The organism is Vibrio toranzoniae, assembly GCF_024347655.1.
GTDB classification, from domain to species: Bacteria; Pseudomonadota; Gammaproteobacteria; order Enterobacterales; family Vibrionaceae; genus Vibrio; species Vibrio toranzoniae.
Genome location: NZ_AP025515.1, coordinates 980,417 through 1,211,102, shown reverse-complemented (window position 1 = coordinate 1,211,102; position 230,686 = coordinate 980,417). Strand labels below are relative to the sequence as shown.

Annotated in this window: 189 protein-coding genes and 1 pseudogene (1 of these 190 only partly in view); 91 read left to right on the top strand and 99 right to left on the bottom strand. The window is 43.9% G+C overall.

The genetic code is table 11. The features are described 5' to 3' along the window. Nucleotides 1–200: 200 nt before the first annotated feature. From OCU50_RS19715 to OCU50_RS19705, 3 genes are all read right to left on the bottom strand, one after another. On the bottom strand, nucleotides 201–1,829 hold the full coding sequence (locus OCU50_RS19715; RefSeq protein ID WP_060469367.1) for a HAMP domain-containing methyl-accepting chemotaxis protein: 1,629 nt from the start codon (nucleotides 1,827–1,829) through the stop codon (nucleotides 201–203). 474 nt (nucleotides 1,830–2,303) lie between these two features. Continuing rightward, nucleotides 2,304–3,143: a RecX family transcriptional regulator gene (locus tag OCU50_RS19710; protein ID WP_060469366.1), complete on the bottom strand. Its 840-nt coding sequence runs from the start codon at nucleotides 3,141–3,143 to the stop codon at nucleotides 2,304–2,306. 205 nt (nucleotides 3,144–3,348) lie between these two features. Then, on the bottom strand, nucleotides 3,349–4,953 hold the full coding sequence (locus OCU50_RS19705; protein WP_060469365.1) for a mechanosensitive ion channel family protein: 1,605 nt from the start codon (nucleotides 4,951–4,953) through the stop codon (nucleotides 3,349–3,351). A 252-nt stretch (nucleotides 4,954–5,205) separates the two neighbouring features. On the opposite strand from OCU50_RS19705, the gene OCU50_RS19700 reads away from it, so the two are divergent. The 5 genes from OCU50_RS19700 to OCU50_RS19680 all read left to right on the top strand — a co-directional run bounded on the left by OCU50_RS19700 (nucleotide 5,206) and on the right by OCU50_RS19680 (nucleotide 9,858). After that, the gene (locus OCU50_RS19700) at nucleotides 5,206–5,454 is read left to right on the top strand and encodes a hypothetical protein (protein ID WP_060469417.1); all 249 of its coding nucleotides are present in this window, start codon (nucleotides 5,206–5,208) and stop codon (nucleotides 5,452–5,454) included. 366 nt (nucleotides 5,455–5,820) lie between these two features. After that, nucleotides 5,821–6,297 carry a hypothetical protein gene (locus OCU50_RS19695; RefSeq protein ID WP_153011326.1) on the top strand — a complete coding sequence of 159 codons (477 nt, stop codon included), beginning with the start codon at nucleotides 5,821–5,823 and terminating at the stop codon, nucleotides 6,295–6,297. A gap of 95 nt (nucleotides 6,298–6,392) precedes the next feature. After that, nucleotides 6,393–8,456 (top strand): protein-disulfide reductase DsbD family protein, encoded by a 2,064-nt coding sequence (locus tag OCU50_RS19690; protein ID WP_060469364.1) that lies wholly within the window; start codon nucleotides 6,393–6,395, stop codon nucleotides 8,454–8,456. A 3-nt stretch (nucleotides 8,457–8,459) separates the two neighbouring features. Further along, entirely contained in the window at nucleotides 8,460–9,029 is a 570-nt protein-coding gene (locus tag OCU50_RS19685) for a protein disulfide oxidoreductase (protein WP_060469363.1), read from the top strand. Nucleotides 9,030–9,138: 109 nt separating this feature from the next. Beyond that, the gene (locus OCU50_RS19680) at nucleotides 9,139–9,858 is read left to right on the top strand and encodes a DsbA family protein (protein ID WP_060469362.1); all 720 of its coding nucleotides are present in this window, start codon (nucleotides 9,139–9,141) and stop codon (nucleotides 9,856–9,858) included. A gap of 124 nt (nucleotides 9,859–9,982) precedes the next feature. Here OCU50_RS19680 and OCU50_RS19675 read toward each other — a convergent pair whose 3' ends face one another. Next, complete coding sequence (locus tag OCU50_RS19675) at nucleotides 9,983–11,005, bottom strand: succinylglutamate desuccinylase/aspartoacylase family protein (RefSeq protein ID WP_060469361.1); 1,023 nt, start codon at nucleotides 11,003–11,005, stop codon at nucleotides 9,983–9,985. A gap of 378 nt (nucleotides 11,006–11,383) precedes the next feature. On the opposite strand from OCU50_RS19675, the gene OCU50_RS19670 reads away from it, so the two are divergent. From OCU50_RS19670 to OCU50_RS19660, 3 genes are all read left to right on the top strand, one after another. Continuing rightward, nucleotides 11,384–12,388, top strand: coding sequence for a porin (locus tag OCU50_RS19670; protein ID WP_060469360.1), 1,005 nt, complete (start codon nucleotides 11,384–11,386; stop codon nucleotides 12,386–12,388). 155 nt (nucleotides 12,389–12,543) lie between these two features. After that, nucleotides 12,544–13,434, top strand: coding sequence for a DMT family transporter (locus tag OCU50_RS19665; RefSeq protein WP_060469359.1), 891 nt, complete (start codon nucleotides 12,544–12,546; stop codon nucleotides 13,432–13,434). Between the two features lie 69 nt (nucleotides 13,435–13,503). Continuing rightward, nucleotides 13,504–14,121 (top strand): glutaredoxin domain-containing protein, encoded by a 618-nt coding sequence (locus OCU50_RS19660; RefSeq protein WP_060469358.1) that lies wholly within the window; start codon nucleotides 13,504–13,506, stop codon nucleotides 14,119–14,121. Nucleotides 14,122–14,283: 162 nt separating this feature from the next. Here OCU50_RS19660 and OCU50_RS19655 read toward each other — a convergent pair whose 3' ends face one another. The 3 genes from OCU50_RS19655 to OCU50_RS19645 form a co-directional block, all read right to left on the bottom strand. Then, nucleotides 14,284–14,418, bottom strand: a complete 135-nt coding sequence (locus OCU50_RS19655) for a hypothetical protein (protein ID WP_099049792.1) — start codon at nucleotides 14,416–14,418, stop codon at nucleotides 14,284–14,286. A gap of 314 nt (nucleotides 14,419–14,732) precedes the next feature. Continuing rightward, entirely contained in the window at nucleotides 14,733–15,083 is a 351-nt protein-coding gene (locus OCU50_RS19650; RefSeq protein WP_060469357.1) for a hypothetical protein, read from the bottom strand. 72 nt (nucleotides 15,084–15,155) lie between these two features. Next, complete coding sequence (locus OCU50_RS19645) at nucleotides 15,156–16,379, bottom strand: multidrug effflux MFS transporter (RefSeq protein WP_060469356.1); 1,224 nt, start codon at nucleotides 16,377–16,379, stop codon at nucleotides 15,156–15,158. 108 nt (nucleotides 16,380–16,487) lie between these two features. Here OCU50_RS19645 and OCU50_RS19640 point away from each other — a divergent pair, with 108 nt between their 5' ends. Further along, nucleotides 16,488–17,384 carry a LysR family transcriptional regulator gene (locus tag OCU50_RS19640; protein WP_060469355.1) on the top strand — a complete coding sequence of 299 codons (897 nt, stop codon included), beginning with the start codon at nucleotides 16,488–16,490 and terminating at the stop codon, nucleotides 17,382–17,384. A 126-nt stretch (nucleotides 17,385–17,510) separates the two neighbouring features. Further along, the gene (locus OCU50_RS19635; protein WP_060469354.1) at nucleotides 17,511–19,358 is read left to right on the top strand and encodes a putative bifunctional diguanylate cyclase/phosphodiesterase; all 1,848 of its coding nucleotides are present in this window, start codon (nucleotides 17,511–17,513) and stop codon (nucleotides 19,356–19,358) included. Between the two features lie 110 nt (nucleotides 19,359–19,468). On the opposite strand, the gene OCU50_RS19630 is transcribed toward OCU50_RS19635, so the two are convergent. From OCU50_RS19630 to OCU50_RS19620, 3 genes are all read right to left on the bottom strand, one after another. Continuing rightward, entirely contained in the window at nucleotides 19,469–20,764 is a 1,296-nt protein-coding gene (locus OCU50_RS19630) for a peptidoglycan DD-endopeptidase ShyA (RefSeq protein WP_060469353.1), read from the bottom strand. Between the two features lie 368 nt (nucleotides 20,765–21,132). Beyond that, a complete protein-coding gene (locus tag OCU50_RS19625) occupies nucleotides 21,133–21,432 on the bottom strand; it encodes an isoamylase early set domain-containing protein (RefSeq protein ID WP_060469352.1) in 300 nt (99 codons plus the stop codon). 122 nt (nucleotides 21,433–21,554) lie between these two features. Then, the gene (locus OCU50_RS19620) at nucleotides 21,555–22,205 is read right to left on the bottom strand and encodes a hypothetical protein (RefSeq protein WP_060469351.1); all 651 of its coding nucleotides are present in this window, start codon (nucleotides 22,203–22,205) and stop codon (nucleotides 21,555–21,557) included. A 95-nt stretch (nucleotides 22,206–22,300) separates the two neighbouring features. Between OCU50_RS19620 and OCU50_RS19615 the strand changes: the two genes are divergently transcribed. From OCU50_RS19615 to OCU50_RS19600, 4 genes are all read left to right on the top strand, one after another. Then, nucleotides 22,301–22,720 carry a GFA family protein gene (locus OCU50_RS19615; protein ID WP_060469350.1) on the top strand — a complete coding sequence of 140 codons (420 nt, stop codon included), beginning with the start codon at nucleotides 22,301–22,303 and terminating at the stop codon, nucleotides 22,718–22,720. Between the two features lie 221 nt (nucleotides 22,721–22,941). Next, nucleotides 22,942–23,613 (top strand): YoaK family protein, encoded by a 672-nt coding sequence (locus OCU50_RS19610; RefSeq protein ID WP_060469349.1) that lies wholly within the window; start codon nucleotides 22,942–22,944, stop codon nucleotides 23,611–23,613. A 231-nt stretch (nucleotides 23,614–23,844) separates the two neighbouring features. Further along, complete coding sequence (locus tag OCU50_RS19605) at nucleotides 23,845–25,215, top strand: YjiH family protein (RefSeq protein ID WP_060469348.1); 1,371 nt, start codon at nucleotides 23,845–23,847, stop codon at nucleotides 25,213–25,215. A gap of 429 nt (nucleotides 25,216–25,644) precedes the next feature. Continuing rightward, on the top strand, nucleotides 25,645–27,516 hold the full coding sequence (locus OCU50_RS19600) for a methyl-accepting chemotaxis protein (RefSeq protein ID WP_060469347.1): 1,872 nt from the start codon (nucleotides 25,645–25,647) through the stop codon (nucleotides 27,514–27,516). A gap of 321 nt (nucleotides 27,517–27,837) precedes the next feature. On the opposite strand, the gene OCU50_RS19595 is transcribed toward OCU50_RS19600, so the two are convergent. Next, nucleotides 27,838–29,223: an alpha-amylase family glycosyl hydrolase gene (locus OCU50_RS19595; RefSeq protein WP_060469346.1), complete on the bottom strand. Its 1,386-nt coding sequence runs from the start codon at nucleotides 29,221–29,223 to the stop codon at nucleotides 27,838–27,840. A 286-nt stretch (nucleotides 29,224–29,509) separates the two neighbouring features. Continuing rightward, complete coding sequence (ppiC, locus tag OCU50_RS19590) at nucleotides 29,510–29,821, bottom strand: peptidylprolyl isomerase PpiC (RefSeq protein WP_261809206.1); 312 nt, start codon at nucleotides 29,819–29,821, stop codon at nucleotides 29,510–29,512. A gap of 282 nt (nucleotides 29,822–30,103) precedes the next feature. Between ppiC and OCU50_RS19585 the strand changes: the two genes are divergently transcribed. Continuing rightward, the gene (locus OCU50_RS19585) at nucleotides 30,104–31,018 is read left to right on the top strand and encodes a chemotaxis protein (protein ID WP_060469344.1); all 915 of its coding nucleotides are present in this window, start codon (nucleotides 30,104–30,106) and stop codon (nucleotides 31,016–31,018) included. A gap of 83 nt (nucleotides 31,019–31,101) precedes the next feature. Here the strand turns inward: OCU50_RS19585 and OCU50_RS19580 are convergent, their stop codons facing one another. The 4 genes from OCU50_RS19580 to hutW form a co-directional block, all read right to left on the bottom strand. Further along, the gene (locus OCU50_RS19580; protein WP_046223136.1) at nucleotides 31,102–31,644 is read right to left on the bottom strand and encodes an ATP:cob(I)alamin adenosyltransferase; all 543 of its coding nucleotides are present in this window, start codon (nucleotides 31,642–31,644) and stop codon (nucleotides 31,102–31,104) included. A 113-nt stretch (nucleotides 31,645–31,757) separates the two neighbouring features. Beyond that, complete coding sequence (gene hutZ, locus OCU50_RS19575; protein ID WP_060469343.1) at nucleotides 31,758–32,288, bottom strand: heme utilization protein HutZ; 531 nt, start codon at nucleotides 32,286–32,288, stop codon at nucleotides 31,758–31,760. 141 nt (nucleotides 32,289–32,429) lie between these two features. After that, the gene (hutX, locus tag OCU50_RS19570) at nucleotides 32,430–32,951 is read right to left on the bottom strand and encodes a heme utilization cystosolic carrier protein HutX (protein ID WP_060469342.1); all 522 of its coding nucleotides are present in this window, start codon (nucleotides 32,949–32,951) and stop codon (nucleotides 32,430–32,432) included. Nucleotides 32,952–33,010: 59 nt separating this feature from the next. Beyond that, nucleotides 33,011–34,420, bottom strand: coding sequence for a heme anaerobic degradation radical SAM methyltransferase ChuW/HutW (gene hutW, locus OCU50_RS19565; RefSeq protein WP_060469341.1), 1,410 nt, complete (start codon nucleotides 34,418–34,420; stop codon nucleotides 33,011–33,013). Nucleotides 34,421–34,580: 160 nt separating this feature from the next. Between hutW and OCU50_RS19560 the strand changes: the two genes are divergently transcribed. From OCU50_RS19560 to OCU50_RS19535, 6 genes are all read left to right on the top strand, one after another. Next, nucleotides 34,581–35,345 (top strand): energy transducer TonB, encoded by a 765-nt coding sequence (locus OCU50_RS19560; RefSeq protein ID WP_060469340.1) that lies wholly within the window; start codon nucleotides 34,581–34,583, stop codon nucleotides 35,343–35,345. Nucleotides 35,346–35,347: 2 nt separating this feature from the next. Then, the gene (locus OCU50_RS19555; RefSeq protein WP_060469339.1) at nucleotides 35,348–36,049 is read left to right on the top strand and encodes a MotA/TolQ/ExbB proton channel family protein; all 702 of its coding nucleotides are present in this window, start codon (nucleotides 35,348–35,350) and stop codon (nucleotides 36,047–36,049) included. Then, the gene (locus tag OCU50_RS19550; protein ID WP_017057961.1) at nucleotides 36,046–36,459 is read left to right on the top strand and encodes an ExbD/TolR family protein; all 414 of its coding nucleotides are present in this window, start codon (nucleotides 36,046–36,048) and stop codon (nucleotides 36,457–36,459) included. The genes OCU50_RS19555 and OCU50_RS19550 overlap by 4 nt, the downstream gene beginning before the upstream one ends. Nucleotides 36,460–36,607: 148 nt before the next feature. Further along, nucleotides 36,608–37,498, top strand: coding sequence for a heme/hemin ABC transporter substrate-binding protein (locus OCU50_RS19545; RefSeq protein WP_060469338.1), 891 nt, complete (start codon nucleotides 36,608–36,610; stop codon nucleotides 37,496–37,498). A gap of 103 nt (nucleotides 37,499–37,601) precedes the next feature. Further along, nucleotides 37,602–38,639, top strand: coding sequence for a FecCD family ABC transporter permease (locus OCU50_RS19540; RefSeq protein ID WP_060469337.1), 1,038 nt, complete (start codon nucleotides 37,602–37,604; stop codon nucleotides 38,637–38,639). After that, nucleotides 38,639–39,421 (top strand): heme ABC transporter ATP-binding protein, encoded by a 783-nt coding sequence (locus OCU50_RS19535; protein WP_060469336.1) that lies wholly within the window; start codon nucleotides 38,639–38,641, stop codon nucleotides 39,419–39,421. The genes OCU50_RS19540 and OCU50_RS19535 overlap by 1 nt, the downstream gene beginning before the upstream one ends. A gap of 230 nt (nucleotides 39,422–39,651) precedes the next feature. Here the strand turns inward: OCU50_RS19535 and OCU50_RS19530 are convergent, their stop codons facing one another. Continuing rightward, a complete protein-coding gene (locus OCU50_RS19530) occupies nucleotides 39,652–40,113 on the bottom strand; it encodes a TetR/AcrR family transcriptional regulator (RefSeq protein ID WP_060469335.1) in 462 nt (153 codons plus the stop codon). Nucleotides 40,114–40,642: 529 nt separating this feature from the next. Here OCU50_RS19530 and OCU50_RS19525 point away from each other — a divergent pair. Beyond that, nucleotides 40,643–40,942: a YfcZ/YiiS family protein gene (locus OCU50_RS19525; protein WP_060469334.1), complete on the top strand. Its 300-nt coding sequence runs from the start codon at nucleotides 40,643–40,645 to the stop codon at nucleotides 40,940–40,942. Nucleotides 40,943–40,981: 39 nt separating this feature from the next. On the opposite strand, the gene OCU50_RS19520 is transcribed toward OCU50_RS19525, so the two are convergent. After that, nucleotides 40,982–41,281: a YnjH family protein gene (locus OCU50_RS19520; protein ID WP_060469333.1), complete on the bottom strand. Its 300-nt coding sequence runs from the start codon at nucleotides 41,279–41,281 to the stop codon at nucleotides 40,982–40,984. Between the two features lie 121 nt (nucleotides 41,282–41,402). Between OCU50_RS19520 and OCU50_RS19515 the strand changes: the two genes are divergently transcribed. After that, a complete protein-coding gene (locus tag OCU50_RS19515) occupies nucleotides 41,403–42,002 on the top strand; it encodes a hypothetical protein (RefSeq protein WP_060469332.1) in 600 nt (199 codons plus the stop codon). A 167-nt stretch (nucleotides 42,003–42,169) separates the two neighbouring features. On the opposite strand, the gene OCU50_RS19510 is transcribed toward OCU50_RS19515, so the two are convergent. After that, nucleotides 42,170–43,276, bottom strand: coding sequence for a 1-acyl-sn-glycerol-3-phosphate acyltransferase (locus tag OCU50_RS19510; protein WP_060469331.1), 1,107 nt, complete (start codon nucleotides 43,274–43,276; stop codon nucleotides 42,170–42,172). 175 nt (nucleotides 43,277–43,451) lie between these two features. On the opposite strand from OCU50_RS19510, the gene OCU50_RS19505 reads away from it, so the two are divergent. Beyond that, nucleotides 43,452–44,078: a hypothetical protein gene (locus OCU50_RS19505; RefSeq protein ID WP_060469330.1), complete on the top strand. Its 627-nt coding sequence runs from the start codon at nucleotides 43,452–43,454 to the stop codon at nucleotides 44,076–44,078. Between the two features lie 204 nt (nucleotides 44,079–44,282). Here OCU50_RS19505 and OCU50_RS19500 read toward each other — a convergent pair whose 3' ends face one another. Together OCU50_RS19500 and OCU50_RS19495 are read right to left on the bottom strand one after the other, a co-directional pair. After that, the gene (locus tag OCU50_RS19500; RefSeq protein ID WP_060469329.1) at nucleotides 44,283–44,768 is read right to left on the bottom strand and encodes a hypothetical protein; all 486 of its coding nucleotides are present in this window, start codon (nucleotides 44,766–44,768) and stop codon (nucleotides 44,283–44,285) included. Between the two features lie 26 nt (nucleotides 44,769–44,794). Continuing rightward, entirely contained in the window at nucleotides 44,795–45,316 is a 522-nt protein-coding gene (locus OCU50_RS19495; protein ID WP_060469328.1) for a nicotinate-nicotinamide nucleotide adenylyltransferase, read from the bottom strand. Between the two features lie 109 nt (nucleotides 45,317–45,425). On the opposite strand from OCU50_RS19495, the gene nadE reads away from it, so the two are divergent. Then, complete coding sequence (gene nadE / locus OCU50_RS19490) at nucleotides 45,426–46,256, top strand: ammonia-dependent NAD(+) synthetase (protein WP_060469327.1); 831 nt, start codon at nucleotides 45,426–45,428, stop codon at nucleotides 46,254–46,256. 100 nt (nucleotides 46,257–46,356) lie between these two features. On the opposite strand, the gene OCU50_RS19485 is transcribed toward nadE, so the two are convergent. Next, nucleotides 46,357–48,243, bottom strand: a complete 1,887-nt coding sequence (locus OCU50_RS19485; protein ID WP_060469326.1) for a hybrid-cluster NAD(P)-dependent oxidoreductase — start codon at nucleotides 48,241–48,243, stop codon at nucleotides 46,357–46,359. 219 nt (nucleotides 48,244–48,462) lie between these two features. Here OCU50_RS19485 and OCU50_RS19480 point away from each other — a divergent pair, with 219 nt between their 5' ends. The 3 genes from OCU50_RS19480 to OCU50_RS19470 all read left to right on the top strand — a co-directional run bounded on the left by OCU50_RS19480 (nucleotide 48,463) and on the right by OCU50_RS19470 (nucleotide 51,005). Continuing rightward, entirely contained in the window at nucleotides 48,463–48,621 is a 159-nt protein-coding gene (locus OCU50_RS19480) for a YqaE/Pmp3 family membrane protein (RefSeq protein ID WP_004731890.1), read from the top strand. Between the two features lie 192 nt (nucleotides 48,622–48,813). After that, nucleotides 48,814–49,842, top strand: coding sequence for a dihydroorotase (gene pyrC, locus OCU50_RS19475; RefSeq protein ID WP_060469325.1), 1,029 nt, complete (start codon nucleotides 48,814–48,816; stop codon nucleotides 49,840–49,842). A 236-nt stretch (nucleotides 49,843–50,078) separates the two neighbouring features. Then, nucleotides 50,079–51,005, top strand: coding sequence for a M14 family metallopeptidase (locus tag OCU50_RS19470; RefSeq protein ID WP_060469324.1), 927 nt, complete (start codon nucleotides 50,079–50,081; stop codon nucleotides 51,003–51,005). 227 nt (nucleotides 51,006–51,232) lie between these two features. Here the strand turns inward: OCU50_RS19470 and OCU50_RS19465 are convergent, their stop codons facing one another. From OCU50_RS19465 to xsc, 10 genes are all read right to left on the bottom strand, one after another. Then, complete coding sequence (locus tag OCU50_RS19465) at nucleotides 51,233–52,840, bottom strand: BCCT family transporter (protein WP_017057945.1); 1,608 nt, start codon at nucleotides 52,838–52,840, stop codon at nucleotides 51,233–51,235. Between the two features lie 500 nt (nucleotides 52,841–53,340). After that, complete coding sequence (locus OCU50_RS19460) at nucleotides 53,341–53,913, bottom strand: aldolase/citrate lyase/malate synthase family protein (RefSeq protein WP_017057944.1); 573 nt, start codon at nucleotides 53,911–53,913, stop codon at nucleotides 53,341–53,343. A gap of 236 nt (nucleotides 53,914–54,149) precedes the next feature. Continuing rightward, nucleotides 54,150–55,070 carry a cache domain-containing protein gene (locus tag OCU50_RS19455; protein WP_060469323.1) on the bottom strand — a complete coding sequence of 307 codons (921 nt, stop codon included), beginning with the start codon at nucleotides 55,068–55,070 and terminating at the stop codon, nucleotides 54,150–54,152. 11 nt (nucleotides 55,071–55,081) lie between these two features. Beyond that, nucleotides 55,082–56,422 carry a TRAP transporter large permease gene (locus OCU50_RS19450; protein ID WP_060469322.1) on the bottom strand — a complete coding sequence of 447 codons (1,341 nt, stop codon included), beginning with the start codon at nucleotides 56,420–56,422 and terminating at the stop codon, nucleotides 55,082–55,084. A gap of 37 nt (nucleotides 56,423–56,459) precedes the next feature. Continuing rightward, nucleotides 56,460–57,002, bottom strand: coding sequence for a TRAP transporter small permease (locus tag OCU50_RS19445; RefSeq protein ID WP_017064289.1), 543 nt, complete (start codon nucleotides 57,000–57,002; stop codon nucleotides 56,460–56,462). A gap of 162 nt (nucleotides 57,003–57,164) precedes the next feature. Next, the gene (locus tag OCU50_RS19440) at nucleotides 57,165–58,166 is read right to left on the bottom strand and encodes a TRAP transporter substrate-binding protein (protein ID WP_060469321.1); all 1,002 of its coding nucleotides are present in this window, start codon (nucleotides 58,164–58,166) and stop codon (nucleotides 57,165–57,167) included. Nucleotides 58,167–58,286: 120 nt separating this feature from the next. Next, nucleotides 58,287–59,753, bottom strand: coding sequence for an NAD(P)/FAD-dependent oxidoreductase (locus OCU50_RS19435; RefSeq protein ID WP_060469320.1), 1,467 nt, complete (start codon nucleotides 59,751–59,753; stop codon nucleotides 58,287–58,289). Nucleotides 59,754–59,801: 48 nt separating this feature from the next. Beyond that, a complete protein-coding gene (locus OCU50_RS19430; protein WP_060469319.1) occupies nucleotides 59,802–60,239 on the bottom strand; it encodes a nuclear transport factor 2 family protein in 438 nt (145 codons plus the stop codon). Between the two features lie 262 nt (nucleotides 60,240–60,501). Next, nucleotides 60,502–61,308 (bottom strand): FRG domain-containing protein, encoded by an 807-nt coding sequence (locus tag OCU50_RS19425; RefSeq protein WP_060469318.1) that lies wholly within the window; start codon nucleotides 61,306–61,308, stop codon nucleotides 60,502–60,504. 427 nt (nucleotides 61,309–61,735) lie between these two features. After that, the gene (xsc, locus tag OCU50_RS19420; protein ID WP_060469317.1) at nucleotides 61,736–63,547 is read right to left on the bottom strand and encodes a sulfoacetaldehyde acetyltransferase; all 1,812 of its coding nucleotides are present in this window, start codon (nucleotides 63,545–63,547) and stop codon (nucleotides 61,736–61,738) included. 265 nt (nucleotides 63,548–63,812) lie between these two features. Here xsc and OCU50_RS19415 point away from each other — a divergent pair, with 265 nt between their 5' ends. Together OCU50_RS19415 and OCU50_RS19410 are read left to right on the top strand one after the other, a co-directional pair. After that, on the top strand, nucleotides 63,813–64,793 hold the full coding sequence (locus tag OCU50_RS19415; RefSeq protein ID WP_060469316.1) for an AAA family ATPase: 981 nt from the start codon (nucleotides 63,813–63,815) through the stop codon (nucleotides 64,791–64,793). A gap of 3 nt (nucleotides 64,794–64,796) precedes the next feature. Then, entirely contained in the window at nucleotides 64,797–66,518 is a 1,722-nt protein-coding gene (locus OCU50_RS19410; protein ID WP_060469315.1) for a cobaltochelatase CobT-related protein, read from the top strand. Nucleotides 66,519–66,583: 65 nt separating this feature from the next. On the opposite strand, the gene OCU50_RS19405 is transcribed toward OCU50_RS19410, so the two are convergent. Together OCU50_RS19405 and pta are read right to left on the bottom strand one after the other, a co-directional pair. Beyond that, nucleotides 66,584–67,351: a TSUP family transporter gene (locus tag OCU50_RS19405; RefSeq protein WP_060469314.1), complete on the bottom strand. Its 768-nt coding sequence runs from the start codon at nucleotides 67,349–67,351 to the stop codon at nucleotides 66,584–66,586. Between the two features lie 56 nt (nucleotides 67,352–67,407). Then, the gene (gene pta, locus OCU50_RS19400) at nucleotides 67,408–68,499 is read right to left on the bottom strand and encodes a phosphate acetyltransferase (RefSeq protein ID WP_060469313.1); all 1,092 of its coding nucleotides are present in this window, start codon (nucleotides 68,497–68,499) and stop codon (nucleotides 67,408–67,410) included. Nucleotides 68,500–68,653: 154 nt separating this feature from the next. Between pta and OCU50_RS19395 the strand changes: the two genes are divergently transcribed. After that, a complete protein-coding gene (locus OCU50_RS19395; RefSeq protein ID WP_017057930.1) occupies nucleotides 68,654–69,442 on the top strand; it encodes an IclR family transcriptional regulator in 789 nt (262 codons plus the stop codon). Between the two features lie 94 nt (nucleotides 69,443–69,536). After that, nucleotides 69,537–70,964: an NAD-dependent succinate-semialdehyde dehydrogenase gene (locus tag OCU50_RS19390; RefSeq protein WP_060469312.1), complete on the top strand. Its 1,428-nt coding sequence runs from the start codon at nucleotides 69,537–69,539 to the stop codon at nucleotides 70,962–70,964. A gap of 228 nt (nucleotides 70,965–71,192) precedes the next feature. Here OCU50_RS19390 and OCU50_RS19385 read toward each other — a convergent pair whose 3' ends face one another. Both OCU50_RS19385 and OCU50_RS19380 read right to left on the bottom strand, forming a co-directional pair. Further along, the gene (locus OCU50_RS19385; protein WP_060469311.1) at nucleotides 71,193–73,376 is read right to left on the bottom strand and encodes a malate synthase G; all 2,184 of its coding nucleotides are present in this window, start codon (nucleotides 73,374–73,376) and stop codon (nucleotides 71,193–71,195) included. Nucleotides 73,377–73,531: 155 nt separating this feature from the next. Further along, on the bottom strand, nucleotides 73,532–74,485 hold the full coding sequence (locus tag OCU50_RS19380; RefSeq protein ID WP_017057927.1) for a LysR family transcriptional regulator: 954 nt from the start codon (nucleotides 74,483–74,485) through the stop codon (nucleotides 73,532–73,534). Nucleotides 74,486–74,626: 141 nt separating this feature from the next. On the opposite strand from OCU50_RS19380, the gene OCU50_RS19375 reads away from it, so the two are divergent. Together OCU50_RS19375 and OCU50_RS19370 are read left to right on the top strand one after the other, a co-directional pair. Further along, a complete protein-coding gene (locus OCU50_RS19375; RefSeq protein WP_060469310.1) occupies nucleotides 74,627–76,225 on the top strand; it encodes an isocitrate lyase in 1,599 nt (532 codons plus the stop codon). Nucleotides 76,226–76,429: 204 nt separating this feature from the next. Further along, nucleotides 76,430–76,987, top strand: a complete 558-nt coding sequence (locus tag OCU50_RS19370) for a hypothetical protein (RefSeq protein ID WP_060469309.1) — start codon at nucleotides 76,430–76,432, stop codon at nucleotides 76,985–76,987. A gap of 157 nt (nucleotides 76,988–77,144) precedes the next feature. On the opposite strand, the gene OCU50_RS19365 is transcribed toward OCU50_RS19370, so the two are convergent. Next, a complete protein-coding gene (locus OCU50_RS19365) occupies nucleotides 77,145–77,519 on the bottom strand; it encodes a cystatin domain-containing protein (RefSeq protein WP_060469308.1) in 375 nt (124 codons plus the stop codon). A 253-nt stretch (nucleotides 77,520–77,772) separates the two neighbouring features. Further along, a complete protein-coding gene (locus tag OCU50_RS19360; protein WP_060469416.1) occupies nucleotides 77,773–80,226 on the bottom strand; it encodes a M9 family metallopeptidase in 2,454 nt (817 codons plus the stop codon). Between the two features lie 419 nt (nucleotides 80,227–80,645). On the opposite strand from OCU50_RS19360, the gene OCU50_RS19355 reads away from it, so the two are divergent. Together OCU50_RS19355 and luxN are read left to right on the top strand one after the other, a co-directional pair. Beyond that, nucleotides 80,646–81,881 (top strand): acyl-homoserine-lactone synthase, encoded by a 1,236-nt coding sequence (locus OCU50_RS19355; RefSeq protein ID WP_060469307.1) that lies wholly within the window; start codon nucleotides 80,646–80,648, stop codon nucleotides 81,879–81,881. Beyond that, nucleotides 81,874–84,444 carry a quorum-sensing autoinducer 1 sensor kinase/phosphatase LuxN gene (gene luxN, locus OCU50_RS19350; protein WP_060469306.1) on the top strand — a complete coding sequence of 857 codons (2,571 nt, stop codon included), beginning with the start codon at nucleotides 81,874–81,876 and terminating at the stop codon, nucleotides 84,442–84,444. The genes OCU50_RS19355 and luxN overlap by 8 nt, the downstream gene beginning before the upstream one ends. A 188-nt stretch (nucleotides 84,445–84,632) precedes the next feature. Here the strand turns inward: luxN and OCU50_RS19345 are convergent, their stop codons facing one another. From OCU50_RS19345 to OCU50_RS19330, 3 genes are all read right to left on the bottom strand, one after another. Then, complete coding sequence (locus OCU50_RS19345; RefSeq protein ID WP_060469305.1) at nucleotides 84,633–85,961, bottom strand: GGDEF domain-containing protein; 1,329 nt, start codon at nucleotides 85,959–85,961, stop codon at nucleotides 84,633–84,635. Beyond that, nucleotides 85,958–86,938, bottom strand: coding sequence for an ABC transporter substrate-binding protein (locus OCU50_RS19340; protein WP_060469304.1), 981 nt, complete (start codon nucleotides 86,936–86,938; stop codon nucleotides 85,958–85,960). Before OCU50_RS19340 ends, OCU50_RS19345 begins: the two co-directional genes overlap by 4 nt. Nucleotides 86,939–87,331: 393 nt before the next feature. Continuing rightward, nucleotides 87,332–88,120 (bottom strand): AraC family transcriptional regulator, encoded by a 789-nt coding sequence (locus tag OCU50_RS19330; protein ID WP_060469303.1) that lies wholly within the window; start codon nucleotides 88,118–88,120, stop codon nucleotides 87,332–87,334. A gap of 98 nt (nucleotides 88,121–88,218) precedes the next feature. Here OCU50_RS19330 and OCU50_RS19325 point away from each other — a divergent pair, with 98 nt between their 5' ends. The 3 genes from OCU50_RS19325 (at nucleotide 88,219) to OCU50_RS19315 (ending at nucleotide 90,727) form a co-directional block, all read left to right on the top strand. Further along, nucleotides 88,219–89,112, top strand: coding sequence for a DMT family transporter (locus tag OCU50_RS19325; protein ID WP_017057917.1), 894 nt, complete (start codon nucleotides 88,219–88,221; stop codon nucleotides 89,110–89,112). Nucleotides 89,113–89,730: 618 nt separating this feature from the next. Then, nucleotides 89,731–90,234, top strand: a complete 504-nt coding sequence (locus tag OCU50_RS19320; RefSeq protein WP_017057916.1) for an acyl-CoA thioesterase — start codon at nucleotides 89,731–89,733, stop codon at nucleotides 90,232–90,234. A gap of 247 nt (nucleotides 90,235–90,481) precedes the next feature. Then, the gene (locus OCU50_RS19315; RefSeq protein WP_060469302.1) at nucleotides 90,482–90,727 is read left to right on the top strand and encodes a hypothetical protein; all 246 of its coding nucleotides are present in this window, start codon (nucleotides 90,482–90,484) and stop codon (nucleotides 90,725–90,727) included. Between the two features lie 9 nt (nucleotides 90,728–90,736). Here the strand turns inward: OCU50_RS19315 and OCU50_RS19310 are convergent, their stop codons facing one another. The 5 genes from OCU50_RS19310 to malE all read right to left on the bottom strand — a co-directional run bounded on the left by OCU50_RS19310 (nucleotide 90,737) and on the right by malE (nucleotide 97,392). Next, nucleotides 90,737–92,389, bottom strand: a complete 1,653-nt coding sequence (locus tag OCU50_RS19310) for an ABC transporter substrate-binding protein (protein ID WP_060469301.1) — start codon at nucleotides 92,387–92,389, stop codon at nucleotides 90,737–90,739. A gap of 94 nt (nucleotides 92,390–92,483) precedes the next feature. Next, nucleotides 92,484–93,095: an outer membrane beta-barrel protein gene (locus OCU50_RS19305; RefSeq protein ID WP_060469300.1), complete on the bottom strand. Its 612-nt coding sequence runs from the start codon at nucleotides 93,093–93,095 to the stop codon at nucleotides 92,484–92,486. Nucleotides 93,096–93,652: 557 nt separating this feature from the next. Beyond that, the gene (gene malG, locus OCU50_RS19300) at nucleotides 93,653–94,543 is read right to left on the bottom strand and encodes a maltose ABC transporter permease MalG (RefSeq protein ID WP_050632832.1); all 891 of its coding nucleotides are present in this window, start codon (nucleotides 94,541–94,543) and stop codon (nucleotides 93,653–93,655) included. 11 nt (nucleotides 94,544–94,554) lie between these two features. After that, a complete protein-coding gene (gene malF / locus OCU50_RS19295) occupies nucleotides 94,555–96,126 on the bottom strand; it encodes a maltose ABC transporter permease MalF (RefSeq protein ID WP_060469299.1) in 1,572 nt (523 codons plus the stop codon). A gap of 81 nt (nucleotides 96,127–96,207) precedes the next feature. Continuing rightward, a complete protein-coding gene (gene malE, locus OCU50_RS19290) occupies nucleotides 96,208–97,392 on the bottom strand; it encodes a maltose/maltodextrin ABC transporter substrate-binding protein MalE (protein ID WP_060469298.1) in 1,185 nt (394 codons plus the stop codon). Between the two features lie 664 nt (nucleotides 97,393–98,056). Here malE and malK point away from each other — a divergent pair. Further along, a complete protein-coding gene (gene malK / locus OCU50_RS19285) occupies nucleotides 98,057–99,169 on the top strand; it encodes a maltose/maltodextrin ABC transporter ATP-binding protein MalK (RefSeq protein ID WP_060469297.1) in 1,113 nt (370 codons plus the stop codon). 213 nt (nucleotides 99,170–99,382) lie between these two features. Here the strand turns inward: malK and OCU50_RS19280 are convergent, their stop codons facing one another. Continuing rightward, nucleotides 99,383–99,583 carry a restriction endonuclease subunit S domain-containing protein gene (locus OCU50_RS19280; RefSeq protein WP_060469296.1) on the bottom strand — a complete coding sequence of 67 codons (201 nt, stop codon included), beginning with the start codon at nucleotides 99,581–99,583 and terminating at the stop codon, nucleotides 99,383–99,385. Between the two features lie 224 nt (nucleotides 99,584–99,807). Further along, nucleotides 99,808–101,724: a methyl-accepting chemotaxis protein gene (locus OCU50_RS19275; RefSeq protein ID WP_060469295.1), complete on the bottom strand. Its 1,917-nt coding sequence runs from the start codon at nucleotides 101,722–101,724 to the stop codon at nucleotides 99,808–99,810. A 454-nt stretch (nucleotides 101,725–102,178) separates the two neighbouring features. Between OCU50_RS19275 and OCU50_RS19270 the strand changes: the two genes are divergently transcribed. Genes OCU50_RS19270 through OCU50_RS19245 form a run of 6 tightly spaced genes read left to right on the top strand, consistent with a single transcriptional unit; the run spans nucleotide 102,179 to nucleotide 109,166 of the window. After that, nucleotides 102,179–103,135 (top strand): AAA family ATPase, encoded by a 957-nt coding sequence (locus OCU50_RS19270; protein ID WP_060469294.1) that lies wholly within the window; start codon nucleotides 102,179–102,181, stop codon nucleotides 103,133–103,135. A 10-nt stretch (nucleotides 103,136–103,145) separates the two neighbouring features. Further along, nucleotides 103,146–104,072, top strand: coding sequence for a DUF58 domain-containing protein (locus OCU50_RS19265; protein ID WP_060469293.1), 927 nt, complete (start codon nucleotides 103,146–103,148; stop codon nucleotides 104,070–104,072). After that, nucleotides 104,069–104,554 carry a DUF4381 domain-containing protein gene (locus tag OCU50_RS19260; RefSeq protein WP_060469292.1) on the top strand — a complete coding sequence of 162 codons (486 nt, stop codon included), beginning with the start codon at nucleotides 104,069–104,071 and terminating at the stop codon, nucleotides 104,552–104,554. The genes OCU50_RS19265 and OCU50_RS19260 overlap by 4 nt, the downstream gene beginning before the upstream one ends. Then, the gene (locus tag OCU50_RS19255; protein ID WP_060469291.1) at nucleotides 104,547–105,539 is read left to right on the top strand and encodes a vWA domain-containing protein; all 993 of its coding nucleotides are present in this window, start codon (nucleotides 104,547–104,549) and stop codon (nucleotides 105,537–105,539) included. Before OCU50_RS19260 ends, OCU50_RS19255 begins: the two co-directional genes overlap by 8 nt. After that, nucleotides 105,532–107,484, top strand: a complete 1,953-nt coding sequence (locus OCU50_RS19250) for a vWA domain-containing protein (RefSeq protein WP_261809202.1) — start codon at nucleotides 105,532–105,534, stop codon at nucleotides 107,482–107,484. Before OCU50_RS19255 ends, OCU50_RS19250 begins: the two co-directional genes overlap by 8 nt. 2 nt (nucleotides 107,485–107,486) lie before the next feature. Next, nucleotides 107,487–109,166, top strand: coding sequence for a BatD family protein (locus OCU50_RS19245; RefSeq protein ID WP_060469289.1), 1,680 nt, complete (start codon nucleotides 107,487–107,489; stop codon nucleotides 109,164–109,166). 108 nt (nucleotides 109,167–109,274) lie between these two features. Here the strand turns inward: OCU50_RS19245 and OCU50_RS19240 are convergent, their stop codons facing one another. The 5 genes from OCU50_RS19240 to OCU50_RS19220 form a co-directional block, all read right to left on the bottom strand. After that, nucleotides 109,275–111,419, bottom strand: a complete 2,145-nt coding sequence (locus OCU50_RS19240; protein ID WP_060469288.1) for a sensor domain-containing diguanylate cyclase — start codon at nucleotides 111,417–111,419, stop codon at nucleotides 109,275–109,277. A gap of 347 nt (nucleotides 111,420–111,766) precedes the next feature. Next, nucleotides 111,767–112,516, bottom strand: coding sequence for a phosphate ABC transporter ATP-binding protein PstB (gene pstB / locus OCU50_RS19235; RefSeq protein WP_017057901.1), 750 nt, complete (start codon nucleotides 112,514–112,516; stop codon nucleotides 111,767–111,769). A gap of 75 nt (nucleotides 112,517–112,591) precedes the next feature. Continuing rightward, nucleotides 112,592–113,455 carry a phosphate ABC transporter permease PstA gene (pstA, locus tag OCU50_RS19230; protein ID WP_029627204.1) on the bottom strand — a complete coding sequence of 288 codons (864 nt, stop codon included), beginning with the start codon at nucleotides 113,453–113,455 and terminating at the stop codon, nucleotides 112,592–112,594. A 65-nt stretch (nucleotides 113,456–113,520) separates the two neighbouring features. Continuing rightward, nucleotides 113,521–114,450 carry a phosphate ABC transporter permease subunit PstC gene (pstC, locus tag OCU50_RS19225; protein WP_017057899.1) on the bottom strand — a complete coding sequence of 310 codons (930 nt, stop codon included), beginning with the start codon at nucleotides 114,448–114,450 and terminating at the stop codon, nucleotides 113,521–113,523. Between the two features lie 124 nt (nucleotides 114,451–114,574). After that, entirely contained in the window at nucleotides 114,575–115,396 is an 822-nt protein-coding gene (locus tag OCU50_RS19220; RefSeq protein WP_060469287.1) for a phosphate ABC transporter substrate-binding protein, read from the bottom strand. 466 nt (nucleotides 115,397–115,862) lie between these two features. On the opposite strand from OCU50_RS19220, the gene OCU50_RS19215 reads away from it, so the two are divergent. Beyond that, complete coding sequence (locus tag OCU50_RS19215) at nucleotides 115,863–117,506, top strand: methyl-accepting chemotaxis protein (RefSeq protein WP_060469286.1); 1,644 nt, start codon at nucleotides 115,863–115,865, stop codon at nucleotides 117,504–117,506. Between the two features lie 123 nt (nucleotides 117,507–117,629). Here OCU50_RS19215 and OCU50_RS19210 read toward each other — a convergent pair whose 3' ends face one another. From OCU50_RS19210 to OCU50_RS19180, 7 genes are all read right to left on the bottom strand, one after another. Next, nucleotides 117,630–118,187 (bottom strand): Lcl C-terminal domain-containing protein, encoded by a 558-nt coding sequence (locus OCU50_RS19210; protein ID WP_017074659.1) that lies wholly within the window; start codon nucleotides 118,185–118,187, stop codon nucleotides 117,630–117,632. Between the two features lie 2 nt (nucleotides 118,188–118,189). Beyond that, nucleotides 118,190–119,674 carry an Lcl domain-containing protein gene (locus OCU50_RS19205; RefSeq protein ID WP_060469285.1) on the bottom strand — a complete coding sequence of 495 codons (1,485 nt, stop codon included), beginning with the start codon at nucleotides 119,672–119,674 and terminating at the stop codon, nucleotides 118,190–118,192. A gap of 4 nt (nucleotides 119,675–119,678) precedes the next feature. Next, complete coding sequence (locus tag OCU50_RS19200) at nucleotides 119,679–122,006, bottom strand: proprotein convertase P-domain-containing protein (protein ID WP_060469284.1); 2,328 nt, start codon at nucleotides 122,004–122,006, stop codon at nucleotides 119,679–119,681. Between the two features lie 9 nt (nucleotides 122,007–122,015). Continuing rightward, nucleotides 122,016–124,157 (bottom strand): TonB-dependent hemoglobin/transferrin/lactoferrin family receptor, encoded by a 2,142-nt coding sequence (locus OCU50_RS19195; RefSeq protein WP_060469283.1) that lies wholly within the window; start codon nucleotides 124,155–124,157, stop codon nucleotides 122,016–122,018. Then, complete coding sequence (locus OCU50_RS19190) at nucleotides 124,158–126,179, bottom strand: prolyl oligopeptidase family serine peptidase (protein WP_060469282.1); 2,022 nt, start codon at nucleotides 126,177–126,179, stop codon at nucleotides 124,158–124,160. Nucleotides 126,180–126,435: 256 nt separating this feature from the next. Beyond that, a complete protein-coding gene (locus tag OCU50_RS19185; RefSeq protein WP_060469281.1) occupies nucleotides 126,436–127,341 on the bottom strand; it encodes a lipase secretion chaperone in 906 nt (301 codons plus the stop codon). A 38-nt stretch (nucleotides 127,342–127,379) separates the two neighbouring features. After that, complete coding sequence (locus OCU50_RS19180; protein ID WP_060469280.1) at nucleotides 127,380–128,321, bottom strand: lipase family alpha/beta hydrolase; 942 nt, start codon at nucleotides 128,319–128,321, stop codon at nucleotides 127,380–127,382. 372 nt (nucleotides 128,322–128,693) lie between these two features. Here OCU50_RS19180 and OCU50_RS19175 point away from each other — a divergent pair, with 372 nt between their 5' ends. Then, complete coding sequence (locus OCU50_RS19175) at nucleotides 128,694–129,941, top strand: SGNH/GDSL hydrolase family protein (RefSeq protein WP_060469279.1); 1,248 nt, start codon at nucleotides 128,694–128,696, stop codon at nucleotides 129,939–129,941. A 167-nt stretch (nucleotides 129,942–130,108) separates the two neighbouring features. On the opposite strand, the gene OCU50_RS19170 is transcribed toward OCU50_RS19175, so the two are convergent. Further along, nucleotides 130,109–131,440, bottom strand: coding sequence for a DEAD/DEAH box helicase (locus OCU50_RS19170; protein WP_060469278.1), 1,332 nt, complete (start codon nucleotides 131,438–131,440; stop codon nucleotides 130,109–130,111). 362 nt (nucleotides 131,441–131,802) lie between these two features. Between OCU50_RS19170 and OCU50_RS19165 the strand changes: the two genes are divergently transcribed. Continuing rightward, nucleotides 131,803–132,069 carry an Lpp/OprI family alanine-zipper lipoprotein gene (locus tag OCU50_RS19165; protein WP_060469277.1) on the top strand — a complete coding sequence of 89 codons (267 nt, stop codon included), beginning with the start codon at nucleotides 131,803–131,805 and terminating at the stop codon, nucleotides 132,067–132,069. 164 nt (nucleotides 132,070–132,233) lie between these two features. Here the strand turns inward: OCU50_RS19165 and OCU50_RS19160 are convergent, their stop codons facing one another. After that, nucleotides 132,234–133,211, bottom strand: a complete 978-nt coding sequence (locus tag OCU50_RS19160) for a L,D-transpeptidase family protein (protein WP_060469276.1) — start codon at nucleotides 133,209–133,211, stop codon at nucleotides 132,234–132,236. Nucleotides 133,212–133,557: 346 nt separating this feature from the next. Between OCU50_RS19160 and deoD the strand changes: the two genes are divergently transcribed. The 4 genes from deoD to OCU50_RS19140 all read left to right on the top strand — a co-directional run bounded on the left by deoD (nucleotide 133,558) and on the right by OCU50_RS19140 (nucleotide 139,092). Beyond that, entirely contained in the window at nucleotides 133,558–134,268 is a 711-nt protein-coding gene (gene deoD / locus OCU50_RS19155) for a purine-nucleoside phosphorylase (protein ID WP_060469275.1), read from the top strand. Nucleotides 134,269–134,386: 118 nt separating this feature from the next. After that, complete coding sequence (locus OCU50_RS19150) at nucleotides 134,387–135,856, top strand: hypothetical protein (protein ID WP_060469274.1); 1,470 nt, start codon at nucleotides 134,387–134,389, stop codon at nucleotides 135,854–135,856. A 186-nt stretch (nucleotides 135,857–136,042) separates the two neighbouring features. Continuing rightward, nucleotides 136,043–137,512, top strand: a complete 1,470-nt coding sequence (locus OCU50_RS19145; protein WP_060469273.1) for a hypothetical protein — start codon at nucleotides 136,043–136,045, stop codon at nucleotides 137,510–137,512. Further along, the gene (locus OCU50_RS19140) at nucleotides 137,512–139,092 is read left to right on the top strand and encodes a GGDEF domain-containing protein (RefSeq protein WP_060469415.1); all 1,581 of its coding nucleotides are present in this window, start codon (nucleotides 137,512–137,514) and stop codon (nucleotides 139,090–139,092) included. The genes OCU50_RS19145 and OCU50_RS19140 overlap by 1 nt, the downstream gene beginning before the upstream one ends. A gap of 110 nt (nucleotides 139,093–139,202) precedes the next feature. On the opposite strand, the gene OCU50_RS19135 is transcribed toward OCU50_RS19140, so the two are convergent. Continuing rightward, complete coding sequence (locus tag OCU50_RS19135) at nucleotides 139,203–140,111, bottom strand: DMT family transporter (protein WP_060469272.1); 909 nt, start codon at nucleotides 140,109–140,111, stop codon at nucleotides 139,203–139,205. Nucleotides 140,112–140,414: 303 nt separating this feature from the next. Between OCU50_RS19135 and OCU50_RS19130 the strand changes: the two genes are divergently transcribed. The 6 genes from OCU50_RS19130 (at nucleotide 140,415) to OCU50_RS19105 (ending at nucleotide 146,028) form a co-directional block, all read left to right on the top strand. Next, the gene (locus OCU50_RS19130) at nucleotides 140,415–140,810 is read left to right on the top strand and encodes a DUF3302 domain-containing protein (protein WP_046223193.1); all 396 of its coding nucleotides are present in this window, start codon (nucleotides 140,415–140,417) and stop codon (nucleotides 140,808–140,810) included. Then, nucleotides 140,810–141,940 (top strand): HlyD family secretion protein, encoded by a 1,131-nt coding sequence (locus OCU50_RS19125; RefSeq protein ID WP_060469271.1) that lies wholly within the window; start codon nucleotides 140,810–140,812, stop codon nucleotides 141,938–141,940. Before OCU50_RS19130 ends, OCU50_RS19125 begins: the two co-directional genes overlap by 1 nt. 317 nt (nucleotides 141,941–142,257) lie before the next feature. Then, nucleotides 142,258–142,806 (top strand): ECF-type riboflavin transporter substrate-binding protein, encoded by a 549-nt coding sequence (locus OCU50_RS19120; RefSeq protein ID WP_048662433.1) that lies wholly within the window; start codon nucleotides 142,258–142,260, stop codon nucleotides 142,804–142,806. Between the two features lie 6 nt (nucleotides 142,807–142,812). Then, a complete protein-coding gene (locus tag OCU50_RS19115; RefSeq protein ID WP_060469270.1) occupies nucleotides 142,813–144,507 on the top strand; it encodes an ABC transporter ATP-binding protein in 1,695 nt (564 codons plus the stop codon). Further along, nucleotides 144,504–145,343: an energy-coupling factor transporter transmembrane component T family protein gene (locus OCU50_RS19110; protein WP_060469269.1), complete on the top strand. Its 840-nt coding sequence runs from the start codon at nucleotides 144,504–144,506 to the stop codon at nucleotides 145,341–145,343. The genes OCU50_RS19115 and OCU50_RS19110 overlap by 4 nt, the downstream gene beginning before the upstream one ends. A 214-nt stretch (nucleotides 145,344–145,557) precedes the next feature. Further along, nucleotides 145,558–146,028, top strand: a complete 471-nt coding sequence (locus tag OCU50_RS19105) for a TetR/AcrR family transcriptional regulator (RefSeq protein ID WP_060469268.1) — start codon at nucleotides 145,558–145,560, stop codon at nucleotides 146,026–146,028. A gap of 80 nt (nucleotides 146,029–146,108) precedes the next feature. On the opposite strand, the gene glgB is transcribed toward OCU50_RS19105, so the two are convergent. The 3 genes from glgB to OCU50_RS19090 form a co-directional block, all read right to left on the bottom strand. Continuing rightward, on the bottom strand, nucleotides 146,109–148,289 hold the full coding sequence (glgB, locus tag OCU50_RS19100) for a 1,4-alpha-glucan branching protein GlgB (protein WP_060469267.1): 2,181 nt from the start codon (nucleotides 148,287–148,289) through the stop codon (nucleotides 146,109–146,111). Between the two features lie 175 nt (nucleotides 148,290–148,464). Further along, nucleotides 148,465–150,645 (bottom strand): 4-alpha-glucanotransferase, encoded by a 2,181-nt coding sequence (gene malQ / locus OCU50_RS19095; RefSeq protein ID WP_060469266.1) that lies wholly within the window; start codon nucleotides 150,643–150,645, stop codon nucleotides 148,465–148,467. A gap of 189 nt (nucleotides 150,646–150,834) precedes the next feature. After that, nucleotides 150,835–153,288 carry a glycogen/starch/alpha-glucan phosphorylase gene (locus tag OCU50_RS19090; RefSeq protein ID WP_060469265.1) on the bottom strand — a complete coding sequence of 818 codons (2,454 nt, stop codon included), beginning with the start codon at nucleotides 153,286–153,288 and terminating at the stop codon, nucleotides 150,835–150,837. Between the two features lie 568 nt (nucleotides 153,289–153,856). Between OCU50_RS19090 and malT the strand changes: the two genes are divergently transcribed. The 6 genes from malT to sstT all read left to right on the top strand — a co-directional run bounded on the left by malT (nucleotide 153,857) and on the right by sstT (nucleotide 161,640). Then, on the top strand, nucleotides 153,857–156,565 hold the full coding sequence (gene malT / locus OCU50_RS19085; protein WP_060469264.1) for an HTH-type transcriptional regulator MalT: 2,709 nt from the start codon (nucleotides 153,857–153,859) through the stop codon (nucleotides 156,563–156,565). Between the two features lie 573 nt (nucleotides 156,566–157,138). Then, on the top strand, nucleotides 157,139–158,059 hold the full coding sequence (locus OCU50_RS19080) for a polyprenyl-phosphate transporter (RefSeq protein ID WP_060469263.1): 921 nt from the start codon (nucleotides 157,139–157,141) through the stop codon (nucleotides 158,057–158,059). Between the two features lie 203 nt (nucleotides 158,060–158,262). Continuing rightward, complete coding sequence (locus OCU50_RS19075) at nucleotides 158,263–158,703, top strand: hypothetical protein (RefSeq protein WP_060469262.1); 441 nt, start codon at nucleotides 158,263–158,265, stop codon at nucleotides 158,701–158,703. Further along, nucleotides 158,700–159,296, top strand: coding sequence for an SCO family protein (locus OCU50_RS19070; RefSeq protein WP_060469261.1), 597 nt, complete (start codon nucleotides 158,700–158,702; stop codon nucleotides 159,294–159,296). The genes OCU50_RS19075 and OCU50_RS19070 overlap by 4 nt, the downstream gene beginning before the upstream one ends. 103 nt (nucleotides 159,297–159,399) lie before the next feature. After that, nucleotides 159,400–159,858 carry a copper chaperone PCu(A)C gene (locus tag OCU50_RS19065; protein ID WP_060469260.1) on the top strand — a complete coding sequence of 153 codons (459 nt, stop codon included), beginning with the start codon at nucleotides 159,400–159,402 and terminating at the stop codon, nucleotides 159,856–159,858. A gap of 564 nt (nucleotides 159,859–160,422) precedes the next feature. Next, the gene (sstT, locus tag OCU50_RS19055) at nucleotides 160,423–161,640 is read left to right on the top strand and encodes a serine/threonine transporter SstT (protein ID WP_060469259.1); all 1,218 of its coding nucleotides are present in this window, start codon (nucleotides 160,423–160,425) and stop codon (nucleotides 161,638–161,640) included. A 169-nt stretch (nucleotides 161,641–161,809) separates the two neighbouring features. Here the strand turns inward: sstT and OCU50_RS19050 are convergent, their stop codons facing one another. From OCU50_RS19050 to OCU50_RS19040, 3 genes are all read right to left on the bottom strand, one after another. Next, nucleotides 161,810–163,024: a tetratricopeptide repeat protein gene (locus tag OCU50_RS19050; protein ID WP_060469258.1), complete on the bottom strand. Its 1,215-nt coding sequence runs from the start codon at nucleotides 163,022–163,024 to the stop codon at nucleotides 161,810–161,812. Between the two features lie 317 nt (nucleotides 163,025–163,341). Further along, nucleotides 163,342–163,944 carry a response regulator transcription factor gene (locus tag OCU50_RS19045; protein ID WP_060469257.1) on the bottom strand — a complete coding sequence of 201 codons (603 nt, stop codon included), beginning with the start codon at nucleotides 163,942–163,944 and terminating at the stop codon, nucleotides 163,342–163,344. Nucleotides 163,945–163,955: 11 nt separating this feature from the next. Next, nucleotides 163,956–165,857 carry a sensor histidine kinase gene (locus OCU50_RS19040; protein ID WP_060469256.1) on the bottom strand — a complete coding sequence of 634 codons (1,902 nt, stop codon included), beginning with the start codon at nucleotides 165,855–165,857 and terminating at the stop codon, nucleotides 163,956–163,958. 259 nt (nucleotides 165,858–166,116) lie between these two features. On the opposite strand from OCU50_RS19040, the gene dsrO reads away from it, so the two are divergent. From dsrO to OCU50_RS19015, 5 genes are all read left to right on the top strand, one after another. Beyond that, a complete protein-coding gene (gene dsrO, locus OCU50_RS19035) occupies nucleotides 166,117–166,953 on the top strand; it encodes a sulfate reduction electron transfer complex DsrMKJOP subunit DsrO (RefSeq protein ID WP_060469255.1) in 837 nt (278 codons plus the stop codon). Next, entirely contained in the window at nucleotides 166,950–168,071 is a 1,122-nt protein-coding gene (gene nrfD / locus OCU50_RS19030) for an NrfD/PsrC family molybdoenzyme membrane anchor subunit (RefSeq protein WP_060469254.1), read from the top strand. Before dsrO ends, nrfD begins: the two co-directional genes overlap by 4 nt. A gap of 14 nt (nucleotides 168,072–168,085) precedes the next feature. After that, the gene (locus OCU50_RS19025) at nucleotides 168,086–171,178 is read left to right on the top strand and encodes a tetrathionate reductase subunit A (protein WP_060469253.1); all 3,093 of its coding nucleotides are present in this window, start codon (nucleotides 168,086–168,088) and stop codon (nucleotides 171,176–171,178) included. Nucleotides 171,179–171,593: 415 nt separating this feature from the next. Continuing rightward, a complete protein-coding gene (locus tag OCU50_RS19020; RefSeq protein WP_060469252.1) occupies nucleotides 171,594–172,235 on the top strand; it encodes a c-type cytochrome in 642 nt (213 codons plus the stop codon). A gap of 9 nt (nucleotides 172,236–172,244) precedes the next feature. Next, nucleotides 172,245–173,300 carry a c-type cytochrome gene (locus tag OCU50_RS19015; RefSeq protein WP_060469251.1) on the top strand — a complete coding sequence of 352 codons (1,056 nt, stop codon included), beginning with the start codon at nucleotides 172,245–172,247 and terminating at the stop codon, nucleotides 173,298–173,300. A 145-nt stretch (nucleotides 173,301–173,445) separates the two neighbouring features. Here the strand turns inward: OCU50_RS19015 and OCU50_RS19010 are convergent, their stop codons facing one another. Both OCU50_RS19010 and OCU50_RS19005 read right to left on the bottom strand, forming a co-directional pair. Further along, nucleotides 173,446–174,375, bottom strand: coding sequence for a LysR family transcriptional regulator (locus OCU50_RS19010; RefSeq protein ID WP_060469250.1), 930 nt, complete (start codon nucleotides 174,373–174,375; stop codon nucleotides 173,446–173,448). A 26-nt stretch (nucleotides 174,376–174,401) separates the two neighbouring features. Next, the gene (locus OCU50_RS19005; protein ID WP_032547968.1) at nucleotides 174,402–174,842 is read right to left on the bottom strand and encodes an Lrp/AsnC family transcriptional regulator; all 441 of its coding nucleotides are present in this window, start codon (nucleotides 174,840–174,842) and stop codon (nucleotides 174,402–174,404) included. Nucleotides 174,843–174,984: 142 nt separating this feature from the next. Here OCU50_RS19005 and OCU50_RS19000 point away from each other — a divergent pair, with 142 nt between their 5' ends. Next, on the top strand, nucleotides 174,985–175,569 hold the full coding sequence (locus tag OCU50_RS19000; RefSeq protein WP_060469249.1) for a LysE family translocator: 585 nt from the start codon (nucleotides 174,985–174,987) through the stop codon (nucleotides 175,567–175,569). 54 nt (nucleotides 175,570–175,623) lie between these two features. On the opposite strand, the gene OCU50_RS18995 is transcribed toward OCU50_RS19000, so the two are convergent. Further along, nucleotides 175,624–176,013: a DUF1294 domain-containing protein gene (locus tag OCU50_RS18995; RefSeq protein WP_060469248.1), complete on the bottom strand. Its 390-nt coding sequence runs from the start codon at nucleotides 176,011–176,013 to the stop codon at nucleotides 175,624–175,626. 553 nt (nucleotides 176,014–176,566) lie between these two features. Between OCU50_RS18995 and pulA the strand changes: the two genes are divergently transcribed. Continuing rightward, nucleotides 176,567–180,214 carry a pullulanase-type alpha-1,6-glucosidase gene (pulA, locus tag OCU50_RS18990; RefSeq protein WP_099049793.1) on the top strand — a complete coding sequence of 1,216 codons (3,648 nt, stop codon included), beginning with the start codon at nucleotides 176,567–176,569 and terminating at the stop codon, nucleotides 180,212–180,214. A gap of 574 nt (nucleotides 180,215–180,788) precedes the next feature. On the opposite strand, the gene OCU50_RS18985 is transcribed toward pulA, so the two are convergent. Both OCU50_RS18985 and lamB read right to left on the bottom strand, forming a co-directional pair. Further along, entirely contained in the window at nucleotides 180,789–181,619 is an 831-nt protein-coding gene (locus OCU50_RS18985) for a MalM family protein (protein WP_060469247.1), read from the bottom strand. A 165-nt stretch (nucleotides 181,620–181,784) separates the two neighbouring features. Then, the gene (gene lamB / locus OCU50_RS18980) at nucleotides 181,785–182,993 is read right to left on the bottom strand and encodes a maltoporin LamB (RefSeq protein ID WP_060469246.1); all 1,209 of its coding nucleotides are present in this window, start codon (nucleotides 182,991–182,993) and stop codon (nucleotides 181,785–181,787) included. 434 nt (nucleotides 182,994–183,427) lie between these two features. Here lamB and glgX point away from each other — a divergent pair, with 434 nt between their 5' ends. The 3 genes from glgX to OCU50_RS18965 all read left to right on the top strand — a co-directional run bounded on the left by glgX (nucleotide 183,428) and on the right by OCU50_RS18965 (nucleotide 188,258). Then, nucleotides 183,428–185,419, top strand: coding sequence for a glycogen debranching protein GlgX (glgX, locus tag OCU50_RS18975; RefSeq protein WP_060469245.1), 1,992 nt, complete (start codon nucleotides 183,428–183,430; stop codon nucleotides 185,417–185,419). Between the two features lie 210 nt (nucleotides 185,420–185,629). Beyond that, the gene (locus OCU50_RS18970) at nucleotides 185,630–187,372 is read left to right on the top strand and encodes a sensor domain-containing diguanylate cyclase (protein ID WP_060469244.1); all 1,743 of its coding nucleotides are present in this window, start codon (nucleotides 185,630–185,632) and stop codon (nucleotides 187,370–187,372) included. 157 nt (nucleotides 187,373–187,529) lie between these two features. Beyond that, complete coding sequence (locus OCU50_RS18965) at nucleotides 187,530–188,258, top strand: tRNA (adenine(22)-N(1))-methyltransferase (protein WP_060469243.1); 729 nt, start codon at nucleotides 187,530–187,532, stop codon at nucleotides 188,256–188,258. 104 nt (nucleotides 188,259–188,362) lie between these two features. Here the strand turns inward: OCU50_RS18965 and OCU50_RS18960 are convergent, their stop codons facing one another. After that, nucleotides 188,363–189,307 (bottom strand): acyltransferase, encoded by a 945-nt coding sequence (locus OCU50_RS18960; RefSeq protein ID WP_060469242.1) that lies wholly within the window; start codon nucleotides 189,305–189,307, stop codon nucleotides 188,363–188,365. A 328-nt stretch (nucleotides 189,308–189,635) separates the two neighbouring features. Here OCU50_RS18960 and OCU50_RS18955 point away from each other — a divergent pair, with 328 nt between their 5' ends. Next, the gene (locus OCU50_RS18955) at nucleotides 189,636–190,439 is read left to right on the top strand and encodes a ferredoxin--NADP reductase (protein ID WP_060469241.1); all 804 of its coding nucleotides are present in this window, start codon (nucleotides 189,636–189,638) and stop codon (nucleotides 190,437–190,439) included. A 327-nt stretch (nucleotides 190,440–190,766) separates the two neighbouring features. After that, a complete protein-coding gene (locus OCU50_RS18950) occupies nucleotides 190,767–191,759 on the top strand; it encodes a 2-hydroxyacid dehydrogenase (protein ID WP_060469240.1) in 993 nt (330 codons plus the stop codon). Between the two features lie 118 nt (nucleotides 191,760–191,877). On the opposite strand, the gene OCU50_RS18945 is transcribed toward OCU50_RS18950, so the two are convergent. The 8 genes from OCU50_RS18945 to ltnD form a co-directional block, all read right to left on the bottom strand. After that, the gene (locus OCU50_RS18945) at nucleotides 191,878–192,750 is read right to left on the bottom strand and encodes a patatin-like phospholipase family protein (RefSeq protein ID WP_060469239.1); all 873 of its coding nucleotides are present in this window, start codon (nucleotides 192,748–192,750) and stop codon (nucleotides 191,878–191,880) included. A 244-nt stretch (nucleotides 192,751–192,994) separates the two neighbouring features. Then, nucleotides 192,995–194,446 carry a catalase KatE2 gene (katE2, locus tag OCU50_RS18940; RefSeq protein ID WP_060469238.1) on the bottom strand — a complete coding sequence of 484 codons (1,452 nt, stop codon included), beginning with the start codon at nucleotides 194,444–194,446 and terminating at the stop codon, nucleotides 192,995–192,997. A 199-nt stretch (nucleotides 194,447–194,645) separates the two neighbouring features. Then, nucleotides 194,646–195,815, bottom strand: a complete 1,170-nt coding sequence (locus OCU50_RS18935) for a glycerate kinase (protein WP_060469237.1) — start codon at nucleotides 195,813–195,815, stop codon at nucleotides 194,646–194,648. A 112-nt stretch (nucleotides 195,816–195,927) separates the two neighbouring features. Further along, nucleotides 195,928–197,382: a GntP family permease gene (locus tag OCU50_RS18930; protein WP_060469236.1), complete on the bottom strand. Its 1,455-nt coding sequence runs from the start codon at nucleotides 197,380–197,382 to the stop codon at nucleotides 195,928–195,930. Nucleotides 197,383–197,548: 166 nt separating this feature from the next. Further along, entirely contained in the window at nucleotides 197,549–198,325 is a 777-nt protein-coding gene (gene otnI / locus OCU50_RS18925; RefSeq protein ID WP_060469235.1) for a 2-oxo-tetronate isomerase, read from the bottom strand. Beyond that, on the bottom strand, nucleotides 198,325–198,990 hold the full coding sequence (otnC, locus tag OCU50_RS18920) for a 3-oxo-tetronate 4-phosphate decarboxylase (protein WP_370736476.1): 666 nt from the start codon (nucleotides 198,988–198,990) through the stop codon (nucleotides 198,325–198,327). The genes otnI and otnC overlap by 1 nt, the downstream gene beginning before the upstream one ends. Nucleotides 198,991–199,002: 12 nt before the next feature. Beyond that, complete coding sequence (gene otnK, locus OCU50_RS18915) at nucleotides 199,003–200,259, bottom strand: 3-oxo-tetronate kinase (RefSeq protein WP_060469234.1); 1,257 nt, start codon at nucleotides 200,257–200,259, stop codon at nucleotides 199,003–199,005. A 2-nt stretch (nucleotides 200,260–200,261) separates the two neighbouring features. Continuing rightward, the gene (ltnD, locus tag OCU50_RS18910; RefSeq protein WP_060469233.1) at nucleotides 200,262–201,176 is read right to left on the bottom strand and encodes an L-threonate dehydrogenase; all 915 of its coding nucleotides are present in this window, start codon (nucleotides 201,174–201,176) and stop codon (nucleotides 200,262–200,264) included. 281 nt (nucleotides 201,177–201,457) lie between these two features. Here ltnD and OCU50_RS18905 point away from each other — a divergent pair, with 281 nt between their 5' ends. Then, nucleotides 201,458–202,213 (top strand): DeoR/GlpR family DNA-binding transcription regulator, encoded by a 756-nt coding sequence (locus OCU50_RS18905; RefSeq protein WP_060469232.1) that lies wholly within the window; start codon nucleotides 201,458–201,460, stop codon nucleotides 202,211–202,213. A gap of 102 nt (nucleotides 202,214–202,315) precedes the next feature. On the opposite strand, the gene OCU50_RS18900 is transcribed toward OCU50_RS18905, so the two are convergent. The 5 genes from OCU50_RS18900 to OCU50_RS18880 all read right to left on the bottom strand — a co-directional run bounded on the left by OCU50_RS18900 (nucleotide 202,316) and on the right by OCU50_RS18880 (nucleotide 206,287). Beyond that, nucleotides 202,316–202,654, bottom strand: a complete 339-nt coding sequence (locus tag OCU50_RS18900; protein WP_060469231.1) for a hypothetical protein — start codon at nucleotides 202,652–202,654, stop codon at nucleotides 202,316–202,318. Nucleotides 202,655–202,790: 136 nt separating this feature from the next. Then, a complete protein-coding gene (locus OCU50_RS18895) occupies nucleotides 202,791–203,990 on the bottom strand; it encodes a winged helix-turn-helix domain-containing protein (protein WP_060469230.1) in 1,200 nt (399 codons plus the stop codon). A 33-nt stretch (nucleotides 203,991–204,023) separates the two neighbouring features. After that, entirely contained in the window at nucleotides 204,024–204,671 is a 648-nt protein-coding gene (locus tag OCU50_RS18890) for a DsbA family oxidoreductase (RefSeq protein WP_060469229.1), read from the bottom strand. A 171-nt stretch (nucleotides 204,672–204,842) separates the two neighbouring features. After that, nucleotides 204,843–205,649: a Cof-type HAD-IIB family hydrolase gene (locus OCU50_RS18885; RefSeq protein ID WP_060469228.1), complete on the bottom strand. Its 807-nt coding sequence runs from the start codon at nucleotides 205,647–205,649 to the stop codon at nucleotides 204,843–204,845. Nucleotides 205,650–205,726: 77 nt separating this feature from the next. Further along, on the bottom strand, nucleotides 205,727–206,287 hold the full coding sequence (locus OCU50_RS18880; RefSeq protein WP_060469412.1) for a TetR/AcrR family transcriptional regulator: 561 nt from the start codon (nucleotides 206,285–206,287) through the stop codon (nucleotides 205,727–205,729). A 140-nt stretch (nucleotides 206,288–206,427) separates the two neighbouring features. Here OCU50_RS18880 and OCU50_RS18875 point away from each other — a divergent pair, with 140 nt between their 5' ends. The 3 genes from OCU50_RS18875 to arsB all read left to right on the top strand — a co-directional run bounded on the left by OCU50_RS18875 (nucleotide 206,428) and on the right by arsB (nucleotide 208,582). Beyond that, complete coding sequence (locus tag OCU50_RS18875) at nucleotides 206,428–206,961, top strand: HPP family protein (protein WP_060469227.1); 534 nt, start codon at nucleotides 206,428–206,430, stop codon at nucleotides 206,959–206,961. A gap of 125 nt (nucleotides 206,962–207,086) precedes the next feature. Next, nucleotides 207,087–207,422: an ArsR/SmtB family transcription factor gene (locus tag OCU50_RS18870; protein ID WP_060469226.1), complete on the top strand. Its 336-nt coding sequence runs from the start codon at nucleotides 207,087–207,089 to the stop codon at nucleotides 207,420–207,422. A gap of 104 nt (nucleotides 207,423–207,526) precedes the next feature. Next, on the top strand, nucleotides 207,527–208,582 hold the full coding sequence (gene arsB, locus OCU50_RS18865; RefSeq protein WP_060469225.1) for an ACR3 family arsenite efflux transporter: 1,056 nt from the start codon (nucleotides 207,527–207,529) through the stop codon (nucleotides 208,580–208,582). Nucleotides 208,583–208,702: 120 nt separating this feature from the next. Here the strand turns inward: arsB and OCU50_RS18860 are convergent, their stop codons facing one another. Next, nucleotides 208,703–209,590 carry a LysR family transcriptional regulator gene (locus OCU50_RS18860; RefSeq protein WP_060469224.1) on the bottom strand — a complete coding sequence of 296 codons (888 nt, stop codon included), beginning with the start codon at nucleotides 209,588–209,590 and terminating at the stop codon, nucleotides 208,703–208,705. A gap of 127 nt (nucleotides 209,591–209,717) precedes the next feature. Between OCU50_RS18860 and OCU50_RS18855 the strand changes: the two genes are divergently transcribed. The 5 genes from OCU50_RS18855 (at nucleotide 209,718) to glpD (ending at nucleotide 215,930) form a co-directional block, all read left to right on the top strand. Next, nucleotides 209,718–210,149: a PACE efflux transporter gene (locus OCU50_RS18855; RefSeq protein WP_060469223.1), complete on the top strand. Its 432-nt coding sequence runs from the start codon at nucleotides 209,718–209,720 to the stop codon at nucleotides 210,147–210,149. A gap of 448 nt (nucleotides 210,150–210,597) precedes the next feature. Then, on the top strand, nucleotides 210,598–211,452 hold the full coding sequence (locus OCU50_RS18850) for an MIP/aquaporin family protein (protein WP_060469222.1): 855 nt from the start codon (nucleotides 210,598–210,600) through the stop codon (nucleotides 211,450–211,452). Nucleotides 211,453–211,511: 59 nt separating this feature from the next. Beyond that, nucleotides 211,512–213,038: a glycerol kinase GlpK gene (gene glpK / locus OCU50_RS18845; protein WP_017057823.1), complete on the top strand. Its 1,527-nt coding sequence runs from the start codon at nucleotides 211,512–211,514 to the stop codon at nucleotides 213,036–213,038. 261 nt (nucleotides 213,039–213,299) lie between these two features. Then, complete coding sequence (locus OCU50_RS18840) at nucleotides 213,300–214,091, top strand: DeoR/GlpR family transcriptional regulator (RefSeq protein ID WP_060469221.1); 792 nt, start codon at nucleotides 213,300–213,302, stop codon at nucleotides 214,089–214,091. Between the two features lie 279 nt (nucleotides 214,092–214,370). Next, nucleotides 214,371–215,930 (top strand): glycerol-3-phosphate dehydrogenase, encoded by a 1,560-nt coding sequence (gene glpD / locus OCU50_RS18835; protein WP_060469220.1) that lies wholly within the window; start codon nucleotides 214,371–214,373, stop codon nucleotides 215,928–215,930. A 228-nt stretch (nucleotides 215,931–216,158) separates the two neighbouring features. Here the strand turns inward: glpD and OCU50_RS18830 are convergent, their stop codons facing one another. The 5 genes and pseudogenes from OCU50_RS18830 to OCU50_RS18810 form a co-directional block, all read right to left on the bottom strand. Beyond that, entirely contained in the window at nucleotides 216,159–216,395 is a 237-nt protein-coding gene (locus OCU50_RS18830; protein ID WP_017057820.1) for an HP1242/YdcH family protein, read from the bottom strand. A 300-nt stretch (nucleotides 216,396–216,695) separates the two neighbouring features. Then, a pseudogene (locus tag OCU50_RS18825) lies at nucleotides 216,696–217,066 on the bottom strand (radical SAM protein); the annotation flags it as partial. 48 nt (nucleotides 217,067–217,114) lie between these two features. Next, nucleotides 217,115–217,498 (bottom strand): hypothetical protein, encoded by a 384-nt coding sequence (locus OCU50_RS18820; protein WP_060469219.1) that lies wholly within the window; start codon nucleotides 217,496–217,498, stop codon nucleotides 217,115–217,117. Nucleotides 217,499–217,809: 311 nt separating this feature from the next. Further along, nucleotides 217,810–218,505, bottom strand: coding sequence for an aspartate/glutamate racemase family protein (locus OCU50_RS18815; protein ID WP_060469218.1), 696 nt, complete (start codon nucleotides 218,503–218,505; stop codon nucleotides 217,810–217,812). Between the two features lie 161 nt (nucleotides 218,506–218,666). Next, nucleotides 218,667–219,650 (bottom strand): HAD family hydrolase, encoded by a 984-nt coding sequence (locus tag OCU50_RS18810; RefSeq protein ID WP_060469217.1) that lies wholly within the window; start codon nucleotides 219,648–219,650, stop codon nucleotides 218,667–218,669. Between the two features lie 230 nt (nucleotides 219,651–219,880). Between OCU50_RS18810 and nfsA the strand changes: the two genes are divergently transcribed. Continuing rightward, nucleotides 219,881–220,603, top strand: a complete 723-nt coding sequence (nfsA, locus tag OCU50_RS18805; RefSeq protein ID WP_060469216.1) for an oxygen-insensitive NADPH nitroreductase — start codon at nucleotides 219,881–219,883, stop codon at nucleotides 220,601–220,603. Nucleotides 220,604–220,692: 89 nt separating this feature from the next. Here nfsA and OCU50_RS18800 read toward each other — a convergent pair whose 3' ends face one another. The 4 genes from OCU50_RS18800 to OCU50_RS18785 all read right to left on the bottom strand — a co-directional run bounded on the left by OCU50_RS18800 (nucleotide 220,693) and on the right by OCU50_RS18785 (nucleotide 225,722). After that, a complete protein-coding gene (locus OCU50_RS18800; protein ID WP_060469215.1) occupies nucleotides 220,693–222,225 on the bottom strand; it encodes a phospholipase D family protein in 1,533 nt (510 codons plus the stop codon). Nucleotides 222,226–222,428: 203 nt separating this feature from the next. After that, entirely contained in the window at nucleotides 222,429–222,980 is a 552-nt protein-coding gene (locus OCU50_RS18795) for a sugar O-acetyltransferase (protein WP_060469214.1), read from the bottom strand. A gap of 193 nt (nucleotides 222,981–223,173) precedes the next feature. Beyond that, a complete protein-coding gene (locus OCU50_RS18790; protein ID WP_060469213.1) occupies nucleotides 223,174–224,172 on the bottom strand; it encodes a LacI family DNA-binding transcriptional regulator in 999 nt (332 codons plus the stop codon). Between the two features lie 110 nt (nucleotides 224,173–224,282). Continuing rightward, the gene (locus OCU50_RS18785) at nucleotides 224,283–225,722 is read right to left on the bottom strand and encodes a 6-phospho-beta-glucosidase (RefSeq protein ID WP_060469212.1); all 1,440 of its coding nucleotides are present in this window, start codon (nucleotides 225,720–225,722) and stop codon (nucleotides 224,283–224,285) included. 430 nt (nucleotides 225,723–226,152) lie between these two features. On the opposite strand from OCU50_RS18785, the gene OCU50_RS18780 reads away from it, so the two are divergent. From OCU50_RS18780 to OCU50_RS18765, 4 genes are all read left to right on the top strand, one after another. Continuing rightward, nucleotides 226,153–227,052 carry a homocysteine S-methyltransferase family protein gene (locus OCU50_RS18780; protein ID WP_060469211.1) on the top strand — a complete coding sequence of 300 codons (900 nt, stop codon included), beginning with the start codon at nucleotides 226,153–226,155 and terminating at the stop codon, nucleotides 227,050–227,052. 127 nt (nucleotides 227,053–227,179) lie between these two features. Further along, the gene (locus tag OCU50_RS18775; protein ID WP_060469210.1) at nucleotides 227,180–228,190 is read left to right on the top strand and encodes a Gfo/Idh/MocA family protein; all 1,011 of its coding nucleotides are present in this window, start codon (nucleotides 227,180–227,182) and stop codon (nucleotides 228,188–228,190) included. Between the two features lie 9 nt (nucleotides 228,191–228,199). After that, nucleotides 228,200–229,705, top strand: a complete 1,506-nt coding sequence (locus tag OCU50_RS18770; RefSeq protein WP_060469209.1) for an SgrR family transcriptional regulator — start codon at nucleotides 228,200–228,202, stop codon at nucleotides 229,703–229,705. A gap of 136 nt (nucleotides 229,706–229,841) precedes the next feature. Beyond that, nucleotides 229,842–230,240, top strand: a complete 399-nt coding sequence (locus tag OCU50_RS18765; RefSeq protein ID WP_060469208.1) for a DUF1090 domain-containing protein — start codon at nucleotides 229,842–229,844, stop codon at nucleotides 230,238–230,240. Nucleotides 230,241–230,396: 156 nt separating this feature from the next. Here the strand turns inward: OCU50_RS18765 and OCU50_RS18760 are convergent, their stop codons facing one another. Beyond that, on the bottom strand, nucleotides 230,397–230,686 hold the 3' portion of the coding sequence (locus tag OCU50_RS18760; RefSeq protein ID WP_060469207.1) for an HDOD domain-containing protein. The gene runs 838 nt beyond the window's last position; only the last 290 of its 1,128 coding nucleotides appear in the window; its start codon lies beyond the right edge, outside the window; its stop codon occupies nucleotides 230,397–230,399.

The window sequence follows — 230,686 nt, the reverse complement described above, 5'->3', positions numbered from 1 at the left end:
AACCGTGAGCTTGTGACTTACATTCCGTTATATGCAACATCACAGAATACATTTGATGAATTTGCCATTATCTTGAAATTCAAGCGTTGTTTTAAAGGAAGTTAAAAAATAACGAGCCCCATAAATACAAAAAGGACGATATTCTTCGTCCTTTTTATTTTCAGACTCAATATAAAATTGAGCGATAATGTGGAAATAAGTCAGAGCTTAAACGTTTCCATCCTAGCTTGAAGATTATGAGCAAGGCTGCTAATTTGCTGACAAGCTACCGCTGTTTGCGATGCCCCCTCAGCCATTTCTGTAGATGTACTATTAATCTGATCGACACTACGATTAAGCTCTTCAGAAACTGAATTTTGTTCGCTGCACGCCGTTGCGATTTGAGTGCTCATTTGAGCAATATTATCAACCGATTGTTCAATTTCTTGGATTTGACTGCCTGCCTCATTGACCTGCTCGACACACTGAGCAATCCCGGCTTGGCAATCACGGCTTGAGCTCCCCATCTTGTTGGTGTTTTCTTGCAGTTGATTGACTATTTCGACAATTTGCGAGGTAGAATCTTGCGTACGTTGAGCCAATGAACGAACTTCATCAGCCACTACCGCGAATCCTCGTCCTTGCTCCCCCGCACGCGCAGCTTCAATGGCCGCATTGAGTGCAAGTAGGTTTGTCTGTTCTGCGATACCACGAATCACGTCAACAACTAGGTTGATGTTATTCGAGCTAGATTCAAGCTCTTGTGCTAAGTCATCAGAGTCTTGAATGGTTTGTGACACTCGCTCTATGACAGCAGTGGTACGTTGAAGAGTATCTGTTCCCTTTTTTGTCACCTCGGTAGCTGAGTAAGCAGACGTCGCACCAACCTCGGTGTTTTGTGCTACTTCCCCTACTGCTGCTTGCATTTCTGTCATTGCCGAAGCAACAGAACTCAGTTCAAGCTGTTGATTCTGCATGCCAGAAGCGGTTTGAGAGGAGATAGCACTCACTTCCTCTACCGCCGCTGTAAGCTGAATTGTGGAATCGCTGATATCAGAAACCAATGAATGCAAGTTGCCTTGCATTGTTACTAGCTCTTTCAACAAAGTACCTAACTCATCTTTAGTAAGCTCTTTCTCATCAATCGTGTTGTTCAACTGACCTTGCGCTATCTTGGAAGCAAACGCCAATGCACGATCAACAGGACGACAAATCGCACGAGAAAGTACGACAGAAGACAGTCCTATAACAATGAAAATCACTACTGCACCAATGCCTGCACTATATTTAGTAGCAAGCGCTTCTGCATGAACCTCTTCACCAATATGGTTGACCAACTCATTATTTAAGGCAAGCGTATCGTCCAAACTTTTAAGTGCTTTTGAATAGGTGGAGAAACTGGATAGCACGATTTTATTTGCTTCATCAGGCTTCCCCTGACTCAACAAGTCATTATAAGGCCTAGTTTCTTGTATATATTGACTCCAAGTATCCTTGAAGGTGTTAAACGACTTCTTTTCTTCAGGATTAAGAGCCAGAGATTCAAAATCAGCAATACCTGATTGTACATCTGCACGCCATTGATCTAGATCTTTCAGCCATTCACCAATTTGAGGACTATTTCCATTTGGTAATAATGAAAACTCATCTTTTCGCACTTTAGTAATGTCTACTTGGATTCCCTTCAGAATAGCGACAGAAGGTAAACTCTTCTCTGTAAGAACTGAAATATCCTTATTAAGCGTCGATAAACTCAGTACCAACATCATCGATACTGCTGCAAATACAATAAATACGGTTAAATAGCTCAACCATATTTTTTTTACGACACTTAAATCTTTAATACTCATAAACTTACTCCAAACAGCGTTAATAGAACATTTCGATATGACACAGGTTATATATTCCCCGCTAATGTAACGACTTGATACCTTTTTATAATTCAGGCTAACGCGATAACTTCGCTCTATCTTGGTAATGTATTATTACTATTTTCAAAATATAATCATGAACTCTGCTCATACATCTAATTACCTTCAAGATATAGTCTTGATAATCTAGAAGTTATCGTTAATTCGAGATAATAATAATTCTGTAATATTACAAATAGTCACGGTGAAAATGCTCAATCGCTGTCATAGGGCCACTAGCGATGTCTAAACATTACTCTAATAGACTGATATTGCACCATAGTGACTAAAGTATCAACAACGTAAATACAAACATGAATGTTATAGCTGAAACTCTGTGACTTAGTGGTCTAAATGGCAATCATTAACGGATACTCAGCATACCTAGTACTCGACTAAAAGCTTTCCCCCTCGTCAACTCACCTCATTCCCCTCACTCAATGCAAACTTGATCTCTTCGGATGAAAAGCCTTTACGACTCAACATGGCGTAAGCCTTTGAACGTTCTTTATGATCGTTAAGGTCATAAGACTTTTTCTGCAACTGTTCCAAACAAGAAGTGTAAAAATCTAACTGTTCTTCGTTGATCAAACGATCGACTAACGATGACAGCTCGCTGGTGTCAATTTGTCGTTGCTTAAGCTCTTGTTGGATAGCGGTCATGCCTTTACCTTTTCGAGCATACTTGAGCACTTCTTTCTCCAAATCGGCTTTTTCTGCCTTAATTTGGATATTACTTTTCAGTTCATACGCTTGCGGGTGCTGTTCAATGGCAACTTTCACCTGTTGATAGCTAAAACCACGTTTTTGTAATGCTGCGACAAGCTTTTCACGGCTCATACTAAAACTTGTATAGTAGTTGTTGATTCTGTCTATCAAGATGGTTTGTTCATCTATATTTTTGTCTACAGAAACCTTATGGATCGCATCAGCAATAATTGAGTCCGTTAACCCCTTCTTCTTCAACTTTTCTACGATATATCGAGAACCAAACTCGCCGAAGAAGGCTTGTTCAGCAAATTGCTCAGCGAAATCCTGATCAGATTTCAGATACCCATAACCTTTCAACCTACTCAATGTGTCATTGATCCAATCTTGATTATCCGTCTTCACTTTCAGCTTCGCAATCAACTCACTCTCTGTCATATCCTTCTGAGTTAGATGCCACATCGCAGAGTTCATAACACTTTCGATTCGTGTCGCTTTTCTTACCGTTGTATTTCTTGTATTGGTTTTTTGCTGTGAATCATTCATGTCGTTTACTCCTAGTCTCAACGTGCACTCGGTATACTGCTTTGCTTTCTGTACACCATTTGCTGAACGTCTATCATCATAACTTACTTATTCTTTTCAGTGGCGCTGGCACTACCTATATAACACACATAAAAATAGGCACCGTGTCGGGAGCCCATTTATGATTAACTTTCCTTAGTCTTAAACGGTTCGTTTAGAGAAAAAATCAACTCTCTTCATGATTATAAATATGAACATCTCGTTGAGGGAATGGAATCGTGATGCCTTCTTCATCAAAGCGTTTCTTCACCGTTTCTGTTACGTCCCAGTACACATCCCAGTAATCATCGGTCTTAACCCAAGGCCTTACCACGAAATCTACAGAAGAGGTATTCAAGGTATGAAGCTTGATCATATGCTCTGGTTTTTTTAGCACTAAAGGGTGTGCAATGATGATGTCGTTCAACACAGATTTTGCTTTATCGATGTCATCGGAGTAACCAATACCAAAAACCATATCAACCCGTCTCACACGTTCTGCAGTGATGTTGTTGATCACGTCCCCCCAGATCTTGTTGTTTGGGATCACCAAGCGTTGGTTATCGATCGTTTGAACAGTGGTAGAGACTAAGTTCATGTCTTTTACAGTACCTTGAACGCCTGATACTTTAACCATGTCTCCAACATCGTAAGGGCGATAGATCAAAATCATCAAACCCGATGCAAAATTTGACAACGTATCTTGCAACGCGAAACCAATAATGATGCCCGCGACACCAAAACCAGTGAGTAACGGAGCTAGCTCAATCCCAATTTGAGAGAGTGCGATAAGCAAACCGATAAAAACAACGGCTTTAGATGCGATTGATACAAAGAACTCCTGCATTAATAAGCTAAAGTCCATTTTTGAGTGCGACACACTTTTCCGGACCGTCTTACGAGTAATATTGGAAATTAAACGAGTCACATACAAAATGCCTAAAAATAAGGCGAGTTTGACAATAAAAGAGGGGGTGTTTTCAAAGGCCCATGAGCTCAACGAGCGAAGCCACCCATCCAACAATTCGAGCGCTACATCAACCTCTAACACATCAACATTAATATCACCTGTCGTGGTCAGTAGTACCCGCTTGTAGGAAGTCACATCCACGCCAAACGGTTCCATTAAAGTGATGGTCTTTTCTAAACTTGCCACCATAGTACTAATACGTTCACTAAAGCGTTCAAGCTCGGTTTTAATGGCGGCTTTGTCTTCTTCACTAACAAAAGACAAACGCGCCTCTAAGTCTTGACGCTGTGTGTCCGTGTATAAAATGGCGTTAGTAAGATATTGAGAACGAGCGATTAGCGCCGTTTTTAACTCACTTTCATGGACAGTGACATCTACACCACGATTTTTCGACCAATTTAATGTCTTAGACAACTGCTGATAGTAAGTGTCCATCATTCGGACTCGTCTTTGAATTTGTAATTCGAGACGCTTTTGAACATCATTTTCAGCGGAAAGGCTTTCCTTGGTCATTGAAGCAATTTTAACTTCATTCAATGCCAGCAATTTTTGTAAGAGTTCAACCTGCTTAGCAAGAGTGACATCAAGCCCCTCTTTTGTATCGGATGATAACTGGGGAGTAATCTCTTCTCGTAAGCTTTGGTTCTTACGCCTTAATATATCTTCCAGAAATGGTTTCTCCGCATCATGCGCCGTTTCTAGTGTTGCCAAATCAAGCAATAACTGATCTTGTACTGCTGCTATTTTTTCAACGCTTTGCGCAAAACTGCCAAATGCTACAAACGTCAACATTAACAATAGACAACGCCAAACCTTCATCATACTAATCCCTACCATTGTCTACATTGACTCTATCAATAGTAGTAAAAAGAAGATGAATAACAAACATTTAAACGTATGTTATGTTAAAAGTTTGCAAAAAATCAGTTGGCATCTAATATTTCAAAGTTCCAATCCCTTCTTATGATCTGTAGAGTACGCATCCAACAAAGAACAACGGCCAATATCACCACTGAAGCGCATGCACTAAAACGCCATCAGCAGGATGTTGGCTCACAACAAGAGAGCATACAAATGAACAACGAACTTGATATTATTGAGTCTCTAGAAGAGCTAGAAAAATTCTTAGTTTCAGTGGAAGCCGGCGGCTTAGGCCTTGAAGGGGTTGAAGGCGTAGGTATGGCAACCAATAACGCAGATGGCCGTCACTTCGTTGCTGTATTCAATAGCAGCCACAAAGTTCTACTTGCACGTTGGATCACCCAAGAAGTGTTTGATAATGGCAAAGACCTAGTACGAAACGGCTCTCGTCGCACTCACTAAGGCGCTCTAATTCGTCGCGACGAAGCACTAAAAACCAATTGAAAAAGCCCAATTTGATTCCTAACGAGCGATTGGGCTTTTTCATGTCTGACGCTTAAAGCACCTCCTGTCTATTGCACTTTAGTACATATCAATACCGCCCCTCACCGCTTATATTGATGCCATTTAAATATAAACACGACTCATAGAAAAAAGAACAGATTATTATGAACTTAAGTTGGACGTTGGTGCCTTAGACGCTAGGCTGTGCATCTACCTAGCCTTGCCACTTTAACAATTTTATGACTTGTGGCACGAAGCAAAGTTATCTAAGCTAGCCTGCTTATATCCCATGTTAAATACTAACTGATTCGATTACTGACTAATTTGCTGAATACACCGCTACTTTTTTTATCCCAACAGAACCGCCAACAAAGGCAATCGCTTTGGGCGCTTCTTCTTACCGGACTGGTTATCGTAACTTGTCTGGCGAGTACGCTATCAGCAAAGAAAGTAACGGTTTCCAACTTCCTTATTGGCCAATCAGTATTCGTTGGTGCAGAAACGAATGGCCCACAAGTGGTAGTCGCATCATTAGAGAGAATATCAGCACTCTATGACAGCGTGTTTGGTTCAGAAGCATCTAAAGCACTAACGGAGTCTAATTCGAACTCATGCAATCTGAGCTCGAAAATGCTCACCCTCGCCACGCCGAAAACCGGTTGGCTGATCCCTTTCATTCTATTTATCGCTGTCGAATTCAGCCTTTCACCTCACATATCGAGATTGTCTAGAGATAACCATCGCTCTTCTCGATCTACGAAACACCGCTTACACCTAACGCACTGTATATTTAGAGAGTGAATAACCGGGCTACTGCACCCTTTTATTTATTTTTTGGAGATACATTTGTGTACAACACACTACTAACTAAGTTTGTCGATTCGTTGGCATTCTGCATGCGTACATGCGTGAAAACGCTAGTCACTGCCCTTTTGGTTATGACGTCATTTACTGCTTTAGCACAGACTACGGGATGGCTCAGCGCGCCTGAACATCCGCCAGTCAAAATGCGAATGATGTCGACAGGTGAACAGTCGGATGACGGTTCTCAGATTCAAACCGTACTCGATGTCGTGCTCGACGGCGACTGGAAAACCTACTGGCGCAGCCCAGGCGAAGGTGGTATTCCACCAAGCTGGGACTGGTCTGATTCAACAAACATTGAGTCGGTAGAGTGGCACTGGCCAATTCCGAAGTACTACGAGCAGCTAGACGTAATGACGTTGGGCTACAAAAAGCACGTCAGCTTTCCGGTCACACTGACACTGAAAGACAACACTAAGCCCGCCATGTTTAAGGCTTCGCTCACCTTTCCGTCGTGCACTAATATCTGTGTGTTAACCGATTACGACATCGAACTGCCGATCGACCCACAAACATTAGCGCTCGATGAAGAAGCCATGTTCTTGTTCAATCAAGGCATGAGCCAATCTCCACGCGAAGCTAACCGCACTTCTGTGAACGGTCTGTTCTGGGATAAGAGTAAGCAACAACTAGTGACTCAGCTCATGAGTAAAGAAGGCTGGGATAAGCCGATGGTGTTGATTGATGGGCAAGAAGTGATTGATGACTTCTTCTCTCAGCCAACCGTTCATATCAATGACAACACAATGACTGCCGTATTCGATGTGAGTAACTGGATTGGCGAAGTCGACTTAACCGATCGCACCGTTAGCGTCACGGTTTCAGATACAAACTTTGCTGAAGAGATGACGGCGCAGGTTGGCTCAGAGCCTATTGCCTATCAATCAAGTAACACCAGCTTTATTGCGATGATTGGCTTTGCCTTAATTGGTGGCTTGATCCTCAATATCATGCCATGTGTGTTGCCGGTATTAGGAATGAAGCTAAACAGCATCATTCAAAACCAAGGAGCATCAAACCGACATATCCGAATCTCATTCCTAGCATCTGCTATGGGGGTTATTACGTCATTTGGACTGTTAGCCCTCGGCATGACAGCTCTAAAAGTGGGGGGTAATGCGATTGGTTGGGGAATCCAATTCCAAAACGTTTGGTTTATCGGGTTCATGCTGATCATCACCCTACTGTTCTCAATCAACCTACTTGGTTTATTCGAGTTCAGACTGCCATCGGGTTTGAACACATGGATGGCAACCAAAGGCGATGACTCACATTCAGGCCACTTTGTTCAAGGCATGTTTGCGACGCTGTTAGCAACGCCGTGTAGCGCGCCATTCTTAGGAACCGCTGTCGCGTATGCACTCGGAGCAAGTTACCAAGAGTTATGGGCTATCTTCATCGCACTTGGTATCGGCATGAGTGCACCTTGGCTTATTTTCGCACTGTTCCCTAGCCTCACCCAACTGCTACCAAAGCCGGGCGCATGGATGTTCAAAGTTAAGCTGTTTTTTGGCTTAATGATGTTCATTACCAGCCTTTGGTTAACAAGCCTTCTGAGCCCATTCATTGGTAAGTTCCCAACCATCTTGTTGTCACTGTTTATCGTGATGTCAGTCTTAGTTTGGATTGGCATTAAGTTAGGACGTAAGGTACTGATTCCTATCATGGCAACCACTACCTTGATGTTTGGTGCTGCTCTTATTGTCGGTAGTGTTACTGCAGATAACTGGGCGACACCTATCGTTGATGACCTTGCTTGGCAAAAGCTGGATGCGAAGCAAATCCCTCAGTTAGTTGATGAAGGCAAAACGGTCTTTGTTGATGTGACTGCTGATTGGTGTATCACCTGTAAGGCGAACAAGATCGGTGTGATTCTTCAAGACCCGGTTTACAACCACCTGCAACAAGAAGACATTATTTTGATGAAAGGCGATTGGACAACACCAAGTGAAAGCGTCACTCAATACTTACAAAGTAACGGCCGATTTGGTGTGCCATTTAATATCGTGTATGGCCCAAGCTATAAAAACGGTATTCCACTGCCCGTGATTCTGGACAGTGACACTGTCGTTCAAGCCATCGATGCTGCGAGATAAGTGATGAAGATTCCCAACAATGAAGAGAAGCCTAACACTACAAAAGATAACTCTATAAAGGATGAAGCTAAAAAGCCAAGTCGTCTTAAGAAGTGGGGAAAGGAACTGGTCTCAATGATACTGATCGTTGGCGTGGTTTCGTTTGCCATGGACTTTTATCACAGCAGAAGTATGCCTCAAGGCGCTGCGATTCCAATTGTGGGCCAATCGCTCCAAGGCAAAGATATTGATGTTATCGAGCTAAGCAAAAATGGTAAGCCAGTCATTGTCTATTTTTGGGCGACTTGGTGTGGTGCCTGCAAATTTGTAAGCCCAACCGTAAATAGCTTCGGCGATTCCCATCAAGTGGTTTCGGTCGCTCTATCGTCTGGTCCAGACGAACGCGTTCAGCGCTACTTGGATGCAAAAGAGTATGACTTCCCTGTTATCAATGATCTTTCTGGATCAATCAGCAGAAGTTGGGGCGTTAATGTCACTCCAAGCATCGTCATCATCAAAGACGGAAAGATCACTAGTATCGCAACGGGCGTAACTTCCCCTATTGGGCTTTGGATCAGAACCTATTTTGCATAACTCGCTTACCAAGAAAAAGCAAAGTGAATGAGCCAATTTAACAAACAATAAGACCGTGATCGCGACCTAATGAGCGCTCACGATTATCAAGAATGAGAGAGTACATAACATGAAAAAACATCTGATAAGCACACTGATTTTGGGTTCACTAATGAGTGCTAATGCCTTTGCCGAGTTAAATAAAGAGCAAACTCAACAGCTTGAAGAAATTAATCAGTTTCTAAAAGAGAACCCTTCTACTATTTCGGGTCTGCATACCAGTTTAGAGCAGTATGTCGCGAGCCAAGCACAAGTACAGAAAGCCCAAGCGGAAAGCCACGACTGGCTGTACAACAATGACGCGCACCCAATCACAGGAAACCCAGATGGAAAATCGGTAATCATTAACTTTACCGACTATAACTGCCCTTACTGTAAACGTTTAGAAAAAGGCCTAGTTCAATTAGCTTCTGAAAATAGTGATATCAAAATTATCAATGTATACCTGTCATTTAAACAGCAACAAATAAACGAACTTAATACTAATGCCGCTCTATACGCTATGAAGGTTTGGAAAGATAACCGCGAAGCCTTTACTGAAGTTGATAGGTTATTGATGGCGAAAAGCGGCCTCCATACAAAGGCTTCACTGCAAGCGGTGGCAAAGAAAACAGGAACGGAAGCACAACTGAACACCACTTCAGACCAAAGCAACACACTGATGACGAACCATCAAACCTTTAGCGCATTAGGTTTAACAGGCACACCAACGATGATGATGAATGGTCAGGTCTTACCGGGCTATGTGCCTTACGACCGATTAAAAGACATCGTGGATGACGCTTTCTAATCGAATGTAGAAAGGTTGTGAGTCTTAGCAAAAATTGAAGATGAAATTGATAAAGCCTACTTGCGTTAACCCGCAGTAGGCTTTTTATGCGTTTCAAATGGCAAACCTAGCCACTGTCTAACTTTTACTCGCTCAATAAGCGGCACACCAACGCACCCGGCTCTCTTAGTGCATCCACGTTATAACTGAGTACACGACCAGAAGACGGCGCGTGATAACGACGACATTCATTGCCGAACGCATCATATTGGATGGCTAACAGATCATCTTGCTCCACGCTTTGCAAAAGCTCGACCTGAGGCAGAACAAAACCACCAATATCAGCGCGAATGGACACAACGTTGTTGCCTTCAATCCAATCCATGCTTGGCAGTTGCTTTGTCTCTAGCGGATATTGTCCAGCGACCTCAAGCATCTCGTAATAGGAGAGCATATTTAAAACGCCATCTACCGCTCTTTGAATCATGTCTGGTTGAGTAAACTTACCCATCCCGACTTCTACAGTGATGCTCGGAATACCACTGCGATTCCAAACTGTTTCAAGAATCCCAGGGTCTCCGGGATCATTAAGGACACAATCTGGTCGCATCAGTCTCGCCATCTCCAAACATTGCTCGATTCGATAATCAGCGAAAACATAAAGTGGGTATACCGCACCACGAGTTTGGGTGTGGAGGTCAACGGCGAATGTCGCATTGTGCTTGAGTAAGCGCTCCCACAGTGACGCAACAAAGCGCTCCGCTGCTAGTCCGTGGGCATCACCAGGAAAGAGTCGGTTGAGGTTTGCAGGGCATGAGCCCGGATCGGAAGAGATGAAGTCACGACTGTGATTTAGCAAACCGGACAAATTCACGGTCGGCACGATCGTCACCGTACCTTTTAGCTTCTTACCCACCAAGTCTCTGATAATTTGTTGCGCAGCCAGTACACCATTTAGTTCATCGCCATGAATACCAGCGGTAACCATAAGCTTAGGGCCATCTTGGCTACCCTTGAAAACTGAAACCGGCATGTTTTTAGGTTGCCCGAGCCCATCACTGGTCACTTGGAACCAAAACTGATGCGCTCCAACGGGTAGATCTTCAACATTCAAGGAGCCTATAACCTGCCTGCCTTGTAAAACATCGCCTAAGTACTCTGTTTGCATCCAACTTTCTCCGTCTTGTTGAGCAAAATATATTCTCTTTTTAAGTTTTTGCATCATAGAGGATATCGTAACCAGCACAAGCAGTTAATTGATCCGCAGGCTCTACTCTATACATAAACTCCGTTCATATTATTCTCACATATTTCAAAGTGAAACCCTTCAAAGAGACGGTTCCAAAACTCTAAGCTTGTATGTCTATTTACAAACCACTCAATCACTTGAAGTAAAAGTGCAATAAAATCAACACCTAAAAAGTTCCCCATTCACGAAAATGTAATTCTATAGAAATGAAAGCTTAATTTATCTGCTCTAAATTGGCTTCATATCGAAACGAAGGGCACATTGCTCACGGATATTTAAAATATAAGGTAAGTGATTATGAAAAAGGCAGTTCTAGCTTCTGCAGTGGTAGCGGCACTAGTTTCAGGTTCATCTCTAGCAGCAACCGTTTACAGCTCTGATGGTACTGAACTTAAAATAGGCGGTCGTGCGGAGTTCCGTGGTGATTTCATTGGTTCAGGCGGTGCTGAAATAGACGGTTCAATGAAAAACAAGAGCCGTGTTCGCTTAAATGTTGGTGGTAATACAGAAATCAACGATAGCTTATCTGGCTTTGGCTTCTACGAAGCAGAACAAGGCGTAAACTCCTCAGCTGACAATGATGAAACCGATAACTTTAAGCAACGTTATATGTATGCGGGCTTTGAAGGTGGCTTCGGTGCAGTATCGGTAGGTCGTCAAGATACAGCAGCAGCCCAGATTTCAGAAATGTCGGACGTTACCATTTTCTCTGGTGATCAAAAAGCCTTCATCAATGCCGGCGACGAGCAAGTCAACAACACGTTTGTATATGCTTACGATGCTGATGCTCTTTCTTTAAAAGCAAGTTTAATTGCTGGTGAAGACAAAGATACAAACGGTTACGGTGTCTCTGGTATTTACACTCTACCTATGGGTTTAGGGTTTGGCCTTGGTTATTCAGGCAATGACAACGGAGCTGGAAATGGTTCAGCAACGGCTGTAATCGCTGGTATTAACTATAAAATGGATGCTCTGTACTTAGGTGCAACTTACACGATGGGCGACCTTGACGACAAGGCTAACACTGAATTCTCTGGTGTAGAAATTGCCGCGAAGTACAAACTAACCAGTCAGTTTGAACTCGCTGCTCTTTACCAAAAACTAGAAGAAGATGCGTCTCAAAACGTAACCGTAGATACCGCTGACTTCTTCGAGTTAACGGGTACTTACAAATTCAACAAATCAATTCGCACATACATTGCTTACCAACTAAACAACTTAGACGAAGTGAAAGATGCGACGACAGGCCTAACCACTCAAGGCGAAGATACACTTCGTCTAGGTGTACGTTACGACTTCTAACCTAGATTTACTTTAGCTATAAATAGAAAGGTTGAGCATTTGCTCAACCTTTTTTGTTATTCAAATATTCTGACCAACTTCAGCAATGCTTTTTCTGGTTTCGTGGTGTTAAATCCGTATCATACGACAAACCATATCAAACAATTAGAAGCATCATGTCACAACACCATCCGATCCAAGGCGCTAGCTGGATGCTAACCGCTGGTTTAGCCTTTGCCGTGATTAATAGCCTAACCCAAATCGCGAGCATTCACTTCGGACTGACTTCTACCACCGTCGCTGTCATTCAATACGCCATCGCGTTGTTCGCCATTCTTCCTTACTTAAAAACGTTAGGCATTCGTCGCGCGCTCAGAACCGATAACCTCAAACTGCATGTATTTCGTGTTTTTTTATCGGTTATCGGTATTCAACTTTGGATATGGGCGTTAGCTTACCCTGTACCTATTTGGCAAGGTATTGCTCTTCTCATGACTTCGCCATTGTTTGCAACCATAGGTTCTGGGCTTTTCCTCAAAGAGAAAGTGGGCACAGCTCGTTGGGGCGCAACCTTAGCAGGCTTCGTCGGTGCTATGGTTATTCTCGAACCATGGTCCGAAGATTTTAGCTGGGCAACGTTACTGCCGGTTGGCGCGGCTTTCTTTTGGGCATGCTATTCACTGATGGTGAAAAAGCTCTCTTCACAAGACAGTCCTTCAACCATGGTGGTTTACCTTTTGCTATTGATCACGCCATTTAACATCTTGTTGGCCATGCCTGATTGGCAAACACCAAGCGGCGGGACTATTTGGGTTATCTTAATCGTTATCGGTGTAATGACGGCACTGGCTCAATGGGCGATTGTAAAAGCATATTCCGTCGCTGACGCTTCTTTTGTTCAACCGTTTGATCACGCAAAATTACCACTCAATGTACTGGCTGGCTGGCTGGTATTCAGCTGGGTTCCACCAGGGCGCTTATGGTTAGGGGCGGCAATTATTATTGCATCTGTTGCGTTTATTACTCACTGGGAAACAAAAAAGCCGGCGAAAGTTAATAAAATTTAAGGCCAATGAAATAAATACTTCTACAGCCCGTTCTATATTGATAAGAGAACTTTAAGCGAGATCGTAACCATGAAGAAACCAGTCAAGATTACACTATACCGTTGGGCAGGCAGCTGGGGGCCATTTAAAGTAAACATCCCATGTGGAGAATGTACCCTTACCAAAGACATTCTAGAGGATACTTTTGAGAATGAATTGGCCGAAGTCGATGTAGAACTAGAAGTGAAAGATTGGTTATCTCACTGGTGGGAACCGCTAAAACTCGGTTCTTGGCATGCACCTATCCTTGTTGTTGAAGGTAAGGTCGTCAGCCAAGGTGAAGCGCTTAATCGTGGCGTGCTAATTCAGTCAGTCATCAAAGAGTGGACCAAACGAGACAACCTAAAGGGCAATATCGTTTATGGCAAAGCGACCTGTCCATTCTGTGTGAAAGCTAAGAAAATGCTTGATGAAGCGGGTGTCGAATATACCTATCACGATGTCGTTAAAGACAGTGCTGCTCTGTATCGAATGATTCCAGAGGTGAAAGCGCACATTGGTGAGAAAACACCAGTGACCGTTCCTCAGATTTGGCTTGATGGTACATACATCGGCGGTGCAGACAACTTAGAAGCATGGATGAAAGAAAATGGTCTAGATTCCATTCCAAACAATGTTGTCGATTTATCTAATCAATCGGCAAGCTGATCTTGCTTAGAGAGAGTTAGACTTCCGATAATTAACTAATCAGTGTTTTGTTGTGTCTCTCCACTACAAAACAGAGCGATAAAAGTCATCAATAGCTAAAACGAAAAAGGCCTTAAACTGCAATGAGTTTAAGGCCTTTCAAAATTCCGTTTGGGAAAATGCTTACTTAGCCATTTTCTTCCTCATTCGCTTAAAGAACGATGGCTTCTTTGATTTTGGCTTGCCGTATAACGCTTCGTGCATCATGTTTTTTGCTGCAATTTGACCAAGGTATACATTGCCTAGTTCGTAGTTCATGCTTATCTCCGCACGTAATCAACTTTCTTGTGCGCGGATTCTACACTTAAAACACCTAAAAACAAGATCTACATCACACTTTAGTGCAACTCAATCACCAACCTTGCAGATCGATCATTTCTGTGGTCTCAAAAAAATAAAATTATATTTATATATCAATAGGTTAGTATAAACCCCGTTTTAGGAATGATGCAATGCACTGTTTCCGCCACTGAAGGTGTAAAAAAGCAGCTCATGTGAGCTGCTTTTTAAATACTTCGCTTAAAACCACGGCCATCAAACTGAAGCCATTAGTTATTGGCGATAACCAAAACCTAGCTACGCTTTGGCTGACGGTAAGTTTTACCCGCAATTTGGTAAGTATCTTTTTGCTTTAATTCGAACATTGTTTCGAAAAACCAAGCTACAAATTTGATTAAGTCATCGCCTTCATTCATTACGTGTTCGATGTACTCTTGCTCTTCGCCTTGTTCATTCTCTTGAAGCGTCACGTGGTAAATGCGCTTTTCGCCTTCCACTTCCGCTAGCGCAAATTGACCAGTCAGTGAAGCGGCAGCCTCAGCAACTTCAGTATCCTCATTGGATTTCAATAGCTCAAGTGCTTGAGGTAGGCCATCTAGTGCGCAGATAGCTTTTACCAGTACTTCAAATTCATTTTGCTGCATTTTGTTTACCTATTAAATGGACCGAAGTATTGTAGGAAACCATCAACACAAATACAACGCTTTAACGATGAACTATGGAGTGCTCGTTGTTGAACTGTATTCACCCTCTGTTGCACCAAATTTCTTGTCCATTCTGACTGAAGACCAAAGCACTCCTCCCATAATAGTCCCAATGACCAAGTAAAACCCACCAAGTTGCAGGTGATTTGTCACCCAACTTTCAACCAAGTATCCACCTAATAACCCTGCCAAACACATCTGAATTGAGCCTGACAGAGCAGAAACCGCACCCGCTTGCTTTTTATGAGGTTCCAGTAACATGCTGATAGAAAGCGGGAACGATATTCCCTGAGCTATCGCCAACCAAGTAAATGACCATACTAAGTTAAAAATTGTTAGCTCATGCGTAAGCAACCAACTTCCTGAAGCCATAACAATCAAAATCGCAAGGCTCATCAACTGCGGTGTACTAAACCTACGGTGAAGTATGTTTAACGTCACGCTCCCAATCAATAACCCTGCTGAAGGCACAATCATCAAAGAGCCATATTCAGCCGCAGTCAGACCCAATTGTTCTTGCATTAAGAATGGAAATAGCGACAACGATACCAAGCTCGCCATATAGAGCATCCAGTTGTAACTGGCGCTACTCACCACCTGGCGGTTAGTCAACAAGCGTCCGTAGTTCTTCACCACTTGGCATGCATCAAAGCGGCTCTTTCCATAAGGCAAAGTCTCGGGCAACACAAAATAACCCAGAGTAAATATCGCTAATAGATACAGTAAAACAAACAGAAATACGGCCTGCCAACCGAGATGAAATGAGATCCAACCACCAAATACAGGCGCAATGATCGGCATGATCGAAGCCGTCAGTGAAATGTAAGATAAGGCTTTGGTCAGTTGAGGACCATCATAACTGTCACGAAGCACACTTCGCCCAAGAACAGAGGCACTACCCGCCCCTAAACCTTGCAACAAGCGACCCACCTCTAGCGCTGTCATGTTGTCAGAAAAAACAACACAAACGACAGTACCAATCAAATAAACCCCTTGACCCAACAAAAAGATAGGTCTTCTTCCCACCGCATCAGACATCGGCCCGTAAAATAGCTGAGACAAGCCAAAACCCACAAGAAACAGCGTGACGAGCAGCTGTACATCTACCTGAGTTACACTTAAGTCTGAAGCAATTAACGGCAATGATGGTAAGTAGATGCTCACTCCTACTTGCCCCGTAGCAATGATCATCATGGCTAAGAGTAGCGGTGTTTTTTTAAAGGTCGATTGGCTCAAAAAATTCCCTATTCGTTTGTTATTTGTTCATCAAATGAGTTTACATTCAAAACCAATAATTGATAATTAACCAAATTGGAATTTAATTAAGTCCTGATAGGAAATAATATGGATTGGATTCTCAACGTAAAAAGTTATGTCAAAGTGGTGGAAGAAGGTAGCTTCAATGGCGCGGCGCGTAAACTCAATACCACCAGCTCAGCGATCAGCAAAAGAGTAAACTGGCTAGAAGAGCGTATCGGCACTCAACTTTTAAAACGCACCACTCGCTCTATCAGCCAAACCGAGGCCGGTGCACTTTTCTATCAACGAGCGAAAGATCAACTCGATAGTTGGCAGTCCATTATTGATGAAACTCGCTCGGTTAACCAAACCCCTGCTGGCCTATTAAAAATTGGGGCTACCATTGCGGTTGGTTCTAAATTCTTAGTTCAGTACTTAGATGACTTTTTGGAGAAATATCCAGACATAAAAGTACAACTTATCACCACCACCCCGGGTCAATTACCTGAACTTGGCTTGGATCTCGTGATCAGTCGTGAGCTGGAGCAACTCAATTCATTAAGCTTTAAGAAAACACCACTTTTCGAACACAAAGCCAGCTTTTACGCATCACCTGACTACCTAACAAAACATGGTCACCCTACCTGCGAGCAGGATTTAGAACGGCATAACTCACTGATCTGGGGTGAGCGCCCGATTCGAGAAGTAACGTTAACCAAAGGCCAAAGGGTTACCCTGAACGGGAACTTTGCAACTACCAACCCAGAAGCGCTTTTTCATGCCGCCAAACGAGGAATGGGAATACTTCTGACCATTAACGCGATGATAAAAGAAGAACTTAAGCAAGGGACATTAGTTCCAGTATTACCAAATATCACGGCTGATGAAGTGATGGTTTACGCTTACTACCCTAAGCTTGATTACTCACATACGCGAACCAAGCTGTTTTTGGACCATCTGAAAGATCGATTAGACAAAGAGCGCTGTACTCTGGCTCTGTGAAATAAATCACATTTAAATTTGAAAAGTTATACAACACCGCCAATAATAAACTAGACGCATACCAATTATACAAATGTGCACATATACAGCTTAAAAATAGGTTCTGGTTAACTACGGATGGTGACTATGACTCAACATACGCATAACAGCACGATAGATACAGAACGCATTGGTCGTTTACTTAAATTAGAAGGCATCGACCTTCTAGAGTCGGCCGTGCTCATTTTGCACCAAATGTTCGGTACTCAATACACCACCATCATTGAGAAAAAGTACTTTCCAGATCAAATGGTTCCTTTGGTGATAGCCCATTCAGACCATGTACTGCATGATAAAATCAATGCACGTCACGGTCACATTTACCAACAAGCAGTCCATCAACAGCACCCAGACTGTTCATTCGCTCAATATATCATTCAGTCGTTGCCTACATCGGCATTTAGGCAGGAAATCACCTCACAGAACTCAATCGCAATCCCTACTCGAACTCAGAGTGGCGAGGTTATGGGTGTGCTGTTTTCTACGTTTACTTCTCCTCTTAGTCCGGACCAGTTACAAAACGTAATAAAACACCATCAACTTTTCGCAAACATCATCATCCACACACTAAGGGAGATATGGTTTAACGAGCGTTCTGAGCAACTGGTCAATCAACTCAGTTATGAAGTATCACACGATAGCTTAACTGGATTACTCAACCGAAGCTGCTTATCGGACACTTTGGAATCGATTACTCAGCAGAGAAGCACTCCATTTACGTTAGCCTTGCTCGACGTAAACAGTTTCAAAGCCATTAATGATATGCACGGTAATTATATTGGCGATAAAGTGCTTCAGTACGTGGCAGAGACCTTACGCCGAACCATACCCGAGAACAATCTGACTTTCCGGACGGCAGGAAACGAATTTGCCTTCATTACCTACCATTCAGACCCTATTTTCATCTGTGAGCAGATATTGGCTAAGATAAAAAAGGGCTACAATAGCGTCGATATGAAAGTCGCTTTCGACATTAGCATAGGTATTGCTAGCTCGGACGGGAGCAACAAAGACGTAGAACAAATAATTTTTAACACCAGTTTGGCTCTAAAAGAGTGCAAACAAAGACAAGATACCCACATTCAATGCTATGACACCCATCTAATATCTCGCTATCAAAGAAAAACGGAGTTGGTTGCCGCTTTACGGAGTGAACTTGAAAGCGCAATTTCACCTAGCTTTACACCGAATGACAATGAAATGTACGTGGTTGTACAGCCAATCGTTGGTCAAAGTGAAAAGCAATGGGAATACTTCGAGGTACTCACTCGTTGGAAAACGGCTAAGCATGGCGATGTATCGCCAGTGGAGTTCATTAAAGTAGCAGAAGAATCTGGTCTTATTGTTGAACTGGGTGAACATATTATCGATCTGGTGTGTCGCGCAAAAACAACATTAGAAAAAGGGTTAGGCTATAAAATTAAGCTTGGGATAAACTGTTCGGCTCATGAGCTTAGTGATTCTAAGCGTTACATCTCCTATCTCACTAGAACTATTGAGCGACATAACTTTAAAGCAAATGAGTTTGTTATCGAGCTAACCGAAACGGTGCTGCTATCTCCAACCAAAGAGACAAAATCGGCACTCAACTATCTACGAGAGCAAGGCTTTAAGATCGCGCTAGACGATTTCGGTACTGGTTACTCGAGTTTGAATTACATCCACAGTTACCCTATCGATTGCATCAAAATTGATGCAACCTTTATTCAAAACTTGCTGACGAATTCGACATCTGAGAGTGTTGTTTGGTTGATTATTCAATTGGCGCATAGACTCGATTTGTCATTAGTTGCTGAGGGCGTTGAGAAACATGAGCAATTAGAAAAATTGCACGCCATGGGATGTGACAAGATCCAAGGGTACCTTTACTCACCGCCTATGCGACCAGAAGCTATCATCAGTTATGTTATTCACTCAGAATCTCTCATGACCTAAAAATCTAGGCCAGAGCCATCCCTATACCTTATCCAAAGCTCAAAAAGCCACGGCATTACTAGATACTTACATATTTAGTAAAGAACTCGCGGCTTTTGGGAGTACATCAGTTAACTATTGTTAGACTGAGTTTCCAGAGCTTTCTTTAATAACTTATCTGCCTCATCTCTAGCGGCCACAAATGTTGCTTTTTCTTGTTGAGGTACAGAATTGGCCATCGGAATATTCGCTGTCATCGCGTTTACAGGACGACCACGTTCGATCAATTCGTAATGTAAGTGCGGACCGGTCACTCGACCAGTTTTACCGGACAAGCCAATACGCTGACCACGAGATACCGTTTGCCCTTTACGAACGAGGATCTTGCTCAAATGTAAATAACGCGTTTTGTACGTGCTGCTGTGCTGAATAACCACGTAGTTACCCGCGTATGGGTGCTTACGAGTCATAACCACTTTGCCATCACCTGTTGCTTGAACTGGCGTACCAATTGGCGTCGCGAAATCCGTACCGTTATGTGGTGAAATTCGACCTGTCACTGGGTGCAAGCGCTTAGGGTTAAATTGAGAACTTTGACGCCAACCACTGCTCACAGGGTAACGTTGAAACGCGCGTTGTAAGCTATCGCCATTAGCATCGTAATATTGTCCGTCGGTATGTAAATACGCAGACACCACACGATTACGATTCATGATCTTAATGGCTTCAATTTCACGCTTTCCGGTAGCGATACCATCGACAAATTGTGCTTTCTGAAGCACTTCAAATTGATCGCCTGCACGTAAATCTCGGCTAAAATTCAGCTTATCCTTAAGCAGAGTAACAATATGGTCAATCTCGATACTGTTCAGGCCAGCTTTATTTGCCGACATAGAGAAACTGCCTTGAATATTACCCACTAGAGGCTTTTGCTGCCATTCACCAGGAATAGAGATATCTTCGAATTCATAGTTGCCATCTTCAAGTCGTCGATAAACGACTTTGTCAGCAATGCTAAATTTAAGTTCCATTTTGGAAAGTTCGCCTGTTGCCTCGTCACGCCAAAAGCGCAATGTGTTACCTGGGCGAAGTGTGTCCAACGCAAGAAAGTTCAAATCGGTCTCCATAACGCTCATCATAGATTTATAAGAAAATCCAAGCTGATTGAAGATACTGCTCAAGTTATCACCTGTTTGAATTTGATACTCAAACGTCGGCGGTTCAATAATAACAGCAACAGAAGAAGGTGACAGAATAGACTCAATAACGGTTGAGTCGGGTAAATCAAGATCGATCGTTTTCGTCAGATCCGATTGTGACGATTGCAGAGCAACACTAATCGCTGCAATAAGTGGCAGTCCTAAAATAGCTACTTTTTTTACAGGTGAAAGCTCAGCAAACGGAGAGGGAAATATTTTTGAATACACGGTAAACAAGTCTTTCTACGATATAAAAGCATAGGATATGCTTTTCGGACGCATAAATCATCAATACATTGCAATAATATGATGCGAATCTTGCTCTATCCCGCTAAGTCATTGAGTTATAAAAAGTGAAAAATCATTTCACTATAAATAAAATTAACAGCTAAATTGAAAAATAAAAAAGCAGAAACGGCTAGCTACTGCTTTTTATTTATCTACGTTATCTTGTATCGAACAATTAATAAACACCGCGCATTAATTGCTGTTATTAAGCAAATGGCGATCTTAACTCACCAATCCCTTCTCACTATTAAAGTAAAACGATTTGAACCGAAAAACACAGCCTTATGCTTACAATAAGTGTCCAGAAATTAAGCTGAAATCGTCGATACCAAACAGTTGTCTTCACCAAATTCGTTAGGGATATAACGGTCAGCATTCACGTCATTCACCCATTGTTGGCCATCAACTAAGTAGCGAAATTGAAACTCGCCATCTTTAGGTAGGCGAGTTTTGAATTTGTACACTTTACCTTTCGCCATTTTTTTCATTGGCGTGGCTTTCCAATCAAGAAAGTCAGCAACAATGGATACTGAGTTCGCTTCTTGAGCTTCTAGCTCAAAGGTCACTTCAACTTCGTCTTTCGTCTTAAAAAAACGTTTACTAATCATTCGCAAGCTCCATTTGTAAAAGTAAGCAGACACAAAGAATGTCTAAATTTCATTCAATCTATTAAGATAATATGTAATTTGACTCACATAAACAACACATCCTTGTGCTCGCAAAAATGTTATTACTTACCAATTGATTGTGTATCAAAAGAAAAACTCATTAACACCTTTTCAGAAGGGGTTTCTGCAAATGATTGTTCCGCAGAATGTTGAGTAAAACCGATAAAACCTTGCCCTGTGAGTTTGTTCTGTGATTTTGAATCTGGTTGTTGGGCAACATCTAAAGTCTGAATTTTCACGCGATCGCCCAAGAAAAGTTGGTCAACCAACACCACACGGCTTCGTTGCTGGTCATGCTTAAAGAGGCCAAGGTAATAGAATACGCCGCTGCCTTGATTCGATATCCACATAGGTGCAACAAAGAAAGTCGCTTCGCCTAGCGTCACGGCTGCCAGGCTTTTTGTATCGACGGTTGCTACACCGCGCTCAACACCAGAGTCATAACGACCAAACGCGATTGCTTTTGGCGCGTCGACTTCATTAATAAAGGCGTATGCGTTGGTTTCTGGAACTTTAATTGTCCATGGGTTAGTGGTCTTCAAATCAAAAACGGTTTCAACCACTGGGTCATAACTGACTTGTGAAGAAGGAAACTTCGCCAAAATCTCTTCATCACTTAAACTAAAGCGATAAACACCCGCCAATATGACCACAACTAACATGACGATAGGAATCAGTAAAATCAGAGGTATAGGTAAGATTTTCTTTTTCATGAGCAATTGTATTCTTTTGTTTTCATCCAGTTGTGCAGACCATAAAGGGCTTTAGTATAATTATCAATACAGGGTTAACCAGAAGTGAAACATAGATGGATATCAAGCATATTAAAGATAGAAATATCAGAAGTTGTGAATGCCGCTGTGGAGCAGTCAACCTAGTATGCCGAGGTGAGCCCCAACGAACCTCTGTATGTCATTGCTATGAGTGTCAAAAACGCACAGGAAGCGTGTTCGGCGTTCAAGCTCGGTTCCCAATTGAACAGGTCACACTAAGCGGAGAAGTGACCTATTTTTCACGCATCAGCGATACGGGCAGTGAAGTCACTTATCAATTTTGCCCTAAGTGTGGCACCACCATGCTTTTACAATCCGTTGCCGCCGCCGATTTTTATGTCGTCCCACTCGGGCTATTTAAAGAACAAGATTTTCCACTACCTAGCTTTTCCGTTTATGAAGAACGTAAATACGGCTGGGTTAAGTTTGAGCACCAAATGAGCCATTACAACTAGCTTGTCACTGATCTTTATCCTTATCTTTGTCTTCTTTATATAGTGGTGCACTTTTTATAACGACAAACTTCTTTTGAGCGACAGTCCGCATTATAACAATGCTTCATCGAAACAAACTGCAATACTGTTGCCTAAGATCAAACATGAATGCCCCACAACGCTAGCGTATCTTTTTTCGAGCGTTATAATCTTGTTCCTCTATTTAACCCGGAGTGAACCACATGATTTCTAAGCTACCTCGTTGGGTTGAATACGGAGCCTTACTCTTAGCAGGCCTTGCCGGTAGCGTTAATGCCATTGGATTACTTGGCTTCCAACATCAAGCCATATCCCATGTTTCGGGCACCATGTCTTTACTAGGCAGCAGTCTGCTCACTCCAACTTCGGCTTCCGTGCACCTTTTATTGGTGATTATGAGCTTTATGTTAGGCGCTGCTTTCAGCGGGTTCTTTATTGAAAACCAAGCTCTGAAGCTAGGTCGCCGCTACGGTGTCGCACTGTGTATTGAAGGTGGGTTGCTGTTCTTGGCACTTTGGGCACTTTTACAAGGCTACACCTCTGGCCAATACTTCGCTTCAGCCGCATGTGGCTTACAGAATGCGATGATCACTACCTATAGTGGCGCAATCATTCGTACTACGCACATGAGCGGAATCATTACCGATATTGGGATCATGATTGGCGCTCGCCTAAAAGGTATGCCCTTTGATCGCCGTAAAGCCAAACTGCTGATGTTCATCGTCGTCGGTTTTCTATTTGGTGGCTTAACTGGCGCTTGCTTATTCCAACGCTTCGAAATATTAGCACTGGCTTTCCCTGCTTCTTTCGCCTTCATTATTGCGTTTAGCTACTGGCTCTATTTAACCTATCGAACCGAAACCCCAGTTAACTAATAAATATCTGGAAATATACCTTCAAGATACGTAACATTCACAACACTTTATTCCAAAGTAACGCAGAGTCGCAGAATAAGCATTCTGAATATTTAGCGATATTTGATGAATAGTATTGCAAGCGATATTAATACTGGGTAATCTTGCATCCTATAAGAAAATACGGATGTTTAGTGGATAAAAATGCCAAGGATGTGGCTTTTTTACGTGTAGAAATTCGAGAACAATAACATGTCTAACAACACGAATACTGATCCAACAGAGAAATCTAAAGGCAGTTTCTGGGTTTTCTTAATCCCATCATTGATTGGTTTATTCCTTTTCATGGCGCCAATCAGCTATCAAGGTGCTCTCACCATCCCTGTCGCTATCTTGGCGAAATCAATCCAAGCGGTTTTCGGTGAATATCTGGTCTCTATTATCACTGCGATCGTTGCTTTCATGTCTGTCACTTCAGTATTGAGCGCGATTTTCAAGCCTACATTCATTACATCCAGTTCATTTTTAAACGGTCTATTCAACCCCTCCCCTTTATGGCTGTCGGTTCGCCTCATTGGTGGTGCTGCAGCACTAATGACTTTTTTCCAAATAGGTCCCGAAATTATTTGGGAAGAAAATACGGGCGGCCTAGTCTTAGAGGGCCTGCTTCCAACACTTTTCTCCGTATTTATCTTTGCTGGTTTACTACTTCCCCTACTACTAAACTTTGGTCTATTAGAACTTTTTGGTACCTTGCTAAGTAAAGTAATGCGTCCGATCTTCAATCTACCGGGCCGCAGTGCTATCGATTGTATGGCTTCTTGGTTAGGAGACGGTAGTGTTGGTATTCTGCTGACAAGTAAACAGTACGAGCAGAGATTCTATACTCAACGTGAAGCAGCAGTTGTTGGTACCACTTTCTCAGCAGTATCTATTACATTCAGCCTTGTGGTTATTGCACAAGTAGAGCTAGAACACCTATTCCTGCCTTTCTACGCAGCAATCTGTTTAGCAGGCATTGTGGCGGCAGTTATCATCCCTCGCCTTCCACCACTAAGCATGAAGAAAGATACTTTCATCGATGGTAGCAAGCCGAACAAAGATGCTGATGCGATCCCTGCTGGCCACTCAACATTCTCTTGGGGTTTTGAGTTAGCGGTAAATAAGGCATCACAGGTTAAGTCTGCTAAGTCGGTATTTTCTGAAGGTGTGCGTAACGCCGTAGATATGGTATTTGGTGTATTACCTGTTGTTATGGGTCTCGGTACCATGGCATTGGTAATTGCGGAATACACGTCTGTGTTCTCAATCCTAGGTCAGCCTTTCATTCCATTCTTAGAGCTACTTGGTGTACCAGAAGCGGTAGCAGCGTCTGAAACGATCGTCGTTGGTTTTGCGGACATGTTCATTCCTGCGATTCTTGCCGCTTCTATCGACAACGAGATGACTCGCTTTGTTATTGCAGCAATGTCAGTCACTCAACTGATTTACATGTCTGAAGTGGGCGCTCTGCTTCTTGGAAGTAAGATTCCAGTAAACATCTTTGAGCTATTTATTATCTTTATTCTGCGTACTTTAATCACACTTCCAATTATCGCTGGTGTAGCTCATTTAATATTCTAAATTAGATACTACTGATATAAATCAGTAAAGACACAATTCTGTAAAGCCTCACTTTTGTGAGGTTTTTTTACTGAATATATTCACATCTCCATTTAAAATCTCATCAAAATATAAAACTGGCATATCATTTAATTTCATATAAATTGACTCATTTCCTATTTTCTTAATAAAAAATCACACGCATAAACGTCTAACTAATAAATATTCAAGTTAACTAACTCAGGCTTAACTGAGCTTTAAATCATTGAATAGAATAATAAAAATAACGATGTTTTGATTTAATGATTTTCATGTTGTGTGAATTGTTATATTTTTGTAGTCTATTTTGTGAATTTACATTCAAGTAAATTTCAGTTTCGTCGATATATATAATTAGAAAAACACGATTAACTTTAGTCTTCGCAAAGCCTGTGAGAAGGGGAATATTCAATGAAATTTAGCCATAAGGTGGTTGCTGCATCATCAGCCTTGCTGCTAGTAACAGTATCATTGCTTTCAATACAACAACTTTACACCGTAAGAAGTGCTGTAGAAAACCACGTCAATGCGAGCCTAGAAGAAATGGTCTCTGGAGTCAGGAATACCGTAGTCTCAGAGATGAACGCCAAGAAAGCGTTGGCGCAATCGACGACTGAAGTCATCGAAATCAACCCTCAAGATCGTACCTATGTAAAAGAAATCTTAGAGAAGCCTAAACTTAAAAACAGTTTCCTTGCAGTTGGTTTTGGTTATGAAGCAAACGGTTTCGTCATTGAAAATGATGACGGTTGGGATGCCGGTCCTGATTACGACCCACGAATTCGCCCTTGGTACATTGATGCTAAATCCAAAAACAGTTTAGTTGTTACCGCGCCTTATGTGGATGCATCAAGTAAGAAAGTCATTATCTCTGTGGGTACGCCAGTTAAAGACAACGGTCGCTTCACTGCTGGTATGTTCTACGACCTAGAATTGACCAACCTTGCTACTTTAGTAAACCAAGTGAACTTGTTTGATGCGGGCTACCTATTCCTGGTCACAGCCGACGGCACGACAATTGCCCATCCGAATGCTAAAAACAACGGTGAAACACTCTCGAGCTACATGCCACAAGCTGACATTCGCGAAGGCTCTCAAAAGATTGAAGTCGACGGCAAAATGTTTCTAGTGAACTTCACGCACATCCCAAGTGAAGATTGGTACATTGGCGCAATTCTTGATGAAGAGATCGCTTACCAAGCCGTTGAAGATCTCAAGAACAGCTCGATGATCTATTCTTTGATAGCGGTCATTCTCAGTATCATCGCACTGACGATTCTAATACGTGCGTTAATGCGCCCACTTGATGCACTTAACCACGCGATTCAAGATGTCGCAAGCGGACAAGGTGACTTAACCAAACGCCTAGATACGAATACAGATAAAGAGTTCTCTGACCTAGCAAAAGGTTTCAATACCTTTACTGAAAATCTGCAGAACCAAATAATCCAATCGAAAGCGATTGGTATCGAGATTAAGCGTGGTACTGAAATCACGGTTAAAGGTGCGGGCGAATCAGCAAGCGCAATGAACACTCAACTGCAAGAACTGGAACAGCTAGCAACAGCAATGAACGAAATGGCGGTTACCGCAACAGAAGTAGCAAACAACGCTCAAGGCGCGGCGGCGGCGGCTCGTGAAGCGGATGAAGCAACGTTAGACGGAACTTCTGTAGTCAGTGACACCACTCAAGCGATTGATAACTTATCAGCTCGTATCGACCAAGCCGTTGCAGAAGTACAGGTACTTGAATCAGCAACCGCGAACATCGAAACAATTCTTAAAGTAATCAACGACATTGCTGACCAAACTAACCTGCTGGCATTGAACGCAGCGATTGAAGCCGCACGAGCTGGTGAATCAGGTCGTGGTTTCGCAGTCGTAGCCGACGAAGTTCGTACTCTAGCGCAACGTACCCAACAGTCGACGACTGAAATTCGCAACATGATTGAGCAGCTCCAAGCTGGTGCAAGCTCAGTATCTAACGCGATGAATCAAAGTAAAGACACGGCAACTGACGCCGTTGAACGCGCTCAACAAGCGAATTCTTCACTTGACCGCATCCGTGATGCAATTCAACGTATTTCTGATATGAATATTCAGATTGCTTCGGCAGCAGAAGAACAGAGCTTGGTCGCTGAAGAGATCAACAACAACACCGTTAAGATCAAAGACCTTTCAACACAAGTATCAAACGCGGCTCAAGAAGCAAACACGGCAATGCAGGTACAAACTGACAATGTTCAAGCACAGGATGAACTATTGAACAAGTTCACGGTTTAATCGCCTGTCAGTTTAACTAACGCTTTGCTTAGTAACCTATAAACAACTTCAAATAAAAAGCCCCGCTTACTGACTGCCAGTAGCGGGGCTTTCTTTTCAATCTTTTCTTTCTAAACGATTAGACGTAACTCATACCAATCACAGTAAGTAAGTGATCATAAATAGCGCAGGAAAAAGGCTTGAGAACAAGGCGGCTCTATTCGACAAAGAGTTCCGATAAGTAGTTATCTACAATCAAAATTTATAACGAAGTTATCGAGCGTTTTAACAAGCTAGGATGACCAGTTTATTTACTACAATTGGTATCATAACAGACTCGATCTAGTTGGTTATCAACATCATGCACTGGTTAGGTTCAATCTTAATGGTTACATCCTTGCCAACGCACTCAAACACTTCACCAGACAACAAATCGGTCACTGCACTAGTCCAAGTCAGTGATGCTGTTTTACTTCGCTTAGATTTATTAATCACAACAATGCCTTTATCACCACGGACAAATACCAACAAGTCATCATTCGCTTCAACCACACGCATCGCTTCGCCATGAACATGGTTGTGGAATTGAATCATGCTTCTCATATATGGCGCTCGCCAGTCACTAAACCAACGAGGCTGACCATTCTGATCCAGAATGCCACTGGTACTCAATTCGCTATAGACAAGCGGCACACCGCCATCTCGACCAAGAATAAAGGCGTGAGCCAAGCGTTCGTCAACTTCATCCATCACATATTCCAAAAACACTTCGTTGTTTGGAATATCATGAGTCACAGCAAAAGTGATGGCTCTCATGTTCGATAGCGCCTGACCAAAACAGTAAGGATTGATCAGAGACTTAAAGCTGCCCTGCTCTTCAAAGGCTTTGAAGATGGTATTGAACAGAGGGAAATCGTACGCACCTAAACGAGTGTGCTTCAGGTATGGTTCAAGGAATAGCTCATACTCTTCTTGGGTCGCACCACCATCAGTAATGATTTCACCAAAGATATGCATGCCTTCGCAGATATCATCGGTCCACACCCTACACAGATGTGAAAGTGTCATGTGCTTTGCCGCATCTATACGAAAACCTTTCACTCCAATCTCTTTCAAGGCTTTTAGATACGCTCGCTGCTGTGCAACCACATTGTCGTTGTCTAACAGCGTTGGTAACCCAGGATCGCTGGCTCCGCCAGTAATACGCCCATTCTGCACTTCCCACGTATCTTTCCAGTTTTTGATACCAAACGCTTCCACGAAGTCGTTTTCATCAAATAAAGGCTTAGAAAGATCACCAAACAAGCGTATTGATTCGTAATATTCGGCGTCTTTTTGGTAAGACGCCATATCTTGAAGATTCGGATACGTTAAGTCACTGCGAATGCCAGACTCGTTTGCCATGTGGTTGAACACTACGTCCACATAGGTACGAAGCCCATGCTGCTTTAACGCATCGACCATCGCTTTAAAATCTTGTGTGTCACCCAACTGATTATCGATCACACGATAATCTTGTGGTTGATAGCGTTGCCACCATTGAGTGCCAGACTCTCTGTCGCAGCCTTTAGGGCTACGTAACGACTTCATTGCCGGTGAAACTAAAACAGATTTGTAACCCAACTCTTGGATCAGTGGGGCGTTCTTCATTACGTCAGCATAGCACCAGTCAAAAGCATGCAATATAACATCTGTCGCTGGATTGCTTAACATAGCTGAACTCTCCATGTTGTTCTCCTACCAAACTCGTTTACAGCTTTTTAGATAAAAACAAAGACTAAAAAGGCAAAAAGCTGCTTAAATTTCTTTAAGAATGGCATTAATTATATGACTTACTCATTAAAACCCCTCATCCTCTTACCAATTAGTCACGGCGGATAAGCGAGGGCGTAGCCCCAATTATCGTATAACGTCAGGGATGAACACTCAGCCATTGTGCTTTTAAATGCACCAAACAGTCACAAAAAAGGAGCGTATATACGCTCCTTTTATTCTATCAAACACATATCTTACACTAGGTTCTGTAGAGAACCTTTACTACGTGCCAACCGAATTTTGTTTTTACAAGATGTGGTACAAGCGTCTCGCCAGAGAAACAAACCTTATCAAACTGAGGCACCATTTGACCTTTCTTGAACTCGCCAAGGTCGCCGCCCTTTTTACCAGATGGACAGGTTGAATGCTTCTTCGCTAGTGTTTGAAATTTAGCACCTTTTTTAAGCTGTTTAATGATGTCTTCTGCTAGTTCTTTATGCTTCACCAGAATATGAAGCGCTGCTGCTGTTCTTGCCATGATAATTCTCAATTTGTTACTGTCAGTTTGTATGAGACGGTTACTTCAACACTCGATTTCTTGAACCATTTATTGTTCAAATAACCACCAACCACTGACGGTTGTATATCTGTTTAACGCTACCGACTTGTCGACATAAAACTATCGACAGCGAGCATTTTTCATGATTTTACCCCAAGAACTGCCATTCTTCACTCTATAACCGAAAACAGCAGCGTTAAAGCGCCTAAAAACCGCATAGCGACTTGCCGCCACCCTTATTTCCCTTTAAATTATTCCTTATAAACTAAGTACGTAGTAAAGCAGGAGCCACTTATGGCGAAACCGATCAGTAAAGCTAGCCAGTCACAGGGAATGTTGATGTTCAAATTATCCCTAACTCAGAGTTTTGCTATTGGCACGCTTAAGGTAAGAGAAATCGTGCCTTTTCAGCCGATGACTCAAATCCCTTATTCTCATCATCACGTCATCGGCACAGTGACCATCAGAGAACTTACCGTACCTGTCATTGATATGTCAGCAGCAATAGGTTTTCGTCCAATAGCACCCACTGAATACCAAAGCTGTGTACTCATCGTCACCGATTGTTTGAGGACGGTAGTCGCATTTTTGGTTCGTTCGATTGATAAAATAATTGAATGTGATTGGAAGAGCATTGAATCACCACCAGCGAGCGTTGGTCGCAATGTTTTCGTTACCGGCATTACACGCTTTGAAGATCGTATTGTTCAGATGCTCGATGTGGAGTTATTGCTTTCTAAAATCTACCCACATTACGAGAATGCGCATATTCCGATGCTTACCGATGTTGAAAGGGAACGCCTCAAAGCGCTGAATATTTTATTGGTGGATGACTCTCTGATCGCACGAAAACAGTTATCTGATGCCTTAGATAGTATCAACATCCCTTACCGCATTTGTAACAACGGCTTAGATGCGATTGACTTGATGCGCAACCAAGCCAACGCAGGCAACGCGATTGATCTATTAGTGAGTGATATTGAGATGCCAGGGTTAGATGGCTACGAGCTTGCGTTTGAAGTTCAAAATGACAACGTCCTAAGTCATGCCTACTGTATTTTGCATACCTCACTATCAAGTGAAATCTGTGTTGACCGTGCCAATCAGGTGGGTGCACATGAAGCACTTGAGAAGTTCAACGCGGGCGAATTAATCGAAGCGATGCTACGCGGAGCAAAAGTCTTAAACGACGCCTCTACACCCGCTTAAGCGCGACTTTAGAAGCTAAACCTAGCATCATGCTTAATGGTTTAGCTTCTTAGCTTAAAGATGAATCAGTGTAGAACTCTTCCTTAAGATTTCTTTGGCATAGAATAACTCTTACTCACAAACTCCACTTCTTCAACTTCATTGACATGATTGGTAAAAGACGCCAATGCATAGAGCGTGTTCGCGACTAAGTTAGCGTATTTAAAAAGAACCGGGTCAGGTGACTTTTTACTTTCATGGTGCTCAATGCTCACCAAAGCGCGCACAACCTTTTTAGCCTGACAGCGACACAAGTGAAGTTCGCTCGACACTCGGTGCCCACCAGGTAATACAAAACCTTTGAAACCACCTTCTAACTGCTCACGGATACGGTGGTAATCTTGCTTTAACTCGACCAGTTCGGATTCAGTGATCGCTAATTTCCCACGTACAGATCCATTAAGGTGGTAGATGTTTGGTTGCAGGCGTTGCAAGATATCACGAACTTGTGGTTCCAGTTCCAAAGACAACACTAACCCAACTCGGCAGCATAGTTCGTCCGACAGAATCTCAAAATCACAGATAGGACTGTCTTCATAAATAAATGGGTAACAAAACTCATCCCAATCTCGACTTACTGGTTTCACGTACCGATCCTTACACATAAATAGTCATCAAACGTCAATATACCAAACTCTTTGATTTAGACATAAAAAAGCCCTCACGTTGGAGGGCTTCTTAAGTAATAAGTTAAACAAGATTACTCATTAGATACTTTTTTGTGGCCTTCTTGCAGGTGAACGAAATCGACTAGATCATCACCAGACACTTGGTATGCTTGACCAAAGCCTTTCACAAACAGACCATTCTCTGCTTTAAGGTTGAATAGAGAGAAATCTTGAAGCTGGCTCAAACCATCGATGATTTCGCCAAAACGCTCTTGCATCTGTCCAATCACTTGAGTCCAAAGTTCCGTTTCACGCGCTACAACACTCGCTTGAGCATCAAACGTTAAACGCTTACGTGCGTAAAGCTGCTTCGAGCTCTCTTCGTCTTCAATCATCATCAAAGACACTTGAGGGTTTGCTTTCAAGTTACGAGCATGACGAGCAATATCAGAAATGAGAACAAAGTAACCTTCTTGGTTCTGAACGAAAGGTGCGTAACTTACATTTGGACGACCTTCTTCATCAACCGTTGCAAGCTGAAGGGTACGGCGCTCTTGGCGAAATTCTTTAATTTCTGGACCTAGACGACCTTGTAGACGTTCTTGTTTTACTTGCTGTTCCATGGGTAATTCCTTTCTTCACTTTCTCTGATTTATTATTTTTGCCCGAGGTTGAGCAATCATTAGCGAACTCAACGATCCTCGAGCATTGATGTACTATTTAAACGAGTTGGCAACCTAATTTAAGCTTGCCGTTAAGTCTGCTTAAGCTTGCTCTTTTAACGTTTTGAAGCGTTCAACTTGGTCGGCAATCAGCTCACGCTTTTCATTACGGCCTAGGTAGATCTTAAAAATGTTCTCACCCGTTTCACTAAAGAAACCGAAGTAATGACTTTCACGCCCCATGAACGCCCTGCTCACTAAGCCAATGTGTTTAATGTTGTCGAGTTTGAGGTGACCATGGAGCTCGCCTTCTCTGCCCATAAGGTTGTAATAACCACGCGCTACTTTACCTTTCGGGAACGGTGCTTTTACTTCGAAGATTGAGCCAAATGAATGCATGATTGTGGTCACAGGGCCCCAACCCACTAAGCCTTCTAGAATCTCCTGAGCACGGCTACCATCTAACATCACCGCCATGTCATTTGGAAAAGCAGCAACGACTTCAACCTCTGAAACGCCTAACTTCTCAGCAACCGCGGTAGGAAGCAGTTTTGGTTCTTCTTCAATAATGCGAGCGACACGTTGTTCTAGAGTTTCTGTTATTTCTAATGTTGTATCTGTCATTGAATATGTTTCCGTATAAACGAGTAATTTACGTAAGTTACAAACTAAAAGGTTCGACATTAAGCGTGCTTCAAACTTGCATGCGGGTGAACGCCTAAACCTGATGCTTTCGGTGCTAGGTGCATTGCTTGATATTCAGCGTTAAGCACTTGAATCACGCTCTGAGCGAGGCTTACTGCCCAGAAACAGCCAGCAATAGTGAGGCTCACATAGTCCTCCGAAAGCTCAACCAGACCATTCTTTTCCCAATGCGAGAACAAAGGTTTCAAGTAATCGAACGTGTCTTGTCCCATAAAGGTCGGCAACGTACTTCTTCTAACAACACCAGAATCAAAGCCTGCCTTTAATGTCGAGAATGTTGGCTCTAGTGAACTTTGCTTTGTCATTATGGCAATCGGCAACTGACCTTGTTTTATAGACTCCATGTAGCTGTCTAAAGTTCTGTGTTGCATCACACCATGACCACCGATGTTGCCACCAGCGCCACATCCAACCGGCAGAACTTCGGCATAAGTTTTCGCTAAGCTGTTGTAAATACTGCGTTCACGATTATCGCGAGTCCAATGATTCACGCTCAGTTGTTTAACCTTATTCTTGGCCATGAACTCAACACCCGCCAAGTACATGCTCGCTTTATCTGGCGTATTCGCTGGTGGTGGAATTTTTCCTTTCTCCACAAGGTTAAGCATAGGAGCATTACCTGTAACAATCAGTTGATAAAGGTCAATGCCGTGTGCGCCAGTAGACATGTAATCTTCTAAATCTTGTTGGAACACTTCCATAGACTGGTGCGGTAATCCGTATAACAAATCAAGAACGATTGGCGCTTGCTCTGTACGACTTAGCGAACTGACACGTTCTAGCACAACCTCTCGGTCATCTAGGCGCTTAGCACTGCGTCGAACTTGCGTGTTAAAACTTTGAATACCAAAGGAGAAACGGTTGAAACCGCCTTCAAGCGCGCTATCAAACATTTGATCGCCAAAGCGATTGATGCGCCCTTCTAAAGTCATTTCCACATCGTTTGCTAGAGGGAAATATTGGCGAATAGCCTTACCTAGTTGCTCTACTTGCTGAGGGGATAAATCGGTAGGTGTTCCGCCACCAATGTAGACAGCGTGAAATAATCCAGACTGAGCCCAAGGCGTTTTGGCTTTTTGCTTCAACTCAACCATCAGAGCATCGAAGTACTCATCGACTAATTTACGGCTTGCGGCATTTTGGAAAAAGTTACAGAACGTACAGCGCACACGGCAAAAAGGAATGTGGATGTACAGGCAACGCTTATCCTGTTTCTTCCCTTCGCTTAGCATTAGGTCATCAAAAAGCTCCAACTTCTTGCTAGCGTCGACCGGAATTGAGCTTTCTCCGGCATGTGCAGAATGCTTTTTTGTAAACGCAAAACGAAGCGGATCAGGGCTAGAAACACCTAGAATTGATTCATCCAATTTATAAACATCAAGACTCATATAATCTCTCTAAACACTTACATAGCAAAGTCTGAAAGACGATTCGCTAAAACTGAAAGAATCATAGATAGACGCAAATGATAATGCAATTGATAATTGATCTTATTTAGATTGTAAGCAATAATCCGATACAGATTTTGGAGTGGATTAAGGATTGAATGTGAACGTTCCTAGATATGTCATTGCCGGCGGTGCATCGTTAGTGATTCATGCGGCGCTATTATTTGTTGCTCAAGAGTCCAAAGTATTTGCCATGCCTGCAGGTAGCCAATCGAATACGGTATCGATCAACTTCACTCCAAAGAGCACGCCTTCTCAAGCTCAGCAAAAAACCGTTACAGAACCGGTTGAATCAGAACCACCCCAAAAAACGGTCTCACAAGCAGAACCTAAACCTGTCGAACCAAAGGCCGTTGAGACAAAGCAAGCCAAACCTACACCAAAGAAAAAAGCGATCACCAATAAGCCTCAACCCAAGAAAGTAGAGAAAAAGCCGGTTCAAAAGAAACCGGTGACTGAGAAAAAGGTCGTTAAGAAAGAACGCCCACAACCAGAGAAGCTGACCGACAAGAAAGTAGATAAGAATATGAACGAGTCTGCGAGCCAACCTAAGGAAGTAAACCAAGGCGTATCAAACCAAGAGCCGGTGCTAGTGACTAAACCTTCTTTCTCTGAACGCCCTACACCGCCGAACTACCCTAGACAGGCTGTACGTCGTGGTATTGAAGGGGTCGCTATTTATGAGGTTTGGTTGGATGCAGAAGGTAAACAAATTAAACAAGCATTAATCAATTCATCAGGCCTGCTAATACTCGACAACGCCGCTTTAGACGCCATTAAACAATGGAAATTTTCACCTCACACTGTCAATGGTAGAGCGATTGCTCACCGCGTACAACTACCCGTTCGTTTTAAATTGGAATAATTATGCAACAAATCAGTTATTTACAAGAACAACTGGGCTTAATGACTTGGCCTCTTCTTATCTGTTCAGCCCTTACCGCAATGATCATCGCTGAGCGTATCTTTCAAGTGATGCTAAGCATTGGTGTTGGCAAACGCGCCATTCGTCGCGAGCTCAACCAGATCTCACCAACCAATAGCAAAGAGATCGAAGCGCTCGCTCAGTCGATTTCAGGTAAACGACCGCTACTGTACAAGGGCGTCTCGATGTTGCTTGCTCACCACTCTTTCTCAAAAGGGTTGCGTGAAGATGCGGCAGGGATCTGGCTACAAGAAAAACGCCACCAACTTCATGCTGGCTTAAGGCTCCTTGGGTTGATCGGCGTGATCAGCCCACTAGTCGGACTGCTTGGTACGGTACTTGGACTGATTGAAATGTTCAAAGGTATTGCAGCTACGACCGGGAGTATTACGCCAAACGATCTAGCCGACGGATTAGGCTTGGCTATGAGAACCACTGCAGCTGGCTTGATGATCGCGCTTCCGGCGATTTCAGGCGCACAACTATTAGGCCTTTGGGCCGATCGAGTGCTCGCTCAACTAGAACATACTCTGAACTATGTGAATGTGTGGCTAGAAGGTATGTCGATTCAAGCAAATCCATCAGACGATGCTAAAGGCAAGCCAGTAAACAAAGTCGCTGTTGGTGATGTGAGTCAAGCATGATTAAAACGCCTCAATCATCTTATACACAGAGTTTAGCGCCAGATTTAACACCGCTACTCGACATCATATTTATCGTCATGGTTTTTCTACTGCTTACGGCATCAGTAAAGCTGGAATCACTAGAAGTTGAACTGCCTAGTTCTGATATTAAAAACGTTTCCGAGGTCCATAAAGATTCGATTAACGTCAATATTTTAGACCACGAACCTTATTGGGGTATTAACGGCCAAGAATATATCGACTGGGAAAACTTCAAAATTGCATTGCTAGAAGAGACTGGTTCAACGGATAAAAAGCCGATCACCATTGGCGCCGATAAAGCCGCCAACGTTGAGAACCTAGTTAAGTTGCTGTCGTTCCTGCAAGAAAACGGAATAGCTGCGACCCAATTACTGACTGATGATGGTTAGACAACACTCAATTTTCACGAGGTTTGTCTTCTGACCGATAAGACTAAACAATCAGAGCTAAGCCTCTCTATCGACTCGAACTCACAATGCGAACGGACTGCTCACTGAGTATCTTCGCGATACAAAAAGAAAATATAAAGAACTTATTATGAACAACTTAAACCTGCTCAATAAATTAAAGACCAAGACACATCTCCTTTCAGTGGCGGCTATGAGCTTGGCATTGACTGCGCCAACCGCGATGGCAAACGACGTTGAGCAACCTCGCATCATCAGTGCAGGTAGTGCCGTTACAGAATTAGTTTTGGCGCTTGGCGCAGAAGAACAATTGGTGGGTATTGATGTGACCAGTCGCTTCCCTCAGTCCGAAAATCTACCACAGATTGGCTACCACAGAAACTTGTCTGCTGAAGGCTTGCTAGCTCTTGACCCAACCACACTGATTGGGTCAGATGAAATGGGGCCAGACAATGCGATTTCTCAATTGAGGTCTGCAGGTGTCGATGTCGAGATTGTTAACACCGAAGCAAACGTTGAAGGGCTATTAAAGCGTATCGATCAAATCGCCAAGATTACCCATACCGAAGATCAATCAGAACAAATTAAAGCAGAAGTAAATCAGAAGGTTGCGGCACTAAAAGAAAACCAAAGACCCAGCAACGAAACAAAAAAAGTCCTGTTCCTACTACTGCATGAAGGCCGTAATGCGAACGTTGCCGGTGGTGAAACGTCACCAAATACGATCATTGAATTAGCTGGTGGTATCAACCCTGCAGCTAAAAGCCTGACGTCTTACAAACCATTGTCAATGGAATCACTCGTTGAGATGCAACCTGATGTCATTTTGGTGAGTGGTCGTAGCTATCAAAAAATGGGCGGTGCAGATGCCATCCTTAAATCACTCCCTATGCTCGCGGCGACTCCTGCTGGAATGAACAAGCAAATCATTACCGTAAATGGCAGTGCTTTGGTTGGAGGACTTGGCCTTGAGAGCCTTTCCGAAGCAAAGAGATTGAACGCCCTTATCTACCCACTCTAACTCGACAACCCTATTCCTATTGCTTGCTTAATACTCATCGCCAACTCACTTTTCGTGAGCCGGTGAGGAGTATTAAAGCGGGTAATGTATATTGAGGCCCTTTATGTTGTTACGATCCGTCCCACTGAAAACATCGATGTTAGGCCTAGGTGCTACCCTAGCCTTTGTCGCGCTGTACTCGATCACTGTTGGGCCAATGAACATTAGCTTAGCGGACAGCGCCACAAGCTTAATTCAACCAAACAATGACTTAGCACCTCACATCAACTTAGTCATTCAAGAAATTCGCTTACCTAGAACCATCTTGTGCATGCTGATTGGCGCAATCCTCGCTTTGTGTGGCGCGGTCATGCAGGGTTTGTTTCGAAACCCGCTTGCCGAGCCTGGGATCATCGGCGTGTCAGCGGGCGCAGCATTAGGTGCAGCATTGGCTATCGTTTTGTTCTCTGAGCTTTCACTGCAATACCCTTCCTTCATGAATTTTATGGCCGTGCCTGTTTTCGCCTTTCTGGGCGGCGCATTAACCACGCTGCTGGTTTACAAACTTGGTACTGGCAAATTCGGTACTTCAGTGACCATCATGTTGCTAGCAGGTGTAGCAATAAGCGCGCTATCAGCAGCTGGTATTGGATTCTTAAACTTCATTGCTGATGATCAAATGCTGCGTGATCTTTCACTGTGGTCGATGGGCTCATTGGCAGGCGCAAAATGGTCAGGCATTTTACTTGCAGCTGTGGCTCTCGTTGGATTATTTGTTGTGTTCTACCGTCAAGCGATGTCGCTAAATGCTTTGTTATTAGGTGAGTCAGAAGCGCAGCATCTTGGTATTCCTGTACAAAAGCTCAAACGAAAGCTGATTCTCCTCACGGCTGCTGGTGTCGGAATTACGGTTAGCTTGTCTGGTATGATTGGGTTCATTGGGCTGGTGATCCCACATTTAGGTCGTATGTTGGCAGGCCCTGATCACCGAGTTCTGTTGCCACTGTCTGCAGTGCTTGGTGCACTACTATTAACCGCCGCAGACATGTTCTCACGCGTGGTACTTGCACCGGCAGAACTGCCTGTAGGCATTGTCACTGCAATCATCGGTGCTCCATTCTTCTTGTATCTACTATTTCAACAGAAAGGGAGAATCCTTTAATGTTTCCTTCAGCGTTAAAAGCGACCGACATCGAAGTGAAGTTCGGTAGTAAAGTGATATTAGATGGTGTTTCTATTGAGATTGAAGCAGGAAAGGTCACCACACTACTTGGGCCAAACGGCGCGGGAAAAAGCACGCTGCTGAAAGCTTTATGTCAGGAGATATCGAGTACGGGTGATATCCAATATTTTGGACACACCAAAGACAAGTGGCCTTCACAGAAGTTGGCCAAGCACTTAGCGATGCTTCCTCAACACAGTACGTTGACCTTCCCATTTCTGGCACATGAAGTCGTCGAACTCGGTGGTATCCCTCTGCAAGAGTCCAACAAAAAGCTCACTAGCATCGCTAGCCAAAAAATGGAGGTTGCCGATGTGACTCACTTGAGTGAAAGGCTCTACCCTTCTCTGTCTGGTGGTGAAAAACAGCGTGTTCACTTGGCTCGAGTATTAACCCAACTTCACCACTCTGGTGACCAATGTATCTTGATGCTTGATGAACCCACATCAGCACTGGATCTTGCCCACCAGCACAACACCTTAAAGATCGCGAGAGAGTTAGCCGACAACCACAATGCTGCCGTTATCGTGGTTCTGCACGACCTAAACCTAGCCGCTCAGTATTCCGACCGACTCGTGGTATTGAAAGATGGTAACTTAGTTTGTGATGGCAGCCCTTGGGAGGCACTTCAGCCCTCGATGATTGAAGATGTCTATGGCTACAGAAGTATTGTTGAAAAACACCCAACCATGAGTTTCCCTCAGGTTCATCCAGCTCAATAACGATTGCTAATTTTCATTCCATTCCATTCCAAAGTATTGGTTCATCAAAGCCTCGACTCATTCGGGGCTTTGATTACTCACACCTGACATTAACACTTTAAATCCCAGAACATAGGGAAACTGAAGAGAAGAAAACAGATTTAAGAGAGTGGTATAGATTGAGGCATCCGAACTCAAACAACAGGCACAAAAAAAGCTCCCCAGGGAGCTTCTTTGAATCCATATGATCATTACCGACTCATACGGATCAATGATTTACCAATTAGCCACTCTAATTCTTTACCGCTAGTATCACCAAACTGAGTTTCTGTCAGTTTGTAAAGACGATCAATACCGTTTGCAGCGAACTCATGCGCACTTTCAGCAGTAACAATATGATGGAAAAGTAAACGTAAGATTGCTATAAATTCAGCGTCTTCTAGAGACTTAATCCAGCTTGCAGAGAATGCATCAAGACCATTTTCGGAATCAATATGTTCCATAAACATTTTGAAGATTCGCCCGTCTAGGGCAGCCGTAAAGTCTGTTTTCTTTGGAAAATGGTGGCTGATACCTGTACGAGAAACACCCGTTTGCTGACTTAACGTCGTGTATGACATCTTGTCGTAGCCCAACCTTAGTAACTGGTCTACAACGGCATCCATAATCTTCTGGATTGTGATTTCTGTATCTTCTTTACTACGCTTTGGCATATTCAGGCTCTTCTCTTTGTAAATCCATCTAACTCTATGAGTTGAAGTCAGAATGAAAATCGTTATCAGTATTATGTGAGCAAGGTATTTTTTCGCAAGTATTTTTCACTAAACTCACACAAATACTTTGTACGAACAATTTTACATTGATGCTCTGTGGACACTTTGTTTAATTGCTCTTCAAAAATCACCTTACTACCCTAAGTCGATAGTTTTAAATAACAACTTAGAATATGAAATACTCTACGAAAAATTCATCTTATAAATACCTATCAAGCAATAGATAGTCTTATAAAATCATTTCTAGCGCAACTAAGTGAATGATATTCTGACGAATTAATAACATTAACCCTCAAAAAAACATGATAAAGATCACATATGTATTTTTCATTGCAAATGTTTATATTTATTTTGCCTTCAAGTAAACAACATAGCCTACTACAACGAATTAGTTCAAAGGTTTCAATTTTTGTAGATACCGTTCAAATTGCTCGCTAGAATAACCTCAGACTTTGTAAGAGGATTATTTATGAGCCAAGATATGGGCAACAACGATGTATGTGAGGCTTGCGGCTGTGCAGGCGAAATCGGGTTTATCATTAAAGAAGGCGACGACGTTGCTGAAGTAACGGTTTACGGTAACTCCAAAGACCTTATTGAAGCTGAGTTTGCTAAGTATGTTGAGTTGGCAAAGCAAGTGTCTAGCAACGTTGAGTTTGAAGCGTCAGAGATGACAGAAGAGAGCACTGAATTGCAAGCGCGCTTTAAATTTGAAGTCAGCGCTGAAAAGATTATTTTCGAACTTAAGACACGCTCATTAGCACGTTAATATAAGCAATCATATTCATATAATTAAAAGGCGAGTTTATTACTCGTCTTTTTTTATTATTTCAACCCACCTAAGCGCACCATTTTGCTCAAAATCATTTTCGACCGCACATTTAATCACAACTCCGCCGATCTCTAACACGGCACCAATACTATAAGCCTTATCATCATAATAACAAACTCGTTGCTGTTGACCGCCTTGAGTCACCAATACTGCAGCCTTTGCGGGTGTTGAAATTACTTTGTTCGCATTCACAGACATTGAACCAAACGTTGAAGCCGCGATCAGAAAGACCTTAAATATTTGTTTTTTTACTCTAGTCATTGATTTACCTGCCATTGTTGACTTCTCACTATTTAACCACACGATTTGATTTAATCTACCATCAAGTTGGTAAAATACTGTGCGAGAATAATTTTTCCATTATAGTGTTAACGTCTATCGTAATAAGAAGCCCGTTATGCTCAGAATAATTGCACTTATTATTGGTGCCTTAACCATAACAAATCTCAGTGCCGAACCGCTCGATCACTCTCAAATATTGAACCATCTCGATAATTACGGAAACTTATATCTACGAAACAAGCCTTATACATCACTACCAACGGGACTGATCATTGATGGCAATCTCAATATCGAAAAAACCGCAATTGCTCGCCTACCTAAAGGATTGGAAGTGAATGGCAGCCTGAAAGCATCTAACAGCCAATTAACCAGAATTCCTACCGGGGTTAAGATAAAAGGTTACGCTGATCTGATTGGTAGCCAAATAACCAGCTGGCCAAGAGGTGTAAGAGTGGGCGGGTTTATTAACCTTACTGACACCCCACTGCAGAGGCTACCGAATGGTTTTAGAGTGAAAGGAGACTTGAGTGTGATTCGTACGCCTTTAACAGAGCTACCTAACGGAATCGTGATTGATGGCGACTTATATATAGGTGGCTCTGCTATTACGGCGTTTCCGGACACCATGACAGTCAAAGGCAATATTTATCTAGGTGGGAATATCATTACTACTTGGCCAACAAACTTAGAACTCGGTGGCGCAGTCGCTCGCTAGCTCAGGCTAAAGCTATAAGGGCTTGGTCTATACTTGAGCAGACAAAAAGAACAAAGAACAAAGAACAGAGAACAAAAAAGGAGCTCAAAGCTCCTTTTGCAACTCTAGTTATTCACTTACCTGCTAGAGCTATCTATCTCTTATACGTAAACCAACAAGAGCATTAACTAGCCAATATTCTTCACTGGGTTCGCATAGCTATCAATCAAGTACTGGCGAGCACCTTTTGGTAGGCTTGATAGCTTCTCTTCAAACTCTTGCTTCACTTCAGCAGTAATCGACTCATCTTCTTTTCCTGCTGCCAACAGGTTTACTGGGAACAGTTTGTAGTTTTCGTGGATTTGACGATCGATCTCTTCAGCCAATGCTTCCGGCGTCGCAAAATCTTGGTCGATAACCTGACCGAAACCAACATGAACACGGCCTTTGTTACCAATGATGCCTTGAATGATACTTTCAATATCTTCAAACTCACCCTTTTCGTAGCTGCCGTTGACGTCTTTTTCAAAAAGCTCGACGGCTTTAGCCATGTCACACGGATCGTTTTCGTAAGAAATAGCCACAGGGACAATCTTTAATGATTTAACGTATTCAGGGAATTCGATTTTTTGTTTGCGCCCTTCAACATGGAACATCTTCAAAATTGCAGGCTCAGTAAAATCATTACCGTCTTTGGCACGGCCTTCTTTTTGAGCAATCCAGATAGAGTTACCTGTTTCTAGAGAGTGTTTGATGTAAGAAGACAGTTGGCCTAGCGCTTTCATCATTTCACGCGGCCCTTTCAAAGAACGCTTTACGATAAAGCTCTTGTTCAAGCGCATCAATTCCGTCGCACATGGCTTCTTTAGCAGATTGTCACCAATTGCGATGCGACAAGTCTGATGATTATTTTGATGCAAAGCGTAATTTACTAACGCCGGATCCATTGCAATGTCACGATGGTTTGATACAAAAAGGTAAGCTTGATTCGCATCCAATAACTCTACACCCGTGTACGTCACACCATCTGTAGTTCTCGCTAGCGTGTCTCGCAAGTACTTTTTCACTTCAATCTGAATGGTTTCAACACTCGTCAGCTTGCTCCATTTCATTTTTAAGTACACACGCAGAATGGGGCTCATTAATGCTTTGAACCAAGACGCATGGTTTGAAAAACGGTAGTGCAGAATCGCACTGATAAATTCTTCATCATTAATTAGACGGTTTAATGCCGCTGGAATTTCATTATCGCCGTAAGGACGAATATCAACATATGGATCGGTTGGAGAGGTCATTTTTTAATTCATATAATAAAAAGCTGGCTCATTCTACGCGTTGTTTTGACTTATCGCAGCTACAGAGCCCATACTTTTGACAAGGTCAGACCAGAAATATTGAAAATCCCCTGTTACTGTTGGCATTCTTTAAGATTAACGGTAATCTTGACGCCCCAAAATTAAGGTACTATCTATGAACTTCGCTATTGAATATACATCGGCTTACTTTTCGCACTTGGTGATCACACCACGCAAGAAAGTACTTAAACATAGCCTTGTATCGGTTCAAAGTGGCTTGGTTTTGATTAAGCTGGGTAAACAAGAGTATGCCGTTGAGCCAGGCCAAAGCATCTGGATTCCATACGACTGCTTAACATCACTGACCTACTTTCCAAACACTCAGATTAACCGTGTTGACTTCTCTGTTCGTTTGACGGACTCATTTCCAAGACAAGCGGGTTACATCACGCAAACTAACCTCTCTTTAGCGCTACTCGAAAAGTTGGAACTGACCAAGTCCCACGCTTCAAGTGCCAACAATACCGATCAAGCATGTAAAGATATGCTTTCTGTACTGAAGCAAGAGGTATTGTCGTTTAAGCCACTGCTTTATGAGAGTGCCCTGTCTCTGCGGTTCAATCAATGGAGCATTGATGATTCAAACTTACCGCAAGAACACACCTTAGTAATGGTGATGCGAGAAGCAAAGAAGCGCATGCAGTCTGGCCAAAAACGTTCGCTTGTAATTGATGACTTGTTTTCAGGGAAAGAAGAAGAGTTCGAACAACTGTGCATGCTAGTGTTTGGTGAATACCTATAAGCAAGGGGAAGCGGGCCCACCGTCTTCACTCGTTAAGAGTACTCATTTCCACTTCAAGCCAGTCTGTAAATCAAGCCCAAAATAACAAGAAACTAAAAAGCCGCTTAACAGAAACGTCCACTTTATGGAGGCACTTCAGTTTTGCGGCTTTTTTAACTTTTTAATGTCTGCTCAAGATTCAGAGCAAATCTGTCGTCTCATTCGTTAGAAAGGTAACTCAACTTGCATCATTAGGTCGGCGTCACTTGAATCATGCCAACGGTAATCAAAACGCATCCGAGGTTGCCCTTGGACTTTTTCGCCGAAGCCTATGCTTAATTGCAAACCATGATTGAGTAACCACTCTTCGGTAGACATCTCATACTGTTCGTCTTCCAGATCTTCAGGAAACCACATACCCAAACCAACATAATTTGATTCTAGGCTTTGTGTGAGAAATGGTGCCTCTTTGCTTTGAAGTACCCAGTCAGTCCAATAATCAGGTGTACTCTCCGCTTCCTCATCGCTCAGCCCACTGATTTCCATCATACGTTGGCCAAAAGATTCGATGCTCGTAGAAAAATCCAAACAATTGTTTTCACTATCAGAGGTCAACATGATCGAATCTAAGCTAAAAAAACCACATTCAGCATACGCAGGCATACTGCATGCAGCTATAACCAACGCCGCTGGTATCGTGCTCTTTAGCATAGTCCTCTGACCTCTTATTAATGAGCTCACATTATCTGATACAGCCCACCATCTTGCAATATCTTTGTAACTGACTTAGTGCTCAGTTTTGCAACATCGTTTCCATTTACCAGCGCATTACGTATGTCTGTGCTGCGGATTTTGACTTTTTCAGGGCAAGCCATTACGGACCATCGCTCAGTAATCTCATCGGACTTATAGAAAGATGAGAACTTAAAGAAGTTGTCAGGCCCAATAACAAAGGTGAGTTCCGCGTCACGATGTAACTTTTGAAGCTCGTTGAGAACAGCATAAGTCGTCACGCTTTCACCGGGTGTAAATAGGCTCTTTTCGATCAACGAAAGCTCAACTTGATCCAGTGAAAGATCACTGATAAATGCGTTAACTAACTGACATCTCGTCTCAAAGTCTAGCATCTCTTTTCCCCAAGCATGGGCAATACTTGGAACGAGTAGAATTTTGTCGAAATGGGCCAACGAATCAATCACACTTTTATGCCCTAAGCTCGGTGGGTTAAACGCACTACCGAAAATGGCTATTTTTTCCATTATTTATTACTGCCTTCTCTTTCTATGCTTGTGCAAAGAGGTTTTTAAATCGGATGATTTAGGTATGATAACACTAGATTTTTAATTTGCTTGCAGGAAAGGAATACGAATGAAACAGTTAATTCGTGACGAAATGCGCGTACTACCTTCAATTGACCCTCACTTCGAAGTGACTCGTCGTGTGGACTTTATTAAAACGAAACTTCAGCAGTCAGGCTGCAAGTCTCTCATCCTTGGTATCAGTGGCGGTGTAGACTCAACGACCTGTGGCCGATTGGCTCAAATGGCCATCGACAGCCTAAACGAGAGCACAGGCAGTAATGACTACCAGTTCATTGCGGTTCGCCTGCCTTACGGCGAGCAAAAAGATGAAGATGAAGCTCAGCTTGCTCTCTCTTTCATCCAGCCTTCTCAATCTGTTTCTGTCAACATTAAAGCAGGTGTTGATGGGCTTCATGCTGCTTCTCACGTAGCGCTTGAGGGTACAGGCTTGCTACCAACAGATTCAGCAAAAATCGACTTTGTGAAAGGTAATGTGAAAGCTCGCGCTCGCATGATCGCGCAATACGAAATTGCAGGTTACGTTGGCGGCCTTGTGATTGGGACAGACCACTCAGCGGAAAACATCACGGGGTTCTACACTAAGCACGGTGACGGTGCCTGTGATTTAGCACCGTTGTTTGGTCTGAACAAACGTCAGGTTCGTGAACTTGCAGCAACGCTAGGTGCCCCAGAAACACTGGTTAAGAAAGTCCCTACTGCCGACCTAGAAGAGCTTGATCCACAGAAAGCCGACGAAGCAGCCTTGAACCTTTCTTACGATCAAATTGATGATTTCCTTGAAGGTAAAGAAGTCCCTCAAGACGTGTCAGATCGCTTAGTAAGCATTTACAAAGCGACACAGCACAAGCGTCAGCCAATCCCAACGATCTACGATTAATTTTCTGAATTAGTCTCAGAATCAAAAGGTCGGAAGTTCATTTTTCGTGAACTCCCGGCCTTTTTATTTAATGTGCTTTTCTTATTGAACTGAGGAGTCTTTAATCCACAACTTCGATATCAGTTTGAGGAACGCTGCAACACGCTAGTATCTGACCCATGTTTCGTTCGTGCTCTTGTAGTGCTGGCACATCGGGGTGGTGAACTTGTCCTGACTCAAGAGTCACTTTACAAGCGCCACAGAAACCCGCACGACAACTGGAAGCAATAGGTACGCCCGCCGATTCAGCTTGCTCTAGCAAAGTTGATTGGTTATTACCTTCGAATAAGTAGCCGTTCACACTTAACTGCAGTTGTTTCACCGCTTCTTCAGTTGACTGAGCGATACCAAACGCTTCTTGGTGATAATGCTGAGGGTTTAGGCCCATTTGAATTAGCAGTTTCTTTGCGTTATCCATAAAGCCATCAGGGCCGCACACAAACGCTTGGCGCTTATGTAGCTCTTCAATCTTAGCGATATGCGAAATGCTCAAACGGCCTGATAAACCATCCCACTCTTTGCTTGGCTGACTTAACGAATAAATCACACGTAGGCCTGCATGTTCGCTAGCGATCTGATCAATCTCAGCTTGATAAGGAATATCTTGTTCGTTGCTGCATTGATGATAGAAAACCACATCATCAATCTGAGCGTGGTCGGCTAAATAACGCAGCATCGACAACATTGGGGTAATGCCACTACCTGCAGACAACAGCAGTAATGGATGAGTTGGATTCTCTTCTAAGTAGAACGCACCGTCTGGGTTTTGCGCGACTAAAGTATCACCCACTTGGAAATGATCATTTAGCCAGTTAGATATTTGACCGTCATCCACTCGCTTCACAGAAATCGCTAAACGACCCGCTCGTGAAGGGCTAGAAGATAGCGTATAACGACGAGACACTTTTTTGCCATCAATCACCATTTCGATCGGTAGGTGTTGGCCTGGCTGGTAGTGTGGTAGTGAGTGGTTTTCTTTCGCAGGCTCTAACCAAAAGGTTGTAAAGTCACGTGCGATCTCTTCGCGCTCAACACACGTTAGATGCAGTGACTCAACCCAAGTGTCTTCATAATGCTCTTTCTCTTTGCTTTCGAGCACCTCGACCACATCGCCAGCTTTGATTAAGCCTTCATTTTTCGCCACTAGGTTTTGACCAAAGAACACCCCACCACGCTCGTTGGCTCTAAAAGTGGAGAAAGTATTGAGCGGCTCTTTTGTTGTTCTAAATTCGCCACGTTCAACATCCACCGTGGTTAGAATGCAGCGCTCACAAGGTTTCACTGCTTCGAATTCAACCTCGCCAATTCGGATACGCTTCCAACCATCTTCAGCAAAAGCTTCGGTATTGGAAACAACAAAGTTGGTACGGAACTGATCCATGGAGTGCGTTTCAGGGCTGCGACGATTCAGCTCATCAAGAGAGGCTTGACTGATTATTAACATTGGATAGCCGTCAGCAAAACTCACGTTATGACCGAGCTTTTCACGGACACGATTCGATTGCTCACCAGAAAACAGTAGCTCAACACGAACACCCAACACGTCACTGAACCAATCATCGGCGTCATCATTGGTGGTGTATGCGGTAAAACTGTCTTTCCAAACCGTTGCTGGCGCTTCTTGCATCTTGAAATTCGCATACTTTAGGCGCAGCGGCTCTTTACCTTCGTAAGTGAAAATCAAACCGTCAGGTTGCAAACTTGAAGATACCTTGACCATTTTCGGGTACTTACGTGCCGTGACCATTGAACCGTCAGCCAATGCGAGCATAAAGCGTCTGTCGAAAGTAAGGCCTTGTTTTTCGACCCAAGCAGAAGAGAGCGAGATACCGCCCACTGATTTTACCGGAAACACATTGATTTGAGATAAAGAAGGAGCTTGATCAGAAGGCTCTTGCTCCAAAGCCCTTTGATCTAACGCCCTTTGACCTGAAGATAGCTGCGACATAACGATTCCAATGTTTTGTTGTTTGTCCCAATGCTAGCAAATGGTTATAAATAGATAAACTGGCAGGTATTAAACACTTGATACTAAGCTAATATATTGAGATGTTTAAACGACTGTCTTATATACATAAAGACACCAATACACTAACTCTTTCCATACGTTCTATAATTTGAACACGTTTATCGCATTGAACTGTCATTGAATAAAAAAGGATTTATCATGAACAAACTCGTCATTATTATTTTATGTGTACTGCTTCCTCCTGTTGGTGTGTTCTTCGCTCGTGGTGCGGGTAAAGATTTACTAATTAACATCATCCTTACTTTCTTCTTCTGGGTACCAGGAATGATCCACGGCCTGTGGGTGGCCACCCGCTAACCCATATCCGGGAATAAATAGTGAATTAAAACCCCATAAAAACAAGCTCCTAACCATGAAGAGTTAAAAATAGGATGAAATGAAAGTGCTTTTCCACTATCATCCTGTCGCCTAAACGTAAGCGATTGCTTTCACAGATTTCGCCGAGTTTAGGCTCCAACTACATAACACTTCAATTGGTGGGAGCCTTCAATGACACAACTTACGATTACTCGTCCTGACGACTGGCATGTTCATCTACGCGATGGCGACGTACTAAAAGATACAGTTCGCGATATCAGCCGTTACAATGGTCGAGCGTTAATCATGCCAAATACCGTCCCACCGGTAACCGATACCGAAATGGCGCTTGCTTACCGTGAACGCATCATGGCAGAACAGCCAAGTGAACAGTTTCAGCCTCTAATGGCACTTTACCTGACAGACAACACAACACCTGATGAAATTCGCAAAGCGAAAGAGTCTGGCGCTGTCGTTGCTGCTAAGCTTTACCCAGCAGGCGCAACAACAAACTCTGATTCAGGCGTAACCTCTGCTAAAAACATCTACCACGTACTAGAAACAATGCAAGAAGTGGGTATGTTGCTGCTTGTACACGGTGAAGTAACGGCTCACGACGTTGATATCTTTGACCGTGAAAAAGAGTTCCTAGACACAGTTCTAGCGCCGATTGTGAACGATTTCCCTAACCTGAAGATCGTTCTAGAGCATATCACGACTGCAGATGCAGCGACTTTTGTTAAGAACGCGAACGACAACGTAGCGGCAACCATCACCGCTCACCACCTGCTTTACAACCGTAACCACATGTTGGTTGGCGGCATTAAGCCACATTTCTATTGCCTACCGATTCTTAAGCGCAACACGCATCAATTGGCGCTTATAGAAGCAGCTACGAGCGGCAGCAAGAAGTTCTTCTTAGGTACAGACTCTGCGCCACACGCGAAAGGCGCAAAAGAGTCAGCATGTGGTTGTGCCGGTTCTTACACAGCGCACGCTGCGGTTGAACTGTATGCTGAAGTATTCGAATTAGAAGGCAAGATTGAAAACCTAGAAGCATTCGCGAGCCACAATGGCCCAGACTTTTATGGCATGCCACGTAACACAGATACAATCACTCTAGTAAAAGAAGAGTGGAATGTTGCTGAAACAATGCCTTTCGGCTCAGACATCGTGGTGCCAATTCGTGGCGGTGAGACGATTGCTTGGACAGTTAAGTAAACAGAGTTTTAAGCTGTTTCAGTTCATCAATTATGTTGTTGAGTTATCAAGCCCTTCACATATGTGAAGGGTTTTTTGTTGTCTTAACAGCCTAAAGCTTCCAAGAATAACGACGTTTAGAAACAGTATTTAGAATACCAATCGTTCGAAGCATAAACTCACTCAATAAAAGTTGCACGATCTCGCTGCGCTGATTATTCTCACTTCACCACAACGTCCCTGACAGAGATAAAACAATGGAAAGTACTTACACCTACCCTATTGGTGAGCCAGGAAAAAAATGGCAAGAAGCAGAGCGTCAAGCATGGTTTGCTCAAAGAACGGCTAAGCGTGAATACCAACAAGAAGTCGTACCAAAGATTAAAGCACTAGCAGACCGCTTTGACATCGAGCAATACGGAGCACTGAGCTACGACGAAGCTCGCTTCCCACTCTTCGCTATCAAAAGCAAAAACTGGGACGCATCAAAACCAACCGTTCTTGTAACGGGTGGGGTTCACGGTTACGAAACCAGTGGTGTCCATGGCGCGATCAAATTCGCAGCTACTCAAGCGGAAAAGTATACAGCGCACTTCAACATTGTTGTCGCACCTTGTGTGAGCCCTTGGGGTTACGAAGTGATCAACCGCTGGAACCCAAATGCTGTTGATCCAAACCGCTCTTTCTATGACGGTACGCCAGCTGAAGAATCAGCAAACCTACGTGCATTAGTTGCATCTTTACCAGAAGTGTTGGTTCACGTTGATCTTCACGAGACAACCGATTCTGATGAAACTGAATTCCGCCCTGCACTCGCTGCACGTGATGGTATTGAGTACATCGAAGGTATGATCCCAGACGGTTTCTACACGGTGGGTGACACTGAAAACCCTCAACCTGAATTCCAAGCAGCTGTCATAGCTTCCGTTGAAAAAGTAACCCACATTGCGCCAGCAGATGACGAAGGCAAGATCATTGGTTCAGACGTCACTCAACACGGTGTGATCAACTACCCAATGAAGAAGCTTGGCTTATGCGGCGGTGTGACTGATTGTAAGTACGGTACAACCACTGAGGTTTACCCGGACAGCGACAAAGTGACAGACGAAGAGTGTAACGATGCTCAAGTTGCTGCTGTTGTTGGTGCTTTAGATTACGTTATTCAGCACGAATTGGATGCGTAAGCGCACATTAGCTAATAGCTAGAGCCTCGCTCCTAAGAGTAAGAGTTAAAAGAGCCATAAGTGACTATTCACTTATGGCTCTTTTTATCTTTATTATTTCTTGTTTCTTGTTTCTTGTTTCTTGTTTCTTTGAACCATAAAAAAGCTCCCTTGCACACAGTACAAGAGAGCTTTGAAATAATGTTAAGTAAAATTAAAGCGTTAGCTGCTTATTTCTGCGTCGCAGTTTACTCAGATGCAGGGCTAACGGTTTCCTGCCCTTTACCCACTTCCGTCAGTAGGCCTTTCAACAAGCTCACACAACCAATCAGAAGAATGATCGTAAACGGTAGTGCTGCAATAATCGTAATAGATTGCAGCGCTTGGATTGATTGAGTTCCACCAATCCATAGCATTACCATCGCGATGGCACCTGAAATAACCGCCCAAACTACTTTCTGCTTCACCGGTACTTCAAGTTTACCACCCGCCGTCATACCATCAATAACGATAGAACCAGAGTCTAACGTTGTAACGAAGAATACGATAATCAACACGACAGCGATAACAGACAGAATGCTACCAAACTCGTAAGCATCTAACATGTAGAACAAGCTTAGTGATACGTCTGTGATGCCTTGGTCAAGGCCAAGTTGCCCCACCTGATTAATCACTTGCTCGATAGCCACGCCACCGAAAATAGACATCCAAGCTGACGTTACCAATGTTGGGATAATTAGTACACAAAGTAAGAATTCGCGAACCGTACGACCTTTAGAAATACGCGCTACAAACATACCGAAGAAAGGTGCATACGCTACCCACCATGCCCAGTAGAACACAGTCCAACCATGCAGCCAGGTTGTGTCTTCGCGGCCAGAGCTTTGGCTCAATGCTACGATGTTTTTCACGTAACCCGTTACTGCCGTCGCCATTGAATCAAGCACCGTTGTAAAGTTCAATACTGCGATAAGGCCAAGGAATACGAACGCAATAACCATGTTCAGGTTACTTAGGAACTTAACACCACCGTCCATGCCTCGCAGAACAGAAATGATCGCCAAACCCATAATCAACACGATAATAGCTTGCTGAAGGAAGATGTTATTTTCCAAGCCGAACACATGGCTGATACCACTTGCCGCTTGTGTACCACCTAAGCCCAATGAAGTCGCTAGACCAAACAGAGTAACCAGTACGGTTAGTACGTCGATCACATCACCAGTTTTGCCCCACACTCGCTCACCCAGTATTGGATAAAACACAGAGCGCATTGATAACGGTAGGCCTTTGTTGTAAACAAAATATGCTAGGCAAAGCGCCGTCATACCATAGACAGCCCACGCATGAAAACCCCAGTGGAATACTGTCGCGCCTAGCGCTAACTCGCGGCCTGCTTCAGTGAAGGGTTCTGCATTCAATGGCGTTCCGAACCAGTTCGTGAAGAAGGCGGTTGGCTCTGCAACACCCCAGAAGATAAGTCCAATACCCATACCTGCAGCGAATAACATCGCAATCCAAGATGGCATTGAGTAGTCCGCCGTAGCTTCTTCACCACCTAGACGAATTTTACCCAACGGTGAAAATGCGATAACAACAGCAAACGCTAGCATGATGTTGGCTCCCCACATAAACAGGAAGTCAAACTTTGATAGAACAGCACCCTTAATAGAATCAATAGCAGCTTTAGCATCCGCAGGAGGAAGAGCAAGAAGAGTGATGATAAAGAGAAGAGATAAGCCAACCGAGGCTACAAAAACTGTGTTATGGACATCCATGCCCCATTTACTGACGTTGTCTTGACCAACTTGATAGTCAGTAGAATCGATACTGTATTTTTTTGATTTAAAACTCATAAATTATGATGTTCGCATATCCGAATCAACGAATATAAGGACGTTCTCCATATCCAACTACTACTTGATTGGCTCGCCATACCACTTAAATAAACGTGATAAAAACCACCTTGAGAGGCGACAAATGGACTTAATAGCTCAATCCCAGGCCGCGCATAATAGCACAGCACGAAGTATTTTGACTGAGTTTTTGCTCAATAGTCACTCAGCGTACTGTCATCCATGGTCATTCTCGCTATAAAAAAAAGACTAGAACTTACAGATAAATCATTTAATTACAAATACTTATACCAACAAAGATATGGGATAAAATTTTAAAAACTTTTGTTAGATAACTTTAAGAAGCGCTTAATTTACTTATACCTCTAATAAAAAAGCCCCGCTATAGGGGCGGGGAAATTACCAAAGGTAAAGAGAAATCGATAGTGCGATATTAGCGCCACGTATCGCAGCGCTCAGTTATTTAAATCACCGAAGTTCAATTCAGTCGCTAAAGAGCGTTAGATCGCAAAGCAAAAACCTAGGTTGTAGTCTTCGCCATTTTTCGCCGTGAACTCTTTGTCTTCACTCGATGCATTCGGTCGACCGATTTCATCGCCTTTCACCAAGCTCACCCAGTGACGGATTCCTGAAGAGCAACTGGCCTCAGTTTGGCCAAACGTGGTGCATGTCTCTAGCTGAATATCTTGAATATCAACCAATTCTAGGTGACCCGTACCTTTACGAGCACCTATTGTCACTTCAACGTGCGTGCCGCTCTCATCACGGAACAAGATTGCAGAAGGTTTAGATTTATCGCCAGTGTAAGCCACAAAGTGCTTAGCACGTTTCAAACCTGTGTGTTCGCCGTTTTTGAAGTAAACTTGAACGTGTCTGTAGTCAATCTCATAGCTTACTGCGTCTTCGTGCGAGCCTGCCTCTAGAGGAAATAGAGTATCAAGCAACTGTTTTGCCATTTTCTGTTTTTCGAGTTGCTTGTCTGCTTTCACCATTTCGACGGCAAAGACAGCTTCAGCAATAAATGTTGAATGGTTTCTGTGAAGTTCTGTTTTGTCTAGTGTCAGCATATTCATAGTCTATCCCTCGTACGGCTTTGAATTTCATTTAGGTCAAACATCCTGATTGACCTTTTTAAAAATTATTCTTTACTGTGTGGCTTCCATGTATTTCATACTACCTGTATTTTTGAAATAATTTCACAACAAAAATTTCACACTGTTAATTTTACTAAATTGCTTTTTTACACACACTGGTATTTTGGGCCCCTAGCCCTTTATTTAACAGGGCTGAGGGCTCGTTAGAAACCATTTTACGTGTTGTTTGATTTTGTGTAATAACCGACCCCGACCAACTTATTGTCGATGACTCGATAATAAGTATGCTTGGTTTCAACTTTACTCGACTGAGGGTTCAACCAGCGATAAGTGTAAACACCTCGGCCGTTTTCTTTCGCAAGGTTCAACATCTCAGTAAGAATTGGCTTATCGTCAGGGCTTAGAATCTCGCTGTGTGACCGCCCGACAAGCTCAGGAGATACCCCATGCGCCAGCAACTTTCCAGAGCTCATATCCATCACAAACACATATAAGTCTCCTTCTACAAAACTGCCATCGGCGTCATTGAATTCTGCCAGGCTCTCTTGTTCTGATTCCACTATCGCGGTCATCGCTCTCGCCAATAAATTCTTTGCCTCGGCCGCACTCGAACGTTCTGGGTAATAACCGACAGCGACAATCACGTCACCCACACGCTCAAAGAAAGTAGTTTTCGGTTCACCCATACGATCGGTCGGATTGGTCCAGTGATACTTCACTTCACCAAAACCGTTGTGTACTGCTTTGGTGATCATTTCTCGGAAAAAAGGATTGCCGTAAACGTCTTGCGTATCTAAAACACTGTCACCAACCAACACCATTGACGAGCCACCGCTGGCAAGGAATTGGCCATCAATACCCAAAGCAAAAACATAGAGCTCCCCATCGATATATTCAGGGTCACTCATGAAGTCTTTAACACTATCGTCACCCTCTTTTTGAACGTGTATCACTGCCTTCGCAAGCAAGGTTTTGGCTCTTCTTTCAGCTTTACTGACAACATGTGGTTCAGAAATATCGAGCACATTGACAGGCTTGGTTTCTTTCGCTGTTTCAGAATGTTCAGCACGTAAACCAATACCACTCACGACAGCAAACACGGCACAACCAATGAGGGTGATTCTGGATAAATTCATGGTTATCTCTCCTAATAGCCGACTAAGGACGGTAGCCAAAGCGTAATTTGTGGGAAGAAAGCGATAACGAAAACGCCCACAACAGAAGCAAGAACAAAGGGATGGATCTTCGCGGTGATTTGCTCAACCGTAGCTCCGCCTATCCCCGAGGCAACAAAGATATTCTCCCCCAGTGGCGGCGTTGCAAAACCTATCGATAAGGTACACACCACCACGATGCCCACGTGAGTAGGATCAGCACCCAGCATGTACATTATCGGCAGCAAGACCGGTACGATAATCATGATCGCGGCTAACGTTTCCATAAACATGCCGACAAACAACAACAAGGTAATGGTTAGCGCCCACACCATGTACATGTTGTCGGTAAAACCGAGTAGCGACTCCGCCACCACTACTGGAATCTTTTGCTCGATCAACAAGCGGCCAAACACGGTAGCGGCAAAGAGGATCAACAATACACGCCCTGTGATCCATGTCGTGGTCGACAGAGATTTCATCACGCTTTTGAACGACAGTTCTCGGTGAATGAAAAGCCCAACAAACAACGAATAGAATATCGCGACAACCGCTGATTCTGTTGGTGTGAACATGCCGCTGTAGATACCGCCAAGAATTAAGAACGGTGCTAATATCGACCATAATCCGCGGCGTAAGTAATGCCTTACATCGCCAAACGACCACGTTTCAGTCAGCCCTTTATAGCCTTCTCGCTTAGCAATGAAGTAGTTGGTTACCACCAGCGTCGATGCCATGATGAAGCCCGGTACAACCCCAGCGACAAACAGTTTTGGAATCGATAAAGAAGCAAACTGACCGTGTTGAGCAATGGCTTCTGGTGGCGCCATTAAGCCCATTGCCGAGATACCAAAGATAACCAATGGAATGGATGGCGGGATGATAATGCCCAACCCTCCGGATGCAGCCGTCACTGCCGATGCGTAGCTCTTATCGTAATCACGCTTGACCATCGCAGGCACCATCAACATGCCTACCGCAGCCGTGGTTGCTGGGCCCGAACCCGAGATAGCACCAAAGAAAAGACACGCCATTACCGTTGCCGCGCCAAGGCCGCCTGTTACGGGACCCGCTAAGCTTTCGGCGATATCCACCAGACGTTTGGAGATACCTGCCGCCTCCATTAGTGCACCTGCAAGAACAAAGGCTGGCAGGGCCATTAACGGGAAGTTACCCACCGAGGTAAACGCGATTTGTACTAAAGCGATGGGATTTTTGTCGAGCAACATATAGGCCGCCATCGAAGCGCCGGCCAGTGATACTGTGATTGGTGCGCCTAGGATTAACAGCGTTAAAAAGCCACCAAATAAAATTAGAGTTAAATAGGATTCCATTATTACATCTCTCTATTACGACTATTCTCTGTGATGACTATTGCGCGGACTTTTGTGCCGTCATTTTGCGCAGCTCTTTGACTTCTGGATCTTCGTTGGTTGCGCCTTTGAATAAACGCTCATAGTTGTTCCAGATAATTCGAATCATCATCAGTGAAAACGCGATAGGTAAAATCATGTAGAAGTACTTCATCGGGATACCTGTAGTCTGAGACTTCCAAAACAGATTCATTTTGTTGAACACGAAGTCGTAGCTGAGGTAAACGAAGTAACCGTTGAAACAGAGCCATAAGAAGTCAGCGATGGTTTCACTCACGGTCTGCACGATTGGCGGAAAGAATTTAAAATGAAAGCTCACTCGGTTGTGAGCTGACATTTTGGCCGCCACAACAGCCCCTAGATAAGCAAACCAAACGAACATGTAAGTCGCGACTTCGTCACCCCAAGGGATGGAGTAATCAAAGAACTGACGAGTAAGAATTTGTGTGAACAGCAATAGGACAAAGCTTGCGAGCAGCAGACAACAGGTATATTCCTCAATGTTGTTAAGGTGCTTTTTTATTGTTTTAGCGACTGACATATAACCTCCAATGTTGATTTCCACATGACAACCAGTCGCTCACGGTCCTAAAAAGATCAGGTACTGAGCAGATCAACGAGTAAAGCCATGTAAATGCCCTATCCACTGCTTTTCGCTAGGTAATTATGTAGCGGAGAACAGCAGGTAGGGCGTATCTAATCGTTACTTTCTACCTAGTAACTCAAGAACGTCGTCTAACTTATCTTTACCTCCAATGCTTGAGTAGAACTTAGGCCAAACTGATTTCGTTACATCGCTGATCCACTCTTGCTCATTGTCTGCTGGGTCTGTGAATACCATTCCTTTTGCTTGTAGCTCTTCGCGAATCTTGTTTTCCGTATTTTCTAGGTAAGCAAAGCTGTGCTCTGTCGCTTCTTGACCCGCTTCAAGAATGATTTTTTGCATTTCAGGCGTCTGTTGCTGGAACACCGTTTCACTAACGATTAATGGCTCAAGTGAGAAGATGTAACGGAGGTTGGTTACGTACTTTTGTACTTCATTGAACTTCATGGCATGAACAGTGATATATGGGTTGTCTTGACCATCAACCACGCCTTGTTGCAGGCCAGTGAAAGTCTCAGACCATGCCATTGGCGTTGGGTTTACACCCCATGCTTGATAAGACGCGATCATGATTTCGTTACGCGGTACACGAATCACTAGCCCTTTTAGATCTTCTGGTGAAGCAACGGGCTTTTTCGAGTTAGTCAAAACCCTGAAGCCTGAATAAGCCCAACCTACGATGCGAACGCCTGCATCACGAATCGTGTTATCGACTAAGTCTTGGCCTACTTGACCTTGAGTCAGTAGTACCGCTTCTTCTGCGCTTTGAATGACGTAAGGCATGGTCAATAGACCAACGGTTGGAGAGAAAGGCGTCACGTTGTTGATCGCCAGTACAGAGAAGTCGAGTAAGCCGATTGCCGCATCATTTACGGTGTCTTGCTCATTGCCTAATTGGCCATTCGGGAACAGATCGATTTTGACTTTACCGTCTGTTTTTTGCTCCATCAATTCAGAAAATGATGTCGCTAATTCCCACTGCGTACCACCAGCAGCATCGCCGATAGCCATTTTAAAATTTGCTGCTGCCGCGGCATGAGATAGCATCGCTGTTGCTACAATTGTGACGCCAGCAATAATTTTATTTTTAATAAATTTCATAGTCTTAACCTTTCATATCATACAGACTTCCAGCCTGTACTTTGCTCACAAGGTGACCTGGTACAACTTTCCTGGTCGTAGTTCTATTTCCCTATTTTGGAAACAATGTTCGAGTCGCGATTACAGCTTTTCATCCTTTAACGAATACCACTGATAAAGGAACTGTTGCCCTACTCTTCGAAATGGTGCAAACATCTCTGATTCCACCACTTCCCTCACGTTGGGGAACGGAAGTTTTGATTCAAATATTGGTAGGTCGAGTTTATGACCTTCACCTGCGATCCACTGGGCAAGGCGTTTACCTGCTTGAGCGGAGTACATCACACCATTGCCGCCATACCCTAGTGCGTAGAATATGGATTGCTTTGGATTCGGCTGATAAATTCTTGGCATCATGTCGTGGCTAACATCCACCCAACCCCACCATGAATAATCAATTTTGATCTGATCGAGAGACGGGAATTTTCGGGTTAAATCCGATCTCAACATATCTTCGTATTTCTTTTCAGGTGCGTTCTTGCCACTGATGGCACTGCGTGTACCAATCTGTACTCGGTTATCCGGTAACAAACGGTAGTAGTGGCGCAGAATTCGAGTATCAGTAATCACTTGATTGGTTTTGAAGTTACACGCGGCGATTTCGCTTTGAGTTAACGGACGCGTCACCATCGAGTTAGAAAGGACTGGTAATAGGCGATTCTTAAGCTCGGAATGCAAACCTTGGCTGGTATACCCACCCGTACAAACACCAACAGAACGAGCCTTCACAACACCACCCGGCGTTTTCAGGTAGTGCACACCGTTGCGAGTTTCCCATCCCATCACAGGGCTTGCTGGGTGAACTTTTACGCCGAGTGCTCTCGCCTTTCTTAGATAACCAAACGCCAATTTCCCAGCATGAATGCCAATCCCTTCGGGCTCATGCATCGCGCCTGCCGCTTCTTGATCACCAACATAATCACGCTTGACGGTTTCCGCATCTAAGATCTGCGCATCGTAATCGAACGTGCCACGCAGCAACTTGGCTTCTTTCTCGAGTGTTGCCATCACTTTTGGACGGTGAGCCACATATAAGTGGCCACCCGGCTGCGGGTCACAATCAATGTCTTTGATTAGAGACTTAAATGTGTTCATGCCATCGACGCATTCGCGGTGCATTTTTAGCGCGGTTTCGAGTCCCCAGCGTTCAATCCACTGAGAACGCTTCAAACGTCCTGACGCACACTGAGCCTGACCACCATTTCGGGTACTGCAGCCCCAACTCATACGGTTAGCTTCAATCACAGTCGCTTTAATGCCGTACATTTCAGCAAGGTGTATCGCGGTACTTAGGCCTGTGTAGCCTGAACCAATTATCGCCACATCGACATCCATATCCGACGTGATTGGGCCATCATCTTCAGGTGGTGCACCTGCGGTATCTACCCAATAAGTCGGAGCGTATTCCTTACCGTGACCTGGGCTTTTATCTTTAAGTGGATCGTATTTTGGATCGTATTTATCTTTTGCTTGGGTGCTTTCTTTTGCTTGGGTGCTTTTCACCTTTGGCGGCACATCGGCTGCCGGTTGTTCCATTACTAAACTCATAATTCGACTCTCCTAGTCATAACACGTGAACGGGTTGTGGTTTCGTGTCTAGCTCTTGGGAGTGTTGTTAGGAGTTAAAAGAGGTCGTGTTTTACGGAAGGCATTTTTTACGCTGATTTTTCCATCTTTCAGGGTAAACACATCAACCATGCGAGCTTCGATGACGCTGCCATCCGGGTTCGTTGCAGAAAACGTTGACTCACTCACTGCTTGGTCACCACACACAAAATGCACAGGGTCGCTCCAAGCCGCATCTGGAAAGTTCTGCCAAACCAATTCAAAGCTATTTCGGACCGCTTCGTACCCTTCGATAGTGTTTCCAAGCAAGCCTTCGCCTGCCACCGTGTGGAATACACAGTCTTCCGTCATGAAAGACATGAGCGCCTCAATATCATGGTTATTCCACGCATCACTGAAAGACTGTAAAAAAGCGGTGTCGACTTGGTTTTCCAGCACGAATGTTGGTGCATTGGTTTGCATATTCATATTCCAGAATCCTTTATGTTTTCGTTATTGGTTTAAATTTCAGTAGCTTTACGCCACTTTTTTATTAGAGTGTTTAAACTAGATCTGCGAGAATTTAACAACCTGATAACAAGGTTAGTCACTCTAACTTCGAGTTAGGTTATAAACAATCTCTAAGCTCACAGATTTCATTTTTTTATAAATTAATTAGTGTTCTAATTTTATTTGCTCGGATTTTCACTCTCGATATCAAAGATATAATTAAATTGGAACGTGTTAGCCTTTAGTCGAAATCAAAGTCTTGATGATACTTTCGACCATACTGTTCAAGTTGACGATCATGAGTATTAACTTGTAATTCGATACTGCCGTCACCTTTATTTATGACTTGGTTGTTATCTACATGTTCTTCGTTTTTTAAATCTGTTAGTTTCTCTTCGACATATTCTGTCGGTTCATTTAAAACATTCATGGATATTAACTCCTTTATCAGGTTTACTTTCACAGATGGAAGAATATGAACGGACACTAGACCGTTTGAATATTCTTTCTCATCGTACAAAGGCTGAATGGCATCATTGCCACCTTCCTTAAATGGGTGAATGGAATACCACTTGTCCTTGCGTGGCTCTTGTTTATCGCAATCCGCCACATTAAATATCTGAGTTTTGTTGAGATCACACGGCGAACTGAAGAAACTAACCCGCTGATAATCAATAGCTTTAATTATATTTATGCAGTCTTTACTTTGACTGTGACACATCGACCACAACGCATTTAACAGGTTATCGGTCCATTCCAGTAAACGGGTGGGAAAGCCCTGTTTCTTGGCTAAACACATCAATAACCAGTCATTTATGTCGTGTGAGCTCAGTGAATGCCCACCATAGACACGAACTGTTGATAACAACTCTTGTTCGACACGGCGTATGTTCCTACGATTTGAACGGCCTAAACTTGGCATCAGATTACTGTTTTCATAATCACACACGTTATACATCAAACCACATTGGTCACTGCATTCAGTCATTAATGAATCAATTATTTTATACAGTTCTTCGAGTGTGCTTATATAACGTTTATTGTTCATATTTTCTTCCAACCACTCGACAATATAAATAACTAAATTTAGTTTATTAAATGAAAATCAATGCCTAATAAAATACACAGACTAAAGTCTAATAACTCTATCGACTTATCGGTAATTACTATTTAAAAGTTATTCATAATAATCATTGATAAGTCTCTATTAATGAAACCGAGTACTATTAATCTTGATTATTTCATTAGGGCTCTAATATTTAGGGCGAAATAATAGAAATATATGACCCAAGACTTAGATATCAGTACTATTAAGAATCTTTGAAAACAACTCGGTCGTTTAACCATTCTGTTTCATTATCCAATTTGAAATTAATACTTAGTGTTAGAACCTAATTCATTTGCCCGACCATATTCTCGATAACTCTTTATCTTGCATTCACGAGACTGTTTTGGTCGGGCAAATTTCTTATGACTTATACGTAATCTTTGTACTTATCTAGGAAACGAACCGGCGTTGATAGTGCATCTCGGCGGAACGGGTCGCCCAATTCCTGAGTACACATGATTTCAATGATGGTTGTTTTGCCTTCATTCATTTGCATGTCGATGGCTTTTTGAAGAGTTGGGCCTACATCTTCTAGCTTATCAACCGTGATACCTTCAGCGCCCATTGCTCGTGCGATTTCCGCAAAGCTTTGGTTGTCCAGTTCACCAGCAACAAAGCGTCGGTTGTAGAAGTCGACTTGGTTCTTCTTCTCTGCACCCCATTGACGGTTGTGGAATACCACGGCTGTCACTGGAATGTTATGGCGAACACATGTCATGGTTTCCATCAAGCTCATACCCCACGCACCGTCGCCTGCATAAGAGATAGCTGGACGATGAGGAGCTGCCGCTTTCGCACCAATGATGGTTGGGAAAGCGTAGCCACAGTTACCGAAACTCATTGCCGCAAAGAAGCTACGTGGTTTTTCAAAGCGTAAGTAGCTGTTTGCCACTGAGTTGATGTTACCGATATCCGTTGAGACCATTACGTCTTCTGGCATCGCTTTTTCTAGTTCACGCAGTACTTGGCGTGGGTGTAGGTATTCACCGCCAGAAAACGGAGTCTCGTGAGAGTTTTCTTCAATCATATCTAAGCTGAAAGAGTCACGTTCGTGTGTCCACTCATCAAGCTCTTTTTCCCAAAGTGCTTTCTCTGTTGCAACTGTATCTTGGCGATCGCCTTTGTTGTCATCACACAACAGTGCACGACCTTCCAGTCTTTCAGCTAATGCCACAGCCGCTGCTTTTGCGTCGCCACAGATACCAACAGAGATCTTCTTAACCAAGCCAAGCATCTTGTTGTCGGCATCGATCTGGATGATTTTCGCGTCTTTCGGCCAGTAATCCATGCCATGTTGAGGCAAGGTACCGAATGGACCAAGACGTGTACCCAAAGCGATAACCACATCCGCTTGAGCCATCAACTTCATTGCTGCTTTCGAACCTTGGTAGCCTAAAGGACCACACCATAATGGGTGACTTGCAGGGAAAGAGTCATTGTGTAGGTAGCTGTTTACTACGGGTGCGCCTAGTCGTTCTGCCAGTGCAGCACACTCTTGAACTGCGTCAGCCATAACCACGCCGCCACCAGAAATGATGACTGGGAATTTCGCTTCAGCAATCAGGTCTGCCGCTTCATTCAGAGACTTCTCACCACCAGGACCACGGTCTAAACGCGCGGGTTTAGGGATCTCGGTTTGAGTTTCGCCGTAGAAATAGTCACGTGGAATATTCAGTTGAGTCGGACCCATTTCGCTCATTGCGCGGTCAAAGCATCGACCTGTGTATTCCGCCATACGGTCTGGGTGCGTTACGTGTCCTTGATACTTAGTAAACTCTTGGAACATTGGAAGTTGGTTACACTCTTGGAAACCACCTAAGCCCATTGTTTTGGTACCTGTTTCTGGCGTCACAATCACGACCGGGCTGTGTGCCCAGAATGCCGCGGCAATCGCAGTTACACAGTTACTGATACCCGGGCCATTTTGCCCGATAACCACACCATGGCGACCAGATACACGAGAGTAGCCATCTGCCATGTGAGCAGCACCTTGCTCGTGTACCACTGGGACCAATCGAATGCCAGCAGGAGCAAAGATATCCATTGCGTCCATAAATGCTGACCCCATGATGCCGAACATGTCGGTAACATCATTAGCAACCATAGTTTCAACGAACGCTTCTGATGGTGTCATTGTTACTGTGCCGGAAACAACCGTACGTTTTTCTTGCTCACTCATTCTTCCATTCTCCTTGAGTTAACCAAAATTTCATTTTTCGGAATGAATTGTCTCTTTTTCGAATTCATTTTCACCTTAGTAGTAGATTTTTTGCGCGTCAACTTTTTATATTAAATTGGAACAAATCATTCTAATTAATAAAACCGGATCACATTATTGATAGTTTTTCGTACAAAAAGTGTCGTTAACTTAGAGTGAGCTGTTAATAATCGGTGACATATCGCCCATCGAGGCAGTCAATGGAAGCTATTGAGAGGGAACAAAAATGAATGATCCGGAATTGATACCTACACAACCAGTAAGTGTGAGAGAGTGTTTTGGAATCGACAGCAACCTAACGGTATTGGCGTTTGAACATGCGGGAGAGTATGTACCCAAGGTCGATCCTAACTACTGTTTTGATCCTGAAGTAACGCTAGCGATATTGGCGGGGTTCACCTCTAATCGCCGCACGCTGATACAAGGTACACACGGAACGGGCAAGTCTTCTCACATTGAACAAATTGCCGCGAGATTAAATTGGCCGTGTTTAAGGATCAACTTAGACGGACACTTAAGCCGCTTGGATTTCATAGGAAAGGACAGCATCGTCATTAAAGATGGAATGCAGGTGACGGAGTTTAAAGAAGGCATTCTTCCGCAAAGCATCCAGCAACCCATCGCTCTGGTGTTAGACGAATACGATGCTGGCCGACCAGATGTGATGTTTGTGATTCAACAACTCTTAGAGCAAGACGGCAAATACACCTCTTTAGAGCAAAACCGAGTGATCACACCTCACCCTTCTTTTCGCCTATTTGCTACCTGTAACACGCTGGGGTTGGGTAATTTCTCGGGGTTATATTCCGGAACTCAAGTACTTAACCATAGCCAACTTGACCGATGGAACATCATCGCCACGCTTAACTATCTAGATCCGCGACATGAAGCCAAGATCGTGTTATCCAAGCGCCCAGAACTGAACAATGAAAGTGGTCAGCAATTAGTTGAGAAAATGATCGCAACCGCTGGTTTAACGCGAAATGGTTTTATAGTGGGCGATCTGTCGACGGTAATGTCTCCGAGAACCGTGATCACATGGGCCGAAAACATTCGAATATTCGACGATGTAGCGACGGCATTTAGACTGTCATTCTTGAATCGCTGTGAAGACGAAGAGAAAGAACTGGTTAGCGAATACTATTTCCGTTGCTTTGGTGAATATTTAGAAACACCTACTCAAAACTATTCACACTCGGAGTCGTAAACCATGGCCAATGTTTCTTCTCAGCAGAAAAAGATCCTCGACCTTGGTGTGTCTGTCGCTAGAGCGATCAGTGGTGAACTGAACCTGAACTATCGGGGAGAGCGTCTCTATAACGGCAACAGCCCCTGCTATTATCAGTCTGCACACACCAACGATCTCACCTTTGTGTCTCGCCATGAGCTAACAAACAGCAAACTTTCAATGCAAGGCAAGATCGATTCATCGGCGCTGCGACTCTTGTTTTCAGATACTGATCTTCACTGTTCACTGCGACCTAAAAACGAAGTCGAACGTCTGCTGTATGATTTCTGCGAGCAGGTACGAATCGAGTCACAAGTCCCGTCTTACCTAAAAGGCGTGACTAAGAGCATTCAGTTCAACTTTGCGTATTGGAGCGATCAATATCATCAGAATGGCTTCACTGAATCACGAATTGGGATGTTACTGTTCACGCTGATGCAGGTCATCCACACTCACTTAACCGGTGTTCCAGTTTCTGAGCAGATTGCTGAAACCATTGAATCAACTCGTGCGGGCATCGTACCTATTTTCGGAAGCAGCCTGAAGCGCTTGAAGGAACATCGAGCCGACCAACAACAGTTTGCTCACTGCGCCAATGAACTCGCCTCTGTAGCGCAAGAGCTCATCAACCAAGAACAAGAGAGTAATAACTCACCGACACCTACGGTTGAAGAAGACATCAAGATTCTCGCGCAACTGGCCCTTATCGTTGATGGTGACATTCAAGATGAAGACATCGATGCCGACATCACAGGCAACAGCAAGGTGTTCGAACTGTCGGGCGCCAATTATCAGGTCTTTAATTCAGAATTTGACCAAGTGGTCGCCGCAGATAAACTCGTCAGGCGCGCCCTATTACTCGAACTGAGGCAAAAGCTCACCGATGACATTATGGCGAGACAAGTGAACACTCGCCGCTTGGCCGCTATGCTCACCCGCTTTGTTGCGACGCCCCAAAGGAATCGACGTCAGGATCATTTAGAAGAAGGCATTGTTAACGCCACCACCATCACCAAGCTCATCACTTCGCCGTTGGATCGTGCTGTTTTTTATCAGCCAGAGATTGGCGCATCCCATCAATGTGCCATCACGTTTTTGATGGACTGCTCAGGCTCAATGCAAAAACACAGCCACAAACTGAGTCTACTGATGGATACGATTCTCAAATCCGTTGGACTGGCCAACGTTCCTTTTGAGATTATCGGCTTCACCACCAACAACTGGAACGGTGGCAAGGTTTACCGACAGTGGCTCAAGCAAGGTCAACTGAAACACCCAGGCCGTTTAAACGAAGTTCGACATATCGTGTTTAAGGATTTTGATACCCATTGGAGACGCTCTCGCCTTGGCATTGCGAGCCTTCGCAAAGCAGACATCTTTAAAGAAGGGATTGATGGCGAGGCGGTTCAGTTCGCTAGTCAGCGCTTGCAACAGCACAGTGCTCAGCGAAAGGTGTTGATTGTGTTCTCAGACGGCTGTCCGATGGATACCGCCACCAGCACAGCCAATGATCAGTTCTATTTGGATAACCACCTAAAACAAGTCATTGAACGTGAGTCGAGCAAAAACGATATTGAGATTCATGGCGTGGGAATAGGCGTCGATTTAAGCCCGTACTACCGCAGTAACATCACTTTAGATGTGCAAGAGAGCTGCCTATTTGGGTTATCTAGGAGCATCTTTGAGATGCTAAAGCGTGTTTAAACAGGAAAGCTTAGGCTAGCGAACCGCTAGCCTCCTTTGTCGAGAATGGTTAGGAAGAGAATGGTTTACGAAGCGCCAAGCAACGACCATGCAGAAACAGCCATCAAATACCCACCAATCAACATCAACACCATAAATACCAACTTCCTAAGTTGGTCATTCGACAACGGCGGTGGGAAGCGCCGAGCAAACATAGTAACAAGCGCCACCAAAGGAACAGCAATAGCGGATAACCACAGTATGCTCGGTTCCATGTCGCCTGCTGCGTAGACATTAACGGTACGAGACATCGACGTACAAGCGAACACCATCAGCAATATACTTCGTACCAGATCGAGCGTAAAAGGCTGTCGATAGAGATGATAAACAATCGGTGGGCCCGCCATCCCAAACAGCCCGCCCGCTAGCCCAGAACTAAAGCCAGACAACAAGAAGGATACCGTTGCCGAGCGGTCTTTTCTGGTTTTAGGTTTGAACATAAAGCTCAGACCTGCGAATAACACCATAGCGCCCAATAGCCCCCTCAGGATATGTGTTGCTGAGTCGCTCAATTCGTCCAGCAAAAGCACACCAAGCGACACCCCGGGAATAATACCGATCACTAACATCACCAGAATCTTGAGTTCACCAAGCAGTGGCTTGCCCATCAACGCAACAAAACAATTAAACAAGGTCACAATACTGACCACGGCAGCAATCACGGGCAACGAAACCAGATTAAGGCTGACCGTAAGACCAATCACGATAATGCCGAGTCCAAACCCCGTGACAGTTTGGAAATAGGTACCCACCGCAATAGTGGCGAGAATGGCGAGTAAAACAGGTAACTCCATTGGCAATCCTAATTAGGTGTTTTTACTTAGTATGTAGCGAGCTTTGAATTTGAGTCTTAGTACCTAAACTCAAATTCTGATTCTGCTCTTTCTGTAGCTTCTTGAGTTTCTTTAGAATCAGCTTCAATATCCATCGTTGGACTTGCCGTTTTGCCTTGCTGTGCTTGCACGGCAGTCACCGCGATTACATTGAAGATATCTTCGGCGCTGCACCCTCTGGATAAGTCATTGGCAGGTTGATTCAGCCCTTGCAGCAACGGGCCAATCGCGACCGCACCACCTAACCTTTCAGCAAGTTTGTAACCAATATTGCCAGCTTCTAGGTTAGGAAATATCAACACGTTAGATTCGCCCTTCACCTCTGAATCGGGCAATTTTTTCGCTGCTATTTCAGTCACAATCGCCGCGTCGAGTTGAACGTCCTGATCAACCGCAATTCCCGGGCAACGCTGCTTCACTAACTGGGCGGCATTACGCACCTTATCAACCGATTCATGCTTGGCACTGCCATTGGTCGAAAACGAGAGCATTGCCACTTTCGGCTCTTCCATCAACAGCGTTTGTGCACTGTTTGATGCCGCCACTGCAATTGATGCAAGCTCGGTTTCATTGGGGTTAATCACCAAACCACAATCACTGAAAATCATGCCGCCTTTAAGGTTGTGGAAAGGCTCGCACAACATCATTAAAAAGAAACTCGATACCAATTCACTGTCTGGTGCTGGACCTATGATCTGCAACGCAGCTCGCACCACATCAGACGTGGTATAAACCGCGCCATTGACCGTGCCGTCTACTAACCCTTCTCTCACCATCAAGTTGGCAAAAATCAGTGGGTCTTTGACCTTCTCCAATGCACCTTCATAAGTCATGTCTTTGGCTTTTCTTAACTCATACAGACGTTCAGCCAACACAACTTTAAGTGCTGATGTTTGTGGTGAAACAATGTGAATGCCCGCAAGGTTAATATGATGCAACTGAGCGGCTTCGATAATCGCCTTTTCGTCGCCCACCAGCGTGATATAAGCGAGCTGCTTATCTATCGCTAATCGTGCCGCTTTGAGTACACGAGGGTCTTCCGCTTCGCTCAAAACCACACGCTTACGATCTAAGTGCGCCTTATCAATAATCCGTTCAATTGCTTTCATCTTAAAATTCCATTTATTGAGATTAATTGTTCCATAATTTACATTTATATTATTGAAATAATAAAAAAGGTCAAATTTTATTCAGATAATTGAAGAATATTGATTTGATATGTACACTCTTACACATAGACATATCGCAAGGATGAATCACTGTATGCAAACAGAAACACCACAAGTTCAAGGAGATACGCCCACTCTCCGACTTTTTGCACTATTAGAGGTGATAGCGCAAAAAGACGAGTTTATTTCCCTTCAAGGGCTCGTTGAAGAAACCGGACTACCGAAACCCACTCTGCACCGTATGCTGCAACAATTAGAATCCGCAGGCATCATTCAAAGAGACGGTGATGAAAAACATTACAGCTCTGGTATTCGACTCAGAAAGTTGGCTGAAAACCTTCTGTTCAACAGCACCATGCACAGCGCAAGACGCACGATTCTTGAAAACCTACGAGCAGAAGTCGGCGAGAGCTGCAACCTAACCGCACTATCAAGCGGTGAGATCATCTACCTTGACCGCGCAGAGACCGAAGCGCCACTTCGCTTCCACTTGCAGCCTGGCTCTCGCGTTCCTGTGCACTGCTCAGCGACAGGCAAACTGTTTTTGGCTCACATGTCGAAATCACAACGCAGAAGACTGATCGAAAACGTGCCACTGACTCAGTACACAGTCAAAACCATCACTGACTACTCAGTGTTAGAGCAAGACATCGAACAAGCGAAGATCCAAGGCTTTGCGATTGATGATGAAGAGTTTCTACCGGGTTTGGTGTGTATTGCGGTACTCATTCCATCGCCAACCGGTCAATCCAATCTCGGTTTAGCAATCCAAGCACCAGTGATTCGAGTGAAACCAGACGAAGCGATCAAGTTCCTACCTGCTCTACAAAAAGCCGCGAAAGCATTGGCAAAGATAGAGGCAGACAACTGGGCGCAAGAATAACCTTGGTAGGCTAAAGCGAATCATCAGCACTGCCATAGACATCAACTCAATAACAGCACCAACACGTGTTAAGTAATCATCAAGAAGGAATCACATGCTAGAAATTAATAACCAGCGCTTACTCTCTTTTATGGTGACAGAAGCGAATAACGCGGTTGCCGTGAGCAATCCAGCAACGGGTGAGCTTATTGGGCATGCGCCTATCTCATCTGAGGCGGAATTAGACAGTGCTATCGAGCGAGCTCATATTGCGCAGAAAGAGTGGGCGAAAATTCCTGCTAAATCTCGTGCTGCGATATTGAAGGCTTGGCATCAACTGATCCTTGAAAACAAGGATGATCTTGCTCACTTAATGACGATTGAACAAGGCAAGCCGTTGGTAGAAGCTGCTGGCGAAGTGGTTTATGGTGCAAGCTTTATTGAATGGTTCGCCGAAGAAGCCAAGCGCACTTATGGTGACTCGATTCCAAGTACCGCTGGGGATAAGCGTTTAGTGACAATCAAGCAGCCAATTGGCGTCGCATGTGCCATCACACCGTGGAACTTCCCGATTGCGATGATCACTCGTAAGGCTGCGCCTGCTCTAGCGGCTGGGTGTAGTTTTATTGTGAAGCCTTCTGACGAAACGCCACTTTCTGCGTTTGCTGTTGTTGAGCTGGCTTATCAAGCGGGTGTCCCTAAAGATCTGCTTCAAGTGGTATTGGGTGACAGCCCAGAACAGATTGGTGAGCTATTCACATCACATCCATTGATCAAGAAGATCTCTTTTACAGGTTCTACTCGCGTCGGCAGTATCTTGATGGCTCAAGCGGCAAAAGGCATCAAACGTACCTCGATGGAGCTTGGCGGTAATGCTCCATTTATTGTGTTTGACGATGCCGATATCGATGCTGCGGTTCAAGGCGCAATGGCTTCGAAATTCCGTAATGCAGGGCAAACCTGTGTTTGTGCTAACCGATTCTATGTTCATAGCAAAGTGCACGATGAGTTTGTGGCTAAATTCGACCAAGCGGTGCAGCAACTCAAAATTGGCAACGGATTAGACGAAGGCGTAAATATTGGCCCAGTGATCAGTGAAAGAGCGAAACAGAACATTCAAGGTTTGATTGACCGCGCCATTGAACAAGGTGCATTGCCTGTCACCCCAACACAAGAGCTTGCGGGCCGATTCATTCAGCCTGTCATTCTTAAAGACGTGAAGCACGATATGGACATCGTTCAACAAGAGATCTTTGGCCCTGTCGCTCCTGTTATGAAGTTCAATAGCGATGAAGAGCTGATCGAAATGGCGAACGACACCATTTATGGCTTGGCGTCTTACTTCTACAGCCAGGATATCCACCGAGTGTGGAAAATAGCAGAAGCGCTTGAGTACGGGATGGTTGGAATTAACGACGGCATGATCTCAACTGAGGTTGCACCTTTCGGTGGGGTTAAGCAATCAGGTATTGGCCGCGAAGGCGCTAAAGAAGGCATCGATGAGTACATGGATATCAAGTATCTTTGTTTTGGTGGAAAATGAAGTTAGTTGTGAATACGTTTTATCACTAAGTCAGTTCTTCCCTTTCCATTCCCGAAAACACTCAAAAAAAAAGCCGCGCTATATAGCGCGGCACCTTGGGCTCGGTTTAAATGGGTGTTTCTTTTCTTAGTGGTTTTATTATTGAGTGACGTTGTTATTTAGTTATTCTGTAACACGGTTGCTTCGCTATTTTGTTCTCTAGCTATCTAACAATTTAGCAGCCTTGTTTTATGCAAGTGCTTTTAACTTCAGTCGCATAGCATGCAATACAGGCTCGGTGTAACCACTTGGCTGAGCACAGCCTTCAAATACCAACTGACACGCAGCTGAAAACGCAATGCTGTTTTCGAAATCAGGCGCCATGTTTTGGTAGCTTGGATCCCCTGCATTTTGCTCATCAACCACTGCTGCCATGCGCTTCATGGTTTTCATTACTTGGGCTTCATCGCAAATACCGTGACGTAACCAGTTAGCGATGTGTTGGCTTGAAATACGCAGCGTCGCTCGGTCTTCCATTAGCCCTACATCGTTAATATCAGGTACTTTCGAACAACCTACGCCTTGGTCAATCCAACGCACTACGTAACCAAGAATACCTTGCGTATTGTTGTCCAATTCATTTTGGATATCTTGAGCAGTCAGCTTTTGATTGCCTAGCAACGGGATAGTTAGAATATCGTCAACATTTGCTCTCACACGCTCGCGAAGCTCTTTCTGACGGCTTGGTACATTCACTTTATGGTAGTGCAAAGCATGCAGAGTCGCAGCCGTTGGTGATGGAACCCAAGCAGTATTTGCACCCGCTTGTGGGTGTCCGATTTTTGCATCCATCATCTTGGCCATGTTATCTGGTTCTGGCCACATACCTTTACCAATCTGGGCTTTACCTTGCAGGCCACAAACTAAGCCAAGATCAACGTTTTGATCTTCGTATGCGCCGATCCAAGTCATGGTTTTAAGCTGTGTTTTAGGAGCAAACGGACCCGCTTCCATACTGGTATGGATCTCATCACCCGTTCGGTCTAGGAAACCTGTGTTGATAAAGACGACACGATCTTTGGCTGCGCGAATACACTCTTTCAAGTTCACAGAGGTACGACGCTCTTCGTCCATGATGCCAACTTTAATCGTGAAGCGGTCTAAACCTAATGCATCTTCAATGCGGCCAAACAACTCATTGGTGAAAGCCACTTCTTCTGGGCCATGCATCTTAGGTTTTACAATATTGATGCTGTTCGCGGTCGAATTTTGGTACGGGCTATTACCCTTTAAATCATGCATTGCAATGAGCGATGTCACCATGCCATCCATAATACCTTCAGGCACTTCATTACCTTCGGCATCAATAATCGCAGGGTTCGTCATTAGGTGGCCCACGTTGCGTATGAACAACATGCTGCGACCTTTAAGTGAGATTTCCCCCCCCGTCACACTGGTGTATTGACGATCGGGATTCAGATTACGAACAATGGTTTTACCGTTTTTCTCTAGCGACTCTTGCAGATCACCCTTCATTAAGCCTAACCAGTTTTGGTAAGCCAATGCTTTGTCTTCACCGTCAACCGCTGCGACCGAATCTTCGCAATCCATAATCGTGGTCAGTGCCGATTCCACCAGCACATCTTTAATACCTGCCACATCGACGCTACCAATTGGCGCGCTCGGGTCGATTTGAATTTCGATATGGAGATTGTTGTGTTTAAGCAGGATACAAGAAGGCGCGCTTGCGTCTCCTTGATAACCAATAAACTGGTTACGATCAATTAGAGTGACTTCTTCGCCATTATCTAGCGTTGCTGTCAGCGTGTTGCCGATGCTCACATTGCTGATGCTGTATTTGGTTACGTCTTTATGAGAAACACCATTCAGCGGTGCGGCGTCATCAAGGAACCCGCGAGCATAGCTCACGACTTTAGCGCCACGAACAGGGTTAAAGCTTCCACCTTTCTCTGCACCGTCGCTTTCGCTGATCACATCGGTGCCGTAAAGCGCATCGTATAAACTGCCCCAGCGCGCATTAGCCGCGTTAAGTGCAAATCGCGCGTTCATAATAGGCACTACAAGCTGCGGCCCAGCTTGTGTTGCAATTTCAGGCTCTACGCTTGTGGTGGTAACTTGGAAGTCTTCGCCTTCAGGCACTAGGTAGCCAATCTGCTGTAGGAACTGTTTGTACTCGGCCGCATCCAGTGTTTGACCAGCACGTTCTTGGTGCCACACATCGATTTGATGTTGAAGATCGTCACGCTTGATAAGCAGAGCTCGATTCTTTGGTGCCAAATCTTTAAGGATGGCTGCGAAAGATTGCCAAAAGTCTTCTGCAACAATGCCTGTTCCAGGAATGACTTGCTCATTAATTAATTGGTAGAGGGTGCTATCAATGTTCAAGCTTCCCTGTTGAATACGACTGCTCATAAAATCTCTCTCAAGCTAACTGATGACTACTCAATATATTTACTTAACTGACTTAAATTTAAATAACTCGTTTAAACTTACTTAACAGGCGTAAATTTAGCTAATTTATGCCAGTTATACTGAATATTCATATAAAAAATACCATGCAAGCTATGTTATTCCGTCACACCGCTTTCTATTTCATTGGCGACGCTTTTAATCAATCGGCGCATCCACTGATGGTCTGGATTGGTTTGTAATAATGGGCTCCACGCCATTTTCACCTCAAAAGGTTCAATCGCAAATGGGGCTGGTTTGATTAACAAATTAGGATTGTTGCGCTGCAATTGCGCGGCTTTAGTTGGAATAGTAAGGATAAGGTTTTTCTGCTGAGCAAAGAGAATCGCAGATAGGTAATGTCGGGTAAACACCGTGATATTTCGGGTTTTACCAATACGCATTAACGCTTCATCTATCCAACCGAGCTTTTGCGCTTCACTTGGGTTGATCCCGACTCCGGTTCCCATCCCCGTCTTACTTACCCAGATATGTTGCGCCTTTAAATAAGACAAAATATCAAAGTTATCGGCTATTGGATTATCACAGCTGAATAGGCAAGAGAACCCGTCATGCCAAAGGCTCATCTGGTGAAAGGATTGTGGAATGTCATCAAAACGGTTGATGATAATGTCCACAGTGCCTTGCTCTACATCCTGATAGCTCACATCACTTGGCGTCATTATATCCAGTCGTATTTTCGGTGCTATCTCACTCAACTTCTTGAGCAACGGCTGAATAAGGGTTGATTCAGCATAATCACTCGCCATGATACGGAACACACGTTCGCTATCTTCTGCCCTAAACTCAGTGGTGGGCTGGAGTGTCTTTTCTACATTCGCCAATATGTTGCGAACCAGCGGCTGCAACTTTTGCGCGCGCTCAGTTGGAACCATTCCTTCACTGGTTCTCACCAACAGTGGGTCTTCAAACAGATCACGCAATCGGCGCAGTCCATTACTCATAGCTGGCTGAGTGATTCCTAATTGATTTGCCGCTCGTGTTACGTTTCTTTCGCGTAGCAGCATATCTAAATACACAAGTAAATTAAGGTCTATACGAGCAATATTCATAAGAAAAATACCGAATATAATAACTATAAATTAACAAAATTATCACATACATGGTTATTCTTTGTCCATGGTTAGATTTAATCCAAATCAAATGACCTCGCCGAATTGGCCAACATGTCCACGTGAAACTAAGGAATAGTTATGTCGCAAATTACACAAGATATCGAAAAGATTGAAGTTGCAAAAAGCGCTGCTGGTGCTCCATGGGATGCAATTAACCCTGAATCTGCTGCTCGTATGCGAGCTCAAAACAAATTCAAAACCGGTTTAGATATTGCGCAATACACGGCTGATATTATGCGTGCAGACATGGCGGCTTACGACAAGGATAGCTCTCAATACACTCAGTCTCTGGGGTGCTGGCATGGTTTCATCGGCCAACAAAAACTGATCTCAATTAAAAAGCACTTTGATGGCAAGACAGATCGCCGCTACTTATACCTTTCGGGTTGGATGGTAGCTGCACTTCGCTCTGACTTCGGTCCACTTCCAGACCAATCAATGCATGAGAAAACATCGGTTGCAGGCCTAGTAGAAGAGCTATACACCTTCTTGCGCCAAGCGGATGCTCGTGAACTGGGTGGTTTATTCCGTGAACTAGACGCTGCACGTGAAGCGGGCGATGTTAACCTTCAAGACACTATCCAAGACAAAATCGACAACCATGTGACACACGTGGTGCCAATCATCGCAGATATCGATGCAGGTTTCGGTAATGCGGAAGCAACATACCTAATGGCTAAGCAGATGATTGAAGCGGGCGCTTGTTGTCTACAAATTGAAAACCAAGTTGCCGATGAGAAGCAATGTGGTCACCAAGACGGCAAAGTAACGGTGCCACACGCTGATTTCCACGCAAAACTTCGCGCACTTCGTTACGCATTCCTTGAATTAGGCATCGATAACGGCATCATTGTTGCTCGTACTGATTCACAAGGTGCTGGTCTAACAAAAGAAATCGCCGTAGTGAAAGAGCCGGGCGACCAAGGTGATGTCTACAACTCATACCTAGATGTTGAAGAGATCGATGTTGCAGATATGGCAGAAGGCGACGTTTGCTTTAACCGTGACGGCAAGCTAGTTCGACCTAAGCGTCTACCTTCAGGCTTATACCAATTCCGCGAAGGTACCGGTGAAGACCGTTGTGTATTTGACTGTATTGAAGCTATTAACGCAGGTGCTGATCTACTTTGGATTGAAACTGAGAAACCACACATCGGTCAAATCAAAGAGATGATGGACGGCGTTCGCGAAGTTCACCCTAACGCGAAACTGGTTTACAACAACTCTCCATCATTCAACTGGACACTAAACTTCCGTCAGCAAGCTTACGATGCATTGGTTGCTGAAGGTAAAGATGTATCAGCTTACGATCGTGCGAACCTAATGAGCGCGGAATACGACGAAACTGAACTGTCTGCAAGTGCTGACGACAAGATTCGTACATTCCAAGCGGACGCATCTCGTGAAGCGGGTATCTTCCACCACTTGATCACTCTACCGACTTACCACACTGCTGCTTTGTCTACCGACAACCTAGCTAAAGAGTACTTTGGTGACCAAGGCATGCTGGGTTACGTTGCTAATGTTCAACGTAAGGAAATCCGCCAAGGTATCGCCTGTGTTAAACACCAAAATATGTCTGGTTCTGATATGGGTGACGACCACAAAGAATACTTTGCTGGCGAAAATGCACTAAAGGCAGCGGGTGAAGCGAATACGTCTAATCAATTTGATTAATCGTTAACAGCGTTTCCCCTCTAAAATCTCCCCTTCCCTTTTCCCTGTTAGGTGCTGGGAGGGAGGAGGTTTTGGGATGAAGCTAGTACTGCCAGCTTCATCTCAAAGCCTCAGATTTGTGTTCCACACCACTGTTGCCCTGAAAAATTCTGTTTAAACTGAGCACATTCTGTTTGATGATTTTCCTATTTATTGAGAGTGCCTATGACTTCAATACCGACACACCTACAAGATGCTAAAACACTGCTGTCAGAAAATGGTTTCGCTACTGGTGAGACTTGGTATCACGGTACATCTTCTGCCTTACTTGATTCAATTAAAGCTCAAGGGCTCAAGCGCTCTGGCGACAAATCACTCACCGAAGCTGCCTTAAAAACCATGGCTACTATCGGAAACGACTACACAGAATCCGTCCAACCTATCTTTTTAACTCAGAGTAAAGAGCTCGCGTATTACTGGGCTCAACAAACCGTTCGTGAGCGCAGTGTTCGTTTTGCAGGTACAGAACTACCAGTCGTGTTAGCGGTGAACCTATCAGAACAACAACGTGAAAAAGTAAGACCAGACGTTGGTGCTATGAGCCTACTAATGATGAATACGGGAGAGCAATTCATAGAACACTTGGGTCAGATCTATCAAGAAAACAACATTGTAGGCCCTGACATAGAATTACGTACTGCTGATCGCATGGACTATCTCAACAAACTTGGGATGGCCTACATTGATGAAGACATAAGTCGTGCTTGTGTGAAAGAGTTATAGGAGTTCGAATTCAACAATTTTTATGGGATTCACTACATAGCCCCTCTTCAGAATCAAAAATGGCTCCCGTTACGGAGCCATTTGCTATTCTCTGTCTGCAAGCATAGCTTATCTATAAATATAGATTCTCTAAAAATATCAGATCTTAAAAACTAAACTATGAGCACAAACGACCTTGTTGTACGGCTTGCATTATTTCGATATCACCTTGAAGAGAGCGATAAACGATGGTATTCCACACTTCACCATTATCCATTTCAAACTCGATAGCATAGTTTAAACCAGCGACTACCTGAGTTCGAACACCCACTATTTTTTTGAGCTTAGCAGTGGTATTCATTTGCCCTAGAACCACATCTAACGCTTGCTTAGCTTCTCGTGTGATGTCACTTTGTGACCAACCGCCGGTCAGGTTCTTAGTGCTACAAATAGGATTCGTTTTCTCTTGTGATTGTTCAGAAACCTCAGTTTTCTGACTACATCCAGCTAACGCAACGACACTAAACAAGGTTGCCAATAGTACTTTCTTCATAAATTCTCTCTACATCTATCATTCACGAGAGGTCACTCGAAATGATGTTTTATATGCAGGAAAGCTTAAACCTCGAATGTCATCACTTCATCAGAGATTACGCTGTAACTAACCCATAAACACAGAACACTGTCAGAAATACAAAGCCGGACACTGAACTGATGTCCGGCTTTTATCTGTCTACCTACCAGATACTTAACCATTTAAGTAGGTGATGTTTCAGTTAATACTGTTTGTGTTAATGTCTGTTTTATTAATGAAAATACACCAACATTTCGACTTCATCCCCTTGTTGCTCTGCATCAAGCAAGAAGTGCAGATAACCCGCTTCAGTTATCGGTATTTGTAAATATTCATTGCTTCCATTGGAGTCAGACTGATATTCATGTTGCCCTGCCGTTGGCCAATATGAATTGCTTGCGTATAAGTCGACGTTGCCTGTGTTTGACTGTCCATTTTCCGCATTATTACTTTTATCATTCAGCCACACTCGAACTTCTTGTACACCTTGCGGAACATAGACTGCAGCGTAGCGTCGTTGATGAACGGTAAGGGTTTGAGCGTGACCGGATTCCAATACTACCGGTGTTAAATCATCTTTATCTTGTGTTGGTGGTGTTGGCGTTTCTGTCTCCACAGATGCCACCAATGTCACATTACTAAAATCAGATCGACCTGTGATACTCATGTAGTAGCGACCTGATTTAATATAACCTGACGGCTCAGGATCAAACGTCACTAACTCATTACTGTCGTCTCGATACTGGCTAAACTCAAAGTCATAGTAATGTGCTTCTCTGTTATAACTCATGTACAGATCCGCATCGCCGTGTCCTTCACCTTCGCGTCGAATTGCAACCTCAAAATGCGTTGCGTTCTCTGGCACATCAACATAGAACAACTGCTCGCTGTACGCCTCACCGCTCAACACCACACTTTGATTTTCAGCAAGTACTTTGACTTGATCTGTCGGTTTTGTAGGGTCCGTCGGCTCTGTAGGATCAATCGGACCTGTTGGTTTACTTGAAACTGTGTCTAACCAACGTTCAAACTCACCATTATATTGCAACCCAAGGGCTCTCACTTGTTGCGCCCATTCAGCAAACTGACCAGAGCGAGATAATACCAATAAGCTTTCTACGTCTTGCGGATGTTCTTCCAACATAAAGCGCACCGCTAAGTAACCCCAGCGATAGATACGATTAGTGTCGTGAGAGTATGTAGTCGCGAACACATCCGACAGCGTCATTTTTCCATTGCTTATAAGGCCAACCGCTGCATCGTAACCTTGCTTGTAATGCATGTACTCGGCAAATCCCTCTAACCACCACACCACATAACCGTGTGCCAGATTGTCGTTAAACGATCCATACTGGTTAAAGCGTGCATCGAGGTAGTGAGTGTATTCATGCTCTAAGTTGAGAATAGAAAGGTCATCGCCATTGGCGTAACGATAAGCCACAAAACGCGCTACGTTACCCACCTCTGCAGGGTTGCCCTCTAAATACTGACCGCCGTTGTCTGTGGTATTACCAAATAAGAATGAAGAGTAATCTATGTAACTGCCTTTGCTGCTGAACACCGCCACTTCAACTCGGTTGTTGTTATCGTCGGCGACAGGTTGTTGCCCCGTATTCGCGACTTGGTGGAAATCGGCCTCTTTGGCAGCCAACACATTACAAGCTTCCATCGCTTGTGCTTGAGTTAAATCTTGTGAGCGAATAATCGCAGGCCCTTGACACTCATGACGATTGGGAAGTACACGTGTTGCTACGTCGTGTTTCGCTTGCTCTAAATCAAGCTCATTCAGCCCTTCTGGTGCATAATAGCCCATCATATCAACTGCCGCTAACCATAGCTTATCGTGCTCGCTACCCAGTGGGTTTTGTGCCATCACTTGTTGCATCACTCGCAATGCTTTGTCTTTGGTTGCTTTATCTGGACTTGCCAACAAGCGACCCGTTTCACGCACGGCGTTATAAACCAGAAAGCTCGCATCCGTGTCCAAAGCCCACATGTTATCACGCGCGAATACCGCCAACGTATCGATGTGTTGTGTATGGTTAGCCATGTAATCGTAGAAGTCATCTCGAGCAACATGTCCTGCCATTGCGCGAAATAGATTGTTGAGACCATCAACCCACTGAGTATCTTGTGCGGTTTCTCGGTTGAATTGACGAAGTGCCGCAAGCTGTGCATCCATGGTCAGTGGTAATTGCTTAACGTTATCGACCATCAACGTCAGGCTTTTCATTGCCCCGACTTGTTCACGACCTTGATCTAGCGCGTTAGGGTTAGCTAAAAAAGCGTTGGTTGATTGAGCAAATCGCTGACTCAACGCTTCGCTGAAGTCTTGTGCTTGCGCGTTATAGCGAACGTAATAAGCCGCACGAATAAACTCGCCAAGGTTCTCCAGTTTACGTGCTTGCTCAGCTTCACCTCGGTAACGGGCAATTTCTAAGTCAAGTACAGTTTGAATACGGCTTAGACTCGCTTCACTGTAGATATTATCTAATGAATTATCCGGGGCTGAGAACCAAGAGCTATAACAGCTACTGTCCGCAGCTGAAACAGCGAGGGTGAGATCAGGAGATCGCTGAAGGTCAGTAACATCACACTGATGTTGAGCAAAAGTAAAACTGGAAATACTGGCAAGAACAAGAGCCAGTGCCAAACGATGACGTGGAAATAAACGGGTATGAGACATAACAACACTCATGAATTGATTATATATTTAAGGCCGCCGTTATATTCCTTGCAATTCATAAGGTGAATTCTGTTGCGTATTAATTATGAGGTTGGTTCAAAAAATAGATATTTCACACTCATTTATCGAACCCAAAAGTGAGTGCTCGACATGAACACGTCAGGCTAAAAGTATAAAAAACTAACGTAAGATACTGATAGTAATATAATTTAATAATTAACATCTACATGATAAAGCGATGTTGTTAAGGGTAAGCGTAAGTAGTAAACTTGGCCCGATTATGCAATTTATGCTTCACGTAATAGATGAGAGTTGTTGTTGCTCACTCTATGTAACGTTACATCACATACTTAAAATAAATGTCCGGTGACTGGTGCCAGATCGAATAAAAATCAATAAACCCAGGCTAGGCTAACTACATGAAATTAACGTCGTCTTTAGACTCACTGTTGGCTAGCAGTCTGTCTATCGAAAAAAAACAACGAGCGCTAATAAAACTCGTTATTGATGCTTATCAGCCACAGGAGCGCGCAGCTCTTTTCCATACCGTCACAAACTATCGTAGAAACCAATTAGAATTACTCTTCTCTGAACACCAAAACAAGAGCTTCTCTGTATTATTTGAATTAATGGATTACCGGGATCTCATTCAGCGCTATCCAAGCACCTTATCATCCGAGATAACTCAACTTGAAACCGTCGTAGGCCAGTGCTACATGCATTGGTTAGAATTTTGGTGTGAGTGTGAAATTGCCGTAATCAAAGCAAAGTCACCATTAAAAGCACCGCTCCACTCTTCTGTAGATCTTCCCGTTGAAGATAGTGCTTACTATGGTGCGATCATTGAACAGATAGAGAATGATCAACTTATCGTACAAACACCGAGTCACCCACAAGGAATGCCAATATGCGATGCTATCGCTTTGAGCAATCTTGAGGTATTCATAAAGGGTGAAAAATGGTTTGAGATGCTGCCTTTACTGCACCTATCTCAAACGGGTAAGCACTTTATTCTGCTCAAGCACCCAGCTAACGAAGCCTTTCCTACACTGGTTTCTTCTGCGCTCATTCAAGACTGGTCAAAGAATGAAACTTGGTTAAGTTACGCACCGCCGTTCAGTAATGAGCAATGGCAATATTGTTTACCAAGTCATGGTTACGAGCAATTAGTAAAGTTACAGCTTTTCACGCCGTCGACACTGTCAAAATGTTACTCTTTGCCTGAATTTGATAATCAGTTCCAATTACAATTGACCGATGAGAGCGCTATTTGTGAAATCCTCCGTCTAACAGTAAGCGGGAATACCCAACAAAAGCTCTACTTCCTCTATCTCGCTCAAAAAGAGTTGATGAGCGTATTACACCAAGTTGGCTACAAAATCGGCTTCACCATTATTGAGCAACCTTTCATGCTTCAGTTTTATCAAGCTATCGACCCGAAAGCCTATTTTCACTCTGGATATTGCGAGTTAAATGGTGACGGTACAACAATTTATCGCGGGTTCTGGAATTTAGAAATGTTGGTAAAAGTGTTCAATGACACAGATTTTCGCCGTTACAAACACCGAGTTCGTGAAAGCAGAAAACTTGTCTCGATAGAAAAACCAAACTCTGTACATAAACCAAGCTCGGTAAATAAGGATGAACATGTTTGATTTCGGCTTAGAAGCAGTCATCCACGCCAAAGCGATAACGCTTCTTGCGACGGTTGCTGTGGTCGTAATGTGGTTACTCTACTATTGCTATCGCCTTAAACAAAAAAACGAAGTGATCGCAGGTACACACCATGCACCTTACATCGCGTACTCGGTTTGTATTGTTGCGTGGATCAGCAGTAACGCCTACTTTCATACCGACTTGTTGCCGGATCTTGGCACTTCAGCCGCAATATTGGCCGCAAAAATTGCCAATCTTGCCTCGTTCTTTGCATTTGCCTTCGCCTACTACTTTTCGTGCCAACTCGCTGCAGAGCAGCGTAATGGTAAGGTCCGCCTGTGGCAACAAGCTATTTTCGTTACTTTTACGGTCTACTCCTTCTTTATTAACTTAAGTCCGGGGTTAACCGTTGAAGATGTCACCATTACTGGCCCTAGCAAATTCGTTATTGAATTCGGTCCGCATACGCCATATTTTTTCATTGGAATGATTAGTTTTGTTGTTCTTACACTAAGTAACCTAATGGCCATGCGCGCCAACAGTAGCAAGCTCACATTAACTAAAACCAGCTACATGATTGCAGGTATCTTGGTATTCATGCTGTCGACCGCGACAATCCACCTCGGTATGACCTATTTTTTGCGTGATTTCTCACTCACTTGGTTGCCTCCTGCATTGTCTATTAGTGAAATGTTATTCGTTGGTTATGCCCTGCTAACCTCGCGCTTCTACAGTGTGAAGTATCTCGCCTACATGAGCCTCAACGCGCTGTTGGCTTGTATTATTTTAGTGATACCTTTCGGCGCTGTATTCATCCCATTGACCGACAACAATCAATGGCTAGTAGCAGTCCCAATCTGCGCACTTATCGGTATCACCTGGCATGTTCTCTACAAACGCGTGAGTCGCTATGCCTCTTTCTTGATTTACGGAAACCCAAAAACACCAGTCCAGCAAATCCTTGCTCTGGAAGAAGATTTCAAGCTCTCTATTGATGATGCGATGCGTCGCTTAGGTCACCTACTACAAATTCCAGAGGACAAGCTACGGCTCATTAACAGTAACTACAATGAAACCCTCTACGAGGATTACCTTTCGACAAACAAGTCAGTTTTGGTGTTCGATGAACTTTCTGAGGAGCTAGGTTACACAGCGCCGATGAAACGCTCAATAAAAGCACTTTATGACAAAATGCGTTCCAACAACACCGCCTTGGTGATGCCGTTGTTTGGCCAGGGTGAGTCAGTCACACACTTATTGGTTTCTTCACACAAGAGCAATGATCAGATGTTCTCTAATGAAGAGATCTCTGCGCTACAGACATTATTAACTCGTGTACAAAGTACCATCGAAGCAGATAAGCGCATTCGCCAAAGTCGAGCACTGGCTAACTCCATTGCCCATGAGATGCGTAACCCGCTTGCTCAAGTACAACTGCATTTCGAAGTACTAAAACAGCACATTGACAATCAAGCGCCTGCGAAACAGATCCTACTTGATATCGAGAACGGCCAAGCTGCGATCCAACGTGGGCGACAGCTGATTGACATCATCTTACGCGAAGTCAGTGATAGCTCACCAGAACATGAACCAATTACGATGACCTCTATTCACAAAGCCGTAGATCAGGCTGTAAGCCACTATGGTTTCGAAAATGAGAATATTATTGAGCGGATTCGTTTACCACAACATGATGATTTTGTAGTAAAACTGAATGAGACCTTATTTAACTTCGTTATTTTTAACTTAATACGTAATGCGATCTATTACTTTGACTCGTATCCAGATAGCCAAATTGAAATCAGTACCACAGTCGGATCTTACGAAAACGTACTCAAATTCCGAGATACAGGCCCAGGCATTGACGAAACCATTTCTCACAAGATCTTCGATGACTTTTTTTCTCACCAAAAAAGCGGTGGTAGCGGCTTAGGCTTAGGTTATTGCCAACGCGTTATGCGCTCATTTGGTGGTAGAGTTGAATGCCAATCTAAACTTGGTGAGTTTACTGAGTTCAAGTTGTATTTCCCGGTTGTGCCTAACGCTCCCAAAGCAGCCACGCTGCGTACACCTTACTTCAATGGTTGGAAACAAAGCCAAACAACGGCAGAAGATAAAGCCAAAGCCGACGTTCAGCCAGTAAAACAAGCAGGAAGTGGTAGCCAAGCACCGACAGTACTTATTGTCGACGACAAAGAAATACAACGTACGCTTGTTCAAATGTATTTAACTCGACTTGGGGTTAACAGCATACAAGCAAAAAACGGTGAAAATGCCATCGAATTGTGTAGAACGAACCAAGTAGACTTGATCTTAATGGATGTGCAAATGCCAGTAATGAATGGCTTTGACGCAAGCCAAGTAATCAAGGCTCGTTCGCCCCATGTACCTATCATTGCACTGTCTGGAGAGTCAGGACAATACGAATTAGATATGATACGTAAATTGATGGATGGCCGCCTAGAAAAGCCGACTTCATTGGATGCGCTACAACATGTGCTCGACAACTGGTTAAGCAATTACGTTAAGCCCAACGCTTTTAAAATAACAGAAAGTGATTAGTGATGCCGCTAATCATTTGGCACAAGCAACCAATTAAATACATGACTTAATAAACAATCCATTGGTTAGCTAAAATCCCTTCAAAAGTTTTACTTGAAGGGATTTAATTTAAGTAACAACAAGGTAGCCTTCATGCTAAGGCCGATATATCTATTATGATTAAAATATAAATCATGACTTAACATTAACTACACTACTTTGTTATTGACTTGATAACTTTTCAATAAAACAGAGTCCAATTTTTTATTTTTCGCTACATACATGGCCTTATCAGCTGAATTAATAAGTTGCTCGTAGCTATCACCGTCATCGGGAAAGTAGGATATACCGATACTTGCACCCACTTGGTAATCAGTACTGTCAATAGAAACTGTTCGCGTTATAGCGCTAACTAATTGTGTTTTTTTGTCTAAGACTGACTCTTTATCATCAAGCAAATCTAAACCAATAACAAACTCATCACCTCCGTATCGACTGACAAGATCGGTACATCGAGTATTTTCTCGCAAACGTTCGGCTACCTTAACTAAAACTTGATCACCAACTCGGTGTCCGTGATTATCATTTATAGATTTGAATTTATCCAAATCTATAAACAGAACTCCTATAATTCTTCCCGTTCGTTGGGCTCTTGATATCATCGCCTTAAGGCTCACTTCAAAGGAACGTCGATTCATCACTCCGGTTAAGGAATCGTGATCTGACAAATATTCCAGTGCAACCTTTTGCCGTTTAAGCTCTAGTGTTTGTTTATTAACTTCATTTTCCAATACAGATTTTGTCACTACATTTTGCTCTAATTCCTCACTCATAGTGTTGAAAGCTTCACCTAAAGAACTAAATTCTAGGTCAATATTGGCACATTCTATCCGATGAGAAAAATCGCGAGCCTTGATCTTCATTATCCCTTCAGATATAGCTGTCGATCCTGTCCGGAACTTTCTAAGCAAACGGTAAGAGATTGCTGTGATAGCGAAAAAAAACAGAGCGAGTACTCGCGTAATATCAATGATTGTATTTTCGGTCCTCTTCTCCGTTTGTAATAACTCTCTTTTTTGCTGGGTCGCTAAGTGTTCATGTATGTTTTGTATTAACATGTTATATCGAGCGTTTAGTAATGCACGCCTTTGCATCAGGGAGTTTGAATCTTGAATCGAATTTTTTACAACTATTTGAAACTTCTTATCTTGCTCAATCAATTCTTCGAGTTGGGTATTTAGCAATTTAATTTTTTTTATTTGAGGTTTTGGAATATTAGATTCTTCTATACCAAGAGAAAACTTGGCCTGCTGATTAACTAAGTTATTATAACTCTTATTGTCTTGATACTCTAAGAATAGCCATAATTGCCCTTGTAGAGAACTGACTTCTCTTTGAAGATTAACAAGCTGGTTTTGGTTATTAGTCGCAATGATATGGCTGTTGTAGAGTTCATAAAGCAACCATGCTGTCGAAAAAGCCATCACCACGCTAATACCGAGTAAAATTTTCATCTTAAATATTAAAGAATGAATCATTTAATAACTCCGCTTGTTTGAAGATCACTATACGCAGCATCGTCAATAAATGACCTAACGTCTATGGGCTCTCCTTCTATTATTTTTCTTTCTGAGGCCCACCTCGCTTGTAGCTGTAAATTTGAAAGCAAAGTATAACCGTTAGTTAATTCAAATATATAATCCCCCCACGCCCACTTAACCTGCTGAGGGTTAACTCCTAATTCATTTGAGATCAACGAAATACTTTCACTAGGGTGATTTTCAATCCATTGAGTCGCTTGATAAATTGCAGACAAAATTTCTTTATCTGTCGAACTTAATATGGTTCTAGGAGATTTTGCGAGTAAATTGAAAGAAAGTTGATAAATACCCTTTAATCCTAAATCAATGACAGGCGTCGTCGATAATAACGAAGCTTTATATCCATATGGCTCCCAGACGGATATGGCATCAACTTGAAAAGAAAGTAAAGCGGATACCATTTCATGAGGTTGAAGATATACTCTTTCAACATCGAGTTCCTGAAGTGCATTTGATATTAAGAGAAAGTCAAAATACAATTCGCTGGCACTTGATTTGATAATTCCAACTTTTTTCCCTGATAAGTCTTGAAGGCTATTTATCTTTAATTGATCAAGGGTCAGTAGTTTTATATCGTTGCTCGAAGCAACGAAGCTTGCAAGTATTAATATATTATTGTGTTGATGCTGATTAAATAGAGCAACAGTCCCAGACGCCGTCGCATAGTCCACAGTATTATTTTGAAGTAAGTTTGCGCAATTTACGCCACCTTCACATGGGATGAGTTCAACATCGATACCGTTATCAACGAAAAAGCCCAACCTTTCTGCTATAAACAAAGGTGTACTAAGCGGAGTTAAAGAAACGGCAATTTTTACCTTGGGAATATGGCCTGTTTGGGGTGTTCTGCTTACGCCAAAACTCGACCATCCACAGATTAAGGTGGCAATCACAGCAACTATAATCCCTTTCATTTTTAAAGCCCTGCAGTAACTTATCGTATAATTTCAATCTTAGACTACAAAAAACGAGGAAGCTATATCTACCCAAATCTAGATTAGATTTTGTATTGGCTATGTAGTTGTGAGAATTGATGAACATAACCCTCAATAACGTGGTAGGTAGACTTGCCCATGACAGATTCCAGTTATTGAGTGTAGGAGTATACCAAACACCTCAATCTCAAGACAAAATGCCGAAATCGTTCAGAAACAGAATGCCGATAGTTTTCACCATACCCGCCTAGGTGAATCACTCGAAGATGTCGATGAACTATTGGTATACGAAGTGATGACGAAAAATTGCGTTACGCATACTTCAATATCAAAGAAAGCAGAAAAATATACAGTTTTAGCGAGATAAGTGAATTACAACAACCGATTCTTATATTGTTCAGGGGTACTTCCCGAATATTTTTTGAACATTGAAATGAACGGGCTGGCTTGGTTATAACCTAAAGTGAGAGCAACCTCTTTGACTGATTGGCCGTTTCTCAACAAATCCATAGAGTACAAGTAGCGTACTCTCAATCGCCACTCCGTAAAACTCATCCCTAACTCACTCTGGCAATGTCGTGACAAAGTACGCTCTGTCGTGTGTACTTTTTCTGCCCAATCTTTTAAGGAAATATCATCAGTCGGGTTTTCTTCTATAGCGGATAGGATCGGCGCTAAGTATTTGTTGTCTGTCGATGGTAAAAAATGATGCTCAACCTGACGCTCAGCCAATTGATCCAGTAATACTTGGATTAGCCTTTGGTCTTGCTCGCTCTCAGCAACATTGATGCTTCTCTGACGAAAGTCATCAATGATCGAAGACACAATTGGAGTAATCGTTATTAAGCTTGTTTTTTCAGGCAAGTGATGAGTTAGCTCACGAGCAATATTTAGTGAACAGTAGTCCAATGGCTTACGGTTGTAACTACAGTGCGTCACCCCAGCAGGTACCCAAATAGCTAAATGTGGCGGTGCTAGGAAGCGAGTATTTTCAGCTTCCATTTCAAGAATTCCACCGCTGATCAACTGCACTTGCCCCCAAGGGTGGCTATGTACACGAGTTTCGGTGTTCGATAAGAACGCTTCGAAATTCATAAATACGTTGGATGGTGCCTTATCAATTGATAAGGATGGATGAAGGTTTCTCGAGTGTTTTTTCAAACTTGTCTTCCTATCGCGTCTGATGTCTTTTTAAAGATATCTATAAGTATAACGACCTGTCAAACTAGCCGCATCAAATCATTTGCAACGGAACTAACATGTATTACCTCTTACCATTTTTTACGGTCTGTATATGGGGCGCAAATGCAATCGTCAATAAACTTGCAGCAAGCGCCATTGAACCTAGCGCAATGAGTTTTTACCGCTGGTTCATCGCGATGTTAATTCTTACTCCTTTTTGTATACGTTCAGTGATAAAACAATGGGCAATAATCAAGCCTAACCTACCTAAGCTCGCTTTCCTTGGCTTTTTAGGCATGGCGATGAACCAATCTCTGGGTTATTACGCGGGTTTAACGACAACGGCTTCTAACATGGCATTGATCACTTCTTTGGTACCATTGTTCAGTGTCTTCTTGAGCGTTCCTTTACTACACAAATCGATTTCGCGCTTAAGTATTATTGGTGGTGTATTGTCATTGTCGGGTTTGGCACTAATGCTTGGTAAAGGAGATCCTCTGTTCTTCATCCATCAAGAACTCACTCAAGGTGATGGGTACATGCTGATTGCAGCACTCGTTTACGCTTCTTATTGTGTTTTGCTAAAACGTTGGAAAATGCCAGTTAGCAGCGGAGTTGTGATTTATGTTCAAGGTTTGTTTGCCGTAGCGATGTTGACTCCACTTTGGTTGACAAGTAAGCAACTAATACCATCACAGCAAGCCATCCCGCTCATAGCTTACGCTGCGGTTGCTGCTTCTATTCTCGCGCCATGGATGTGGGTGAAGGCGATTGACACCATAGGAGCAGATTCCAGTGCGATGTTTATGAATTTAATGCCTGTTGTCGCGATTGTACTGGCTGCTACATGGTTAGGTGAAGAGATTAATCAATTCCATATCATTGGCGGTGTGATGGTGATCTCTGGTGTTATTCTCGCGCAAATTAAAAGAAAACCGATACTTGAAGCGCCTTTGCCACAGCAAAGCTAAGATCGGTTAGATTACGACATTTCCTCAGTATCTGCTCCTTAGCTACAGTGAGCTTTTGCAACAAGTTCACAAGGTGGGAAAATCAACTTAAACGTGTAACGTGATTAAAAAATCACTTAATGTACTTTTAACATTAATGCCTTTACAAGATTGAAGTTAGTACCAAGTGTACATAAGTAGTGACCAATCAATAATCCGAAAGGCAAAACTCACGCAAAGGATCTATACTTTGTAAAAGAGTAAAAGATGAGCTGATTAACAAAGCAACCTAACTACCACTTTAGTGGTAAATAAGTTAGAATCATTTAAACTAAACCGGACAAACAGCGGTTAGTTGGCAAATATAAAAAGGTACCAATATGAGTATCTAACGGCTTAAAAACACCTAGCATTGCGCTAGGTGTTTTTTCTTCTTCTCAGCTTACTCACAAAATAGCCACCTAGCGTTTACCTCTCACCTCCCACACCAATAGACATCAATACTCACCGGTTTGTCATCTGTTTGAACAAATAGTCTTAACCGTGAGATTATCCGCTTTAATTTATGTCATCTTAAGTATATTGTTATTAGCAAGTAACAAACATGTTATGCAGCACAATAATAATGAAGGAAGATAGATGAGCAGTAACAATAGCCAAAAAAATGGTAAACGAGACGTTATACTGCGTTTTTTAGCTGAGCCTGGGGACGTGAACTTTGGTGGTAAGGTTCATGGGGGAGCAGTAATGAAATGGGTCGATTTAGCGGCTTATGCCTGTTCTGCAGGGTGGAGTGGTAAGTATTGTATAACGGCCTATGCCGGCGGTATTCGATTTGTCGCACCAATCCATGTAGGCAACTTGGTAGAGGTCAGCGCGAAGGTAATCTACACGGGTTCATCTTCAATGCATATTGCAATAGACGTTCAAGCGAGCGATCCAAAAGACCTTAACAACCGCCTGACGACTCACTGTATTGTTATTATGGTGGCTGTAGATGAAAATGGCACTCCAACTAAAGTGCCTGAATGGGTTCCTGAAACACCAGAAGACATCGAGTTAAGAGATTCTGCTATTCGCCTAATGAAAATGCGAAAACAAATTGGCGAAGAGATGGAAGCGCACGTGAAGTACCTTAAATAAGGTCATACTACACTACGTAGATTTATTAATATGCCAAGCACATGCTTGGCATTTGTGTATCTAATACCCCACACAAATAAAACCGCTAAAAATTCAATGTTGTCGATAGAACGTGATATTCAGCCAAAGGCTGGAATGATTTAACGCTGGTTCACTGATTTATTTTGACTGTAATAAAGTCGTCATTTTGCTCTGATTAAATACCACCACTCATAATAGATTGTATTTTATTTCCCCGGAGCCAAACTTGAGCGTGACACCCCCTACTCTTAGCGAAGCTACACTGAACAATTTGAAGGCTGTTGAGTATCAATGGGTTAGAACGTTGTACGTCGAAGGCTACGACAACAATGAGATTAACCACTATATCCAGACTTGTTTCGGCGGTGACCCAACTTTTGCGGATTTATTTCGTCGCGTTGCACTCGATCAAGAAAGCATTTATGTGTTGTTGCAGCATTTGGGTTGCGCGCCTTCGAGTCGAGAATTCTAATATTAAAAATTACTGGGCTATCCAAAGTCGATAAAAATCGCTATAACCTGTATTTCTAACTTGAACTCCTCTGACTTGTTGAGTTTTGGACGTTTCCTCATAACCACAAAATAAAGGCAGATAGGTATAACTTAAACGTAAACTCCTTTCTATCTCCAACAGCTCATTAGATGCTAATTCGCTACTTATCGCTCGCTTTATCCTAGCTTGATGCTCATCCATTTGAAAACGGTCAAAACTAAACCGTAATCCCGTTGACACACTTAACCATTCGTAAGTTCCGTAATCGATTGGAGCCTCTATTACATCTTCAATAAGGAGAATATCCGCTAACTCAGACACTAAATGAGGGTGACTTATGTTATCGACGATAATAACTTCCAACTCGAGTCCTGTTGAACGGATAACATCATGTAGCCATTGAGAATTACGAATTAAATATGGAATTGTCCATCTGGGTTCAGCTAAGACGATCTTCCCTCTCAAACTTGGGCAAGCGATTATCTCAGGCTTAGCTTTACAAGGTTCAAATGCCAAGCTTTCGACCGCATTAATAGGATCATATAGCTGTTTTTGCTGATGGATATAATCAGCTAGCTCACACCACGTCTCACGAGAGATGCTCGAACCAAGCCTTTCGCGATAAGTTAGGTAAAATAGAGAGCTAATACTTTGAATTTCAACTTGATCCGATGGGCAATTGAAACTGATCATATGTTGCATATCTACATCGGCATACGACAAAGTGACTCGTTCTAACAAAGCTCGAGTAGAGAAGTAATCTTTATGTGCTTGCAGCTGAATACTGTCTTGGCACCAGCGTTCAATCTTGAACGGCCCAGTCCCAATATGATAACTGTATTGACCGTCAAAGTTTTGTATATCTCGACACACAATAGATGCGTTAGACATAGCTAACATATAAGGAAAAAACTTGTTAGCATACTTTAGAGTAATAACTAAACAGTTAGGTGCGACTGCATCTACACGTTCAGCGCATTGCCATAAGTCTTTTATAGGTCCATCACCCTCAATTAAACGCCTAATACTCCAAACCACATCTTTAACTTGCAAAAGCTCACCATCATGTCGGTAAACACCGGGACGCAGCCAAAGAGTCATTATTTTGTCTTCCATTACCCAATCGTGGGCTAGGGAAGGCATTAAGTCACCATCTGGACTCTGAACCAGCAAAACATCATATACACTTTTTGCGATATGCAGTTCTGCATGACGAAAAGTTTTGATTGGATCAATAGTGTTTACCCACGGATAGGCAGCTATCAATACAGCATTACTTGATTCGTTTTCTTGGTTGAGGTGTTCGGTCGCCAAAGTAAGGGCTCGGACGGCTGTCGAACCATATAGATCGACAAGGCGGGAAACTAATTTAAAACTGCCTTTATTCAATTCGCTAATCAATAATTCGGTAATTGCTTGTTGCAAAGATCTTTTAATTGTAAGTTTGCTAGGATTACTCCTACCTACTGCAGGAGTCCATTCTATCCAACCTTGTTCGGACAGCTTTTTCATAACAATTGATACATTGCGTTTGGAAGTACATAACGCAATCTCTAATTCGCCTAAGCCTACCGAATGGGATAAGTGAACCTCAAAATGCTTAAGTAGCTGATCTAAATGTCTAAGGTTTACATCATTCACAAAACAATTCCAATGATACTCCTATCAACAGAAACATAGCAAAGGGAGCTACATATTACTAGCTCCCTATATTCTAGAGATTAGAGATTAGAGATTAGAAGTGGTAATTCATTCCAAGAGAGAAAACACTAATCTCAGCGTCAACAGAAGCAGAAGTTCCAAGCAACTTAGCCACTTCTAGATCAGGTTTCATGTAGTCCCATGTAGCTTCAATTCGAAGGTTCTCTGTCAACGAAAAATCAGCCCCTAAACCATACATCCCCGTCATTGTTGTATCAGAAAATGTTGAATGGCCGGTTGCACCTACGAAAGAGTTACTTACTTTAAATTCTGCATTAAAATAAGCTACTCCTGCTTTAGCAAAAAGATTAAAGCGGTCATTAACTGGTAAAATGATTTTAGGTTGAATCGCTGCAAACTTCATGTCACCAACAGTCACTGAACCACCGTCTAGGGCATCATAACCTCCAATTGAACCTTCCAAAGCAATGTAACGGTTGAACTGATACCCACCGTAGATTTTGCCCGCTAAACTAGAATCATCATCTAACTTTAATGGCATTTTGGTAGAGCCGTGTGTTGAATCTACAGAAAGGTTCGTACTATCAAAATTGGCTTGACCAACAGACGCTCCAATATATGGGTTTGCGTATGCTGCAGAAGTTAACATAAGGAGAGTTGTTGTGATTATGGTTTTTCTTAACATTGTATTTAACTGCCTATCTAAAAATATTATTTATTATTTTTCCATATCCTATAGCAACCAATGCAATCCCTTTCACTGAGTTTCGAAACAGGATAATTTTAATCAATCAGACACCATTAAAACATGTAATTGTTTGCCATCTTTTTTCTACATATCAACACAATCAGACACAACTATTCATACCCAAATTGCTAACAATAAGGATTCTTAGCTTTTGGCTAGTACGTCAAGATCACGAATCAAAGTGTAATGTAAGTATGAATACTCAATATTTACGCTTTACGTCGCATGTTGATTTAGCTGAAGTGTTGTTCGGAAGTGAGATTCTTATAATAAATAAACTAAAATCTAGGCATAAAAAAACCCAAGTAAGTACCTGGGTTAGAGTTACAAAAACCACTAATCATTAATAGCGTAAGGAACCTGATTAGCAGCCAGCTATGCGTAACCTGAGGGTTATTTTTATTACTGATCGGCGGCCAAACCAAATGGTGTAATAAAAATGCCAATATAGAGCGACCTAGTGGTCGCTCTTTTTCTTTCTTATAGGCTACAGCTTATCCTTTTACACCACCAGCCGTCAAACCGCCCACTAACCAACGTTGAGCAAGTAAAAACACGATAGTAATCGGAAGTGCTGACAGTACAGCGGCTGCCGCAAAGTCACCCCATAGGTAGTTCTGAGGATATAGGTATTGCTGCATACCTACTGCTAGCGTGTAAGAGTTCACATCTGTAAGCAGGATAGACGCTACTGGTACTTCACCTACTGTTGCAATGAACGACAGGATAAACACAACCGCTAGGATTGGCACAGACAATGGCAGTAGAACCAGTCTGAATGCTTGCCAAGGCGTTGCACCATCCAGTGCTGCAGCTTCTTCCAACGAATTATCAATCGTCTCAAAGTAGCCTTTAATCGTCCAAACGTGCAGTGCGATACCGCCTAGGTAAGAGAAGATCAGACCACCATGCGTGTTCAAGCCTAAGAACGGGATGTATTGACCAAGTTTGTCGAACAACGCGTAGATAGCGACTAGAGCTAGTACCGCTGGGAACATTTGGAAAATCATCATCGCTTTCAGGATAGTTTCTTTACCCTTGAAGCGCATACGAGCAAATGCGTAAGCCGATGTCGTTGACAGTGCCACAATTAGAATCGATGTAACACCCGCCACTTTTATGGAGTTCCATAACCAAGTAAGTACTGGGAATGGCGGCGCTGTTACCGAACCATCTGCGTTCGTCACTGACATACCCAGAGCCAATTTCCAGTGCTCCAATGATGGGTTATCTGGAATCAAACTACCGGTTGCGAAATTACCTTCACGGAATGAGATCGCGATGATCATCAATAATGGGAAGATAATCATTGCCAAGAAGCACCACAACACAGCATGCGTTGCCCACACTCGGTATTTAAGGCCTTTACCTTGTACCATAGCCATTGTCGTGCTCCTTAATCTTGAGACAGTTTAGTGAAACGAAGGTTGAGTAACGCTAGTGCACCAACCAATAGGAAGATAAGCGTTGCGATTGCACTTGCTAGACCAAAGTCTTGACCGCCGCCACCTTCGAATGCAATACGGTACGTGTAGCTTACAAGCAAGTCTGTGTAACCCGCAGGCTCAGAAGTGCCAATCATGTTCGGTCCACCATTGGTCAATAGTTGAATCATTACAAAGTTGTTGAAGTTAAACGCAAACGCTGCAATCAATAGCGGTGTTAGCGGCTTAATCATCAATGGGAACGTAATGCGCTTGAAGTTATCAAGAAAGTTCGCACCATCAATCGCTGACGCTTCATATAGATCATCAGGAATCGCTTTCAACAGACCCATACATAGAATCATCATGTAAGGAAAACCTAGCCATGTGTTAACAATCAACACCATGGTTTTCGCAAGAATCGGGTCAGAGAACCAGTTCGGGCTTAAGCCGAAGATGTTCTCTAGCACCATGTTGATCTCACCAAAGCTTTGGTTGAATAGACCTTTAAAGATAAGAATCGAGATGAACGCGGGAACGGCGTAAGGCAAAATCAGTAAAACACGATAGATAGAACGACCTTTCAGCTCTTCCCATTGCACGATGTTTGCCAGCACAAGGCCGATAACAAGCGTGAACGCTACGGTACATACCGAGAAGATAACCGTCCAAATAAAGATGCTGATGAAAGGTTCTTTGATGCCATCATCTTTCCACACACGTTCAAAGTTATGCGTACCAATGCTAACTACAAAACCTGGAGAGATGGTATTACCTGTAAACTCACCGTTTGCATCAACAGGCTGGTAGAAACCCACATCCATATTTGGCTTGAGAACTTCACCCGTCTCATTGTTGATTAACGTTTTTTGATCGTCTTGTAGCGTATAGAGCGGAGCAACAGAAGCAAACTTACGTAAGCCGCTCATGCGGATGTCATCACCGTTTGGTAGATTGAAATCAACACCACTGATCGCTGCTCGGTTTTGGATGATCGCTTTGATCTTCTCTTTTTCACCTTGCACAGACTCGATGATAGACAGGTCCATCTCTGTCGCTGTCATATTGTCTAGAGAAAATACGTCAGTCGCTAACAGCTGATCGCCATCTTTAACCACGATCTGATGACCGTCATCAGTCTTGTACAAAGTAAATGGGTAGCTCTCACCACTTTGGAATGAGCGATCTAAAAGAACGGTTTGAGTACGCTCTAAAGAAAGCTGGTTTTTTGCGCTGTAATTGGTAAATGCAAGCCCGACTGTGTATGCCAATGGGAAAAGAATGAACAGGATCATTCCGGCGATACCTGGATAAATATAACGGTGGGCGTAAGTTTTTTTACTGCCAAAAATGTAAAGTGCCAAAGCCGTTAAGATCACAGTAAGCAACGCAAAAGCGAGCTCACCACGAGAATACATTAGAATTGTAGCGTAGCCGTTAATTAAGCCAACGCTACCAAGCAACCCCCATTTGATGAAGACGCTTTTACTGCCTGGAAGGCTTGATGGTGCTGGAATAGCATCTGTACCTTGAACTGACTGCATAGAGGAACCTGCTAGCGATATAGATAAAAAATAGAAAAGTAAGGAGAGGTTACCCTCTCCTTAAAAGGTAGTGCTTGGTTATTACTTAGTCATACGACCTTCAGCAGCTTTCAGTGCTTGGTCTACTGATTGACGGCCGTCAACTACGTTGCCGATCGCTTCTTCCATGCTGTACCAGAACGTTGTGAACTGAGGGATGTTAGGCATGATTTCACCGTTCATCGCGTTGTCCATTGTTGCTGCAATACGAGTGTCGCTGTCTAATTGACGTTGGAAAGAGTTAAGAGCAACAGCGCCTAGTGGCTTGTCGTCGTTCAGGCTCTTCATACCTTCATCAGTGAGTAGGTAGTTTTCCATGAACTCAACCGCTAGGTCGCGGTTTGGAGACGCAGTGCTGATACCACCCGCCCAAACACCAACGAAAGGTTTAGACGCTTTACCGTTGAACTTAGGTAAAGTTGTTACGCCGTAATCTACGCCAGCTTTCTTGATGTTTTCCCAACCCCAAGGGCCGTTGATTGTCATTGCAACATTACCCGCAACAAATTCAGACTCAGCAACTGAGTAATCCATGTCTGCAGAGATAACTTTGTCTTGTACCATCTTCTCGATGAAACCTAGAGACTTCTGAACACCGTCAGTCGCTACGCCCGCATCTTTAATGTCGTAACCTTCTGCAGTCTGTTTGAATGCGTAACCGCCATCAGCTGCAAGTAGAGGCCATGTGAAGTAAGCGCCGCCACGTAGAGGCCACATGATCGCTTTTTTGCCATCTTTTTGAAGCTCAGCATCAAGTGCTGGGATTTCTTCCCAAGACTTAGGTGGGTTAGGAACAAGCGCTTTGTTGTAAATTAGAGAAACTGACTCAACCGCCACAGGGTATGCGATTGTTTTACCTTCGTATGAAACAGCGTCCCATGCGAAATCTACGATACCTTCTTTCGTTTCTTTAGAAGGTTTGATATCAACAAGAAGACCTGCTTCTGCATAGCCGCCAAAACGGTCATGTGCGTAGAAGATCACGTCTGGGCCATCACCAGCCGCTGCAACTTGAGAGAATTTCTCTTCTAGTTTGTCAGGGAAAGCCACTGTTACTTTAACACCAGTATCTTCTTCGAAACGTTTACCTACTTCAGCCATGCCTTCATAAGCTTTGTCACCACCTACCCAGATTGTTAGTTGTCCTTCCTCGATAGCAGCATTTGCACCAAAAGAACCCAGAGCAACTAATGTACCTAGAGCTACAGCGCTTAGAGCGTTTTTCATGTGAATATCCTTTTTATATTTATACGTAGGGCACATCAACCAAGACGAGCCAGTTTTCAGCGCTTATGATCTGAGAAAATAGACTTTAACTCATCATCCTAGCCACTACGCCCTAGCTATTATGGCTTAATTTCGTGATCATCATCCGGTCGGATTAGAGACTAAAATCACAAAATGCATACTCATCGTGATCAGAGTCACCGTTATGCCGTGGATTTATTTGAACTGGATCGCCTATTATCAATAACCTTATTTATCTACTCCTCCCCTCCTACTCCCCCTCGTTAAATTTTCATTGGGAGGATGTACGATTGCACCAATTAACCGAAACTGCATTCATCCAAGAGTGGATAGTAAGAACCCTTTACCAGCAGATGTTGTGCGTTTAAGCATTGTTCATTTAGTTGGCTTCACTGCCCGCTGTTGTCTTTATTAAGCATCGAGCTAAATCTGTGATTGAATCACGGGGGAGATTTAGCTGGATGTGGGGGAAATAGGCACCAGTTTGGCTATGACGGGTGGGCTTGGTTACAGAATCCAAGTCTCACCCACTTTTTTCTTACTCACTCAAGACTTACCAATTCCTACAGTTACTGCTGACCCAAAAATTTCTTATAATGATAAGCAGTAAAACTTAAAATTTGATCGATCGAGGACTAGCTAGATGGCGAATGTCACGTTAAAAAACGTTTATAAATCATATGGGGATGTACAGATTTCTAAGGACGTAACCTTAGACATCAACGAAGGTGAGTTCGTAGTATTCGTGGGGCCATCAGGTTGTGGTAAATCGACGCTATTACGATGTATCGCAGGTCTAGAGGACATTACGTCTGGTGATTTGTACATTGGTGACCAACGCATGAATGACGTTGAACCTTCCAAACGTGGCGTAGGTATGGTATTTCAGTCTTACGCGCTCTACCCTCACCTAAACCTTTACGACAACATGTCTTTTGGCCTGAAGTTAGCAAACGCTAACAAAGCTGAAATTGATAAGCGTGTTGAACATGCTGCTGAGATTCTTCAGCTTGGTCACTTACTAGAGCGCCAACCTAAAGCACTTTCTGGAGGTCAGCGTCAACGTGTTGCGATTGGTCGCACTTTGGTTTCTCAACCAAACGTATTCCTACTTGATGAGCCTCTATCGAACCTAGATGCTGCACTACGTGTTCAAATGCGTTCGCAAATCACTAAGCTGCAACGTCAACTTGGTTGTACCATGATTTACGTGACCCACGACCAAGTCGAAGCGATGACAATGGCCGATAAGATCGTTGTTCTTGACGGTGGTTCCGTATCTCAAGTTGGTAAACCACTTGACCTATACCACTACCCTCAAAACCGTTTCGTTGCTGGCTTTATTGGTTCGCCGAAGATGAACTTTATGTCTGTACACATTGAACAGGCTGAAGCAGAACGCGTATTGATACAGCTTTCAAACGGCATGACTTTCTGGATCCCTGTTGATGGTACAACCGTTAATGCTGGTGACCGTATGTCTATGGGTGTTCGTCCTGAGCACTTGATGTCTGCTGAATCAGGTGACGCGACAATTGAAGCTGAAGTGATGATGGTTGAGAAGCTGGGTAACGAAACTCAGGTTTACCTAAACCTTGAAAGTGCCGATGCTGACGTTATCTATCGCCAGCCAGACACGTTAACAATCGAATCAGGTGACAAGTTGGCGATTGGTATTCCAGCGCACCGTTGTCACCTGTTCCACAGCGATGGCCGCGGATGTCGTCGTTTGTACAAAGAGTACGGTACAGATTAACCAGTTCGCCTTTTAAGATATAACTTGCCCATATCAAATCCCTCTTACTACATAAGGGGGATTTTTTCATTTTCTAAAACTCGTTTCTCTTTCATTGAATAGGCGGTTTTTGATAACGGCAATAAAAAAGGTCTAGCATGTACTAGACCTTTATCTATTTAATTTGAGCTTCAACACAACCAGGTACTTTAAGCACTATAGCTTGTTTTAAGCTTAGTGGATTGGCGTATCATTTTTTTTATTGAACTGGCCAAAATGCTTTTCTAACACTTCAGGTGTTAGCTTGCCTTCCGCTTCTAGTCGCTTAAATTCAGCAACGATCGCTTTTTGCTCTTCAAGTGATGGCAGTTTTACCTCTGGCTCATCGCCCATCTCTTGAGTCATCTGCTCTAGTTCTTTTTCAAAATCGCTCATGATACTTACCTAAATATTAAACCTAATCAGATTTTACTCATTTACGCACTGTGATGCTAGGGTGATGGAGTTTAAAGCCCGAAACCAGATCAAGCTAAGGTCAGTTAGAAGAAAACAAAACCACAAAATAAAAAGAGCTGGATTCACGATTAAATGAATCCAGCTCTTCGTCTATGTAACTATCTAAGCCATGCTATGACCTACAGTATGAAAACTTAAAGGTATTAAAGCTTGAATGAACCAACCATCTTATCTAGACGAGAAGAAAGGTCGCGAAGCTCTTGGCTCGCTTCAGCAAGTTGCTCAGCAGTGCCGGTCGTCACTTCGTTGATCGCATTGATCTCTTCAATGTTCTGGTTGATGGTGTGAACCACAGTCGATTGCTCTTCCGTTGCCGTAGCAACTTGCGTGTTGCGGTCGGTAATATCAACGATACGGTCTGAGATACCACTCAGTACATCTACCGCTTCATCCGATGCTGATACACCTTCAAGCGTAATAACCTTACCTGCACTCATTGCAGTTACCGCATCTTTCGCATCGCTTTGCAGTTGGTTGATCATCTTCTGAATCTCTTCCGTTGAATCTGCAGTACGGCTTGCTAGGTTTCGTACTTCATCTGCTACCACGGCAAAACCGCGACCTTGTTCACCCGCACGGGCTGCTTCAATCGCTGCGTTCAGTGCAAGTAAGTTAGTTTGCTCTGAAATATCACGGATAACACCCAGAATAGAGCCAATGTCTTGCGTTGTTGAAGCAAGCTGCTCAACCACTTGACCTGTACTTTCAATGTCTTGAGCTAATCGGCTAATCGCGTCTTTTGCTTTGTTCACAACAGAACGACCCACTTCAGTATTGCCCGAAGCTTGCGTGGCTGTTTCTGCTGCTGTTGCTGCATTTGATGCAATCTCACTGATGGTCATGCCCATTTGGTTAATGGCAGCAACCACTTGAAGCGTTTGGTCACGTTGTTCTTGGCTATTATCATGAGTGGTATGTGCTTTGTTAGAAACGCTCTCTGCCGCTACTTGAAGTGCTTGACTGGTTGAGCATACCTCTTTCATCGACTCATGGATTTTTTCAATGAATCCATTAAAGCCAGCAGAAAGCTGTGCAATTTCATCATTGCCTTTCACTTCAATACGCTGTGCAAGATCGCCATCACCTTCGCCAAGGTCACCAAAACGCTTAGCCAACAGCTTAATCGGTTGAGTAATGCTGTTTGCTAGCACTACGCCCATTAGGATAAAGACTAAAGCAACGATAGCCGTCATGATCAGCATCTTTTGCGCGGTAGCATCGAGCTCAGCAAAGACTTCATCGGTTGGTACTACACCAACAACAAACCAGTCCATTGACGACACGTATAAACTCGCAACGAACAGCTCTTGTCCTTGGCTTTCAGTGGTAATCAGGTTGAAACCCGACTTGTTCAATAATTGGCTTGATTGAGAACCGTAAAGTTGTTGAAGTGAAGAATCACTACGAGAACGTTCGCGGTGAATTTGTACGTCACCTTGACTATCCGTTAAAAACACAAAGCCTGTATCTTCAATCTTAAAACTGTTAAGTAGGCTAACCATGTCATCCATCGATTTTGATAAGCCAGACATCGCCAAACCTGAAGGCTGTTGGTAGTTAGCGAACATTTTCACATCACCATTGGCTTCTTGGAACATACTGACCATTGTCTTCTGACCAGATTGTGTAAAGCCAAAGAACCAGCCATCTTGTTGTTGATTAAGTTGACGTAAAAAACCATCTTGATTCCAGTAGTAAGCCGTTTCGCGGTTAGCTACCGAGGCATCGTTCAACTGATATTGATTACGAACATTATTCAGTTGTTTAACCAGCTTATTCTCTAATACTGCATCGCGATCGGTCGATTCGATAGCATCAGAAACAAATTCATTTGAAGCAATTTGTTCCGCCGCCAACAACAGCTGAGAGACTTCGCGATCAACTTCACCATTGATTCGCTCCAGCATCCCAGGAAGCTCAATATCGATCAATCGATGACTCAATACATCTCTTGCTTGTTGCTGAGCCATCGCACCAACAATCACTGTCGATGCAAGAACCGCAAAGGTAATTCCAAGTACAACTTTTTGTTTGATACTCAGAGAGTTAGTTTTCAACATATTTGGACCTTTAAAAGAATCGCTCGTTATTGGTATACCCAAAACAGGACTTGTTGAGTGCACTCCAACAAGCAATGCACAACCTGAGCAATGTATCGGCCAGAGCCTATAAAACTAGAGAGGATTCTCGCAAAAATTTGCAAATACGATGTAACAACTGGCTCCGTTTATTCTTAAGTCATGATAACCAAGGCAAATATAATGATTTTTGTTATGAATTTTTAATCTGAACTTTAGATTTCACCTAACTCACACAACGATGCACTTTTTTGAGCTTTAGTATATAAAAAGTGATTGATATGATAAAAATCATTGCTAACGGTATTTTAGCTAACCGCGCGTAAACCACTCCAATTTTGGAAAAATAAATTCCGCAAATGTACTGGAACTTTTTCCTACAAATCAGTGACTAATACTCAAAATAAAAGTCAAATGGATACCCAGAGAGTCCAAAATGCACAAAACAAATTTCGAAGTCCTTCAAAACTATTTAGAGTCTCAAATCATTGGTCAACAAGAACTAGTGAAACAACTGATGATCGCTCTGCTGGCGGATGGTCACATCCTTGTTGAAGGACCTCCCGGCTTAGCAAAAACTCGCGCAGTAAAATCACTGGCAGATTGTGTTGAAGGAGATTTCCACCGCATTCAGTTTACGCCTGACCTACTGCCTGCAGACTTAACGGGGACCGATATCTTCCGACCAGAGACCGGAGAGTTCACTTTCCAATCTGGCCCGATTTTTAACTCGCTTATTCTAGCGGATGAGATCAACCGTGCTCCGGCGAAAGTACAAGCGGCAATGCTGGAAGCAATGGCTGAAAAACAAGTCACTGCAGGTCGAAAAACCTATGCTCTGCCTGAACTGTTCTTAGTAATGGCAACGCAAAACCCGATTGAGCAAGAAGGCACATACCCACTGCCAGAAGCCCAGCTAGACCGTTTCTTACTGCACCTTGAAGTTGAATATCCAGATATGGAAAGTGAACTTGAGATCCTTCGACTCAACCGCGGCGAAGCTCAAGGCAACGAATCGGTTCAGCCACAAGAGATATCTCAGCAAACGATCTTTGAAGCACGCCAAGAAGTACTCAATATTCACATGGCAGATACCATTGAGCAGTACATCATCAGACTGGTGATGGCGACTCGCCAACCTAAGCAATACAGTAACCAACTTGACCAGTGGTTAGATATGGGTGTGAGTCCGCGTGCAACGATTGCCCTAGACCGCTGTGCTCGTGCACATGCTTGGCTTGCTGGCCGCGACTATGTTACTCCACAAGACGTTCAAGCGATGGCATTCCCTGTACTGCGTCACCGCCTACTTCGTAGCTACCATGCACAAGCTGAAGGTGTCACTGCAAACCAAGTGATCGCACACCTTATTTCACTGGTTGGTAGCGCATAGGAGTACGCGCATGAATAATCAACTACCAAACCACAGTGACGGTGTGATGCTGAATCTGGATGAGCTGCTGCAATACAAGGCGCAGTCTGTTCGATGGTTGCCTCCGGCGAAAAGCCTCTGGTCACAACTTAATGGCCAACACGAGAGCAACCGCAAAGGGCGCGGGATGAATTTCTCTGAAGTTCGTCAGTACCAAGCGGGCGATGACATTCGCAGCATTGACTGGCGCGTGACAGCAAGAACGGGCAAGGCACATACTAAACTGTTCTCTGAAGAAAGAGAGCAGCCTGTCATTTTGTTCTTGGACCTATCAAGCAGCATGATTTTCGGCTCAACCTTATTGCTGAAATCGGTTCAACTTGCGCACTTTGCTAGTCAACTGTGCTGGTTAACTGTGGCGCAAAAAGACCGAATTGGTGCTGTGATTGATACGGGCAAAGAGATCATTGAGATTAAACCCAGTGCAAGCAACCATGCTCCGCTGCGTATTTTGCAAAAAGTCATAGAAATCAATAATTCGGCACTGACTAATCACGACCATCATAGTGACACGACCTTAGAGCATGGACTGAAATCTCTGCACCAGCTTTGCCCGAAAGGGAGTGACATCATTATGCTCAGTGACTTTGTACGTTACCAAGAAAGTGATTACTCACTTATCAGTCAAATTCGAAGGCACAACCGAGTACGTCTGGTGCATTTTTACGACCCGCTAGAACAAGGTCAAACGACCTATAAAGGCTCGAAACAAGTCACAGATGGCAGTAAAACACAGTGGTTCAACTTCTCCTCTAATAAAGAGAAGGAAAAGCTTAACCATGCCTTCTCGACCAAGCAGCAACAGCTACAACAGATGGGGTTATCTCTCGCGATACCCTATAGCTCACTGTCGAGTGCACAGCCACTGATGAGCCAGATATCGGGAGCCCAATCATGAAGCAACTCTTAGATTTAAGCCCGGTTATTGCGCCTGACGCACCAACATGGTGGCCTTTGGCGTGGGGTTGGTGGGCCGTAGTTATCACAGCCATTATCCTGATTGCCTTGGTGTTTTTTATTCTAAAACGCAGAAAAAACAGTCAACAGGCGAAGCAAGAAGCGCTGTCTTATTTTGGCAATCGTCAACCTTCAAATCGCTTGTCTCCGAGCGAAGCACAACACATCCTTCGTCAGGCAGCATTGAGCTATTTCCCACGTGAGAAAGTAGCAAGCCTAGCGGGTGATGATTGGTTGAAGTTCTTAGACGCACAACTAAAAAAGCCGTTGTTTGTAGAAAAACAATCCCAGTGGCAACAGTCGCTCTATCAAGATCCAACTTCAATAAATGACGAGCAACGTAAGGTTCAACAGCAATTAGTTAATGACTGTGAGACTTGGATTCGTAAAGCTCTTCCTCCAAAGCGAGGTCGTTATGAATAACCTTTTAAACACGAGCTTACTCAACATTGAATTCGTGTGGTGGTGGATGTTTTTCCTCACGCCACTGCCGTTTCTCGTTTACTTGTTCTCACCTAAGGCGGAATCAAACAGCGCTCTTAAGCTTCCATTTCTGCCAGAGGACAGTAATACCAAAACGCCAAGCACTCGCTTGCCAAAGGCGTTGTCCGTCATTATCTGGCTTTTCTTGGTGACTGCACTCGCACGCCCCGTTTGGTATGGCAAACCGGTGGAATTTCAACCGAAGCACCGTGACTTGATGTTGGTTGTCGACCTCTCCTACTCGATGAGCCAAGAGGACATGCAGTTCAATGGTGAATACATCGACCGCTTATCAGCAGTCAAACATGTGTTGAGTGACTTTATTGAACGCCGCAAAGGCGACCGAGTTGGGTTGGTGCTCTTTGCCGACCATGCGTATTTGCAAACTCCGCTGACTCTAGACCGAGACACACTGTCACAGCAACTCAATCAAGCGGTACTGAGACTAATCGGTAATCAAACTGCGATTGGCGATGGCATTGGCCTTGCGACCAAGACCTTTGTTGATAGTGATGCTCCGCAACGTGTGATGGTGCTACTCAGTGACGGAAGCAATACCGCTGGGGTATTAGACCCATTAGAAGCTGCGGATATTGCCAAGAAATACAACGCGACTATTTACACCGTCGGTGTTGGCGCAGGCGAAATGATGGTTAAAGAGTTCTTCATGACTCGTAAAGTGAATACTGCTCAAGACTTAGATGAACGCACGCTAATGGAAATTGCTAAACGCACAGGCGGTCAATATTTCCGAGCACGTGATAGTAAAGAGCTGGCGACCATTTACGACACCATCAACCAGTTAGAACCCGTGACAAATGCCACCAAGGTTTGGCGACCACAACAAGAGTGGTTTGTATGGCCTTTGTCTGCCGCCATGTTCCTCGCATTTATGCTGTTAGCCATTAGGAGAAACAATGTCTAACTTTACTTTTATCTATCCATATTGGTTCTTGGCGCTTGCCGCGTTGCCCGCGATTTGGTGGCTTAACAAGAAGCAATCTAAGCAAGGGTTATTGGCGTCTCATATCGCTCGATACTTGGCGCCAGAATCAAGTAAGCCATCGAAAAATCGCAGCACTTACTTTGGTATTTGGTGGTTAGTCGGTGTTATTGCACTAGCCGGACCAAGCTTTCAAAACAATGAACAGCCGAGCTTCGAAAAAACGCAGGCGCGAGTTGTGATGATGGACATGTCGATGTCTTTATACGCTACCGACATAAAACCAAATCGCCTGACTCAAGCGCGATACAAGACTCTTGACCTGCTCTCATTATGGAAAGAGGGTCTAACTGGAATGGTCGCGTACGCTGGCGATGCTTACACCATTAGCCCGCTAACGTCCGACATCAACACCATCAAGAGCCAAGTGCCGAATCTCTCCCCGGATATCATGCCTTACCAAGGCAGTAACGCACCTGCTGCGGTAAAGCTTGCCATTGAGATGATAACTCGCGCGAAGATATATCAAGGTGACTTGGTATTGATTGCTGATGACGTAGATGACCAAGAGAAGAAAGAGATCGACTCGCTCCTATCTGATGGCAATTGGACGCTATCTATTTTAGCGGTAGGCACTGAAAGTGGCGCACCCATCTCTTTGCCAACAGGCTCAATGCTGCAAACCGACTCAGGGCAAACCGTGGTCGCGAGAACCCACTTAGAGAACATGCGCGACCTGACTCGCAGTTATGGTGGCACGTTCACTGAGGTTCAATTTGATAACTCAGATGTTGAACACATCGCGAGTTACCTCGACCGAGTTGCAACAACCTCTGAGGTGACCAAGACCAATAACTCACTCAACACCAGAGTCAACAATGGCTTCTGGCTTCTACCATTCCTATTACTACCCGCACTTGGGTTATTCAGGAAAGGGGTTATTTGGTGCGGATTAGCTGTGGTTTTGTCGTTCAGCCAACCGAATACTGCGTTTGCGAACCCTTGGAAAACCGACGATCAGGTGGGTTATCAGCTTTATCAAAATGAAGACTTCCAACAAGCTGCAGAGCAGTTCCAACAACAAGAGTGGAAAGGCATCGCACAATACAAAGCGGGAGACTTCGAAGCTGCAGAGCAGACACTACAAGGTTTGAATGGCGAAGATGCTCGCTACAACCTAGCGAATGCACAAGCGCAGCAAGGAAAGTACGATCAAGCGATAGAAGAGTATCAACACATTCTAGAAAACAACCCTGAGCATACTTATGCGAAGAAGAATCTAGAGATCGTCAAACAAGCCCAACAGCAACAGCAACAGCAACAGCAAGGCAATTCTGAATCCAAAGATCAAAAAGACCAAGACCAGCAGAATCAGCAAGGTCAGCAAGGTCAGCAAGGTCAGCAAGGTCAGCAAGGTCAGCAAGGTCAGCAAGGTCAGCAAGGTCAGCAAGGTCAGCAAGGTCAGCAAGGTCAGCAAGGTCAGCAAAATGATTCTTCGCAAGACTCGTCGGATCAACAGCAAAGTTCTGCAGACAATAAAAACTCCCAGAACCCAACAGATGACCAAGCTGAAAGTGCAAACCAAGCACAAGCCAAAGACCAACCGGATGCAAATGCAGGCGAACAAGAAGGCGAGCAAACAGCACAGTCTAAACAGCTAAGTAAAGCCGAGCAGTCAGAAGATCAAGAGCAAGATGAATCACAACCTCAAAGTGCGAGCACACAACAAGCTTCAAGCGAAAAAGGTGAAGACGATGCTCAACAAGCTGTAGCACAAACTTCAGGGCAACCGCTATCGAGTGACCCAGATATGCGAAAGCTTGAGCAAGTAGAAAGCGCCCGTGACCCGAGCCAGCTTCTTAAAGCACAAATGATTTTACAAGCACGACAAAAAAGTGCTCCTAACAACCAGAACAAAAAGTGGTAACCATGCGATTTCTTAACAAGCCATTTTTATCCATACTCCTAACGCTGCTGTTAGGAGCTTTCTCGTCATTTTCGACATTGGCGGCAACTGCCGTAGCGAGCGTTTCACAAAACAGTGTCACCAAAGATCAAGTATTCCTACTTAGAGTCGCAACCGATGAAAAGGTCTCTTCTGATGCTTTAGATCTAACGGCGCTCCAACAGGATTTCTATGTCGGCACACCAAGCTTTGGGTCGTCGATGCGAATCGTCAATGGTAGCCGTTCGGTGTCAAGTGAATGGAACATCAGCCTAGCTCCTCTTCGTTTGGGCAAGGTTCAGATCCCTAGCTTCGATATTGAAGGGGCAAAAACCAAGCCAATCACCATCAATGTTGCCGTTAATAAAGCGGCACCCACTCAACATGATATGGCTGAGTTCAAGCTTAACCTGAGTAAAGACTCGCTGTACCCACAAGAAGTCGCTGAGCTGGATGTAAAACTCATTATTAAAGCTGACCCAAGAAGGCTGCAAGACCCTAAAATAGCGCCACCGAGCTCGCCGGGCTTAGATGTGGAACCTATTGGTGAATCGAAGCAATTTCAAGATGTCCTCAATGGACAAGAGGTGACGGTTGTTCAACAGTCTTTCCGTATATCTTCACAAAAATCTGGTCAGTTTAAGCTGAACGGACCGAAGCTGACGGGAGCCGTTGTCTACTCGACCAACAACTCCAGTACAACGCGATTGTTCCAACTCGACACTCCCGTTGAAACCCTAGATTTAACCGTAAAAGAGGTACCAAAAGGCTACCAAGGTGAGTGGTTACCAACATCGAACTTCAAGTTGATTCAAAAATGGTCAGATAGCCAAGGTAACGAGCTAACCAATAACAATGGTTTGGGAGGCGACAACCAAACCATCGAAATGGAAGCGGGTGATTCGTTAACTCGTACCATTACTATGACGGCTAGCAACTTAACCCAGCACCAACTGCCGAAACTCAATGTCACCTACCCTAAATCGGTTCGTGTTTATGAAGAGAAGCCGCAATTTGGCACAACGCAGTCAGGCGATGCTGTGGTGGTTTACAAGCAGGTACTGATCCCGAAAGAAGCCGGAAATATCTCGCTTCCGGAAGTATCTCAAGCTTGGTTCAACACTGATTCACAATCGGAGCAAACCAGTAAAGCGCTTGGGCTAGAGTTAGCGGTAAAGGCAAGTGACCGTGCGACATCTAGCACACCACCAGTCACAGCACCGCCAGCCCAACAAGTCAGCCCAACGCTTGTGACTGTTGATAATCCAGGATTCTGGCCTTATCTCACCGCACTATTCGCAGCCTTGTGGTTGATTAGCTCAGTGATGGCTTTCTACTTCTGGTTACGCCGCGGTGTAACGACAAAACCAACCCACGCTGTTGAACGTCAATCAGATACAGCAGAAGCGCTTATTGAAGCTCTAAAAACAAAAGATGGCGTGATGAGCAGAACCTTGTTTGAACAGTGGAAAGCTGAAAATCCAGATTTGAGTGATAAAACGTTAGAAGCCGTTGAAGCTGAGCTAAGCAAGCTAAACCAAAGCCTTTATGGTGAAGCTAACTCGACAAACCCATCATGGAACCCTACTGAGGCAATCAAAGCGGTTAAGAAACCAAAGCGACTCTCTAGCAAAACGCGTAAAAACACGTTAGAAAGACTTTAATTAGGCAGAAACCGCTGTCATAAAACAGGAAAAGAGCGAAGCCGTGATGAACACTTACTGTTCATCACGGCTTCATTCGTTTTTCAGAGCAGAAAAATAAATGCCACACTAAGTCAGTGGCGTCGTAACTTTTCTTCGCTTCAAAGCAGAAACGATCCTATTTCTTCCCGAACCTTTAGCTTGATATAAGGCTTTGTCTGCCTTGCCATACAGCAAATCAAAGTCGAACTGGTGTTGGTCAGAAGTTATCGAGGCATACCCAACCGATGCAGTTAAATACTGGCTAGTACTGCTTTCACAATGAAGGATCTTCGCCTCTTCAATGCACTTTCTAATAGACTCTGCGCGCTGTTTAGTTTCAGAGTAATTAGTGCCGATCATCAACAACATAAACTCTTCACCACCAATACGGCAGAAAGTCTCATTATCACGATAAACGTGGGCATTAAGTATCTTGCCGATGGTTCGCAGAGCAGCGTCACCCTTAGTATGGCCATAAACGCTGTTGTACAAACCAAAGTGATCTAGGTCGACTAAAACCAATCCAAATGTGACTTCGCATTGCGTGGCGAACGCGCCTTGATCGTCGCAATTTAAATCATCTAGAACCTGAGCCAACATTCGGCGGTTGCCAAGGCGAGTCAGCGGATCGAGCTTAGAAATCACATCCAGTTGCTCATTGGCCAACTCTAGCTCTTGAGTTCGCTTACTGACTTCTTGCTCTAGCGTTTCATTGAGCTTTTTCAGCTCCTCTTGCGCCATGGTTCTTTGCAGCACCTCGGCAAGGCTTGAAGCAAAGATACGTATCACTTCACGAAGCTGTGAGGTTAAAGGGCTGCGAGTTAAAAGGTTATCGGCAGCAATAAACGCAATCGGCTCACCTGTATTTGTGGTGAGCATGGTCATTGCCGTCCAACCGACTCCGACAATATTGAAATCGTGATAAATAGGAACAGACTCTTCAAACGCCACTTGGTTAGGACAAGCACGCGCTGCGGCTACGATGTCACGTTCCACCAGCTCAGAGCGATAATAGGACTCATCGACTATGTCTCCTTTAATATCAGTGCCCCACGTGCCTTGCATGTAGCTACAGTTTTTATCCGTGAGGAACACCGCTAATCGGTCAATGCCTAAGTGTTGAATAGCGAAGCTCACTGCGGACTTACATACTTCACTGACGGTGTCGCAACGAGACAGCTCAACCATACTCGAATGCAACATGCGGATGTTCTGCTCTTGACGCTTACGTATGTAGATCTGAGAAAGCAGAGATCCAAAGGATTCAAGCATCTGCTTTTGATAATTAGTAATCGGTGAACGATGAATGTAGTTATCCATGGCGATCCAGCCGACAGGTTTGTCTCCTTCACGCAATATAAGCATACCGTTCCACCCCTGCCCGACTACGTTTCCTTCTGTATATAAGGGGGCTTGTTCGATGACAACCAGACTAGTGTGATTATCTGACAACGCCTCAATGTATTCAGCATCTAATTGATGTAAATCGTACTGAGTATGGTGTTCGCTGTTTGTTTTGCCGGCTTCGTCAGTGCCATAAGTACCACTGAAACAACGCTTCTTCATATCGAGTAGCATGAAAATGGCACGATCAAAGCCCAATCGGTCGCGAACCGCTTCGACTGAAGCCTTGTACAACGCATCCAATGACTCAGGGTTAGAAAGCTCTAACGCCACCTGATGGACTAACTTCATGTTGTCGACAAATAGATCACGTAGCTTGATCTCATCGAGGTATTGAGCTTCACGAATATCTCTGTGTTTTATCTCAATTGCCGCATTTTTTTCTGCGCGAATACCCTGCCAACGGGCGGCGGCTAACAGAAGAATATCAAACCTCCGCTCAAAGGCTTGGTTGAGTTTTTCAGTATTACAATTGTGAGCCATTAAATACGTTCTACAATCAGAGGCATTGTCGAGCACCATGATGAATGACTCACCACCCAATACGTCTATATGCTCCCATAGACATGGATTAGTGGCCATAGGCAACATTCCATCAGCAGTATCAAATTGTGAAATCCATGACCAAAATGGCGCGGGGTAGATCGACAATGGAGTTAGGTTACCGAAAGAAAATAGCAGCAACGATTCACTTTCCGGTTTCGGCTCAGTAAATATTCCAATCCCTTTAGGAATAAGCACTCCAACAAGATATTCAAAAAGAGATTCAGCCAATAAGCGATGATCACGAATAGCAGATATTTGCTTTGCAAAGGCTTTTACAGACACAGCTCTCGTCCATTGGCTATTAAGAATAAAGCAAAAATACCGAAGGCTTAATATGCAATCAATATAAGTAAAAATGAGATGTTAAGCGGCTCGCAATTTCACTTTTAACATTATTACAGACATGAGAAGCACTACAAAAATGGGATTTCTTGCCCAAAGTTACATCGACATAAGTGCTTTTTTAGAAGCACAAAAAAGCCCCACCTAAAGTGGGGCAAAACTTCCATCGCTTATAGTTATAGTGATAATTCTGTCGATCTATTCGATTATCTAACCTGCGTTTCAGTTAGCGTGCTTGGGTACTTGACAATGAAAACAAAAGCCAAATACTGCACTTAAATAATCAATTAACCAAAGTCACCGTTTACGTAACCTTTAGTACGATCATCTTTTGGTTCGCTGAAAATAACACTCGTTTCGTTGTGCTCAACAAGCTCTCCCATTAGGAAGAAAGCAGTACGGTCTGAAATACGACGCGCTTGCTGCATTGAGTGCGTTACGATAACGATAGTGAAATCTTTCTTCAGATCTTCCATCAACTCTTCAATCTTGTGTGTCGCGATTGGGTCTAGCGCCGATGTTGGTTCATCCATTAGGATTACATCCGGTTCCATTGCAATGGTACGAGCGATACATAAACGCTGTTGCTGACCACCAGATAGACCGAATGCGTGCGACTTCAATCGATCCTTTACTTCATCCCACAATGCCGCACCACGAAGTGAGCTTTCCACAACTTCATCAATGTGCTTTTTATCTTTAATGCCTTGAGCACGTAACCCGTAAGCTACATTTTCATAAATGCTCATTGGGAATGGGTTTGGCTTTTGGAATACCATACCCACTTTAATACGCAAGTCTGCAACATCGATGTTGCCGTAGATATTGGTACCGTCCATCTCAAGAAGGCCTGTAATCTTAACACCTTCAATTAGGTCATTCATGCGGTTAAGACAACGTAATAGCGTTGATTTTCCACAACCAGACGGGCCAATAAGCGCAGTAACTTGACGCTCAGGTACGGGTAAATTGATTGACTTAAGTGCTTGGTTATCACCATAAAAAAGGTCTAGGTCTTTAATATTAAATTTGTTCATGTTCGTAATCTCGTAATTCGTCAAAGTCTGTACTGTGTTTGTTTTATGAGCTCATTTAGCTCTAGAAAAACCTGCTTAGTAAGTTGCAGTATTAAAACGTCTTGCGATCAACTTAGTGAGTGTGTTGATCAGCAGTACAAGAACAATCAGTACTGTTGCTGTGCCGTATGCTTGATTCCATTCTTCAATGGTAAACAGTTCGGTCGTTAACTTATATAAGTGAACCGTTAGTGTACGACCAGAATCCAATAATGAATCTGGGATACGAGCAACCATACCTGCGGTCAAAAATACTGGCGCAGATTCACCAATTACACGACCAATACTAAGAATGACCGAAGTTAAGATACCTGGCATTGCACTTGGAAGAATCAAACGCCAGATTGTATATATTTTAGAAGCTCCCAAACCATACGAACCTTCACGGTAAGTTTGAGAAACAGCCATCAACGCTTCTTCTGTGGTTCGAATAATCACCGGGAGAATCAGGATACTCAAGGTCAACGCACCCGATAGGATAGAGAAGCCTAAACCTAAAATAGCTACGAAGAATGTCATACCAAACAAACCGAAAATGATCGACGGGATACCCGCTAACGATTCAGTGCAAAAACGAATGATCTTAACCAAACGACTGCCAACCTTTGCATACTCCGTTAGATAAATTGCCGTCATAATGCCAAGTGGAGCGGCAACAGCAATCGAAGCGATAACCATATAAATCGTAGAGATTATCATCGGGAAAATACCGTGCTCATCGCCAGTACGAGTGTAGTCATCAGTAATGAACTTCCAATCTACGTGTTGTAAACCGTTAGAAAGGATGTACCACATAATCCAGAACAGGAAGCCAACAGTTAAAGCGGCTGCCGCCCAAATAAAGCCACTTAGAACTACATCTGTACGTACACGTGCTTTCTTTAATGCGACTCTATCCATCTTGCTGCCTTGTGACATTATTGTTTTAGCTTGAGGTGTTACGTTATTTTCTAAAGACATAATGTTTACCTCGCCTTCTCGCGGTTCAAGTAAAGGAGAATCGCATTTAGAGACATAATGAAAATAAGAAGAACAACACCCGTTGCGTATAGTGCACTTGCGTGAACACCACTTGCGTAAGACATTTCAATCGCAATATTCGCCGTCAGTGTACGAGCAGAATCCAAAATACCTTCCGGCATAGCTGGCGCATTACCCATCACCATGATGATTGCCATCGTTTCACCTAACGCACGACCGATACCCAAAATCACACCAGTCATAATGCCTGAACGAGCAGCAGGAACGAGCAGCTTAAAAATGGTAAAAATCTTTGAAGCACCTAACGCTAAAGAGCCTTCTTTATATGTTCTTGGCACTGCACGAATGGACGTTTCTGACACCGTGATTACTGTCGGAAGGATCATCACACCGAGTACAATGATTCCCGCCAAAATGGTGTTACCCGCAGGGACTTGAAATACGTTTTGTATCAAAGGGACAATAATGACAAGGCCAAAGAAGCCGTAAACTACTGATGGGATACCCGCTAACAATTCAACAGCAGGGCGAATGATGTCTGCCAGACGCTTTGGTGCAATTTCCGCAATAAATATTGCCGTTAGTACACCAATAGGGACACCAACAACGACCGCACCTAATGTTGACACGACAGAAGCTACAATCATGGTAGCAACACCGTAAAGTGCAGGTGGTAGCCAGTTTTGCCCTAAAACGATACCTGATAGGCCCGCTTCTTGGAATGCGGGGATACTTTCTTTAACGATGAAGTAAGCAATAACAGCAAGAGATACAATGCCGATAATTGCGCTTGTAAGAAATAAGCCGTGAAAAATACGCTCTTTCCAATCTACACGCTTCTTTTGACGTAAGCTGCGTTTCAGTTGAGTCGCTTCGCTATTCATAAGCTGTTCACTATTCGTTGCGATGGTCATAACAAGTCTCACATATCGATAATCCCTAGCACGCAACATGAGCGCATGGGGTTAACTCGAAGTGGGATAGAAAAGGCTCAGCCTGAAAAGGTAGGCTGAGCAATATTATTAATTTAGGTTTAGATTAGTTAATTGAGATGTAGCCGTTGCTCTCAACTAAAGACTGAGCTTCGTCTGTTAGCATCCAATCTAGAAACTTTTGAGTTTCAGAAGAAGGCTGGCCTTCTTTATAAAGAACTAGGAAAGGGCGAGCTACTTTGTAAGAGCCGTTTTTAACGTTGTCCACAGATGCTTCAGTACCGTCAATTGCAAGCGCGTTTACTGAGTTATCTACTGTACCTAGAGAGATGTAGCCGATTGCGTAAGGGTTAGATGCAACCATTGTTTTTAGTGCGCCGTTACCGTTAGCAACTTGAGCACGTTGAGAGATTGCTGATACTTTCTTACCAGAAATCTTCATTTTAAGAGACATGATGTCTTCGAATGCACCGCGAGTACCAGATGCTGTATCACGAGTGATTGCTACGATTGGCTTGTCTGCACCGCCAACGTCTTTCCAGTTTGTAACTTCGCCTTTGTAGATAGCTGTTACTTGCTCAGCGGTTAGACCCGGAAGGCTATTCTTAGAGTTAACAACGACTGCGATACCATCACGAGCAACCACTTCTTCAACTAGAGTTGCTTCTTTTTCGCTGTCTTTAAGGTTACGAGAAGACATGCCTAAATCTGCACTGCCGTTCTTAGCCGCTTTAACACCAGCCGAAGAACCAGGGCCTTGCACTTCAATAAATACATTTGAATTCGTTTTCATGTATGTTTCAGAGAAAACTTCCATCAGTGGAGTCACGCTGCTTGAACCAACTGCTGAAATAGTTTCTTTAGCTGAAGCTGGAGTCACTGTTAGTGCACCTAGAAGGGCGATTGCACCGATAACTGTCTTTTTCATCACAAATTTCCTTTAGTGGCGTTATTGCCGTAATGTTATGTTTTGCTTGAACGGTGCCCACTTTAGAATCTAAATGTGACAGTTGTGTTTCACTAAATTGAAGCCTATATGACAACTACAGATTAATGACTCATTTCTCCCCTACTCCACCAGTTGATAGTCATAGCCATTGATTCACTTATTCCATCCATTTTTCACAAAAATCTAAGTGCTCAACTTCAAGTAACGGCTTTACTTATCTCGAACCCTTGCCACTATTTCTGACTAAACAGCCATAAATGAATGATCGAAATATTTAGCAAACTGCCATTTAAAACGAGAAATAATAATGTATATCAAATATCTATCGCATTTATCAAAGCAATAGCCATTACTGATTGAATTATCAATCTTATTAGTTAAAATCGCCAATTAATCCTAATAAGAACAATTCTCATTTATTCGTTTATTCAAAGAGGGACAATACATGCGCCAACTACTCAGTGGCTTATCTATAAAAATACAGATTCTTATTCCAGTGCTATTTTCCGTTGTAGTACTTTTAGCGGGCGTCATTATTGGTGGTGATAAGCTGGAAAGCGCATTTAAAGATGTATCAACAGCAACGGACCAACTCATCCTACATAAAGAAGAGCTTAGCGAAATCGTCGACAACAGCTACGGTATGCGCATTAAAGCAATTTACAGTCTATTTAACGCTGATGATGTAAAAACTCTAGTAGAAACGCTTAACCAAAAGCTTGATCAGAATACTCGCCTATTGGATTCATTGGACACCGTACAAGGAATGCAAAACGAAGTCGCGGGCATGCGTAAGGCCATGGAACACTACGTTGATTTCTCACGTAATACGATGCTTCCTCTATTAAGAATGAAACACAACACCAACGCCCAGCCTTCCGATTTCGATGCTCGTTATCAAGCTGCCACTGACCAATACCGTCACGCTGGCAATGAAATGGTCAAAGCAATCAACCTGCTTTCAAAACAACTTAACCACCTCGCTACTCAAGCAATCAGCGTGAATGGTCAGCAACACACCAACACACTGGATACCGCGACCATAGCCCTGCCAGTGGTTCTTTCTATTGCATTAGTCATCAGTTGGACGCTTGCAGGCATCATTGTTAAGCCGCTGAGCAATATTCAAGAAACCATGCGTGAAGTCGCCAAAGGCAATCTTCTGGTTAAAGCCGAAGAGTATGGCGATAACGAGATTTCACGCCTTGCACAAGACGTAAACCAGTCAGTTGAGCAACTACGTGATACGGTAAGTTCATTGTCTCGCATCAGTATCGAAGTCGCTTCTGCATCTACAGAGCTGGCTGCAGTAATGACACAATCAAGCGCCAACTCAGACCAAGAAAAGCAAGAAGTCGAACAAGTCGCTTCTGCTGTAAACCAACTTGAGAGCACAGCATCGCACGTTAACGAAAATGCGGTACAAGCCGATTCGGCTTCGAAACAAGCAGATGAAATGGCGGCTCACAGCATGAGCTTGTTCAATGAAAGCAGCCAAGCTAACGAACAAATGGCTATTCAACTTAGCGAAGCCGCTAACGTTGTAAGCACACTGAAAGAACACTCTGAACAAATTGGGAACGTCATCGAAGTGATTCAAAGCATCTCAGAACAAACCAACCTGCTTGCGCTGAATGCAGCCATCGAGGCCGCTCGCGCAGGTGAAAGTGGCCGTGGTTTTGCCGTGGTTGCAGACGAGGTACGATTACTAGCGGCTCGTACGCAAGATTCAACCAAAGAGATACAAACAATTATCGAGGGCTTACAGGTTCAATCAGGTAACGCAAACGAGAGTATGAACAGTTCACTGTCAATGCTACAGCGTAACCAACACTTAGCAGGTGAAGTTAGCTCAGCGCTTTCAGGCATTGCCAACTCAGTAACCGACATGACAGAAATTAACACTCAAGTAGCCTCTGCTGCCGAAGAGCAAAGCCAGGTGACGTCAGACATCAACCGCAATATCTCAAACATCTATAGCTTGGTGAGCCAAAACGTAACCGGTATTACTCAAGCCGCAGCAGCAAGCTACGAGCTATCTAACCTAGCTGAGCAACAGAAACAGCAGTTGGATTACTTTAAGGTCTAAGGTCTAAGGTCTAAGGTCTAAGGTCTAAGGTCTAAGGTCTAAGACTTAAGTTAAGACCTATATACCAAAACCTAAAAGGCCGTGGAAAACCACGGCCTTTTTATTTACGGATTAAGAACTAAATCATTCTGCAACTAATAGGACGCTAAACTTGTATTGTGCAGCGTTGTACTGATAAACCTCACCGTTAATGGAATCAAACGTCATCACGCTCTGACCATCACTCGCAGGAGTTGAACTCCATATAAACGAAGCTAAGTTTCCAGCTTCAACGTTAAACGTATCACCAAACACCTTGTGACTTATTGCTGGAGAGTGGCAAGCCACTTCTTTTAATGACACTAACTCTTTGATGTTTGGCATGCGCCACTCTTTTTCACCACCGAACTGATGCAACGCATGGCTGCCACTCTGGTCATTAATTGATTCAACCATAGCAAGCGCACTCTGCCAGTGGTACGTTTCAGCCGGTCCACTACAAGCTAATGTCTTCGTATCCCAAGTTTTGCCCAGCTGGCAACGCATCCAAGTTAATCCTGTCAGTTCATCGCTAAACGTCCCATTATCATTCGCGACATAACGCGTGCTCGGCGCCGATTTTTCCATATCTAAACTGCACTCTTGTGCCATTGCACCCGCAGAAAACAGAGCCATTAAAGTGATGGAGAGTAAATTTTTCATATCTATTGACCTTGTAGTGAAACTAAACGAACTGGAAATTGGTACGAGTCATAATTATCTGAAGAATCAACATCACCTGAATAGATCTCTATAGAACCAACAACTCCTCTATCTGAGCCTTGTGTTCCAATCTCGTTATAATAGAAGCCACCTTCAACAGCGCCATTTGTGTATTGGCTATAAGTTATGGATTGAGTCCATACTGAGCCAGTGTAAGTTGTATAATCAATACCAAGGGTTTGATATGGGAAGTACTTGTAAGTTAAACCATAAACTTCACCGTCCGAGTTGGTTTCTGTCTCACCGAAGTCGAGCACGTTGTAGAATTCATGGAACGTTGGTAAGCGCCAATCTGACTTGCCGCATAAGTTCATTGCATTGATATGTTCAACGTAATCTTGAGTGGTACATATCGCATCACCTTTCGTTTTACACGTCGCTAAATCAACATCTTGATCGTAAGGCGTTACTATTCCGGGTAACTCAAGCGCTAATATGCGATCTTTATGTTGAATAGAGCTTTCATCATCCGTTTTCGACTCCCAAATCAAACCACTGCGTTGATCCAGAACACAAGACCACTGGGTCGCATCATCAGCAAGCACCTGGCCACTTGAATCTAGCTTTGCGAACTGGAAACCATTGCCGGTATTGGTATTCAGCTCTGTTTTATCAAATCCGTATTCTGCATCTTGACCTGGGAATGAACTCTGTGGTTCAACGACATCTTGTGTGTCATCGATATCTGAGAAATAGCGTAAAACACCAGTATCATTCAATGCTATAGCTGCTTTTAGCTCTCCTTCGAGGAAATTTGCAAAAGCCGTAATTTGGTCAGTATCTAGGATTCCCCACACATAATCGGACGCACTCTTATCAAATTTCGCACTCAATTGAGCCAGCATGAATGCACGATTAGAGTGTTTAAATGCCTTAATAGTTGATACGACATTTTGTTCCAGACTCGCGAGTTCAGACGCAGATAAATCGTCTTGAATATTGCCAGAGATAGTGATGCCGCTTTTCGCCAACTGCGCTTTTAATTTGATATTGGCATTCGCAATTGTCAGTCCATCAGCCACATAACCCGCAAGTAGTGAGCTGATACCGTTAATCTCATTTCCAGACGTCTTTTGAAAACCTGGGGCTGCAATGTAAGCGTAAGACGATGCAGAACCACCCGAACTATTGGCTGCTATACCCGAATCCACTTGAGCTAATAAAGGAACCGATAAAATCGATTTCTTAGTGCTGGTGATACTAAATTCGCCACTCGTGTTTGCCGTCGAACTTGGTTCCCCACTATCACACATGTAGTTTTGATTTAAGTCTGCGCAGACCTTACTTTGTAAATCTATATTCTGTGCTGTCACTGTACCTGACACTGTATAGGTTGGTGCTGCTGATGCAGAGGTATCGGAACCGCCTGAACCACCGCAGCCAGCAAGAGCCAAAGAGATGGCCAAAATTGTCAATTGAGGTTTCATAGAGTTATCTTCTTGTTTTGTTTTTAAAGAGCCTTGCCATTGAAGACAAGTAACGTATAGAAAATGACCTGCTGAACGAGAGCAAGGACATGAATAGAATCAATATGGGTGAAGCTGAGCCACCAGAATCGCCACTAGCAACGACGGGCTCTTGCGGTGAAACCGTCGTTTCGCCACATTCGTATTTCGAAATAGCGCCGAGTCCCCAACGCTTTAGGTTCCCAGTTTCACCATTCACATAATCGGCGATCTCTAAACGCCAAGACCCGTTAATCGGCTCACCCGCAAACGAATCAAGAACCGAGTCATGCTTGAGTGTGAAGTAACCATCAAAACCAGAAAATCGCGTCGAATTATGGTTAAGCAAATCGACTCGTGTTCCCTTCGGTGAAATCAAAGTGACCACCAAATCGCTCAAACGAGGGTGCTCGATATCTAAGTACAGTCCGAAATTCTCGTCTGCGATCTGACCCGTTCCATTTAGAATGAAATTGAATGTTTTAAAGCCAACGATCGGCTGATTTGTCGAGCTAAATCGACTATCAGGAAGGTAGCTGTTTACTTCTTTGATATCGGATTCGAGTACAGGTAAGCCATAAACAAGTGACAAATCATGTTGCCAGTTTTGTGATTTCAGTGCGTCACTGTATCGATAGTCAACACTCGTATTCATGGTGACTGAAGAACCACACATCTCGCCTTTCGGAAGTGTCGCTTCAATCGTTAGTTGGTTAACCGGAGGGCTAACAAACAACTTCACCAATTCAGAAATATTGATCTGACCATCGAGCTGAGCTTGCCTTAGCGCTGGATATATATCGATCGTCAACGCTTTATCTGGATCGACATAACGGCTAGGAACTTCTATCTTGAATGGTTCTATGATCAACCCATGCACATCAAATTTTTGCTTCAATATTTCGGCGTAATCTCTATTTGGATACAACTGCTTAGCCGTAAACAGTGTGCTCTCAGCTAGGTCGTGCATTTTCAATCCACGACCGAGGCCGTACATAGACTCCAGCACGATTGAATCAAACTCCTTAAAAGCAACGTCTCCATACTGTTCTACCGATGCTTTCAGGGCTTGGAATAGTGGCGTTGACCAAAGTTCATCCCCTAACTCACCCGCAACACTTTCATGAGGACGATACTCCGCTTGTCTAAAGTAGCGTGCTCTTTGGTTCCACAAGCTACGAGTGGTCTTCCTTACACCAAAGTACCCATCCCAGTTAAAAACAGTATCTATCTCGAACTCTTGTCCTCGAGTCTGGGCATTTTCATACTGAGTACGAAAGCTAAAACTCCCCGCCCAGTAGTCTCCAAACCCTTCACCGATGGCACCCGTATGCCCATATGCCCAATCTTTCACGATGTGATAGTGAATCCCATGCCCCAGCTCATGCAGAATCACATCACCGTCTAATGCGTCTGGAGATCCCCCGCCGATACCAAACAAGACAGCTTTAGGACCGTAATAATAGGTTGAGTTGTCTGCTGATAAGCCTCTGCCATCAAACTCAAGAGGTGAATCAAACACATCAAAACCTAAACTACTGATATAGCGTAAAGACTGGTCAAGATGAGCAAAAACCATTAATTGCGAGAATCGAGTATCTTGCCAATCTACATTGTGAAGCTCGTTCAGATCAGCAAACTTTGTGACACCTTCCGCGGCGAGAAAATTTGAGCTGTCACGGTCTGTTACCGAGCCAGAATCAGGATCAATAGAGAACAAAGCCGTAGCATCAACTTGGGATACGCGAGCATTAGTAAGGTAAATACCATCGCCATGACGCAATACCTCCACATCAGTTTGAACATAATGTGGAACATTCGGATACTGGCTCACATCCGTTAACAAACGTTCTGGTGGTGCCGCTCTGTCCATGGTTCTCAAATCAGGGCTGAACACATTCACGTGAGTCGACACAACTTGTCCACTGCTTAAACTTGGCGCGTGCTCTGCCTCCAATTGGCGGGGAGCTTCCAGTTCGGCGGCCGTTGTTGGCTTTCCATTCAGTAACACGGTATTTTCTAAACTTCTGAAAACTCGTGAGACCTGTTCATCTGTGTCAGTTGATAAAACAACGGACTTTTGCGGTTGATATTCACCTTCAATTAGCACATCAAAGTTATAGTGATGCCCTAATTTAGACAGGCTTTCATAGCGAAACCTAAAAGTACCCACCTCTGGGTAAGCTTGTTCTAAATAGGCTTTAGCTTCCTGTTGCGTTGTCACTACCGTATTGCCACTCGGGTAATCCCACTCAGCAGCAGAGCTGGTTACTGATGCTAATAATAGTGCTAAGTAAAGAGGACTCTTTTTCATATATCCTCCTTAAAATGCGTACTTGGCGTTGACGGTGAAGTAACGACCAGGTTCTGTGGAGTAGGTTTTATTGCTGTTCGCAATACCCGCAACGTCTTGGTAACGAATATATTCTTTGTCGAATAAGTTCATCACATTGGCGCTGATATCCAAGCCAGAGTTCCAAGAGTAACTTACCCCCAGATCGACACTTGCCCAGCCAGAGGTGGTCGCACAATCAGTAACGATACCTAAATCATCTTCACATTGAGGTGCGTCATCCATCGCTTGTGCCCAATTAACTTGTGCATACGCTGATAATGCGTTGTCATCATAAGTAACGCTGGCATTGCCTTCCCAAGGCGTTAGTGTGCGAACTTTTTCGCCATCCTCATCTTCCCCATCAACATAACCGGCTTTGGTCCCCACACTCCAAAACTCGCTTAAGCGGTGCGAGATAGAAGCCTCAATGCCATATGTCTCGACTCCATTTACATTTTGGTATTGCTTGTAGTAGTTACCCGTATTTGAGTCAGGGACAAATGTAACCTGCTTCACGTCGATAAAATTATCGAACTTCTGATAAAAAACGGCGGCGTATAATTGCGTCTGTCCATTGTCAAACTTACTGCCTAATTCAAATGAATCACTGGTTTCGGCCTCTAAATCCATATTTGGCACAATGACAAATGGGGTAATTGGGACAAAATCATGATTCTGATAACCATAAATTTTGTCATAGCCTGGTGATCTAAACCCGTGGTCGTACGAAAGGTAGGTATTTAATGATTCCGTTAGCTGATAGCCAACCGATAAGCTAGGAGAAAACTCACTCGAATTTTGCTCCTTCACTTCATAGCCATTAATCGAGTTCTGTGATTCAGGGTTCAACTGGTGTAAATCAAAACGGGCACCTGCTGTCACAGTCCAATCATCAATCTCAATCGCATCACGGATAAAAGCAGCAAAATTGTACGAACGAGCTGGAGCAAAAGGCACATCCGCGTTAAGTGACACTCCATTCCAGTCTAAAACAGAAGATTGGCTAGGGCGCTCATGAAGGTTCGACTCCATATTCACCCCATAAGACAGCGTATGACTCATATCGTGATGTTGAAATGCGCTAATAAAATCAGCGTTTGCACCCAGAAGTTGATCCGAAAAACCACGAAAATCAATCGTTCTACGTAACTCAGAAACGTTGTTGTTGGTTCGAGACATCAAACGATTGGTGGTATCTTCATTAGTCATATCGCGCCAATAGATCTTGGCATCTAATTCCTCAAACCAAGTATTGGCAGGTAGGTACTCAAACCCCGCATACGCAGAAAACGTCTCGGTATAAGACTGTTGATCAAAATCTTCAGTGTCCCATTCTCCGTCTTTTTGGATCTTAGAGGGTCCTTCTTTTCGACTTAGATTATCTTTGTAGTACTCAACATTGCCTTTGAGCATCAAGGCATCACTTGACCAGTAATTCAGGGTGTAGCCACCACCGACGCCATCGATACTTCGGTTATATAGGTCTTCATCAAAATTACGGGTTTCTTCACCTTCCCAATAAGAAAGATTGACCAAGCTTTCGAATTTCCCCGAACGGAAGGCAAGGTTTGTCGCGCCTTTGTATTTATTACTGATACCGGTATAGGTTGCAGAGACGTCGCTATAGAAATCTTTGTCGTCGAGGTATTCTCCCGGCTTTTTCGTCCTAACCACCACGACGCCACCGATAGCGCCTGAACCGTAGACGGATGAACTCGCCCCTTTTATAACCTCAATACTTTCCAAGTTAGACATATCAAACGAGTTACGCCCTATTTTGTCGTTGATGTCATTTGCCCCAAAGCCATCAGCAGACTTTATTCCGTCTTTCACAATCAAAATCCGGTTGCCTGTCATACCGCGAATCGTAATGTTTTGAGGTCGACCAGCTCCCCCAGAAACACTGACTCCAGGTTCATTCTTTATTGCATCATAAAGCTCTGTTGCGCCTTTTTTCTCTAGATCTTCACCCGTGATCACGGCTACTGAACCTGCGACTTCAGATAACGGTTGCTCTATTTTTTTCGCCGTTACGAGCACTTCTTCAAAGTGGTATACCTCAGATTCGGCGTGCACGACGTTGACAGCAAGTACGCTCAGTACTGCCGCTGATAGGGGGGAAAGCTTCATTTACTGCTCCGCTTTAATGTCTTTCAGGGTAAGTGATAAAAGGAATGCGTATTCAAACGCTTGTTGTACTAAGGAGCGTCTTCTGTCTGTCGAATGTCCTTGAGTAAAGTTTGTCGACAATAGATAAGGCCCGCTTCCAGTCGTTAGCTCGCTTAATTTTGCGTAATATTTAGCCCCTTCCCAATAGGGAACGCGGCGGTCGTTAAGGCCAACCTGAATCAATATCGGTGGGTAATTTTGTTCACGCAGGTTTAAATAAGGATCGTATTGCTGCATCACGTTCAATTCGTCAGTAATGTGTGGATTTCCCCACTCACCGTACTGCTGAGCAGTTAAAGGTAACGACGAGTCAGACATGCTATTCACAACATCAACAAATGGCACTTTCAGGACCGCACCATCAAACAAGTCAGAAGCCTCATTCAATGCTGCAGCAACCAGAGTGCCTCCAGCACTTCCCCCCATCGCGTAAATAGATCGCTGACCTTGGTGATACATTTTCAAATCTCGCGCAGTGGCAACGAAATCCGAAATGGCATTCTTTTTGTTTATTCCTTTCCCTGCTTGATACCAAGACTCATCATAAAATCCGCCTCCACGAACATGTGCAATCGCATAAATAACACCTTCATCAAGTAAGCTCGTAATTTGTGGCATGAAATAAGGCTTCATCGTCACGCCATAAGCCCCGTACCCGTACAAAAACACAGGCGTGGTATCGGTAAGTTTATCTTTACGATAAGCCAAAGTGACCGGGATCATTACCCCATCAGAGTCCACCATAATTTGCTCTGTGTGATATTTAGATTTTTGATATTCTGGGTAATGATCCTGAGAGAAGACTTGTCGTTTTAGAGTGCCAGTGTTCAACCGGTCCCACTTTGCTGGCTGAATCAACGACATACTACGAATGTGCAATTTATTACTTTGATAGTCACCCACTTGGCTTACCCAAGCAACTTGACCCGGCTTTGCTAGCAGCTGACTTGCTCGATGGCGGTTATCCGTATCGAAAAAGTGTAAAGACTGAATTGCTCCACTTTGACTAATAATCACGACACCAGACTCAAACAAGTAAAAGTTACTGATTCTAGCCCCGTCATTCGGTTCAAAGATAACTTGCCAATGATGAGTATTCGAAGCTAGGTTGAGTGGCACGGAGTAAAAAGCAAAACCATGGCGAACATGGTTGCTATTCGCGAACAAAGTAGAACCAACAACATCAACGTAGTACTCCACCCCAGTTTTACGTGACAAAAGCGGTTTGGAGAGCTCGCCTGTATCAAGGTTTAGTAGACGTTGCTCGCTGGAGTTTTCACTGTTTGCCTGAACCACAGCAAATTGCTTATCACTGGAAAGGTAATACGAAAGCAACCATGCGGAGTTTGCCTCTTCAATTAGGCGAATTGGCTTTGACTTGTTTAAGGAGTATTTCGTTAACGCAAAAGGTCTAGACGTTTGCTTATCAAGTTCAATCAAATACAGAAACTGACCGCCTTTCGACCACGCCAGTGAGCGGTCTACATGTTGAGCAATGGGTGTCACTTGATGAGTTTTAAGATCGACAACACTCACTCGGTACTGTTCTGCACCGCTTACATCCTCTGCTATTGCAAGCTTTGTTCTGGTTGGGTCTAATGCCCAAGCACCGAGCTGGTAATAGTCGAGATCAGCAGCTCGAGCGTCAATGTTAAGCAACTCGGTTGAATCTTCACTCCCAACTAATCGAGATAGTAAGGTTCTTTTACCATTCCGGTTTAGGATCGCATACTCATACCCACTGATTTCCTGCCATGGTTTATCGGCACGTACCGGACGCTTGTCTTGCCAATCTTGTTGTAGAGATTCACTCAGAGATCGAATTTTTTTTTGATACAGATGAGTCCTATCATTTTGCTTATAGAGATAATCGAGGACTTTGCTAGCGCTACGTGAATCATCCTTAAGCCAAGAGAACTCATCAGAAGCGCTAACCGTTCCCGAGAGTGCGAGAACAAAAACTAACAACACAAACGCTTTCATAAATACAACAAATCCACACGCTAATTTAATAAATTTCGCGTGTACTGCACTCAAACGATAATGAGATCAATTATCATTTGCATGCTTATGTGACAGGGGTCACAGGTAATATGTCAATTAACGATCGGTTGGGCTTGCAATGAACTGAAATATTGGAGGGGTGATGAGTCTACGTGGTTGGGAGCTTACTCCTTTTATAATCAATTAATTAGCTAACATTTAGGAAAAATAGTGACTATTTGATTCTGGGAAAATGTTACTGGCTAAGCTCTGCTGCTCTGATTCTTTCAATCGCTTCTACTCTTCTAAACTCCTGTGGCAGAAAATGTGTATTCCTGAGTTGAGTAATCCTCTCTTGTTGTTCAAGTGCCGAGAGTACTGAATCATCCAAAATCTCATTTCGTTCTGTAAGATATATTTCTAGGGTTCCTTCAAAGTCCGCTCTTTGCTTATCAAGTGCTTCAAGCCGCAGAGCAGCCTTTTCACCCACGAGTTCATTTCTCAGCAAATATTTGTCCTGCTGATCCATGTCCTCGGAATTTGATAGCTGTTGCAGTAATCTCTGGTTTGTAAAACTCGACTGCACATAATCAGGCTGATCTAACATATATAACTCAAGCCGCTGCTGGTACTCCTCCCCTTGCAACCCCTCTTGTTTAAGTAACAACTTTTCAAGAGCGATCTCCCTCATTCGATTATCATGCGTAAACAGGATACTTATCTCGCCCTCATTAAAAAACTGAGCTTGAAGGTCGAGCAGCGCTTGATTAAGCAGACGTAAATCCTCAACGGAAATTGAGACAATGTTAACCCCCACATCCAGTGAAGCCAGTGCCGACTTATACGCTATATATTTTGAAAATAGTGCTTCATCAACAACTGCAACTTGTGATTGCGCGTAGTGTTTCTCGACGTTAGCCCGAATATCTTCAAGGGTTAACTGTGTATTACCTGATACGAAATATTCCATCATGTCTTTGGCTGATGCATTATCAATTTCGGTATCTTGTTGAGAGGTAACCTTCAATGAGGAGGCGTTCTGTTGTTTGTTGTTTGAATTTAGATTGTCTGTTTGTTCGGGCGAAAAGGTTACATATAAAAAGACCGCCGCTATACTCATCAGGGCTATCGTAGTTATCGAAAAAATGGCGGTCTTTGTCATCATGGTTTCCTTGTTATCTTAATCAATGACACTGCGAACTACAGGCCACTTAACTTCAATCGATTAGCGTGTTGACGATATAAAGTCACCGGATCGGTTTCAAAGAGGTGGTGAATACCCAGCATTCCATTGATCTCATCGAGGTGATTCATTTTGTAGTCATCCCCTATCACTTTGCCTAAATGCGCGCTGCAAGTGCCGACTAACCCATCATTAGGTTCATTGAACGCTAAACCAAGAATTGTCATAGCGCCATCGGTAGGATCAAGAAGGTTGGTAAAATTGGAAGATCCTGTCCACGAATAGTAATAAACGCCATTACTCGCCTGCCACTCACCATCACCACATTCAGAGGTAGGAACCCCCTCAGGGTAAAACTGATTAAACGCCAATGAGCCCTCTGTCGTCAGGGCTTCTAGGGAAGCAAGCCCGTCTTGGTCCAGGTCTGAACCACCAGACAACAAGTTAATAAGTGTCGTTAACCCACCAGCTAGCTTAACGGCAATATCTTCTGTTGGTGAGCCTTCTGCGACAGTTCCACGTACTAGGTCGGCCACTTTTGAGCCTTTATGGACACCACCGATACTCGTAACAGACGAGACGAGAGCAGGGCGAACCGACGCCACATAACGGGCTGTCGGTCCTCCATGACTATGCCCTATCAAATTAACCTTACTCGCCCCCGTCGCTGCTATAAGCGTTTCAACTTGAGCAAGTAACTGCTCTCCTCGAACTTCAGAGCTGTTGGTCGCCGATACCTGAGCGACGTATACGCTCGCGCCATCTTTCGCTAGAGATTCTGGTATGCCATAAAAGTAATCAACACCAGCCAAGGTATCGAAACCAAATAACCCATGTACTAACACAATAGGATATTTCGTTTCAGTGTAACCGCTTGCTTCCAATGCCGAAGCACTCGTACCAGCATAGGCACTAAAGCAAAATAGGTAGGTAATTGCCCAAATGAATATCTTTTTCAATGTTCTTTCCTTAAACAGATTAGACCTCTGATGAGTAAAAGAACCGTAGGTTATAATTTTGTAAAATAAAAAATAAGGGATCGATATTTGTGATTTCTAACTTAAATTAAACAGCTGCAATTAACATCGATAATTGTTACTCGTAAGACAAAAGATAAATTAGCACATTCCGTCTCTTACCTTGGTGATTGCACAACTGAAAACTCGTTGAAAATTTGATGTTTATGCCAGTTATGAATCGAAACAAGCCCGAATGCATTGACGTAAGTTATTGATTTTAGGTATAGGTCGTACTAGTTACACAGATGTTCAATTATAAACAAGCAACAACGTCTTTGTTTGGCTTACCTAAATACAACAAGAGATCCAGTGATGAAAAATACCGCTTTAATACTCGCGTTAACTATACCTTTTGGTGCTTATGCAACTGAAGATTCGGTGCCAACACCGCAATCCATCACATCCGCGCAGGTTCTCAGCACACAGGGTTCAGAAACCTATTCGTATGTTCGATGTTGGTACCGAACCGATGCATCGCACGACTCTCCAAGTACAGATTGGCAATGGGCAAAAAAAGAAAATGGCGATGATTACACGATTAACGGATATTGGTGGTCTTCTGTTTCCTTCAAAAACATGTTCTACAGCGATGTACCTCAATCCGAAATCAAAGAGCGTTGTGAACAAACTCTCGACATCCAACATGATGTCGCAGATATCACCTACTTTGCGGCAGACAATCGCTTCTCTTACAACCACTCCATCTGGACCAACGATAACGCTGTCCAATCCAATACCATTAATCGCATTGTCACTTTTGGTGATAGCCTTTCAGATACAGGGAACCTATTTAATGGCTCTCAATGGATTTTCCCCAATGCGAATTCATGGTTTTTAGGCCATTTTTCAAACGGGCTCGTCTGGACTGAGTATTTAGCAAAAGCCAAAGATGTCCCGTTGTATAATTGGGCTGTCGGTGGAGCGGCCGGGACTAATCAATACGTTGCGCTGACTGGCGTTTATGACCAGGTAACGTCGTACTTAACCTATATGAAATTAGCTAAAAACTATCGTCCGGAGAATTCACTGTTTACTCTAGAATTTGGCCTCAATGATTTCATGAATTACAACCGAGAAGTCGCTGATGTCAAAGCCGATTTCAGCAGCGCTTTGATCCGCTTAACAGAATCTGGTGCAAACAATATCTTGCTGTTCACATTGCCAGATGCCACAGAGGCTCCGCAATTCAAATACTCGACAGAGCAAGAAATTATCAAAGTTCGTGGCAAGATTTTGGAGTTCAATAAATTTATCAAAACCCAAGCCGAGTATTACCAAAGCATGGGAAAAAACGTGGTACTGTTTGACGCAAATGCACTCTTCGCAAGTATTACCGATAACCCAGAGCAGCATGGATTTCGAAATGCGAGTGACGCTTGCCTGGATATTAGCAGAAGCTCATCAACCGACTATTTGCAAAGCCATAACCTAACAAACGATTGTGCTACATATGGTTCTGACAGTTATGTATTTTGGGGAGTTACACACCCAACGACAGCAACGCACAAATACATCGCAGATCATATCTTGGCGTATTCATTCTCGACGTTCGATTTCTAATCATTGAAATGACCGTCAAACGTAAATGAAAGGTTCCCCTGTTTTAGTTCACTTTTTCAATTGGTGGCGCCTTCAATAGCAAAAGTCGATACAAATAAGCTTCAGATACAAAAAAACCGCCATTCTCGGCGGTTTTTATTTACGTCAGTTTATCTCACACTGATTGGTTACTCGTCGTCCACTTTTGGTGCGACTTTCTTCTTAGGGATAAAAACAGTATCGCCCACAGCCACGTTCTTGTGGAAGCTCTTATCGCGCTTAACCGGTTTCTTAGGTGTTTTCTTAGCTTGAGTGTTCGTTTTCTTCTTCGCTGGAGCACCTTTAGCAAAAGCAGGTTTACGTGGTTTAATGCCTTTGAATTTGCCTTTTAGACCTTCTAGTACAGAGAAAGTCAGGTCTTGTTGCAAATATAGTTCAACACGCTTAAAACTATCCCAGTCTTTTGGGCCAACCAAAGAAATCGCATCACCTTTATTGCCTGCACGGCCAGTACGACCAACACGGTGAACATACTCTTCCGTATGCTTAGGCATATCAAAGTTGATAACGTGGCTTACATTTGGAATATCAATACCACGTGAAGCAACGTCTGTTGTTACTAAGATCTTATAAACCGCACGCTCGAACTGGCTCATGATGGCATTTCGTTGCGTTTGGTTTAGATTGCCACTCAGGGCCACCGCTTTAAGCTTCTTCTCGTTCAATCTTTCTGTTAAACGATCAGTATCTGCACGAGTTGCTGTAAAGATCATCACCTGACGATATTCAGCTTCTTCTAATACACGATCTAAAATAGCTTCTTTGTGGTCGAGGTGATCACACAGGTAAAACTTCTGAGTAATATCAAGGTGCTGCTCGTTAGAAACACCGACAGAGATTCGCTTAGGTGCGTCTAGCATTTCATTCGCAATGCCATTTACTTCGGCGTGATCTAACGTTGCAGAGAACATTAGTGTCTGACGACGACGATGTTTAGCGGCATTGGCAATACGACGCAGCTCTGGTGCGAAGCCGAGATCAAGCATACGGTCGGCTTCATCAAGGATTAACGTTTCAACGCCATCGAGAAACAATGAACGATGTTCTAGGTGATCAGCAAGACGGCCTGGAGTCGCCACGATAAAGCGAGGGTATTTACGCAATGCTTTAACTTGGTCGTTAAAGTTTTCACCACCTAAGATCAGTGCCGCTTCATAAGATAGGCCACCAAGCATGCTGCGTAATTCGCCGTAGACTTGCTTCGCTAATTCACGAGTAGGAGCCAAAATTACACCACGAGGATCACGAGCAGAAAACGCTTTGGTTTTTAATGCTTTGTGTATCATTGGCAACACAAACGCCAATGTTTTACCTGATCCCGTTTTTGATGAAGCCAATAGATCCTTACCGGCAATAACAACAGGGATCGCTTTCGATTGGATCTCTGTCGCTTTCTTAAAGTCGTAATGTTTTAAGTTCTTCAGTAAGCGATTATCTAAGCCTAAATCTTTAAAGTGCAAAGGACTCTCCAGTCATGATGGTATTGAATAAAATTATTTTAACGTGACATGATACCGCGAAAGTACTTTCTAAGGATAGAGATCACAGTAAATTTATCCCGTTATCTATGAGTTCACTGGTGCATTGTATGCATTGCTAACAAAGGGATAGCTCTACTAAATGAGACAAAAATCGATTCCAATATCGCCATCTCAAAAATGAAACAGACTGTGATAGCTAGCTAATTACCTCAAAAATTTAACAATTTCTTTAGTTATTGATTTTGCGCTTAAAAAATTAGTCGCTACAATCATTAATGAAGCGACTATATGATAAAAAATGTATAGCGCATCTTTTGATGATAAATAAGCAAGGAGTTCTTATGAATAAGACATTAATCGCAGCTGCAGCCTCAGTTTTCATTCTAGCTGGTTGTTCTTCTGAGCCAGAAGAAGCTGCAATGTCAGAAATGGATCTATTAACGAATCAAGTTGCTGAACTAAGCAACGAAGTTGAATCACTTAAAAATGACAAAGCTGCAGCCGAAATGAAAGCTCAACAAGCAGAAGCAGCCGCTATGGCAGCAAAAGAAGAAGCGGATCGTGCTAACGACCGTATCGACAACATTGCAGAGTCTTACACGAAGTAGTTGAGATACAAGCGCTATTGAGCTTTAAATCAAATAAGTCGTAGAAGTAAAAAGCAGTAATTAGATAGCACCACCTCTTAACGGAAGTGGTGCTTTTATTTGAAATAAAAAATGAAGATTAAGGAGAGAGGAACGCCGTATCGCTTTCCACAGGAGTCATCGAATTAAAACTCAATCACAGGTGGTGCTATCTCAACAGGCACACCATTTTGAGCAAAGATAACCGCTTTCGCTTTTGAGTTAGGCAGCTCTGCATCTTCAAGCCACCATTTCAATTCAACCGGAATTTGTAGAGATTTCTTAGAACCGTCACTTCTCGTCAATGGTTCGTGCGCTTCAACGAACACACTTCTGTCTGGTTCGAGTGATACTTTAATCGGCTCATCAATTATTGTGACTTGCTCACCACGGCTGACCTGCTCAAAGAGCCATTCAATATCTTTAGGTTCCATACGGATACACCCAGAACTGACTCGCAAGCCTATTCCAAAATCTTTGTTCGTGCCGTGTATCAAATAATCCCCGATACCATATGCAAGTCTTAATGCATATTCACCAAGCGGATTTTCCGGCCCTGCGGGAACCACTCGTGGTAACTCAATTCCCTTCTCTAGATACTCTTTACGAATTGAGTTGGGAGGGGTCCAAGTCGGGTTTGGTCTTTTCTGGCTTATCTTGGTGATCATTTCTGGAGTATCACGCCCCACCCGCCCGATTCCGACAGGGAAAACATGGACCAGATTTCTAGTAGGCTCAAAATAATACAACCTTAGCTCTGCAAGGTTAATGACAATCCCTTCCCTTGGAGTGTCCGGTAAAATTAAACGGCTAGGAATACTTAATACATAACCTACCTTTGGAAGAAAAGGGTCAACTCCTTTGTTTGCCGCCATCAACGAAAGAAATCCAATATCGTACTGCTTTGCTATAATCGCTAACGTTTCACCCTCAACAACTTCATGTTGCTGTATTCTGCCTACGATACGACTTTCAGCAGAAGGTAACTCAAAAGTCGCCGCTGACACCCACGATGAAGCCGTCGTCACTCCTACAAGCAAAGTCGTTTTCACGGCAAACAGCGCGATCTTACGTAGTTGTGTTTTCATAGAGATCAAAAGCGTCGAGTTAGCACAATAGGACATACAATTCCTTGGTTTGTCTTTTATCAAAGTTTAGATTATCGCTGATAAAACGTCTCTACAATGATTAGTTGACGTAAATGCATATCCATCTTGCTCTTAATATGCGTGTTCTTCTTTTGATTCCAAGCGATTTAACCACACAAAATCGATTGCCTTTACGATTTCAACATATTTAGTTATCTATAATAATAAAACTGTAAGTGCAGAACCATTTTGTGACAAACATCTCATGGAGCCTCGTTTTAACTCGCTAATATTGCCTCAACAAAATGAATTCAATTCAACAGAATCGGTAATTTACTCAATCTTGTTCCTATCATTACCGTTTAAACTTTGGAGAACGACCATGGCAACCCCTCATATTAACGCGCAAGCTGGTGATTTCGCAGAAACAGTACTTATGCCAGGCGACCCGCTTCGCGCAAAATACATTGCAGAGACATTCCTTGATGATGTGAAGCAAGTTTGTGACGTTCGTAACATGTTTGGTTACACAGGCACTTACAAAGGTAAAAAAGTTTCTGTAATGGGTCACGGTATGGGTATTCCATCATGCTGCATCTACGTACATGAGCTTATCGCTGAGTACGGCGTCAAAAATGTTATTCGTGTTGGTAGCTGTGGCGCAGTACGTGACGACGTTAAACTAATGGACGTTGTTATTGGCATGGGTGCATCTACCGATTCAAAAGTTAACCGAATTCGTTTCAACAACCACGACTTCGCAGCTATCGCTGATTTCGATCTTCTAGAAGAAGCGGTAAATCAAGCACGAGCGCAGGAAGTTCCAGTAAAAGTAGGTAACGTATTTTCTGCAGACCTTTTCTACACACCAGAAGCTGACCTTTTCGAAAAAATGGAAAAAATAGGCATTCTTGGTGTTGATATGGAAGCGGCTGGTATTTACGGTGTTGCTGCGGATCTAGGTGCTAAAGCACTGACTATTCTGACAGTTTCTGATCATATTATTCGTGGTGAGAAACTAAGCTCAGAAGAGCGTCAAAAATCGTTCAACGACATGATGAAAGTCGCTTTAGAGACTGCAATCAACATCTAATCATTAGACAATAGATGCATTTCTAACACTAACTGTATTTTTGCTAATAGATAGTTTGAAACGCAATACCACGCAGCCAAGTTCGCTTGGCTGCCTAAATAACCCCGAGGGGGCGATTGTGTCCAACGACAAGCTGCCAAAAGATGCGGATGGATTACAACTCAACTTTTGTAAAACATTGGCGTGTGACAACTTTGGCTTGAGCGATGCAAAACGATATGTTTTGCAACATGCGAATCCTAAGCGTCCAGCGATGGTTTGTCGTGAGTGTGGAGCTTTCCCCCCCTTACTTAACAATCGTGAAGTGTTAAGCGAACTTCATCGCCTACGACAACTTCACAGCGATGGCCTTCCTGCTTGTCGCAATGATGATTGCGATAATTTCGGCTTATCGGTCCATACCCACAAGCACCTTTATCATGCCTTTGGCTATAGTGGCGACAAGCAAAGATATCGATGCAAAGACTGTCAATCCACCTTCGTTGACAAGTGGTCTGGATCCAATAAAAAACTTCAGTTTCAAGAAAACCTTATGGGCTTATTGTTCATGGGCTATTCCGTTCGTGAAATCTGTAGAAAGCTTGATATCAACCCCAAGACTTTCTACGATCATGTTGACCATATCGCGAGCCGTTGTCGTCGCAAGTTAGCGATGATAGATGCACGATGGGTTAACCATGCTCAAGACTATCAATTCGCTTCCCATTATCAGCGCTTGCAGCCGCAAAGTAATAATGGCGTCGTTTGGATCGCGACTGGCGAGGCCCATTCCGGTTATATCCTTTGCCAACACGTTAATTACTCTCAAAATGAAGAACCGTCAGGGAATGTTGATCATAACCCTTATGATGATGTTGCGCGCTTTGTATCCAAAGAACACTCTTCAGAAGCTAACCTAGAAATACCTCAGCCCTCTGACAAACTGAAAGAACGCATTGAACAGCAATACCAAGTAATTCTTGCGAGAGGAAACGTTGAGGATCCTATGGGTAACCTCACCACGTTTAGCTACCCTTCGAAAGGGGCGTTAGTTCGACCACCTTACACCTCCTATGCTCACTTTCTACATGTACTTGATATGTGTGATGAGAATAAACACGTCGCTATCTATATGCCACAAGACCCATTACTAAGGTCTGCCGCCCTAAGCGTATGTTTGCCGCGCATCCAGAGTCAAAATATTGACCTTATGTATGTAGAGGAAGATTCGGGCTGGCAAGATGGTCAAAGTTTTGAAAAAATCGACATTGTTCATATGAGTTGGTGGCGTGATCGTTGGGCTATCGCAAATCAAGGTTATAATCAAAAAGGAATTTGCTATCTAACTGGTAGTAATCCCGAGCCAAAACAGTGGTTTAACATCGCCTCAATACAGCAAACTAAGTTCTATCAACAGCGTTTTCAAGTCTTATTTGATAGCTTCATTAATGAACCTAGACGTAAACTTCGTCCTGGGGGAATTCTTCCATTACTCGACATATTTAGAGCTTGGCACAATCTGTGCTACCAAGATAAGCAAGGGCTTACTGCAGCGCAACGTTTAGGTGTCGCGGAGCAACCATTGACCCTAAAGCAACTGCTTTCATAGAAATAGAACATGTAGCGATTTATTCGGGAACTCGTTGATTTAAAAGTAGCAACATGATGTATCCCCCATAATTGTAAAAGATAGATGTTCCTTTAACGCTCTAAGAAAGATAATTAGTGTTTATCCTAAATCACACTCTTATAATGGTTGTGCTATCAATATGCTCGATAATTATGGATCTAAGCCTTGGACAAAAATCAGTACCTTCTCGAAACAGAACTAGAACAACTCAAAACTCGCGTCGACTCTGAACCATTGGTGATCTTAGAGATTGCACAGCAATGCCTCGTGAGGTCAGAGCAAGTTCTGTTTGAAGAGGGCGCGATCCAGTCACTGATGTTAATGGCCAGATGCTGCTGGAACCTAATGGACTACCAGAAAGGTTTAAAGTACATCAAAGAAGCCCTCAAACGACAAAGCCGATTAGATACTGATCTTTTTCTCCCTGAAATACTCCATTTACACGCGCTCCAATTTTGGGGGCAAGCCAAGTACTACTCCGCCCAACAATTCTGGATCAATGCATTAGAGCAGTCCGCGTTGGTTGATGAAGTCGAAATTCAAATTGAATGTCTCATTGGCCTCGGCAATATTTGGCGGATGACCCATGAATATAAGCTAGCCCGCTCTACCCACCAGCTCGCCGTGAAAGTCGCTAACAACAGCCGTATTGGTTGGTTAGAAGGTAAAGCCAGGATACTGCTCGCTTGGGATTACTATCTGCTCAACAACTATGTTGAAATGCTGTCGGTACTCGACGGTGCAGAAGAAGCATTAAAAGATCATAAAGACAATACTTGGCATGCAGAGGTATGGGATTTCAGAGGCTTAGCACTACTTGGCCTTGAACGTTTGGATGACGCAGAGCGCGCGACAGCCAAAGCACATAATCTGGCAGTAAAACACAATCTAGTATGGATGAAGGCACACTCCTACATCAGCCGTGCTCGATTAGAGCTCCTAAGAAAAAGGCCAGAGCAAGCGGCAGAACTGCTCAGACTCGCCGAACAATCTGCAAACGAATTCGATAACGGTGAGTTACTTAGTCAAATTTGTTACCAACAGTCTCTCGTTGCAGAAGAAAACCAAGAGTTTAAAGTAGCGCTAATCGCTTTTAAAAAGTATCGCCAGTATTCTATCGATATGCTTCGAGAGCAAACCACCCGAGTCGGTTTAGATAAAGCACGCAGTTCAAAGCGTCAATTAGAGCAGAGAGCTCGAAAGCTGATTAACCGTATTCGTGGTCAACACGAGTATGATCCCGAAAAACACCTTTCTCATGTCGTTTCTGAAACCTTTTGGTGGGAGCAACTGGTGCTCTTTAAAACAGAGCTCAAACGTTCAAACCACAGCATTATTATGTTTCAGCACATCGATACCGATTACTTAGATGTCTGCACCGAAATTGCTCACACTTTATGTAACCAAAACGATTTCATTTCAAGGTTAAGTTCAGAACGTGTTGCTCTTATGCTTTCCGAAAAAGGAGAGGCTGCAGAGCAAACTTTTCAAACCCTTACCGCCATGCTTGATATATACCCATGGCACAGAAAAGGGTTAAAAGGTTCGAAGCCTACCGTTAGTCTCAACGACATATTGACGTTCCCGTTTACTCTTGAACAACTTGAAGAAGACGATGCAAAGGTAAGATTATGATGGAAACCCTATTAAGCAAGATCACGGATGCTGGTTTAGACCCGTCATCGGTTTCTGGTGAAGAGGCGATCATATTCTGGAATCATATTCGCCAGCACGTTTCAACAACAAAAACAGAACAAGCACACTGTTATATTATCAGCTCTGAATATCGTGCTGAGTTGCAACAAAACCAAACCAGTATAGAAGAGTTGAAACTTGCTCTCGACTTACTGCATTTACCCACTGACATAGAAGATATTCTTACGGTCAAGACTAGCCTAAGTGATCGCTTAGTTGAAATTGGTAATTACACCTCTGCACTGAATGAGTTCGTAAGTTCGTCGTCAATCGCTGTTGAATACGGCTACATCGATGAGTACGTAATGGCCATTTTAGGTATGGGCAACCTGTGTGACGCCTATGGTGATCACAACCGAGCTTTACGTTATTACCAAAAAATAAATAGCATTGACCATGCGATAAGTAGTCGTTCACTGCGACTCAAATTCAAACTACATATGGTGGCTAGCCTCTTGTTGCTCAACCGCATTACTGCGGCCAATGATTTACTGAACGAATGTGAAGAACTGAGTATTTTGGTAAGTGACAAACTACTCACCGCTCAGATACTGCTTTATCAAGCAAAAGTGCTCCGCGCCAAGAAAAAGTATCACGATGCACTACGCTGCCTATCTAAAGTTCACTATTCCGCTAACAACACCCAAGCAAGTTGGCTTTCTATCATGACGCGTCTAGAACTCGCGCATTGCTTCAGCGCGAATGGCAAACAAGAATACGCCAGCATGATTCTTTCGAATACAGACAAACGTGTAAACGAATATTCATCACCTGTGCTCGCCAAACGTTTCTACGACTCCCTGAGTGATGTATGTATGGATCAAAGACGTTTTCAAGAAGCGTTAAACTACGAGAAAAAAGGCTTCCGGATTGAAACGGATCTCATGAAACAGATCCCTATTAGCGAGCTTGGTGCCAGCCAACTACGCCGACTATCACGTTTTGAATTACAACTAAAGCTCATACTTTCTGAACAAGAGAATAGAGAGCTAAAAGAAACCACTGAACAACACAAAAATGCCGTTGCTCAGCTACAACAAGATGTATTCACCGATCCACTAACAGGTTTGCATAACAGACGATGGTTAGATGTAAAGCTTAAAGATATGCTGCTGCACGAAACACCTTTCGCGTTGATGGTTGTCGATATAGATCACTTCAAATCGATTAACGACGAGCTTAGCCATCTAGTCGGTGATAAAGCGATTGTCAGTGTTTCTCAAGAGCTACACTCTTACTTTAAGTTTAAAGGCGCGTCATGCGTCAGGTTTGGTGGTGAAGAGTTTTTGGTCATTCTTGAGAACACCAATCTTGAAAAAGCAGAAATGCACTCTGAAAATTATCGAGAACGCATTTTCCAATTCGGCTGGCATGAGATATTGGGAGAGCGAGGCTTAACCGTCAGTATTGGTATCACTATGCATCGCGAGGGAGAAAATACTCAACGCACCTTCTACCGAGCAGACAAAGCTTTATACCGAGCTAAAGCTAATGGCCGAAATCAAGTATGTACAGAATAGTATTCATACTATGTAAATAACGCTCTGTTCCTTCACTCCCTCTAAGGTCACAATGGACCAGCATACCGCTACTTATAGAAAATAGAACCATTGATAGAATAGAAAAAGAACTATTGATAGAAAAAAAGAGAGATTCCACCTAAAGCAGCAATTGTCCCAATAACACTCTGTTTTGAGACTCTTTCTCCTTGTAAGGCATAAATCACCAAAATAAAGACTGGGCTAGTCGCTATCAACGTTTGTGCGACAGCAGGGTTAGCATTTTTCAACGCAACTTGTTGAAGCCACAACGCCAAAAACGTTCCAACAAATATCGCCCCTGATAGCCAAAGTTTGTCGAGCTTCGTCATTTCCCATAAATCTCTTTTTATAGATGAGTAAGGCTTACTCTCAACAAAAGGAATAATGAACATCACAGCAAGTACACCGACGGTCAGGCGAATCAATGCCCCTAGCAATGGGGGAAGATCGCCCGCCACAAGAGCGTAATGAGAAATGACTACGCCTGAAGCCTGACACACACTCGCCACAAGCCCAAATCCAATACCTTTCCATTGTACTTTGTCATTATAAAGAGAGTCATCACCCGCTAGCCCAGACGGTTGAAAGACGACAAACGTCACCGCTACCGTCGTTATTACGACAGCAAACCAGCTTTGTAACGTCAACGCGGCACCAAGGAACATTAACGCCAGTACGCCAGAAAGAGGAGGAGCTAAAGACTCAAGTAACAAGGTCTTATTGGCACCGATTCTTTTCAATGCCGAGAAATAAGCACTATCGCCAATAGCGATGCCAATAACCCCCGAAATAGCCAATATCCAAAAATGGTTGGCACTGAGTTCAAATTCAGGCATTGGGATAAAAGGCATCACAAGCAGCATCATGCCTGAAGCCACAATACCCTTAACAATATTAAGCTGCATAGCTGAAAAGCGATGTCCGAATTGCCCATAAATCCATGTCGCGCAGGCCCACACAATCGCAGCACCTATGGCCGCTAATTCCCCGATATACATCCGTGTTTATCCTCAGTAGTTATGCGTTTCACTAAAAATAATAATCTTCATCACTTCAATTTCTGGTTGTTAACAATTACGAGTGAATAGGTTTACGACAAAATTCCGTTCTGACAACTCCAACCAAGATAACCGAAGCTTCCTAGCTAAACGTGAATAGGGTTTTATAAGATTTAACAAGGGTAGTACTCGTGTTAAAAGCAAACACATTTATTTTCAGCTTGGTAAATCATTTCTATAACAATTACTTGGATCATAGCGTAATATATTTATAACTAATATCTATCATTGGAAGGATCTGTTATGTTTTTAGACTACTTTGCACTAGGTTTACTTGTATTCGTAGCATTAGTAATCTTTTACGGCATCATCGTTATTCACGATATTCCCTATGAAATAGCAAAAGAACGTAACCACCCTCATCAAGATGCTATTCACGTCTCAGGCTGGGTTAGCCTATTCACCTTACACGCAATATGGCCGTTTCTCTGGATTTGGGCCACGTTATGGCGCAAAGATCGCGGTTGGGGCTTCGCTAAATTAGAAGAAGAGCAACACGACATTCATCATCGCGTCGATATTCTCATCGATCAAGTGAGTACCCTTCAGGAAGAAATCGTACAACTCAAGCAAGCGAGTACTGAGCAAAGCAGTCCAGAGAAAGAGACAAATAACGTTCAAGATCAGGAGGCTAAATAATGGATTTACTGCTGATAATGACCTATGCGGCACTTTGCATCACCATATTCAAAGTATTTAAGATCCCGCTAAACAAGTGGACTGTACCAACGGCTGTTCTTGGTGGTGTTATCATCATAGGAACTTTGATCCTGCTGATGAACTACAACCACCCTTTCACGCAAATAGGTAACCAAGTTTACTCGACAACGCCTGTCGTTTCAGGCGTTAGAGGTAAAGTTATCGAAGTGCCTGTAAAGGCAAACAAGCCTCTTAAACAAGGGGATATACTTTTTAAAATCGATCCTGTTCCATTCGAAGCTGAAGTCGCAAGATTAGAGGCTAAAGTAAAAGAAGCAAGCCAAGGTGCTCTTGGGATGGAATCAGAAGTAGCTGAAGCAGAGGCCGCAAGAATCAAAGCGATAGCAGAGAGAGATAAAGCCCAGCGTGAATTCTCTCGTTATAAACGTGGTTATGATAGCGGGGCCTTTACCGAGCAACAACTCGACACTCGCAGGCAAGCTTATAAGGCATCGGAAGCAGCGGTCAAAGTTGCCGACGCTAGCCTAGAACAAGCAAAAATAGCCTTAGATTCTGAAATAGGTGGCGAAAACACAGCCGTTTTAAGCTTATTAGCTGAATTGCGTAAAGCTAAGTTTGACCTTGAGCAAACCGTAGTTAGAGCACCAACCGATGGTTACGTGACTCAGTTAGCTCTCCGCCCTGGCGTAATGTCAGTCCCACTTCCTCTCGCTCCAGTTATGACTTTTGTTCACACCGAAGATCAATTCTATACCGCAGCATTCAGACAAAACTCGTTACAACGTCTAAAGCCTGGCTACGAAGCTGAGTTTTTATTCAGAGCGCTACCAGGGAAAGTCTTTAAAGGACGTATTGACGAAGTAATTCCAGCAATTGGAGAGAGTCAATTCCAAGCTAGAGGCGCACTATTAGGTACTGATGCACTACGCACTAACGGTCGTGTATTTGTTAAGTTATCCATAACGGACGATCTGTCGGAGTACCAGTTACCTATGGGTACCGCGGTTGAGGTTGCTGTTTATTCAGACAGCTTCACTCACGTGTCTATCATGCGTAAGGTCCTTATTCGCATGAAGAGCTGGCAGAATTTTTTATACCTAGATCACTAAGTCACTGCTCTCTAGGTCACTAAATTAACGGCACTTAGCCCTCAATTGGACCTAACATATTGTTGATATAAATGAAAAAGCCAGACACGTTCTGGCTTTTTTGTTGCTCAATTAATCGTGAAATTACGCATTTTTCATCATATTTAGGCGTTCAGATGGAATTTTAGACATCTAGACACTTATCTTCCCTTATGGAAGGGTTCTACTGTATAATGCGCGCCTTATTTTTCATATTTGCCCAAAAAACGTTCTCATTGAGACGAATATTAATAATGGCGAATATTCGTTCTTTATCTTTCAGTATTCGAGGTTACCTAATGAACTTTTCAGCGAAGACAGTCGTCGTTATCGCCATTGGCGCGGCACTGTACGGCATTGGTGGTCTACCTATGTTTGGTGTCCCAGTGTTTGCTAACACAACATTGAAACCAGCAATGGCAGTCCTAGCACTGTTTTCTGTTTTGTTCGGCCCGATTGTTGGCTTCCTGGTTGGCTTTATCGGCCACTGGGTAACAGACTTATTCGCAGGTTGGGGCGTATGGCTAACGTGGGTATTGGGTTCAGGTATCGTTGGGATGGTTATTGGTCTATTCCCTATGATGACTAAAAACCGTCTTCAACAAGGCGAACTGCCAATGAAAGATTTCGCGCTATTTGTCGTGCTTGCTCTCGCAGGTAACGTTGTCGGCTACGGCTGTTCCGCATTCCTAGATACCATTCTATACGCAGAACCGTTTACCAAAGTCTTTACTCAACTGTCTATCATCGCAGCGGGTAATACCGTTCTGATCGCAGTTGTTGGCTTCCTGATCCTAAAATCAGTCGCTAAGCGTAACAAACAAAGCCGTAACCTGACTGAGGCATAAGCGATAATGACTATAGCATTTTCGAACTTCTCTTTTAGATATGAGTCGCTGGATAAACCGACGCTAAAAAATATCAATCTAAGGATAGAGAAAGGAGAGAAAATCGTCATTATTGGGCCAAGTGGCAGTGGTAAATCTACCCTAGGCCAGTGTCTGAATGGTTTGATACCTCATGCTATTAAAGGTGAGGTCACCGGTTCTTTAGAGATCAACGGCAAGAACATCTCTGAATTTTCAATGCACGACTATACCGAGCAAGTCGGCACGGTATTGCAAGATACGGACAGCCAATTTGTGGGTTTAAGTATCGGTGAAGATATCGCTTTCGCATTGGAAAACCAGTTGATGTCGAACATCGATATGTATCCTCTTGTTAAGTCGACAGCAAAAATGGTCGACTTAGCGGATATGCTTGATCGATCTCCCCACGACCTTTCAGGAGGTCAAAAGCAACGCGTATCGTTAGCGGGTATCTTAGTTGATGACGTTGATATCTTGCTGTTTGATGAGCCTCTAGCCAGCCTTGACCCTAAAACAGGCAAGGCAACGATTGAGATCATCGACCAACTTCATAAAGAAACCAACAAGACTATCGTGATTATCGAACACCGCCTTGAGGATGTTCTGCATCGCGATATTGATCGTGTGATCTTAATGGAACGCGGCGAAATCGTTGCAGACATGACACCCGATGAAATCTTGGCTTCTGAACTGCTTGAGACACACGGTATTCGTGAACCGCTTTACCTATCAGCCCTTAAAGCAGCCAAAGCGCCTTTAACAAGCGAAGACAAGCTGTCCAACCTCAAAGCTTTGGACTACAAAAGGTTCCGTCCTACGGTTCAATCTTGGTTTGCTGAACGCCCTACTCCTGTTGCTGAAAAGCAGTATCAACCTTTGCTCGAAGTGCATGGCCTGACTTACTCTTACGACGGTGAAAAAAACGCACTCGAAGATGTCAGCTTTAAGATTGGCAAGGGTGAGTTTGTTTCGATACTCGGTAAAAACGGCTCCGGCAAATCGACCATCACCAAGATTATCATGGGTGTGATTGACGCGGATTCGGGCTCTTCGTATCTGAACGGCGAAGACTTATCTGAGCTTTCCATCTTCGAAAGAAGTCAGAAAGTCGGTGTCGTAATGCAGAACCCGAACCATATGATCTCGCATCATATGATTTTTGACGAGGTCGCGTTTGGCCTTCGTAACCGTGGCGTTACAGAAGACGAAATCAAAGAGAAAGTAGAAAACGTTCTTGAGCTTTGTGGCTTGAGCAAGTTCCGCCACTGGCCAATCGAAGCACTGAGCTACGGCCAAAAAAAGCGCGTAACAATAGCGTCTATCTTGGTTTTAGAGCCTGAACTTCTGATCTTAGATGAGCCGACCGCTGGTCAAGATTACCGTAACTACACATCGATGCTGGCGTTTATTCAAAAACTCAACCGCAACTTGGGAATCACCGTTGTGATCATTTCACACGACATGCACCTCGTTCTAGAGTACACCACACGCTCAATCGTGATTGCAGACAGCAAGCTGATTGCCAATGCCGCGATGACGGAAGTATTCAGTCAGCCATCGCTGTTAGAACGCGCAAATCTTTGTACTACCAGCCTTTATGAACTCGCGACCATGATGAAAATCGACGACACCAATGCATTTATGCAGTACTTCATCGACTACGAGAGAAGCACTCAATGAATGCATCAAAAGTAAAATTCGGCATCAATTACATTGATACTAAATCGCCGCTGCACGCTCTCAATGGCGTCACCAAGTTTGCGCTGTTTTTAGCTTGGGTAACCGTTGTACTTACAACGTTCGATCTCAGACTCATCGTTGTTTTGATCTTGATGGGCTTATATCTATTAAAGCTCACCAATGTGCCAGTGCGCGTATATAAGCCTTTGTTAGTGGGTACAGCGAGTGTATTAAGCTTGAACGCTTTGTTCATGTACCTGCTTGCGCCGCAGCAAGGTACTGAACTTATCGGCAGTGAAACGTTATTACTGACGCTTCCTGGCAATTACTCATTGAGCCAAGAGACACTGTTTTATTTAGTTACCGTGACACTCAAATACATGAGTATGTTCCCGATAGCGCTGATCTTTGTCTTCACCACGCACCCAACGGAGTTTGCAGCGAGCCTCAATCGTATCGGCGTTCCATATAAAATCGCCTATGCGGTAAGCTTAACACTGCGTTATTTGCCGGAAGTAAAAAAAGATTTTATTAATATCATGCATGCTCAACAAGCTCGTGGTGTAGAGCTTTCGAAGAAAGCCCCCCTAGTAACTCGCATTAAAAACGTAGCTAAGGTTCTAGGGCCGCTCATTTTCTCTAGCTTGGACCGCGCAGACGAAATTTCAAATGCGATGACGTTACGAGGCTTTGGCAGACACAAAGATCGGACTTGGTATAGCTACGCACCTTTGCAGCGTGTTGACTTCCTTTGTCTCGCTGTCATTACATTAGTAGTGGTAGTCGCTATCGCAAAGCGAGTACTCGAAGCGCAACTGTTCTGGTACCCTTTCTAGACTCGTACAACAATATAAAACATTAATAAACACCCTAAAGACCGCTTGATAAAGCGGTCTTTTTTAAATAAACAATAAATTAGTCTAAAATATGTATTAATTATATTTTTTTATGCGCGATTTTTTGTTTTTTTAAGGTCTATGGTTCGAGATTTTGTTAACATCCACTTTCCGTAATTTCTATACAGAATGTCACACCTAATATAGGTTTGTAATGGCTCGAATAACTCAACTACAGAAAATAGAAAACCAAAAGAAATACAACAACATTGTATTACAGCTGTTTCTATCTGAAGGACACGAAGCGCTCACCTATGCAAGGATTGCTCAAGAAACGGGCGTTAGCCTCACAACTTTACAGGGATATTTTCCTTCAACACGTGCAATAAGATCTGTTCTACACGAACATGTTTTGTCTATTATGATGGCACCTTTAGATTTCTCTACGAAGTCTGCATTCTATGATTCTTGGAAAGCAGCGTTGAATGACAAGCCATTCAAAAACGCTATCAAGCTTATGTTTTTCCATGCCTCACAGAACCCAGCTTCTGAAGAACTTAACCTACAGGTTAATGGCGTATTTCGTCACAAAATGATGGAAAGTTTTGGTGAAGATGCTCAACAAATCATTGAGATCGTTCTAGGTAGATCCCTTCTACAATTAACGAACCTTAGAGCACCGTAAGAAAGAGTTTTTAAGCAATAAAAATGGGAGACTAGTGCTCCCATTCCTTATTTTAACCGCTGGTTAATTTCACTTATAGGCTAATTGAGCTTGTAGAAAATCGTCGATAACGGTGGTAGGCGTAGCTCGATCGATGTGTCTAAGCCTTCGCTTTCTACGGATTCAATTTCAGCAGTCTGCTTCACTTCAAAACCACTACCAGCGTAATCAGTCGAGTCCGTATTCAACAAGAGTGAGTACTTGCCTTGTGCTGGAACGCCTAAACGGAAGTGCTCATGAGGAACAGGGGTAAAGTTAGATACCACCAAGACACGCTCACCAGAGTCACTAATACGTTCATGAGCTAAGACACTTGCTTCTGCAGAGTCTTGAAGACGCCACTCAAAGCCTTTCGGGTCAAAATCAAGGTCGTGCATAGCGGCTTCAGAGCGGTATAGGTTGTTCAAATCTTTGGTCAAGCGTTGAACACCTTGATGGCGGTCATAATCTAACAAAAACCATTGCAGCTGGTCATCATGGTTCCATTCCGCCGTCTGGCCAAATTCAGTCCCCATGAAATTCAATTTCTTACCCGGCTGTGCGTACATGTAGCCCATGTAAGCGCGTAAGTTAGCCGTTTGCTGCCATTCATCACCAGGCATCTTGTTATGGATAGAACCTTTACCGTAAACCACCTCATCGTGAGACAGAGGCAATACGTAGTTCTCACTGTGTGCGTAAACCAGTGGGAACGTAATTGTATTGTGGTGATATTTACGATTAATTGGGTCTTCTTGGATGTAAGACAAACTATCGTGCATCCAACCCATATTCCACTTAAAGCCGAAGCCTAAGCCGCCCATAAAAGTGGGGGCTGAAACACCAGGGAAAGCCGTTGACTCTTCAGCTATCGTCATCGCATTTGGGAAGTGTTTGTAAACTTCTTCGTTCATCCACTTCAGCGTTGCGATAGCGTCGTAGTTTTCGTTACCACCATCTACATTTGGAATCCATTGATCATGACTGCGCGAGTAATCGAGGTATAGCATTGAAGCGACTGCATCAACACGAATGCCATCAATGTGGAATTGCTCGAACCAGTAAAGTGCATTAGAGACTAAGAAGCGACGTACATGTTCACGACCTAAATCATAGATGTACGAATTCCAGTCTTGGTGCCAGCCGCGACGAGGATCCGGGTCATGGAACAATGGCGTACCATCGAAGTTTGCTAAGCCATGATCATCACTTGGGAAGTGAGCTGGAACCCAATCAAGTACCACACCAAGACCGGCTTGGTGACATTGGTCTACGAAGTATTTAAAGTCATCTGGTGAACCGAAGCGGCTGGTTGGTGCAAATAGACCTACTGGCTGATAGCCCCAAGAGCCATAAAATGGGTGCTCTGAAACTGGCATCAATTCAACGTGCGTGTAACCAAGATCCGTAAGGTATGGAATCAGCTCTGCTGCTAGCTCACGGTAATTTAAGGATTCACCTTCAGCGTTCCGCTTCCAAGAACCAGCATGCAGTTCATAGAATGAAAGCGCTTCTTTACGCTTTTGCGTCACTGGGCGATTCTGCCACTTAGCATCTTGCCACTCGTAACGAGCGTGATCATAAGTCACAGATGAGAACGAGGGGTATTGCTCGGAGTAGAAACCCCATGGGTCAGCTTTGTGTGGTAAGCCTTCGCCATTTGGTCCTTTTAATTCAAACTTGTATTGAGCGCCTTCTTCCAGGTCAGGAATGAATAGGCCCCACATACCGTAGTCCAGACGTTGCATCGGGTGACGACGACCATCCCAAGCGTTGAAGTTTCCCACCAAGCTTGCCGCTGTAGCATGCGGAGCGTACACCAAGAAACGCGTACCTGAAATCGTCTGCCCATCACGCTCTAGCGTAATAAACTGAGCCCCCATGTGATGATACATATCTTTCGGTGTATGAAGATCTTCATAGCTCGCGTACAGATCATGGTACTGGTATGGATCATCGATGACCTGCTCTACCCCAGCCCAATCCACTGCAAGCTTATAGTGAGTAAAGCGTAAGTCTCTTTCCTGCTTAAGAATGAAACCACTTTCACCCTCTCGCGCTAACTCTATACGAGGTTCCTTTCCAACAATCAATTCGACTTTATCTGCCCCAGGAATCCATACACGTAATGCACCTTGCTCAGAAGGTAGGTATGGCCCTAAAAATGCAAATGGGTCTGTGAAGCAAGCCTGTGATAGTTGGGCATATATTTGTTTTTGCTTTGAAATAGAACTTAGTTCCAAAACGCTTCTCCCTAACCAAACATCCAAAAAATATAATACAAAAATGCCCGCTATTAGTGCGGGCAATATAACGACGATTTATTCTACCAGATGAGCATTGATCATTGAGTGACCGAGGTTGTAGTTTCGTACGGCGTAAGCAAAAAACCACGTATATTCAAGCCACTCAATACCACTACTTAGCTGCTTTCTCTCGAACATCTGTCAGCTTAGAAGCAATACGGTTTACCCCTTCGTGAGCAAAGATTTCGTCCAAGTTCATTGATAATTTACGACGCCAGTTAGGGTACTCATCTACAGTGCCAGGAATATTGACTGGCTTGTCCATCTCTAACCAATCTTCCAGTTGAACACTTAGTAATGTTGAACCACCAGCCGCAACGTGCAGTTGAAGTGCTTCCGCAAGGTACGAGTCCATCGGTACTTGGCTTGCATCGCGGCCAACACCTTCAGGTAGGAAACCATGCCATGCCACCGAATCTAAGATCCCTTGTTTGCACTCTAGACGGTCATCGAACAGAGTTTCTAGCTGTGCTGCATCTGGGTATAAGCCAATCTCTTGACCCATCTTCAAGTCATCGCAGTGCCAAAAGCCACGTAGTGTTGGCATATCGTGCGTACACAGGGCCGCCATTGATTGTGATGCATAGTGTTTTGGAGAGATGAAACCACCGTCTTCTTCTGATGTTTCGAAGAAGAACACTTTGTAAGAATGCACGCCAGCATCTGCTAGGATGTCTACGATCTCATCTGGCACCGTACCTAAGTCTTCACCAATAACACTACATTGATAACGGTGAGATTCAAGCGCAAGAATCGACAGCATATCTTGCACTGGGTAATAGATGTACGCGCCTTTGGTTGCGTTTTCACCTTTTGGAATCCACCACAAACGCAATAAACCTAACACGTGGTCAATACGTAGCGCACCGCAGTGTTTCATGTTTGCACGAAGCAACTTAATGTATGCATCGTAGCTTGTCTCTTGAAGCACTTCAGGGTTCAGTGGTGGTAATCCCCAGTTTTGGCCTAAAGGACCAAGAATATCTGGTGGAGCACCGATGCTTGCATCCATCACTAAGTTGCCTTGATCAGCCCAAGTCTCGCTGCCTGAATCCGCGACGCCTACCGCGAGATCTCGGTATAAGCCAACGGCCATGCCTTTCTCTTCAGCAAGCGATTGAACATCGTTGATTTGGCAATCTGCTAACCATTGTAGGTACATGTAAAGATGTACCTGATCTAAGTTATCTTTGATGTATTTCTGTGTTGCAGGACTGTCGAATGTACGGTACTTCTCAGGAAATACCGGCCATCCCCACATGCCTGAGTCTTCAGCATGCAATTCACCATGCAGAGCATCAAACGCTGCCTGATGCATCAAGCTATCGCCGCCCTCTTCCACAAACGCTAGGAAGGCTTGAGCACGGTCACTGTTCTTGTCTAGATGACGAGTCTTAAATTCTGCGAATAACAGAGGCAAGATGCCCATCTTCAGCTCAGACACTTCGGTGTAATTCACCCAATGCGCTTCACGAGCTTTTTGTAGGCGCTGTTGGAACTCTGCGCTGCCTACAGTCTGTTGTGCTTCTGCACTTAATGCGAATTCAGGTACGGAGCTCACATCAATATATAAGATGTTCAACCAACGACGTGAAGAGGGACTATATGGGCTCGCACCTTCAGGGTTTGCAGGGAACAATGAGTGAATCGGGTTTAAACCAACGAAGTCACCGCCGCGAGACGCGATATCAGCAACCAATTGTTTTAGGTCACCGAAATCACCAATACCCCAGTTGTGCTGAGTTCTTAGTGTGTAAAGCTGAACACTTGGTCCCCAAAGCTTTTTGCCTTGCTCAATTGGAGACTGCTTGAAACACGCTTTTGGCGTAATGATCAGTGTCATCTCGTAAGGCTTCTTACGGCGCTTACGGCTCACAATTAGCTTGTGATAACCCCATGCCAAATCACTTGGCAATGCAAACACTAAAGGGCCACCCTCGGCACGCTCATCACGAACGACTTGAGATTGAAGATAGCCTTCGAGTACCTCTCCTTGCTCGGTCTCTAAGCGCCAGTTGAACTCACTTTCACGAGCACTAACCCCTAAATTCAGCGCCACTTCTACAGGCTCACCGTCACGCAAGACAAGAACTGGGTCTAGTACATCTTTTTTGTGTTTTCTTTCTGCAGACTTTAATAGTGCATCATCGCTGCTTGTATCGTAGCCCAATGAAGCCAATAGAGACGTAATAGTATCGTCTGATACTTGTGCTTCATCGCCCCACGCACTAACGTAACTATCGGCAATATTTGCCATTTCTGCGATTTGTTTTAATACGTTTTGTTCTTTCATCGCTCTCTCCGAAAGCGCCTTAACGCTTTCAATTTTTGTAGGGTTGTTTATTTAATTTTTTACTAATCAATTAGCTTGTGACAATCAGTTTGTAAGCAGCCAGTTTATAAACGACAAACGTCTCAACCATCTATTTGCCCACAAGCTAATTGAGCCAAGGCAGAAACTGCCTTGGCTACTTGGGAACGATTAACGTTTAACCGCTTCTAGTTTCCAGATGTTGTTCACATAGTCGCGGATTGAACGATCTGATGTGAACTTACCAACCAATGCTGTGTTAAGAATGGCTTTCTTAGCCCAACCGGCTTGGTCTTTGTATTGCGTGCTCATGTCTTCGTGCGCTTTCACGTAAGATGCGAAGTCAGCAAGACATAGGTATGGGTCACCACCGTCTAGCAGGCTATCAAACGTTGCACGTAGAAGACCTGGTTGACCTAGAGTGAACTCATCGCCAGTCAATAAGTCTAGAGATGCTTTCAGTAGTGGGTCTGCATTGTAGTAGTCGTATGGGTTGTAACCCTGAGCTTTCAATGCAACAACACCGTCAACGTCTAGGCCAAAGATGTAGATGTTTTCATCACCAACCTCTTCACGAATCTCAACGTTTGCACCATCCATCGTACCGATGGTTAACGCACCGTTTAGAGCCATCTTCATGTTGCCCGTACCCGATGCTTCTTTACCAGCCAGTGAGATTTGCTGAGAAACGTCTGCCGCAGGGATGATGATTTCAGCCATGCTTACACGGTAGTCTGGGATAAATACCACTTTAAGCTTGTTACCGATGCGAGGATCGTTGTTGATCTTCTCTGCAATCTTATTCACCGCGAAGATGATCTCTTTCGCTAGGTGATAACCCGGCGCTGCTTTCGCGGCGAAGAAACATACGCGAGGCTCACATTCGAAACCCGGTTCGTTAAGAATACGGTGGTACAGAGATAGAATGTGTAGCAAGTCTAGGTGCTGACGCTTGTATTCGTGTAGACGCTTGATCTGAACGTCGAAGATAGCGTTCGTATCTAGCTCGATACCCATGTTCTCTTGAACCCAATCAGCAAGACGCTGTTTGTTTTCTTTCTTAACCGCCATGAATTCTTTCTGGAATTTCGCGTCTGTTGCAAACTTAGCGATGCCTTCTAGCTGCTCAAGTTTTGCTGGCCATTCAGTACCGATCTTGCCAGTAATTAGCTTAGATAAGCCTGGGTTACAGAACTTCAGCCAACGACGTGGCGTGATGCCGTTCGTTACGTTAGTCAGTTTACCTGGGAAGATTTCGTTGAACTCAGGGAACAAATCTTTCTTAACCAATTGTGAGTGAAGTGCAGCTACACCGTTTACTTTGTAAGAACCAATTACACATAGGTTTGCCATGCGAACCATGCGGTGGAAACCTTCTTGGATGATAGAAAGCTTCGCTTGCTTCTCACCGTCACCAGGCCACATCTTGCGAACTTCTTGCATGAAGCGGTGGTTGATTTCAAAGATGATTTCCATGTGACGAGGAAGAAGACGATTGATCAAAGATTCAGACCAAGTCTCTAACGCTTCTGGAAGTAGTGTGTGGTTCGTGTAAGCGAACGTGTGAGCACTGATTTCCCATGCTTGATCCCAAGTTAAACCTTTCTCATCAATCAGGATGCGCATTAGCTCAGGAATCGCGATTGTTGGATGCGTATCGTTAAGCTGAATCGTTTCTTGCTTAGGCAGATCTTCTAAAGAGAAACCTGCTGCTTCGTGGCGGCGTAGAATATCGCGAACCGATGCTGCTGAGTGGAAGTACTGCTGCATTAGACGCAGTGTCTTACCTTTCTCGTGGTTGTCGTTAGGGTAAAGAACCTTAGTGATGTTACCTGCATCGATTAGCGAGTGTTGCGCTTCGAAGTAATCACCGTTGTTAAAGCTTGCTAGTGAGAATGGTGCAATTGCCTGACATTCCCAAAGACGCAGCGGGTAAACCGTGTTTGACTCGTAACCTACGATCGGTAGATCCCAAGGCATTGCTTTTACTTCCATACCTGGAACCCAAGTACGTACTTCTTTGCCATCAACGAACTCAACTTCTACGTGACCGTAAAAACCAATGTGTTGGGCTAGTTCTGGACGAGCCACTTCCCAAGGGTAACCTTCAACACCACGCCACGCGTCTGGTGCTTCTTGTTGGCGACCATTTTGGAAAGACTGTTTGAATAGACCGTATTCATAGTGAAGACCGTAGCCTACTGTTGGGTATTCTTGAGCGGCACAAGAATCCATGAAACAAGCAGCTAGTCGACCAAGACCACCATTACCTAGGGATGGGTCGCGTTCTTCTTCTAGAAGGTCAGTTAAGTTTTGACCTAGCTCTTCCATCGCATGAGTAATCTGTTCATATAAACCCATGCTGATTAAATTGTTGCCTGTCAGACGACCAATCAAAAACTCTAATGAAAGGTAGTTAACGCTCTTTGCGTTCTTAATTTTTTCGTCATTTTCAGTTGCTAGCAGGTCAAAGGTTGTTAATTCTGCTAACGCGCGGCCCATTGCTAGGTACCATGCACGGCTATCTGCGTTTTCAATTGTAGTTGCGTAGGTCGCAGACAAATGCTTCTTAACGCTCTCTTGGAACGACACTTTATCGAAAGTTTTTTGCTGAGTTGGTTTCATTTCAGAAATCTCGCTTTTAATAGTTCTAATTCATCTATGACATATCGTGCATGGTCACCATAAACTAAACATCCTCCCGTCCTTACAACTAACTAGGAGTAGATTAGAGGGCGTAGGGGGCGTACCGAGATTTGGTTAGTGATCTAACTCTCATGTTCTGAGTTAGAACAAAATCTTGGAGTGACCAAGATCACAAGCTCCCGTTGGATAACTTAACTTCAATTGATGTAACTTTTATTTAGGTCTCTTAAAGCCATTGCTAAATCTGATATTCAGATCACGAAAATTTTTTTAGCCTCTCATCTTTTACACAGAAACCGGTGTAAAAGAAGAAGAAGTCACATTCACAAACCACACCTAAAGTGACATAAATCACAAATAAAGGGCGTAGAGCATCAAAAACATGCAGGAGTGCAAGGTTTCTGTGGAGGATCATAGTCGGTATCGTTTCGCTTCACGTACCATAAACGAAGACTTAAGTAATTAGGCTAATGTCATTGGACAGCACTCAACAATAGATTGGGATAATCCAGAACATAAGCCCACGAAATAGGTGAAAAACTTCGATATGTGGATCCCTTCAAAACTGACCCGTCCTGGCCGCTTACACAATGCGATTCTACGACCTAGGGTTCTCGATCTGCTTCAGAACGCAGATTGTTACAAGTTGGTGCTATTTCGCTCCCCAGCAGGGTATGGCAAAACCACAATGGCCGCGCAATGGCTAGTAGATAAGCCTAATGTGGGTTGGTACAGCATTGATGATAGTGACAACGATCCATTTCGCTTTATTAACTATCTACTGCAATCACTCAATAAAGCGACTCAAAATATCTGTCCTAATGCCCAAAAGCTGGCAGAGAAAAGACAGTTTTCATCGCTGCATTCATTATTAAGTGAAGTTTTCGCAGAAATGTCTGAGTTCCATCATGAATGTTTCCTTGTGTTGGACGACTACCACTTGGTCAACAATGATGACATTCATGAAGCAATGCGCTTTTTCCTCAAACATATGCCCGACAACCTGACGCTCGTTGTAACCAGCCGAGGAACACCACCACTCGGTACCGCCAACCTTCGCGTACGTGACTTAATGATAGAGCTAGGTAACGATTCACTGGCTTTTGATACTGAAGAGACCACGCGCTTTTTCAACCAACGCGTAGCCGATGGCATTGATGACATCACAGCAGATAGCATTTGTACTTATGTAGAGGGCTGGCCTTCTGCCTTGCAACTTATTGCGCTGCAAGCCCAACATCAAAAACGCACTCTAGCGCAATCAGCGGAGTCGTTCTCGCACTTTAACCATGCTCACCTTTGGGACTATTTGGTGGAAGAAGTGTTCGACTTGTTAGACAAAGAAACTCGACAGTTCTTAATGCAGTGCTCTGTGCTTGATCACTTCAACGACGAGCTAGTATGTGCACTCACTCAACGTGAAGACGCACTCGGTATGATCGAGTCACTCAATCGATTTGGCCTGTTCATCTACCCTCTTGAAGGTGAGAAAAACTGGTACCGCTTCCATAACCTTTTTGGTGAATTTCTCGCCCATGAACGCCAAGCTCGAATTCCGCAACAAGAAGCGGAATTGCATCGAAGTGCAGCTAAAGCTTGGATCAAACAGAAAACGCCTCATCAAGCTCTTCGACATGCACAGCGTGCTGACGACCCACAATTGATTGTTCAGATCTTGAGTGATCACGGATGGCAGATGTTCAACCAAGGTGAGCTCTCTTCATTAGAGATGGCGATCAAGCAACTGACACCTGACCAACTTTACAGTGAACCTAAACTGTCAATGTTGCGCGCATGGCTGGCACAAAGTCAGCATCGATATGATCAAGTAGGCACCTTGCTGGAAGAAGCCGAAGCGCAATATCAAGCTCGAAATATTGAGCTTGATACTCAACAACAAGGGCAGTACAACTCCCTGCGTGCGCAAGTAGCCATCAACAGTAATGAACCGGAAAAAGCGCTAGAATTAGCCGAACTTTCATTAAGTCAACTAAATACAACGGTATACCGTAGCCGTATAGTAGCGACCTCTGTTGTTGGTGAAGTGAACCATGTTATGGGCAACCTTAGTCGTGCTCTACCGATGATGCAACAAACAGAAAAACTCGCACGCCAGTATCAAGTTTACCATCAGGCGCTGTGGGCCATTCTGCAACAGAGCGAAATATTAATTGCTCAAGGTTATGTTCAGGCTGCATTTGAGTTGCAAGACAGTGCATTTAAATTGATTGAAGAACACCAACTGCAATACGTGCCACTGCATGAATTTTTACTGCGAGTTAGAGCTCAGATTTTTTGGTGTTGGAATCGATTAGATGAAGCGGAAGAGTGTTGTTATAAGGGCTTAGATATTCTTGGCCATCACGCACCAAGTAAGCACTTACATAGCTACTCCATGCTGGCTCGAATCTCATTGAGTCGGGGAGAAATTGATAAAGCGTCTAAGTTTATTGACCAGATTCAGCACTTGTTGCGCCAATCAACTTACCACGTAGATTGGACGGCGAACGCTTCACTGTCTCTGATCTTGTTCTGGCAAGTAAAAGGCAATAAAGACGCCATCCGTGACTGGTTGAGCGTTGCTGTTCGCCCTGAATCAGCAAGCAACCACTTTTGTCAACTTCAATGGCGAAACATCGTGCGTGCTCATATCATCCTTGAGCAGTATGAAAAAGCGGAACAAGCGCTAACCTTCTTGAAAAGCGAAGCCCAACGTTCACACCTGATTACGGACACCAACAGAAATTTGATCGTCGAAGCCGTGTTACGCACACAGCTCAACGATGAAGACAGTGCTCGTGTGCTACTAGAAGAAGCCCTACACATGACCAACCAAACCGGTATGGTCGGTAACTTCTTAGTCGATGGTGGCACTATCGGGCATATCTTGGACAAGCTGAGTAACAAACCTGGCTTGGGTGATTTAGAACGTCACCGAGCCCAACAGATCATGAAAGATATCTCGACGACTCAACGCAGCCGTTCGGTTCACTTTGACGAAGACTTTGTGGAGAATCTGGTTAATCATCCGAATATTCCAGAACTGGTACGCACCAGCCCACTTACACAACGTGAATGGCAGGTACTTGGTCTTATCTACTCGGGGTTCAGTAATGAACAGATCGCTCAAGAACTTGATGTTGCAGGCACGACTATCAAAACTCACATCCGTAACCTGTACCAAAAGTTAAACATTGCCAACCGTAAAGAAGCCATTAGCACAGCAGAAAATTTGTTGCAGTTGATGGGATATTAAAACGGATTCGAGATTCGAGATTCGAGATTCGAGATTCGAAAAAAGCATAAGCTGGTCACCCATGGTGGCTGGCTTTTTTTCGCTTGGAGAATGAGGGGTAACCGATAAAAAACTAGAGATAGCCAAACGACAGGCAAAAAAATAGCCAACCGCAATAATCGCGATTGGCTCTATATATTTGTGAACAAATCAAAAGTTCACTAACAACGTCAGTTGGCTAGGTGACCCTCGGCTTAAGAAGGGTCAAATTTATTAATGCAGTTAGCGTGCCAACTTTAATTCAGCGTTTTATAAGCTCTAAATCTCATAAAAGCCTCTAATCCAACATGCCAATTGCAAAGTGCATTTGCATAATGCGATAAAAATGCAATATTGATAAGAGATCAGTTTCATCATAGAGCACTAATGATAGATCACTAAGTGATTGTATTTTAAATATTAGGCAAATGTTCACTTCAACTTATTGCCTTGCAATTAAGAAGGTAATAAAAACACCTCGCCAAAGGCATATTCATACTTTTTTTACCTTAAAGTTTGTATACTGCACAAAATCATTCTCAACTCTATGAATCAATGAACTATTTAAGTACTTTTTTTAAAGGCATGGCAATGGGCGCAGCCGACGTTGTCCCTGGCGTTTCAGGCGGAACCATCGCATTCATCACTGGTATTTACGATACGCTGCTAGAAAGCATTCGTAGAATTAACCCTAGCGTACTTGGCTTATGGAAGCGCGAAGGCTTCAAAGCCGCGTTTAACCACATCAATGGTTTCTTCCTGATTTCACTGTTCGCAGGCGTGTTCACGAGTATTGCGACATTCGCAAAGCTGATTTCTTGGTTATTGGTCACGCACCCTGTTCCACTGTGGTCTTTCTTCTTTGGGCTGATCTTGGTGTCGGTATTCCATATTCTTAAGCAGGTAGAAAAGCGCGATATGATTCGATTCGTCTTTCTATTACTTGGTGTAGCCTTCGCTTATAGCATTACGGTTCTTAAACCGCTACAAATGGAACCAACCAGCATCAACATCTTGATTGCGGGTGCGATTGCGATCTGTGCGATGATTTTGCCGGGTATCTCAGGCAGCTTTATTCTGCTACTGATTGGCATGTATGGCCCGATTCTTGGTGCCGTTAAAGAGTTTCAAATCGATGTGCTTGCCCTATTTTTAGGTGGTTGTGTGATCGGTCTACTGACTTTCTCACACGTGCTCTCTTGGCTATTACGCTCATTCCGCGATTTCACATTGGTATTCTTAACCGGTTTGATGATCGGTACGCTACCTAAGATATGGCCGTGGAAAGAAACCATCAGCTGGCGCATCAACTCGAAAGGTGAGCAAGTACCTCTGATTCAAGAGAACCTATCGCCGTTCGATTTTGAAGCTGTGACCTCGCAACCTTCTCAGCTCGTGTTGGCAATTGTGATGATGTTTGTAGCCATTGCCTTAGTTCTAGGGCTAGAGAAATTTGCAGAGCGTAACGTTGACTAATCATTCAGCGTACTTCTGGAACATGTTCAGAACGGATAGAACTTAGAAATACTAAGCTCACCTCTCTATTAAGCAGACAAAAGCGAAGCCAATGGCTTCGCTTTTTTAGTTCTACCATACGCACAAAATTGCTTTTTGATACAAGCACGTATTGAAGGGTATGATAACATCGCCGCTCTTATAAAATTAGATGAGAACACGACATGCACCCAGCATTAAAAGTGGCTGCTCTTGGAATCGCTCTCGTGGCAGGCTTTTATGGGCCACCCGTATTTCAAAAACTCAAGTCGGTCATTGAACATTCAACGGCCGAGGTCAACTTAGATGACTACTGCATGCTTTCAACAACCTCGTGTGAGCAAGAATCGATTTCAATGTCGCTTGACCGTGAAACCGCACAACCTCTTCTACCCACGAAAATGAAGGTTGTTTGGGAAGGTGCCGCATCTGAGACACTAATGTTGTCACTCACCGGCTTAGAAATGGAAATGGGCTCAGCGCGTTTTCAACTAAAGAGCATTGGCAATAATACTTATGAAGGTGATGTAATTTTACCTGTATGTACTTTAGATAAGATGACATGGATCGGTGAGCTCACTGATGGTGTCGAGACTGTAAACCCTGCAATAAGGATGGCAAGATGAGTAGAAATTGGTCGTTAGCATTGGTTGTTGCTTTTGTACTTGGCTTTGGTGTCAAAAGCTATCTTGATGGACAAAATAAATCTCAAGAACAACACGCAGCAAAGCAAGAGTTTTCCGCAACGACTCTTTTCGGTAAAGATAACCAGCCCACGGAAATCTTTGACCAAACCGATGACAGAATTCGTATCGTCTACTTCGGTTTCACACGTTGTCCAGATGTCTGCCCTACTTCTCTGGCGATGTTGGCTGGAGCGCTTAACCAAGTGTCAGATGAAGCAAAAGCGAAGATTCGCCCGATGTTTGTCTCTCTTGACCCAGAGCGCGATGCTGCAGAAGCTTCTTATGAATACGCACAATACTTCCACCCAATGATGGAAGGATTAAGTGGCCCGTTAGATGTGACAACGACGCTTGCCCATAACTACGGTGTTATTTTCAGAAAGACCAAGCTTGAAGGTTCTGAGCTGGAATACACCCTTGACCACAGCTCATATTTTTATTTTTTAAAGCCCGACGGTACCTTGATAACTAAAGTACCACACACGTTAACGCCAGCGCCGATTGTTGAAGCCATAAACACATTAACGCGCTAACGCACCTGCGACTCAGAACGTGTAGAAAAATAAACAACTTAATCGATAGAGTTCGAGAAAAAGTCAGGTCCCAGACCAAAACATAACAACTAAGGACAACAACATGAAGTTAAAAGCACTTGCTCTAGCAGGCTTATTGCTCACTCCTCTTGCTCATGCTAACGGTGACATTATGGTTCACGACGCATACGCTCGTGCAACACCACCTTCAGCCGTCAACAGCGCGGTGTTTACAACCCTAATGAACCACAGCGATAAAGACCGTGCTATCGTTTCTGCTGCAACACCAGCAGCTGGTAAAGTAGAACTTCATGATGTCATCATGGACGGCGACGTAATGAAAATGCGCCAAGTTCAAACCATCGCGATTCCAGCGAATGGCCAAGTTGAACTGAAACCTGGTAGCTTACACATTATGTTATTTGACCTAAAAGATGGTCTAAAAGAAGGCGAACAAATCGAAATGACGCTGACCTTCTCTAACGGTGAGTCACAAACCTTCGATGCTCCTGTTAAGAAAGTAATGAGCGGCATGAAAAAGATGAACCACGATCATCACTAATTGCTCAGCACAGGATGCAGAATATTCGCCGGTTGCGCACTAGGCGTGCGTGAAACATTTACCGACGTGGAAAATTTAGCCACGTACTATCGTTTTTCTCATTGCAACCATGAATCAGAAGCGGAGTGCAAACTACGCAGAGCGATTGAAAGTGGTGAACAGCCTGGAAGAAGGTTTACAAACTATCAAAAATTATTGAGAGAACAAGAAGCCCTTTGTGTTCATCACATAGGGCTTATTTATTTCAATTTGCTATCTATATTGCTATTGCTATTGCTGCAAACGATGATCTTATCAAAAGCTGTTTACATTCTTATACTCACAGAATATTGACCTTGATAAACATCAGCATGCAGGCTTATAACTCAATATATGTACATTTATTTAACATTTCAATCTAAAAACACCACGTAGCGCAAACAATCACCCTAAAAGTAAACTATTCCTAGACACCCTCTTAGATCTCGCTAATATTAGCGCCCATTCCACTAGTGTATAGTTGGAATTGGTACAGCTTTATAAAAAGATACATCACTATAATAATTTAACAATTGCAGGTATTTTATGCAAAATAGCAACATACTCGCCCGCATCGCTCGTGGGAACCTTGTCCTACAGATCCTTGCAGGTATTGTTTTCGGTGTCGTTCTCGCCATGGTTTCTCCTTCAGCAGCTCAAGATGCAGGTCTACTCGGTAGTCTGTTTGTTGGTGCTTTGAAAGCAGTTGCCCCCATTTTAGTTTTCATTCTTGTTGCAGCTTCTATCGCAAACCAAAAGAAAGGTCAGCATACCCATATGCGTCCAATCATTGTGCTATACCTGATTGGTACGTTCTCTGCTGCTCTTACAGCTGTAGTGTTGAGCTTCATGTTCCCAACCACTTTGACACTGGTTGCGGGCGCTGAAGGTGCCAACCCTCCTCAAGGTATTGCTGAAGTTCTTCATACGCTTCTATTCAAACTTGTAGATAACCCAGTTAGTGCGCTAATGAACGCGAACTACATCGGTATTCTTGCTTGGGCAATCGGTCTTGGCCTTGCACTGCACCACGCATCTGCAACAACTAAAGCGGTTTTCGAAGATTTAAGCCACAGTGTTTCACACATTGTTCGCTTCATTATTCGTCTTGCTCCATTCGGTATCTTCGGTCTTGTTTCGACTACGTTCGCAACAACGGGCTTCGATGCACTGGCAAGCTACGGTCAACTGCTAGCGGTTCTACTAAGTTCAATGCTGATCATCGCACTTGTGGTTAACCCACTGCTTGTATTTGTAAAAACGAAACAGAACCCATACCCACTCGTACTGCAATGTATTCGTGAATCTGGCGTAACAGCATTCTTCACTCGTTCAAGTGCTGCAAACATCCCAGTAAACATGAACCTTTGTAAGAAGCTAAACCTAGACGAAGATACTTACTCTGTATCTATCCCTCTAGGCGCAACAATCAACATGGCGGGTGCTGCAATTACCATCACTGTGTTAACGCTTGCAGCGGTACACACAATGGGCATTGAAATTGATATCTTCACTGCGATTCTACTAAGCCTTGTGGCTGCGGTATCTGCATGTGGCGCTTCTGGTGTTGCTGGCGGTTCACTACTGCTTATCCCATTAGCATGTGGCCTATTCGGTATTTCTAACGATGTAGCGATGCAGGTTGTTGCAGTAGGTTTCATTATCGGTGTGATTCAGGATTCTGCTGAAACAGCGCTTAACAGCTCAACTGACGTAGTGTTCACTGCTGCAGTATGTAAAGCTGAGCAAAACAAAGCATCATAAGCTTTTGGTTTTAGCCTTAGCGCTTAAAGCAAACAGCACACAAATAAAAAGGGAAGCATCGGCTTCCCTTTTTTGTTGCCTAGTTTTCTTGATTAGGGTAAGAACTACAATTAACTGATAACCAAAGAAAACTGCTTCACAGAACACCGTATAAAGCTACTGAACACGACTATTGATTTCTGTTCCAGTTAGACTCAACAACTGGCTGACTGAAGTCCAGAGGGTCGCTATTCTGGTTAGCTTGTTTATCTGTTAATGCTTGACCTGTATTCATCTGCTGTTGGCTGTAATCAACGTTAGAAATTGATTCACTCAGCTCTTTAGTCTTTATATGACTGTCATCGACACTTAAATCGTTATCTTCTTCATCAAGCACTTCTTTGACTTTCTTTGGGATAGGTATATTACGTTTGTAGAGCTTATTGAGCGCTTTGATGATTGAGTGCTTGGTTATCGCTTCTTGAGTTAACTTAGTCATTATTGGCTTAGTCAGAGCTTGTAAACCCACCACTGCATCCACACCAAGCTCACCCCCCACTTTGTCTCTCAAATGTTTCGCATCGGAATACCCAAAATGAGCCGATAAGAAGAGCCAAATATAAGCAATAGCGTTACCGTTTTCACCATGGTCGATCCAAGCCTCACCGGCTCTAAACATCGCTTCGGCACTGTTTTTTTCCGCCGCAGTCTCAAACCAATATATGGCCTCACCATGATTGGGTTCAACGCCAATACCATTCAAATAACACGAACCAAGCTTAATCTTACCTTCTAAATTATTCTTGTCCGCCGCTTTGTGATACCACTCGGCTGCATTCTCGGCTGAATAGTCCGGATTTTCTTTGTCTAGACACCAGTCCCCCATAAACAGCATTGCTTCGCTATTGCCACCAGCCGCTGACTCTTCGATACAGGCGTAGCCCTTGGGGATGTTTTTATCCGTTCCACGGCCAAAAACGAGCGCTTTACCCATCTCAAATTTCGCAACCAGATCATTGTCTAATGCAGATATAGCAAGTTGCCAAAAATTGGCTTTTTCTTTTAAAATTAGGTCTTCTTTACGCTTCATACTAAGGCGTACAATACCGTACATACCGTTGACATTATCTAAATGCGCCGCTTTATCGTACCAATACAGAGCTTCCTTGATATTGTTACGTTCAGCCTCTTTCGCCAAATACAGAATCGACGGAACATGCCCGGTTTCAGCTTTGAAGTGGCGCTCTTTTTGCTCTTGTATACGCGCTTTTTCAATCGCTTTTCGGTAAGCGACTGCACGTGCTTTACGTTCCTGTTCCAAGCGCTGTTTTCTTAGCGATAGAGAGATCAGCCAAACGGCCACAAGTATTAACGAAAGAGCCGTCGCACCAATTGCGATTCCCATTGTACTCATAAAGTTTTTTAACCTAACTCGGTTGATACAAGACCCAATCCAGAGGAGTACCCAACCCATAGTGAATGTTTCTAAATTACAGGGAGAAGCGCAGTCGTTAAAACGTTTCACCCTACAATGAACTTAGTATCTCAGGAATACATAGCGTTAAACAGATTCCTGATACATCTCAGTATGCACTCCATAAATGGTGTGATCTTACTTCAATATTAGTTTGCTTATGAAGATAACCTTTCAGCGAAGTCACCTTAAAAGCGGCCGCGATATGGCACCTATCACTGTCATTTCGTATCGTGGTGGCTATATGATTAAGTTAGCTGCCCATAAATATATGCCAACTCGGCAACCGTTTTTGCAGAAAATTTCTTCATTAAACTCGCTCGGTGTACTTCTACCGTTCTCATCGCGATACACAACTCGTCAGCGATTTTCTGGTTACGCTTGCCGTCAATAATCTGCTTAAGAATGTCGATTTCACGCTCGGTCAACGACGCATAAGCTTGGCGATACACATTCATATGAAGATGCTTTTCAGAAGCCTCTAATCCTTGCTTGATGGCCTCGGCCAATTCTCCACCTTTCACCGGCTTTTGAAAGAAGTTCACCGCGCCCGATTGCAAGGCTTCCACCGCCATTGGCACATCGCCATGCCCCGTCAGATAAATCACCGACAATGGACTCTGCGCTTTCACCATCAACTCATGAACTTGTTGTCCTCTCATCTCAGGCATTCTGCTATCCAAAATTACACACCCCGGAGCACTCAAGTCGACAGAATCTAGAAAGTTCGGGCCGTTTTCATAGGCTGACACCGTAAAATCATGCTCTTTCAATAAGAACACCAATGAATCACGCATCGACTCATCGTCATCAACCACATAGACCGGCAACGTTTGATGAAGTTCAGACATAACAAGATTCCTTATGAATCATTTGAAAGAGAAAAAGGTAACGTTACCTCAACGTGACAGCCATGAGGAGCAAGTGACACAATGGCCATTTTGCCACTGTGATCTTCAATCACGTCTTGGCAGATCGAAAGCCCTAGTCCCAAGCCATTTTCTTTACTGCTCACAAAGGCTTGAGTAACTTGTTGCTCGGTAAGATCTAACCCCGTTCCGTTATCAATAACCGACAACATCATTTTATCCGGTTGATACTCGGTAATCACTTTAATTGTCGCAAGCTTGCCGTTTTTGTTATTAATATCAGACATCGCGCTGTGTTCGCGTTGTTGCTGTATGTTACACGCATCTGTCGCATTATTGATCAGGTTTACAATTACTTGTTGTATGCCCACAGGATCAATATACAACGTACTAGGCTGTCCGACCGCGTAGCGTTCAATAGTGATATTGTGCTTCTGCAATCGAAATTGCAGCAACTCAATGGTGTCTGTGAGTAGCTGCTCGATGTCGGTTTGAGACTTCTCAGATGAGCGTTTCTTAATCATGTTTCTTAAGCGTTGAATGATCGCATCAGCACGATCCACTTGCGACTGAATCTTCTCGAACACAGGTTCAATATCGGTTAACGGTTTGTTCTTAGAAATCCGCAATAAACCGCCTTCGCTGTAGTTACGAATCGCCGCCAAGGGTTGATTGATCTCGTGTGCCAAACTGCTTCCTAACTCACCGACCACCGCGATTCGTTGAGAGTGCTCTAACTGCTCACTCTTACTTTTTAACTTGTGCAACGTGGCTTCTAACTGTTTTTTGCTACGGCTGAATTTGTACTCCAACCAGAAGTGGTACGTATTCAGTAACACCACTAAAATGAAGAACGCCCATGCCCATTGCTGATTGTACTTAAGCCAAATTAACGCTTCTTTCCACCAAGGCTGTTGCAGTGGGTGCATGTCGAGTTGCTGATAGAGCTTATCGATGGAAAGCAGACTAGTTGGTGGCGTCCAACCCGAAGCGTTTGCCGCAATGGCCGGTGCGCTGCTCTTTGGCATCGAAAACAACACCTGACTCATTTGTTTAGCCAGTGCCGAAGAGGCTCGTTCTGTTTTGGCGAACGACCAGTTGGAATACAGAGGCGTAGACACTTGGCATCGGAAGCCTTCAGGCGCTTGGTTACCGATGATTCGATATTGCCCAGCCACCAGTAAACCTTCGCTAATCATATTTTCAACCAAACAAGCAGGGACGACTGCCGCCTCAATGTGTCCTTCTCGCAATTGGTACAAACTGGCATCAATCGGGAAACCCAAGAACTGAGTATTAGAGAAAAAGTGGTTGGGATTGAGCCCCTCTTGCATTATTTGATAACGCATAGTCAGGTAACCACCAAACGCATTTTCTGACACGGCAGCAATTGGCTTTCCGCTCAGTTGCTCAAAAGAGATATAAGGTGACATTCTTCTCACCACCAAGGCTGAACCAATGCTTTGAGTATTGTTGGCTGCCAGCTGTTCGAAGTTATGACTGGTCATGGTCGCCATCCAAGAGAGTGCGTATTGACGCCCTAAACGAACGGCTTGGCCGGGATTGGTGACAACAAAATCGACCGTGACATCTTTTACTGCTTCCGCCATCTCTTCCAAATTAAAAGGCTTGAGAACAAAGTGCTTACCCGGAATGTGTTCAGACAACCAATCCATTGTTGGTTGCCAGCGTTGCTGCGCCGAAAGCTTACCTCGAGTTGCTAACACGCCAACCTCGATAATCTGGTCGGGTTCATCTGTATTTTGTCTTGGGCTTGGGCTTGGGCTTGGGCTTGGGGCTACTATCGCTTGTTCAGATCGAGCCGCGAAACACGCACCTGCGGTTAGACTTAACCAACAAAGGCTAACGATTGTCATTAGTTTTCGAACGCTCACTAAAATCTCTTTCTCCAAACGAACTGTTGATTCAATTTATTCTCGGCCCATTTTATGTCAGCAACATGTTGAACGCTCAACTTATGCGTTAGATCGCCTTAAATAAGCCTCTAAAACAAAGCATAACAGCTAGATTGGCAAAACCACATTTGTTCTAGATCAACTTTGATCTGGGTATGTGGAAATCCACAATACCCCATGAACGGTCAAAAACTGACAATGAGTCCAACAGAACGAATACCCATTTATAGGTACCAATATGGACTCATTGAAAAGACGGTTTCTCAGCCAATTCGGTAAAGTTTCCGCGGGTGCTGCGCTCATCCCCATTACCGGAATTAATACCGCGGTCGCAAGTACAGCCATTCGTAATAACAACCAACCAGACCGCAAAGGCGAAGTAGGAAAACGCTACGCCATGGCGATTGATTTACGTAAATGCGTTGGCTGTCAGGCATGTACTGTTGGCTGTAGCGTTGAGAACCAAGCACCTATTGGCCAGTTCAGAACCACCGTAAAACAGTATGAAGTCTCACTTGATGATGGCTCGACCGCTCAACAAGAGGTGAAGTCATTCATGTTGCCTCGCCTTTGTAACCACTGTGACAACGCACCCTGTATTAAGGTTTGCCCTGTTCAGGCGACCTTCCAACGCGAAGATGGCATCGTGATGGTCGACAACGAACGCTGTGTCGCCTGTGCTTACTGTGTTCAAGCCTGCCCTTACGATGCTCGTTTCATAAATAACGACACCCTGACCGCTGACAAATGTACCTTCTGTGCACATCGCCTTGAAGATGGGTTATTGCCCGCGTGTGTAGAAACTTGTGTCGGTGGCGCGCGTGTCATTGGTGATCTAAAAGATTCAAACAGCGAGATCAATCGCCTGCTTAATGAAAACCAAGACGACATCAAAGTGCTCAAGCCAGAGCAAAATACCAACCCACATGTTTTCTATATCGGCATGAACGAGCGTTTCGTTAGCCATATCGAAGGGCAACCTGCGATTTATGACCCAGCCGCCATTGATAACTTGTCCTCTAGCAAACAAGAACTGGCAATCGCGACACAAGGTAAACAAGGAGAGACAGCATGAATATCACTGAGGTGTTAGTTCCCGCTCAAGAAATGGCTTGGCTACCGTGGGCGGTTCAATATTTTTTCTACATTGGTTCAGCTTACGCGGCCGCTATTCTGTTTTTGATTGCACTGATATTCAAAGACTCAACCAGTCACCAATTCCGATCAGCGCTTGTGCTTGTCATGGCGATTGGCGGGATTGTTGGACCACTCGCGCTAACCGGTGACTTACACCAACCGGGACGCGCGTGGCATTTTTATGCTCACATCACACCTTGGTCGTGGATGTGGGTGGGTTCTCTGTTTCTGCCTCTATTTTCAGGCCTTGCTGTTGCTACCGCGTGGGTTTACCTACGTGACGACATCGCACAGCTTAGAGAGAGTGAAAATCCACTTTTAAAACGCTTGTCTTGGCTTACGCTAGGCCAATGGCAGGTTTCAACCAAGCTAATGATTGCACTCGCTGCTGTGACGGCTGTATCGGGCTTAAGCATTGCGCTTTACACCGGTGCCGAGATTGCAATTTTGGCGAGCCGACCACTTTGGCACCAACCTGCATCTCCGCTACTTTGGTTCTCCACGGCATTCTTTGCCGCAATAGGTTTAGCGCTATTGATTTGGGCTCTTTTGCCATCAAGTGAACCAAACCTAAAAACAACCGATCTATCACTGATACAGAAAACCATTACCTTAACAGGTGGCCTTGCCATCATTCTCACATCAATTTGGGCATCTAACCATGGCCACTTCAACCTATATGAGAACGACACGTGGGGTATCAATTTAGGCATTATGACCACGAGCATTTTGCTGTGCATGATTTTAGTTCTACCACTGCAGCGCCTATCGCGAAGCAAGCTTGGAATCGTCTGTATTGCGCTTGCGACCATCCTTTCAGCATGGGCTGTACGTTGGGTCACCATGATGGAAGTTCAAACCATTCCACGTTTTGATGTGGGCCCATTCCCTTATGAACTGCCTATGGGGAGCGCAGGTTTACTCGGCATTGCTGGTATGTGTGGTCTTTGGTTAGCACTTGCGCTGTTCGCTTCTGAAATCGTATCAACAAAAACCCTATCGGTTAAATCAGCTCATAAAGCATCGTCACCACTTAACCGCTCACATAGCTTGTAGTCTAAGGAATCATCATGGATAACAAACGTCGTCAATTTTTGAAAACAGGCCTTGCTGCCGGTGGTGTTGGAGCTTTTGCTGCAGGCTATGCGACAACCACAAAACACATGGTTCACGGTGCTATCGATGGCACCGCGGGTAAAAAAACCAACCACATCCACCACGGTAATTCATTAGAGACGGAATACAGTGTCGATGAACAAGGTAAGATCTCACCAAATCCAAACCAACGTGTTGCACCCTCTATGTGTTTTGGTTGCTGGACACTGTGTGGTCTACGTGTACGGATCGATAATCGTAATGACGAGATCTTACGTATCTCGGGCAACCCGTATCATCCGCTATCAAACGACCAACATATCCCCTTCACAACGCCTGTAAAAGACGCCTACATTGGCTTGTCTGGTGAATCGGGTATCAATAACCGCTCGACTGCCTGCGCCCGTGGTAACGGTATGTTAGAGATTCAAAACAGCCCATACCGAATCACTCAACCGCTCAAACGTGTCGGTAAGCGTGGTGAAGGCAAGTGGGAGCCAATCAGTTACGAGCAGCTAATCTCTGAAATCACCGAAGGTGGTGACTTGTTCGGCGAAGGCGAAGTGGAAGGATTGCGTTCAATTCGTGACATCGAAACACCACTCGACCCGAATAATCCTGAATACGGACCAAAAGCCAACCAATTACTAGTGACGAATGCCGGTAATGAAGGCCGTGACGACATTTTGAAGCGCTTTGCATTCAACAGTTACGGTACTCGCAACTTCGGTCACCACGGCTCTTACTGTGGCTACGCATTCCGTGCAGGTTCTGGCGCGATCATGAACGATCTAGACAAGTTCTCGCATTTAAAGCCCGACTTCAACAACGCTGAGTTCATTCTGTTCATCGGTATGTCTCCGGCCCAAGCGGGTAACCCGTTTAAGCGTCAAGCACGACAATTGGCTGAGGCTCGCACGAACGGAAAACTCAGCTACACCATAGTGACACCAAGCCTTCCTGCAGGGTCATCAAGTCTCGCGGCGGGCGATCGCAACAACTGGCTGCCGATCAAACCGGGCACTGATTCAGCATTAGTTCTGGGCATGATCCAATGGATCATCGAGAACCAGCGCTACAATCACGACTTCTTGTCTCGCCCAAGCGCACAAGCGATGCAAAAAGCAGGCACCACCCATTGGTGTAATGCATCTCACCTTGTGATCAGTGACGAAACACACCCACAAAACGGGCGCATGCTTCGCACATCGGATATTGGTTTGCTAGAAACAGGCGAACCGATGTCTGACGCTGATGGATTCGTTGCACTGGGTGTGACAACGTCACTATTAGCATCAAATATTAAGGTCGATGAAGCGGCGTTGTTTGTCGATCAAGACGTAGAAATCGATGGTCAGACCGTTCGTGTTAAGTCTTCTCTACAAAGATTGAAAGAAGAAGCCTTCAAATATGACCTTGCTTACTACAGCGAGCAGTGTGAAATCCCACAAGACCAAATTATTGCACTAGCAAAACGCTTCACTAGCTACGGAACGAAAGCCGTCGTGGATACTCACGGTGGTAACATGCACACCAACGGCTTCTACAACTCGTTCTCTATCTTAATGTTGAATGCGCTGATCGGTAACATCAACGCGAAAGGCGGGGCGATGGCGAAAGCGGGCGGCTACCCAACTTCTGTTGCTGGCCCACGTTACGACTTTACCAAGTTCAAGGGTAAGACTAAGCCTCAAGGTGTGTTCTTGTCTCGCAGCAAGTTCCCGTATCAGAAAACCAGCGAATACAAACGTCGTGTTGCAGCCGGTGAATCACCTTACCCAACACGCGCGCCGTGGTACCCAATCTCTGCACCGCTTTTAACTGAGCACTTATCAGCTGCCATTGATGGCTATCCTTACCGAGCAAAAGCGTGGATCAACCACATGGCGAACCCACTTTATGGGGTTCCGGGTTTAGACAACTTGCTGGGTGAAAAGCTTAAAGATCCAAAACAGCTTGGCTTGATCGTCTCTATCGATGCCTTCATCAATGAGACCACAGCGTTATCGGATTACCTCGTGCCAGACACAGTGACCTACGAAAGCTGGGGCATGGCAACACCGTGGCATGGCGTCGCAACTAAAACGATCACCGCTCGTTGGCCGATTGTTGAGCCTAAAACCTCACGTACTCAAGACGGGCGCGCCATCAACCTAGAGAATTTCTTTATTGATCTGGCGAAAACGCTTGGCTTAGGTGGCTTTGGCGACAACGTAATTAAAGATAGCCAAGGTAACTGGCACGGTATTCATAGCGCTGAAGATTTCTACCTGCGCTCAGCGGCTAACTTGGCATTCGTAAAAGGCGGCGTGCCGAATGTCGATGCTGAAGATATCGTTTGGTCTGGTTTAGAACGCCTAGTACCCGTGATGAACAAAACGCTCAAACCAGAAGAGATGCTTAAAGTGGCGTATATCTTTGCACGTGGCGGTCGTTTTGAAGATGCAACCAATGCGTACACCAATGAAACCATGAAGTACAAATGGACCAAACCATTGGCTATCTGGAATGAAAAGCTTGGCACCTCTCGCAACACCATTAGTGGCGAACAGTACATGGGTTGTCCGACATGGTATCCACAAAAGCTGGCAGACGGCACACCTTTAGCAGAGCAGTTCCCAGTAAAAGAGTGGCCGTTCACCCTGACGAACTTTAAATCCAACATTCACAGTGCAGTGTCTAACTTGTCACCACGTTTAGAGTCCATCAAGGGTGTGAACCCGGTTTACATTCACCCACAAGACGCCTCTTCAGCAGGCATCAAAACCGGTGACGTATTTGCTATTGAAACACCGAGCTCAACCACACAGGCGTTGGCAATGGTGATTGATGGTATCAAGCCAGGCACATTAGGCTTTGAACACGGCTTTGGACACAAAGAGCTCGGTGAACGTGCACACTGGATTGGTGACACACAACAACCGGTGAAGATGAAGTCTAACGATGGCGTTAACATCAATGATATTGGTTTAATTGACCCGACCAGAGAAGGCAAAGGCGTCATGTTGGATTGGGTTGTGGGCGCAGCAGCAAGGCAAGCGCTTCCGGCTAAGATCTACAAAGTGTAAGCAGATCTATACAAGGTCGAATTATTATGGGCACAACAGAGCAATCCGTCGTTTAAGGGTTGCTCTACTTTTCCCTCTTTTATATAGAAAGCAGGCAATCTTCACTTCACCACAACTTTTTTAGCCAGCCCCTATAAAGCGGCTATGCTTACACTATCGGTGCCATAAAAGAGCCTTAACAAACAGTGACACTGAGGCCAACATGGCAGCTCCCTTGCATTTCATTAACAGCAATTGGATCAGCCAATCGGACTTCACACCATTACCGCTAGGTTGAGTCATTACCAATAACTTAAGTGAGGTTATTAATGTGAGACTTACCTCAAGTTATTAATGAATTAATGTGGAAATCCACAATAGCGCCAACCATCAATTATGCCGAAAATGCGTGCATTATAACCAATAGCGACACTTCATGACTAAGCTGAAAATTAAAACTCAAACTTTAACGCTTTGCATCGCAGCTTTAGGAAGCCTTTCTTTAGCCGGTTTTGCACAAGCAGCGCCTAATCCAATGCCAGAAGCCGCAGAAACCTGCAGCGGCTGCCACCAAGCTGACGGAAAAGGCATGCCCAACATCGCCCCGATGCTTGCAGGGCTTAATGCTGATTATCTCGAACATCAACTGGTTTTGTTTTCCAGTGGCGAGCGTCAAAGCGCGATCATGAAGGGTATGGCGGATGGTGTGTCCGACCCTGCTATTCGTCGTGAAGTTGCAGAATACTTCGCATCATTACCTTCTTACGAATTCACCGATTTAGAGCAGCGCGGCTCACAGGCTGATATTGATAATCCGTATCGCAAGCTGGTATTCCAAGGCGATTGGGATCGAAACATTCCCGCTTGTGCAACCTGCCACGGGCCAAGTGGTATGGGCGTGGACAAGTTCCCACGTCTAGCGAGCCAGCACGCCGACTACATTCAAACTCAGCTCAACGCTTGGAAAAGCGGCACTCGCAAGGGGGATGATTTGAACATGATGGGCAATATCGCTGGCAAGTTGACCGACGATGAAATCAAAAACCTATCTTACTACTTCGCATCTTTCCGATACTAAAGGGCTCGCATGAAAACATTACTTTTAATTACCGCAACCCTTGCCTCTGGAATCGCTTATGCCGAAGGTGAATTGCCCGATCGTCAAACCGAACTGCCAGCTGTTGAGAAACCTCAAGATCACAAATACCTAGTGCCACGTGATTTAGTCAATATTCCTGCAGGGGAATTCGGCGACAAAGTAAAACAGGGCTATTCACTGTTTGTCGACTCACAGCAGATGCGTGGTACGTTCGTTGGCAATGAACAAAACTGTGTAAACTGCCACATGCAAGCGGGCATGAAGCCAAATGCCGCGCCTCTTTGGGGTGCATACATGGCCTACCCTGCTTACCGTAAGAAAAACGATAAGGTAAATAGCTACGCGGAACGTATCCAAGGTTGTTTCACTTATTCGATGAATGGCTTACCACCAGCCGTTGATTCAAAAGAGATAGTCGCACTTACTGCTTATTCATACTGGTTAGCCATGGGAGGAATCTTAGACAAGAATGGCCTACAAGATACGCCCGTTCCTGAGATAAGCGATGCAGACTTACAAGTCGGTGGTAAAACTGAAAGCTTCCCTCTTCCTGAAGAACTGCTAAGCAAATACCCAATCGATGACCGCAGCAAGTTGGCAGGCCGTGGCTACCCTAAGATCGATAACCCTGAAAAAGAACCATCAATAGCACGTGGTGAAAAGGTTTACCAGGCGAGCTGCCAGACGTGTCACGGTCAAAATGGTGAAGGCATTAAAGGCGCGGACGGTCACTCATATCTACCACCACTTTGGGGCGAGAACTCGTTCAACTGGGGCGCAGGTATGCATCGCGTAAACACGGCTGCATACTTTATTTACGAAAACATGCCTCTTGGAAAGAGCCAACAGCTTTCTATTCAGGAAGCATGGGATGTGGCTGCTTTCGTCAACAGCCATGAACGTCCACAAGACCCTCGATATAAGGGGGATGTTGCTGGCAATGCTAAGCGTTACCACAATCACCAAGGTTACTATGGTAAAAAAGTCGACGGTACTGTCACAGGTTCTAAAGCTTACCCGAGCGGAAAAGACGTGATTCATTGATAGAAATTTGTGAATACAAATAGCCGATCACGCCAGTCATAGCTATGCTTTACATTGTAAATTGGTTCTCGCGGGAATAATAAAAAGGAGCCAGATCGTGTGACGTTCTGGCTCCTTTTTCACGTTTGATATATTTAAAATACAACTAACCTTGCTGCATTTTCTCCCAAATCGTTGGAGATCCAATATAGTCTTGAACTGTAGTGATGAACTCTTTCACCAGTTTAGTCTGCTTGCGGTGCGGATACACAGCGTAGATAGCCGTATCTATCGTAGAAATTGGGTAATCAGGAAGTAAGGTGACCAAGCCCAGCTCTTTCATTGAGGCGTACAGATTAGATTGGTCAACAAAGCCATACCCTAAGCCATCTTTAACGCAAGACACCATAGTGCGGACATCGCTCACCTTATAATTGCCACGAATCGTTAGACTTTGGAAAGTGTTACCATGCGGCTCTTCGCTGATACGTAGATGATCGACCGTCATATCGCCATTGGTATAAATAACAGCAGGTAACGCGAGCAAGTCTTGTGGCGTCTTAGGCTCACCATGTTTTTTCACAAAGTCGTTTGACGCAACCAGCATGAAGTTACTATCGGCAATCTTCTTTGCGATCAAATTCGATTCAACAAGTTTGCTAAAGCGAAATGCGATATCAAACTGACCAGCAATAATGTTGGCTATCTTGTCGTCCAGCGACAGCACAATCTGAACATCAGGATACCTTCTCATAAACTGAGTGATGATAGGTTGCAGGTATTGCTGACCAAAATAGATCGGCGACGTAATTCGTAGCACACCTTTAGGCTCAGACTGATAGGAATCAGCAATGCCTTGTATCTGATTGATGGTATCTTTTAACACATAGGTTTGCGCGAGAATATCTTCACCCGCCGACGTTAAAGAAAACGAGCGCGTAGAACGATTGAGCAGCTGCACACCTAAGTCTTGCTCAAGCTTTTTAATCTGTTTAGAGAGGGATGAGTTATCCATATCATGTAAGGTTGCCGCTTTGGTGAACGATCCTTGTTGAACCACATCTAAGAACAATAACAACTGATTAGTATTGGGCACTGCGCCTCTCCTGACATACAACTCGACTAACGTTCGTCTTTAGGGGTATCCATGACCACCATGGTCGTTATAGATTGAACCTGAGCACACTCCCCAAGTACATTGGCATGAAACTTTTTATAGGCTGGAAGATCTTTGGTCTCGACCCTGATCAAGTACTCATTCGCACCGGTAATATTGTGGCACTCCACCACCTCTTTTTCCAAACTGACGTGCTGTTCAAATTCTAACTGAGCCGATTTGCTGTGACTAGAAAGCCCAATAGAAACATACGCAATAAAGCCCACCCCCATCAGGCCGTTATCCAAAACCGCGCGGTAACCTTGAATGATACCTTTACGTTCGAGATCTTGTACTCGCCTGAGCGTTGCTGAAGCCGACAAACCAATTCGTTCAGAGAGCTCAATGTTGGAGATTCTGCCGTCCAATTTAAGCTCTTGCAATATCCTTTCGTCAAATCTATCCATAACTGATTATTATTGTGCATTAAGTGATAATAGAGATAATAAAAGCACATAATTGCCTCACTTTCCACATACTATGTTTCTCAACACGTGAAAGTCATGACCGGTCAGTCACCTTCGTTCATTTTATTGCTGGAGAACCATAATGCCTTTAGAACAACTTAGCGCGCTTGCCTTATTTGCGTTTGTCTCGACCTTCACACCAGGTCCCAATAACATCATGCTCATGACATCAGGTGCCAATGTTGGCTTTGCACGCACGATTCCGCACATGCTTGGCATTGCTCTGGGATTTGCAGCGATGTTGCTATTGGTTGGTTTGGGCTTAATGGGTATTTTCAATGCATACCCAGTGACACACCAAATTCTGAAATACCTAAGTCTTGCTTACCTCGTGTACCTTGCGATTAAGATAGCATTGAGTGGCAAAGCTAAAAGTACCGAAGCTTATAAGCCCATGACCTTCATTGGCGCAGCAAGTTTTCAGTGGGTAAACCCGAAAGGTTGGTCAATGGCACTGACGGCGATTTCTGTTTATAGCAGTGGTAGTTCATGGTGGGAGCTTGCGATCATCGCGGCAATTTTCACTCTCGCTAACTTACCATCAGTGACCTTCTGGACGGCAGCAGGCAAGCAACTGCAACACTGGCTAACAACGCCAGTCCGCATCAAAAGCTTCAACTATGGGATGGCGGGCTTGCTGTTAGCATCAACGATTCCAATGCTCTAATCGACTCACTATAGCTATTGATGGTTAGCACACAGCTGCTAGCCATCATAGTTTTTAAAGAAACCCGGTAATTTCGCTAACCCAACGACCAAATATCGCCTGCCCGCTCGGCGTTAACGTCCACACAAACGCCGCTACATTCATTGCTACTGTTAGCCAATAAATCGCTCTGAACGGCTGCTTTTTCGTTTTATGACGCAGTTTATCTTGAGCAATCAAAGCCCCTAGCCAACCACCAGCAAAAGAGAAGATGTGCAGAGTTTTCTCAGGCACACGCCAATTGCCATTAATTGCCGCTTTCTTGTCCTTTGCATACACAAAAAACGTTACCACTCCGACAGCTAAATACCACACTAATAGTACTTTCGAACTTTTTACAAACAACACAGACACCGCTACCATCACCAGATAAGTGATGGCGATTTGAATAGATGAAGACAACATCGACCCCCTTTTGGCTAACAGCTCACATACTCTAGCAATTACGCCCTATCAATTGTCATAAGGATGATTAAGACAGACTACTCATTTACTATTCGACTTCGCAATCTCATAGTAAAACCCTATAACGCCCTAATAAAAGTGGCTCAATTATAAAGATACTCAATCAAAATGCTCACTTTATCTATAAGGCTAATTTTCAACGATATTAAAGATCTTTATTCCTATTAAAAAATAAGCACTTAACATAGTGATAATTACCTCACACAAAGAAGGATGAGTACTCCCCCTTATTACCTACGCCTAGGTTCTACGCCCTTGATAATATACTTCTTTTTTATGTGTTATCGACCCAATAAAATTTGAAATACCCGACGCAAATTGTGATTTGCTCACTAAGTTTCTTATATTTACCCGTTGAAAATAACTTTATATATAGCGGTCACAAATAGCTGACCATAACAAACACTACGATATCCAACTAATTAAAAGTGACATATGGATATCAAACGTGAACATGAACAATAGAACTATAAATCTCAATAACACGGTCAATATTTTGAATAAAAGACGCTTCAAACGATCTACCTTGGCCAAAGCGATTTTACCTCTCTTCACTGCTACTTTAATCGCGGGATGTGGCAGTGATAATAATAGCGACAACGGTACAGACGCAGGCAGCAGTGGTTTATACAAAGCTGGCGAAAACGAAGTCGTTGTTTACTACAAACGTGATATTGCCGCCGCAAGCACATCTGGCTCAACTTACGACGGTTGGGGGTTGCACCTTTGGAATGGTGAAGGCTGCACCAGCACAGATTTAGTCGGCATGGGATTAAATGAAACCGGAACCAACTGGGAAGCACCTTATGAATTTGACGGCATCAGCGATACCTACGGTGCCTACTATGTGTTGAAAGTCGATCCAGATGCTTCTGACCCGCATAAATGCATGAACTTCATCTTACACAATGGCGACGAAAAAGCGTTTGGTAGTGCCAATTCGAAAATCGAGTTAACCAAGCTTGGTGACTCGCAAGGTGTATTCGGATTCCATGGCAGTAGCGAGTTGTACTACGACCCAACCTCAGAGCGCCCGGTGAATATTGATGGACAAAAAGCACACTGGCTAGATGCAACCACGATTGGTTGGGAAGCAGCGAGCAATGCTGATTCTGTAAAACTCTTCTATGCACTAGACAACAGCATCACAATGAACGATGACAAAGAGATTGTCGGCGGAACTGCAATTGAACTCAGCAAAGACGGAGAACTATCTTCTGAATTAAAAGAGCGTTTCCGACACCTAGCAAGCTTACCAGCAGTGGCGATTGATGTTGATGACACAACACTGCGCACCATTCTGAAGTCTCAGATAATTCTTGTTGCCTACAACGCGAATGGCGACGTTACCTCTTCAACTGAGGTTCAAAAGCCGGGTGTGCTTGATGCGGTATTTGCAAGTGAAGATGCTGGTAATGCGATAAGTGAAACACTCGGCGCTATTGTGGAAGGCAGCGCAGCGACCTTCAAACTGTGGGCCCCTACAGCGCAAGATGTTGAGCTCGTCCTATACAGCGAAGATCTACAAAGCTCACAAGTTATTCCTATGACGGAAAACACTGAAACGGGCGTTTGGACAACTGATGCCGTGTCGAATGCAGTGAACAGTTATTACCGTTACCAAGTGAAGGTCTACCATCCAACTACAGGCAGCATTGAAACGCGCCTTGTGACGGATCCTTACTCACTCAGCTTATCTAAAAATTCAGCTTACTCTCAGGTCATCGACCTTGATGATTCAGCCTTGATGCCTGAAGGCTGGGTTGGATATGAGCGCCCGACTGTAGAAAAAGACGAAGACCACGTACTTTACGAATCTCACCTTCGTGACTTCAGCTTCAGCGATAAACTAGGTACAGCGAACCTAAATGGAAAATACCTCGCTCTCACAGAAGCAGACCGTGAGTCGGTCAAACACCTACAAGCGTTGAAAGATGCGGGTTTAACGACGCTGCATATCTTACCGGCATTCGATATCGCTACCGTTAATGAAGACGAAGCGAGCCGTGTCGATATTACCGATACGGTCGGTAAGCTGTGTGATGTAAAACCGACGGCTACCTTATGTGGTAAAGAAAATGAAAATAGAGTCATCGAAGAAGTACTCAATGGTTATGATCCTTCAACAGGCGATGCGCAAGCGTTAATGAACGATCTGCGTATGCTCGACAGCTTCAACTGGGGTTACGACCCATTCCATTACACAGTGCCTGAGGGAAGTTATGCGACGGATCCAAATGGCTCTAAGCGTATTCTCGAATTCCGTCAAATGGTCAAAGCCACGCACGACATGGATCTTAAGCTGATCATGGACGTGGTATACAACCACACCAATGCATCTGGCGTAAACGATAAGTCAGTACTGGATAAGATTGTTCCTGGGTACTACCACCGTCTTAACGTGAACACAGGTGGCGTCGAAAACTCAACCTGTTGTGACAACACCGCGACCGAAAACCTAATGATGGGTAAGTTAATGGTCGATTCACTCAAGGTGTGGGCTGATGATTATAAAGTGGATGGTTTCCGTTTTGACTTAATGGCCCACCAACCAAAAGACGTGATGGTTAAAGCATTGGAAGAAGTGCGCAAAATCGACCCAAATACCCTGTTCTACGGTGAAGGCTGGGACTTTGGCGAAGTAGCAAACAATGCCCGCTTCGACCAAGCGAACCAAATCAACATGGCAGGCACAGAGATCGGCACCTTCTCAGACCGTTTGCGTGACGCCGTGCGTGGAGGCAGCCCGTTCGATGGTGGCGTCGACTCTGAGGGCAATCACCCACTTCGATTTAACCAAGGTTTTGGTAACGCAGCGATTGCCAACGAAGAAACCAAAGTCGACCAAAACTCTATCAATGGTCGTTTACATAACCAAGATCTTGTTCGTTTGGGTATGGCAGGTAACCTCGCAGAATACGTGCTGATTGATTACAAAGGCGATACCAAACTGGGTAAGAACGTCGACTACAACGGTGCACCTGCGGGTTACACCAAGATGCCTTCAGAAAACATCTCTTACGTTTCAAAACACGATAACCAAACGCTTTGGGATAACAACGCCTATAAAATCGCTGCAGGTACGAGCTCTGCAAACCGCGCGCGTATGCAGTCTGTATCGCTCTCCACTGTGATGTTGGGCCAAGGCATACCATTCATCCACATGGGTTCTGAACTACTTCGTTCTAAGTCTATGCAGCGTGACTCTTACGATTCTGGTAACTGGTACAACCGAGTCATGTTCGATGGTACTGACAACAACTGGAACGTCGGCTTGCCACGTGAAGACAAAGATGGTGCCAACTGGGAGCTGATTAAAACCATCATTGCTGACAGCACCGCTAAACCAGACGCAGGAGACATTGACCTGACTAAACAGCAATTTCTAGAGCTATTAAAAATCCGTAGTTCAAGTGAGCTGTTCCGTTTAGACACAGCGGATGAAGTCATGAAGCGTGTCGACTTCCGCAATGTAGGCCAAGATCAAGTCGAAGGCCTGATTGTCATGTCTATCGATGATGGCGTGTCTGCAGGCGAAGACCTTGATCCTGCAAATGATGCGATTGTGGCAGTTGTAAACTCAACGAATGAATCTCAATCGTTCACAATCACAGGAGCAACAGGCTTTACACTACACGACGTTCAACAAAACTCTGCTGATGATGCTGTAAAAGGTGCAAGCTTCGCTTCTGAAACCTTCACAGTACCGGCATTAACCACCGCTGTATTTGTACAAGCTCAAGGTGACGCACAAGGAGCAGGTCTGCCAGTTGATAACTCTGATAAAGATGTGTCTAGCATTCCACCATACGGTCAAACAACCGTGTATGTTCGTGGTGATATGAACGGATGGGGCACATCTGATGATTGGGCGATGAGCTTTGTGGCTAATGGGGTTTATTCTGTAACGGGTACTTTGGAAGCGGGAGACTATGGTTTCAAGTTTGCGGATGCAGATTGGAAAACACCTAACTTTGGTTGTGATTCTGTTGAACTTTCTGATGGTTCAATCAACCTAGGTACTGACGGTAACTGTCAATTGAGCGTAGCGGAGAGTGGTGATTACACGTTCACCTTGAATGCGACGCACGAGCTAGATGACAATGTAGATAAGGCCGTGGTTTCAGTCATCAAGAATTAAGCCTAAAAGCTTAGAATCTAATAAACAGATAATAAACAGATAATAAACCAGCGAAAGCTAGCCTTTGGGGAGACGTCAGTCTCCCTTTTTTATCCTCAACAAATACCAATCCAAATGCACCACACAATGGTCTTTGCCTATCATAGATAAATACTCAGAGTTAAGTGATAAACGAGCCTTCTTAGTTCTTAGTTCTTAGTTCTTAGTTCTTAGTTCTTAGTAGAAAGCATAACGACTTCGTGTAAGCGGCTAATTTAAGTGTGTTCAAATTTACGAAACCAAGTCTAGATCTGCAAATAGAATGACTACTAGTCAATAGAAATCGTATTCAGCTATTCAAGAAGAGTCAAAGAGGCGAGAGTGTTTTTAATTAACACATGATCACCCATAACTATAAATAGCCAATAAATTCCACTTATACTCGCTATTGATAATTATGTGTCATTCAGTAATCATCTTAAAATCAAATATTCTGTGGATATAACTATTCTTATTCCATTTATCACAGGCAATAAAAAAGCTCCTATTTAGGAGCCCTTGTTCAAGTATCAATCAGTATTGACCAACTATCCGACTACTTTTTATTGACGGCTTTGACAAACACTTCTTGTGCGCCTTCAATACCAAGTGCTTTTGCTTCATCTAATAGGCTCAGAGCTTTTGGAATATTATCTGCGTCTACTGCCGTTTGAATCGCGTTGTGGTAGTAAGTTTGCGTCTCTGGTTGAATTGTCTCAACCTTAGCTGCTGCCGCTGGTTTAGCGTTAGATTCACTGTTTGATGAACCAATTGAGAAGAAGCTCGCTTTATCGATTGTAACTTCTATCTTACCCACGTTCGCATTTGGAATCGGGATATCTTTCACTTCAGGTAAATAATTACCACGGCCTTCCGCATCTAAGCGAGCCGGATGAATTACATCAGTAACCCCCCCAAGGTTTTCTTGCTCTGTATAGATAACTAAGTAAACCGATTCAGCCGTTGTTGGCGGGTAAAAATCATTTTCAGCAACCAAACGGTTCCCCAAGTGTAGTCTTGGTTTAGCGTACTCGAAGCTCTCTTTACCGTAACGCTCGAGCTCACGGCCGTTTTCGTCATAGATAACCGCATTAGGAACAAACGCTGTGTCGCCGATCATGCTAGTGATATTAATCGAGTACTCACCGCGATCTGCAGGCAGTTCAATCGCGACTACAGGGCTGTTTATGCCTTGATAGTTTAATACTTGGCTATCGGGTGTCACATCGAAAATAGCTGAACTTGGCAGCTTCATCGGAGCAAATTGAAGATCAGCAATAGAGTTAACTTGTTCAGATTGTGCCACTTGCACTTGCTCGACAACTTGCGCAGATTGACAACCGGCCAACGCAACACAGCCACTCAACATTAGAGCTTTAAAATACATAACCCTTCCTTCTTGTTATTTTTTTAAGAAATTTACTCACTTTAATTACCACAAAGAGAACTATTCACCTAGGGAACGATCAACTTAATCGTACATTCCTTAAAAAAATAGCCGACGCGAGCCGGCTATGAATTAGGACAGTTTAGGATTTTTTACACTAAGTGTTTACCACCAAGCTTCAACTTGGATACCAACAACGAAATCATTGTCTGCACCTTGACCAGTCACAACACCGTTTGCATCTTTAACCTCACCGAATGAATCACCTTCTAGATCCATCAAGTAGCTACCGTATACACGGATTTCAGGACGAGCCCAGAAGCTGTCACCCATTGCCCATGCTTGAGCAACAGTAAATTTAGCGCCACCAAAGTCAACGTCATCTACTTCACCAGCGTTATAGCCCGCTTCGAAGATAGTACGCATTGTGTCGTTCCACTTATACATTGGACGAGCCACGATAGAGTATTGGCTTGAATCATGCTTATCAACACCTAAGTCAGAACCTGCTAGGTATGCAAGTTGGTGACCCATTTCCCAAGATTCGCCTAGGTTCATTACACCCCAGTTCAGAATACGGTAACCAAAACCATCATCTTGCTCACCAGAGCGATCATAGTACGCACCTGAACCCCAGAAGTTAGCCATTTGAACGCCGTAACCAGCAGTACCTAGCTGAACAACAGTTTGGTTAAAGCCATTGCTCATATTTTGATGGATAATACCTGTAGCAAGAAGGCCATCATCGCCATCGTATTTGCCATTTTTGTTTTCAGTACCGAAGTTGTAAACAACACCAAGCTCTAAACTAGCATCTTCCCATAAACCGATATTAGCTAAACGAGCATCAGCCATGTAACCAGCACCGTTCTCATCTTCGCCATCTTGAATAATTGCTAAAGAAAGTTTTTGGTTACCAACTGAAATATTTTCAATACCACCACCAGTACCAGATGTATTTAGGAAGTAGAAGTCAGTGATGTGGATATCTTTACGTTGGTAGTATGTTTTACCAGCCCAAAGCGTCGCTTCTTCATCAAAAGATAGAACGCCTTTTGCTTTAACAGCAAACTGAGCGACGTTGAAGTCGCCGTCTTCCCAGCCATTTGCGCCATCAGCACCAGAAGCAATCATTGACTCAACTCGCCAAGTTTGCTCACCAGTTTTTAGCTCTTCAGCCAAGCCAAACTCAGAATAGTTATCGCTTTCATTACCTAGACGGCCAATACCGCTCTTCATGAATGCAACATCACCACCGTCATTACCACTAATACCAGTACCAGCACGCATGTAACCATTAAAATCTACAGCGAACGCAGAGCCAGCAGCTAATGTAGTTGCCACTGCAGCAGCAATTAAACTTACTTTTTTCATTCTTAACTCCATTAAGGACGATTTATTTTAGGTTTTTATATTTTTGCTCTCTTGCGGCAACCAAAGGCAGTAATGGCGGACGTAAGATAGAGAGGTTTAGGGTTTCCCCTGATTCGTTTCAACGGGGTTTATATTAAGAGGGGATGACAAGTTTGGCTTCCTCCACCCTTAACTAAATTAAGGGGGATGAGAAGGGAGTAGAAAACATACAGAACGGTGTTTTAAAGAGGTAGATCACTTAATCTAGGAGGAGTAGACAGCACACAGATCTAATAATTCACCTTAAGTGAGATCTACTTCAAATATATAATTTGAACTTCATCGATGAATTATTTTTATAACCGTAATTATTTTATGAAGTTTCTTGACCTTACTGGGACAAAGCTTTTTACTTATAGTTCACTGATGTTGATCAACGAACAAGAAATCAATCAATGACTAGAACGCTCGCTCGCCCATACCCGCTAGGCGCAACGCTAGGTAACACTGGCTGCAACTTCTCTATTTATTCTCCTGACTGTCAATCCATCTCGCTCGCGCTTTTTGACGAGAGCGATGAATTCACCACTTATAGATTGGAATATGAATACGCTGATATTCGATATGTATTTATTGACGGGATCAAAGCGGGACAAAAATACGGTTTTGTCGCTGAAACTGAAGATGGCCCTATCCTACTTTCAGACCCGTACGCCAAAGCAATCAGCGAACCCCTTCATTACGCAACGCCCTATACCAATGAGAAAAGCTTTGCGATGGCGAAATGCGTTGTTGTCGATGACGCCTTCGATTGGCAAGACGTAGAAAAACCTCGTATTGCACGCGAAGAGACCATTCTTTTTGAAACTCATGTAAAAGGCTTATCTCAGCTTCACCCAGAAGTCGAAGCCAACACCAAAGGTCGTTATTTGGGATTAGTTAGCCCTGAAATGCTTACGTTCTACAAACAGCAAAACATCAACTCGTTGCAACTTTTACCTATTGCGGCGTGTATGCATGAACCACACCTATTAGATATGGATAAGGTGAACTATTGGGGTTACAACCCTTATTTGTTCATGGTGCCAGACCCTCGCTACGCAGAAAAAGACGCAGTCTCTGAACTAAAGACTGCGATTCGTGAGCTGCACCGCAATGGCATCGAAGTTATTCTAGACGTTGTATACAACCACACGGCTGAAGGCGGAGAAGGCGGTGCCACCTTCAACCTAAAAGCGCTAGATAGCCGCTACTACATCAAACATGGCAGCCATTATGCGAACTTCACTGGTTGTGGCAATACGGTTGATCTCACTCACCAACCAGCCTTGAACTTAGTGATGGATACGCTTCGCTATTGGGTAAGTGAGTTCCAAGTTGACGGCTTTCGTTTTGATTTGGCAGCAACACTGGGACGCGAAGGTGACAACTACAACCCTGAGGCTGCTTTCTTTAAAGCTGTCGCTCAAGATCCGGTACTCAAAGAGACAAAATTAATCGCAGAACCGTGGGATATCGGCCCCAATGGCTACCAAGTTGGTAATTTTCCGATGGGTTGGAATGAGTGCAACGACAAGCTCAGAGACATCACACGCAGCTTCTGGCGGGGTGACCAAGGTTACTTAAAAGAGTTTGCAACGCGCTTGATGGGATCGCGTGACATCTACAGTGCAGCGCATTGGCCACACAGATTAACGGTCAACTACATCACTTACCATGATGGCTTCACCATGCAAGATCTTGTCTCTTACAAGCATAAGCACAATGAAGAAAATGGTGAGAATAACCGCGATGGACACGGTGACAACCGCTCTGAAAACTACGGTGTTGAGGGCGAAACTGAAAATCTGTTAGTTATCGCGACGCGTGAAAAGCAGAAACGCAACTTCATGGCGAGCCTGCTGTTTGCCTTTGGTATCCCGCATATCCTGACAGCAGACGTCTTATCCCATACTCAAAAGGGTAACAACAACGCCTACTGTCAAGATGGTGTGACAAGCTGGCTAAATTGGGAAGACTCTGAGCGCAAGACGTATTTCAAGACTTGGCTATCGGAAATGATCTCTGCTCGTCAACAATACATGGTGCCATTTATTAAAGCATTCAGTGGTGAAAAACGTAACTCTAATCGCATCTTCTGGAGCCGTGTTGATGGCACTTTAATGGGACATGATGATTGGAACCGTTTAAGCTCGGTTGCACTGCACTTAGGCATTGGCAAAGATGGTGACGAGTTGATTTATCTAATCAACCAAACCAATGCTCCAGCTCGTTTTTCATTACCTAGCGACCGTAAACAAAACTGGGTCACTATCTGTGATACCAACTTACGAAATGTAAAACCAGGTCATGCAGAAGGTGAAATGCTACTCTCTCCAACTTCAATGGCTATTTTGCACTATTCGCCAAAAAGACGAATCCAGCTTAGTAAAATATCGAAAACCTAAAAAGCCAGTCGTATTGAACACTGGTTTTTTTAGGTTGAATATCACAAAACCCTTTTATTTATATGGAATCATTTGCATTGATGTGATTTTGAAAACTGTTTAGTATGGCCGTACTATAAAAATGAATCTATAACGTCTTTGGATATCATGGCTTTACCTAAAACACTTATTCGGCTTTTCAAACCATACATACTCTTGTTAACTGGAGTCATGTTTTACCTTGCAGTCGTTCAATTGGAAAAAGTTGAGAAAACTGCAGCTAATCAATCATCATCAAATATTCGAATCGCCAACTCCACCATTCGCTCTAACATCGAAGCGGTGTTTGGCAAGCTCTACCTCCTAGAAGCCAGCTTAGCCTTACCTAAAATTACTAGCATTGATGACAAAAAATTTCGCGAACTCAGTGACAATATTCTAAAAAGCACACCAAATTTCTCCGATATCATTCGATATCGACCTCAATCTAAGCGTTATATTTCCGCTCGAGGCCTTCCTCTTTCGAATGAACGAATCGCAGCGATACAGTGGCGTTCAATAGACAGTGTCGTTGAGGAATTTTACCTCTCTTCGGTTTATCAAAAGGCTGATGGTCGTTGGGTTTTCGCTGTCAAACACACAGCGGAAAGATTGAACGAAGAAATATGGATTGAATTTGACCTATTGCACACCACACAAGAGTTGAGTGATCTTAAAACACTAAACAACGGCTATGTATCCATTGTCGATCGAGCAACTGAAAGATTGGTATTCCATCCCGATCCTAAACGCATAGGCTCCAAGTCTACCAGCTACCACGCGGGCATAAGCCACCAACTTTCACAAGGTGAAACCAACGGTCAGAGTGAATACTACTATCAAGACAGCTTCAAGATATCGGAATTTGATGCGAACAACCGCTTAAATTGGGTATTCATTGCGAGCACTGATCGCCGCGATATTCTCACAAGCTCCCATCAATTTACGCTGACAGGCATCGTACTTGGCTCAATGCTTCTATTATGGATTGGAGCCCACTATCTCACTTATCAACTAAACATTTCACTTTCACGACTCAACAAGGTTGATGAGCTAGCGAGCTTCAAGCGTGAACTAAAGTCCATATTTGATGGCTTTACGCACCACAAAGGCATCCAATTCTGTCTGTATCAGCCTGAAAATCACTCATTCAGTACCATCGACTATCACGGAAACAAATCAACAGTACATTGTGATGACTCCCTCGCCGAGCGTTTTTCGCCAGACACCATAGCTTACAGATCTGGAAAATACGCCGATCCATTGGCGTGTAAACTAAAAATACACCAACGCCATTACTGCATTCCTCTGTACTCTCGTAAACAATTGATCGCGGTGATCTACGTAAACGTTAACTTACCAATCAGCCAGAGCATTCTGAGAATGATCAGAGATTACGCTGAGGTCTCGTTATCTAACTTGCTACTTCAGCAGCAACTGAACAGCAAAGACTTGATGACACAGCTAGACAACAGAAGCAGTTTCAACATTGCGATCGAGAGTTACGCAAGCGAGCCCGGTACCTATGTTGCTCTGCTTGATATCGACAACTTTGACCACGTAAACCGAGCATACGGTGAAGCGGTTGGCGACAAGATGATCAAGCTGACGGCAGAAGCAATACACTCTTATTTTCCTATGCCAAAAGGGCTTTGTCTTGCTCGTATAGGGGGGAAAGAATTCGCCATATTGTTCCAAGCTAATGATGCCAAGGACGCTAAACTCCAGTTAGAACAATGTCGAATTGGCGTCGCAGAGAAAGCGATTGTGACACCAAACATCACATTATCACTAGGAGTCAGCATCGGATTCTCACAGATAGAAGGAGAACGAGATTCGGCTTTGGCACTTGCGGAACAAGCGAAGCTTATTGCGAAACAGCTTGGTAAGAATCGAGTGGAAGGCCATATCAAGGCTGTCGCCAAAGCCTCATAGGTATACGCTAACGCACTCGTATCAAAACGATTCATACGATACTGACAACAACAAAGCGCCTAGGATTCATACCCTAGGTGCTTTTGTTTTTGTATAAAGTCATTACAATGCGCTTTCGATACGACAACGCCCTATCACTTTCTAACGACACAAACTTATGAAGCTCAGCAACCGACTACAAACTCTCCGCTCTCTTGTCAGTAATGACTACCAACACATTTGGGATTGTTGCTGTGATCATGGCTTCTTGGGTGTTCAATTGTTATCGGATAACAAAGCTCCTCAGATTCACTTTGTCGATATTGTCCCGTCTCTGATGAGTGAGCTGGAAGGTAAACTTACGCGTTACTTTCCTCAAGATAACAACGTTGAGCAACACAAGCAGAGTCAATGGAAAGTCTATTGTTTAGATGTCGCAGCTATTCCACTGGATAAGCACACTGGCAGACATTTGGTCATCATAGCGGGTGTGGGTGGCGATCTGACTCAGAAACTAGTCGATGATATTCACCGTCAACACCCAGACAAAGCGATCGATTTCTTGCTGTGCCCTGTGCATCAACAATTTGAGCTAAGAAGCCATTTAAAAACACTCAAGTTCAGTTTGATTGACGAAGTATTAATTGAAGAGAACCGCCGTTACTACGAGATTTTATTGGTCAGCAATAACTCCGGCAAAGCTGAAAAGAACCGAGCAGTGAGCGAAATATCAAACGTGGGTGACAAGATCTGGACACCGAGTTGTGAAACTCAGATGAAAGTATCTCAGCAGTACAAAGCCAAAACATTGCTGCACTACCTACGCATCCATCAAGGCCAAGAGAAGCAAGGTAAGCCTAGTGCAGTTAAACACATCATCGATGCTTACCAAACGATTCAACTGTAGTAAGCACTAACTTTATCGCTTACCTCTGATAGAGCCTGATCAATAAAAAAGCCGATCGTTCAATGAACGATCGGCTTTTTTGATGCTATCGATTTGGTTTGAGCTTACTGCTCTTGTTGCTTATAAACCGCATCAGGTCCATCCACCGTTTCAACCTCACGGGGCATATCAACCCCATAAATTGTATCAAGATAGGCGTCTTTCTCTTTCCACGCGTTGTTCAACCAACTGTGAAAGCGACGTTTAAACGCTTTATCTTCAAAGTAATTGCCGTTTACGTTCTCATCCATTGGGTGCAGTTTAATACGCACCACCACCTTGGTCATTTTGCCTTTCAGCATATCTTCAAACGGAGAGATTTGGTTTTCTGGGTAAGCCAACGTGACATCCACGATACCATCTAAGATTGGGCCCATTGCCGAAAGAGCAAACGCCACACCACCGGTTTTCGGTTTGAGTAGGTGTCGATACGGTGTTTTCGCTGTCGCCAGTTTATCGTGGTTAGCACGCGTTCCTTCCACAAAATTAACCAATGTTGTCGGCGCTAGCTTGAACTTAGTACATGCCTTGTTAATCGCGTCGAAATCATCATTACGACGCTCAGGGTTACGCAGCAAAAACTCGCGCGAGTGACGTCGCATGAATGGCATATCCAAGCCCCAACAGGCCAAACCGACAAATGGCACGTACAGAAGTTCATGCTTAAGGAAAAACTTCGTCATCGGCATTTTGTCTTTCAAGATAGAAGACAAAATTACAATATCCGCCCAACTAAGATGGTTCGACATCATCAAGTACCACTGCTTGGTCGAGATATCTTTCCCACCTTCCACTTGCCACTCGATGTTATTATTCACGTTCAGCATCCAAAGGTTGAGCGAAGCCCAGCACCAAAATGTAAAATTCGCTAAACGAGTACATGATTTTTGAACAAAAGAGATTGGAAGAATCAGTTTGATGAGGCCAAAGAAACTCACAGTAAACGCAGTCATTGCGGTATTGATGGTCACGAACATCACGTTCAAGACCATACGAAGATTATCAAGCATAAAACACAGCTATATTGAGATCGAAAGCCGCCATTATACGCATCTGCAAATTATTCTCTGTAGTTATTAATGCAATACTTCAGGGGTCAAACCACTTCACAGACCTTGTAAGAGCTGACTTTAAATCCGCGTTTACAACCTATCAAAAGACCACTTCGAGTCATATAGACCAACTCAATCATCAGTCTTTTTGACATGGAAAAATTAATATCAACCACGAACCTACAATTGATAAGCATTCGTATTATTGGCATGACACATGCAACGCCAAAAAGTAAGATAGTTGAGTATCCTTAATGACATAGCTTATCTAAATAAAGGTGATGATATGACAGATATTCCCCATGGTTTGGTAACTGGTAAAGTTTTACACAAGACAGAATGGACAGATAAACTGTTCTCACTCCAAGTCAGTGCTCCCGTCTCACCCTATCAGGCAGGCCAATTCACGAAGCTTGGCTTGCTTAACAGTGAAGGAGAGTTCGTCAGACGTGCGTACTCAATGGTGAATGCGCCAGAGCATGAGCAAGGGTACCAACATCTTGAGTTTTTAATTATTAAGGATCAGAGCGGCCAGCTCTCTCCTCAGCTTCATAAATTAAAGGTCGGCGATGACATCTTTGTCGGTAAAGACCCAAGCGGTTTTATGACATTAGATGAGATCCCAGAGATCGCCGACGATCTATGGATGCTTTCAACCGGAACGGCAGTGGGCCCATTTATCTCAATGCTTGAAAGCATGCAAATACAGCAACAGCATGGATCTAGTTCAAAAAAAGTGACCTCGTACAAAAACCTGATACTGGTTCACGCGGTAAGAACGGAGCAAGATCTAACTTACCAAGATCGTATCGCTCAACTCGTTAATCACTTTCAGGGGAAACTGAAATATGTGCCAATTATTTCTAGAGAATCAGTCACCGGAACTTTGCGCGGACGAATCCCAAGCTTGTTACTTAGAGGCGACCTTGAGCAAACCGCGTCTGTCGCTTTCAATCAAACCCATAGCTTCTTCTACCTTTGCGGCAATCCGCAAATGGTTCGCGACACAAGTGAAACGTTAATCAGCTTAGGGTTCGATAAGCACTTACGCAGAAAGCCCGGCCAATTCAGTAGTGAGAACTACTGGTAAACATTGGGCCGCCACCAGTTACATAAAAGCACAAAAACATAAAAGCGCAGAAGCACAAGCTTCAAAGAACAGTTAGAACCAGAGAGGAGGTTCAACCCGCGAAAGTAAGATTCATTCATATTGATGAACTTATGAGCAAGCGACTTCGTAATGTGATTTTCGGTGTTCAGAAGTGATGATAAAAGCCAAATAACCATAGTAGTTACAATAACTAATGTTGATAGACAAGGTTATAAAACTCTAGCACACTGAACAGAGTTGTTAGCTTTAACCCCACATCAAATCAAAATAGTTGGGGTATTCATTTTTTAGGTAAGAGAGGAAGCCATGCTTAACATTGCTTTTTTTAGCTCAAAGTCATACGACGAAAAATCATTCAATCTTGCGAAAGGTGAACTCAACGCTGAGTTTCATTTCCATGATTTTCGACTCACATCAACCACAGCGAAAATGGCGCACGACAACGAGGTCGTTTGTGCATTTGTAAACGACGACCTATCGCGAGACGTGTTGAAAATTCTTGCACAAGGCGGCACTAAGCTGATTGCGATGCGATGTGCGGGCTTTGATAAAGTCGACCTAGACGCGGCCAAAGCGTTTGGCCTACAAGTGGTTCGCGTTCCTGCTTATTCACCAGAATCGGTAGCAGAGCACACGGTTGGCATGATGATGTGCTTGAACCGTAAGCTGCACAAGGCGTACCAACGTACTCGTGATGCGAACTTCTCTCTTGAAGGGCTGGTCGGCTTTAACTTCTATGGTAAAACCGTCGGTGTGATTGGTTCAGGTAAAATTGGCCTAGCGACGATGCGCATTCTCAAAGGTTTGGGCATGAACATCCTATGCTACGACCCATACCCAAATCCGTTAGCCGCCGAGCTGGGCGCTAAATACGTAGAGCTGGATGAGCTTTATCAAGAGTCTGACGTGATTTCTCTACACTGCCCGATGAGTAAAGAGAATTACCATCTATTAGACGCGACTGCATTTGAGAAGATGAAAGATGGCGTGATGATCGTCAACACCAGTCGTGGTGAGTTGCTTGATTCAACAGCCGCAATTGAAGCGCTCAAACAGAGCAAGATTGGTGCGCTTGGCCTTGATGTGTACGACAACGAGAAAGAGCTGTTCTTCCAAGACAAGTCTAACGATGTGATTGTCGATGACGTATTCCGTCGCCTATCCGCTTGTCATAACGTACTGTTCACCGGCCACCAAGCTTTCTTGACCAAAGACGCTCTGTTCAACATTGCCAATACAACGCTAACCAGCGTCGATGCTTTCTTTGCAGGCAACACCAGTGGCAACGAACTGGTTTAATAACAGATTGGTTTAATAACAGACCGAGTTAAAACAGACTTGTTTCTAAAATATGAAGCCACGCTCATTCTTGATGAACAGCGTGGCTTTTTGGTTGATACCATTATCAGGAACAGAACTAAACACAAAAGTGACAATCCTCGGTATCAAAACCATAAATGCCTTTGCGAATGGCCAGGTGCTCTGCGCCAGCCTTTATCCCCATCTCATAACCTGCATTCAAAATGGTTTGATCCATCGTTAAACGCTTAACTGCGAACGCTTCAGGCGGCGCAATCACCTTAATGATCGCATCCTTTGGTGGATGACGAATAAAGTCGAGGGACTGATTATAATTCTCGGCACGAACCGCCATCGACTCAGCGATGTTCGGGTATTTCTTCAGCATCTTTTTCAGCATCCACTGGTACTTCTGCGGCTTCATTCTGTAGCTTAATGGGTGAGACAGAATCACGGTAATATCACGAGCACCACGACGATAGGCTTCACGAACAGGAATCGAATCGGCGACCCCACCATCGGTATAGCAACCACCTGAGAAACACGGTGTTTCACGGTAAGCTATTGGTAATGCGGTTGTCGCTTCAACCACATTTGAAAGGTTTTCTGGCTTAATGTGGTAGTAATCTGCACTGCCCGTATCCACATTAGTCACAGCGGCAATCAATGGGATACTTGAAAACATCTCACCACAATCAAGTGGATAGCGTTGGTTTGATTCATTCCATAGCCACTTCACGTCCACCAAATTGCCACCCTTGGCAAAGCGAGCGGGGTTGAAGAAGGTTTTGTCGGTCGCCATTGTGGTGATCACGTTATAGCTGCGTTTTGGTGCTTGAGATAAGTAACCAACCAGATTGGACACACCCGCAGATACGCCAATGGCAAAATCATAAGGGCGGAAATCGTCTTCCATAAAGGCGTCCAACACTCCGGCCGCGAAGATGCCTCTCATAGCCCCACCTTCAACGATTAATGCGCTTTTACTCATCTCAAACTCTACTATTTTATAAACTGATGACGGTAGGATAATCCTGTCCATCTTATAAAGATAATGGGATAAATTTATCAATTCGATAGGCAAAAGCTATTAATAGAAAAGGCAAGAAATTTCAAGCAATTGATGTGACTGAGACGGTTCTCCTAATACATATCCCCTATTACACAGCGCGATCAAAAAAGGCCATTGAGTGATTCACTCAATGGCCTTTCATTTAACTAATCAAGTTTGTTGATTACGACTTAAATTCGCTTACATCGATTTCAAGCAATTTACCAATGCCTTCGCCGTATGCTGGGTCGGCTTTGTAACAGTGTCTTAGGTGACGCAGTTGAATCTCTTTAGGCACGCCGCCTAGATTGCGAGCTGTGTTATCAAACAGAATCGCTTGTTTTTCTGGTGTCATCAGACGGAATAGGTCACCCGGTTGTGAGAAGTAATCTTCATCTTCGCGGTGATCCCAGTGCGCTGCTGCTCCATCAAGGTTCAGTGCTGGTTCTGCAAAGTCTGGTTGCTCTGCCCATTGGCCTTCGTTATTTGGCTCATAACCTAGTGTGCTACCAAAGTTACCATCAACACGCATTGCACCATCACGGTGGTAGCTGTGTACTGGGCAACGAGGTGCGTTCACTGGAATATGCTGATGGTTAACACCCAAACGATAACGCTGCGCATCACCGTAAGCAAACAAGCGACCTTGCAGCATCTTGTCTGGTGAGAAGCTAATACCCGGAACCACGTTTGCAGGGTTGAATGCCGACTGCTCAACTTCAGCGAAGAAGTTTTGCGGGTTACGGTTCAATTCAAACTCACCCACTTCAATTAATGGGTAATCTGCGTGTGGCCAGATCTTCGTTAGGTCGAACGGGTTGTAAGGCACTTTCGCCGCGTCCGCTTCTGGCATCACTTGTACTTTCAGTGTCCATTTAGGGAAGTCTTGATTATCGATGCTGTCTAGCAGATCGCGTTGGTGACTTTCACGGTCATCGCCGATCACTTGTGCCGCTTCTGCATCCGACAAGTTCTTAATACCTTGCTGAGATTTGAAGTGGAATTTAACCCAGAAACGCTCGTTATCTTCGTTAATAAAGCTGAATGTGTGGCTACCAAAACCATGCATGTGACGATAAGTCGCAGGGATGCCACGATCACTCATCACAATGGTGACTTGGTGAAGCGCTTCAGGTAGAGAGGTCCAGAAATCCCAGTTATTCTTCGCGCTGCGCATGTTGGTGCGTGGATCACGTTTCACGGCATGGTTTAGGTCTGGGAATTTAAGAGGGTCACGTAAGAAAAACACGGGCGTGTTGTTACCCACCATGTCCCAGTTACCTTCTTCGGTATAGAACTTCAATGCAAAACCACGGATATCACGTTCTGCATCAGCAGCACCACGCTCGCCCGCTACTGTCGTAAAACGTGCAAACAAGTCAGTCTTTTTACCCACTTCAGAAAACAGTTTTGCCTTGGTGTACTTTGTGATGTCGTGTGTAACGGTAAATGTGCCATAAGCACCTGAGCCTTTCGCGTGCATACGACGCTCGGGAATCACTTCACGATCAAAGTGGGCTAATTTCTCCAAAAACCAAACATCTTGAAGAAGTTGTGGACCACGTTTACCCGCAGTTTGAACATTCTGGTTATGAGCAACAGGGCAGCCTGCCGCTGTAGTTAGTTTTTTACTCATGATCTATTCCTTAGAGTTAAAGATGCAATCGTCTTACCACATCTTAGATTTGAGTGGGTTTCCCAATTAAAAACCACTAAATTACTATCAAAAAAGAATAGACCTGAGTTGGAATAAAATATAATCGTTTATATATATCGCTACTATTTATAAAACCTATCGAACTAGAATGTTAAGTAAGAGATTGTTTAACATAAATTTATTCAATGATTTCCTGGCCTAATTTTAATGTTGCAGCAATATTTCTCGCGGTTCGTGTTAGGTTACTATCCGCTTCTTGCAATACCTGATTGAGAGGTTGAGGGGAACGTACCGTGCCGAACAGGCTGCTCATTTCACCGTAAAGCGCTTCAACTTCGGAGCCTAAAGATCCAGCAACCCCTATGGTTGGAATGCCTTGTAAGCTCGCACGTTTAGCAATGCCATAAGGTGTTTTTCCTTGTAGGGTTTGGTTGTCCATTTGCCCTTCACCTGTAATCACAAGGTCTGCGTCCTTCAATACTTCGTCGGCTTGTAAAACATCGAGTACCATCTCGATACCGGGCTTCATCTGCATATCAAATAACAAACCAAGCCCCATAGGCGCACCACCAGCCGCACCATAACCAGCACGCTTATGAACGGGGTCATCACCACCAACGCAACCTTGCGATTCAGCAATTTGTGCAAAATTCGCTATCGCTTTATCAAGCAGTAAGACTTGCTCAGGTGTCGCTCCTTTTTGTGGGCCGAAAATATAGCTAGCACCATTCTCACCACACAGTGGGTTATCAACATCGCATGCCACAATCAACTCGACATCAGCGCAGCGCGTATCTAGGCCTGTAAGATCTATTGATGCTAGCTTTGAGAGTGCTGCACCACCTCGGTTAAGTTCATGTCCTTTGTTATCCAGTAGTCGGCCACCCAAAGCTTGAACAATGCCGGCACCACCATCATTGGTCGCACTGCCACCCAATCCAATTATGATGGTTTGAGCACCCTCTTCTATCGCTTCTAAAATCAGCAGCCCTGTACCGAAAGACGAAGCTAGCAAAGGATCACGCTGCTCTGGAGTCAGTAAATCCAAGCCAGATGCGGCAGCAATTTCAATGAGTGCGGTTTTATTGGGGTTGCTATCTGAAGCTTCGAGCATCGCCCATTCGGCATTAATCTGCTCACCCAATGGCCCTTGCACTTGATGCGTTCGTTTTTGCCCAGCCAAACCTTGCAGCAATACATCTACCGTACCTTCACCCCCATCAGCCAAAGGTAAGGTCACATAATCAGCGTCTGGGAAGATTTCACGAAAGCCCTTTTCAATACACGCCGCCACCGATACCGCCGATAAAGATTCTTTAAACGAGTCTGGTGCAATAACAATTTTCATACTAAGAGATCCAAAAGATTATTAATTTTGATGAGTGCCCGATCCAAAAATGCCCCTATTGAAGATCAGCAAGCCAATCAAGCAATAGGGGCAGTATATAGGCAAAAGAAGATTAGTTAGCAGTTGCTGGATTTACTTGTGATTTCTCTTTTGATTTTAGCCATACAAATACAGCACCTAGAACCGCGATTGGGATAAGAGGGTCAATCAACGTACCACCTTTACCAAAGATAAGGTTCAGGATCATGATGATACTTGCACCAATCGCCCATGCGACGGTTGAAGATACAGACCAGATCTTAATTTGGTCAGCAAGTTCGGTAATACCTAAAGTACGGTTAATAATATGGAAGTAAGAGTCGTTTAAGTGTGAGAAACCGACAGGGCCAACAGCACAAGCAAGCGCAACAAATACAGGGTCTAGGCCTAGAGTTTCAACCAATGGCAACGTCATAGTTGCTGCAACCATCATAGAAGCTGTTGCTGAACCTTGGATTAAACGAAGCATAGATGCAATCGCCAATGGCACAAGTAGTGGTGGGATACCGCTGCTTGCAATCGCTTCAGCCACTTGGGGACCAGCGCCAGAAGCTTTAAGTACCGCACCCATTGCACCACCACACCCCGTAACAACAAGGATCAAGCCAGTTGTAGACAATGCATCATCCATCGAGCTAACCATGTCTTTACGTTCGATGTGGCGAGTAAGACCGTATAGCGCCATAAGAACACCGATACCAACGGCTACCACAGGGTTACCAATCAACGAAATAACGCTGTGCAGTGCAGTGTCACCTTGACCAACAAGCGTATTGATTAGGATGAATGCGATTGGCAGCAGAATTGGACCGAATGATAAAAAGTTACTTGGTAGCGCTCTGTCATTTGTGTCTTTTACTTTTTCAAGGTTTGCCCAATCAGCTTGGTTAGTAATCCATGTTTCACCGTTTGGTACGCGATAATACTCGTTACCTACTCGGCGAATGTAAATCATCGAAAGTAGCATCATAGGAATCGAAACCATCAAGCCCCACAGCATGTATTCACCGAGATCAACGCCTAGAATACCTGCAACAGCAACTGGGCCAGGTGTTGGCGGCACAAGTGCATGAGTGATCAATAAGCCTAGCGCTAATGTCACCCCCAAACCTACCGCTGACTTACCTGTATCACGTGAGATTGCACGAACAAGAGAATGCAAAATGATGTACGCAGAGTCACAAAATACTGGGATAGCAACAAGTACACCGGTAAAACCAAGCGCCAAGTCTTCGCGACCTTTACCACATAACTTTACAAACGTTTTTGCCATTCTTACAGCAGCGCCAGACCGCTCAAAACATGCGCCCATGATCACGCCAAACGCGATAATTAAACCGATACCACCAAGAACGCCACCAAAGCCCGCTTTGATTGCATTAATAAGTTCTGTGGGTGCCATTCCAGCAAACAGGCCCATGATGATACTTGCGATAATCATAGCAAGCGCCACTGGAATTCTTGTTTTTATAATCATGCCCATCATGGCTAAAATGCCAATCACGATGCCTATCAGTGCTCCATCCATTGTGTATTCCTTTTTGTGTCGATTTTTGTTGTGTAGGGGTGCATACAAGAGAAATGGGTACGCCTCCTGCTGCACTTTGTATACAGCGGCTTATTATTTGGGCTGCTTTATTGTGTTATTACGTACTAAAGAATCAGTGCTAAAAGCTTATGCTTACTCACTGTCGCTATAAATAGGGCTTTAACCATCCCAAACCTTCTTCAGTCGAGGCTCTCGGGTTGTATTCACAGCCAATCCAACCTTGGTAGCCTGAGTCATCCAAAACATCAAATAGGTGCGAATAACTCAACTCACCTTCAGAAGGTTCATGCCTTTCAGGTACCGAAGCGATTTGAATATGGCCAGTACAAGCAGCAACTTCGCGAATCAATGTACTCAGATCACCATCCATGATCTGCGCGTGGTAAAGGTCTAGCTGCAGCTTTACGTTTGGACGCGCTACCAACTTAATGAGCTCAACAGCATCGCGTTGATGCGCCACAAAATAGTTAGGAACGTCACGGTTGTTAAGAGGTTCAATCATCAATTCGATACCGTGCTCGGCAAATTTATCTGCGGCAAATCGAATGTTTGAAATGAAGGTTTCTACATGCTGCTGTCGAGTAAAGTTGTCATCCATCAAACCCGACATTGCATGCACTTTTTTACATTTAAGTGCAATGGCATACATCAATGCAGTATCCACACTCGTCTTAAATTCGTTCTCACGACCGGGAATAGCAGCAAATCCTCGCTCACCCGCTTCCCAGTCACCGGGAGGCATATTGAAAAGGGCCTGTTCAAAACCAAATGTCTGCATTTTGTCTGCGAGCTCATCCGCTTCGAACGCATACGGGAAGAGGTATTCGACCGCTTTGAAACCCGCGAGGTGCGCTTTTTCAAAACGATCTAAAAACGGCACTTCAGTGAATAACATGGTTAGATTTGCTGCGAACTTTGCCATTATTTGCTTCTCCCTTTTAGATCCGATACCTCTTCATCTGTGAGGTATCGGATCTCTCTATCTTTTAACAAAAACGCTAATTTTGCGGTTTCTTCTAATTCTTCGGCGTTATCTACGGCATCAATGAAATCAGTTCCAGTAACAACGGGGCCGTGGTTCGCTAATAAGAACGCACGATAGTCTCCAGCTCGCATTGCTAACTCTTCAGCAATTTGCGGGTCGCCTGGGCGCAAGTAAGGAATTACAGGCAACTCACCAATTCGCATTACGAAATAAGGTGTAAACGCTTTAATTGCGTTGTTGCGATCCAAACCTTCAAGACACGACAGTGCAGTAAGATAGGTAGAGTGCAGATGAACAATCGCATTGCATACAGGATTGTTACGGTAAATCGCTAAGTGGAATTCGGCCTCTTTCGAAGGCTTTTTACCTGAAATATGGTTGCCATTAATATCCACAACCGAAAGTTCTTCTGCCACTAGTCGACCAAATGAAGAACCCGTAGGGGTTGCTAAAAAATAACCATTTGGCAGTTTGAGAGAGAGGTTCCCAGCACCACCAGTTGCGTAACCACGTTCAAACATAGAACGAGCGAGTGTAACCATTTGTTCGCGCAACTGCTGCTCGCTCAAAAGTGGCTGTACGTTCATTAAATCATTACCCATCGAATCACCACCCTATACAAAAAATGACTGTGCTTTAGCAAAGAAGTTTTCGTCACCAAAATTGCCCGATTTAAGAGCCAGAGAAAGCTCACCTTCAACCGATTTAACCCAAGGTACACCCGGTGCAATCTGAGGACCGATATGGAAACCTTTCACGCCTAAGCTTTGAGTTACGACACCAGAGGTTTCACCACCAGCAACAATGAAGTTCTTCACTCCATTCCGTTGCAACTTAATAGCAAGGTGACTAAAGAACTGCTCAACCGCATGACTAGAGGCATCCGCGCCATACTCGTCTTGAATAACTTTAAGTGCCGTTGCTTCAGCCGTCGCGTACACCAACGGTGCAAGTTCACTTTGGATATGAGTCATCACCCAATCAAAGACTTCATTAGCGTATTGCTTGTTGGTCAAACACGTTTTTACATCAATCGCGAAGTGTGGTGCGTGATCTTTGTAGATTGCAACTTGTTGATTGGTCATCACAGAACAAGATCCAGAGAATACAACAGTTGGTGCTTTGACTGGGCTACCTGCATGTTTTGCATCACTTTGGTCAGCAAGATGTTCCTTCCAATTTTTAGCGATACCAGCAGCTAGGCCTGAGCCACCTGTGATTAGCTTCAGAGATTTAGCGGCTTGACCTAACGTCACCAAATGCTCGGCATTAAATGCGTCTACCACGGCGTAGCGACTACCTTGAGCTTTTAATTCTTCAAAACGCGCCGTGACAGCACTAAAGCCTTGCTCAATTGTTTGGAAGTTCACTAAGCCAGAAACGCCTTCTGATTGTGCGTCCATCATGCGAACTACACTTGAATCCGTCATTGGTGTCACAGGGTGATTTCGCATACCTGAATCACTTAACAACTCACCAAAAACAAACAGGTGACCGTTGTAAACCGTGCGACCATTTACTGGCAATGCAGGGCAAACCATAGTGAAAGATTCTCCAAGTTCAGCCAAAAGTGCATCTGTTACGGGGCCGATATTGCCTTCAGCAGTGCTGTCAAAGGTCGAGCAATATTTGAAGTAAAACTGTTGGCAGCCTTGAGATTGAAGCCATTTGAGCGCAGTAACAGAATCAGTAATCGCTTCATCTACCGGACACGAACGAGATTTAAGGCTGATAACAACGGCATCGGCTGATGCATCAAAATCACCTGTGGGAATGCCATTTAATTGAATAGTGCGCATACCGTTTTCAACAAGGAAACCCGCTATATCTGTTGCGCCAGTAAAGTCGTCTGCAATAACACCTAACAACATGATTACTTCTCCACTTTTGGTGTGTTAATGCCTGGTAGGTCAATGCCTTGAAATACTTTGATCACAGCGCTGTCGTCTTCTTGACCAAAGCCAGCATTACTCGCGCTCACGAACATATTCAGCGCTGCACTTGATAGAGGAAGTGGGAATTTCAAGTCTTGAGCGGTATCCGATACCAAGTTCAAATCCTTAACAAAGATATCGACCATAGATTTTGGAGTGTAGTCGCCATCAACCACATGCTTCATGCGGTTCTCAAACATCCACGAGTTACCCGCAGCATTGGTCACAACGTCATACATCAAATCAAGAGGAATATTTGCGCGTGCCGCTAATGCCATTGCCTCTGCACCCGCAGCAATATGAACACCGGCAAGCAGTTGGTGGATAATCTTCACTGTCGCGCCAAGGCCAACCGCTTCACCTATGTTATAAACCTTGGCTGCCGTTGCATTCAGAACAGGATCAAGCCTATCGAATGTGCTTTGAGCACCCGACGCCATAATTGTCATCTCACCAGCTTCCGCTTTTACCGCACCGCCAGATACCGGTGCATCAAGCATTACAAGCTTATGTTCTGCGAGTTGGGCTTCAATCTGTTTTGCATCTTCAGCAGAGATAGTTGCGGACACCATCACTGGCGTATTTGGCTTTAATGCCGCAGCAAGACCAGTCTTAAACAAAACCGTGTTTACTTGTTGTGCGTTCACAACCAACACCAACACAGCATCAAGTTGATCTGCAAACTCGACAGCATTCGTCGATACTGCTTTTGCACCAAACGAACCCAGTTCTTCTAGTGCTTGTGCATTCAGGTCAAAACCGTAGACATTAAGGCCTGCGCATATACATGATTTTGCTGCGCCCATTCCCATAGAACCTAAACCGATCACTCCGACAGATTGAACTTCACTCATAATATCAATGCCTTCTTGGTAATTTCTGAAATCTTAACACTGTTAACTCTTGTTTATGTTTGTGATTATATGTGAAAAACCCACCAACAACTTAGTGATAAGTCACATATTTAACAAAACTTAACACGCAGACTCAATTTAGCCCTTTAGAGGCAGCACAAATTCACGTAAATAGCAGCTACCACACTTTGAAGCCCAAATAAGGAACATAAGTTCACATATCTTCACAAGCAAAGGAAAGATTGCTAGGATAATGAAAAACAAGAACATAGAAGAAAACCATGATTCCAGCAGAGCGTCAGAGAACCATTTTGTCACTGTTATCACACCAAGAGGTGATTAGTATTTCTGAGTTAGTCGCTCAGCTCGACGTATCGCATATGACCGTTCGTCGAGACATAGTAAAGCTAGAAGCTTCTGGGAAAGTCGTTTCAGTATCTGGAGGGGTTCAACTAGCTCAAGCCTTGCATCACGAACTTTCTCATGACGCTAAGGTAGAACAACAAACGAATGAAAAAGTACAAATAGGTAAGCTTGCTGCTCAACTTATCGAAAAAGATGCCACTGTTTATTTAGATGCAGGAACAACCTCATTAGAAGTCGCCCATCAGTTGGCAATACGTGAAGATCTGTTAATCATCACCAACGATTTCTCAATCGCGGCTTATTTGATGAATCACTCATCATGCGAGATTTACCACACAGGTGGCAAAATCGATCGTGAGAACCAATCGAGTATTGGTGGGAAAGTCGCTGAGTTCTTGGATGGTATGAATATTGATATTGCCTTCATTTCCTCTTCTTCTTGGAGTTTAAAAGGCTTATCGACACCAAACGAAAATAAAGTGTTGGTTAAAAAATCCATTGTAAAAGCAGCGCAAGCCAACTACCTAATATCTGACTCTACTAAGTATGGTCGAATTGCAAGCTTTCACGCCCTAGATCTGGATACACTTGATGGTGTCATTACTGACAAAAACTTATCCACTAGTGTTATTGAAGAACTTGAAGAAAAAGGCATTCAAGTTCTCTGTTAATGATAAGCAAGTTTTCCAAATAGCATTCGTCGAGTCCCAATTATCAGTATTGGGAAAGCGTCATCACAATGGCCACCACTCTGTGAGCCCCCACCAAAACGCTTACAACCTTATGTTCCATTTCCCTTGGTGATCACGGTCACAGTTTTCTTGTGTATCATAACTGACATGCTTATCGATATTCTTCAGTTGGATCCCAACCTGATTAAACGCCTTTTGGATGGCCTCAGAGACACTCTGCTTGCCTTCGCCATTCAAAAAGTTAGTTCTATCCTGATTGGTATCGAATACGCAGATGATTTTTAAGCTTTGCGGGAAAGAGGAAAAGTTGACCACGTGCGTTACCCACAAAAAACCGTCATAGCTTTTCAACGTGTCTTCGCAAACGTCCGTTAGTACGTCTCTGATTTGATTCTCTATTTTCTTATCTGATTTTCGCATGAAGCGAGCTTCCTATTTAAAACCTTAAAAAATAAGGTTTTTCGGTCAATATTGTTTTAACCGACATTGGACACTGTGACTATTGCAAATGCAAAGTATTTATCAAATCAGATATATCGAGGTTAAGCATTAAGACTTAACGGCGACCACTGTGCCAATGCTCCATCAAGCCTTGACCAAGGTTTGTGGGCGTGGTGGTGGAAACAATTATCTCATCACACTGATTGAACACCATAAAATGCTTAAGTTCATCACATAAAGCGTGAACTAATGCCTCATGGCTTGTAATCCTGTCTTCGACAGCCAAGTTACGGATATGAAGTATTCGATTCTTCCTGTCGACCTTACAATCCATTCGTGCCACCAGCTCACCTTGCCACAGAATCGGCAAACTGAAGTAACCAAACTGGCGCTTGGCTTCAGGAACATAACACTCAAGAAGGTAATCAAAATTAAACAGTGATTGCATTCGCTTACGTTGAATCAACAGGTTATCAAACGGAGACAATATCTTTAACTTAGTTCTAGACAGAGACTGATTCAGCAGCTCAAAAGCATCGGGCAACACGTAGTAATCAGAGCCTTGAACATCCACCTTCACGACTTGTTTGTCTTCAAGCATCTGTTGGAGTGTTTTCTGAATCAGTGGTTTGGTGTTCTTAAGGAGATAGCTCATTTGCGATGCGATTCCTACCCCATTGGCTTCTAAATAACGCGTGATCAGATGCTCAATGTACTCTTGCTCAGTCGGTTCAGAGGTATCAATACCACTTGGCAAAACTCGCTCGGTTAGGTCATACACCTTATGAAAGTTCACTCGGCTCGGCACCATTAAGTCACCTTGCATAAACAAAGTCTCTAGCGCTTGCTTGGCAGGCTTACCGCCCCATCCGCCGGGGTTTGGTCTGTCCCCTTCAAAGTCTTTCGCCATCAATGGCCCTTCGCTCTCAATACGTTTGAGAACATGTGCCATGAGTGCGTCGTCTTTTTTATACCAATGCTTAAGCTTACCGCTCGCAAACCCGTTCTTTCGATGCAAACTGAAACGGTAATCTCGCATGGGTAAATATGCGGCGGCGTGCGACCAATACTCAAACACCTCTCGACGCTCTAACAGTTTATCCAGATGATTCAATTGATAGTCTTGATTACGATTCCAAAGCGTGTGGTGGTGAGCTCGTTGAATCACAGAGATGGTATCAATTTGCACATATCCAAGGTTTTCAATCGCAGACAGCGTGTTTGCCAAAGCGCCACCATTACGTTGCTTCTTAGGTGGCAATTTTTGCGAAAGCAATACCATTTTTTGCGCTTGAGCGAGTGAAAGTGATTCCATGAAATTCAGACCTAATTGATACCAATGATCGGCTTATGATTCGGCCATAAGCTCTTGAAGAATTTGCTTATACGTTTCTACCGTCTGCGCCCCAGTGACTGCACTCTTGCGGTTGAATACCACAGTAGGGACCGCAGAGATGCCCATGCGTTGCCATTCAAACTCTTGCGCTTCAATTTGCTTTAAGTTGTCGATGTTCTTCAAGCGTTTCAGTGCCTTCGTTGAGTCTAAACCAATCGCTTCAAGTTCTTGCGCGATAACCTCCAGATCAGCCAGATCTTTCTGCTCTGAAAAATGCGCAGTGAAGAAGCGTAGCTTTAACTCAGTCTGTTTACCGTGTGCTAGAGCAAAATCAAGCAACACATGTAGGTGACGTGAATTCACCATTCTCATGCTGTCATAGAAGTTAAAATCGAACCCAACCGCTTTGCCACGGGCAGCCAGTTGCTCACGTGAGCGTTGGCTCTCTTCCGCACTAGAACCGTATTTTCTCATGATGTGATCACGCAGGTTTTCACCTTCTTGCGGCATGTCTGGATTCAACTCAAACGGCTGCCATTCAAGTTCAATCTGTTGTGCTAAGCCAAGCTCAGAAACAGCTTGCTCTAAGTTTTTGTAGCCGACCACGCACCAAGGGCACATTACGTCAGAAATAATATCGAGTTGAAGTTTCTTGCTCATAATCTTTCCAAATGTCGTTGCTAAGGCGTATCCAATTCGAAGTGGATACCCATCTTTCTGATCAGACTACAACAAACTGAACACTCGTTCAAATTTAACTCGATAAACCATTAGCCAACAAAAAAGCCAACTCATATTCACGAGTTGGCTTTGATAAAAATAGGATTGAGCTTAACCGCGTGACGCTAGCAGTTTCTCAAGCACTTGGAATACACCAGCATCGACGTTACTTGGCGCACCAAAACGTGCGATCTCTTTCAGCTTAGGGTGTGCATTTTCCATCGCGTAAGAATGGTAGCTCTCTTTAAGCATTTCGTAGTCATTCAGGTAATCACCAAAGCTCATGGTTTGCTCGTAAGTGAAGCCGAGTGTGTTTTGTAGATGCTTAATTGCTGCGCCTTTTGACGCTTCAGCGTTCATCACATCAAGCCAGATTTTTGCGCTCACAACCACTTGGTAATTGTCACCGAACTTGGCATTGATACTTGGGTTCACTTTCTCTTGTGAACCGTCGAAGTGGCAGATAGCAACTTTGATGAATTCATCTTCTACCGCCAGTAAGTCTTCTACTTGCTCACGGCGGTGGTAGTACTTAGAGATCTCCGCTAAAGCGCGTTCGTCTTTGGTTTCGATGTATGCTGATTTCTTACCACAAAGCACCACATGCGCGCCTTCAATAGCACGCGCTTCTTTGATGATGTCTTTGATGGCATCAGTATCAAGCAAGCAGCTGTAGAGCTCTCGGCCTTTGTGCATCACTAATGTGCCGTTTTCAGCAACAAACATCATGCGATCTTTTAGCGGAGAAAATGTCTCCATCAAGCTGTAGTACTGTCGGCCCGATGCCGCAGCAAAAATAATGTCTTGAGCTTCTAGTCGCTCATAGAGATTGAAAAATTCAGGGTCTAACTTCCCGTGTTCATTAAGCAGAGTGCCGTCCATATCAGCAGCGATAAATTTGATGTTCTGTTGTGGCATTTCAGGGCTTACCTATAAGTAAAAATTAAAGTGTCAATTATGATTTTCGTTATCTTGTGTAACGGTTCTATGTTCGATTATATCGTTAGATCAGCCAAAGCATGCAAAGCTTTTCGATAAGGTTCTTTGTTTAAACCTAATTTTCCAAACTCGCTCCTCACGATAAGGCCTTCAATAAAGATCATCACCGATTCACTGCACAGCTCCAATAACGTATCATCTCCATTTTTATCATGATTTATTACGCGACGAATCGTGCTTTTAAGCCACACTTTATGTTGCTGGGATAGCATCGCTATATCATCTTCAGACGCTTTAAACTCCGCTAAGGCATGCATGAACATGCATCCTTTGAAATCAGGTTGCTCAAACCAAGCAAAGTGCCAATCTAATAACGCGTTAAGTTGACCCTGCGCGCCAGTACCCGATATAAGAAACGTTTCTAGGCTAGATTCAAACCTCTGATGACGCCTAATCAATACCGCCTTAATTAGCTTGGTTTTGGATCCAAAGTGGCGATACATCGATGTCTTAGAAACTCCAGCTTCATCTCGGATCATATCCACACCAACCGCGGTATAGCCAAATTGGTTAAACAAAGACTCAGCTACATCCAAGATCTGCTCTTTCTTACTCATGCCTGCCCCTATTTCAAATCGGATAAAATTTAGTGTTGCTAAATTTGCTGTTGCCAACAGTGTACAGATCTGTATCATTCAACTCAACACGTACAGATCTGTACACTTTGTATCCTTAATCTTAAATGAAGGAAATCGTGATGATTAAAAAGCTAACCGGCGGAGGTGAACTTCCTCCACGCGCAACGATCAGTCAGCTGTTAAAAGGCTTTATCGGAGGGACAACAGGGGTATTCGTATTGTGCTTACTCGCAGAGCAATCTGAAATACCTTGGCTAATGGCTCCGTTTGGAGCAACGTGTGTTCTATTGTTCGCAGTTCCAACATCGCCGCTAGCTCAACCCAGAAACATCATCGCTGGTCATTTTATCTCTGCCGTGGTTGGGTTGATCGCACTGTATGGGTTTGGTGATTCTTATTTAGTGATGGCGTTGGCGGTAGGATCCGCAATTATGTTGATGCTGTACTTTCGCGCCGTTCATCCACCAGCGGGAGCCAATCCAATCGTAATTACACTGGCAGGTACAGCATCCGTAGATTGGACTTTCTTATTCACTCCTGTTCTGGTCGGCAGCATTGCACTGGTTTGTATTGGAGCCATGCTCAATAACACGTCGCCGCAACAAAAATGGCCATTGTATTGGGTAGGGAAATCAAAAATCGAAAACGGCTAATAGCTGGTAGAGCCAAGTAATGAACGTCCATGCTAGCTAATGAATAAATTCGCATTGACCCCCAGAAGAAATAGTCTTACTATCAATCGTCTTTTAACGATTAATAGTAAATGAGCCACTTAAGTATGACCACAACATGCCAAGTAACTGAAAGCTGTTCTCTTCCGCTAAGTAATACTGAAGCAGAGAAAGAGATGGCCTCATTAGCCAAAGCACTCGCTCACCCAGCGAGAGTTCGCATACTTAGTATTTTGTCAGCTTTAGAAAAGTCTGGGGGCTGCTTGAACAGCGATCTGGTTAGTGAATTAGATTTGGCTCAATCGACAGTATCAGAGCACCTAAGAATATTGAAGAACTCAGGTTTTATTAGCGCCGAGTCCATTCCTCCAAAAATGTGTTACCGCATTAATCGAAACAATATTCAGCAGTTTGAGTCACTGATTAACACCATTTTAAAATAGATTCATCACGCTTAGTTCATACATCACACAGTGAAACTAAGCGTATTTTGGTCTTATTAAATCGAATTTCGACGATTAACGATAGAAATTAAAGAGAGAATACAATGCAACCAAAGTTAGGTTTTCTAGATCGCTATTTAACATTGTGGATCTTTATCGCCATGGGGATTGGTGTATTAGTTGGCACCATGTTTCCACAAATTGAACAATGGAATGAAGCTATGTCGGTAGGCAGTACTAACATTCCCTTAGCGATTGGCCTTATCTTAATGATGTATCCACCTTTGGCTAAAGTGAACTACAGCTTGTTAGGTACAGTGGTAAAAGATAAGAAAGCCATCAAGCTATCACTGATTATGAACTGGATCGTAGGTCCGATTCTGATGTTTGTATTAGCCATTATCTTCTTAGGTGATCACCCTGGTTACATGGTCGGTGTGATCCTGATTGGTCTTGCTCGTTGTGTAGCAATGGTTCTGGTTTGGAATGACATCGGTGGCGGTAATAAAGAATACGGCGCAGCATTGGTTGCTCTTAACAGTGCATTCCAAGTGGTGAGCTATAGCTTTATGGCGTGGTTATTCATCAGTGTGCTACCACCAGTGTTTGGTTACGAAGGCATGTTGGTTGATATCTCGATGATCGATATTGCACACAGTGTACTTATCTATTTAGGTATCCCATTCCTAGCGGGCTTCTTAAGTCGTAAGATCCTAGTGTCGATGAAGGGCGAACAGTGGTACAACGATGTGTTCATTCCACGTATCTCACCAATCACACTGATTGCACTATTAGCGACTATCGTTTTGATGTTCAGCCTAAAAGGCGAGATGATTGTTGAACTACCAATGGATGTATTGCTGATTGCTATTCCACTGACCATTTACTTTACGTTGATGTTCTTCGTCAGCTTCTTCATTGGTAAAAAGATGGGCATTGAATACGATAAGAACGCGTCAATTGCATTTACAGCGACAGGCAACAACTTCGAGCTCGCAATTGCAGTATCTATTGCTGTATTTGGCATCAACTCTGACCAAGCTTTCGCTGGAGTGATCGGCCCACTGATTGAAGTGCCCGTATTGATTTACTTAGTTAACATTGCTCTAAAAATGAAGACTAAGTACTACAACGGTCAAACGGTAAAACCTAGCATCTAGCATCTAGCATCTAGCATCTAGCACTAACAAAAAGCAGCATCACATAAAATAGAAAGGCTCACACGGTAAGCGGTGAGCCTTTTCTTTATGACGTTTCATCCAATTTAAGCCTCGTCCAGTTTATGTTTCGTCCAATAAGCCTTTCAAAGCTTGTTCAAGCCAAAGCAATGCTGGACCTTTCGAGCGTGTTTTAGACAAAACAAGATCGACAGGCGGTGACCATGTTTTGTGATCAAAGGACACATTAATCTCCACTAAACGTTGCTTATTCAGCTCCTCTTCGACAAGGTGCTTGGGTAAGTATGCCCACCCAATATCGCTGCCAAGCACCATCTCTTTGATAACAATAAAGCTGTTTGACCACCATACCTTACCGGCAATCAGCGGAAACTGATCCATCACTTTGCCTTTGTCTCCCCTCAACATCAACTGACGATGCGGGAGTAAATCAGAAAGTTTTGCGACACTTAATTTTGCGAGCAAGTGGCTAGGATGACACACGGCAATAAACGGTAAGTGGCCGATAAAGCAAGGCTCAGAGCCTACATCAAACGCCAAGTTGGTAAACATCAATCCAATGTCGGCTCCCTCTTCTATAACCAACGGATTAACCTCAGTTGTGGTACAGGCAACCAATTCAACTTCAGTAGCAGGGAAATAGTTACTGAATTCACTCAGGATCTTAGATAGGTTCGGGACCAATAATGAATCATCTAATGCAATTTTGATGAGCCCCTCTTCACCGCTACCCATCGCACTGACCGCCACATTCAGATCTTCAACCTGAAGCACAATTGCTTTCACCTGTTTAAATAATTGCTCGCCCGCTTTGGTTAGTGAAGGCTTTCGAGTCGAACGATCAAACAGCTCGACATTAAAATCAATTTCGAGATTACTGATACCTTGACTCACCGCCGACTGCACCTTCCCCAGTTGACGAGCACTAGCAGAAAATGACCCTAGTTCAACGGCATACACAAACATCTTCAGCTGTTCTATGTTGTACATTCAGCGTCTCCCAACACTTACTATCACTATATGTGATGCTAACTATCTTTATATTATCACTTAAATAGATATTATCTAACCAAGTCATTAGCCCATAGAGGCTAGAAAAACATAAAGAGAGTAAAAAATGTCACATAAAGAACGCATGTTGCACATGATGCTATTTGAACTAGTTGCTTTGATGTTGATGGCGGGGCTTGCAACGTATATCACCGGAGATGGTGCAGGAAAAATGGCGGGCTTAGCACTTGCGATGTCATTCATCGCAATGGCTTGGAACTACGTTTACAACTACGGCTACGATAAAGTATTCGGAGCCGACCGCAGCAAACGAACCAAGAAGACTCGAGTTTTACACGGGTTAGGGTTTGAACTCGGATTAATGACGATGACTCTTCCTGTTCTAATGTGGGTCCTACAACTCGATTTCCTAACCGTACTGGTTATGGATATCGGCCTAGTGATTTTCTTTGTACTTTACGCGATTGCGTTCAACTGGGCATATGACTCGATTCGAGATCAATTGGTAGCGAAAGGAAAAGTGGCCGCTTTGGTTTAAAGTGGTAAGTTTCTATCGTATAACAAAAACAAACACCCAAATTAAAACTGCCAAACTACAACATAGTTGGCAGTTTATTCATTTATGCATATAAGCTCATTTGTTAACGCCCCTGTTACATAGCAAAAACATCACATAGCCCTCCCTAATTAAGTCTAATAATCAGCCACTCACGAAGTAGCGTCACAAATCCAAACATAAACTCCTCGTACCAGTTGCGCATTCATTTACATATAGGTAGTTTGAGCGGCTTCGCAACCTATCATTCGAGCAATGACGTTCATGCGAGTATCTTTTCCGAGTAAAAGTGTTCGGATTAACATTTCAAGTGACTTTAATTAACAATTTTATGCTCAAACGCTCACTTTTCATGTTCGTTTATTTTCGAGTTCGCAAATATATGCACAATACACGTGCTAGATAAGCAAAAACTAAAAAGGACTCGAACATGACAACTAACAAACACCCTTCTTTATTTGGGCAATGCTTAGCCGAATTTATCGGTACAGGATTACTCATATTCTTTGGCGTTGGCTGTGTGGCGGCACTGGTATTAACCGGTGCAACATTCGGACAATGGGAAATCAGCATCATCTGGGGCTTAGGTGTTGCTATCGCAATCTACTGTACTGCCGGTGTTTCTGGCGCACACATTAACCCTGCAGTCACCATCGCACTGGCAATGTTCCATGGCTTTGATAAAGCGAAAGTTGTGCCTTACATCATTTCTCAGCTACTTGGCGCATTTTGCTCTGCGGCATTAGTTTACAGCCTATACAGCAACCTATTCACTGACTACGAAATTGCACATAACTTCGTTCGTAGCAGCCAAGACGCACTATCAACTGCTGGTATCTTCTCAACTTACCCACATGCTTCACTTTCTTTCTTTGGCGCTTTTGCTGTGGAGTTCGTGATTACGGCTGTGTTGATGTTTGCAATTTTGGCACTAGGTGATGAGAACAATGGCGCATCTCGCGGTGCAATGAACCCACTGCTAATCGGTATTCTTATCGCGGTAATTGGCGGTTCTTTAGGCCCACTGACAGGCTTTGCAATGAACCCTGCTCGTGACTTCGGACCAAAACTCTTTGCTTACTTTGCTGGCTGGGATTTCGCTCTGACTGGTGCTCGTGATATCCCTTACTTCATCGTACCAATTCTCGCTCCAATTGCTGGCGCGTGCTTTGGTGGTTGGTTGTACCCAAAAGCTATCGGTGCTTACTTACCAATAGAAGGCCAAGGTTGCACAATTCCAAACCAATGTGAAACAGAAGAAGAAGCTGAACAAGCTCAAGCTTAATCCCTAAGCGATCGTACATTTACTAAAATATAAATAACAAGACAAAAAGGATTCTTACCATGACCGAGCAAAAATACATTGTTGCCCTAGACCAAGGCACCACAAGTTCTCGCGCTGTAATCCTCGATCACGATGCAAACATCGTAAGTTCTTCTCAACGAGAATTCACTCAGATCTACCCTAAAGCAGGTTGGGTTGAGCATGATCCAATGGAAATCTGGGCATCTCAAAGCTCTACATTGGTTGAGGCCCTAGCGAAAGCGGGGATTCGAAGCGATGAATTGGCAGGTATTGGTATCACTAACCAACGTGAAACCACCATTGTTTGGAACAAAGAAACTGGCAAACCGGTTTATAATGCAATTGTATGGCAGTGTCGCCGTACAGCAGATATCTGTGAAGACCTTAAAGCACGTGGCCTAGAAGACTACGTACGTGACAATACTGGCTTAGTCCTTGACCCGTATTTCTCAGGTACCAAAGTAAAATGGATTCTAGACAACGTTGAAGGTGCTCGCGAAGACGCTGAAGCTGGCAAGCTATTGTTTGGTACGGTTGATACTTGGTTGGTTTGGAAAATGACTCAAGGACGTGTACACGTTACGGATTACACCAACGCGTCACGTACTATGTTGTTCAACATCAATGACCTATGTTGGGATCAGAAGCTACTTGACGAAATGGGTATTCCAACGTCAATGATGCCAGAAGTGAAGCGTTCTTCAGAGGTATACGGTCAAACAAACCTCGGTGGTAAGGGCGGTACACGTATCCCAATCGCGGGTATTGCGGGTGACCAACAAGCTGCACTTTACGGTCAAATGTGTGTAGAAGCAGGCCAAGCTAAGAACACTTACGGCACGGGTTGTTTCCTTCTAATGAACACTGGCCAAGAGAAAGTAACGTCTAAAAACGGCCTACTAACAACGCTAGCATGTGGTCCTAAAGGCGAACCTGCATACGCACTTGAAGGTGCGGTATTCATGGGAGGGGCATCAATCCAATGGCTACGTGATGAGATGAAGCTACTGGATGGCGCTGAAGACTCTGAGTACTTCGCGACGAAAGTAGATACTTCAAACGGCGTTTATGTGGTGCCTGCGTTTACTGGTTTAGGTGCGCCATACTGGGACGCTTACGCTCGCGGTACGATCGTTGGCCTCACTCGTGGCGTTAACTCTAATCACATCATCCGTGCAACACTAGAAGGGATTGCCTACCAAACTCGCGACGTACTAGACGCGATGCAAGCAGACTCTGGCATCAAGCTAGCAAACCTACGAGTTGATGGCGGAGCAGTAGCGAACAACTTCCTAATGCAATTCCAATCAGACGTGCTGGATACTGAAGTTCATCGCCCTGAAGTAACGGAAGTAACGGCGCTTGGTGCGGCTTACCTTGCTGGCCTGGCGGTTGGTTTCTGGGACAATATTGACGAGCTTCAATACAAAGCCGTTCTAAACCGTACATTTATGCCTCACCACGATGAAGAGAAGCGTAACCGCCGCTACAAAGGTTGGAAACGTGCAATCAAGTGTGCTCAAGTTTGGTCTGAGCTTCACACTGAAGATGAAGGCGAAGACTAAGGTACTAAGGTACGAATAGGCCATCTCGAACAGGCACAGTTGTTCGAGTCGCAGTAAACGAAACTAAAAAGAGCACTTTATTGTGCTCTTTTTTACGTTTCAGCGTTTGTTTTTGTATTTTAAGCTTCGTTTTTGCGGTTTAGACATGATTCCTTACCATCATTACTTCTCTCTACGTATCAATTCGAGCACAATAGCGCGAGGTTATGTTTAGAATTAGGTGCGCTAGAACACAGCAGCGCGCAGGGAGTGGTAAGTAAAGTGAAGCAAATACCAAGACACCAGCAAATAGTCGACCTGGTTAAAACACAAGGATATGTGAGTACTGAAGAGCTAGTAGAGAAGTTCGATGTCAGTCCTCAAACTATAAGACGCGACCTAAACGAACTCGCCGATAACAATAAGATTCGTCGCTATCATGGTGGTGCAACTATTCCTTTAAGCTCAGAAAACACCTCTTACAGCACTCGTAAAGCACTCAACTTCAACGAAAAAGATGTGATAGCGGATCAACTGGTTAAGCATATCCCTGATGGTGCTACCTTGTTTGTTGATATCGGCACCACACCAGAATCGGTAGCCCGAGCTCTCAACAAAAATCATAAGCAACTTAGAGTTGTCACCAACAACATCAATGTTGCGAGCATTCTTCTGTCTAATCCAGAGATCAAAGTTATATTGGCAGGCGGCGAAGTACGGAATCGCGACGGCGGTATCGTGGGTGAAGCCACTCTCGATTTCGTGAAGCAATTCCGTCTCGACTTCGGCATCTTAGGGATCAGTGGCATCGACTTCGATGGTTCACTGCTCGATTTTGATTACCATGAAGTTCGTGTGAAACAAGCGATCATCGACAACAGCCGTAGCATCTTGTTAGCCGTCGACCACAGTAAATTTGGTCGTAATGCGATGGTTAAGCTCGGAAATATATCTCAAGCACAAATGGTGTTTACCAATAAGCAACCACCAGAAGAGATTACCAATATACTTAAGGACTTCTCCATACCACTCGAAGTTATCAATACGACTCAAGTAACAGCTGAAGAATCGTAGCGTAAGAAACTCGTGAACAAGGAAATCACATAAACGCGCTCTTTATAAAAAACGCGATTATTGATTAGCACTGAGCGTGTATACCTTGCTGTTTCTCTGCACCAATTCTATGCTCGAATTAGACTTATTTAAACCTCTGCTTTCATAAGCAGAGGTTTTTTTATGCTCAAATCACATAAAACGCGCATAAACGAAAATAAATAATGACCAAAAACGAAAGTTCATATAGGATTCAATTATGTTCTAAAATGCTCGTTCGCTCAGAAAGAGGTCAAAATCATGAGTGCTCAACAAAATAATTCAAAAAATAGTACACCGTCCACTTTAGACTTGATCGTGATCGGCGGCGGTATCAATGGTGCAGGCATCGCGGCAGATGCAGCAGGTCGTGGTCTTAACGTTGGCTTATACGAAGCAAATGATTTCGCGTCTGCGACGTCTTCTGCTAGCTCAAAGCTTATCCACGGTGGCCTACGCTACCTTGAACATTACGAATTTCGTTTGGTATCGGAAGCACTTGCTGAACGTGAAGTATTGCTAAGAAAAGCGCCTCATGTTGCTCAACCCATGCGTTTCCGTTTACCCCATCGACCATTTTTACGCCCTGCTTGGATGATTCGTTGTGGCCTATTCCTTTACGATAACTTAGGTAAGCGCACCACGCTTCCTGGAAGTAAGACAGTCAACTTAGCGAAATCTGGCCTACTGAAACCAGAAATGAAGACAGGATTCGAATACTCAGATTGTTGGGTTGATGATGCGCGTATGGTATTGCTTAACGTTCTAGCAGCCAAAGAGAATAACGCTGAAGCACGTAACTACTGCCGTGTTGAGAAAGCACACCGTGAAGGTGGAATCTGGCACGTAACGATCCACGACGTAATGACGGATCAACGTTTCGAACGCAAAGCAAAGGCACTGGTCAATGCAGCAGGACCTTGGGTTAAACAATTCTTCGATGATGGCTTAGAGCAGGCTTCACCCCGTAATATTCGTCTTATTAAAGGCTCGCACATTGTTGTACCGCGTATTCACGACGAACCCCAAGCGTACATTCTGCAAAACAAAGACAATCGCATTGTGTTTATGATCCCTTACCTAGATAAGTTTTCGATCATTGGTACCACCGACCTTGAATACAAAGGTGATCCACGTGAAGTGGCTATCTCTGATGACGAAGTAGATTACTTGGTCGACATTGTTAACCAGCACTTTGTTCATCAACTAACTCGTGAGGATGTAGTTTGGACATACAGCGGCGTTCGACCACTTTGTGATGACGAATCTGATTCTCCACAAGCGATCACTCGCGACTACACACTAGAGTTAGATGCAGAGCTAGACCAAGCACCACTACTTTCAATTTTTGGCGGTAAGTTAACGACCTACCGTAAACTCGGTGAAGCGGCACTTAAAAAGCTTGAACCATACCTGAAAAACATGGGGGCTCCGTGGACGGCTAACGATACTCTGCCCGGTGGTAACTTCAGCTGCAGCAGAGAACAACTGGCGAAGATGATCCACACTAAATACCCTTGGGTGTCAGAAGCACTTCTGCTGCGCTATGTGACTCAATTTGGTACTTACACTTGGAAGCTGCTGGAAGGTGCAACGAGCGAAGCTGATCTGGGAGTTAACTTTTCAAACGAAGCACATGGCGTTTATCAAGCTGAGATCGATTACTTGATCAACGAAGAGATGGCAATGACAGACGAAGACATCTTATGGCGCAGAACGAAACTTGGCCTGTACTTAAACGAAGCCGAGCAACAAGCCGTTTCTGATTACTTGAAAGAGAAACTTCAAAGCAAAGTGGTGAAGTTTTCTCAAGTAGGATAATTATTCTTATAGAATTAATCGTTCATGAAAGTCACAAAGCTTAGCGCTACCCACGCTAAGCTTTTTTATTATCTGATTAAAAAAATATTAATAATCGTGTGCAAGTCACTCACATTGGCAGTTGGCAGCATTAGAGCGCTTTATGAACATGCCATTGCTCTACATTGAACCAAAATAATTAAACTCCCGAAGGAGTTTAATTATTTAAAACTAGAGCACGTCAACTAACTAAGCAGATAAACGAATATGCAATGAGTCTTTAAGCACAGAGCGCTCATGTTTTAGTAGCTGCATCGAACTGTCATCAATGGGTGAATCTTTCAGCTCTAGTTTACGAATCTCTTTATCAAGGTTGTCGTATGTCTTCATGTCTGTTGCAAAGCCATCGTCAGTTTTAGCAAGCTCAGCAATTTTGTCTTTCATTTCAGGAAATTCGTGAACAAGAGAGTGATTTTCACCTAGCATAGAAACCTCTTCAGTTGAGTAAAGTGATTGGGTATGTCTACTACATATTCACTAATTACCTTAGCAATTGACAGGAATAACAAATGGGATCCAGTACACAGCATAGAATATCGACAATTCAGATTCACAAATTTACAACATATACCTAGAAAATAACCTTGTTGATTTTAAATTGTCTCAATAACAAAAGTAGGCTCAAGACGGGTATTTCACCTCATAAGCACTACTCTTCTCTCTTTGTTTATAGGTATCGATTTTCAATAAACGTTACCAAGCAAACGTCTGAATCACGCTATCTTTAGCCATTAGCGCTATTTGCTCAGGCTTCATGATGTTCAATAACCTGGTAGTCTCGACATGTGTTCACGTGTACGATCACGTCCGCCAAGGCCGAAGATAAACGAAAGCAAGGTTTTAATACCGGCTTCTTTTGCCAGAGCCATACCTTCGAGTGCTTGTTCTGGTGTCATACGCTTTTTAGTGTTCTCGAGTACAACTGTATCACCCGACTCAAGACCTGCATAAGCCATGGTTAGACCAGCACTCTTAAGCTCTTTAAGTTCGCTCAAGCTTTTACGAAGGAAATCGTTCAGGCCACTATAAAGCGGTACTTTTCTGCTTTTAGGAAAGGTATGACGCAGCTTATCCAAAATCTTAAGAAGGTAATCCGTGCACAACTAATAAAAACTTCAATCTCATGTGGGAAGATCGAGAAACGACTATTTAGGTTCATATAATCTTGTAGGGACTTCCGTTTCACAACGCTCAAGATCATAATCTTGCGTCGTGCCACCACTACCTAGGAATTTCATTCTCACGATCATACCTCGATCGACAAACCAGCGAAGGTCTTGGCAAGAGTAACGATAGCTCGATTCCAAAATATGCACTTTTAACCATCGAGAGCTACCCGGCAGTGACGCAACATAATAAATCACGCCATTTTCTGTAATTGTCATTCCTTTTATATCGCTTAGATGCTCAATAGCGGTATCAATTGTTTCTTGATCCGCCGTTGGTTGTAACTCTTCAATTGGAACTGTCAAACAGCCAGACAGAGCAGTTGCAGACAGACAAGCCAAGAAAATAGATTTCAATTTCATTTTTATTCTCATTCGATTACATAGCCAAAATAACACTAGGCCGAGATTCTATTCATGAGACAAATAAATGTGTACTATCACATCTTAAAATTTATAGAAATTGTGATATAGAGTGCTTATTAAACTTAATTTTGGGCTTCATTAGGAGAAAAGCTACTCGTAATTCGCTCTCAGAGAACCATCAATAACCTTATGAAAGTTATATACTTTTAACTGTGCATCACCCAGCGGCCAATAATTGGCACCACCAATCAGCTTATGGTTGTAGCATGATCGAAAGACACGCTTAACGATCTGAAAGTGATTATAAGCTAATCAGTCGTCGCCAAGCGCACTGCCGCTTCAGCATGGATGGCAGTGGTATCAAACAACGGAACATCGGTGTGTTGTTGCTGAATCAACAAAGCAATTTCAGTACACCCAAGAATAACCGCCTCAGCCCCTTGTTGGCTTAGCTTCTCAATGATTTGATGATAAACAACTCGAGACTCTTCTTTTATTTCGCCTCGGCACAACTCTTGGTAAATGATGTTGTGCACTTGTTTTCGGTCACTCTCATCTGGAATCACAACATCGATACCGAATTTATCGGTTAAGCGCCCTTTGTAGAAATCCTGCTCCATTGTGAAAGCCGTACCAAGCAGTCCTACTTTTTGCACACCTTTCTCTATCAACTTCTGCGCCGTGGTATCAGCGATATGTAAGATAGGAATCGTGATCTTCTCTTCGATCTCAGGAACGACCTTATGCATGGTATTGGTACAAATCAGGATGAAGTCCGCCCCGCCTTTTTCAACCGATAAAGCCGCGTCCGATAAGATGTCTGCTGTCTCAGCCCAACGACCTTGGTGTTGCAGCTTTTCTATCTCATCGAAGTTCACACTATACATACAAACCTTTGCAGAATTGAGCCCGCCGAGTGTGGCTTTCACTCCTTCGTTAATAGATTTGTAGTAGCTCACTGTCGACTCCCAACTCATGCCACCAAGCAAACCGATCGTTTTCATTTTTCTCTTCCTTTAATTTCTGACTATCCCGATTAAAGCGTGAAGCGTTGAAAATTTATAGTACGTTCTTGCTTAAAATGAGACGAAGCCTTCGCTATTTCGAAAAAAAGCTCGAATTAAAAATCCGAGCTTTTTTGTTTTAGTGAAGAGTTAGCTAGGTGTTAGTACACCTCACACCAATCGGATTTCATGTCGATCAGCGTCCAATCATCTCTAGAGCTTGCTTCATCGAGTGCATTATCAAGCTTACCGACATGAGATTCGCGATCGTACTTCCACTCGCGCTCGGCGTCAGTGTGGTGAACAATCATTGCCATTGAATTTGGTTGACTGGTTGCCCATTGCATCATCGCTTGATCACCGTCTGAGTTACCCACCGCCAAAATCGGCTTCTTACCGATAATATGCTGAATATTAGTGACTTTTCCGGCTTTATCATCAATCGTCAAAATGGACGAGTCTTTGGTCACGGTCGACTTACCATCGTTGTAGCTATAGTTGTATTTAAGCGCGCTACCGATGATCTGCTCTGGCGGAATGTTATACGCTTGCGGAGCCCACGCTCTCATAAAATCAACACCACCTCCAGACACGATGTAAGTCTTAAAGTCGTGATCTTGCAGATAAGTCAGCATCTCTTTCATTGGCTGATAAGTCAGGTCTGTGTAGGCTTTGTTGAAACGCTCGTCTTTTGCTACCGCCAACCATTGCTTAACATCTTGTTGATATTGCTCAACGGTCATACCTGAGTGTGTCGCCATAATAATTTTCAACAACCCTTCTTCACCGCTGCCCAGAGCGCTCTCAATATCCCCTTCAAGTACAAACTTAAACGGCGCTTCTGTTTTCCATTCGGGGTGTTCAGGCGCCATCTCTTTTACACGATCTAGCGCAAAGGCCAGTTGGGAGTAATAAGGTTTTTCTGACCATAGCGTCCCGTCGTTATCGAACACAGCAATACGATCTTGAACCGCCACAAAAGTATCAGACTCTGCTTTGGTGGCTTGACCAACGAAATCCACAATGGCTGATTTACTCTCACCATCCTTCCAAGAAGGCAGCAAATTGGGAGCACAATCTTTAGCAAAAGATGAGAAAGAGAGGCTAGATAAAATTGCAACTGACAAAAGGGTTATTTTCTTCATAGCACTACCATGTGGTTGAATTAATTATCGGGTTTAATGTAATTCATCCTAGTTGGTCTGCTCTGATTTTCCACTTATAAACACTATAACCGATACTTATTTGTCAGTAGGGCCACAGAGATCCAACATTAAATCTTTCGCTCAAACATGATCGCGTTGAGGTTTACCCCAACCTCAAATGTCGTTATGGTGATTTGTAATACATCATAAAAAAGGACAGTCTGAGAGTTATGAATAGTACGATTGAGACCATTTTGGGGCACCGCTCCATTCGCCAATATACGGACCAACCAATAGAACAACAACACCTCGACTTAATTGTTCAGGCAGGCCTTGCCGCGTCGTCATCGAGCCTATTGCAGGCTGTTTCTATCGTGAGAGTGACAGACAAAGAGAAGCGTAAGCTACTAGCGGAATACGCAGGCAACCAAGCTTATGTGGAAAGTGCAGCCGAGTTTTTGGTGTTCTGTATCGACTATCAACGCCACGCTCAGATTAACCCAGAAGTAAAAACCGACTTTACTGAGCTAACTCTGATTGGCGCTGTTGATTCTGGAATCATGGCGCAAAACTGTATGCTGGCTGCTGAATCTCTTGGTTTAGGTGGCGTGTACATCGGTGGCTTGCGTAACAGCGCGCAACAAGTCGATGAACTACTGGAACTTCCACAACACACGGCCGTGCTATTTGGTATGTGTTTAGGTCATCCCGCTCAACAACCGGAAATTAAGCCTCGCCTTCCTGCTCACGTGGTGATGCATGAGAACCAATACCAGCCGCTGAGTCTCGATGAGATTGCACGTTACGATGATTCAATGCAAAGCTACTACGCGAACCGCTCAAGCAATCAGAAGCAAAGCAGTTGGTCACAACAGATCACGCAAAAGCTGTCTGGTGAATCTCGCCCACATATTCTGCCTTACTTAAACAGCAAACAACTGACCAAGCGTTAAGCAGCTCACATTCGACATCCAGAAAGCATAATCAAAAAAATGTCAGCGTAATATACGCTGACATTTTTGTTTATACGTTAATGGTATTGTTACAGATATTTCTCAATCGGTAGCAATTGTAAGAAGCCTGACTGCATTCGTTCCCACTTGCCGGTTTCTGGTTCACTGTCCCAACTTTTCTCGCCTGAATACCAATACACATCACCGTCTTCAAGCTCTAATCGCCAGCTGTTTTCTTCGCTCATTGCTTGCTCAATGGTTTCTGCTAATGTTTCAGCAACCTCTTTATTCTCGATGATCAAAACCGATTCCGTGTTCAAGTAGGTAGAACGCAAGTTGAAGTTAAATGAGCCAATACTGGCAATGCGCTTATCAAATACGACCGACTTCGCATGCAAACCATAAGCTGTTGATGGTGCACATTTAGAAGCGTCTTTGGTCGATGTCTCACATAACTTAGATTCAGGCTTCAGCTCAAATAATTCAATGCCATGCTCTAGCATATCGCTACGCCTTCCTGCGTAAGCAGAGTGGTTGGTCACCAGATCATTCGAGGCCATTGAATTAGTGAGCGCTTTTATTTCAACGTTGTTGTTACTTAATGAATGCCACTCATCAAGTTGGCCGTCGTCAAACACCAGGTAAGCGGATTCCAATAAGATTTCGTGTTTAGACTCGCGCGCTAAATCTGCCAGTAAAACTGCCGTAACTTTCGGTAAGTCGGTATTATCCGAGTCGATAGGCACTGGTGGATCGTATACAAAACGAGCATTAACCCAGGTCATTTGACTCAATGTACTTTTCAATAATTTAGCCGCTGATTTACCGTCTATTGGTAACTCAGGAAAATGTTGATAAGAAGGAGGTTCAGTGCCAATCAAAATAGAGATATCCGGCAACATCTCATCACCCAACATATCGATGGGATAAGACCAACGGCTATTCCAATACTCTATAAAGCTAGTTTGGATAGTGGTTACTACCGAGCCCATCACTAGCACATCGCGATCTCGGAAGTTGATTTCATCGGAAAGGTCGAAGTATTCATCCCCGATATTGCGCCCCCCCACCACAGACAAGGTGCCATCGACGGTAAACGATTTATTATGCATGCGGCGATTTAAGCGAGAAAAGTCACCAACAAAGCTCAACCATTTGCTGAAGCCACGGCGTGTTGGGGTTGGGTTAAAGATTCGGATCTCTACATTCGGGTGTGCATTCAGAGCCGACAACAGGCCTTCGCGCTCATTGAGGTTAATATCATCAAGCATCACTCGCACCTTTACCCCCCGATCCGCTGCTTCTAACAAACGACTGGCTAGATAACTGCCCGATTCGTCCGAGTTCCAGATGTAGTATTGAATATCGATGGTGTGCTCTGCACTTTCAACCAACGCTAATCGCTGTGCCAAGGCATCCCAACCCGATTCTTGTAAGTGAACAGCCGTCGTTCCTTGATCAATGGATTCATATTGATATTCTTCCGATAACACTGACAAAGAACTGGATGCTGGAGAGGTGTGCGGTTCTGCTGGGTGATCAATGCCTTCAGGGAGTGATGAACACCCACCTAAGATAGTCACTAAAAGTAGGGTTAAACTAATACGTTGGATAACGGGCATGCCTCTGACTTCCTCTCACGATGATGTCTTAAAACTTTTCCTTTAGCTTTGCGGTAAACAAGCCAATAGGTCTATCTATTAATTATTACTGCTAAAGCCTGATATTTATAGGTAATTATCCAGTATAAATGAAACATCACTACTCGATCGTTAGCAACACAGCACCAAAGTATCCCCTTCGCCTGTCAATCTTTGGTTCAAGATCACAACGATTTCAGCACTTTACACGGGTTACCGACCGCAACCACATTATCTGGGATGTCTTTGGTCACCACACTGCCTGCGCCAATCACACTGTTTTTGCCAATGTTCACGCCAGGGAAAATAATCACACCGCCGCCAAGCCAGACATTATCGCCAACGTTAATCGGAGTGCCAAATTCCACGCCATCTTCAACACGGCCTTTCACATCTAGTGGGTGGCCCGCGGTCAGGATTTGAACGTTCGGACCAAGCAGCACATTATCGCCAATGGTCACTTCAGCTACATCCAAAATCACGCAGTTAAAGTTAGCGTAGAAATTCTTACCCAGTTTGATGTTTGAGCCGTAGTCGCAACGAAATGGCGGTTCTAAATAGGCACCTTCCGAATCAGGGATCAGCGTATCAATCGCCGTGCGCCACTCTTCGGTATCTGGAATGCTGTTATTGAGTTTTTGCAATACCTTACGACACTCGATTCGCTCGCCATACAGCTGCTCGTCCCATGCTAAATAAGGCTCACCAGCTAACATTTTTTGTTTTTCTGTTTTCACGTTACTTACCTGCTTTCACATAACTTAGCTATTTTCACATTGATTAACTAATAGTGGTCAATTCATCGACCAAAAAACGCAATATCGCATATCTAATAAAACGGAGTAAGCAAGGTTTGATCTCGATTTCAGGGATGTGTATCCCATCACTTTTTGTAGGCTAACTATAAAATCGACTCTCTGTTAATTGAGCTTAAATACGCTGAGCGACTGAATCACGAATCACTAAACTGCCCGTCGTACTCAAGGCTTGCGCTTGCTCGGTTTCACCGACGATTTTCAGAATAGCCTTTTGCGTCATTTGCTCTAATGGCACACTCACCGAGGTAAGGCTTGGCGTTAAAAATGCGCCAACTTTACTGTTATCAAAGCCGACGATAGAGATGTCTTCAGGCAATGAATAACCCAGCTCGGTTAACGCCTTAATCGCGCCAATCGCCATGTCATCGTTTTCAGACAGAATTGCAGTGAAGCTTGCTTGGCTTTTTACCAAAGCTTGCGCGGCACGGTAGCCACTCTCCATCGTCCAATCGCCCTGAACAACTTTAGATTCGTTTAGCTTAATATCGTGCTTGGTGAGCACATCTTGATAGGCTTGGTAACGCAGTTCATCTGTCGAAGAACCGTTTTTTCCTCGAATCACTGCAATGTCCGTATGGCCTTGCTCGATGATGTGTCCCACCATCAAACAAGCACTCTGATAATGGTCTGTGGTGATAGCGTGCTCGGGCTTAGATCGCATTTCACGGTTGAGCACTAGAATCGGAGTGTGAGTGCTTTCGATGATCTGTGCGATCTCGCTTTCGGTTAAACATTGCGGATAAATGATGATGCCCGCGCATTTCATATCAAGCAGGAAATTGATCGCCTTTATTTCGTCTTCAGCACTGTGTTTACCATCGGTGATCACCAGTTGATGATTCGATTTTTCGCTATAAGAAGCCGCGTGATACATCAAAGAAGAGAAATAAGGGCCATTGAACAGCTCATTAGTGATAACAAAGCCGATGAAGTTGGTCTTCTTGGTCGCCAGTTGTTGAGCTAATAGGTTTGGTCGATAGCCCGTTTCTTGAATCGCATCAAATACCTTTTTCACCACATCTGGGCGCACGATATTTTTGCCATTTAAGACACGAGAAACCGTCGACTTTGATACACCTGCGCGGTTTGCGACATCAAGCATTGTGACCATTCGCTTCTTTTCCTCATATAAAAAATTAGCCGACATAAGCCGACTAATTTAATGCTAATTCATATTGCGCTTATCTTTATATTACGTAGAACGACGCAGCAAGAGGCATTCTAAATAGTGGCACCATTAGATGCAATCACGCCTTTGTACCACTCAAACGACTTCTTGCGTTTGCGCTCCAAAGAACCGGATTGATCGTTGTGCTTATCTACGTAAATGAATCCGTAGCGCTTTTTCATCTCACCAGTGGTGAACGACACCAAATCGATACAGCCCCAAGGGGTGTAACCCATCAGGTCAACGCCATCAATCGCAACCGCTTTTTTCATCTCTTTGATGTGGTCGCCAAGGTAGGCAATGCGGTAGTCATCATTGATGCTGCCATCCTCTTCGATTGTATCAACCGCGCCAAAACCATTTTCAACAATGAACAGCGGCACTTCATAGCGCTCATAAAGAGATGCTAAACAGAAACGCAAACCTGTTGGATCAATCGGCCAGCCCCAATCGCTCGACTGGATGAACGGGTTATCAACCGAGTTTTCATGGCCGCCGTCCATCGCTTCATCTGTCGATTGGTGAGAAGACGAATCCAATGTGTTTGACATGTAGTAACTAAAGCCAAGGTAATCCGCTTTACCTTCTTTCAAGATCTGCTCATCTTCAGGCTGCATTTCAATGTTGAAGCCTTTAAGTGCCCAATCGCGTTTTGCGTAACTTGGGTAGTGACCGCGAACCATCACATCCGAGAAGAAGTAGCGATCACGCATCGCTTGCTGTGCCACCATGATGTCTTCAGGCTTAGAAGAACGAGGGTAGAAAGGCACCATCGCACACATTGCGCCGATCTGAAGACCTGGGTTGATCTCGTGACCTTTCTTTACCACCAAAGCACTTGCCACAAATTGGTGGTGAACCGCTTGATACATCGCTTGCTGCGGTTTGTCACATTGTGGGAACTTCACGCCAGAGCACAGCCAACCAAAGATGTCTGCCGAGGTGTTCATCTGATTATTGATCTCGTTAAACGTCATCCAGTATTTTACTTTGTGCTGGTAACGCTCCATTACCGTGGTCGAGTACTTAACGAAGAAATCGATCACTTTACGGTTCATCCAACCGCCGTATTCTTTGGCTAGATGGTAAGGCATTTCGAAGTGACTCAGCGTCACCACGGGCTGAATATCATATTTCAACAGCTCATCAAACAAGTCATCGTAAAACGCTAAACCCGCTTCACATGGCTCGGATTCATCGCCATTCGGGAAAATACGTGTCCACGCAATGCTGGTACGGAAACACTTAAAGCCCATCTCAGCGAATAACTTAATGTCCTCTTTGTAACGGTGGTAAAAATCAACCGCTACTTGGTTTGGGTAGTTTTCGCCATCAATCACCCCATCGGTGATTCGACGTTGAACACCATGAGCGCCTGCCGTTAACACATCGACCACACTTACACCTTTACCATTCGCATCCCAGCCGCCTTCTAGCTGATGCGCCGCAACCGCACCGCCCCATAAAAAATCGTTCGGAAATTCGTTGTTCATACTGTTACTCGCTAAGAAAAATATTCGTTAAAAAGTAATTGGTTTCGGGTTAAAAATGAAAAACTTCAACTCTGAAACCGATTTCAATCAAAGAAAAGATATACGATGAAACCGATTTCAACAATACTTTAAAGATCTTTTTTGATCGAAATACTGACTCATTAACAATTGGCGTATCGACTTTACTTCAATCTAGTCTCTAAACTTGCCCCATTTTAGTTGCTCAACAAAGCCAGTGGCACGCCTTTGATCTAATACGACATCATAATCCAATGCGGTATTACATTAGTTTTGCTTAAAAAATTGGTTTGGATTGAAATATTGATAACCCATTTCGTTCTCAGTAACACATAGCTTGTAACTTCTGTCTGACTGGGTTGTCTGATATGGTGTCGTCAGAACTTCAGCAATTGTTTAGATAGTATTAAATATGAAAACACTAACCATACTTGATGGCGGCATGGGCCGAGAACTCAAAGAAATTGGCGCGCCATTCTCACAGCCTCTTTGGAGCGCTCAAGCACTGATTGAAGCCCCCGAATTTGTCAGCCAAGCGCATCAAAACTTTGTCGATGCAGGTGCTGAAATCCTGATCACCAATAGCTACGCCTGTGTACCTTTTCACTTGGGTGAAGCGCTCTTTGAACAGCGAGGTTTTGAGCTAGCGGCGCTTTCTGGCGAACTGGCTAAAGCGGTTGCTAACAATGCACCTCACACAGTACAAGTCGCAGGTGCGATTCCACCGCCATTTGGCAGCTACCGACCAGACCTGTTCAAGGTAGAAGAAGCGGCGCCAATCATTCAGACACTTTACGATGCACAAGATCCAAATATCGACCTTTGGATCGCGGAAACCATCTGTAGTCTGCAAGAATTCGAGTCCATTCATGCGGTGCTTAAGCAATCAAACAAACCGTGTTATTACGCCTTTAGCTTGGAAGACACCAAGGGCGATGTTGCACACATTCGGTCTGGTGAGAGCGTAAATGACGCCATCAAACTGGCCTGCCAGTCCAATGCTACAGGCATTATGTTTAATTGCTCGGTGCCTGAAGTGATGGATCAAGCCATTATCGATACTAAGAAAGTAATTGATGAGTTAGGCTGTGATTTAGACATTGGTGTCTACGCAAATAACTTTGCGCCGATCAGCAGCGAACATGAGGCGAATGACATTTTTCAAGAAATGCGAGAGCTGGATGGCCAAGGTTACTTAGCTTACGCAAAACGCTGGCACGCACTTGGTGCGAATATTGCCGGTGGGTGTTGTGGTATTGGGCCAAAACACATACAGGCCTTGGCAGACTGGAAGCGTTCGATACACAGCTAATCATGCACAGCGCAGCACAAACAAAACAAGCTAATTAAAAATAGAGAACAGGTTGAGAAATCTGTTCTCTATTTGTCTTGGGCAACTCTAAGTACACTTATTACAAAGCAAAGATTTGGAGTAAGTAATGAGCAACACGCAACGCAAGATCAAATGGGGCATCGCTGGATTAGGTAACATCGCTAACCGCTTTTCGACCGCACTCACCGAGCATTGCTCATATGGCGAACTCTACGTGGTGTCAGCACGAAATCACTCAAGAGCCTCTGTGTTTGCTGATAAATTTGGTTGCAACAAGGCTTATGGTTCTTATGAAGCCATGGCGCAAGATCCAGATGTTGAAGCGGTATACATCGCCACAGTTCATCCTTATCACAAGCCTTTAGCTGAACTGTTTCTAAGTCATAAAAAACACGTACTGGTAGAAAAGCCAGCCTTCACCAACCTTGGCGATTGGCTGGAGATGAAAGCCCTCGCAGAACAAAACGGTGTGATGCTGATAGAAGCGATGAAGACTGTCGTGTTTCCTGCTTATCGTGATCTCACGTCATTCTTAGCCAACAACAAGGTTAAGATTGATTCGATAGAAGCCAGCTTTGGTAACCATCACGCTTATGATCCAGATTTGTTTATCTTTAACCCGAACTTAGCAGGTGGGGCAACGCTCGATGTTGGCGTCTACGGACTGTGGTTTTTCTACGATTTGTGCCGCACGCTTGGAGTTACACCTTCCAGCCCTCAAGTAGAGATGTCGAGCCTTTATGAGGGTTCTAATGTCGATACCGATTCCTGCTTTCAGTTTTATGGCGAGATCAACGCCACCATATCGGCTTCAACGGTACATAACCTGCCACGCGCAGCGCGATTAACTGGCCCAAATATCACCATTACAATTCAAGAAAAATGGTGGAACCCAGCCTACATCGAGGTCGAATATCAGAATGAAACCTTCATCATCGAGCACCCAATTCAAGGTAATGGGTTCGAATATCAAATCGAACACTTCTCACAGCTGGTGCTAGAGGGAAAAACGCAATCTGATATCCTAAGCTCAGAGGTAAGTGCTCAGGTACTGGATACCATGGAGAAAGCACTCATTGATGCTGGCTACCAACATTTAACTCAACCTAACATTTAGGACTTCGAATTGGGCAACCTTAAGCGCAAGCTTGAACTGTACGAAAAGATATTTCAGGCTTTTGGACCTGGAGTATCACGCTGCCAAGTCAGCCAATTGGCAGCGTTACTGCATGTGAGTGAACGTCACGTTCAAACCTTACTCAAAGCGATGACAGCGCAATGCTGGATTGAGTGGCAAGCCAGTTCGGGACGCAACAAAAAGGCGCAGCTTACGTGTCTTATTGAGCCGATTGAAGCGTGTTACCAATACGCCCAAAGCCAAGCAGATTCAGGCAATATTGAGCAGGTATTTAACACCTTAAGCTTCAATGGCCGCAACGCTGGCGCTGAGCTACAAGCCTTTCTGAGCAGCAACAATCATTCAACACAGAGCGTAGCATTCATTCCCTTTCACCGAGAACTTGAAGCACTCCACCCTCAGCGTGTGCTAAGGCGTACTGAACGTTTCTTAGTGACGCAGATTTGCCAACGCCTGACCTCTATTCAACAAGGGAGGCTGAGCGGTGATTTGGCTTATCATTGGCAGCCTAATGAAGAGGCTACCGTTTGGTATTTCCAAGTTCGTAATGGTGTTCAATTCCATAACGGTCGAACGCTTGAAGTCCAAGACATAGTACGCTGTCTCTCCTTACTCACTAAGAGCAAACTCTGGCGTCGTTGCTATCAACATATTGTTGAAATGTCGGCTGTCACTGGCGATGTGATCAAAGTTACTCTGAGCGAGCCTGATTGGCATTTACCTCGATTACTGGCTAGAGCTGAGGCTTCGATATTTGAGCACACATCAGAAGATAAGCTAATTGGCTCAGGCGCTTTCGCGTTGGAGGTTTTCTCAAGCAAGATGCTGAGGTTAAACCGCAATAACGCATATTCACGCAGCGCACCTATTCTCAATCGAGTCGAGCTTTGGGTTTATCCTGAATGGTCACAAACTAAGGCATGTGCGCAAAACCAAGTGTGCGTAAAAATGCCAGAGAAAACGGTCAAGGCAAGTGGAGCGAGCGATTCAGATCTACAGAATTGCGGTTCAACCTTCTTTAAGGTTCAAAACCCGAAGTTGTCGAAAACTACTCGTGAGTTGACTGTTGAGGACACCTCTGAATGCCAAGCGCTTTTCGAGCAATTATCAGTATCTGGCGATCAAAAAACCAATGTCGAATATGGACACTATACAGCTGCCAAAGACATCGCGCTGTGCAGCATTATTGATGAAAACGACACCTTCTCCTCATGGTTAAGCTTCTTTACTCGTTTCCCTTTTGAGGCCTTATCTCTAGCCACAGAGAGGCTAAATACGATTGAGCAAAGGATAACTTCAATTCGACGCGAGCCCGACATCGTTCTGGCCATGAATAGGCTGTTAGAACTTAGACATTGGCTAGATGAAAACGGGATTGTGGTTGAGATCAAACAGGAGGCATTTAACTTGGAGGTATCAGAAAAGATACAGGGTGCACAAGTGAATGGTTTCGGTTGGTGCGATCTCGAGAAGGTATGGATTAGTCATATCTGAACCACTCCTTGATAGAGATAAATCATTAAGCACAAAGACTTATCTTTAACACTCCTCTGCCAATAACACACAACTAGAGTGATAGATTACGGTGGAAACTCGACTCAAATTCAATAGACCAATTAGAAGGTAAATCATGAATCGACATCTAAAAGGCTCAATACTGTTTCTCTATGCATTTTCATTCACCAGCATGGCAAGCACCGAATGCGACGCACTCACAGGCTGTGAGAAGAAGTTCTGTGAGATCGAATACCAAATAAAGAAAGCGGAACAGTACGACAATCAATACAAAGTCGAGCGATTGACCACCGCACTGAAAGCTGCGAAAGCTAACTGCACCAATGACGGCTTGAAAGACAAAATCGCTGAAAAAATAGAATCGAGTGAAGAAGATCTCGCTGAATACCGAGAAGATCTCAAAGAAGCGAAACAGTCTGGTAAGGCTCAGAAAGTGAAAAAGTATCAACGTAAAATTGAAGACGAGATTGAAGAGCGTGACCGTTTAGTAGAAGAGCTGGCTGAGATCCAATAAACATCGCAACGCTTCAGTGATGCATCGACTTTCTACTTGTCAGCCTAGCTTCACGCACCGGCTTCGCTTGTCTGCTGCTTGTCTGCTTAAGCAAACTTCAAATCCATCGCCTCTCAATTCGAGAGGCGATTTGCTTTATCTCTTAGAGAGATCCACCTAACCAAAAAGTGCTAACTCGGACTCTTTCAGTAAACGATTAGCCAAGAGGTTAGCGGAAGGCGTCGCTATTTGTTGGCATCTGGTTTCAAAAATTTCGGCCGTAATCATTTTTTCTTCCAATAAGTATTGCAGTTCACTCAAGTAGTTAGCCTCAAACACAGCTTGGCCAAGTGGTGTGCATTCGTATCGGCTAGACTCTTGGTAACCAATCGCGGTCAACACAGATTCTGGCAGCTCCCAGAACTTAGCAATGGTATAAGTCAGGCGAATAGAGTAGCTGTTCATCA

Excerpts from the sequence above, each read along its gene's own strand:
- OCU50_RS19715 (WP_060469367.1), bottom strand. The coding sequence starts at position 1,829 with ATGAGTATTAAAGATTTAAGTGTCGTAAAAAAAATATGGTTGAGCTAT.
- OCU50_RS19710 (WP_060469366.1), bottom strand. The coding sequence starts at position 3,143 with ATGAATGATTCACAGCAAAAAACCAATACAAGAAATACAACGGTAAGA.
- OCU50_RS19705 (WP_060469365.1), bottom strand. The coding sequence starts at position 4,953 with ATGATGAAGGTTTGGCGTTGTCTATTGTTAATGTTGACGTTTGTAGCA.
- OCU50_RS19700 (WP_060469417.1), top strand. The coding sequence starts at position 5,206 with ATGAACAACGAACTTGATATTATTGAGTCTCTAGAAGAGCTAGAAAAA.
- OCU50_RS19690 (WP_060469364.1), top strand. The coding sequence starts at position 6,393 with ATGCGTACATGCGTGAAAACGCTAGTCACTGCCCTTTTGGTTATGACG.
- OCU50_RS19685 (WP_060469363.1), top strand. The coding sequence starts at position 8,460 with ATGAAGATTCCCAACAATGAAGAGAAGCCTAACACTACAAAAGATAAC.
- OCU50_RS19680 (WP_060469362.1), top strand. The coding sequence starts at position 9,139 with ATGAAAAAACATCTGATAAGCACACTGATTTTGGGTTCACTAATGAGT.
- OCU50_RS19675 (WP_060469361.1), bottom strand. The coding sequence starts at position 11,005 with ATGCAAACAGAGTACTTAGGCGATGTTTTACAAGGCAGGCAGGTTATA.
- OCU50_RS19670 (WP_060469360.1), top strand. The coding sequence starts at position 11,384 with ATGAAAAAGGCAGTTCTAGCTTCTGCAGTGGTAGCGGCACTAGTTTCA.
- OCU50_RS19665 (WP_060469359.1), top strand. The coding sequence starts at position 12,544 with ATGTCACAACACCATCCGATCCAAGGCGCTAGCTGGATGCTAACCGCT.
- OCU50_RS19660 (WP_060469358.1), top strand. The coding sequence starts at position 13,504 with ATGAAGAAACCAGTCAAGATTACACTATACCGTTGGGCAGGCAGCTGG.
- OCU50_RS19655 (WP_099049792.1), bottom strand. The coding sequence starts at position 14,418 with ATGAACTACGAACTAGGCAATGTATACCTTGGTCAAATTGCAGCAAAA.
- OCU50_RS19650 (WP_060469357.1), bottom strand. The coding sequence starts at position 15,083 with ATGCAGCAAAATGAATTTGAAGTACTGGTAAAAGCTATCTGCGCACTA.
- OCU50_RS19640 (WP_060469355.1), top strand. The coding sequence starts at position 16,488 with ATGGATTGGATTCTCAACGTAAAAAGTTATGTCAAAGTGGTGGAAGAA.
- OCU50_RS19635 (WP_060469354.1), top strand. The coding sequence starts at position 17,511 with ATGACTCAACATACGCATAACAGCACGATAGATACAGAACGCATTGGT.
- OCU50_RS19625 (WP_060469352.1), bottom strand. The coding sequence starts at position 21,432 with ATGATTAGTAAACGTTTTTTTAAGACGAAAGACGAAGTTGAAGTGACC.
- OCU50_RS19620 (WP_060469351.1), bottom strand. The coding sequence starts at position 22,205 with ATGAAAAAGAAAATCTTACCTATACCTCTGATTTTACTGATTCCTATC.
- OCU50_RS19615 (WP_060469350.1), top strand. The coding sequence starts at position 22,301 with ATGGATATCAAGCATATTAAAGATAGAAATATCAGAAGTTGTGAATGC.
- OCU50_RS19610 (WP_060469349.1), top strand. The coding sequence starts at position 22,942 with ATGATTTCTAAGCTACCTCGTTGGGTTGAATACGGAGCCTTACTCTTA.
- OCU50_RS19605 (WP_060469348.1), top strand. The coding sequence starts at position 23,845 with ATGTCTAACAACACGAATACTGATCCAACAGAGAAATCTAAAGGCAGT.
- OCU50_RS19600 (WP_060469347.1), top strand. The coding sequence starts at position 25,645 with ATGAAATTTAGCCATAAGGTGGTTGCTGCATCATCAGCCTTGCTGCTA.
- OCU50_RS19595 (WP_060469346.1), bottom strand. The coding sequence starts at position 29,223 with ATGGAGAGTTCAGCTATGTTAAGCAATCCAGCGACAGATGTTATATTG.
- OCU50_RS19585 (WP_060469344.1), top strand. The coding sequence starts at position 30,104 with ATGGCGAAACCGATCAGTAAAGCTAGCCAGTCACAGGGAATGTTGATG.
- hutZ (WP_060469343.1), bottom strand. The coding sequence starts at position 32,288 with ATGGAACAGCAAGTAAAACAAGAACGTCTACAAGGTCGTCTAGGTCCA.
- hutX (WP_060469342.1), bottom strand. The coding sequence starts at position 32,951 with ATGACAGATACAACATTAGAAATAACAGAAACTCTAGAACAACGTGTC.
- hutW (WP_060469341.1), bottom strand. The coding sequence starts at position 34,420 with ATGAGTCTTGATGTTTATAAATTGGATGAATCAATTCTAGGTGTTTCT.
- OCU50_RS19555 (WP_060469339.1), top strand. The coding sequence starts at position 35,348 with ATGCAACAAATCAGTTATTTACAAGAACAACTGGGCTTAATGACTTGG.
- OCU50_RS19550 (WP_017057961.1), top strand. The coding sequence starts at position 36,046 with ATGATTAAAACGCCTCAATCATCTTATACACAGAGTTTAGCGCCAGAT.
- OCU50_RS19545 (WP_060469338.1), top strand. The coding sequence starts at position 36,608 with ATGAACAACTTAAACCTGCTCAATAAATTAAAGACCAAGACACATCTC.
- OCU50_RS19540 (WP_060469337.1), top strand. The coding sequence starts at position 37,602 with ATGTTGTTACGATCCGTCCCACTGAAAACATCGATGTTAGGCCTAGGT.
- OCU50_RS19535 (WP_060469336.1), top strand. The coding sequence starts at position 38,639 with ATGTTTCCTTCAGCGTTAAAAGCGACCGACATCGAAGTGAAGTTCGGT.
- OCU50_RS19530 (WP_060469335.1), bottom strand. The coding sequence starts at position 40,113 with ATGCCAAAGCGTAGTAAAGAAGATACAGAAATCACAATCCAGAAGATT.
- OCU50_RS19525 (WP_060469334.1), top strand. The coding sequence starts at position 40,643 with ATGAGCCAAGATATGGGCAACAACGATGTATGTGAGGCTTGCGGCTGT.
- OCU50_RS19520 (WP_060469333.1), bottom strand. The coding sequence starts at position 41,281 with ATGGCAGGTAAATCAATGACTAGAGTAAAAAAACAAATATTTAAGGTC.
- OCU50_RS19515 (WP_060469332.1), top strand. The coding sequence starts at position 41,403 with ATGCTCAGAATAATTGCACTTATTATTGGTGCCTTAACCATAACAAAT.
- OCU50_RS19510 (WP_060469331.1), bottom strand. The coding sequence starts at position 43,276 with ATGACCTCTCCAACCGATCCATATGTTGATATTCGTCCTTACGGCGAT.
- OCU50_RS19505 (WP_060469330.1), top strand. The coding sequence starts at position 43,452 with ATGAACTTCGCTATTGAATATACATCGGCTTACTTTTCGCACTTGGTG.
- OCU50_RS19500 (WP_060469329.1), bottom strand. The coding sequence starts at position 44,768 with ATGCTAAAGAGCACGATACCAGCGGCGTTGGTTATAGCTGCATGCAGT.
- OCU50_RS19495 (WP_060469328.1), bottom strand. The coding sequence starts at position 45,316 with ATGGAAAAAATAGCCATTTTCGGTAGTGCGTTTAACCCACCGAGCTTA.
- nadE (WP_060469327.1), top strand. The coding sequence starts at position 45,426 with ATGAAACAGTTAATTCGTGACGAAATGCGCGTACTACCTTCAATTGAC.
- OCU50_RS19485 (WP_060469326.1), bottom strand. The coding sequence starts at position 48,243 with ATGTCGCAGCTATCTTCAGGTCAAAGGGCGTTAGATCAAAGGGCTTTG.
- OCU50_RS19480 (WP_004731890.1), top strand. The coding sequence starts at position 48,463 with ATGAACAAACTCGTCATTATTATTTTATGTGTACTGCTTCCTCCTGTT.
- pyrC (WP_060469325.1), top strand. The coding sequence starts at position 48,814 with ATGACACAACTTACGATTACTCGTCCTGACGACTGGCATGTTCATCTA.
- OCU50_RS19470 (WP_060469324.1), top strand. The coding sequence starts at position 50,079 with ATGGAAAGTACTTACACCTACCCTATTGGTGAGCCAGGAAAAAAATGG.
- OCU50_RS19465 (WP_017057945.1), bottom strand. The coding sequence starts at position 52,840 with ATGAGTTTTAAATCAAAAAAATACAGTATCGATTCTACTGACTATCAA.
- OCU50_RS19460 (WP_017057944.1), bottom strand. The coding sequence starts at position 53,913 with ATGAATATGCTGACACTAGACAAAACAGAACTTCACAGAAACCATTCA.
- OCU50_RS19455 (WP_060469323.1), bottom strand. The coding sequence starts at position 55,070 with ATGAATTTATCCAGAATCACCCTCATTGGTTGTGCCGTGTTTGCTGTC.
- OCU50_RS19450 (WP_060469322.1), bottom strand. The coding sequence starts at position 56,422 with ATGGAATCCTATTTAACTCTAATTTTATTTGGTGGCTTTTTAACGCTG.
- OCU50_RS19445 (WP_017064289.1), bottom strand. The coding sequence starts at position 57,002 with ATGTCAGTCGCTAAAACAATAAAAAAGCACCTTAACAACATTGAGGAA.
- OCU50_RS19440 (WP_060469321.1), bottom strand. The coding sequence starts at position 58,166 with ATGAAATTTATTAAAAATAAAATTATTGCTGGCGTCACAATTGTAGCA.
- OCU50_RS19435 (WP_060469320.1), bottom strand. The coding sequence starts at position 59,753 with ATGAGTTTAGTAATGGAACAACCGGCAGCCGATGTGCCGCCAAAGGTG.
- OCU50_RS19430 (WP_060469319.1), bottom strand. The coding sequence starts at position 60,239 with ATGAATATGCAAACCAATGCACCAACATTCGTGCTGGAAAACCAAGTC.
- OCU50_RS19425 (WP_060469318.1), bottom strand. The coding sequence starts at position 61,308 with ATGAACAATAAACGTTATATAAGCACACTCGAAGAACTGTATAAAATA.
- xsc (WP_060469317.1), bottom strand. The coding sequence starts at position 63,547 with ATGAGTGAGCAAGAAAAACGTACGGTTGTTTCCGGCACAGTAACAATG.
- OCU50_RS19415 (WP_060469316.1), top strand. The coding sequence starts at position 63,813 with ATGAATGATCCGGAATTGATACCTACACAACCAGTAAGTGTGAGAGAG.
- OCU50_RS19410 (WP_060469315.1), top strand. The coding sequence starts at position 64,797 with ATGGCCAATGTTTCTTCTCAGCAGAAAAAGATCCTCGACCTTGGTGTG.
- OCU50_RS19405 (WP_060469314.1), bottom strand. The coding sequence starts at position 67,351 with ATGGAGTTACCTGTTTTACTCGCCATTCTCGCCACTATTGCGGTGGGT.
- pta (WP_060469313.1), bottom strand. The coding sequence starts at position 68,499 with ATGAAAGCAATTGAACGGATTATTGATAAGGCGCACTTAGATCGTAAG.
- OCU50_RS19395 (WP_017057930.1), top strand. The coding sequence starts at position 68,654 with ATGCAAACAGAAACACCACAAGTTCAAGGAGATACGCCCACTCTCCGA.
- OCU50_RS19390 (WP_060469312.1), top strand. The coding sequence starts at position 69,537 with ATGCTAGAAATTAATAACCAGCGCTTACTCTCTTTTATGGTGACAGAA.
- OCU50_RS19385 (WP_060469311.1), bottom strand. The coding sequence starts at position 73,376 with ATGAGCAGTCGTATTCAACAGGGAAGCTTGAACATTGATAGCACCCTC.
- OCU50_RS19380 (WP_017057927.1), bottom strand. The coding sequence starts at position 74,485 with ATGAATATTGCTCGTATAGACCTTAATTTACTTGTGTATTTAGATATG.
- OCU50_RS19375 (WP_060469310.1), top strand. The coding sequence starts at position 74,627 with ATGTCGCAAATTACACAAGATATCGAAAAGATTGAAGTTGCAAAAAGC.
- OCU50_RS19370 (WP_060469309.1), top strand. The coding sequence starts at position 76,430 with ATGACTTCAATACCGACACACCTACAAGATGCTAAAACACTGCTGTCA.
- OCU50_RS19365 (WP_060469308.1), bottom strand. The coding sequence starts at position 77,519 with ATGAAGAAAGTACTATTGGCAACCTTGTTTAGTGTCGTTGCGTTAGCT.
- OCU50_RS19360 (WP_060469416.1), bottom strand. The coding sequence starts at position 80,226 with ATGTCTCATACCCGTTTATTTCCACGTCATCGTTTGGCACTGGCTCTT.
- OCU50_RS19355 (WP_060469307.1), top strand. The coding sequence starts at position 80,646 with ATGAAATTAACGTCGTCTTTAGACTCACTGTTGGCTAGCAGTCTGTCT.
- luxN (WP_060469306.1), top strand. The coding sequence starts at position 81,874 with ATGTTTGATTTCGGCTTAGAAGCAGTCATCCACGCCAAAGCGATAACG.
- OCU50_RS19345 (WP_060469305.1), bottom strand. The coding sequence starts at position 85,961 with ATGATTCATTCTTTAATATTTAAGATGAAAATTTTACTCGGTATTAGC.
- OCU50_RS19340 (WP_060469304.1), bottom strand. The coding sequence starts at position 86,938 with ATGAAAGGGATTATAGTTGCTGTGATTGCCACCTTAATCTGTGGATGG.
- OCU50_RS19325 (WP_017057917.1), top strand. The coding sequence starts at position 88,219 with ATGTATTACCTCTTACCATTTTTTACGGTCTGTATATGGGGCGCAAAT.
- OCU50_RS19320 (WP_017057916.1), top strand. The coding sequence starts at position 89,731 with ATGAGCAGTAACAATAGCCAAAAAAATGGTAAACGAGACGTTATACTG.
- OCU50_RS19305 (WP_060469300.1), bottom strand. The coding sequence starts at position 93,095 with ATGTTAAGAAAAACCATAATCACAACAACTCTCCTTATGTTAACTTCT.
- malG (WP_050632832.1), bottom strand. The coding sequence starts at position 94,543 with ATGGCTATGGTACAAGGTAAAGGCCTTAAATACCGAGTGTGGGCAACG.
- malF (WP_060469299.1), bottom strand. The coding sequence starts at position 96,126 with ATGCAGTCAGTTCAAGGTACAGATGCTATTCCAGCACCATCAAGCCTT.
- malE (WP_060469298.1), bottom strand. The coding sequence starts at position 97,392 with ATGAAAAACGCTCTAAGCGCTGTAGCTCTAGGTACATTAGTTGCTCTG.
- malK (WP_060469297.1), top strand. The coding sequence starts at position 98,057 with ATGGCGAATGTCACGTTAAAAAACGTTTATAAATCATATGGGGATGTA.
- OCU50_RS19280 (WP_060469296.1), bottom strand. The coding sequence starts at position 99,583 with ATGAGCGATTTTGAAAAAGAACTAGAGCAGATGACTCAAGAGATGGGC.
- OCU50_RS19275 (WP_060469295.1), bottom strand. The coding sequence starts at position 101,724 with ATGTTGAAAACTAACTCTCTGAGTATCAAACAAAAAGTTGTACTTGGA.
- OCU50_RS19270 (WP_060469294.1), top strand. The coding sequence starts at position 102,179 with ATGCACAAAACAAATTTCGAAGTCCTTCAAAACTATTTAGAGTCTCAA.
- OCU50_RS19265 (WP_060469293.1), top strand. The coding sequence starts at position 103,146 with ATGAATAATCAACTACCAAACCACAGTGACGGTGTGATGCTGAATCTG.
- OCU50_RS19260 (WP_060469292.1), top strand. The coding sequence starts at position 104,069 with ATGAAGCAACTCTTAGATTTAAGCCCGGTTATTGCGCCTGACGCACCA.
- OCU50_RS19255 (WP_060469291.1), top strand. The coding sequence starts at position 104,547 with ATGAATAACCTTTTAAACACGAGCTTACTCAACATTGAATTCGTGTGG.
- OCU50_RS19250 (WP_261809202.1), top strand. The coding sequence starts at position 105,532 with ATGTCTAACTTTACTTTTATCTATCCATATTGGTTCTTGGCGCTTGCC.
- OCU50_RS19245 (WP_060469289.1), top strand. The coding sequence starts at position 107,487 with ATGCGATTTCTTAACAAGCCATTTTTATCCATACTCCTAACGCTGCTG.
- pstB (WP_017057901.1), bottom strand. The coding sequence starts at position 112,516 with ATGAACAAATTTAATATTAAAGACCTAGACCTTTTTTATGGTGATAAC.
- pstA (WP_029627204.1), bottom strand. The coding sequence starts at position 113,455 with ATGGATAGAGTCGCATTAAAGAAAGCACGTGTACGTACAGATGTAGTT.
- pstC (WP_017057899.1), bottom strand. The coding sequence starts at position 114,450 with ATGACCATCGCAACGAATAGTGAACAGCTTATGAATAGCGAAGCGACT.
- OCU50_RS19220 (WP_060469287.1), bottom strand. The coding sequence starts at position 115,396 with ATGAAAAAGACAGTTATCGGTGCAATCGCCCTTCTAGGTGCACTAACA.
- OCU50_RS19215 (WP_060469286.1), top strand. The coding sequence starts at position 115,863 with ATGCGCCAACTACTCAGTGGCTTATCTATAAAAATACAGATTCTTATT.
- OCU50_RS19210 (WP_017074659.1), bottom strand. The coding sequence starts at position 118,187 with ATGAAAAATTTACTCTCCATCACTTTAATGGCTCTGTTTTCTGCGGGT.
- OCU50_RS19205 (WP_060469285.1), bottom strand. The coding sequence starts at position 119,674 with ATGAAACCTCAATTGACAATTTTGGCCATCTCTTTGGCTCTTGCTGGC.
- OCU50_RS19200 (WP_060469284.1), bottom strand. The coding sequence starts at position 122,006 with ATGAAAAAGAGTCCTCTTTACTTAGCACTATTATTAGCATCAGTAACC.
- OCU50_RS19195 (WP_060469283.1), bottom strand. The coding sequence starts at position 124,157 with ATGAAGCTTTCCCCCCTATCAGCGGCAGTACTGAGCGTACTTGCTGTC.
- OCU50_RS19190 (WP_060469282.1), bottom strand. The coding sequence starts at position 126,179 with ATGAAAGCGTTTGTGTTGTTAGTTTTTGTTCTCGCACTCTCGGGAACG.
- OCU50_RS19185 (WP_060469281.1), bottom strand. The coding sequence starts at position 127,341 with ATGACAAAGACCGCCATTTTTTCGATAACTACGATAGCCCTGATGAGT.
- OCU50_RS19175 (WP_060469279.1), top strand. The coding sequence starts at position 128,694 with ATGAAAAATACCGCTTTAATACTCGCGTTAACTATACCTTTTGGTGCT.
- OCU50_RS19165 (WP_060469277.1), top strand. The coding sequence starts at position 131,803 with ATGAATAAGACATTAATCGCAGCTGCAGCCTCAGTTTTCATTCTAGCT.
- OCU50_RS19160 (WP_060469276.1), bottom strand. The coding sequence starts at position 133,211 with ATGTCCTATTGTGCTAACTCGACGCTTTTGATCTCTATGAAAACACAA.
- deoD (WP_060469275.1), top strand. The coding sequence starts at position 133,558 with ATGGCAACCCCTCATATTAACGCGCAAGCTGGTGATTTCGCAGAAACA.
- OCU50_RS19140 (WP_060469415.1), top strand. The coding sequence starts at position 137,512 with ATGGAAACCCTATTAAGCAAGATCACGGATGCTGGTTTAGACCCGTCA.
- OCU50_RS19135 (WP_060469272.1), bottom strand. The coding sequence starts at position 140,111 with ATGTATATCGGGGAATTAGCGGCCATAGGTGCTGCGATTGTGTGGGCC.
- OCU50_RS19130 (WP_046223193.1), top strand. The coding sequence starts at position 140,415 with ATGTTTTTAGACTACTTTGCACTAGGTTTACTTGTATTCGTAGCATTA.
- OCU50_RS19125 (WP_060469271.1), top strand. The coding sequence starts at position 140,810 with ATGGATTTACTGCTGATAATGACCTATGCGGCACTTTGCATCACCATA.
- OCU50_RS19120 (WP_048662433.1), top strand. The coding sequence starts at position 142,258 with ATGAACTTTTCAGCGAAGACAGTCGTCGTTATCGCCATTGGCGCGGCA.
- OCU50_RS19115 (WP_060469270.1), top strand. The coding sequence starts at position 142,813 with ATGACTATAGCATTTTCGAACTTCTCTTTTAGATATGAGTCGCTGGAT.
- OCU50_RS19110 (WP_060469269.1), top strand. The coding sequence starts at position 144,504 with ATGAATGCATCAAAAGTAAAATTCGGCATCAATTACATTGATACTAAA.
- OCU50_RS19105 (WP_060469268.1), top strand. The coding sequence starts at position 145,558 with ATGGCTCGAATAACTCAACTACAGAAAATAGAAAACCAAAAGAAATAC.
- malQ (WP_060469266.1), bottom strand. The coding sequence starts at position 150,645 with ATGAAAGAACAAAACGTATTAAAACAAATCGCAGAAATGGCAAATATT.
- OCU50_RS19090 (WP_060469265.1), bottom strand. The coding sequence starts at position 153,288 with ATGAAACCAACTCAGCAAAAAACTTTCGATAAAGTGTCGTTCCAAGAG.
- malT (WP_060469264.1), top strand. The coding sequence starts at position 153,857 with ATGTGGATCCCTTCAAAACTGACCCGTCCTGGCCGCTTACACAATGCG.
- OCU50_RS19080 (WP_060469263.1), top strand. The coding sequence starts at position 157,139 with ATGAACTATTTAAGTACTTTTTTTAAAGGCATGGCAATGGGCGCAGCC.
- OCU50_RS19075 (WP_060469262.1), top strand. The coding sequence starts at position 158,263 with ATGCACCCAGCATTAAAAGTGGCTGCTCTTGGAATCGCTCTCGTGGCA.
- OCU50_RS19070 (WP_060469261.1), top strand. The coding sequence starts at position 158,700 with ATGAGTAGAAATTGGTCGTTAGCATTGGTTGTTGCTTTTGTACTTGGC.
- OCU50_RS19065 (WP_060469260.1), top strand. The coding sequence starts at position 159,400 with ATGAAGTTAAAAGCACTTGCTCTAGCAGGCTTATTGCTCACTCCTCTT.
- sstT (WP_060469259.1), top strand. The coding sequence starts at position 160,423 with ATGCAAAATAGCAACATACTCGCCCGCATCGCTCGTGGGAACCTTGTC.
- OCU50_RS19050 (WP_060469258.1), bottom strand. The coding sequence starts at position 163,024 with ATGGGAATCGCAATTGGTGCGACGGCTCTTTCGTTAATACTTGTGGCC.
- OCU50_RS19045 (WP_060469257.1), bottom strand. The coding sequence starts at position 163,944 with ATGTCTGAACTTCATCAAACGTTGCCGGTCTATGTGGTTGATGACGAT.
- dsrO (WP_060469255.1), top strand. The coding sequence starts at position 166,117 with ATGGACTCATTGAAAAGACGGTTTCTCAGCCAATTCGGTAAAGTTTCC.
- nrfD (WP_060469254.1), top strand. The coding sequence starts at position 166,950 with ATGAATATCACTGAGGTGTTAGTTCCCGCTCAAGAAATGGCTTGGCTA.
- OCU50_RS19025 (WP_060469253.1), top strand. The coding sequence starts at position 168,086 with ATGGATAACAAACGTCGTCAATTTTTGAAAACAGGCCTTGCTGCCGGT.
- OCU50_RS19020 (WP_060469252.1), top strand. The coding sequence starts at position 171,594 with ATGACTAAGCTGAAAATTAAAACTCAAACTTTAACGCTTTGCATCGCA.
- OCU50_RS19015 (WP_060469251.1), top strand. The coding sequence starts at position 172,245 with ATGAAAACATTACTTTTAATTACCGCAACCCTTGCCTCTGGAATCGCT.
- OCU50_RS19005 (WP_032547968.1), bottom strand. The coding sequence starts at position 174,842 with ATGGATAGATTTGACGAAAGGATATTGCAAGAGCTTAAATTGGACGGC.
- OCU50_RS19000 (WP_060469249.1), top strand. The coding sequence starts at position 174,985 with ATGCCTTTAGAACAACTTAGCGCGCTTGCCTTATTTGCGTTTGTCTCG.
- OCU50_RS18995 (WP_060469248.1), bottom strand. The coding sequence starts at position 176,013 with ATGTTGTCTTCATCTATTCAAATCGCCATCACTTATCTGGTGATGGTA.
- OCU50_RS18985 (WP_060469247.1), bottom strand. The coding sequence starts at position 181,619 with ATGTATTTTAAAGCTCTAATGTTGAGTGGCTGTGTTGCGTTGGCCGGT.
- lamB (WP_060469246.1), bottom strand. The coding sequence starts at position 182,993 with ATGAAAAAAGTAAGTTTAATTGCTGCTGCAGTGGCAACTACATTAGCT.
- glgX (WP_060469245.1), top strand. The coding sequence starts at position 183,428 with ATGACTAGAACGCTCGCTCGCCCATACCCGCTAGGCGCAACGCTAGGT.
- OCU50_RS18970 (WP_060469244.1), top strand. The coding sequence starts at position 185,630 with ATGTTTTACCTTGCAGTCGTTCAATTGGAAAAAGTTGAGAAAACTGCA.
- OCU50_RS18965 (WP_060469243.1), top strand. The coding sequence starts at position 187,530 with ATGAAGCTCAGCAACCGACTACAAACTCTCCGCTCTCTTGTCAGTAAT.
- OCU50_RS18960 (WP_060469242.1), bottom strand. The coding sequence starts at position 189,307 with ATGCTTGATAATCTTCGTATGGTCTTGAACGTGATGTTCGTGACCATC.
- OCU50_RS18955 (WP_060469241.1), top strand. The coding sequence starts at position 189,636 with ATGACAGATATTCCCCATGGTTTGGTAACTGGTAAAGTTTTACACAAG.
- OCU50_RS18950 (WP_060469240.1), top strand. The coding sequence starts at position 190,767 with ATGCTTAACATTGCTTTTTTTAGCTCAAAGTCATACGACGAAAAATCA.
- OCU50_RS18945 (WP_060469239.1), bottom strand. The coding sequence starts at position 192,750 with ATGAGTAAAAGCGCATTAATCGTTGAAGGTGGGGCTATGAGAGGCATC.
- katE2 (WP_060469238.1), bottom strand. The coding sequence starts at position 194,446 with ATGAGTAAAAAACTAACTACAGCGGCAGGCTGCCCTGTTGCTCATAAC.
- OCU50_RS18935 (WP_060469237.1), bottom strand. The coding sequence starts at position 195,815 with ATGAAAATTGTTATTGCACCAGACTCGTTTAAAGAATCTTTATCGGCG.
- OCU50_RS18930 (WP_060469236.1), bottom strand. The coding sequence starts at position 197,382 with ATGGATGGAGCACTGATAGGCATCGTGATTGGCATTTTAGCCATGATG.
- otnI (WP_060469235.1), bottom strand. The coding sequence starts at position 198,325 with ATGGCAAAGTTCGCAGCAAATCTAACCATGTTATTCACTGAAGTGCCG.
- otnC (WP_370736476.1), bottom strand. The coding sequence starts at position 198,990 with ATGGGTAATGATTTAATGAACGTACAGCCACTTTTGAGCGAGCAGCAG.
- otnK (WP_060469234.1), bottom strand. The coding sequence starts at position 200,259 with ATGTTGTTAGGTGTTATTGCAGACGACTTTACTGGCGCAACAGATATA.
- ltnD (WP_060469233.1), bottom strand. The coding sequence starts at position 201,176 with ATGAGTGAAGTTCAATCTGTCGGAGTGATCGGTTTAGGTTCTATGGGA.
- OCU50_RS18905 (WP_060469232.1), top strand. The coding sequence starts at position 201,458 with ATGATTCCAGCAGAGCGTCAGAGAACCATTTTGTCACTGTTATCACAC.
- OCU50_RS18900 (WP_060469231.1), bottom strand. The coding sequence starts at position 202,654 with ATGCGAAAATCAGATAAGAAAATAGAGAATCAAATCAGAGACGTACTA.
- OCU50_RS18895 (WP_060469230.1), bottom strand. The coding sequence starts at position 203,990 with ATGGAATCACTTTCACTCGCTCAAGCGCAAAAAATGGTATTGCTTTCG.
- OCU50_RS18890 (WP_060469229.1), bottom strand. The coding sequence starts at position 204,671 with ATGAGCAAGAAACTTCAACTCGATATTATTTCTGACGTAATGTGCCCT.
- OCU50_RS18885 (WP_060469228.1), bottom strand. The coding sequence starts at position 205,649 with ATGCCACAACAGAACATCAAATTTATCGCTGCTGATATGGACGGCACT.
- OCU50_RS18880 (WP_060469412.1), bottom strand. The coding sequence starts at position 206,287 with ATGAGTAAGAAAGAGCAGATCTTGGATGTAGCTGAGTCTTTGTTTAAC.
- OCU50_RS18875 (WP_060469227.1), top strand. The coding sequence starts at position 206,428 with ATGATTAAAAAGCTAACCGGCGGAGGTGAACTTCCTCCACGCGCAACG.
- OCU50_RS18870 (WP_060469226.1), top strand. The coding sequence starts at position 207,087 with ATGACCACAACATGCCAAGTAACTGAAAGCTGTTCTCTTCCGCTAAGT.
- arsB (WP_060469225.1), top strand. The coding sequence starts at position 207,527 with ATGCAACCAAAGTTAGGTTTTCTAGATCGCTATTTAACATTGTGGATC.
- OCU50_RS18860 (WP_060469224.1), bottom strand. The coding sequence starts at position 209,590 with ATGTACAACATAGAACAGCTGAAGATGTTTGTGTATGCCGTTGAACTA.
- OCU50_RS18855 (WP_060469223.1), top strand. The coding sequence starts at position 209,718 with ATGTCACATAAAGAACGCATGTTGCACATGATGCTATTTGAACTAGTT.
- OCU50_RS18850 (WP_060469222.1), top strand. The coding sequence starts at position 210,598 with ATGACAACTAACAAACACCCTTCTTTATTTGGGCAATGCTTAGCCGAA.
- glpK (WP_017057823.1), top strand. The coding sequence starts at position 211,512 with ATGACCGAGCAAAAATACATTGTTGCCCTAGACCAAGGCACCACAAGT.
- glpD (WP_060469220.1), top strand. The coding sequence starts at position 214,371 with ATGAGTGCTCAACAAAATAATTCAAAAAATAGTACACCGTCCACTTTA.
- OCU50_RS18830 (WP_017057820.1), bottom strand. The coding sequence starts at position 216,395 with ATGCTAGGTGAAAATCACTCTCTTGTTCACGAATTTCCTGAAATGAAA.
- OCU50_RS18820 (WP_060469219.1), bottom strand. The coding sequence starts at position 217,498 with ATGAAATTGAAATCTATTTTCTTGGCTTGTCTGTCTGCAACTGCTCTG.
- OCU50_RS18815 (WP_060469218.1), bottom strand. The coding sequence starts at position 218,505 with ATGAAAACGATCGGTTTGCTTGGTGGCATGAGTTGGGAGTCGACAGTG.
- OCU50_RS18810 (WP_060469217.1), bottom strand. The coding sequence starts at position 219,650 with ATGAAGAAAATAACCCTTTTGTCAGTTGCAATTTTATCTAGCCTCTCT.
- nfsA (WP_060469216.1), top strand. The coding sequence starts at position 219,881 with ATGAATAGTACGATTGAGACCATTTTGGGGCACCGCTCCATTCGCCAA.
- OCU50_RS18800 (WP_060469215.1), bottom strand. The coding sequence starts at position 222,225 with ATGCCCGTTATCCAACGTATTAGTTTAACCCTACTTTTAGTGACTATC.
- OCU50_RS18790 (WP_060469213.1), bottom strand. The coding sequence starts at position 224,172 with ATGGTCACAATGCTTGATGTCGCAAACCGCGCAGGTGTATCAAAGTCG.
- OCU50_RS18785 (WP_060469212.1), bottom strand. The coding sequence starts at position 225,722 with ATGAACAACGAATTTCCGAACGATTTTTTATGGGGCGGTGCGGTTGCG.
- OCU50_RS18780 (WP_060469211.1), top strand. The coding sequence starts at position 226,153 with ATGAAAACACTAACCATACTTGATGGCGGCATGGGCCGAGAACTCAAA.
- OCU50_RS18775 (WP_060469210.1), top strand. The coding sequence starts at position 227,180 with ATGAGCAACACGCAACGCAAGATCAAATGGGGCATCGCTGGATTAGGT.
- OCU50_RS18765 (WP_060469208.1), top strand. The coding sequence starts at position 229,842 with ATGAATCGACATCTAAAAGGCTCAATACTGTTTCTCTATGCATTTTCA.